Annotated in this window: 193 protein-coding genes and 2 tRNA genes (2 of these 195 running past the window's edge); 103 read left to right on the top strand and 92 right to left on the bottom strand. The window is 32.8% G+C overall.

What is annotated here, in order from left to right:
• Nucleotides 1–399, bottom strand: the 5' portion of a protein-coding gene (ruvX, locus tag ACTU6T_RS12240) for a Holliday junction resolvase RuvX (protein ID WP_460218483.1). The gene continues 15 nt to the left of window position 1, outside the view; 399 of the gene's 414 nt are visible here — the first part of the coding sequence; its start codon is at nucleotides 397–399; its stop codon lies off the left edge, out of view.
• A gap of 554 nt (nucleotides 400–953) precedes the next feature.
• On the opposite strand from ruvX, the gene ACTU6T_RS12235 reads away from it, so the two are divergent.
• Together ACTU6T_RS12235 and ACTU6T_RS12230 are read left to right on the top strand one after the other, a co-directional pair.
• Nucleotides 954–1769 carry a 2,3,4,5-tetrahydropyridine-2,6-dicarboxylate N-succinyltransferase gene (locus ACTU6T_RS12235; protein WP_460218482.1) on the top strand — a complete coding sequence of 272 codons (816 nt, stop codon included), beginning with the start codon at nucleotides 954–956 and terminating at the stop codon, nucleotides 1767–1769.
• Nucleotides 1770–1789: 20 nt separating this feature from the next.
• A complete protein-coding gene (locus ACTU6T_RS12230) occupies nucleotides 1790–2845 on the top strand; it encodes a glycosyltransferase family 9 protein (RefSeq protein WP_460218481.1) in 1056 nt (351 codons plus the stop codon).
• On the opposite strand, the gene ACTU6T_RS12225 is transcribed toward ACTU6T_RS12230, so the two are convergent.
• Both ACTU6T_RS12225 and ACTU6T_RS12220 read right to left on the bottom strand, forming a co-directional pair.
• Nucleotides 2835–3455, bottom strand: coding sequence for a YrbL family protein (locus tag ACTU6T_RS12225; protein WP_460218480.1), 621 nt, complete (start codon nucleotides 3453–3455; stop codon nucleotides 2835–2837). The genes ACTU6T_RS12230 and ACTU6T_RS12225 overlap by 11 nt on opposite strands.
• The gene (locus tag ACTU6T_RS12220; RefSeq protein WP_460218479.1) at nucleotides 3452–4312 is read right to left on the bottom strand and encodes a glycosyltransferase family 2 protein; all 861 of its coding nucleotides are present in this window, start codon (nucleotides 4310–4312) and stop codon (nucleotides 3452–3454) included. Before ACTU6T_RS12220 ends, ACTU6T_RS12225 begins: the two co-directional genes overlap by 4 nt.
• Nucleotides 4313–4349: 37 nt before the next feature.
• Between ACTU6T_RS12220 and ACTU6T_RS12215 the strand changes: the two genes are divergently transcribed.
• On the top strand, nucleotides 4350–5105 hold the full coding sequence (locus tag ACTU6T_RS12215; RefSeq protein ID WP_460218478.1) for a glycosyltransferase family 2 protein: 756 nt from the start codon (nucleotides 4350–4352) through the stop codon (nucleotides 5103–5105).
• On the opposite strand, the gene ACTU6T_RS12210 is transcribed toward ACTU6T_RS12215, so the two are convergent.
• Entirely contained in the window at nucleotides 5106–5861 is a 756-nt protein-coding gene (locus tag ACTU6T_RS12210) for a lipopolysaccharide kinase InaA family protein (RefSeq protein WP_460218477.1), read from the bottom strand. It abuts the gene before it with no gap.
• Between the two features lie 74 nt (nucleotides 5862–5935).
• On the opposite strand from ACTU6T_RS12210, the gene ACTU6T_RS12205 reads away from it, so the two are divergent.
• The 6 genes from ACTU6T_RS12205 (at nucleotide 5936) to ACTU6T_RS12180 (ending at nucleotide 11492) form a co-directional block, all read left to right on the top strand.
• Nucleotides 5936–7000 carry a glycosyltransferase family 4 protein gene (locus tag ACTU6T_RS12205; protein ID WP_460218476.1) on the top strand — a complete coding sequence of 355 codons (1065 nt, stop codon included), beginning with the start codon at nucleotides 5936–5938 and terminating at the stop codon, nucleotides 6998–7000.
• A gap of 8 nt (nucleotides 7001–7008) precedes the next feature.
• Complete coding sequence (locus ACTU6T_RS12200) at nucleotides 7009–7905, top strand: polysaccharide pyruvyl transferase family protein (protein ID WP_460218475.1); 897 nt, start codon at nucleotides 7009–7011, stop codon at nucleotides 7903–7905.
• A 143-nt stretch (nucleotides 7906–8048) separates the two neighbouring features.
• Entirely contained in the window at nucleotides 8049–9470 is a 1422-nt protein-coding gene (locus tag ACTU6T_RS12195; protein WP_460218474.1) for a CCA tRNA nucleotidyltransferase, read from the top strand.
• On the top strand, nucleotides 9467–9922 hold the full coding sequence (locus tag ACTU6T_RS12190) for a GNAT family N-acetyltransferase (protein ID WP_460218473.1): 456 nt from the start codon (nucleotides 9467–9469) through the stop codon (nucleotides 9920–9922). Before ACTU6T_RS12195 ends, ACTU6T_RS12190 begins: the two co-directional genes overlap by 4 nt.
• Nucleotides 9919–10935 (top strand): COX15/CtaA family protein, encoded by a 1017-nt coding sequence (locus ACTU6T_RS12185; protein ID WP_460218472.1) that lies wholly within the window; start codon nucleotides 9919–9921, stop codon nucleotides 10933–10935. Before ACTU6T_RS12190 ends, ACTU6T_RS12185 begins: the two co-directional genes overlap by 4 nt.
• A 38-nt stretch (nucleotides 10936–10973) precedes the next feature.
• On the top strand, nucleotides 10974–11492 hold the full coding sequence (locus tag ACTU6T_RS12180; protein WP_460218471.1) for an IS1096 element passenger TnpR family protein: 519 nt from the start codon (nucleotides 10974–10976) through the stop codon (nucleotides 11490–11492).
• Between the two features lie 16 nt (nucleotides 11493–11508).
• On the opposite strand, the gene ACTU6T_RS12175 is transcribed toward ACTU6T_RS12180, so the two are convergent.
• Nucleotides 11509–12573 carry a hypothetical protein gene (locus ACTU6T_RS12175; protein WP_460220766.1) on the bottom strand — a complete coding sequence of 355 codons (1065 nt, stop codon included), beginning with the start codon at nucleotides 12571–12573 and terminating at the stop codon, nucleotides 11509–11511.
• 119 nt (nucleotides 12574–12692) lie between these two features.
• Here ACTU6T_RS12175 and ACTU6T_RS12170 point away from each other — a divergent pair, with 119 nt between their 5' ends.
• The 5 genes from ACTU6T_RS12170 to ACTU6T_RS12150 all read left to right on the top strand — a co-directional run bounded on the left by ACTU6T_RS12170 (nucleotide 12693) and on the right by ACTU6T_RS12150 (nucleotide 22329).
• Complete coding sequence (locus ACTU6T_RS12170; RefSeq protein WP_460218470.1) at nucleotides 12693–13589, top strand: ABC transporter ATP-binding protein; 897 nt, start codon at nucleotides 12693–12695, stop codon at nucleotides 13587–13589.
• 52 nt (nucleotides 13590–13641) lie between these two features.
• On the top strand, nucleotides 13642–14466 hold the full coding sequence (locus ACTU6T_RS12165) for an ABC transporter permease (protein ID WP_460218469.1): 825 nt from the start codon (nucleotides 13642–13644) through the stop codon (nucleotides 14464–14466).
• A 125-nt stretch (nucleotides 14467–14591) separates the two neighbouring features.
• On the top strand, nucleotides 14592–18029 hold the full coding sequence (locus ACTU6T_RS12160; RefSeq protein ID WP_460218468.1) for a T9SS type B sorting domain-containing protein: 3438 nt from the start codon (nucleotides 14592–14594) through the stop codon (nucleotides 18027–18029).
• A 7-nt stretch (nucleotides 18030–18036) separates the two neighbouring features.
• Nucleotides 18037–20466: a T9SS type B sorting domain-containing protein gene (locus tag ACTU6T_RS12155; protein ID WP_460218467.1), complete on the top strand. Its 2430-nt coding sequence runs from the start codon at nucleotides 18037–18039 to the stop codon at nucleotides 20464–20466.
• 57 nt (nucleotides 20467–20523) lie between these two features.
• On the top strand, nucleotides 20524–22329 hold the full coding sequence (locus ACTU6T_RS12150) for a gliding motility-associated C-terminal domain-containing protein (protein ID WP_460218466.1): 1806 nt from the start codon (nucleotides 20524–20526) through the stop codon (nucleotides 22327–22329).
• On the opposite strand, the gene ACTU6T_RS12145 is transcribed toward ACTU6T_RS12150, so the two are convergent.
• On the bottom strand, nucleotides 22323–24431 hold the full coding sequence (locus ACTU6T_RS12145) for a prolyl oligopeptidase family serine peptidase (protein ID WP_460218465.1): 2109 nt from the start codon (nucleotides 24429–24431) through the stop codon (nucleotides 22323–22325). The two genes, ACTU6T_RS12150 and ACTU6T_RS12145, sit on opposite strands and share 7 nt — an antisense overlap.
• 231 nt (nucleotides 24432–24662) lie before the next feature.
• Between ACTU6T_RS12145 and ACTU6T_RS12140 the strand changes: the two genes are divergently transcribed.
• The 9 genes from ACTU6T_RS12140 (at nucleotide 24663) to uvrB (ending at nucleotide 45671) form a co-directional block, all read left to right on the top strand.
• Complete coding sequence (locus tag ACTU6T_RS12140; RefSeq protein ID WP_460218464.1) at nucleotides 24663–29507, top strand: choice-of-anchor L domain-containing protein; 4845 nt, start codon at nucleotides 24663–24665, stop codon at nucleotides 29505–29507.
• Nucleotides 29508–29578: 71 nt separating this feature from the next.
• Nucleotides 29579–31906, top strand: a complete 2328-nt coding sequence (locus ACTU6T_RS12135) for a choice-of-anchor L domain-containing protein (RefSeq protein WP_460218463.1) — start codon at nucleotides 29579–29581, stop codon at nucleotides 31904–31906.
• A gap of 46 nt (nucleotides 31907–31952) precedes the next feature.
• Nucleotides 31953–35825, top strand: coding sequence for a two-component regulator propeller domain-containing protein (locus ACTU6T_RS12130; RefSeq protein ID WP_460218462.1), 3873 nt, complete (start codon nucleotides 31953–31955; stop codon nucleotides 35823–35825).
• Nucleotides 35826–36184: 359 nt separating this feature from the next.
• A complete protein-coding gene (locus ACTU6T_RS12125; protein WP_460218461.1) occupies nucleotides 36185–36595 on the top strand; it encodes a lipocalin-like domain-containing protein in 411 nt (136 codons plus the stop codon).
• A gap of 103 nt (nucleotides 36596–36698) precedes the next feature.
• Nucleotides 36699–39581 carry a tail fiber domain-containing protein gene (locus tag ACTU6T_RS12120; protein WP_460218460.1) on the top strand — a complete coding sequence of 961 codons (2883 nt, stop codon included), beginning with the start codon at nucleotides 36699–36701 and terminating at the stop codon, nucleotides 39579–39581.
• 20 nt (nucleotides 39582–39601) lie between these two features.
• A complete protein-coding gene (locus tag ACTU6T_RS12115; protein WP_460218459.1) occupies nucleotides 39602–40828 on the top strand; it encodes a T9SS type A sorting domain-containing protein in 1227 nt (408 codons plus the stop codon).
• Nucleotides 40829–40881: 53 nt separating this feature from the next.
• On the top strand, nucleotides 40882–42225 hold the full coding sequence (locus ACTU6T_RS12110) for a serine hydrolase (protein ID WP_460218458.1): 1344 nt from the start codon (nucleotides 40882–40884) through the stop codon (nucleotides 42223–42225).
• A 12-nt stretch (nucleotides 42226–42237) separates the two neighbouring features.
• Complete coding sequence (locus tag ACTU6T_RS12105) at nucleotides 42238–43599, top strand: amidohydrolase family protein (RefSeq protein ID WP_460218457.1); 1362 nt, start codon at nucleotides 42238–42240, stop codon at nucleotides 43597–43599.
• Nucleotides 43600–43664: 65 nt separating this feature from the next.
• Nucleotides 43665–45671 (top strand): excinuclease ABC subunit UvrB, encoded by a 2007-nt coding sequence (uvrB, locus tag ACTU6T_RS12100; RefSeq protein ID WP_460218456.1) that lies wholly within the window; start codon nucleotides 43665–43667, stop codon nucleotides 45669–45671.
• Here uvrB and ACTU6T_RS12095 read toward each other — a convergent pair.
• Nucleotides 45668–46069 (bottom strand): TerB family tellurite resistance protein, encoded by a 402-nt coding sequence (locus tag ACTU6T_RS12095; protein WP_460220765.1) that lies wholly within the window; start codon nucleotides 46067–46069, stop codon nucleotides 45668–45670. The two genes, uvrB and ACTU6T_RS12095, sit on opposite strands and share 4 nt — an antisense overlap.
• 270 nt (nucleotides 46070–46339) lie before the next feature.
• Between ACTU6T_RS12095 and ACTU6T_RS12090 the strand changes: the two genes are divergently transcribed.
• From ACTU6T_RS12090 to ACTU6T_RS12080, 3 genes are all read left to right on the top strand, one after another.
• Nucleotides 46340–47146, top strand: coding sequence for an alpha/beta hydrolase (locus tag ACTU6T_RS12090; RefSeq protein ID WP_460218455.1), 807 nt, complete (start codon nucleotides 46340–46342; stop codon nucleotides 47144–47146).
• Between the two features lie 3 nt (nucleotides 47147–47149).
• Nucleotides 47150–47398 (top strand): DUF1456 family protein, encoded by a 249-nt coding sequence (locus ACTU6T_RS12085; RefSeq protein WP_460218454.1) that lies wholly within the window; start codon nucleotides 47150–47152, stop codon nucleotides 47396–47398.
• 80 nt (nucleotides 47399–47478) lie between these two features.
• A complete protein-coding gene (locus tag ACTU6T_RS12080) occupies nucleotides 47479–48183 on the top strand; it encodes a phosphoadenylyl-sulfate reductase (RefSeq protein WP_460218453.1) in 705 nt (234 codons plus the stop codon).
• Nucleotides 48184–48189: 6 nt separating this feature from the next.
• Here the strand turns inward: ACTU6T_RS12080 and ACTU6T_RS12075 are convergent, their stop codons facing one another.
• From ACTU6T_RS12075 to ACTU6T_RS12065, 3 genes are all read right to left on the bottom strand, one after another.
• Nucleotides 48190–48597: a hypothetical protein gene (locus ACTU6T_RS12075; protein WP_460218452.1), complete on the bottom strand. Its 408-nt coding sequence runs from the start codon at nucleotides 48595–48597 to the stop codon at nucleotides 48190–48192.
• A gap of 103 nt (nucleotides 48598–48700) precedes the next feature.
• A complete protein-coding gene (sucC, locus tag ACTU6T_RS12070; protein ID WP_460218451.1) occupies nucleotides 48701–49891 on the bottom strand; it encodes an ADP-forming succinate--CoA ligase subunit beta in 1191 nt (396 codons plus the stop codon).
• 169 nt (nucleotides 49892–50060) lie between these two features.
• Entirely contained in the window at nucleotides 50061–50717 is a 657-nt protein-coding gene (locus ACTU6T_RS12065) for a hypothetical protein (protein ID WP_460218450.1), read from the bottom strand.
• A 107-nt stretch (nucleotides 50718–50824) separates the two neighbouring features.
• On the opposite strand from ACTU6T_RS12065, the gene lysA reads away from it, so the two are divergent.
• The 9 genes from lysA to ACTU6T_RS12020 all read left to right on the top strand — a co-directional run bounded on the left by lysA (nucleotide 50825) and on the right by ACTU6T_RS12020 (nucleotide 63916).
• Entirely contained in the window at nucleotides 50825–52030 is a 1206-nt protein-coding gene (lysA, locus tag ACTU6T_RS12060; protein ID WP_460218449.1) for a diaminopimelate decarboxylase, read from the top strand.
• Nucleotides 52031–52145: 115 nt separating this feature from the next.
• Complete coding sequence (locus tag ACTU6T_RS12055) at nucleotides 52146–55418, top strand: S41 family peptidase (RefSeq protein WP_460218448.1); 3273 nt, start codon at nucleotides 52146–52148, stop codon at nucleotides 55416–55418.
• 88 nt (nucleotides 55419–55506) lie between these two features.
• Nucleotides 55507–57384 (top strand): tetratricopeptide repeat-containing sensor histidine kinase, encoded by a 1878-nt coding sequence (locus ACTU6T_RS12050; protein ID WP_460218447.1) that lies wholly within the window; start codon nucleotides 55507–55509, stop codon nucleotides 57382–57384.
• 134 nt (nucleotides 57385–57518) lie between these two features.
• The gene (locus ACTU6T_RS12045) at nucleotides 57519–59399 is read left to right on the top strand and encodes a tetratricopeptide repeat-containing sensor histidine kinase (protein ID WP_460218446.1); all 1881 of its coding nucleotides are present in this window, start codon (nucleotides 57519–57521) and stop codon (nucleotides 59397–59399) included.
• A gap of 2 nt (nucleotides 59400–59401) precedes the next feature.
• Nucleotides 59402–60154, top strand: coding sequence for a LytR/AlgR family response regulator transcription factor (locus ACTU6T_RS12040; protein WP_460218445.1), 753 nt, complete (start codon nucleotides 59402–59404; stop codon nucleotides 60152–60154).
• A gap of 161 nt (nucleotides 60155–60315) precedes the next feature.
• A complete protein-coding gene (locus ACTU6T_RS12035; RefSeq protein WP_460218444.1) occupies nucleotides 60316–61056 on the top strand; it encodes a hypothetical protein in 741 nt (246 codons plus the stop codon).
• 152 nt (nucleotides 61057–61208) lie between these two features.
• Nucleotides 61209–61469 (top strand): hypothetical protein, encoded by a 261-nt coding sequence (locus tag ACTU6T_RS12030; RefSeq protein WP_460218443.1) that lies wholly within the window; start codon nucleotides 61209–61211, stop codon nucleotides 61467–61469.
• Nucleotides 61470–61473: 4 nt separating this feature from the next.
• Nucleotides 61474–62688, top strand: coding sequence for an acyltransferase family protein (locus ACTU6T_RS12025; protein WP_460218442.1), 1215 nt, complete (start codon nucleotides 61474–61476; stop codon nucleotides 62686–62688).
• Nucleotides 62689–62761: 73 nt separating this feature from the next.
• Entirely contained in the window at nucleotides 62762–63916 is a 1155-nt protein-coding gene (locus ACTU6T_RS12020) for a serine hydrolase (protein ID WP_460218441.1), read from the top strand.
• 6 nt (nucleotides 63917–63922) lie between these two features.
• Here the strand turns inward: ACTU6T_RS12020 and ACTU6T_RS12015 are convergent, their stop codons facing one another.
• The 16 genes from ACTU6T_RS12015 to ACTU6T_RS11940 all read right to left on the bottom strand — a co-directional run bounded on the left by ACTU6T_RS12015 (nucleotide 63923) and on the right by ACTU6T_RS11940 (nucleotide 85814).
• A complete protein-coding gene (locus ACTU6T_RS12015; RefSeq protein WP_460218440.1) occupies nucleotides 63923–65497 on the bottom strand; it encodes a carboxypeptidase-like regulatory domain-containing protein in 1575 nt (524 codons plus the stop codon).
• Between the two features lie 4 nt (nucleotides 65498–65501).
• Complete coding sequence (locus ACTU6T_RS12010; protein ID WP_460218439.1) at nucleotides 65502–67988, bottom strand: hypothetical protein; 2487 nt, start codon at nucleotides 67986–67988, stop codon at nucleotides 65502–65504.
• Between the two features lie 2 nt (nucleotides 67989–67990).
• A complete protein-coding gene (locus tag ACTU6T_RS12005) occupies nucleotides 67991–70483 on the bottom strand; it encodes a hypothetical protein (protein WP_460218438.1) in 2493 nt (830 codons plus the stop codon).
• A gap of 2 nt (nucleotides 70484–70485) precedes the next feature.
• Nucleotides 70486–72870, bottom strand: coding sequence for a hypothetical protein (locus ACTU6T_RS12000; RefSeq protein WP_460218437.1), 2385 nt, complete (start codon nucleotides 72868–72870; stop codon nucleotides 70486–70488).
• Nucleotides 72871–72872: 2 nt separating this feature from the next.
• Entirely contained in the window at nucleotides 72873–75263 is a 2391-nt protein-coding gene (locus tag ACTU6T_RS11995; RefSeq protein WP_460218436.1) for a hypothetical protein, read from the bottom strand.
• Nucleotides 75264–75362: 99 nt separating this feature from the next.
• Nucleotides 75363–75752: a VOC family protein gene (locus ACTU6T_RS11990; RefSeq protein WP_460218435.1), complete on the bottom strand. Its 390-nt coding sequence runs from the start codon at nucleotides 75750–75752 to the stop codon at nucleotides 75363–75365.
• The gene (locus ACTU6T_RS11985) at nucleotides 75752–76333 is read right to left on the bottom strand and encodes a hypothetical protein (RefSeq protein ID WP_460218434.1); all 582 of its coding nucleotides are present in this window, start codon (nucleotides 76331–76333) and stop codon (nucleotides 75752–75754) included. The genes ACTU6T_RS11990 and ACTU6T_RS11985 overlap by 1 nt, the downstream gene beginning before the upstream one ends.
• A gap of 33 nt (nucleotides 76334–76366) precedes the next feature.
• Nucleotides 76367–77773, bottom strand: a complete 1407-nt coding sequence (locus ACTU6T_RS11980; protein WP_460218433.1) for a M20/M25/M40 family metallo-hydrolase — start codon at nucleotides 77771–77773, stop codon at nucleotides 76367–76369.
• Between the two features lie 78 nt (nucleotides 77774–77851).
• On the bottom strand, nucleotides 77852–78730 hold the full coding sequence (locus ACTU6T_RS11975; protein ID WP_460218432.1) for a PPK2 family polyphosphate kinase: 879 nt from the start codon (nucleotides 78728–78730) through the stop codon (nucleotides 77852–77854).
• 8 nt (nucleotides 78731–78738) lie between these two features.
• Complete coding sequence (locus ACTU6T_RS11970; RefSeq protein ID WP_460218431.1) at nucleotides 78739–79902, bottom strand: sigma-54-dependent transcriptional regulator; 1164 nt, start codon at nucleotides 79900–79902, stop codon at nucleotides 78739–78741.
• A gap of 1 nt (nucleotide 79903) precedes the next feature.
• Nucleotides 79904–80725 (bottom strand): DUF6268 family outer membrane beta-barrel protein, encoded by an 822-nt coding sequence (locus tag ACTU6T_RS11965; RefSeq protein ID WP_460218430.1) that lies wholly within the window; start codon nucleotides 80723–80725, stop codon nucleotides 79904–79906.
• Between the two features lie 102 nt (nucleotides 80726–80827).
• A complete protein-coding gene (locus ACTU6T_RS11960) occupies nucleotides 80828–81706 on the bottom strand; it encodes a mechanosensitive ion channel family protein (RefSeq protein WP_460218429.1) in 879 nt (292 codons plus the stop codon).
• A complete protein-coding gene (locus ACTU6T_RS11955) occupies nucleotides 81706–83019 on the bottom strand; it encodes an ABC transporter permease (protein WP_460218428.1) in 1314 nt (437 codons plus the stop codon). The genes ACTU6T_RS11960 and ACTU6T_RS11955 overlap by 1 nt, the downstream gene beginning before the upstream one ends.
• Before the next feature lies 1 nt (nucleotide 83020).
• Entirely contained in the window at nucleotides 83021–83947 is a 927-nt protein-coding gene (locus ACTU6T_RS11950; RefSeq protein WP_460218427.1) for an ABC transporter ATP-binding protein, read from the bottom strand.
• Nucleotides 83948–84142: 195 nt separating this feature from the next.
• Complete coding sequence (dnaJ, locus tag ACTU6T_RS11945; protein WP_460218426.1) at nucleotides 84143–85267, bottom strand: molecular chaperone DnaJ; 1125 nt, start codon at nucleotides 85265–85267, stop codon at nucleotides 84143–84145.
• Between the two features lie 7 nt (nucleotides 85268–85274).
• Entirely contained in the window at nucleotides 85275–85814 is a 540-nt protein-coding gene (locus ACTU6T_RS11940; protein ID WP_460218425.1) for a nucleotide exchange factor GrpE, read from the bottom strand.
• A gap of 159 nt (nucleotides 85815–85973) precedes the next feature.
• Here ACTU6T_RS11940 and ACTU6T_RS11935 point away from each other — a divergent pair, with 159 nt between their 5' ends.
• A complete protein-coding gene (locus ACTU6T_RS11935; protein ID WP_460218424.1) occupies nucleotides 85974–86648 on the top strand; it encodes a YceI family protein in 675 nt (224 codons plus the stop codon).
• A 107-nt stretch (nucleotides 86649–86755) separates the two neighbouring features.
• On the opposite strand, the gene ACTU6T_RS11930 is transcribed toward ACTU6T_RS11935, so the two are convergent.
• From ACTU6T_RS11930 to ACTU6T_RS11905, 6 genes are all read right to left on the bottom strand, one after another.
• Complete coding sequence (locus ACTU6T_RS11930; RefSeq protein WP_460218423.1) at nucleotides 86756–88024, bottom strand: glycosyltransferase; 1269 nt, start codon at nucleotides 88022–88024, stop codon at nucleotides 86756–86758.
• Entirely contained in the window at nucleotides 88024–88572 is a 549-nt protein-coding gene (locus tag ACTU6T_RS11925; RefSeq protein WP_460218422.1) for a hypothetical protein, read from the bottom strand. Before ACTU6T_RS11925 ends, ACTU6T_RS11930 begins: the two co-directional genes overlap by 1 nt.
• 16 nt (nucleotides 88573–88588) lie before the next feature.
• Nucleotides 88589–89137, bottom strand: a complete 549-nt coding sequence (locus ACTU6T_RS11920) for a hypothetical protein (RefSeq protein WP_460218421.1) — start codon at nucleotides 89135–89137, stop codon at nucleotides 88589–88591.
• Between the two features lie 143 nt (nucleotides 89138–89280).
• Entirely contained in the window at nucleotides 89281–90189 is a 909-nt protein-coding gene (locus ACTU6T_RS11915; protein ID WP_460218420.1) for a TIGR01777 family oxidoreductase, read from the bottom strand.
• Nucleotides 90190–90243: 54 nt separating this feature from the next.
• Nucleotides 90244–90921, bottom strand: coding sequence for a tRNA (5-methylaminomethyl-2-thiouridine)(34)-methyltransferase MnmC2 (gene mnmC2, locus ACTU6T_RS11910; protein WP_460218419.1), 678 nt, complete (start codon nucleotides 90919–90921; stop codon nucleotides 90244–90246).
• Nucleotides 90922–90923: 2 nt separating this feature from the next.
• Nucleotides 90924–91445 carry a DUF4920 domain-containing protein gene (locus ACTU6T_RS11905; RefSeq protein WP_460218418.1) on the bottom strand — a complete coding sequence of 174 codons (522 nt, stop codon included), beginning with the start codon at nucleotides 91443–91445 and terminating at the stop codon, nucleotides 90924–90926.
• Nucleotides 91446–91548: 103 nt separating this feature from the next.
• Between ACTU6T_RS11905 and ACTU6T_RS11900 the strand changes: the two genes are divergently transcribed.
• Nucleotides 91549–92622 carry a branched-chain amino acid aminotransferase gene (locus ACTU6T_RS11900; RefSeq protein ID WP_460218417.1) on the top strand — a complete coding sequence of 358 codons (1074 nt, stop codon included), beginning with the start codon at nucleotides 91549–91551 and terminating at the stop codon, nucleotides 92620–92622.
• Between the two features lie 37 nt (nucleotides 92623–92659).
• Here the strand turns inward: ACTU6T_RS11900 and ACTU6T_RS11895 are convergent, their stop codons facing one another.
• Nucleotides 92660–93046: a pyrophosphohydrolase domain-containing protein gene (locus ACTU6T_RS11895; protein ID WP_460218416.1), complete on the bottom strand. Its 387-nt coding sequence runs from the start codon at nucleotides 93044–93046 to the stop codon at nucleotides 92660–92662.
• A 497-nt stretch (nucleotides 93047–93543) separates the two neighbouring features.
• On the opposite strand from ACTU6T_RS11895, the gene ACTU6T_RS11890 reads away from it, so the two are divergent.
• From ACTU6T_RS11890 to ACTU6T_RS11880, 3 genes are read left to right on the top strand one after another with little or no spacing between them, the layout of a single operon-like run.
• Nucleotides 93544–94725 carry a CHASE2 domain-containing protein gene (locus ACTU6T_RS11890; protein ID WP_460218415.1) on the top strand — a complete coding sequence of 394 codons (1182 nt, stop codon included), beginning with the start codon at nucleotides 93544–93546 and terminating at the stop codon, nucleotides 94723–94725.
• Nucleotides 94698–95483 (top strand): hypothetical protein, encoded by a 786-nt coding sequence (locus ACTU6T_RS11885; RefSeq protein WP_460218414.1) that lies wholly within the window; start codon nucleotides 94698–94700, stop codon nucleotides 95481–95483. Before ACTU6T_RS11890 ends, ACTU6T_RS11885 begins: the two co-directional genes overlap by 28 nt.
• 2 nt (nucleotides 95484–95485) lie before the next feature.
• Nucleotides 95486–99094, top strand: coding sequence for a caspase family protein (locus ACTU6T_RS11880; RefSeq protein WP_460218413.1), 3609 nt, complete (start codon nucleotides 95486–95488; stop codon nucleotides 99092–99094).
• Between the two features lie 76 nt (nucleotides 99095–99170).
• On the opposite strand, the gene ACTU6T_RS11875 is transcribed toward ACTU6T_RS11880, so the two are convergent.
• The 3 genes from ACTU6T_RS11875 to ACTU6T_RS11865 form a co-directional block, all read right to left on the bottom strand.
• Nucleotides 99171–102935: a CHAT domain-containing protein gene (locus ACTU6T_RS11875; protein ID WP_460218412.1), complete on the bottom strand. Its 3765-nt coding sequence runs from the start codon at nucleotides 102933–102935 to the stop codon at nucleotides 99171–99173.
• A 216-nt stretch (nucleotides 102936–103151) separates the two neighbouring features.
• Nucleotides 103152–105170: a caspase family protein gene (locus ACTU6T_RS11870; RefSeq protein ID WP_460218411.1), complete on the bottom strand. Its 2019-nt coding sequence runs from the start codon at nucleotides 105168–105170 to the stop codon at nucleotides 103152–103154.
• Between the two features lie 48 nt (nucleotides 105171–105218).
• Complete coding sequence (locus ACTU6T_RS11865; protein WP_460218410.1) at nucleotides 105219–106646, bottom strand: hypothetical protein; 1428 nt, start codon at nucleotides 106644–106646, stop codon at nucleotides 105219–105221.
• Nucleotides 106647–106824: 178 nt separating this feature from the next.
• On the opposite strand from ACTU6T_RS11865, the gene ACTU6T_RS11860 reads away from it, so the two are divergent.
• Both ACTU6T_RS11860 and crcB read left to right on the top strand, forming a co-directional pair.
• Complete coding sequence (locus tag ACTU6T_RS11860) at nucleotides 106825–107844, top strand: SRPBCC family protein (protein WP_460218409.1); 1020 nt, start codon at nucleotides 106825–106827, stop codon at nucleotides 107842–107844.
• Between the two features lie 3 nt (nucleotides 107845–107847).
• Nucleotides 107848–108216 carry a fluoride efflux transporter CrcB gene (gene crcB, locus ACTU6T_RS11855; RefSeq protein ID WP_460218408.1) on the top strand — a complete coding sequence of 123 codons (369 nt, stop codon included), beginning with the start codon at nucleotides 107848–107850 and terminating at the stop codon, nucleotides 108214–108216.
• On the opposite strand, the gene ACTU6T_RS11850 is transcribed toward crcB, so the two are convergent.
• Complete coding sequence (locus ACTU6T_RS11850) at nucleotides 108213–108818, bottom strand: DUF1684 domain-containing protein (protein WP_460218407.1); 606 nt, start codon at nucleotides 108816–108818, stop codon at nucleotides 108213–108215. The two genes, crcB and ACTU6T_RS11850, sit on opposite strands and share 4 nt — an antisense overlap.
• A 226-nt stretch (nucleotides 108819–109044) precedes the next feature.
• On the opposite strand from ACTU6T_RS11850, the gene ACTU6T_RS11845 reads away from it, so the two are divergent.
• From ACTU6T_RS11845 to ACTU6T_RS11835, 3 genes are read left to right on the top strand one after another with little or no spacing between them, the layout of a single operon-like run.
• A complete protein-coding gene (locus tag ACTU6T_RS11845; protein WP_460218406.1) occupies nucleotides 109045–110259 on the top strand; it encodes an MFS transporter in 1215 nt (404 codons plus the stop codon).
• Nucleotides 110259–110639: a VOC family protein gene (locus ACTU6T_RS11840; protein WP_460218405.1), complete on the top strand. Its 381-nt coding sequence runs from the start codon at nucleotides 110259–110261 to the stop codon at nucleotides 110637–110639. The genes ACTU6T_RS11845 and ACTU6T_RS11840 overlap by 1 nt, the downstream gene beginning before the upstream one ends.
• A gap of 7 nt (nucleotides 110640–110646) precedes the next feature.
• The gene (locus tag ACTU6T_RS11835) at nucleotides 110647–111417 is read left to right on the top strand and encodes a DJ-1/PfpI family protein (protein WP_460218404.1); all 771 of its coding nucleotides are present in this window, start codon (nucleotides 110647–110649) and stop codon (nucleotides 111415–111417) included.
• A 2-nt stretch (nucleotides 111418–111419) separates the two neighbouring features.
• On the opposite strand, the gene ACTU6T_RS11830 is transcribed toward ACTU6T_RS11835, so the two are convergent.
• Nucleotides 111420–111863, bottom strand: a complete 444-nt coding sequence (locus ACTU6T_RS11830) for an Lrp/AsnC family transcriptional regulator (RefSeq protein ID WP_460218403.1) — start codon at nucleotides 111861–111863, stop codon at nucleotides 111420–111422.
• A 116-nt stretch (nucleotides 111864–111979) separates the two neighbouring features.
• Between ACTU6T_RS11830 and ACTU6T_RS11825 the strand changes: the two genes are divergently transcribed.
• Nucleotides 111980–112375 carry a hypothetical protein gene (locus tag ACTU6T_RS11825; RefSeq protein WP_460218402.1) on the top strand — a complete coding sequence of 132 codons (396 nt, stop codon included), beginning with the start codon at nucleotides 111980–111982 and terminating at the stop codon, nucleotides 112373–112375.
• A gap of 60 nt (nucleotides 112376–112435) precedes the next feature.
• Here ACTU6T_RS11825 and ACTU6T_RS11820 read toward each other — a convergent pair whose 3' ends face one another.
• Nucleotides 112436–115852: a methylmalonyl-CoA mutase family protein gene (locus tag ACTU6T_RS11820; protein ID WP_460218401.1), complete on the bottom strand. Its 3417-nt coding sequence runs from the start codon at nucleotides 115850–115852 to the stop codon at nucleotides 112436–112438.
• Between the two features lie 146 nt (nucleotides 115853–115998).
• On the opposite strand from ACTU6T_RS11820, the gene purU reads away from it, so the two are divergent.
• Nucleotides 115999–116847, top strand: a complete 849-nt coding sequence (gene purU / locus ACTU6T_RS11815) for a formyltetrahydrofolate deformylase (RefSeq protein ID WP_460218400.1) — start codon at nucleotides 115999–116001, stop codon at nucleotides 116845–116847.
• Between the two features lie 309 nt (nucleotides 116848–117156).
• Entirely contained in the window at nucleotides 117157–118257 is a 1101-nt protein-coding gene (locus ACTU6T_RS11810) for an OmpA family protein (RefSeq protein WP_460218399.1), read from the top strand.
• A 43-nt stretch (nucleotides 118258–118300) separates the two neighbouring features.
• Here ACTU6T_RS11810 and ACTU6T_RS11805 read toward each other — a convergent pair whose 3' ends face one another.
• Together ACTU6T_RS11805 and ACTU6T_RS11800 are read right to left on the bottom strand one after the other, a co-directional pair.
• A complete protein-coding gene (locus ACTU6T_RS11805; RefSeq protein WP_460218398.1) occupies nucleotides 118301–119413 on the bottom strand; it encodes a TlpA family protein disulfide reductase in 1113 nt (370 codons plus the stop codon).
• A gap of 81 nt (nucleotides 119414–119494) precedes the next feature.
• Nucleotides 119495–120448 (bottom strand): MBL fold metallo-hydrolase, encoded by a 954-nt coding sequence (locus ACTU6T_RS11800; protein WP_460218397.1) that lies wholly within the window; start codon nucleotides 120446–120448, stop codon nucleotides 119495–119497.
• 43 nt (nucleotides 120449–120491) lie between these two features.
• On the opposite strand from ACTU6T_RS11800, the gene ACTU6T_RS11795 reads away from it, so the two are divergent.
• Nucleotides 120492–121199: a DUF4197 domain-containing protein gene (locus tag ACTU6T_RS11795; protein ID WP_460218396.1), complete on the top strand. Its 708-nt coding sequence runs from the start codon at nucleotides 120492–120494 to the stop codon at nucleotides 121197–121199.
• A gap of 1 nt (nucleotide 121200) precedes the next feature.
• On the opposite strand, the gene ACTU6T_RS11790 is transcribed toward ACTU6T_RS11795, so the two are convergent.
• A complete protein-coding gene (locus tag ACTU6T_RS11790) occupies nucleotides 121201–121704 on the bottom strand; it encodes a hypothetical protein (protein WP_460218395.1) in 504 nt (167 codons plus the stop codon).
• 247 nt (nucleotides 121705–121951) lie between these two features.
• On the opposite strand from ACTU6T_RS11790, the gene ACTU6T_RS11785 reads away from it, so the two are divergent.
• Nucleotides 121952–122152 carry a Lacal_2735 family protein gene (locus ACTU6T_RS11785; protein ID WP_460218394.1) on the top strand — a complete coding sequence of 67 codons (201 nt, stop codon included), beginning with the start codon at nucleotides 121952–121954 and terminating at the stop codon, nucleotides 122150–122152.
• Nucleotides 122153–122229: 77 nt separating this feature from the next.
• On the top strand, nucleotides 122230–122457 hold the full coding sequence (locus ACTU6T_RS11780; RefSeq protein WP_460218393.1) for a Lacal_2735 family protein: 228 nt from the start codon (nucleotides 122230–122232) through the stop codon (nucleotides 122455–122457).
• On the opposite strand, the gene ACTU6T_RS11775 is transcribed toward ACTU6T_RS11780, so the two are convergent.
• The 7 genes from ACTU6T_RS11775 to ACTU6T_RS11745 all read right to left on the bottom strand — a co-directional run bounded on the left by ACTU6T_RS11775 (nucleotide 122432) and on the right by ACTU6T_RS11745 (nucleotide 130287).
• Nucleotides 122432–123220, bottom strand: coding sequence for an ABC transporter substrate-binding protein (locus ACTU6T_RS11775; RefSeq protein WP_460218392.1), 789 nt, complete (start codon nucleotides 123218–123220; stop codon nucleotides 122432–122434). The two genes, ACTU6T_RS11780 and ACTU6T_RS11775, sit on opposite strands and share 26 nt — an antisense overlap.
• Before the next feature lies 1 nt (nucleotide 123221).
• Nucleotides 123222–124037, bottom strand: a complete 816-nt coding sequence (gene pyrF, locus ACTU6T_RS11770) for an orotidine-5'-phosphate decarboxylase (RefSeq protein WP_460218391.1) — start codon at nucleotides 124035–124037, stop codon at nucleotides 123222–123224.
• A gap of 32 nt (nucleotides 124038–124069) precedes the next feature.
• Nucleotides 124070–125146, bottom strand: coding sequence for a peptide chain release factor 1 (gene prfA, locus ACTU6T_RS11765; RefSeq protein ID WP_460218390.1), 1077 nt, complete (start codon nucleotides 125144–125146; stop codon nucleotides 124070–124072).
• A 397-nt stretch (nucleotides 125147–125543) separates the two neighbouring features.
• Nucleotides 125544–126722 carry an AIR synthase related protein gene (locus ACTU6T_RS11760; protein WP_460218389.1) on the bottom strand — a complete coding sequence of 393 codons (1179 nt, stop codon included), beginning with the start codon at nucleotides 126720–126722 and terminating at the stop codon, nucleotides 125544–125546.
• A 35-nt stretch (nucleotides 126723–126757) separates the two neighbouring features.
• On the bottom strand, nucleotides 126758–127432 hold the full coding sequence (locus ACTU6T_RS11755; RefSeq protein WP_460218388.1) for a Curli production assembly/transport component CsgG: 675 nt from the start codon (nucleotides 127430–127432) through the stop codon (nucleotides 126758–126760).
• A 250-nt stretch (nucleotides 127433–127682) separates the two neighbouring features.
• On the bottom strand, nucleotides 127683–127823 hold the full coding sequence (locus tag ACTU6T_RS11750; RefSeq protein ID WP_460218387.1) for a hypothetical protein: 141 nt from the start codon (nucleotides 127821–127823) through the stop codon (nucleotides 127683–127685).
• Between the two features lie 277 nt (nucleotides 127824–128100).
• Nucleotides 128101–130287: a glutamine synthetase III family protein gene (locus tag ACTU6T_RS11745; protein ID WP_460218386.1), complete on the bottom strand. Its 2187-nt coding sequence runs from the start codon at nucleotides 130285–130287 to the stop codon at nucleotides 128101–128103.
• A 184-nt stretch (nucleotides 130288–130471) separates the two neighbouring features.
• On the opposite strand from ACTU6T_RS11745, the gene ACTU6T_RS11740 reads away from it, so the two are divergent.
• Nucleotides 130472–131488 (top strand): glutamine synthetase beta-grasp domain-containing protein, encoded by a 1017-nt coding sequence (locus tag ACTU6T_RS11740; RefSeq protein ID WP_460218385.1) that lies wholly within the window; start codon nucleotides 130472–130474, stop codon nucleotides 131486–131488.
• A gap of 59 nt (nucleotides 131489–131547) precedes the next feature.
• Here the strand turns inward: ACTU6T_RS11740 and ACTU6T_RS11735 are convergent, their stop codons facing one another.
• Nucleotides 131548–132495 carry a calcium/sodium antiporter gene (locus ACTU6T_RS11735; protein ID WP_460218384.1) on the bottom strand — a complete coding sequence of 316 codons (948 nt, stop codon included), beginning with the start codon at nucleotides 132493–132495 and terminating at the stop codon, nucleotides 131548–131550.
• 193 nt (nucleotides 132496–132688) lie between these two features.
• Here ACTU6T_RS11735 and ACTU6T_RS11730 point away from each other — a divergent pair, with 193 nt between their 5' ends.
• Together ACTU6T_RS11730 and ACTU6T_RS11725 are read left to right on the top strand one after the other, a co-directional pair.
• A complete protein-coding gene (locus ACTU6T_RS11730) occupies nucleotides 132689–133048 on the top strand; it encodes a BlaI/MecI/CopY family transcriptional regulator (protein WP_460218383.1) in 360 nt (119 codons plus the stop codon).
• Nucleotides 133049–133051: 3 nt separating this feature from the next.
• Nucleotides 133052–135220: a M56 family metallopeptidase gene (locus ACTU6T_RS11725; RefSeq protein WP_460218382.1), complete on the top strand. Its 2169-nt coding sequence runs from the start codon at nucleotides 133052–133054 to the stop codon at nucleotides 135218–135220.
• A 71-nt stretch (nucleotides 135221–135291) separates the two neighbouring features.
• Here the strand turns inward: ACTU6T_RS11725 and ACTU6T_RS11720 are convergent, their stop codons facing one another.
• Nucleotides 135292–137304 (bottom strand): endonuclease, encoded by a 2013-nt coding sequence (locus ACTU6T_RS11720; RefSeq protein ID WP_460218381.1) that lies wholly within the window; start codon nucleotides 137302–137304, stop codon nucleotides 135292–135294.
• A gap of 620 nt (nucleotides 137305–137924) precedes the next feature.
• On the opposite strand from ACTU6T_RS11720, the gene ACTU6T_RS11715 reads away from it, so the two are divergent.
• The 6 genes from ACTU6T_RS11715 (at nucleotide 137925) to ACTU6T_RS11690 (ending at nucleotide 141063) form a co-directional block, all read left to right on the top strand.
• Nucleotides 137925–138077: an SsrA-binding protein gene (locus tag ACTU6T_RS11715; protein WP_460218380.1), complete on the top strand. Its 153-nt coding sequence runs from the start codon at nucleotides 137925–137927 to the stop codon at nucleotides 138075–138077.
• A gap of 107 nt (nucleotides 138078–138184) precedes the next feature.
• Nucleotides 138185–138258 (top strand) — tRNA-Arg (locus ACTU6T_RS11710).
• Between the two features lie 51 nt (nucleotides 138259–138309).
• Nucleotides 138310–138870, top strand: coding sequence for a YeeE/YedE family protein (locus tag ACTU6T_RS11705; RefSeq protein WP_460218379.1), 561 nt, complete (start codon nucleotides 138310–138312; stop codon nucleotides 138868–138870).
• 2 nt (nucleotides 138871–138872) lie between these two features.
• Nucleotides 138873–139280 (top strand): DUF6691 family protein, encoded by a 408-nt coding sequence (locus tag ACTU6T_RS11700; protein WP_460218378.1) that lies wholly within the window; start codon nucleotides 138873–138875, stop codon nucleotides 139278–139280.
• A 104-nt stretch (nucleotides 139281–139384) separates the two neighbouring features.
• Nucleotides 139385–140791: an MBL fold metallo-hydrolase gene (locus ACTU6T_RS11695; RefSeq protein WP_460218377.1), complete on the top strand. Its 1407-nt coding sequence runs from the start codon at nucleotides 139385–139387 to the stop codon at nucleotides 140789–140791.
• Nucleotides 140792–140793: 2 nt separating this feature from the next.
• Entirely contained in the window at nucleotides 140794–141063 is a 270-nt protein-coding gene (locus ACTU6T_RS11690; protein WP_460218376.1) for a heavy-metal-associated domain-containing protein, read from the top strand.
• Here the strand turns inward: ACTU6T_RS11690 and ACTU6T_RS11685 are convergent.
• The 12 genes from ACTU6T_RS11685 to ACTU6T_RS11630 form a co-directional block, all read right to left on the bottom strand.
• On the bottom strand, nucleotides 141060–141335 hold the full coding sequence (locus ACTU6T_RS11685) for an ATP-dependent Clp protease adaptor ClpS (protein ID WP_460218375.1): 276 nt from the start codon (nucleotides 141333–141335) through the stop codon (nucleotides 141060–141062). The genes ACTU6T_RS11690 and ACTU6T_RS11685 overlap by 4 nt on opposite strands.
• A 61-nt stretch (nucleotides 141336–141396) precedes the next feature.
• A complete protein-coding gene (gene prmA, locus ACTU6T_RS11680) occupies nucleotides 141397–142233 on the bottom strand; it encodes a 50S ribosomal protein L11 methyltransferase (protein WP_460218374.1) in 837 nt (278 codons plus the stop codon).
• A 107-nt stretch (nucleotides 142234–142340) separates the two neighbouring features.
• Complete coding sequence (locus ACTU6T_RS11675; protein WP_460218373.1) at nucleotides 142341–143834, bottom strand: tail fiber domain-containing protein; 1494 nt, start codon at nucleotides 143832–143834, stop codon at nucleotides 142341–142343.
• Between the two features lie 188 nt (nucleotides 143835–144022).
• Nucleotides 144023–144658 carry a response regulator gene (locus tag ACTU6T_RS11670; RefSeq protein WP_460218372.1) on the bottom strand — a complete coding sequence of 212 codons (636 nt, stop codon included), beginning with the start codon at nucleotides 144656–144658 and terminating at the stop codon, nucleotides 144023–144025.
• Nucleotides 144655–146613, bottom strand: a complete 1959-nt coding sequence (locus ACTU6T_RS11665) for a tetratricopeptide repeat-containing sensor histidine kinase (RefSeq protein ID WP_460218371.1) — start codon at nucleotides 146611–146613, stop codon at nucleotides 144655–144657. The genes ACTU6T_RS11670 and ACTU6T_RS11665 overlap by 4 nt, the downstream gene beginning before the upstream one ends.
• A 22-nt stretch (nucleotides 146614–146635) precedes the next feature.
• Entirely contained in the window at nucleotides 146636–147826 is a 1191-nt protein-coding gene (locus tag ACTU6T_RS11660; RefSeq protein WP_460218370.1) for a T9SS type A sorting domain-containing protein, read from the bottom strand.
• A 10-nt stretch (nucleotides 147827–147836) separates the two neighbouring features.
• Nucleotides 147837–148946, bottom strand: a complete 1110-nt coding sequence (locus tag ACTU6T_RS11655) for a right-handed parallel beta-helix repeat-containing protein (RefSeq protein WP_460218369.1) — start codon at nucleotides 148944–148946, stop codon at nucleotides 147837–147839.
• A gap of 153 nt (nucleotides 148947–149099) precedes the next feature.
• Nucleotides 149100–149849: a triose-phosphate isomerase gene (gene tpiA, locus ACTU6T_RS11650; protein WP_460218368.1), complete on the bottom strand. Its 750-nt coding sequence runs from the start codon at nucleotides 149847–149849 to the stop codon at nucleotides 149100–149102.
• Between the two features lie 37 nt (nucleotides 149850–149886).
• Nucleotides 149887–150375, bottom strand: coding sequence for a TlpA family protein disulfide reductase (locus ACTU6T_RS11645; RefSeq protein WP_460218367.1), 489 nt, complete (start codon nucleotides 150373–150375; stop codon nucleotides 149887–149889).
• Between the two features lie 4 nt (nucleotides 150376–150379).
• Nucleotides 150380–151456 carry an ABC transporter permease gene (locus tag ACTU6T_RS11640; RefSeq protein WP_460220764.1) on the bottom strand — a complete coding sequence of 359 codons (1077 nt, stop codon included), beginning with the start codon at nucleotides 151454–151456 and terminating at the stop codon, nucleotides 150380–150382.
• Nucleotides 151457–151473: 17 nt separating this feature from the next.
• Nucleotides 151474–152568: a BT_3928 family protein gene (locus tag ACTU6T_RS11635; RefSeq protein ID WP_460218366.1), complete on the bottom strand. Its 1095-nt coding sequence runs from the start codon at nucleotides 152566–152568 to the stop codon at nucleotides 151474–151476.
• An 11-nt stretch (nucleotides 152569–152579) separates the two neighbouring features.
• Nucleotides 152580–153119: a DUF1599 domain-containing protein gene (locus tag ACTU6T_RS11630; RefSeq protein WP_460218365.1), complete on the bottom strand. Its 540-nt coding sequence runs from the start codon at nucleotides 153117–153119 to the stop codon at nucleotides 152580–152582.
• A gap of 130 nt (nucleotides 153120–153249) precedes the next feature.
• Between ACTU6T_RS11630 and folP the strand changes: the two genes are divergently transcribed.
• From folP to ACTU6T_RS11605, 5 genes are read left to right on the top strand one after another with little or no spacing between them, the layout of a single operon-like run.
• Nucleotides 153250–154026 carry a dihydropteroate synthase gene (gene folP / locus ACTU6T_RS11625; RefSeq protein ID WP_460220763.1) on the top strand — a complete coding sequence of 259 codons (777 nt, stop codon included), beginning with the start codon at nucleotides 153250–153252 and terminating at the stop codon, nucleotides 154024–154026.
• Nucleotides 154027–154029: 3 nt separating this feature from the next.
• Nucleotides 154030–154746 carry a hypothetical protein gene (locus ACTU6T_RS11620; RefSeq protein ID WP_460218364.1) on the top strand — a complete coding sequence of 239 codons (717 nt, stop codon included), beginning with the start codon at nucleotides 154030–154032 and terminating at the stop codon, nucleotides 154744–154746.
• Between the two features lie 35 nt (nucleotides 154747–154781).
• Nucleotides 154782–155564 (top strand): diadenylate cyclase CdaA, encoded by a 783-nt coding sequence (gene cdaA, locus ACTU6T_RS11615; protein WP_460218363.1) that lies wholly within the window; start codon nucleotides 154782–154784, stop codon nucleotides 155562–155564.
• Entirely contained in the window at nucleotides 155565–156365 is an 801-nt protein-coding gene (locus ACTU6T_RS11610) for a DUF3667 domain-containing protein (RefSeq protein WP_460218362.1), read from the top strand.
• A 1-nt stretch (nucleotide 156366) separates the two neighbouring features.
• Nucleotides 156367–157164, top strand: a complete 798-nt coding sequence (locus ACTU6T_RS11605) for a DUF3667 domain-containing protein (RefSeq protein ID WP_460218361.1) — start codon at nucleotides 156367–156369, stop codon at nucleotides 157162–157164.
• Here ACTU6T_RS11605 and ACTU6T_RS11600 read toward each other — a convergent pair.
• Together ACTU6T_RS11600 and truA are read right to left on the bottom strand one after the other, a co-directional pair.
• The gene (locus tag ACTU6T_RS11600) at nucleotides 157161–158927 is read right to left on the bottom strand and encodes an ABC transporter ATP-binding protein (protein ID WP_460218360.1); all 1767 of its coding nucleotides are present in this window, start codon (nucleotides 158925–158927) and stop codon (nucleotides 157161–157163) included. The two genes, ACTU6T_RS11605 and ACTU6T_RS11600, sit on opposite strands and share 4 nt — an antisense overlap.
• Nucleotides 158928–159677, bottom strand: coding sequence for a tRNA pseudouridine(38-40) synthase TruA (gene truA / locus ACTU6T_RS11595; protein ID WP_460218359.1), 750 nt, complete (start codon nucleotides 159675–159677; stop codon nucleotides 158928–158930).
• 116 nt (nucleotides 159678–159793) lie between these two features.
• Here truA and ACTU6T_RS11590 point away from each other — a divergent pair, with 116 nt between their 5' ends.
• Nucleotides 159794–160291 (top strand): metallophosphoesterase family protein, encoded by a 498-nt coding sequence (locus tag ACTU6T_RS11590; protein WP_460218358.1) that lies wholly within the window; start codon nucleotides 159794–159796, stop codon nucleotides 160289–160291.
• Nucleotides 160292–160357: 66 nt separating this feature from the next.
• Here ACTU6T_RS11590 and ACTU6T_RS11585 read toward each other — a convergent pair whose 3' ends face one another.
• Nucleotides 160358–160768: a DUF4293 domain-containing protein gene (locus ACTU6T_RS11585; protein WP_460218357.1), complete on the bottom strand. Its 411-nt coding sequence runs from the start codon at nucleotides 160766–160768 to the stop codon at nucleotides 160358–160360.
• Between the two features lie 230 nt (nucleotides 160769–160998).
• On the opposite strand from ACTU6T_RS11585, the gene rho reads away from it, so the two are divergent.
• Nucleotides 160999–162627, top strand: coding sequence for a transcription termination factor Rho (rho, locus tag ACTU6T_RS11580; RefSeq protein ID WP_460218356.1), 1629 nt, complete (start codon nucleotides 160999–161001; stop codon nucleotides 162625–162627).
• A 145-nt stretch (nucleotides 162628–162772) separates the two neighbouring features.
• Here rho and rpsT read toward each other — a convergent pair whose 3' ends face one another.
• From rpsT to proS, 3 genes are all read right to left on the bottom strand, one after another.
• Nucleotides 162773–163027: a 30S ribosomal protein S20 gene (rpsT, locus tag ACTU6T_RS11575; protein WP_460218355.1), complete on the bottom strand. Its 255-nt coding sequence runs from the start codon at nucleotides 163025–163027 to the stop codon at nucleotides 162773–162775.
• 26 nt (nucleotides 163028–163053) lie between these two features.
• Nucleotides 163054–163125: transfer RNA gene (locus ACTU6T_RS11570), tRNA-Glu, on the bottom strand.
• 133 nt (nucleotides 163126–163258) lie between these two features.
• The gene (gene proS / locus ACTU6T_RS11565) at nucleotides 163259–164737 is read right to left on the bottom strand and encodes a proline--tRNA ligase (RefSeq protein WP_460218354.1); all 1479 of its coding nucleotides are present in this window, start codon (nucleotides 164735–164737) and stop codon (nucleotides 163259–163261) included.
• A 100-nt stretch (nucleotides 164738–164837) separates the two neighbouring features.
• Here proS and ACTU6T_RS11560 point away from each other — a divergent pair, with 100 nt between their 5' ends.
• Nucleotides 164838–165857: a hypothetical protein gene (locus ACTU6T_RS11560; protein ID WP_460218353.1), complete on the top strand. Its 1020-nt coding sequence runs from the start codon at nucleotides 164838–164840 to the stop codon at nucleotides 165855–165857.
• A 36-nt stretch (nucleotides 165858–165893) separates the two neighbouring features.
• Nucleotides 165894–167414, top strand: coding sequence for an OmpP1/FadL family transporter (locus tag ACTU6T_RS11555; RefSeq protein ID WP_460218352.1), 1521 nt, complete (start codon nucleotides 165894–165896; stop codon nucleotides 167412–167414).
• A 248-nt stretch (nucleotides 167415–167662) separates the two neighbouring features.
• Here ACTU6T_RS11555 and ACTU6T_RS11550 read toward each other — a convergent pair whose 3' ends face one another.
• Together ACTU6T_RS11550 and ACTU6T_RS11545 are read right to left on the bottom strand one after the other, a co-directional pair.
• Complete coding sequence (locus ACTU6T_RS11550) at nucleotides 167663–174337, bottom strand: T9SS type B sorting domain-containing protein (RefSeq protein WP_460218351.1); 6675 nt, start codon at nucleotides 174335–174337, stop codon at nucleotides 167663–167665.
• Nucleotides 174338–174368: 31 nt separating this feature from the next.
• On the bottom strand, nucleotides 174369–174842 hold the full coding sequence (locus tag ACTU6T_RS11545; RefSeq protein ID WP_460218350.1) for a hypothetical protein: 474 nt from the start codon (nucleotides 174840–174842) through the stop codon (nucleotides 174369–174371).
• 218 nt (nucleotides 174843–175060) lie between these two features.
• On the opposite strand from ACTU6T_RS11545, the gene folE reads away from it, so the two are divergent.
• From folE to ACTU6T_RS11520, 5 genes are all read left to right on the top strand, one after another.
• Complete coding sequence (gene folE, locus ACTU6T_RS11540) at nucleotides 175061–175738, top strand: GTP cyclohydrolase I FolE (protein ID WP_460218349.1); 678 nt, start codon at nucleotides 175061–175063, stop codon at nucleotides 175736–175738.
• Nucleotides 175739–175829: 91 nt separating this feature from the next.
• Complete coding sequence (gene cysS, locus ACTU6T_RS11535; RefSeq protein ID WP_460218348.1) at nucleotides 175830–177311, top strand: cysteine--tRNA ligase; 1482 nt, start codon at nucleotides 175830–175832, stop codon at nucleotides 177309–177311.
• 2 nt (nucleotides 177312–177313) lie between these two features.
• Nucleotides 177314–177547, top strand: coding sequence for a membrane protein insertion efficiency factor YidD (yidD, locus tag ACTU6T_RS11530; protein ID WP_460218347.1), 234 nt, complete (start codon nucleotides 177314–177316; stop codon nucleotides 177545–177547).
• A 64-nt stretch (nucleotides 177548–177611) separates the two neighbouring features.
• Nucleotides 177612–178442: a prolipoprotein diacylglyceryl transferase gene (gene lgt / locus ACTU6T_RS11525; protein WP_460218346.1), complete on the top strand. Its 831-nt coding sequence runs from the start codon at nucleotides 177612–177614 to the stop codon at nucleotides 178440–178442.
• Complete coding sequence (locus tag ACTU6T_RS11520) at nucleotides 178442–178948, top strand: DUF192 domain-containing protein (protein WP_460218345.1); 507 nt, start codon at nucleotides 178442–178444, stop codon at nucleotides 178946–178948. Before lgt ends, ACTU6T_RS11520 begins: the two co-directional genes overlap by 1 nt.
• 85 nt (nucleotides 178949–179033) lie before the next feature.
• Here ACTU6T_RS11520 and secDF read toward each other — a convergent pair whose 3' ends face one another.
• From secDF to asnB, 10 genes are all read right to left on the bottom strand, one after another.
• Nucleotides 179034–182021: a protein translocase subunit SecDF gene (secDF, locus tag ACTU6T_RS11515; RefSeq protein ID WP_460218344.1), complete on the bottom strand. Its 2988-nt coding sequence runs from the start codon at nucleotides 182019–182021 to the stop codon at nucleotides 179034–179036.
• A 197-nt stretch (nucleotides 182022–182218) separates the two neighbouring features.
• Nucleotides 182219–182833 carry a hypothetical protein gene (locus tag ACTU6T_RS11510; RefSeq protein WP_460218343.1) on the bottom strand — a complete coding sequence of 205 codons (615 nt, stop codon included), beginning with the start codon at nucleotides 182831–182833 and terminating at the stop codon, nucleotides 182219–182221.
• A 39-nt stretch (nucleotides 182834–182872) separates the two neighbouring features.
• Nucleotides 182873–183790, bottom strand: coding sequence for a SecDF P1 head subdomain-containing protein (locus ACTU6T_RS11505; protein WP_460218342.1), 918 nt, complete (start codon nucleotides 183788–183790; stop codon nucleotides 182873–182875).
• A gap of 67 nt (nucleotides 183791–183857) precedes the next feature.
• Complete coding sequence (gene mdh / locus ACTU6T_RS11500; RefSeq protein ID WP_460218341.1) at nucleotides 183858–184784, bottom strand: malate dehydrogenase; 927 nt, start codon at nucleotides 184782–184784, stop codon at nucleotides 183858–183860.
• A gap of 130 nt (nucleotides 184785–184914) precedes the next feature.
• A complete protein-coding gene (locus tag ACTU6T_RS11495; RefSeq protein WP_460218340.1) occupies nucleotides 184915–185889 on the bottom strand; it encodes a hypothetical protein in 975 nt (324 codons plus the stop codon).
• An 85-nt stretch (nucleotides 185890–185974) separates the two neighbouring features.
• Entirely contained in the window at nucleotides 185975–187021 is a 1047-nt protein-coding gene (locus ACTU6T_RS11490; protein WP_460218339.1) for a DUF6588 family protein, read from the bottom strand.
• A 176-nt stretch (nucleotides 187022–187197) separates the two neighbouring features.
• Entirely contained in the window at nucleotides 187198–189135 is a 1938-nt protein-coding gene (gene gyrB / locus ACTU6T_RS11485; protein ID WP_460218338.1) for a DNA topoisomerase (ATP-hydrolyzing) subunit B, read from the bottom strand.
• Between the two features lie 297 nt (nucleotides 189136–189432).
• Complete coding sequence (locus ACTU6T_RS11480) at nucleotides 189433–190254, bottom strand: CPBP family intramembrane glutamic endopeptidase (protein ID WP_460218337.1); 822 nt, start codon at nucleotides 190252–190254, stop codon at nucleotides 189433–189435.
• Nucleotides 190255–190324: 70 nt separating this feature from the next.
• Nucleotides 190325–190891, bottom strand: a complete 567-nt coding sequence (locus tag ACTU6T_RS11475) for a magnetosome magnetite crystal formation protein family (RefSeq protein ID WP_460218336.1) — start codon at nucleotides 190889–190891, stop codon at nucleotides 190325–190327.
• 192 nt (nucleotides 190892–191083) lie between these two features.
• Nucleotides 191084–192754, bottom strand: a complete 1671-nt coding sequence (gene asnB / locus ACTU6T_RS11470; protein ID WP_460218335.1) for an asparagine synthase B — start codon at nucleotides 192752–192754, stop codon at nucleotides 191084–191086.
• Between the two features lie 273 nt (nucleotides 192755–193027).
• On the opposite strand from asnB, the gene ACTU6T_RS11465 reads away from it, so the two are divergent.
• Nucleotides 193028–193573, top strand: a complete 546-nt coding sequence (locus ACTU6T_RS11465) for a DUF2911 domain-containing protein (RefSeq protein WP_460218334.1) — start codon at nucleotides 193028–193030, stop codon at nucleotides 193571–193573.
• Between the two features lie 51 nt (nucleotides 193574–193624).
• On the opposite strand, the gene ACTU6T_RS11460 is transcribed toward ACTU6T_RS11465, so the two are convergent.
• The gene (locus tag ACTU6T_RS11460) at nucleotides 193625–194257 is read right to left on the bottom strand and encodes a 7-carboxy-7-deazaguanine synthase QueE (protein ID WP_460218333.1); all 633 of its coding nucleotides are present in this window, start codon (nucleotides 194255–194257) and stop codon (nucleotides 193625–193627) included.
• A 37-nt stretch (nucleotides 194258–194294) separates the two neighbouring features.
• A complete protein-coding gene (locus tag ACTU6T_RS11455) occupies nucleotides 194295–194741 on the bottom strand; it encodes a RidA family protein (RefSeq protein ID WP_460218332.1) in 447 nt (148 codons plus the stop codon).
• Between the two features lie 56 nt (nucleotides 194742–194797).
• On the opposite strand from ACTU6T_RS11455, the gene ACTU6T_RS11450 reads away from it, so the two are divergent.
• The 11 genes from ACTU6T_RS11450 (at nucleotide 194798) to ACTU6T_RS11400 (ending at nucleotide 204586) form a co-directional block, all read left to right on the top strand.
• Nucleotides 194798–196336: a helicase HerA-like domain-containing protein gene (locus ACTU6T_RS11450; protein ID WP_460218331.1), complete on the top strand. Its 1539-nt coding sequence runs from the start codon at nucleotides 194798–194800 to the stop codon at nucleotides 196334–196336.
• Nucleotides 196337–196365: 29 nt separating this feature from the next.
• A complete protein-coding gene (locus tag ACTU6T_RS11445) occupies nucleotides 196366–196932 on the top strand; it encodes a hypothetical protein (protein ID WP_460218330.1) in 567 nt (188 codons plus the stop codon).
• A gap of 87 nt (nucleotides 196933–197019) precedes the next feature.
• Nucleotides 197020–197382, top strand: coding sequence for a cupin domain-containing protein (locus ACTU6T_RS11440; protein WP_460218329.1), 363 nt, complete (start codon nucleotides 197020–197022; stop codon nucleotides 197380–197382).
• Entirely contained in the window at nucleotides 197382–198209 is an 828-nt protein-coding gene (locus ACTU6T_RS11435; protein ID WP_460218328.1) for an alpha/beta hydrolase, read from the top strand. Before ACTU6T_RS11440 ends, ACTU6T_RS11435 begins: the two co-directional genes overlap by 1 nt.
• A gap of 17 nt (nucleotides 198210–198226) precedes the next feature.
• Nucleotides 198227–198988 (top strand): pseudouridine synthase, encoded by a 762-nt coding sequence (locus ACTU6T_RS11430; RefSeq protein ID WP_460218327.1) that lies wholly within the window; start codon nucleotides 198227–198229, stop codon nucleotides 198986–198988.
• 6 nt (nucleotides 198989–198994) lie between these two features.
• A complete protein-coding gene (locus ACTU6T_RS11425) occupies nucleotides 198995–199873 on the top strand; it encodes a LytR/AlgR family response regulator transcription factor (RefSeq protein WP_460218326.1) in 879 nt (292 codons plus the stop codon).
• A gap of 212 nt (nucleotides 199874–200085) precedes the next feature.
• A complete protein-coding gene (locus ACTU6T_RS11420; protein WP_460218325.1) occupies nucleotides 200086–200658 on the top strand; it encodes a hypothetical protein in 573 nt (190 codons plus the stop codon).
• 172 nt (nucleotides 200659–200830) lie between these two features.
• Nucleotides 200831–201922: an AraC family transcriptional regulator gene (locus tag ACTU6T_RS11415; protein ID WP_460218324.1), complete on the top strand. Its 1092-nt coding sequence runs from the start codon at nucleotides 200831–200833 to the stop codon at nucleotides 201920–201922.
• Nucleotides 201923–201992: 70 nt separating this feature from the next.
• Nucleotides 201993–203159, top strand: coding sequence for a T9SS type A sorting domain-containing protein (locus ACTU6T_RS11410; RefSeq protein ID WP_460218323.1), 1167 nt, complete (start codon nucleotides 201993–201995; stop codon nucleotides 203157–203159).
• A gap of 6 nt (nucleotides 203160–203165) precedes the next feature.
• The gene (locus tag ACTU6T_RS11405) at nucleotides 203166–204038 is read left to right on the top strand and encodes a tetratricopeptide repeat protein (RefSeq protein WP_460218322.1); all 873 of its coding nucleotides are present in this window, start codon (nucleotides 203166–203168) and stop codon (nucleotides 204036–204038) included.
• Between the two features lie 122 nt (nucleotides 204039–204160).
• A complete protein-coding gene (locus ACTU6T_RS11400; protein ID WP_460218321.1) occupies nucleotides 204161–204586 on the top strand; it encodes a VOC family protein in 426 nt (141 codons plus the stop codon).
• Here ACTU6T_RS11400 and ACTU6T_RS11395 read toward each other — a convergent pair.
• The 3 genes from ACTU6T_RS11395 to ffh form a co-directional block, all read right to left on the bottom strand.
• Nucleotides 204576–205280: a YwaF family protein gene (locus ACTU6T_RS11395; protein WP_460218320.1), complete on the bottom strand. Its 705-nt coding sequence runs from the start codon at nucleotides 205278–205280 to the stop codon at nucleotides 204576–204578. The two genes, ACTU6T_RS11400 and ACTU6T_RS11395, sit on opposite strands and share 11 nt — an antisense overlap.
• A 109-nt stretch (nucleotides 205281–205389) precedes the next feature.
• Nucleotides 205390–206265, bottom strand: a complete 876-nt coding sequence (locus tag ACTU6T_RS11390) for a bifunctional 5,10-methylenetetrahydrofolate dehydrogenase/5,10-methenyltetrahydrofolate cyclohydrolase (RefSeq protein ID WP_460218319.1) — start codon at nucleotides 206263–206265, stop codon at nucleotides 205390–205392.
• A 52-nt stretch (nucleotides 206266–206317) separates the two neighbouring features.
• The gene (gene ffh, locus ACTU6T_RS11385) at nucleotides 206318–207646 is read right to left on the bottom strand and encodes a signal recognition particle protein (RefSeq protein WP_460218318.1); all 1329 of its coding nucleotides are present in this window, start codon (nucleotides 207644–207646) and stop codon (nucleotides 206318–206320) included.
• A 236-nt stretch (nucleotides 207647–207882) separates the two neighbouring features.
• Here ffh and ACTU6T_RS11380 point away from each other — a divergent pair, with 236 nt between their 5' ends.
• Genes ACTU6T_RS11380 through ACTU6T_RS11365 form a run of 4 tightly spaced genes read left to right on the top strand, consistent with a single transcriptional unit; the run spans nucleotide 207883 to nucleotide 212204 of the window.
• Nucleotides 207883–208398: an RNA polymerase sigma factor gene (locus tag ACTU6T_RS11380; RefSeq protein ID WP_460218317.1), complete on the top strand. Its 516-nt coding sequence runs from the start codon at nucleotides 207883–207885 to the stop codon at nucleotides 208396–208398.
• A 48-nt stretch (nucleotides 208399–208446) separates the two neighbouring features.
• Nucleotides 208447–209343 (top strand): FecR family protein, encoded by an 897-nt coding sequence (locus ACTU6T_RS11375; RefSeq protein WP_460218316.1) that lies wholly within the window; start codon nucleotides 208447–208449, stop codon nucleotides 209341–209343.
• 43 nt (nucleotides 209344–209386) lie between these two features.
• Nucleotides 209387–211645, top strand: a complete 2259-nt coding sequence (locus ACTU6T_RS11370; RefSeq protein WP_460220762.1) for a TonB-dependent receptor plug domain-containing protein — start codon at nucleotides 209387–209389, stop codon at nucleotides 211643–211645.
• Between the two features lie 10 nt (nucleotides 211646–211655).
• Complete coding sequence (locus tag ACTU6T_RS11365; RefSeq protein WP_460218315.1) at nucleotides 211656–212204, top strand: YfiT family bacillithiol transferase; 549 nt, start codon at nucleotides 211656–211658, stop codon at nucleotides 212202–212204.
• Here the strand turns inward: ACTU6T_RS11365 and argS are convergent, their stop codons facing one another.
• Nucleotides 212205–213989: an arginine--tRNA ligase gene (gene argS / locus ACTU6T_RS11360; protein ID WP_460218314.1), complete on the bottom strand. Its 1785-nt coding sequence runs from the start codon at nucleotides 213987–213989 to the stop codon at nucleotides 212205–212207.
• 470 nt (nucleotides 213990–214459) lie between these two features.
• Between argS and ACTU6T_RS11355 the strand changes: the two genes are divergently transcribed.
• Nucleotides 214460–216514 (top strand): ATP-binding protein, encoded by a 2055-nt coding sequence (locus ACTU6T_RS11355; RefSeq protein ID WP_460218313.1) that lies wholly within the window; start codon nucleotides 214460–214462, stop codon nucleotides 216512–216514.
• A 152-nt stretch (nucleotides 216515–216666) separates the two neighbouring features.
• The gene (locus ACTU6T_RS11350; RefSeq protein ID WP_460218312.1) at nucleotides 216667–217176 is read left to right on the top strand and encodes a chromophore lyase CpcT/CpeT; all 510 of its coding nucleotides are present in this window, start codon (nucleotides 216667–216669) and stop codon (nucleotides 217174–217176) included.
• A 1-nt stretch (nucleotide 217177) separates the two neighbouring features.
• Here the strand turns inward: ACTU6T_RS11350 and ctlX are convergent, their stop codons facing one another.
• Nucleotides 217178–218110 (bottom strand): citrulline utilization hydrolase CtlX, encoded by a 933-nt coding sequence (gene ctlX, locus ACTU6T_RS11345; protein ID WP_460218311.1) that lies wholly within the window; start codon nucleotides 218108–218110, stop codon nucleotides 217178–217180.
• 48 nt (nucleotides 218111–218158) lie between these two features.
• Nucleotides 218159–218548, bottom strand: coding sequence for a hypothetical protein (locus ACTU6T_RS11340; RefSeq protein ID WP_460218310.1), 390 nt, complete (start codon nucleotides 218546–218548; stop codon nucleotides 218159–218161).
• Between the two features lie 116 nt (nucleotides 218549–218664).
• Here ACTU6T_RS11340 and ACTU6T_RS11335 point away from each other — a divergent pair, with 116 nt between their 5' ends.
• A complete protein-coding gene (locus tag ACTU6T_RS11335) occupies nucleotides 218665–220395 on the top strand; it encodes a M14 family metallopeptidase (protein WP_460218309.1) in 1731 nt (576 codons plus the stop codon).
• Between the two features lie 57 nt (nucleotides 220396–220452).
• Here ACTU6T_RS11335 and ACTU6T_RS11330 read toward each other — a convergent pair whose 3' ends face one another.
• Nucleotides 220453–221166: a globin family protein gene (locus ACTU6T_RS11330; RefSeq protein WP_460218308.1), complete on the bottom strand. Its 714-nt coding sequence runs from the start codon at nucleotides 221164–221166 to the stop codon at nucleotides 220453–220455.
• Nucleotides 221167–221400: 234 nt separating this feature from the next.
• On the opposite strand from ACTU6T_RS11330, the gene ACTU6T_RS11325 reads away from it, so the two are divergent.
• Genes ACTU6T_RS11325 through ACTU6T_RS11310 form a run of 4 tightly spaced genes read left to right on the top strand, consistent with a single transcriptional unit; the run spans nucleotide 221401 to nucleotide 224762 of the window.
• Nucleotides 221401–221784: a hypothetical protein gene (locus ACTU6T_RS11325; RefSeq protein ID WP_460218307.1), complete on the top strand. Its 384-nt coding sequence runs from the start codon at nucleotides 221401–221403 to the stop codon at nucleotides 221782–221784.
• Complete coding sequence (locus ACTU6T_RS11320; RefSeq protein WP_460218306.1) at nucleotides 221744–222547, top strand: LytR/AlgR family response regulator transcription factor; 804 nt, start codon at nucleotides 221744–221746, stop codon at nucleotides 222545–222547. The genes ACTU6T_RS11325 and ACTU6T_RS11320 overlap by 41 nt, the downstream gene beginning before the upstream one ends.
• Nucleotides 222544–223662 carry a hypothetical protein gene (locus ACTU6T_RS11315; protein WP_460218305.1) on the top strand — a complete coding sequence of 373 codons (1119 nt, stop codon included), beginning with the start codon at nucleotides 222544–222546 and terminating at the stop codon, nucleotides 223660–223662. The genes ACTU6T_RS11320 and ACTU6T_RS11315 overlap by 4 nt, the downstream gene beginning before the upstream one ends.
• Nucleotides 223659–224762 (top strand): ATP-binding protein, encoded by a 1104-nt coding sequence (locus ACTU6T_RS11310; protein ID WP_460218304.1) that lies wholly within the window; start codon nucleotides 223659–223661, stop codon nucleotides 224760–224762. Before ACTU6T_RS11315 ends, ACTU6T_RS11310 begins: the two co-directional genes overlap by 4 nt.
• Here ACTU6T_RS11310 and ACTU6T_RS11305 read toward each other — a convergent pair.
• The gene (locus ACTU6T_RS11305; protein WP_460218303.1) at nucleotides 224759–225340 is read right to left on the bottom strand and encodes an NUDIX hydrolase; all 582 of its coding nucleotides are present in this window, start codon (nucleotides 225338–225340) and stop codon (nucleotides 224759–224761) included. The genes ACTU6T_RS11310 and ACTU6T_RS11305 overlap by 4 nt on opposite strands.
• A gap of 102 nt (nucleotides 225341–225442) precedes the next feature.
• On the opposite strand from ACTU6T_RS11305, the gene pyrE reads away from it, so the two are divergent.
• Together pyrE and ACTU6T_RS11295 are read left to right on the top strand one after the other, a co-directional pair.
• On the top strand, nucleotides 225443–226087 hold the full coding sequence (gene pyrE / locus ACTU6T_RS11300; RefSeq protein WP_460218302.1) for an orotate phosphoribosyltransferase: 645 nt from the start codon (nucleotides 225443–225445) through the stop codon (nucleotides 226085–226087).
• 29 nt (nucleotides 226088–226116) lie between these two features.
• Nucleotides 226117–226512 carry an SRPBCC family protein gene (locus ACTU6T_RS11295; protein ID WP_460218301.1) on the top strand — a complete coding sequence of 132 codons (396 nt, stop codon included), beginning with the start codon at nucleotides 226117–226119 and terminating at the stop codon, nucleotides 226510–226512.
• Here the strand turns inward: ACTU6T_RS11295 and ACTU6T_RS11290 are convergent.
• Nucleotides 226509–227240 carry a biotin--[acetyl-CoA-carboxylase] ligase gene (locus ACTU6T_RS11290; RefSeq protein WP_460218300.1) on the bottom strand — a complete coding sequence of 244 codons (732 nt, stop codon included), beginning with the start codon at nucleotides 227238–227240 and terminating at the stop codon, nucleotides 226509–226511. The two genes, ACTU6T_RS11295 and ACTU6T_RS11290, sit on opposite strands and share 4 nt — an antisense overlap.
• Before the next feature lie 96 nt (nucleotides 227241–227336).
• On the opposite strand from ACTU6T_RS11290, the gene rsfS reads away from it, so the two are divergent.
• From rsfS to ACTU6T_RS11270, 4 genes are all read left to right on the top strand, one after another.
• A complete protein-coding gene (gene rsfS, locus ACTU6T_RS11285; protein ID WP_460218299.1) occupies nucleotides 227337–227708 on the top strand; it encodes a ribosome silencing factor in 372 nt (123 codons plus the stop codon).
• 36 nt (nucleotides 227709–227744) lie between these two features.
• Nucleotides 227745–229712, top strand: coding sequence for an ATP-dependent zinc metalloprotease FtsH (gene ftsH / locus ACTU6T_RS11280; protein WP_460218298.1), 1968 nt, complete (start codon nucleotides 227745–227747; stop codon nucleotides 229710–229712).
• A 114-nt stretch (nucleotides 229713–229826) separates the two neighbouring features.
• Nucleotides 229827–230432 (top strand): LUD domain-containing protein, encoded by a 606-nt coding sequence (locus tag ACTU6T_RS11275; protein WP_460218297.1) that lies wholly within the window; start codon nucleotides 229827–229829, stop codon nucleotides 230430–230432.
• Nucleotides 230433–230686, top strand: partial view of a phosphatidate cytidylyltransferase gene (locus ACTU6T_RS11270; protein WP_460218296.1) — the beginning only. Its footprint extends 568 nt past the window's final position; the window shows 254 of its 822 coding nt (coding positions 1–254); the start codon lies at nucleotides 230433–230435; its stop codon lies beyond the right edge, outside the window. It abuts the gene before it with no gap.

The following is a 230686-nucleotide window of genomic DNA, read 5'->3' as shown; positions in this document are numbered from 1 at the left end:
CAAATAGCTTTGCAGTATAATTGTAGCACTTATTTCATCTACTAAAGCTTTGTCTTGGCGTTGCTTTTTATTAAGCCCGCTATCAATCATCGTCTGAAATGCCATTTTTGAAGTAAATCGCTCATCAATTCGCTTTATAGGAATACTAGGAAAAGTTTTAGTTAGTGTGCCTAAAAATTTAATAATCGACGTTTCACTTTCTGAAACTTCATAATTCATCTGCTTAGGTTCACCAACTATAAATAATTCTACATTTTCCTCAGAAATATATTGCTCCAAAAAATGCAATAAATCTTTGGTATCGACAGTCGTCAAACCCGATGCAATAATTTGCAGTTCGTCAGTAACTGCTATTCCTGTGCGTTTTGTTCCAAAATCTAAAGCTAATAGTCTTGCCATTTTGCAAAGTTAATCTTATAATCCTCTTAATCAATTGTAATGCCATAAAAAAACTCTTCTTTGTAGGTCAAAGAAGAGTTCTAAAATAATCAACTATTAATTATTCACAAACCGTTCACCCTCTACCTTAAACAGTTCATGTTATATTATTAAGACACCATCTATTTTAAAAAGTCACATCTTGATAAAAAATAAAAACCTTTCTTGGGGCTAAGAAAGGTTTTTTTGCTATTATATTAATTCTGGGTATATAGGGCTATTGCTATTATCAACTAACTTTCAATAACTTAGACACAACTTTTATAAAAAGGTCACATTTTAATGAAAAAAGAAAACCCTCCTAAGGGAGAAGGAGGGTTTTCACAAAAATTAGCTATTAATTATTAAAGCTTCAAACATAATTTTAGGGAAAATGTCTGAATAATAATAATTCACGTTAATTAAGACACACAACTTTTTGATAGGTCACATTTATTTTATTTTTTTTACGAATAATGTTTTATCTCAAATCAATTATAGGTTTATCTTTGTACTCATAGCTTATAACAACGAAGATGAAACAATTACAACAACATATAGAAAATGCTTGGAACGATCGTTCCCTACTAACCAATCAAGAAACTATTGATAGTATTAGAAACGTTATAGATTTATTAGATTCTGGAGACCTTCGAGTTGCTGAAACTACTTCAAATGGATGGCAAGTTAATGAGTGGGTAAAAAAGGCTGTAGTACTATATTTTCCAATACAAAAAATGCAAACGCTCGAAGCTGGTATTTTCGAATACCATGATAAAATTCCATTAAAACGCGATTATGAAAAAAAAGGTATTCGAGTGGTACCAAATGCAGTAGCGCGTCATGGTGCTTATATTTCTCCTGGTACGATTTTAATGCCTAGCTATGTAAATATTGGTGCTTATGTAGACGAAGGAACTATGGTTGATACATGGGCTACAGTTGGTAGTTGTGCTCAAATTGGAAAAAATGTACATCTTTCAGGTGGTGTAGGTATTGGAGGTGTTTTAGAACCGCTTCAAGCTGCTCCTGTTATCATTGAAGATGGTGCATTTATTGGATCTCGCTGCATCGTTGTTGAAGGTGTTCGTGTAGAAAAAGAAGCTGTTTTAGGCGCAAATGTTGTATTAACCATGAGTACAAAGATTATTGATGTCACTGGCGATGAACCTGTTGAAATGAAAGGCCGAGTTCCGGAGCGTTCAGTAGTAATTCCTGGAAGTTATACCAAAACTTTTGCAGCTGGAAACTACAATGTACCTTGTGCTCTAATCATTGGAAAACGTAAAGAAAGTACAAACAAAAAGACATCACTTAATGATGCTTTACGCGAGTACGATGTTGCAGTATAGTTTGAACTAACACCTTACACTTGAAAATTTTAATCATCCAACAGAAAATGATTGGTGACGTGCTCACTACAAGCATCTTATTTGAAGCTTTAAGAGCCGAACACCCAGATGCCGAATTGCATTATGTCATAAATCAACATACATTTCCTGTTGTTGATAATAATCCGTTTATTGATAAATTTTTGTTTGTTACTTCGGAAATTGAAGAGAGTAAGACCGCATTTTTAACATTCCTTAAAACTATAAAAAAGGAACAGTACGATGCTGTTATTGATGTCTATTCTAAATTTTCAAGTAACTTAATGACAAAATTCTCTGGTGCCAAAGTCAAGATATCTAAGCATAAATGGTATACCTCTTATTATTACACACACACTTTTAAAGAGTCAAAACAACCTAAAACCAATGCAGGATTAGCCATAGAAAACAGATTACAATTACTTAAACCTTTATGTAATACTATTCCTGAATCTATTCAGCCTAAAATTTATTTAACACCCGAAGAAATTAAAACTTCTGAGACATTTTTAACTAACTCCAATATCGATTTAACTAAACCATTATATATGATTAGTGTTTTAGGAAGTGGAGATAGTAAAACTTACCCCTTAGCCCAAATGGCAAAAATTATAGATATGGTTGTTGAAAATACTAAGGGGCAAATACTATTCAATTACATTCCGAAACAAATTCATGAGGCTAAAGCAGTCTATAATTTCTGTAAAAAAGACACAAAGCAACATGTGTTTTTTGAAGTCTTCGGAAAAAGTCTTAGAGATTTCCTAGCAATAACAAAGCACTGTACTGCTTTAATAGGAAATGAAGGAGGTGCAGTCAATATGGCAAAGGCTCTTGACATTCCTACGTTTACAATTTTCTCACCTTGGATCAAAAAAGAGGCTTGGAGTATGTTTGAAGATGGTAAAAAACATGTTTCTGTGCATTTAAGTGATTTTCAACCACAACTTTTTGAAGGCAAAAAAACTAAAGAATTAAAAGCCAATCAAAAACCACTTTATAGTATGTTTTCTCCTGATTATTTTAAAGATCAGCTACATACATTTCTTAAACAATAGCATCACCACGATCTCGTAAACGTTTGATATAAGCACGCTGTTCTTCAAGATTATTTAAATGTGCTTTTTCAAAACGTCGTTCTACTTTTTGCTTAGCATAATAACTAAAATAATCTGCCAACGGAAAAAAGTCACGATGACCAATGCCGTCAATCACAATTAACCGTAACGAACCATCTTCAAATAACTGACAACAGATATTACGCGCTCTTAAATCGGCAACAAATATTTTATGAGTAATCATTTGTTGTTTCAAACGATTTAATTCAGCCATTATAAGCTTATCCGAAATAGGAGAATTGTCCATTTCTAAATAATGTCGTAATGTAAGTGAAATATCCTGCGAAGTTTCATCTTTTACCAAATCATAGACAAAGCCTACACCTTTGTTCGTCATTACTTCTCCATGATATTTGGCATAAAATGGATATTCAAATGTTGACGCATCTCTTGTTCTTATTTTATGGTAATATTTTATTTCCTTGTACAAATGCTCAACCTCAATATCTGGCTTACCAATTTTAATACACAAATCGTGATTATCGGGATGAAAATACACAACTCGAGCCAGTCCTTCAGAAATGTAATGTTTGTCTTTTATCTCTATCATGAAGTTTTCAACTTTTCAATACCATAAGGTGTTCTAGAGACGTTAAGCTTTTTTGTATTCTCACGAATAGCTTTGTTTTTTTCAATCATTTCAGGTTTTACATAACCTCGAGCATGATCCAAATGTAAACAAATAGCGCTATATCTTATTTGTTTAGCTTTAATTCCTGCATTAAACAATCGCTCTCCTAATTCACGATCTTCACCTCCATATTGCATACGTTCGTCATAACCATTTGCTGCAAGGATATCACTTTTATATCCAGAAGCATTATGTCCGTTCCACGTAGCAGTAGTTGGCGTTAAAGCATTCAATACCGTTGCTTTAACCCCTTTGGCGGTAATTTTATTGTTTTTAAAAGACGATTTTAATCCGTGAGATTTCAACCAATCAATATCAAAACAACGCTGAGTTTTAATGTCATCTTCGGAAATGAGCTCACTTATATTCATCGGTAATTTAAAATAGCCACCCGACAAAAAATAACCATCTTCCCTCCTATTGACATGTACGTCTAAAAAATCGGCTCTAGCTATACAATCGCCATCGGTATACACTAAATATTGCCCTTTACTGGCTACAGTAGCCTTGTTAAGAATAATGGTTTTTTGAAATCCGTTATCTTCATGCCAGATATGTTGAATTGGATAAGCCACCTCATTAGATAACCTTTCAATCAGTATCTTGGTCTCTTCTCCAGAGCCATCATCAGCAATGACAACCTCAAAGTTCTTATAAGTTTGTTGATCAAAACTCCATAAGACTTTTTGTAACCAAAGCGGACTATTATAAGTACTGATAATTACTGAAATATCTATTTCATTCATAGTTTCAAAAATACCATTTTTAACAAACATTTTATTGCTATTTTTACAACAAATTACAAATTGTTTTATGCAGAAACTAACTGCTATTATTCCTGTTGGAAATGAGATTCACAATATTGAAGCTGTAATTGCCTCGGTAGATTTTGCAGATGAAATTTTAGTGGTCGATAGCTTAAGTACAGATGGAACTTATGAGAAAGCTCAAGAATTAGCTACACGAGTCATTCGAAGAGATTATGAGTATTCTGCTTCTCAAAAAAATTGGGCCATACCTCAAGCCAAACATGAATGGGTTTTTCTTATTGATGCCGATGAACGTGTAACACCCGAACTCAAAACAGAAATTCTAGATATTTTGAGTCAACCACAACAAGAACATACAGCCTATTGGATTGGTCGGATAAATTATTTCATGGGAGAGCGTGTTAATTATAGCGGCTGGAGAAATGACACCGTTATCCGTTTATTTAAAAGAGATTTTTGCGTGTATGAAGACAAACAAGTTCATGCTGAAATCAAAGTTGATGGAAGCGTTGGTAAGTTGAAACATAAGCTCACGCACAACACCTTTGTAACTTTTGACAAATTCATTGAAAAAATGAATCGTTATGCATGGTGGCAAGCCAAAGACTATGATAAAAAAACTGGACGTTTAACACCTTATCATTTTGTGATTAAACCATTTTGGGGCTTTTTTAAACACTATATAATACAAAGTGGTTTTCGAGATGGAGTTGTTGGTTTTACAATAAGTACCATGCAAGCTTATGCTGTATTTATGCGCTATGTAAAAATATGGCTGATGCGCCGTGGTAGAGAATAATTATTTCTTCCAAAATTTTAGTTTCTTTTTTAAACGACGACGACGTTGATAATCGTCTTGAAAACTTTTAGTGTAATGCCACATTAAACTATAAACCTCTTCAGGATCTCGTGAGATACATTTTGCATACTCATTACTCATAATTCTAACAACAGGAGCCTTAGTTGCCAACTTCGCAAAGTTTTTTATACGTGTATCAAAATCTAAAGGTTGAAATTGCATTCTGTTTAAATCTACTAAATAAAATGCATAACCATCATCAACAGTTTTGACTAATGTATTTCCTGGTGAATGATCTAAAAAATAGACATTATTTTCATGAAGCTGATAGGTGAATCTTGTAAATGCTTTTAAAATCTCATCTCGATTTGGATAGTCAGGTTGTTTTAGTTCTCTATAGGTACAATCTGGCTCTAATTGTTCACTTATATAATAGCTATTTTTAAAAAACAACCCTGTTTTGAATTCGAAATAAGCTATTGGTTCTGGCGTACCAATACCCAAAGCTTTTAAACGTTGTCCATACTCAAAAGACCGTTGCGCCTTACTCTTTCTAAAAAATCGATATGCAATTTGATTGATAAGATTAGGGACTCGAAATGATTTTACATTTATGATCTTGCCATCTAAATCAAATAACTTTAAAGAATTACGATCCTGATTACCAAAGGGAGTTCCTTCAGAATCAAAATTCAGAACAATAGATTCTAATTGCTTCTGAACAGATTTATAAGAATTGCTAATCTCGAAATTCATATCGCAAAATTACGATTACTTTTGAATCTATTCTAAAGTTAATTTAGTTTCGTTTCTTTGTAAAAACTAAACAAATGGCAAACGTATTTTTAGAATCTCACCACATCAAAAATTTGAATTTTGGATTTGGTCAGTTCAATTACCATTTGATAAAAGGATTTCAGCATCACTATCCAGAAGATTTTAGAATGACAATTCATGCTGAAAACATTCAAGCATTAAAAAAAGAATTTGGACCTCAATTTAACTATAAAACATACTTTTCTTTTAGACGTTATGCGTCATTACGCATTCGAAAAAAATATGACTTATGGCATTGTATGAATCAAAATACACGTATCGAACCTTATTATAACATTCCGTATTTACTAACCATTCACAATACATCATACATCAAAGACAAAAACGATTATAAAGATAAAAAGGAGCATGTTCAATTTCAGGAGAAAATAAACAGAAGTACTGCAATCACCTATATTTCTGAATATGCAAAAAGTTCTACGCACGCTTTTTTCAATGTCCCGAATATTCCAGAATATGTGATTCACAATGGGAATCCAATTTCAGAAATGACGCTTCCAAATGATTATAAGCCAAGCTACATTCCCGAACAGCCCTTTTTATTTACTATAGGAGAAATTAAAGAACGTAAAAATTTTAAATCTTTAGTTGGCCTTATTCAGAACTTAAAAGACTATACCTTAATAATTGCAGGTAAAAAAAGTACTAGTGAAGCAGAACGCATTCAATCATTTATTGACCAACATCAATTAAACAACCGCATAAAACTCGTTGGTAAAATTTCAGAATTCGACAAGCAATATTATTACAAACACTGTAGTGCTTTTGTTTTTCCTTCTTTGCGAGAAGGCTTTGGTTTACCCGTTATTGAAGCAATGAAATTTGGCAAACCAACATTCATTTCAAATAATACTTCACTACCAGAAATTGGTGGTGAATTGGCATTTTATTGGGATCATTACGATCCAAAATATATGGCTGAAATTTTTGAGAACGGCATGAATACCTATGAAAGTAATAAAATACAATATAGTACTCAATTAAAAGAAAGAGCCAATAGTTTTAATTGGAATGATGCAGCAAAAGCGTATATTGACGTATATAGATCATTAATCTAATAACAAGCATGAAAAAACTTATCAGTTCGGCAAAGCGATCTATTCGTAAAAAACAAACCATTGCTAAAATATTAAAATCTGAACAACATAATGAGCCTGTAGCCAATGTGCATCGAATAGACACTAGAAATGCTGGAGATTATTATTGTGCTCCTCACCACTACTTTGAGGTTTTAAAAGGAAAATCTCTTGATATTTTTGGTTACAAAAGTGATGACAATGATAAGCGCCAAAATTTCATTGATACAGTTAATGCAAAATCACTTATTATTGGTGGTGGCGGATTATTAAATCGTTCAGGATTTAACCGACAAATGAAGTTGTTTGAAAAACTCTCTGAACAAGGAAAAAAGACTGTGCTTTGGGGTGTTGGACATAATGAAAAACATCCACATACTTATGACAAAGTAAAACACTATAATGTAGATGTTTCAAAATTCGGTATTGCAGGCACTAGAGATTATAAAATGCCTGGAGATTATGTACCATGTGTAAGCTGTTTACATCCTATTTTTGACAAACCATTTGAAGAAACTCAGGATTTTGGAATCGTTTTTCATAAAGACACACTTAAAAAACCGGAGATTTTAGCAAAGTTTCAAGACTATCCAACATCGTCAAATACCTCAGATTTTGAAGAACTTATCAACTTTATAAAAGCATCTAATAAAATTGTTTCCGATAGTTACCATGTGATGTACTGGAGTATGCTACTAGGAAAAAAGGTTGTTGTAGTACCTAACTCTTCGAAATTTTATGATTTTCAACATCGACCAGTTATTTCCGATTTTGACAATGCTTTAAATCAGTTTTCTAAAACAGACGTTTATCCAGAATTATTAGAAGAATGTAGAGCTATTAACATGAACTTTTCCGAAAAAGTGTTTGATTATTTAAATCTCTAATTCTTTATACTTCCAGTTCATAATTTTAATTCTGAAAACAGAGAAATAAATACTTCAAGAGATTTTAATAGATGTTGCTTAAGTCGTAAATTTGCATCATGAAAAGTGATGCGCATATCACTAATAATCAAATTTAATTTCGATTGAATTACAAAGACGCTTTAAGACACGATATTTTTAATGTCATTTCAAAATCTTCTAAACAATTAGACTTAGATTGTTATGTGATTGGTGGTTTTGTTCGTGATTACATTTTAAATCGTGGAAAACACAAAGATATTGATGTAGTTGCCATAGGTAGTGGTATTTCACTTGCAAAACAAGTTGCAAAAAACTTACCCAATAAGCCTAAAGTTCAAGTTTTTAAAACTTACGGAACTGCAATGCTTGTACATGAGGATATGGATATTGAATTTGTAGGAGCTCGTAAAGAATCCTATAATGAAGATAGTAGGAATCCTATTGTTGAAAATGGTAGCCTCGAAGACGATCAAAATCGACGTGATTTTACGATTAATGCGATGGCTTTGAATCTATCTGAAGCGCATTTTGGACAATTACTTGATCCTTTTAATGGTATCCAAGATTTAAAAAATCAAATTATTCGTACACCATTAGATCCCGATATTACGTATAGCGATGATCCATTACGCATGATGCGTGCAATACGATTTGCGACTCAGCTCAATTTTAAAATTGAATCAGAATCACTTAACGCTATTTCTAGGAATAAAGAACGTATTAAAATTATTACTAAAGAGCGTATCGTTGTCGAATTACATAAAATTCTTGAAAGTGATGTGCCTTCAATTGGCTTTTTGCTCCTAGAGAAGACTGGTCTTTTACAATTTATACTACCAGAACTTACTGCTCTTAAAGGCATTGATGAAGTTGAGGGACAAACCCATAAAGATAATTTCTATCATACTTTAGAAGTAGTTGATAATATTGCAAAAACTACAGACAACCTATGGTTACGTTGGGCTGCTTTGTTACATGATATTGGAAAAGCACCAACCAAAAAATTTAGCAAAAAAGTAGGTTGGACATTCCATGCTCATGAGTTTGAAGGAGCAAAAATGGTATATCATTTATTCAAGCGATTAAAAATGCCCTTGAATGACAAAATGAAATTTGTTCAGAAAATGGTATTTATGAGTTCGCGACCTATTGTATTGGCACAAGATATCGTAACCGATTCTGCCGTGAGACGTTTGGTATTTGACGCTGGTGATTATGTTGATGATTTAATGACCTTATGCGAAGCAGATATTACAACTAAAAATCCCAAAAAATTCAATAAATACCACAACAATTTTAAAATCGTACGTGAGAAAATTGTTGAAGTTGAAGCAAGAGATCATATAAGAAATTTTCAACCTCCAATTACTGGGGAAGAAATCATGAAGACTTTTAATTTAAAGCCATCACGTGAGATTGGTCAGATAAAAGAAGTCATCAAAGAAGCCATTCTTGAAGGCGACATTCCAAATGAATATGACGCTGCATATCAACTTATGTTAAAAGAAGGTGAACGGCTCGGACTTAAAAAACCTGAATTATGATCCAAATTAAGAGAACAACTTCTGATAATAAAGACTTTGTTCAACTTGTTGAAGCTTTGGATGCGTATTTAAAAATAACTGATGGAGAGGAACATGAATTCTACAATCAATTTAACGGAATTGATATCCTCAATCATGTCATTGTAGCGTATCATGATGGATTAGCTATAGGTTGTGGCGCTTTCAAACACTTTGATACCTCACGAGTAGAAATTAAACGCATGTATACTTCTCCTGAACATCGTGGAATAGGCGTAGCTTCTGAAATTTTAAAAGCTTTAGAGCTTTGGGCTTTAGAATTACATTATATCTCTTGTGTCTTAGAAACAGGAATACGACAAAAAGAAGCCGTTTCGTTTTATAAAAAAAATAATTACACTATGATTCCAAAATACGGTCAATACGTCAATATGGATAATAGTTTGTGTTTTGAAAAAAAATTAAAACAATGAAAAAAGATAACAATAAAGTCATCTATTGGTTACTAACAGGTTGTGTATTGATATTTATAATGGTCGTTGTTGGTGGGATCACAAGGCTAACACATTCTGGTTTATCAATTTCAAACTATAAATTAATTTCAGGAACAATACCTCCAATGAATGAGATTGAATGGCAAGAGGCTTTTGATTTATATAAACAGTATCCAGAATACCAAAAGCTAAATACACATTTTGATCTTCAAGATTTTAAAGACATCTATTTCTGGGAATGGCTTCATAGAGTTATTGGTCGTTTTATTGGTCTAGTCTTCATCATCCCTTTTTTGTATTTTTTAATTAGAAAACAGCTTAGCACTTCAACCATAAAAAAAAGCATCCTTCTTCTTTTTATGGGAGGTTTTCAAGGATTTCTTGGTTGGTATATGGTAAAAAGTGGATTAGTAGATCGTCCAGACGTAAGTCATTATCGCCTTGCTATGCATTTAACAACGGCATTCTTAACCTTTGCTTTTACATTTTGGGTGGCTTTAGATCTTATATTTCCGAAGAAAAAAGATATAGATAAAAAATTAAGAAATTTTATCAGATTGGGATTAGTTGTTCTTATACTACAAATCATTTATGGAGCTTTTGTTGCTGGTTTAGATGCAGGTTTCATACATAACCATTGGCCAATGATGAGCGAAGGCAAGTTTATGCACGAAACAGTTTACATAGAACAAAATCCAGTGTATAAAAATTTTATTGAAGGTAAAAGCGGTGTTCAATTTGTGCATAGAATGCTAGCATATATTGTAGTGATTTTTATTGTTGCTATTTGGTTAAAAGTAAGAAAACAAATACTTACAAAGTTCCAATTAATAGGTATAAACATTCTTTTAATAGCACTAGCTATTCAATTCATTCTTGGGGTTTTAACTATCTTAAATGCGGTTCCTGTTTGGCTTGGTGTGGCACATCAAATTGGTGCATTTATTTTATTAAGCGCGATGACATTTACCTTGCATCGTTTCAGTAAATAATTGAAAAAAAACATACCTTTGCATCATAATTAATTACCATGATTTACAGATTTAGAGTCATATTAGATAACGATACCGAAGATGATATTTTTAGAGATATCGAAATTCGCGAAACAGATACACTTGAAGATTTACATAATACAATTACACAATCTTTTGGATTTGATGGCTTAGAAATGGCTTCATTTTATGTAAGTAATGATGACTGGGAACAAGGTGAAGAAATTTCGATGTTTGATGTTAGCGAAGGGACTAACCCAGTGCGTTTAATGAATGAAACCACATTAAACGATATTGTTCATGAAGCGCAAACCAAATTGATTTACGTTTATGATTTTATGAGCATGTGGACCTTTTTGGTTGAACTTGCCGAAATTGTAGAAGAAGCGGAAGGTGCAGACTATCCAAATTTAATGTTTGTTCATGGGCAAATTCCGGATACAGCTCCTGAAAAAATGTTTGAAGCTGAACATTTTGGAGATGATTTTAGTGAAAATGACGATGACATTGACATCGATGATTACGAAGATCTAGATTTTAATGAAAATTGGAATTAACTCAAAAACAAGTACCTTAAGAAAAGTTATTAGTGTTAATACCTTGATAATTACGCTTTACAAAATCTAGTGCATTTTTCAATATAGCTCCCATAGTTGTGCTTTTCCTAAAGGTCATATCTAAAGTATATTGATAGATTTCCTCTTTCAACATATCTATGTATTTAGGATTAGATAGAGTATCAGCTTCCATACAACTTAATAATTCTCCAATACGATCTTGATAACTAATCATACGACGAGCCACAATAGATCGCTCTTCAATTTTGTACTGATCTACCGATTCTTTCTGGATTTTCTCACGCACTAACTCAACCATAGTAAAGTTTTCCTTAAAAAACTGAGGTCTGTATATTTTTAATTTACCTTCATAGCTTTGCTGATCAAAATCAATCGCTCTGATTTTAAAAACAACATGGTCAAAATCATGAGTAGGTACAATTACATAATTATACGAACGCATATCGCCTAATAGTCTTATCATACAACGTTCATTAAATTTTACAAACTCTTTAGCAATCTGTGCCTTTTCTGATGCATTACACTCCGGAAGCATTGTTTTAATAAACTCATCGCCTGGAATTCCTGCTATATGCTCTTCAATAAGTGTGTCTTTATATACGAGAAAATTTAAATTATAAGGCGATAACATATGTTCTAATTCAAGACCATAAACACGAGAAGCATCTGCTTTTTTTACGTAGAAATATGTGTAATTATCATTTAAAACATTACGCACTTTAACTCTAAATGGCTTAGAGTTTCCAAAGGTGCAAAAATCAATGGCATCAATATTTAAATACTTAAAAATCGTTTCGTTACCATCAGATATCAAATTTGAATACACACGTTTCAAGCTTAAATCAATTTCCTCACGCTCAAATTCATTATAATATACACGAACCCATAAAGTGTCTTCATCATGCTTATCATATACGACTACAGAGCCTTGAAACCTTAACAAATCCTCATAAAAAATAGGCAATCGAATATTCCTATTATACTCTTGCAAATAATTATGCAATCGATTACTAATAGGATACGACGGTTTCTTTTTTGAAATTTTTAAATCGTCCATAATATCAAATTCAAGTCTAAAATAATGTTTTATATCTTAGCTTGTAACATAAATTCGATTTGTTCGTCGTATTTAATAATCAACCACTACTGAGAACTTTCAGTAGAAAAATCAATCAAATTTTGGAATCAATATTAACCATTAACAATCTTACCAAGAAATTTGGCTACTTAACTGCTGTCAAAGATTTATCATTTACTATAAATAAAGGCAATGTCTATGGCATTTTAGGGCCCAACGGTAGTGGAAAATCCACAACACTTGGTATTGTATTAAATGTTGTCAACAAAACTGAAGGAAACTTTCATTGGTTTGATGGCAATACAACCACGCATGATGCACTCAAAAAAGTAGGTGCAATTATAGAACGACCAAATTTCTACCCTTACATGACAGCGCAACAAAACTTAAAGCTGGTATGCAAAATAAAGGGTGTAGACGACAATAAAATTGCAGAAAAATTAGAAGTAGTAGGATTACTAGATCGTAAAGATCATAAATTCAAAACCTATTCTTTAGGTATGAAACAACGTTTAGCCATTGCTTCTGCCCTACTCAACGATCCGGAAATTTTAATCCTTGATGAGCCTACAAATGGTTTAGATCCGCAAGGAATTCATCAAATTCGCCAAATTATAAAAGATATTGCAAACAATGGAACTACGATACTGTTAGCCTCTCACCTTTTAGATGAAGTTGAAAAAGTATGTTCTCATGTTGTTGTATTACGAAAAGGTGAAAAATTATATTCAGGTCGCGTTGATGAAATGATCTCAAGTCATGGGTTTTTCGAATTAAAAACAGAGAAACACGATCAACTCCTTAATATCTTAGAGTCCAATAAATCGTTTGGGACTATTAAAGTTGAAGACGAACTCATTACTGCATTTTTAAATGAACCGATGGACGCACAAACGTTCAACACATTCATGTTTGAAAAAGGAATTGTACTATCTCATCTTGTTAAACGTAAAGAAAGTTTAGAAGAGCAATTTTTACAGTTAACAGATAATAATTAATCATCAATCACAACATATCTGAAATCAAATTTCAGAATAAAAATCAACCACCATGTTAAGATTATTACAATTAGAACTTCAAAAATTACTCCTTAATCGAGCGAGTAAAGTTCTTATTTTCATTTCATTTATATTACCATTTTTTGTCATCATACTCTCATCTCTACGAATTAACTTTTTTGGTTTTTTCGTATTAGAATTGGGACATTACGGATTGTTTAATTTTCCAATTGTTTGGCATATTACCACATTCTTTGCCTCACAGTTTAAATTCTTTTTTGCAATTGTAGTTGTAAGTATGATTGGTAACGAATATAGCAATAAGACCATCAAACAAAACCTCATTGATGGTTTAAGTAAAAAGGAGTTTATTCTTTCAAAATTTTATACAATAATTTTCTTTTCGGCAGTTGCAACCTTATTAATTTTTGTCATTTGCTTGTGTATAGGATTATACTATTCTAGCATTAATGAAGCGCATTTAATTTTTAGAGAACTTGAATTTCTATTCGCATACTTCTTGAAGCTTGTTGGTTTCTTTAGTTTGTGTTTGTTCTTAGGAATGTTAGTTAAACGTTCGGCTTTTGCCTTAGCTTTCTTATTTGTTCTATTTATTTTAGAATGGATTATTTACGGTATATTAGCTTGGAAAATTGATGAAAGTACTGCAGATAAAATTCAGAATTTCTTTCCGTTAAAATCGATGTATAAGCTTATAGATCAACCATTTCAAAGAATAGCCATCTCAAAAGCTCCAAACGGTCAAGACTTCATGTACGACTTTGCTGTACACTGGTATGAAATTGTTATTGTAATGGGTTGGACAGCATTATTCATCTTTTTATCGTACAGATTATTAAAAAAGCGAGATTTGTAATATCTTTATTGGCTTAGGTCACGTTTCCTTACAATGTTAAAGTTATTGTTTTAACAATATATAGGGTAGGTCTTTCAGCTATGCTGCTGTTATAATAGTACACCTAAGCTAATTGCTTATATTACATGAAAAAGAAATCCGTTGTATTAATTATTACGTTGCTTTTTGTTACCCTCACTTTTGCACAACAAGAAGCTTCCTATTGGTATTTTGGTAGAAATGCTGGTTTACAGTTTGATGCTGCTTCTGGAACAGTGACTGCTATAACCGATGGACAAATTAACACCTTAGAAGGCTGTACTTCAATCTCTGACACTGAAGGAGATTTATTATTTTATACTGATGGAAGAACGGTTTGGAATAGAAACCATGTAATCATGCAAAATGGCGATTACTTCGGAGGTACTGGTCTACTAGGAGACCCTTCAAGTACCTCTTCAGGATTAATTGTTCCCAAACCACAAGACCCAACGCAATATTATATTTTTACAGTTGATGAGCCACATCACAATAATGCAAGTGTATTTCCAAATCAGTTTACGGGGAACTATGATAGTGGCGGAACTGTACCTGGACAAGACGATGGTTTTAATAATGGATTCGCTTATTCCTTAGTTGATATGACCTTAGATGGTGGATTAGGAGATGTAGTAGACACTGAAAAAAATATTCCATTAGTTACATATGATGCTTCAATTCCTGAAGAGGAAGCCTATAAATGTTCTGAAAAAATCACAGCAGTAAAAGCTGATGATTGCTCTTCGTTTTGGGTTATCACACATTTTGTAAATCGGTTTTATGCGTTTAAAGTAAGTGTTACTGGAGTTGATCCAACTCCAGTTATCTCAACTGTAGGCCCTGAAGTTTCAATATCAGGATACAGAAGAAATTCATTAGGATATATTAAAGCGTCACCTGATGGGACTAAACTAGCTGTGGCTCATTTTGGGTTTGCTTTAACTGAAGGTGGTAATGCAGCTGGTGGTGTTTATTTATTAGATTTTGATAATGACACTGGTGTTGTATCTAATTCTGTAGAACTTTATGGACCCGAAAATGGAGATAGTCCTTATGGCGTTGAGTTTTCGTCAGAAAACAGAAAAGTATACGCCTCTATTGGCTCAGGAATTAATGGAAATGGCGCTAGCAGTATTTACCAATGGGATTTAGAAAGCAGCGATATTCCTGCATCTTTAGAACTTATTCATACTTCAAGCGTACTAAGCGCAGGTGCTTTACAGCTTGGATTAGACAAACGTATTTATCGTGCACAAATTAGCTTTCAAAATGCAGATTCTGCAGATTATATTGGCATTATTAATAACCCTGAAGCTACAGGTTCAGCTGTAGACTATAATGAAAATGGTGTATTACTAGATATTAATGGCAATAATCAAAACACAAGTACTATTGGCCTACCTCCTTTTATTCAATCTCTTTTCAACTCACAAATTGATATTATTCAAAACGGCATAAGCACCACAGAACTTAAGTTATGTACTGGAGATAGTTATACCTTAATTGCTGAAAATGTTCCTGGAGGAACTTATACTTGGACTAAAGATGATGTCCTTTTATCTGAAGATACTTTCGAACTCTTTGTTGATGAACCTGGTTTTTATGAAGTATTTATTGAGCCTAATAATGGTGAATGCCCTATTGAAGGTGAAGCTGTTGTTGGCATATTTGATATTCCTACGGCAACACAACCTAACCCTATTGTTGTGTGCGACCCCTCTGGCGTATCTAGTTTTGATTTAACAATTCAAAACGCAGATATTTTAGATGGCCAAGACCCAAATCAATATACTGTGCATTACTATACATCTCTAGACGATGCAGATTTAAATGAAAATGAAATTACTGGCGATTTCACTAACACTGAGACTCCACAAACTATCTACGCACGTGTAGATAATAATGACAACCCCAACTGTTATGCCACAACATCTTTTGTAGTAACAGTATTTATAACTCCTATTATTGAATCTTTAAACGATATTACCGTTTGTGATACAGATTTTACGTCCGATAGCATGGATGGTCTAACAACCCTAACTTTAGATGAACTTAATGCCGGCATTCTAGGAAGTCAGGATGACACCTTATACACGATTACGTTCCACCCAACACAACAAGATGCAGATGATAATACAAATGAACACCCTAATATATATACAAATACAACTGCAAATACTGAAGAAATTTTTGTGCGTATAGAAAATAATGCAAATACTGATTGCTATTCTACTGATTCATTCTTGTTAAACATCAATAATGCACCTGAAGCAAATGATACAACTATTGTTCAGTGTGATGAAGATGGTATCCCAGAAGGTTTTACAACCTTCGACCTCAATCAAGTTTTTGATGATATTACTGGTGGTGCAACCAATAGAACCATTAATTTTTATGTATCACTTTCAGATTTAGAAAATGACGAAGATGAAATTAATGCCGACGCCTTTGATAATTATTTTAATCCACACATTATTTATGCTTTAGTTACCAACACCGAAACTGGTTGTACTAACATAGCTGAAATTACTCTTGAAGCTAGTACAACTGCTTCCAATAATACTATATTAGAAGCCTGTGATGATGATGGCACTGAAGACGGCTTTTATAACTTTAATCTAAATAATACGCTTGATGCTATACTCTTTGGATTACCTGCAGATTTAAATGTTGTTTTTTATGAAACCTATGAAGAGGCGTTGCTTGAAGATAATCCTCTAGACACCAATTACACAAATAGTATTCCGTATAGCCAAACCATATATGCTCGTGTAGAAAATATGAATGCTTGCTACGGAATAAGCGAAGTTCAACTAACAGTATTTGAACTTCCTAATATTATTATTGAAGACACACTTTATTATTGCTTAAATGAATTTCCACAAACCATTACACTTACAGGCGGATTAATTGATGACACTCCTAATAATTATTACTATGACTGGTCTACTGGTGAAGATGAATTTGAAATTGAAATTAATGAACCTGGTACATATACAGTAAGAGTAACCTCAACAGATGGTTGTTTTAAAGACAGAACTATCAATGTACTACCTTCTGACATTGCCACATTTACTGATATTGAAATTACCGATGCTACTTCTAATAATAGCATAACCGTATTTGTTACTGGTGAAGGCATCTATGAATACGCTCTGGATGACCTAAATGGACCATATCAAGAGAGCAATGTTTTTGAAAATGTAAATTTTGGCTTTCATACAGTGTATGTTAGAGATATAGAAAATGATTGTGGAACGGTTGAAGAGATTGTTTCTGTAATTGGTTTCCCAAAATTTTTCACACCTAATGGTGATACCATTAATGAATATTGGCAAGTTAAAGGAATCTCTAGCGATTTTCAACCTGATTCTCAAATTTTGATTTTTGATCGTTATGGAAAATTACTAGTTGAATTAGACCCTCTAGGTCCTGGTTGGGATGGAACATTTAATGGTTTTAATATGCCTTCTAGTGATTACTGGTTTGTAGTCACTTTACAAGATGGACGCACCTTTAAAAGTCATTTTGCATTAAAACGATAATATGACTATGACTAAATATATAAGTGTTTTTCTATGTTGTCTTTTGAGTTTAATTCCTGTACAAGCTCAAGATGCTAATGATTGTGTGAACGCGATTCAAATTTGCGGAAATTCTAATATAGATTTAGACGTTAATGGTGTTGGTGTTGCGGAGAGCTTCTCAAATGCTTGTAGTATGGTCGAAAACAATACTATTTGGTTTAGACTTACTTTTGAACAAGGCGGTACACTAGGTTTTGTGTTGACTCCTGAAAGTACAGCTATAAGCGAAGATTATGATTTTTCGGTATTTGGTCCTACAGATTCTTGCGCAACCCTCGGACAAGCTATAAGGTGTTCTACAACAAATCCAGGTAATGCCAATCAAGGTAATAACTTAACTGGAATGAATTCTGAAGAAACTGATGTTTCTGAAGGGCCTGGTGCAGATGGTAATAGTTTTGTAAGTGAAATCACTGTGCAAACAGGAGAAACTTACTATATTCTTATAGACAGACCTATTGGTAATAGCCCTTTTAGTTTAGAATGGACAGGCACAGCTGAATTCCCTGAAGCTCCAGAAAGTCAAGCCTCCATTGGAGATGCCCTTAATTTTAGTCAGTGTGATAATTTTGCTCCATTTAATGATGATATTGGACTTTTCAATTTAGAAGCCAATAGCGATACACTTATTGGCTCTCAAACGAGCACAGTTGTAACATATCATAGTTCTCCAGAAGATGCTGCAACTGGTGGTAACGCACTTACAAGTCCATATGTAAATATTAGTAATCCTCAGACCATCTACGCTCGGATGGAAAATACCGTATCCCGATGCTTTATCACAACACCTTTTGTTTTGGAAATAACAGGGTTAGATATTATAGAGCCCTCAGATTTCATCAATTGTGATAGTGATGATGATGGTGATATTACTAATGGTTTAAGCACTTTTGATTTAGAAGAAAAAATACCAGAAATTTTAAATGGGTTAAACCCAGATAATATAACCTATTCTTTTCATCTTAATGAAAATGATGCTATAGCAAACAGTAACCCTATTTCATCGACATACCAAAATACAACATCAGGCAGTCAACAAATATTTGTACGAGTTGAAGACATTACAAACGATTGTTTTGGTATTGTCCCCATTAATTTAGAAGTAATTCCAATACCTGAAGCAAATAATACAACTATTGTTCAGTGTGATGAAGATGGCATCCCAGAAGGTTTTACCACCTTCGACCTCAATCAAGTTTTTGATGATATTACTGGTGGTGCAACCAATAGAACGATTAATTTTTACGTATCTCTTTCTGATTTAGAAAATGACGAAAATGAAATTAATGCCGACGCCTTTGATAATTATTTTAATCCACACATTATTTATGCTTTAGTTACTGACACAATCAATGGATGTACAAATATTGCTGAAATTACCTTAGAAGCTAGTACAACTGCTTCCAACAATACGAGTATAGAAGCTTGTGATGATGATGGTACTGAAGACGGCTTTTATAACTTTAATCTAAATAATACACTTAATGCTATACTCTTTGGATTACCTGCAGATTTAAACGTTGTTTTTTATGAAACCTATGAAGAGGCGTTGCTTGAAGATAATCCTCTAGATACCAATTACACAAATAGTATTCCGTATAGCCAAACCATATATGCTCGTGTAGAAAATATGAATGCTTGCTACGGAATAAGCGAAGTTCAACTAACAGTGTTTGAACTACCTAATATTATTATTGAAGACACACTTTATTATTGCTTAAATGAATTTCCACAAACCATTACTCTTACAGGCGGATTAATTGATGACACTCCTAATAATTATTACTATGACTGGTCTACTGGTGAAGATGAATTTGAAATTGAAATTAATGAACCTGGTACATATACAGTAAGAGTAACCTCAACAGATGGTTGTTTTAAAGATAGAACTATCAATGTCCTACCTTCTGGTACAGCAGCCATTACAAATGTTGAAGTAACCGATGCCACATCAAATAATAGCATTAGTGTTTTTGTATCTGGAGAAGGTGTCTATGAATTTGCGTTAGATAACCCAAATGGTCCATACCAAGAAAGCAATGTTTTCGATAATGTAAGTTTTGGCTTTCATACAGTGTATGTTAGAGATATAGAAAATGATTGTGGCATTGTTGATGAACTTGTATCTGTTATAGGGTTTCCAAAGTTTTTTACTCCAAATGGAGATACAGCGAATGACTTTTGGCAAGTCAAAGGGATTTCTTCTGATTTTCAACCTAACTCTCAAATTTTAATTTTTGACCGTTATGGAAAATTACTTGTTGAAGTAAATCCTTTAGGTCCAGGTTGGGATGGAACATTTAACGGCTTTGATATGCCATCAAGTGATTATTGGTTTGTAGTCACTTTACAAGATGGACGAACACGCAAAGGGCATTTCTCTTTGAAACGATAAGAAAAAATGATCTAAAAAACGCTATTAATGAGGTGTTTCAAATACATACTTTTTTGCATGGTGTTGGGCACTACCTCATTTGCTCAAGACATAGAATTATTTCAACAATTTAATGGACGCTTTGATTATACAGCTATAGGAAATACACTGAACCCTTTTGAAAATAATCTCGATCAAAGTTTTTGTTTTCCTTTAGAATCTTCTAGTGCAAATCTTATTTTATCTGGAAGCACTAGTGTTGTTGCCGCATATTTATATTGGGCAGGATCAGGAACAGGTGATACTTCAGTGGCATTAAACGGAATTCCAATTGAAGCTATAGACACTTATTTAGTAGATTATACCGAACCTTTAAGCGACACCCTTACCTACTTTTCTTGCTATGCAGATATTACCGATATTATAATTTCAGAAGGTAATACAACCTATGAATTTTCCAATCTTGATATCACTAATGACCTTACTAATCAACCTGAATATTGTAGTAACAGAACAAACTTTGCCGGTTGGAGTATTTATGTCATTTATGAAGACAGCTCTTTACCTTTAAATCAACTTAACCTTTACCAAGGTCTAGAAATTATTAACAGAAACAATCAAGAGAAAACTATTATTATTGATAATCTTAATGTGATTGATAATGTTGGTGCAAAAATTGGTTTTTTAGCATGGGAAGGAGATAATAGTTTAAACTATGGTGAAAGTTTATCTATAAATGACAATGTGTTATCTAATCCTCCTCTAAATCTAAGTGACAACGCCTTTAATGGCACCAATACATTTGCTAACTCTAACGTATTTTATAATTGTGATTTAGATGTGTATGACATACAAGACAATATTGCTATTGGAGACACGAGTGCAACTATTAAAATGACTACAGGCGACACCGATGAATTTGGTGTGTTTCGTGCCGATTTAATTATTATCAATAATATTGTAACAGTATTAAATAGTCAGCTACCAGATGCTACAATTACACTAGATAACTTTAATGTTAATTGTGGGGATAGGACAATAGATATTGACTACACAGTTTTTAATACAAATAGTACAGATCCTTTACCCTCAAATACGCCTGTAGCATTTTATGGAGATGGTGTTTTGATTGGTCAAAGTCAAACACAAAATGATATTCCTATTGGAGCTTCGGAAATGAGCACTATTACAATATCGCTCCCTAATTCGATTGCAGATATCTTTTTACTCACTATAGTGGTAGATGATGATGGAAGCGGTAATGGTATCATTATAGAAACCAATGAAAACAATAATATCACTCAAGAACTTATAGAGTTGTTAGTGGTACCTCCTATTCAGAATCTACCAAGTCAAACAACATGTAATGAAGGTTTTAATTCTGCAAAATTTAATTTAACAGAATATATACAAACTCAACTTACATTTGATGTTGAAGTTGAGTTTTATGAAACACTTACAGATTTAGAAGCCAATCAAAATGAAATTATAAATCCGGAAAATTATAACAATAGTTCTAATCCTATTATTATTTATGCTAGAATTGAAAATCCGCCTTGTTATGATATTTACGCTTTTGAATTATCGGTAGAAAATTGTCCTCCTTATGTTCCACAAGGATTTTCCCCAAATGGCGATGGAAAAAACGACGCTTTTGATATTCAAGGCTTGTATGATATTTTCGAAGACCATGAACTCAAAATTTTCAATCGTTATGGCACGCTTATTTTTGAAGGCAATAATGATAAAAAATGGTATGGTCTTATTAACAGAGGTATTAATAATCACGGAAATCTTGTTCCTGTAGGCACCTACTTTTATGTGCTCAATCCAAACGACCCACAATACGAAGCTATGGTAGGTTGGGTTTATGTGAATTATTGATTATCATTAAGCAATTCTGATAACAGAAAACCATATACATAAGCATTTTCCTCTAACTTATCATCCTTGTTTTTTGCGCCAAAATGCCCAGTCTTTTTTTGAGTCCACAACAGAACTGGATGAGTTTGTACAGGGTTGTTTTGCAACTTAGCCGTAAATTTAAAAGAGTGAAACGAAGGCACTCTAGTGTCGTTTGCACCTGTAGTCACTAGCATTGATGGATAATTTACTGAATTATCAATATTGTGATATGGAGAATAAGAATATAAATTTTTAAAATCTAAACTATCAGTTACAGTACCAAATTCAGAGATATTTGTGGTTGTTGCTCCAACCGTAAAGTTTTCAAATCGTAACATATCTAAGACTCCAACGTTAACAGAAACTGCTCCGAAAAGATCGGGACGTTTTATAGCAGATGCCGCAACTATTAATCCTCCATGAGACGTGCCTCTAACAGCTATTTTCTTGGGCTCTGTATAGTTTTTATTTATTAAATATTCTGCCGCAGCAATAAAATCGTTAATACCATTTTTCTTGTTAATTCGTTTACCACCATCTTCCCAAACCTTACCCAAAGAACCTCCTCCTCTAATATCTACATAAGCAAAAGCACCACCATTTTCAATAAAATAAACTACTCCAGGATTATAGCTAGGAGAAGTGATATTTCCATAACCACCATAAGCTGTCATTAGAAAAGGAGTATTTGAGTCTTTTGGCAGAAAATCCTTGTAAACAATATATATTGGAACTTCAGTACCATCTTCAGACGTGAACTTATCTTGGATAAACTTATATCCTTTTGGATCAAAATTTACAGATGTTTTCTGAGATATGTCATAGGTATACGTATCTAAATTTAATGTGTACAACACTCCGGGTATTGTGTATGATCCAAGATAAAAAAAGAACTGCTCATAGGTCTTATTATATCCCATACTACTAACAAATAAACCAGCTGGAGTAGTAATTTCTTTAATTAAATTACCGTTTTTATCTACAACTGAGAATAAATTCCCCGAAGATGAAGTGAATAAATTGACAATTTTCTCATTTAAAACTTCATAATTCACCAACACAGCGTCATCATAATATGGTGATACTAATTTGAATTTATAAGGGTTATTTTTTGGAATTGAAATTAGTCTCCGTCCTTCACCTATTGTTGTGGTTGCATAGATATCCTTATCGTAAAACTCAAATCCATTTAAATTATAATCTATATTCATTAGAAACGGTTTAAATCTTAAATCATAGTCATTATAATCTAAGTAGAAATAACTGTATTTTTTTGTTTCAATATTTTCCTTTTTAATTAGAAAAAATGATCCGTCTTTTGCTCCATATATATTAACAAACTCACTTTCTTTTCTAGATTTAAAAATAAGAATATCTTCAGATTGACTTGTATCTAATTTATGATACATAATTGATGGCTTCTTAGTTTTTGCACGAAGAGAATCGAATGGATATTTTTCATAGAAGAACCCTTCTCTTAGCCATAAAATTTTATCTGTTTTAGTATGTTTAAGTATTTCTTTATAGAATCGTCTTTTCTGGACTTTCACCACTCTTAATTCTTTCCAATCGCTTCCATTTCTATTATATTGATATGCAACATATTGATCATCATTGGAAGGCTTATAATTTGTTATTTCCACCTCATCCCTAGAAGATATATTAGCTGTATTGACTAATATGCTATAATCTCCATCTTTACCCTTCTTGAAATATAAGGATGGAGTTGAGTTGTTACTATTATAGAAATAATTATAATACACCTTGTCATCTGAGACTTCATTAATAAGCCTACCTGCATACCCTCCAATTTTTCGGAACATGTATCTATTCATTTGTTCAACTGAATTGACTTTTTTTGCTTGTTTTTTTAGGTATTTTAACGAAACTTTATTTTGATTCTTAACCCATCTTCTAACCATTTTAGATTCTTGATTTTCTAACCATTGATAACTATCTTCAACCTCAACATTATGATAGATATCTAGCTTTGGTTTTAAAGGCGTTTCAGGGTATTCAATTTGTGATAGTAAAACGTAAGGAAAAAAAAGCAAGGCAATTAAAAGTGAAGTAAATCTCATTTGGGTTTAATTTATGTTGTAAATATCTATAAAATATTTATCACACCACCAATCGACTATAATTTTATCTAAACATGAGATAAACTGTTTGAAATGTTAAATTTTAATGTATTTCATCGTCTTTTTTTGTATTTCGTCTTAATTCCATTTACTTTTCCATCCAATAGAACTCAATACTAGTCGATAGTCCCAAACTAAACACAATTGATTTCGTAACTTAACCGCTTACAAATGACGTTAATTAATAAATCCCTCAGCCTTTTGGCATGTCTTTTATGCTGTACAATTAGTGCACAGCAAATTAGTATCAACAACTCATTTACAGAACAACAACTCATAGAAAATAACCTTATTCAAGGTTGTGTAGAAATATCTAATATTGAATCGCAATTTAACGGTCAAGTTAATGGTTTTAATAGTTTTGCCTATTTTGAACGTGCAGGTTCTAATTTCCCTTTTGAAAATGGTATTATGTTATCTACTGGAAATGCGATTTCTGGTGGTAATACATTAAATACAGAAGTTTTAAATGAAGGGCAACCTAATTGGTTAACCGATCCAGATCTAGAAACAGCTCTTGGCATTACTGGGACACTAAATGCAACATCAATTGAGTTTGACTTTATCTCCGTTGCTAACCAAATTCAGTTCAACTATATTCTAGCGTCTGAAGAATATTTTGGAAACTTTCCATGTGAATACTCAGATGGCTTTGCATTTTTGATTAAAGAGGCTGGAACAAATAATCCATATACTAATATCGCTGTAATCCCTGGCACCTCTACTCCAGTAAACACTAATACCATCCACGATGAGATTGTTGGATTTTGTGATGCATCCAACAGTCAGTATTTTGATGGATACAATGTTGGCGATACCAATTACAATGGACGCACAACTGTGATGACCGCAAGTGCAACAATACAACCAAATGTTCAATATCATATTAAATTAGTAATTGCAGATCAAACCGATAGAAATTATGATTCTGCTGTATTCATTGAAGGAAATAGTTTTAATTCAACCGTAGATTTAGGTCCAGATATTCAAACTTGTGCTGACGCTGTAACTTTAGACGGAAATATAGACAATTCGCAAGCTACGTATTCATGGTTTTTAAATGATACTATAATTGCAGGAGCAACAGAACCAACATTAAATGTCACACAATCTGGAAATTATCGTGTTGAAGTTGCTATTCCATTAGCAGGCTCTACATGTACCATAGAAGATACGATTACAGTTACTTTAAGTTCAACACAATCTGCTGAACCAATTTCAGATTACGAACTTTGCGATGACTTAAGTGGAAACGACACTGAACTATTCGACTTATCATCTAAAGATGCCGATGTACTAGCTTCTGTTCCATCGTCGAGTTACACTATCACCTACCATTTAACAGCTAACGACGCCCAAAACGGAACCAATAATGTGTCTGGCACATTTCAGAATACATCAAATCCACAAACCATATTTGTTAGAATTGTTGATACAGCAAATGGCTGTTTGGCATTTCAAAATTTTGATTTAATTGTAAACCCATTACCAACAATTATCGACCCTTCACCTCTATTAGTTTGTGATGATGATACTGCCGATGGATTTACAACCATTGATTTATCTCAAAAAGATGATGAGATTACCAATGGTAATTTTGATTACGAAGTTACCTATCATACAACTCAAGCAGATGCAGATGCTGGAATAAATGCTATTGCTTTACCTTATGTAAATACTAATACTACAGAAACCGTATTTGTTAATATTACAAATACTAATACTGGATGTTCTAATACTACTTTGTTAGATATTGAGGTTTTAAACAATCCTGTAATTAACAGAGAAAATCATTATATCGATGCCTGTGATTCTGATCATGATGGATTTGATACATTTGATTTAACTTCTATTATTGATGATGTTTTAGAAGGCTTGACTGGCGTTACTATAACCTTCCATGAAACACAAGAAGATGCCGATTTAGGTATTAATCCAATTGCTAATGAAACTAATTATGCAAACCTTGACAGCAACATGCAAATTATTTTTATTAGGGTTGAAGATGCCTCTACAGGTTGCGCATCAACGACACCTATTGAAATCCATACTAACTTACTATTAACAGGAACAAATATTAGAGATTTTGGACTCTGCGATGACCAAAATGATGGTATTGAAGAGTTTGACTTTAATAGCATCACTATAACTATCAAAGATGATGTAGAAGCAGTTATGGATTATACTATTGATATTGAGTATTATACATCTGAAGAGGACAGAGACAACCAAGTAAACCCTATAGATACTGATGTCCCTTTTGTACCAACATCTAATCCGCAAACCATATACATAACACTTACAAGCCCTACATGTCAAGAAGTTGCTCAATTTGACTTACGTATAGATCCAATCGTTGAATTTGATCCAATAGACGATCAAACGGTTTGTGATGAAGACCAAGATGGATTTACAGTAATAGATTTAAGTAGTTTTGATATACTAGTTACAAATAACCAACCTGCAAATTTTTCGGTGACATATTACACTTCAGAAGATGATGCTAACACTGGTAGTAATGCATTACCAACATTGTATACTAATACATCAAATCCTCAAACTTTTTATACCAGAATCTCTGAAAATGCTACATCATGTGCAGATATTAATGCGTTTGAGATTGAAATATTACCAGCGCCTCTATCAAATCCACCCACAAATGTTATCATCTGTGACGACGATCAAGATGGTATTTCGATTTTAAACTTGGATGCTAAAATTTCAGAAGTTTTAAGTGATACTACAAATAGAACGGTAACATTTCATAATACACTAGACGATGCTAATAATGATAGCAACGCTATAACTAATACAGTCACATATCCTGCTAGCACTGAAACCCTTTTTATACGTATAGAAAACACGACTACAGGTTGTTACTCAACCGAAAGCTTAGAAATTATCGTAAACACTTTACCAGATTTTATAGCAATTTCAAATTATAAAATCTGTGAGGATGCTAGTGATGGCTTTGGCGATTTCTTTTTTGAAACTAAAGACATCGAAATCTTAAATGGCCAAACTGGGAAAGAAGTATTCTACTTTTTAAACCAAACTGATGCCGACAACAATACAAATGCTATAGATAAAACTGTTGCATTTCAAAATACCTCCAACCCACAAACGATTGTTGCCAGGGTTCAAAATATAACTGATGCTGAATGCTATGGCACTGCACCTTTCATTATAGAAGTTGGCACAAATCCCGTATTTAACACACCTATAGATTGGTTTGTTTGTGATGATATTTCTAATGACGGCAGTGAATCTTTTGACCTAAATGTAAAAGTTCAGGAAATTTCAGAAGGCATAAATGAAACTTTAGATATTACATTCTATACGACGCTCTCAGATGCCGAAAATTTAACGAATGCCTTACCTCTACAATATGAAAACACAGTAAATCCACAACAAATTTTTGCGGTTATAGATAATGGAACAATTTGTAATTCTATAGTAAGTTTTGAGCTAAATATTATTCAGTCTCCAGAAACTAACCCTGCTTTACCGATTACAATGTGTGATGATAATTACGATGGTATAGTCGTTTTTGATTTAACTCAAGCCGAATTTGATATTCTTGATGTGAGACAGGATGACATTACAGTAACATATTTTGAAACTATTGAAAATTTAGAAAACAACACAAATGCAATTGTAGATCCAAGTAATTATAGCAATCTTTCCAATCCGCAAACCGTTTTTATTAGAATTACAAATACCGTTTCAGATTGCTTTGTATCTATTCCATTAGAACTACATGTAAATCTTCCACCAGCGATTAATGATTTTGAGACTTATGAAGTATGTGACAACGATACAGACACTATAGAGTTAACTGATATAAATGCCACATTATTGGTTGAAACAAATGATGTCCAAGTTTCTTATTACAGTTCTGAAAATGATGCCAGAAATCAAGAAAATGCATTAAATACGACTTATACATATCAAACAACTAATGACACTCTCTTTGCTCGTGCTGAATTTACTACAACATCATGCTTTATTATTTATGAATTTAATCTACAGGTAAATCCATTACCAATTGCTAATCAGCCTAGCGATATGGAAGCCTGTGATGATGATTTTGATGGTATTTTAGGTTTTAACTTAGATGAACAAAATACTCAAATTTTAGACGGACAAAACCCGACTATCTTTGTTGTAAGCTACTACATTGATGATATTTTAGCTGAAGAAGGGGTTGATCCAATAGGTCCTATTTATGAAGCTATAACTAATGAAACCATATATGCGAGAGTTGAGAATATTAATACAGGATGCTATAGTATTACACAATTCAATACAATAATATTTGAAAAACCTGTTGTTGATATTGAAGATCAAGTCATATGTTTAGACAACCTACCTTTAGTTGTAAGCGCAAATACTAACAACCTTGGAGATCTCTATTTATGGTCAACAGGAGCTACAACCCCTGAGATAGAAATCAATCAAATTGGCACCTACTCTGTTACAGTAACCACACCAAATGGTTGTTTAACTACTCGTGTATTTTCTGTATCAGAATCTGAAGCAGCGACCATTGAGATAACTGAGACTGTCGACTTTTCTGATCCTAATAATATTACTGTAACAATTAGTGGTATTGGTAATTACCTATATCAGTTAGATGATGAAGAACCTCAATCTTCTAACGTGTTTTTGAATGTAAGCTTAGGCTATCATACGATCACAATTATTGATTTAAATGGTTGTTCAGAAGTCTCTAAGGAAATTGTTGTTATTGACGCACCAAAATTCTTTACACCAAATAATGATTCTTATTTTGACACCTGGCATATTACTGGAGTTGAGACCTTAACGGGAACCGTCGTTTATATTTATGATCGCTATGGAAAATTGCTTACAACCTTAGATTCAGATGATAAAGGCTGGGATGGCTTTTATAATGGAAACTTAATGCCAGCAAATGATTATTGGTTTGTAGCAGATGTAAAAAAAGACAACATTCAATTTCAAGTTAAAGGTCATTTTTCATTACGTCTCTAGTAATAATCTTAACATTTTTTAAGTCATATACACCTATTCTATGTGTATCTTTGCTTTCGGAAAAAAAGCAAATGAACCGCATACTCAATATCCTATTTTGTTTATTCACTGTAGTTGGTTTTAGCCAAAATATTACTGTAGATTGGCAAACCTATACACCACAACAACTCGTTGAAGACATCCTTATTGATAGTGATTGCATTAGTAATATTGCTGTGACCAATGTTGTAGGTGGAAATTTCCCAACTAATGACGAAAGCTATGGTTTTTTTGATGCTACAGGTACATCATTCCCTTTTGAAACAGGTATCGTATTAAGTACAGGACGGTTATCCAATGTTCCTGGACCAAATACGACATTAAGTGATGATGATGCTCCAGGATGGGCAGGAGACAATGACCTAGAAGTTATTTTAAACGAGACTAATACCTTCAACGCAACAATTCTTGAGTTCGACTTTACTTCTATTGCTACAGAAATCAGCTTTAGATATATTTTCGCTTCTGAAGAATATCAAGAAGGCAATCCTAACACCTGCAACTTCTCAGACTTATTTGGTTTTTTAATCCGACCTATAAACGATCAACAATACACAAACATAGCTTTAGTTCCAGGCACTGAAACTCCTGTTAAAGTTACTACAGTTCACCCAGATCTTCCTGGTTGTTCTGCAGAAAACGAAGCCTATTTTGAAGGGTTTAATGATGCTGTATCCCCTATAAATTTTAATGGACAAACTACCATTTTAACAGCTACAGCTACTGTTATTCCTAATGAAACTTATCATGTTAAATTAGTCATTGCTGATGAGCAAAATTTCAGATTCGATTCTGCAGTATTTCTTGAAGCTGGTAGCTTTAGATTATCTACTAACTTAGGTCCAGATCGTCTCATTGCTAACGGAACAGCTATCTGTGGAGATGATACTTTTATCATTCAATCTAATGAACCTGGAGCCAGCAATACTTACAAATGGTTCAAAGATGATGTTGAGCTTATTGGAGAAACTGGAACCTCTCTCGAAGTGAATGATGCTGGTTTCTATTCGGTAGAAATTACTAAAGGTGCTTGCCTACTCTTTGGGGAAGTGCGTATTGAATATGCTGAGAACCCTGCGGTTTTTGATTCTGTTTTAATTGAATGTGATCAAAATCAAGACGGACTTACCTTCTACGACTTATTTGATGCCGAACCACTTGTAACCAATAATGATACCTCTTTGGTGGTTACCAATTTCTTTTTTTCTGAAAATGATGCAGAACAAAATATAAATCCGATACCTGATGTCAATGGATTTCAAAATACAATTCCATTTCAATCTGTTTATGCACGTGTTGTAAATCAAAATAATTGTGTTAGCATTGCTGAAGTTGAGTTACAAATTTCTAACAATATTATTAATGTTCCAGCACTCGAACTTTGTGATGATGAAATTGTAGATGGTTTTACCGAGTTTAACCTTAACGATATTACGGCATCAATTGCTGATCAAATTCCAACAGATGCTATTGTTAGTTTTTATGCCTCAGAAGAAGATGCTTTTCTAGAAGCTAATCCTCTATCTAGTACATTCCAGAATACTACAGAAAATTCTCAAACCATTTATGTGAAAGTAGAAAGCAACAATCAATGCTATTCCATTTCTACTGTAGATCTAGTAGTGTTGTACACACCACAGCTTTTAGGTGACGAAACCTTTATATATTGTTTAAATACGTTTCCTGAAACCATTACTTTAGTAGGTGGTGTATTAAATGACGAACCTAATAATTACTATTACGAATGGCAATTTAATGGAAATGCGACATCGGTTAATACGACATTTAATGATGTTAACGAGCCGGGAACATATACTGTTATCGTTACAGACCCAAATGGTTGTTCATCCACTAGAACAATTACAGTCTTAGCATCTAATGAAGCTACTATAGATAATATCATTATCACAGAAGGCACATCAAATAATATGGTTACCATTGAAGTATCTGGTGATGGAGACTATGAGTTTGCGCTCGATGATCCCGATGGCATTTATCAAGGAGATAATGTATTTACAAATGTTACTCCGGGATTCCATACTGTTTTTGTTCGTGATATCAATGGATGTGGTATTGTAGAAAAAACCATTTCCGTATTAGGGTTCCCAAAGTTTTTTACACCTAATGGAGATCCATTTAATGAACGATGGCAAGTTTATGGTGTCAATTCAGAACATAATCAAGGTATTGATATTAAAATCTTCAATCGCTACGGCAAACTACTCACACAATTTGATAACACCTATGCAGGATGGGACGGCACGTTAAATGGTCAAGAGTTACCAAGTGATGACTATTGGTTTGTTGTCACACTTATTGATGGTAGAACGTATACTGGGCATTTTGCATTAAAACGTTGATTCTGACTAATATTACTTAACTTTAAGTACAAATATTAGTGTTTTAATGAATCGAATACTTACTGTTATTGTTTTTATAGTTGCCTATAGTTGCTTTTCGCAACCTTCTAAACAAGCCTCGTTTAGAGAACTTACAGTTGCAGAAGGGTTATCTCAAAATAGTGTCGTTAGTATTGTACAAGACTCAACGGGTTACATGTGGTTTGCCACTCAAGATGGTCTCAATAAGTACGATGGCCGAAATTTCACGTTTTACAATAAACATTTTGAAGATGTAACAAGACCTAACTTTAGTAAATTGGGGAAGTTATATATTGATAGAACTGGAACACTTTGGATTATCAGTAATTCGGGACACTTAGAAAAATTTAATTCAGACACAAAAACTTTCACTTCGATAAACCGAATACCAAATGCAAGTTGTGTCTTTCAAAGTACCTCTAAAAACCTTTACATTGGCACTTATGGTGATGGTTTATTCAAAATAGATGCAACTACCAAAGACACCATACCCTTATATAAAAACAAACTCAAAGGTCTTAATATTTATGACATTATTGAAACCAATAATCGCCATTATATTGCCACATCAAATTCGGTTTTTAGTTTTGACAATTACGGAATCCAAGCCGTAAAAACTGAAAATAATCACAACTATTTTAGTGCTTTCACACAATCAAAAGACAGTACCCTTTGGCTTGGAAGCTTTGGGAATGGGCTTTTTTACAAACCTAAATCTAGTAATACTTTTAAGCAATTTACACATAACGATTTACCGTCCACTTTAAATATTCAAGATGTACTGGTTGACCAACATAACAGTCTTTGGATTGCCACCTACGGAAATGGTCTCTATATTTTAGATAGTTCTTTAAAAAACGTATCGCATTATACCGAAAACCAAGACAATCCGTTTGCTCTTCAATATAATGATGTATTATGTCTATTTCAAGATTACACAGGTACTATGTGGTTAGGAACGGATGGTGCTGGGTTAAGTTATTATGATGAACACCTCACAAAGTTTAATGTTATTACGAACAAACAAACACCAAAAGATGTTGATGTAGATGTAACCAGAGCTATTGCTTTAGATCATAAAAAAACAATGTGGTTTGGAACATCAGGGAAAGGTTTAACCCAAATTAACATTGATGCAAATATTTACAAAACCTACACTACCAATAACTCTAACATTGCCAGTAATAGAATAATGAGTTTACTATTTAGTGATGACAAATTATGGATTGGTCATCAAGGTAAGGGATTACAATATTTAAATACTGACGGTACTTTTAAATCCATTGAGATATTGAAAGATCAGACCATTTGGAAGATTTACAAACATGCACCTCATCAATATTGGCTATGCACAAGAGACAATGGAATTGTTTTATTTGATGAAAACGAAGGTATTATCAAACACTACAATTCGAATAATTCTCAATTAAGTTCCAACAATATTAGAACCATTGAAAAAGGCAAAAATTATGATTTATGGATTGGAAGTGAAAATAATGGTCTCTTTCTATTAAATACTCAAACTGAAATCATTACACCTATAAAAAGCATTACCGATAAAATCAAATCTTTATATTTTGATGGAAATAAATTATGGATAGGCACTAATGGTAATGGATTAAAATCTTACGAATCCATTGAGCAGCATATCGAAACTTTCACCATGGACTATGGCCTATCCAACAACGTAATTTATGCAATTCTTCCTGATACTAATGGGAACTTATGGTTAAGTTCAAACAAAGGCTTATCTAAGTTCAATCCTAAAAATGAATTTAAACAGTATGTAGAAAACTACACTAAAAATAGTGGTTTACAAGCCTTTGAATTTAACACTGGTGCTTATTATAAGACCGACGATGGCACGCTGTTTTTTGGAGGTTTAGAAGGTGTAAATTGGTTTTCACCAAGCAACTTAACCGTTAATGAAGTAAAACCAAAAACTGTCATTTCAAAATTTCAAATCTTTAATAAAACTCACGATCTAAAACCCAATGCCACTTTTAAACATAATGAAAATACAATAACCTTTACCTTTGCTAGTCTTCACTTTTCTGAACCAGAGCAAAATTTATATCGCTATAAACTTGTAAATCATGATATGGATTGGTCGCACCCAGATTTTAATAATGTAGCACATTACACAAATTTACCACCAAACACATATACATTTCAAGTTTTATCAAGTAATTATGAAGGTAAATGGAACAAAGTGCCCACAAGTTATTCTTTTGAAATATTAAAACCTTGGTATCTTACCAATACGCTTAAAGTCTTTTATGTACTATTAACACTGCTATTACTCTATGGAATTTATAAGTATTTAGAATTTCGTTGGACTGTAAAAACCCAATTACAACTAGAACATGCTGAAACGGAACGGCTCAAAAAATTAGACGAATTCAAGACAAAGTTGTACACGAATATTTCACACGAATTCCGTACACCATTAACTCTTATTTCTGGACCTATTGATCAACAATTATCAAAAGACACATTACAAACTGAGGATCGTAAAGCATTAAATTTGGTCAAACAAAATGCAAATCGTTTACTAAATTTAGTAAATCAGATGCTAGATTTATCACTCATAGATTCAGGTCAATTAAGACTTCAGGTTTCCGAAGGAAATCTTAATATATTACTAAAACAGATTGTAGCAGCATTTCAGTATAAAGCCGATGAAAAAAACATTAGGATCAATAGCTCGATTAAAAACCTAACCAATGTTTGGTACGATATTGACGCAGCTGAAAAAATGGTATCTAATTTATTATCAAATGCCATAAAGTATTCTCCTGAAAGCAGTGAAATTATTTTCAATGCCAATGCTCAGGACGATATGTTAGTACTCTCAATTATAAATATCAATACAAGCATTTCTAAGAAAGATTTTACAAAGCTTTTTGAACGTTTTTATCAAGATAATGAAGCTTCAGATGGTGTTGGTGTTGGACTTGCTCTTGTAAAAGAATTGGTCAATTTATCTAAGGGAAGTATTACCGCAAATACGGTGGATGATAATAAAATTCAGTTTACCATAACCTTGCCTATTAACAAGGAAGCCTTTAATTCTTCTGAACTACTGATTAAAAAGGATAAAGCAGTAGCAATTGACATTTTTAATAAACAATTGAACCAAAATGACGACCTTCCAAGGCTACTTGTTGTTGAGGATGATCACGACATTAGGGCATTTGTAAGTTCTATTTTTAAAAATCAATATGATATTATTCAAGCGGAAAACGGAACTGAAGGTATTGCGTTAGCTTTAAAACACATACCTGACATAATTATTAGTGACATTATGATGCCAGAACAAGATGGTATTGCATTGTGTAATTCACTAAAATATAATGAATTGACTAGTCATATCCCAATTATACTGCTAACAGCAAAGGTTGGTGAAGATCATGAAATTAAAGGATTAAAAACTGGAGCTGATGCATACATCACCAAACCATTTAATAGTGAAAAACTTCAATTAAGAGTTCAAAAACTAATTGAAAATAGAAAGCAACTGCAAAAACATTTCAGTAAAGATTTTACTATCAACCCAGAACTTTCGATTACATCAACAGAAGCCGATTTCTTAAAGCGATTAAAACAGGTCTTAGATGATAAAATAACAAATACCGATTTCACTAGTGAAGCCTTTGCAGAAGCCATGCAAATGAGTCGAACGCAATTACATCGAAAATTAAAAGCCATTGTCGACATGAGTACTTCAGAATTCATAAGAGCACAACGTTTAAGCTTGGCTTTAACCCTTCTCAAAACTTCAGATGCTAATGTATCTGAAATCGCTTATCAAGTTGGTTTTAACACACCATCATACTTCATTAAGTGTTTTAAAGACACGTACAATTGCACACCGAGTGAATATTTTTCAAAATGAAAATACAACTCAAACACCTGTTTATCAGTAGTTTACATTGAAAGCAACATATGTTTTATCATTTGAAACATATCTTCTACCCATTTATTCGGTTTGATAATAAATTTACTATCAGATAAGAATACAATAGCTAACATAATGGATAATAATCCAAAGGAAAAAGATGAAAAGATATTCCTAACTATCGATCATCTTAAGAAAGGAAACTATCAACTTAATATTCTTTTAAAGAATGAGATTATAAAGACGATAACGTTTGTCAAAAAAATATAAAGACGCTATTAATCAGTTGAGAAAAGGGAACAGTATATAAAACGTAGAGTTAGCATTGTTTCCTTTTCTTTTTAAAAACCAAAATTATGAAAACAATCAAGCAACTTGGCATCCTTCTTTTACTACTTTTAACTTTCAACTGTAGTAGCGACGACGACTCGTCATCTGGAGACACTCTAACAACAGCCGAACTATTAACATCTGCAAAATGGTATCTTGAATCTAAAACTCCTGGAGACTTTTCAGATTGCGATAAAAACACCTCTTTTAAATTTAATACTAATAATACAGTTAATGTAGATTCTTATACTAATGACTCTGGTCCTTGTGAATCTCAGGGTGTTATTAGTACAACATATTCATTAAGTGGAAACACTTTAACAATTGATTTTGGGGGTGATTCTATAATTGCAACTATAAATAGCATTTCAGAAACAACATTAAATATCACAGATGATATAGGTGATACTATAATATTTGATAAAACTCAAGGCTAAAAAACACACAAGTCAAGATAGATACTCAACCTATTTATCTTCAAAAAAGCCGTTTGTAGGGAGCGGCTTTTTTAAAACTATTAGCACTATAAACCAAAGTGTCATGAAAACATCAATCTTAGCAAACCTTTTTTTTATATTAAGTCTGATAAGTCTTAATGCGCAAGTAGGAATTAATACAACCGACCCACAATCACAATTAGATATACGTTCTTCTAACCAAGCAACACCTAGCAATATGGATGGTATATTAATACCTAAAGTAGATAATTTCCCAGCAACAAATCCAACAGCTACTCAAGACGGCATGCTCATTTTTGTTACTGGTAGCGGCACACCAACTAAAGGGTTTTATTATTGGGATCAAGCTACTACAAGTTGGACAAATTTAGGAGGTATTTCAAACGATGCCGATTGGTTTTCAGAGAGTACTACAACTGCCCCTACAAGTATTAATGATGACATATATACTTTAGGTCATGTAGCTATAGGAAGAAATACCGCCAATTACCCTTTACACATTAATGCAGATGAAACTGTGCAACAGACTATAAGAGTAGATTACACTGGTGCAGATAATGGAGCAAAAATTGGCTTATACTATAATAATCAAAATTCAGGAAGCGGTGCGCATCATGGTATATATTCACGACTTATAGGTTCTGGCACTGGAACCAAAGTTGGTATTTACAATCAAATTTCTGGTACATCATCACAGAGCTACTATAATGTACAAAATTATAGTCAAGGTTCAGGTTTTGGCACTCGTTATGGAACGTTTCAGCAAATCTCAGGCACTGGAAATGGTGATCATTATGGCAACTATAACAATTTAATTGCTAACGGCTCTGGTGACAAATACGGCACCTATAACACGGCGACTAGCGGTTCAGGTGATAAATACGGTTCATATAATATGATTAGTCAAGTTTATGATGGCACGCATTATGGAGTCTATTCTAATGCAACTAAATCGGGCAGTTTTGCTGGCTATTTTTTAGGAAATGTATCTATAGGTACAACAAATACTAATAACTATATTTTACCCGCGTCTAGGGGTACAGATGGCCAAGTGATGCAAACCGATGGAGCAGGTAATATAACTTGGCAAGATATTGCAACCTCTGGTGCAGAACGTATAAATGATCTCATAGATGGCAAAAGCGACAATGATGGTACAGATGATGGCTCTTCTATTTTTTTAGGTATTGGTGCTGGTGTTAATGATAATGAAGCGAATAATAGAAATGTTGGTATCGGATTTGAGGTATTGCATAATAATGTTAATGGATATGGTAACAATGCAATCGGTTACCAATCTCTATTTTCTAATATAAGTGGTTATGACAATATAAGCATTGGAGAATCATCGCTTTTAGCAAATACTGATGGGTTTCAAAATAACGCTATCGGTGTTAATTCTTTAATAACTAATATAAGTGGAAGCAGAAATGTTGCCAATGGCTATGGAGCTATGAATTTTAATACTAATGGATCTAATAATACAGCAATAGGAACTTTTGCTATGTATAATAATATATTAGGATCAAATAATGTTGCCGTTGGTTTTCAATCATTAGGGAACAATACTGATGGCACAAATAATGTTGCCATAGGAGACAATGCATTATTTAGTAATGTAACAGGAAATTCCAATGTGGTCATAGGTATTGGTGCTGGCTATAATGAAACAGGAAGTAATAAACTTTATATAGAAAACAGCAGTTCAACTGCACCGTTAATTTATGGCGAATTCGATAATGATTTGTTACGTGTTAATGGCACCCTCGATATTAATAATGCTTATAGGTTTCCAGTTTCTGATGGAACTACTAACCAAGTTTTACAAACTGATGGTGTTGGAAATATAACTTGGGAGACACCTTCTGGATTAGGCGAGTTTAAAAGAATAGGCACAATAATACAAAATACTACAAACACAACAATTGATAGCTTTGTTTTTGGAAGCTCTCAATTAAACAATATTACTTCAACAACAGATGATGATACAAGACTATTTTTTAATAAACTAAAAGGCGCTTTTAGAGCTGGTCGAGTTGTATTTGGAGGAGTAGATTTTTGGAACGATAATTTTGTAGGTTTAGGATCCTTTGCTGTAGGTACTAACACTATTGCTTCGGGTTATAATTCTTCAGCAATTGGGCATCATACATATGCTAGATCTTATGCCGAAACTACTATTGGTTTTTTTAGTTCAGATTACGTCCCTAATAGTACCGGAATTGTTGATTCAAACGATCGCCTTTTTGTAATAGGCAATGGTACTGCTTCAAATAGAAGTAATGCTATAACAGTGTTAAAAAATGGGAATCTAGGTATGGGAAGTATAGAAAATCCATTAGAGCAAATTCATATAGACGACAAAATACGCTTAACTGATGGATACATTCATGGAACGGCAGGTGAAGAGGTAATCCTAGGAACAGCTACAGATGATACAAGAGTTGGGTTATTTGTTAATGGGACAGAATGGGGTCCTTTTACAAATAATACAGTTTCACTAGGTTCCACAGGCTATAGATGGAGCGAAGTATGGTCCGTAAACCCACTAAATACAACTTCTGATAAACGTTTAAAAAAAGACATAACTCCTTTAAATTATGGTCTAGAAGCAATCTTGAGTTTAAACCCTATTTCATATAAATGGAAACAAGGTAAGCAAGATACCAAATTAGGTTTCGTTGCCCAAGAAGTCGAAATTGTTATCCCAGAAATAGTAAAACTTGAAAAAGGTAATTTAAAACGAAACTCATTATCTATGCGCAAAGATGGTCAAGAAGACTATTATGCAATGAGTTATTCAGAATTAATCCCAATATTAACCAAAGCCATCCAAGAACAACAAATACTTATCAATGACTTAAAAACTACTATAAAACAACAAGATCAAAAAAGTCAAGCACAAGAGAAAACTTTAGAAACGCTTTTAAATCGTATTAACGCCTTAGAAAAAGCTATTAATTAATCAATAAATAACTAGAAATCATGAAAACACTAGTGACATATATCATCATTTTAATTACCATTTCTACATATTCGCAGCAGGTATTTCAATTGGATTCTACATTAACTCAAAATTGGCAGGCATCTACAGATGAGTGGCTAAATAACATAAAAGCCCATTATTATTACGATAATGGAGATATAAATGATACTAGAGTATATCAATTTATGTATGCTGCAAGTAGTTGGGATTCTATATCCAGAGAAACTAAAGTATATCATAATGATAATTTAACGGAAAGTACTTTTGAATCATTTGATGGTTCTCAATGGAACTACAATACCAGAAGAGAATTAACCTACAATGCAAACAGCCAAGTAACACTAGAAGAAGGCTATTTATTTGCTGGTACTTGGCTCAACGATTCGAGTGTAGAAAATATGTATGATACTTCTGGTAATCTTACAGAAGAGCTCTACAAAGCCATTGATTTCATTTCTGGCCAGTTACTTAATGATAGAAGAAATTTGTATACCTATGATAATATGGATGCACTTTTAGAGCAAGACATATCCCAAATTTGGCTAAGTAATATATGGTATAACCAAATAAGACGAGACTATTTTTATTTACCCAATGATTTGGTCGATTATATAGATCGATTTGAATGGCTTGGCAGTTCTTGGTCTGGTATTACAGAGCGCACTTTATTTTTTTACAATACTGATGATTTGGTCATCGAAGCGAGGTCACAAACTGATAATGGCAGTATGCTTGAAAATGACTCTAGAGTTTTAAATACGTATGACACTTCTTTCAACGTAACTCAAATTACTGGACAAGAGTGGAATGGTTCAGATTGGGACAACCTTACTAACCTTATACAAAATTACGATAGTGACAATAATATTGAAGAGCAGATTACTCAAACATGGGATATCCCAAATAATGAATGGCTTAACCAAATTCGTACATTATCCTATTGGTCTCTCGCTGAAAATTTATCAATAACGTTTCATGAATCTCCTCAAATTAACATATATCCAAACCCTTCTACCAATGTAATCACTATAGATTTTAAATCACCAATACAAGAAATAAGCAAGATCAAAATATTTGATAGTGTCGGCAAACAAATCATTTCTAAGCAAATTGACAAACAAGAAAAAACCATTACTCTCCCATTGACGGCTCAAAACACAGGAGTTTATATACTGCATATTAGTAACTCGACTATAGATCACGTTTTTAAAATCATAAAACAGTAATAAAATATGTACGTATTTAAATATTGGCCTTTTACGAAAAATATTCAATTTAAATGAAAACAATTGCATCTACCTTTTTCATATTGTTTAGTACACTATGCTTAGCACAGGTCAATTCTGTTCAAATTGATAGTACTCTAAAAAGAGTTGTAAAAACTAATGGACCAGGCGTCATAATATATGTAAAACAAAAAGGAGAAGTACTTTACGAAAAAGCCTTTGGTAAAGCGAGTATTGAACTTGATGTCAATATGACAACCAAAAACACATTCAATATTGGGAGTGTTAGTAAAGAGTTCACCGCCATAAGCATTCTACAATTAATGGAAAAAGGCAAACTATCACTTGAAGATAATATTAATATATACTTGCCAAACTATTCTAAAAATGGTGATAAAATTAAGATTAGACATCTTTTATCTCATACATCTGGACTTAAAAGTCATACTGATACTATTTGGGCAAATACTACTAGTAGAACATATTTTGAATCTGTAGAGAGCGCACTCAACTATTTTAAAAAAGATATTGTAAAATTCGAGCCTGGGGAAAAGCATGATTACTCTAATATCAACTTTAATTTATTAGCATATATTATCGAAAAAGTCTCTGGTAAGGAATATTCAGAATATGTAGAAGAAAACATCTTTAAGCCATTAGGTATGACGAACTCATACATTCCTAATGAAGGGCAATCGATACCGAATTTATCGACAGGTTACGAATTAAAAGATGATAAAATTGTCTATGCAAGATACCATTCACTTAATCAAACTCGAGGTTCTAGTTCAATTCATACAACAGTCCAAGATCTTGCAAAATGGTATGAAGGTTTAATGAGTTCTAAAGTGGTCTCAAAGGAAACTTTAGTGAAAGCATGGACACCATATCCTTTAAATAATGGCATAGATGAAGTGTATGGCTATGGTTTTTATAGTGATATAAAATTTGGAAAGACAAGTATTTTTCATAACGGTTTTATTTTTGGCTATTCTACTTCAGACATGTATTTCCCAGAAGACGATTTACTCATTTTAGTGGCATCTAATATCAGTAATATCAACATCATCAACACAAATGATTTAGCTTTTAATATAGCAGCAAATATGTTTAAGAGTAATACACCGAAACTGACAGCCGAAACTTTAGACACTTATGTTGGTAATTATAAAATGAAAGCAGGATTTAAAGCTAAAGTGTTTAGAGAAGAATTACAGTTATTTATCATTGTAAGTGATGGAAAACCAGATAAATTATTTCCAGAAACTCAAACATTATTTAGAGTAAAAGATTTTCCCGCTAAAGCAGAATTTTTGCCATCAAAAAATACCGATGGCATTACGAGTATTATACTATCTAGAGGAGCACAACGATTTGAAGGTATAAAAGAAGAATAAATATTTAATATTATGAAAAACAAACTAAATATTATCATAGCCTGTCTGCTCTTACTTGGAATAACATCAATTTATGCTCAAAATTTAGACGCTACAAAAACTGAAATAAAAGCTGCAGAAGAAAAAGAACAAAATGCTTTTAAAAATGGAGACTGCTCTGAAGTCATGAAATCGATGGAAGACAATGTTACTTTTTTAGCAAATGGACGTAGAGCTACTTCTAAAAGCATTATTGAAAAATTCTGTAAATCTATACCTAGACCGTTTAAAACACCAACCAAAAGTCAACTTGATGTTTACGTGCTAACACCAAAATCAGGATATACCATAAAAACCCTTGAATTCCCATTAGATGAGACAACAAAAGTGAAGGAATTTGTCACTAAAATCTGGAAAAAAACAGAAGGACAATGGAAAATAAGTCATTTACATTCCACAGTAAAAAAAACAGCTATAAACAAAATAGCTTCTTCAAAAGAAATTGACAGTTTCCTAAAAAAACAACCTATTATAGATGTTCATATACACATCACAAAAGGTTATCAAGATAATGATGACTACAATACACTAGATGCTGATATTGATATGGCCAAGATTAAATGGATGAGCAAACGCTTTGATGATAACAATATTGTTTTAGCTTTAGGTGGCGGACCAATGACATATGCCAAATTATGGCAAGAAAAAGACAAACGACATTGGACTGGACCACGATTCCCATGCAATCCTTTACGAGAACAAGATGAACCATGTGACAATGAATTACCAGATATCATAAAATTAGAACAGTTATTTAAAAACGGAACGTTTAAATCGCTTGGTGAAACTTCATTTCATAGTATGGGAATTCATCCAACAGACAAGCGTTTTGACCCTTACTGGTCATTAGCAGAAAAGTATCAAATCCCTATTGGTTTTCATGCAGATAGAGGTCCTTTCAAACGAAACATGAAAGAAACACCCAATTGGAATGAAGATTATGCAAATCCGTTGTTATTACTTCCAATATTAGAAAAGTATCCAAATCTAAAAATTTACCTAATGCATTATCCAGGAAGTTATTTTGAAGAGTGCCTTGAAGTGATGAAAAAGCACCCTCAAGTTTATTGTGAAATAACTGCTGTCAGTATGTTTGCGCCAAAACATGTTTGGGAGCCAAGAGTAAAAAAACTATTTGATGAAGGCTTAGGAAACCGACTCATGTTTGGTTCAGATTATGTAGGTACTATTAGAAAAAATATTGAAATCATTTACAACTTAGATTGGCTCAGCGACAAACAAAAAAAAGCTATTTATTATGACAATGCATCACGTTTTTTAGAACTTTCAGAATCTGAAATTAAAACGCACTTTAAGTATGTAAATCAAGACTAAAATTTATTATACAATTAAGAAATGTGGGGCATTAAAATATAAATGCATTATTGTAACTTTGTTAGATGCGTTTTAAAGTACAGTCAGAATTTCAACCCACAGGAGACCAACCTCAAGCCATTAAACAATTAGTAGATGGTATTGAGACCAATGAGAAATACCAAACCTTACTTGGTGTAACTGGATCTGGAAAAACCTTTACTGTTGCTAATGTTATCCAAGAAGTTCAGCGACCAACGCTGGTTTTAGCACATAATAAAACATTGGCTGCTCAATTGTATTCTGAGTTTAAACAGTTCTTTCCTGATAACGCAGTAGAATACTTCGTGTCTTATTATGATTATTATCAGCCCGAAGCTTATATTCCTGTTTCTGGTGTTTATATAGAAAAGGATTTATCCATAAATGAAGAGATCGAAAAGATGCGTTTGAGCACGACTTCTTCTCTACTCTCTGGACGTCGCGATGTGATTGTTGTGGCTTCGGTATCATGCTTATATGGTATTGGTAACCCTGTAGAGTTTCAAAAAAATGTGATTTCATTAGAAGTAGATCAAGAAATATCAAGAACAGAGTTATTACATCGATTGGTTCAGAGTTTATATTCGAGAACAGAAGCCGATTTCAATCATGGGAATTTCAGAATAAAAGGAGATACCGTTGATGTATTTCCAAGTTATGCAGATGATGCCTTTCGCATTCACTTTTTTGGTGATGAAATTGAAGATATAGAACAATTCAACATTCAAACCAATGAAGTTATCGAACATTATGACCGACTCAATATTTATCCGGCAAATATGTTTGTAACGTCTCCTGATATTTTGCAAGGCGCAATTCGAGATATACAGGATGACTTGGTTAAACAGCATGATTACTTTAAAGAGATTGGAAAGCACTTGGAAGCAAAACGTTTAAAAGAACGCACCGAATTTGACTTAGAAATGATTCGTGAATTGGGCTATTGCTCAGGTATTGAAAATTATTCTCGATATCTAGATGGAAGACAACCAGGTACAAGACCATTTTGCTTATTAGATTATTTTCCAGATGATTTTTTAATGGTCGTAGATGAAAGTCACGTAACTATCTCTCAAGTCCATGCCATGTATGGTGGTGACCGAAGTCGAAAAGAAAACTTAGTTGAATATGGTTTTCGTTTACCTGCTGCTATGGATAATAGACCGCTGAAATTTGAAGAATTTGAGATGCTGCAAAATCAAGTGATTTATGTGAGCGCAACTCCTGCAGATTATGAACTTCAGAAAACAGATGGAGTTTATGTTGAGCAAGTTATAAGACCAACTGGACTTCTAGATCCGATTATTGAAGTTCGTCCAAGTTTAAATCAAATTGATGATTTAATTGAAGAAATACAGCAGCGTGTAGAAAAAGACGAACGGACTTTAGTTACAACACTCACCAAACGTATGGCCGAAGAATTAACTAAATATTTAGATCGCATTCAGATTCGATGTCGTTATATTCATAGTGATGTTGATACATTAGAGCGTGTTGAAATTATGCAAGATTTGAGAAAAGGACTATTTGATGTATTAGTTGGTGTCAACTTACTTCGTGAAGGTTTGGATTTACCCGAAGTGTCTTTGGTAGCTATTTTAGATGCAGATAAAGAAGGTTTCCTGCGTTCGGCTAGATCATTAACTCAAACTGTTGGTAGAGCTGCCCGACACTTAAATGGTAAAGCCATTATGTATGCTGATAAAATTACTAAGAGCATGCAAAAAACCATTGATGAAACCGAATATAGACGTGAAAAACAAATTGCTTACAACACCACACATAATATCACACCTACAGCGCTAAATAAAAGTTTAGACAATGCCTTATCAAAAAACTCGGTAAGCACTTATAGTTATGAGTTAGAAGCCGCAAGAGCTGCAGAACCTGAAAGTGAGTATTTAACTAAAAGTCAGTTAGAAAAGAAAATACGTGAAAAACGTAAACTCATGGAACAAGCTGCAAAAGCTTTAGATTTTATTATTGCTGCACAGCTAAGAGATGAGATTAAAAAATATCAAGACAAACTTGAGAAAGTGAAAATGTCTTAATTATACTGCACTTTAAAAATATCAATTAGAAAGTCTGGTGGGACAATTTTATTTGGAAAACTGTCCATTAAATCTAAAACACGGTTAATTGATTCATGACTTAAGCCCATTCGTAATCCAAAATTATGAAGTTTAACCAATTCTTTGTCTGAAACATGGTGGTCTAAATTCATTAATAAAACCAGCCTATGAAATTGCACAATACGTTCGCTTTGTGATTTTAAATTTACATGTGTTACAGGGTGTTCAATTAAATAATCGAAATCTTCTCGTGAAATCTCTAATTGTCGAGCAATACTGGCAAGAAATTTATATTCAATAGATTTTATATTTTCATCTTTCTGAGCAAAGGCTATCATTTCGGATAGCAAACTCAACTTTTCAACACGGTTTATCATATTAGAGGGATTCATGATTTTTAGTTTTATAAATTTAATTAGTTTGCTTAGGTTATAATCCTTGATAATCTGTAAGTCATCGAAAAAAATTGTGCAATTCATCGTACTTTTCCTACTATTACACTAATTTTGATTTTAATGTGTTGATTTTCAATTATTTAAAAACACCTTGCAGTTCATCGATTTTTTAACTTCAAAAAAATATTATCGACGAACGGTATACATCTAAATAATTAAATTTTATGTACTTTCGTTTTAATTGAATTAAATATGAAAACGATAGCGTCTTTTCTCTTTATTGTTCTGTCTATTACAGGAATTATTAATGCTCAAAGTACTGCTTCAAAGCAGGTGTCGACATTTAAAATAGAAGCTCCTCAACTAAATACCTACAAAACTATTTGGGTCTATACTCCAAAATCATATCAACTATCGGATAAAACATATCCAGTTATATACATGTTTGATGCGCAAAACTTATTCGATTCTGAAACATCTTACGTTGGTGAGTGGCAAATTGATGAGTATTTAGATACACTAAGCGATAAGGAAACCATTATTATAGGTATTGAACATGGCAATGAGAAACGCATCGAAGAGTTAACACCTTATCCTCATAAAAAATATGGTGGCGGACAAGGAGACACATTCATGCAATTTATTATTAATACAGTTAAGCCACATATTGATATAACATATAGAACTAAACCTGAAGCTAAGCATACTGGAGTTTTTGGAGCATCTCTAGGTGGTCTCATGGCTTTTTACGCCACAGTAAAGTATCCAAATACATTTAGCAAAGCTGGTGTTTTTTCTCCTTCATTTTGGATTAGTAATAAAATCTATGACTTGGCTCAAACGACCAGCATTCCCAAAACATCAAAATTCTATTTTTTAGTTGGAAGTAAAGAAGGGGATTCTATGATTCCTGATCAAGAAAAAATGGTCAAGTTACTTTTAGCTAAAGGTGTAAATCCAGATCAAATTCAACATAAAATAATAGAAGGCGGCGAACATAATGAAGCCTTTTGGAGTTCTAATTTTCCTGAAGCATTTCAATGGTTAATAAAACAGTAAATAATGGCATTAACAAATAATGATATTTTCAAAAAACTAAGAGTTGCACATAAATTACGTGATGATGATATTGTAAAAATATTAGCATTGGTAGATTTTAGAATTTCAAAAAGTGAACTCAATGCCTTTTTCAGAAGAGAAGATCATCCAAACTATATGGAGTGCGGAGACCAAATTTTGAGAAACTTCCTTAATGGATTAATCATTCATTTACGTGGTCCAATGCCAAAACCACAAAAAAAGAAACCATAAATTATCATAATCATAAAAATGTATGATGCATATTAATCTTATAGAATTGTGTATTACATTGCATAATTCAATGATAGCCTATGTTTGAATCAGCATCCAATAGAAAAGTAATTCCAAATCATTCCGAAGAAGAGATTAGATTACTCAATTCAAAGTACAAACCTCTTTCAGCAACGCAACGTATTAGTGAATTGTATAACGACTTTGACGTTTCTGAAGTAATGCTTACAAGTTCTTTTGCGGCTACATCAGCATTTTTACTCAAGTTATTTTCTGATACAAACAAAGCACAACAAGTCTTTTTTATTGATACCGGTTATCATTTTGACGATACGTTAAAATATAAGGAGGAGTTAACCAAACGTTACAATTTAAATGTCTCATCAATTCGCGCATTAAAAGAAGAACACGAGTTTACAACTAAAGATCAAACTTGGACTAAAAATCCAGACTTCTGCTGTTCAATCAATAAAGTAAAACCATTAGATCTAATAAAAACCAATTACAAAGTTTGGGTATCTGGTTTAATGAAATGGCAAAGTGACCATCGTGCAAGTCTAGATATTTTTGAATTACGTGGTGATATCTTAAAATTCTATCCTTTATTAGATATTTCTAAACAACAACGTGACACCTATATAAAGGAGCATAATTTACCTTTTCATCCCTTAGTATCAGAAGGCTATAATTCTATTGGCTGTAAGCATTGTACTATGCCAGGTGGTGAAGATCGTAGCGGTAGATGGAATAACAGTCCGAAAACTGAATGCGGGCTCCATTTATAAAATGCTCTATTCTATTTTTACATATTTTTCTTGGCAAGCTTCTATACAAAGATATTCAATAATCAATTTAGAATCAACCACTTGATATGAGCCATTATAAGGTTGATTTGGACAACTTAAAATAGTATATGCCAAATCTAATTCAGAATATGTACCATTAGATGCCTGACCTATTTCTGCAAACACTTGGCATAAATTAGCATTAGAGCTAAGTGTGCCATCAGAATTAAACACTATTATTTTATCACTTTCTATTGGAATAAAATTCACATTTCCGTCTCCAGGATCTGCATAATATTCAATAAGTTTCCACGTTCCAACAATATCAGATAATTGCGGATCATTGGTTTTGTCATCATTATTACATGATAGTAAGCATAAACACATGAAACCTAATAAAACTATTTTTTTCATAACAAGTTGTTTTCTTAATAGATGTAAAATTTAAAAAAGGTTGCATTATAAAATAAAAAAAGCTCCTAAAATTTAGGAGCTCTTCTATACTATTTGAAAAATTTTATGCTAAAACAGCTTGAACTTTATCTGCTGCTTCTTGGAATTCTGTTGCACTCATCACATCTAAACCAGAATCATCAATTAGGGTTTTAGCAATATCTGCATTAGTTCCTTGTAAACGAACAATTATTGGTACACTAATGTTACCCATATTTTTATAAGCATCAATTACACCTTGTGCAACACGATCACAACGAACAATTCCACCAAAGATGTTAATTAGAATAGCTTTTACAGCTGGATCTTTTAAGATAATTTTGAAAGCCGCTTCAACACGAGCAGCATCGGCAGTACCTCCAACATCTAAAAAGTTAGCAGGTTCACCTCCAGCTTGCTTAATTAAATCCATGGTAGCCATTGCTAATCCGGCACCATTTACCATACATCCAACATTACCATCAAGATCTACATAGTTTAGCCCCATCTCTCCAGCTTCAACTTCGATTGGATTTTCTTCGCGTAAATCACGCAGTTCAGCTAAATCTTTATGTCTAAACAAAGCGTTATCATCTAAAGACACTTTAGCATCTACCGCCATAATTTTATCATCACTAGTTTTTAAAACAGGATTGATCTCAAATAAGGATGAATCAGATTCTACATAAGCTCTGTATAAAGCTGTTACGAATTTAGTCATATCTTTAAATGCAGCTCCAGATAATCCTAAATTGAAAGCTACCTTTCTTGCTTGAAACGGTAAAATTCCTGTTGCAGGATCAATTTCTTCCGTAAAAATTAAATGTGGAGTTTCTTCAGCAACGGTTTCTATATCCATACCACCTTCGGTAGAATACATAATCATGTTTCTCCCTGTACTACGGTTCAATAATACAGACATATAATATTCTTCAGGTTCAGAATCTCCAGGATAGTAAACATCTTCAGCAATTAATACTTGGTGAACACGCTTCCCTTCTGCTGACGTTTGAGGTGTTACCAAATCCATTCCAATGATTTGACCAGCTATGGTTTTAACCTCTTCTAAATTTTTAGCTAATTTAACGCCGCCTCCTTTTCCACGACCACCTGCGTGAACTTGTGCTTTAATAACATGCCATCCAGTTCCAGTATCTTCAGTTAATTGTTTCGCTGCTGTTACTGCTTCTTCAGCATTTTGAGCAACAATACCACGCTGAATACGTACGCCAAAACTGCTTAATAATTCTTTTCCTTGATATTCGTGTAAATTCATTTGGTTTAGAAATTTATGGTTTGTCCTCGGCAAGTATTCCGAAGTCATTTTACGAGCACAAAAATAAACATACTAAAAGTTTTTACCAATAGTTTTTAGTAATGATTTAACTCTAGATATTTCAATACAAGAACATCATATGCCCAACTGTCATTTTTATTGAAAGACCTTAATCCTTGAGGCGTTTAATTACTGAAAATGCTTTATCAACGAGATGATCTTCAACAACTATGGTAAATTCATTGGTCGTAGATACCACCTCATACAAAGTAATATTCTCCCAAGCCAAACGCTTAAATATTTGGTAATACAATCCTGCTATTTTAGAATTTCCTTCTGGTAAATAAATACTAATGGCCGATAATTTATCTTGAAATCCAATCTGTACTTCCTTCTCAAAAGCCATTAAAACACTGTCTTTTTCAGATGTTGATATGATAATATTACTTTCAAACATACCACGTGTAAACGCATAGAATATTTGGTGTTTGGTACTAATGCGGTCTAAAACTTGCGAATGACTATGTATTAATGATTTCGAATTCTGAAAAGTAAAATCGCTCAAATTAGATCGTACAGTAATATCACCTAAATTTTCGAACAAATTTTGTAATCGCTTAGAATTGTAAAGATTAAATGGTTGATGATAACGACGTAAAGCCATCATAATGGCACCATCCTTTACGGGCTTTCGTAGCATCTCTGAAATGGAAGGATTCAAATCTTTAGCTAGAGCAGAAAAATTAATTATTTGACGAGATAGACCTTCTTCCAAAAAAGGGCGAGCGGCTACTATATCTTGAACGCAAGAAGCAATAGTTTTCATTTTGTTAATTATTTAACATTTTGTGTAAATTTAGCAATATTTTTATTTTTTTATGCTTTAACACAGGATTAGATTTAGTTTTGTCTTTTAAAATAAGAATAGAAATAATGAAACAAAACACCTTATTACAAATCGCTAAGGACTTTGGTAGTCCGGTTTATGTTTACGATGCTGAAAAAATTCAATTTCAGTATAAACGCTTAACTTCTGCATTTAGTAAGGTCAAACAGCTTCGTTTAAATTATGCCGTAAAAGCATTGTCCAATATTTCAGTCTTAAAATTATTCAACCAACTAGGATCTGGATTAGATACAGTGTCCATTCAAGAAGTACAGTTAGGGTTAAAAGCTGGTTTTAAACCCGAACAAATTATATTCACACCTAATGGTGTGTCACTAACAGAAATAGAAAAAGCTGCAAAGTTAGGTGTTCAAATTAATATTGATAACCTTTCGGTACTAGAGCAATTTGGAACCAAGCACCCAAAAACACCTGTTTGTATTCGTATTAACCCTCATGTGATGGCAGGCGGAAATACCAATATTTCTGTTGGTCATATAGATAGTAAATTTGGGATTTCCATTCATCAAATCCCACACTTATTGCGAATTGTTGAAAACACCCAAATGAATATCAACGGTATTCATATGCATACTGGCAGTGATATTTTGGACATTGATGTCTTTTTATATGCGAGTGAAATTCTTTTTGAAACGGCTACTAATTTTAAAAATTTGGATTTTATTGATTTTGGTTCCGGATTTAAAGTTCCATACAAAGCTGGCGATATTGAAACTAATATTGAAGAACTTGGTGAGAAACTCTCAAAACGATTTAATGCATTTTGTAAGTCATACGGCAAACAACTTACACTTGCATTTGAGCCTGGAAAATTCTTGGTAAGTGAAGCTGGTTATTTCTTAGCCAAAGTCAATGTCGTAAAACAAACAACCTCAACAGTATTTGCTCAAATAGATTCAGGGTTTAATCATTTAATTAGACCAATGCTTTATGGATCACAACATGAAATTATCAATATTTCAAATCCGAAAGGTCGTGAACGGTTTTACTCTGTTGTAGGTTACATTTGCGAGACAGACACTTTTGCTAATAATAGACGTATTACTGAAATTAACGAGGATGACATTCTAGTCTTTAAAAATGCTGGAGCTTATTGTTATTCTATGGCTTCAAACTATAATTCACGTTATCGTCCAGCTGAAGTATTATGGCATAAGAAAAAGGCTCATCTCATTAGAAAACGAGAAACATTTGATGATATCTTAAACAATCAAATTGAGATCGCACTATAAATAAAAAACGCCACAAAATTTTGTGGCGTTTTTTATTTGTCAAAATTTAACATGTGATCGCATTAGTAATTTGTAACTTTATGACATATATTAACATAATCAACACAAACTTAGAATGATATTTCCAACCAAACCTAAGCCCTTTAGTTCTTATCTTTTAATACTCTTTTTATTCGTATCGTATCTAACCTTTAGTCAAGGCACTAGACTATTAAGACAACCCGACATTAGCGATTCACAAATCACTTTTGCTTATGGAAGTGACATCTGGATATCCGAATTAAATTCGAATGAAGCCAAACGTATCACTTCAACTCCAGCCGTAGAATCCAATCCTTATTTTTCTCCAGACGGTAACTGGATTGCCTTTACTTCTAATAGATCAGGTCGAAATAATGTATACATCGTGTCTAAAAATGGTGGTGAGCCTAAACAACTTACTTGGCATCCAAGCGGTTCTGTTGTTAGAGGTTGGACTAATGATGGAAAACATGTTTTAATTGCTAGTTCTAGAGACACTGCGCCTAGACCTTATGATAGGCTATATACCGTTTCAATTGAAGAAGGCGCACCCAAACTACTTACTAAACAATGGAGTTATGACGGTAGTTTCTCTCCAAATAGCAAACAACTTGTAATTGATAAAATGGATCGCTGGGATGTAGAATGGAGAGCCTATAGAGGTGGACAAAATACACCTTTAATAATTCTAGATTTAGCAACACAAGATGAAGTACTCTTACCTAATGAACATACTACAGACATTCAACCCAAATGGCTTGGTGATGATATTTACTTTCTATCTGATAGAGATTTAGTTTCTAATATCTGGGCATTTAATACTAAGAGTAAAAGTTTGAGGCAAATTACAACATTTAAAGGCTCAGATATTAAATGGCTCAATGCTCACAAAAACACCTTAGTATATGAACGTGATGGATATTTGCATACTTTGAATATAAATGATGGTAGCACTAATCAATTAAACATCAACGTGATTGGTGATTTCCCTTGGGCAGAAACTAAATGGGAAGATGTATCACGCTCTGTACAATCAGCCTCATTATCTCCAAACGGTAAACGAGCAATTATGCAATCTAGAGGCGACATCTTTACGGTTCCAATAGAATTTGGTGATGCCAGAAATATTACTGAAAGCTCAGGAATCGCAGATCGTAGACCACTTTGGTCACCAAAAGGTGATAGGATTGCGTGGTTTTCAGATGAAAATCGAAAAAACTACATACTAAAGTTGTCTGCTCAAGATGGGCGTTCGGACATGGAAACTATTGACATTGGAGAATCAAAATTAGCATGGAACCCTACATGGTCTCCTGATGGAAAATATATTGCATTTGTAGATGATGATGTGCGTTTAAGATTTATAAATCTCGAAACGAAAAAAATTAAAACCATTGATGTAGGCGGCAATAATTTAGAACGAGGGAATATAGAATTAGAATGGTCTCCAGATTCTAATTGGATTGCATATGAAAAATCTGGAACTAATAATTTTAGACAAATTTATATTTACTCATTAAAAGATAATGTCTCTAAAGCTATTACAGACCCTTTTGCAGACTCCTTCTCGCCTGCTTGGGATTTGAATAAGAAGCAATTGTATTTTTTAGCGAGTACAGATGTTGCTCTTGGTTCTGGATGGGCAAATACTAGTGCAATGACTGCAAATCCAGAATATTCGGCTTATGTTATTAATCTTGATGCCAATGATGACTCTCCCTTTAAACCTAAAAGTGATGAAGAAGAGGTTGAAGACGACGAAAGTGAAGACACAATAGGTGAAGAGAAACCGGATGAGAAAGATACAGATGATAAATCTAAGAAAGATGATGTAATGACTATTGACTTTGAAAATATTGGTCGTCGTACACTGGCGCTACCTATGCCTTCAAGGTATTATGGTGAAATCTTGGCTGGACCAAAAGGATCCATGTTTATTTCAGAATACATTCCAAATAGTAGAGGAATGACTTTACATAAATTCAAGTTAAAAGACCAAGAACACAAGGAATTTACAAAAAATGCACGTTCCATTTCTATTACTGCAAACGGAAAACACATGTTAGCAAGAATTGGTGGCGCATGGAAAGTAATTAGTACAAGTGGTGCTAATGCGAAAAGTGGAAAAACACTCAAGGTCAAATTGCAAATGAAATTGGATCGATTGGCAGAATGGGAACAAATGTTTGAAGAAGCTTGGCGTTATGAACGTGATTATTTCTATGATCCAAATATTCATGGACGTGATTGGAAAACAGTTTATAAAAGATATGCTCCTTTAGTACCATTTATTAAACATCGTTCCGATTTAAACTATATTTTAGATCAAATCAACGGTGAATTATCTGTTGGTCATAGCTTTGTAAGAGGTGGAGATTATCCAGATGTTGAACGCACTCAAGTAGGTTTATTAGGAGCCGATTTATCTACCGCAAATAACCGTTGGAAAATTGATAGAATTTATACCACGGAAAGTTGGAATCCAGGATTGACTGGACCTCTTGATGCTCCTGGTTTAAATATTAAACAAGGCAATTATATTGTTGGCATCAATGGAAAAGAAATTAATGCCACTGATAATATTTATAAATTTTTAGATGGCACTTCAGGAAAACAAACTACATTATATATTAATGACAAGCCAGAATTTAAAGGCCATTGGACCGAAATCGTAAAACCTATAAGAAGTGAATTTTCCCTAAGACAACGCACTTGGGTAGAAGATAATCGTAGATTAGTTGATAAATTATCTAACGGACGTTTAGGCTATGTTTGGGTACCTAATACTGGAGGTGGTGGTTTCGTATCGTTTAATCGATACTACTTCGCGCAACAAGACAAAGAAGGAGCTGTAATTGATGAACGTTTTAATGGTGGCGGACTTTTAGATGATTATATGGTTGATTTAATGACACGTAGTTTAAGAGCCAGTATTACTAATGAGGTTCCAAATGGAATACCATTAAATCTTCCTGCAGGTATTATAGGACCAAAAGTACTTCTCATTAATGAATTAGCAGGATCAGGCGGAGACTTTTTTCCTTGGGTATTTAGACAACAAAAGGCGGGTAAGCTTATCGGAATGACCACTTGGGGAGGACTTGTAAAGTCATCAACTCATTACAGACTTGTAGATGGTGGGAGTCTTACTTCTCCAGATAATGCCGTATTTGATCCAATAAATAATTCATGGATTGGTGAAAATAAAGGTATTGCACCAGATATTGAAGTAAGGCAGGATGCTAAAGCTTTATCAAACGGAATTGACCCACAACTGGAACGTGCTGTAGCAGAATTAATGAAACAGCTTAAACCAAAGAATGCTATAAAACCCCCAAAATTTCCCCAACCAGCAAAAGGCAATTAAATTGAAATTAAAAAAAGCACTATTTACTATAGTGCTTTTTTTATATTTGATATACCCTCAAATCTTTTAATTAGTAATATTAAAGGATATGATTAAACAAATTTCTCTTCTAATAATTGCTTGCTTCATATCAAGCATGTCTCTTTCTCAAGAGACCATTCATCCAGAAGAATTTAATAATGTTAGTATAGACTCGAGTCTGTCTTGGCTGAAAGCTAATTTCCAGAATGTAGATGAATATCATGCTATTGGTCTTCAAACGTTAAAACGTGCATCGAAAAAGAAGAATTCAAATTTATTAGCCAGAGTTCATGAAGAGTTAGCTGTTTGGCATGGATACAATGGCATATTTTCGCCAGATTCTGCTGTATATCATACTGAAAAAGCTCTAGAATATTATAAAAAAGGGACGAACACAAAAAAAATTGCTGACACTTACGAAATACTATCAAGGCATCAAATTAAAACTCGGGAATTAGAAAAAGCACAAGCATCCCTTTTCAAAGCGATTGAGATATATGAAGATTTAAATGACGAATCTGGCCTTGGAAGTGCTTATCGAACTTTAGGCGTATTATTTCGAGTTATGAAAGATTATGAGAAGTCCATTGAGTACACAAACAAATCCAAACCTTTTTTAGAAAAAACAGAGCAATATGGTTTACTTGGCATGGCACAATTTAATTTGATAATTAGTTATGGTGAACTTGGCGAATTTGAAAAAGCATATGAAGCTACAGACTATTGCCTAGAGGTTGTTAAAGAAAAGGTGCCAGAAGAAGTTTTTATACCAGTAAAAGCTCACTCCTATCGAGGTGAGGTTTATGTTAGAGCTAATGATTATCAAAATGCACTAAAAGATTATATTAAATCATGGGAATTATGTGTCGCTATTATTGGAGAAGAAAGGTGCGCTACCTATCGTACAGAAATAGGACAGGCTTATTTACTCCTAGAAGATTATGAAAAGGCGCTACAGCATTTAAAAGCTGGTGTTCAGGCCTATGAAAACAAAGGGCAAAACACGATTATTCAGCAGTATAAGGACTTATCAGACTGTTATGCGTTTTTAGGAGATTATGAAAATGCCCTCGTATACAGTGACAAAGCAAACACTAATATTAAAAATAATTTTGAGTCTAAAATAGCGAATCTAGAAAGTGAAGTTACCATAAAATATGAAACAGGAAAAAAGGACGAAGCACTAGCTATACAACAAACAATGCTAGAACAAAAAAGCCGTGTTCAAACACTCATCATTATTATTGCAAGTCTATTATCTGTTTTACTAATAGTACTACTCTATTTTTTTAATAAAAACAAAAAAACGACACGCCTTATCAAAACCAAGAATGCTGAAAATGAATTACTCTTAAAAGAAATTCATCATCGTGTAAAAAACAATCTTGAATTAGTTAAAAGTTTGATTTCTCTACAATCTGCTGAACTCGAAGACTCTGTTACAAAAGATGCCATGATTGCAAGTCAAAACAGGGTGCAATCCATGGGAATAATCCACCAAAAACTATATCAAGGAGAACATTTAGGAAGTATCGACATGAAAGACTATTTCGTTAATTTAGGTGAAGGCATTTTAGATACTTTTAATGCAGATGATCAAGTAAAGATTGAATGCGCGATGGATCAATTAGAACTGGATGTGGATACCGCTGTTCCAATTGGACTTATAGTAAATGAATTACTAACTAATGCTCTTAAATATGCATTTCCTAAAAACGAGAAAGGCAAAATTAAAATTAGTTTAAACCAATCAAATCCAGAAACTCTAACCTTAGAAGTTACCGATAATGGCATTGGAAAACCCATAGATTCATCTTCAAAAGGAACTGGTTTTGGAACTCAACTTATTAAATTACTCACCCTTCAACTTAATGGTACTATGGAAGAAAAACATGAGAATGGAACTGCTGTGTTTTTTCGATTCAAAACTCATAGAGCAGCATAAAAACAGCACAAATTTCGAATACAACTGTTAAAACACTCGAAATCAGATGCGTTAAAGCTTTGTTAAAAATGCAAGAGATTTTTCACTATATTTACCTAACCCTAAAGTCTTTTAATTTGCTATTTTGAAGACTTATGACCAAAACGTTGACACTTTTATTTGTACTTAGTACAATTTTAAGCTTTTCTCAGAATTCGAACCCAACCAATTTAGATGACCTAATAGGTTGGCTTGAAAGTCATGTAGATAATACTAAAGATTCTATAGCATTAGGCATTAAGTCAAGACAAGCCATTTCTCTTTCAAAACAATCAAATAATCAGAATACACTAGCTAAAGCATACAAATTTTTAGCTACTTACCATAAAGAGTATTCCAAATTAGACTCGGCTGTGTATTACTTCAATAAAGCCAAAGATATTTATACAGCTCTTAATAATAGGCAAAATATTGCCTACTCTAATATAGCGTTAAAAAATGTCTATACTATTAAAGCAGACTACAACCAAGCTAAAATTTACGTCTATGAAGCCTTAGCTCTTTTTGAGGAATTGAAAGATCAAAAAGGATTAGCACAGTGTTATTCACATATTGGAGATTTATTATACTATGAAAACAATTATAATGAAGCCATAAAATATTGTAATCAAGCTATTACAATTCAAAAGGGAATTAATGCTAAAAGGGATTTAGCGCTCAGTTACCGTTTTAAAGCCAATAGTCAATTATTTACTGGTTTCGATTTAGAAAATGCATTGGAGTCTATAAATGCATCTATTCAAATTTACAATGACTTAGGTGAAACAGGAATACCAATGATGGCATCAATTAATTGGAGAGGCAATATCTATAAATACATGGATCGTTATCAGGAAGCCATCGCAGATTATCAAGCCAATTTCGATAATTCCAAAGCATTAGGTCTAGAACGTTATCTAATCCCCTCACTAGGTAACATAGGCCATGTCTATGTTATGCAAGGGAAATATGAAGAAGCATTACCTTATAACCTGCAAGCCATTGATCTTATAAAGAAAACTGGTAGGTCACGAAATTTATGGGAAAATTATATGCATGTTTCAGAAATATATGAATCATTAGGAGACAATAAATTAGCACTATATTATCACCAACTCTATACTTCAGAATTAGAATTATACAAGGATAATGTCATTTTGAGTTTAGAAACTGAAGCACAAGCCAAATACGAAGTCGGTCAAAAAAACGCAACGATTTTATTTCAAGATGAAATCATAAATCAGCAAAAGCGCACTAAAGTTTTATATGTGATTTTAACATCTTTATTGGCTCTTATTTTATTTGGATTATTTTATAATTATCGAAAAAAGCAGAAACGTAGTCAAGAATTAGAAGCTTTGAATAATGAATTAGATTTGAAGAATACCCAAAATGAATTACTATTAAAAGAAATTCATCATCGTGTGAAAAATAATCTTGAGCTGGTCAAAAGTTTAATAGCATTGCAGTCTGCAGAGCTTGAAGACTCCGCAACAAAGGATGCCATGATAGCTAGTCAAAGTAGAGTTCAGTCTATGGGTATTATTCATCAAAAACTATATCAAGGTGAACATTTGGGAAGCATAGACATGAAAGACTATTTTGTCAATTTAAGCGATGGAATTTTAGATACGTTCAACGCTGAAGATAAAGTCAAAGTCGAATGTGCTATGGAACAATTAGAACTCGATGTTGATACTGCTGTTCCTATTGGGCTTATAGTGAATGAACTTCTTACAAACGCATTAAAATATGCATTTCCGCAGGATAGCCAAGGAAAAATAGAAATCAGTTTAACACAGTCTAAACCAGATGTTCTATCTTTAAAAGTTGTCGATAATGGCATTGGCAAAACTATAGGAGAACAAGCAAAGGGAACGGGTTTTGGATCACAACTTATTCAACTTCTTACACAGCAACTTAATGGGGTTATGAAAGAAAAATACGATAACGGAACATCAATACTATTCGAATTTAAAATTAAATCTGCTGCCTAATTATGAGTACACCAATAAAAATATTAATTGTGGAAGATGAAATGATCATTGCTGCCAATATTTCATTACAGTTAAGCTCTTTAGGTTATGATGTCGTTGGAATTTCACCTAGAGCAGAAGAAGCTTTGACAATTGCAAAACAAAACAAGCCAGATATTGTATTAATGGATATAAATTTAAAAGGTGATATTGATGGGATAGAAACTGTTAGCCTTATTAAAGAAATATATAAAAACGTTGTTATAATTTATTTAACTGCAAATGCCGATGAAGCTCACTTTAATAGAGCCAAAATTACTAATCCGCATGCTTTTATTTCAAAACCCTTTAAAAAACTAGATCTTCAACGTGCCATAGAATTAGCAATACAAGGTATAGAAAATAAAAAAAATGATGTACCAAAAATAGCTAAAACAAATACTACCTCTTCGTCATTAATGCTAAGTGATTGCATATTTGTGAAGCATAACGACACAATGATCAAGGTTCATATTAATGATATATTATACATTGAAGCCGAACGAAATTATTGTCGAATTTATTCAAAAGACAAAGAGTATTTGTTAGTAATGACCTTAAAAGATATGGATGAAAAATTACCCAACAAACACTTTTTAAGAGTTCATCGTTCATTTATAGTCAATCTTTCTCAGATAAATGAAATTGCCACTAGTCATATCGTAATTGCTAAAAAAGCCATTCCTGTAAGTAAATCACTGAAAGAAGAATTACTTACGAGGCTACAAACTATATAATTTATCTCTATTAGACCTCTGCTCTATTTTTGCCGATAAACAAATCGATTGCTTCGGACAAGATTTTATACCATTCGTCCTAGATCATTTTCATAACACCATCATAATGAGTTACTTGATTGTTGAAATAAAATATTAATCAATTATTCAAAACTATTATTATGAAAACTTTAAACACAATTTTATGCGTTGCATGTTTTTTATTCATGCTTCCAACAATGCAAGCTCAAGAAAAAGAGAATGAAAGCTTTATTCTTGGACTTACAGAATTCACTATCAAATTTGGTCATGACGCTAATTTTACTGATGGCGTAAAAAAATGGAACAAATGCTACAAAGATAATGGCGGCAAAAACACTTGGAACGTTTGGAACCGTTTACAAGGAAAAGGGAATGTGTATGTGATGTCAAACAGAATGAATAACTGGGCAGAAATGGACAGTAAAGATGCTGCTGCTTCTGCTTGTGGTGCTATAGCTATTAGTTCTATTGTTCCACATATAGAAAGTGCTGAATATAATACCACGAGATTTATGCCAGATATGAGTCGTAAAGCTAATATGGAAGGTATGTCTATTGTATGGGTAACCAACTTTAAAGTTAACAATTCTGCCGCATTTAATGAAGTAGTAAAAGATGTATCTTCAACCATTGCTAAAAAAGAAGGAGACCACAGAGGTTACTGGTATAGTATCATGGGAGGTGAAGGTGCTGATTATTTTGTATCATCTCCATTTAAAGATTATGCTGACTTAGATGTTGATAAAGATAATGTTTGGAAAGTATATGAAAGTGTTCATGGTAAAGCTAAAACTAAAGAAATTCGTGCAAAATTTAATGAAAGCTTAGACGATGCTTGGAGTTATTTATATACTCTTGAGGAAGACTTAAGTATGAATTAATAATCAACTAACTTTCTATCGTTATTACAAACAGGTAGATGCGATTTCTGTGGAGATAATCGCAGTATTTAAAAGTTAATCAACCAATTAACATTACAATCTACCTGTTTTTATCATCAATCATAATAATCAATCATTTTCTAAACAAAGACATGAAAAAAGCAGGTATCATAGGAGGTTCTGGATTTATACCAGAGGACGTTATTTTACTTTTATTAAATACAAATTTTGATGTAAAAGTATCAACATTAGATATTTCTAAAAAAGAAAATTTCGAACACCTTATGGAACTAAATCATGCTGAAAATCTCTACGTTTGTGAGCTAGATTCTGATAAAAAAACTGCGCTTAAAAAGTTTACTAACGATTGTGACCTTGTCATTTTCATAAATCCATCAGATATAAAATTTTAACCTTATGAAATCAATTCCACATAAAACTGAACGTTTACACGCCTTAGATTCTTTAAGGGCAATAATGATGATGCTTGGTTTAGTACTGCATTCTGTTATTACATATATTGGTGGAGAGCCATATACTGCATGGCCAATTAGAGACCCAAATAATTTTAATACTAATCTTGAATTCATAAACAGTCTCATTCATGTATTTCGTATGCCAATATTTATGGTTGTTGCAGGCTTTTTTGCGGCATTACTATTTTATGAACGCGGACAACGAAAAATGTTTAAAAACCGAATGAATAGAATCTTATTCCCTTTTTTAGTATTTCTTGTTATTCTATTTCCACTTGTTCGTGGTGGAATGAACTACACACTCGATGTGTTTGCATCTAATCCTGATGCATTATCTAATACGAAAGAGGCCTTTTCTAGTTTTGGTGCATTCATTCCTAATAGCTCTGTACATTTATGGTTTTTATATTACCTCATCTTATTTTCTGTGTCTTCTTTCTTATTAGGCATGCTATTTAAAAAGCTACCTAAAGCATCACAATTCATCCATAATGTATTTCACTATATCTTTAAAAATTCAATTCTTCGTCTAATTATATTTGTAAGTATCACAATAATTATTTTATTATTTATGGATCGTTATTGGGTCAATACCTCTACAAGTCTAATACCTGATTTCTACACATTTATCTTTTATTTCTTTTTCTATATGTTTGGCTGGCTACTATTTAAGTCTAAATCACTATTGAGTAGCTTTAAAAAACATGACTGGTTGTTTACCATACTTGGACTTGTTATTTTTACGTGGTACTTTTTCACTGACTTAAGCCACACAGACTTATTTATTATAATGGGCATAAGGTCGCTATGCTGTTGGTTACTTATTTTTGGGTTTACTGGCTTATTTATTCGTTATGGAAGTAATCACTCATCTAGAATGCGCTATGTTTCCGATTCTTCGTATTGGGTGTATTTATTACATCTTCCTTTTACAATCATTATTCCTGCACTAATTGTTGATTGGAATATTTCTGGCACACTAAAATTTCTATTTGTTATGACAACTACAGCAATTATATGCTTTGTAACCTATCACTACTTTGTAAGGAGTACATTTATTGGAAAGTTTTTAAATGGCAGGACATATCCAAGACAAATTTCCGAAATACGAAAAGCTCATGAAGCAGCACAATTAAGAGTTCAACTGGATAAATAAAAACAAGGAAACTTTTCTAAGATTATAAAAAGCGTAAGATTTTCCTCTTACGTTTTTTTTATCTTTATACACCATGAGATATATACTTCTATTTTGCTTTATACTAACATTGCTAAGTTGTAAAAAAGACTTTAATCACAACCCCTTAAATGACATTCTTGACTCAGACCATCCTGCTATAGCAAAAGTTATGGACAACCTAGAAGCACATGAAGTTCAAATAAAAGTGTCTGAAGTTGTCGAATGGACTACAGGCGATATTAGTACAAATACTCATGAATTTCAAGTTAATGATAACAACTATTTTTATCCAGCAAGCTCGGTCAAACTCCCTATAGCTGTATTAGCATTAGAAAAGGTGAATACTATAGAAGGTATTACTAGTGAAAGTCGATACCATATTGAAAATGATTCAATATTTTCAACAATTAGAGATGACATTAGAGATATCTTTACCATTAGTGGAAATGCATCTTATAATCGCTTATATGAATTTTTAGGTCGCGATTATATTAATGCTAAACTCAAAAAAAAAGGACTTCAGTCAGCGCGAATTTCTCATCGTTTAGAACATAGTGATGCAATAAATTCAAAAACTAAAACTATTGTATTTTACAAGAATGACTCTACGTCTTTAAAGTTACCTTTTATGGTAGATTCTCCAGTAAAAACATATCCGCTTAAACGGCTAAAAAAAGGAAAAGGTTTTTATAAAGAAGGAACCTTAGTAAATTCTCCAATGGACTTTTCCAAAAAAAACTATATCTCAATTTCGACCTTACATGAGATGATGTTACGGATTCAATTTCCTGATACATATGAATTTGATAAACAATTCATTCTTAATAGTGATGATCGAAAGTTTCTATTGAACGCTATGAAAGTTGTCCCAAGACATGCTGGATTTGATGAGCAAGAATATTATGATGGCTATGTTAAATTCTTTTTGTTTGGTGATACAAAAGAACGAATCCCTGATCATATAAGTATTTCAAATAAAGTGGGTTATGCTTATGGGTACTTAACTGACTGCGCTTATATCGTTGACCATAAGCATCGTATTTCGTTTATTGTAACTGCTACTATTCATGTCAATAGTAATGGCATTTTCAATGATGATGTCTATAACTATGAGTCTATAGGCATTCCTTTTCTTGCCGAAATTGGTCGACAGCTACATCAATACTATGTTGATAAAGCACTATACCTCGATAAACATGGTGACTAATTTGCTTTAGTTTTTTGTTGCATTCAATGGTGAATTCACCCAATAATCAGAAATATTTTTAAGCTTTCCTTTATTGATTAATGATTCTGAAAGTTTCTCTGATTTATTAACGAAGTACAAGTCTTCCGCCAAGATTTTATTTTTAAAGACTTCTTGAACAAACAATTCTCTAAATTGATTAACTCTAATAAATGTTTTTTTATTAAGATCCCGTCCAGAAATATCTGTGACTTTTTTGATTTTATAGGATAGTTCCTTCATAGACTCTTCAGTTAATTTTTCGCCTGAAGGTATAGCGCCATTTATTAAGCTCACTTTTACAGTTTTACTATCATCCAGAGTTACCGAATTTACTTTAAGCTTCTTTCGTTTGTAAATAAATCTGAAGTTTTTACTATTTGCAATCGTTCTCTTATCTACAGTATTGTTAAATCTTACATAAAAAGCATTATCTCCTTTATCATAGGATACGTCTTCTATTTGAAAATCATCACGACTCTTAACCTTAAACTTATTATTAAAGGAAATATAATTTAAAAACATGCGATCACCTTTAGGTTTATACTCAATTTTCACAGAGAAAAATGGCTCAGGATCTCCAACTTTATAACCAAAACATTCCAATTTATGAATAGCGTAGTTATCTGCAGCTATATAAATAGTTCCATCAGCTGTATTCTTAACACCGGTAACATCTTCAATAGCATAAAACTTTACTTCATACAATAAGGTATCATCTAAATAAAGTTTTTTCGCTATTCGGAATTCATGGTTATTTAAAAAGTCTTCTTTAAATGTATGCACAAAAGAAAAACTATGGTATTCATAATTGCGAATTGCGTTATGTACAGTTAAAATACTCAACTCATTTCCTCCTATAGAAGAAATAGTTGCGTCCTTTATATACTTATATTTTTGATTATCATATTCTTGAGTAAGTAAGGTGTCTTTTGGGAATTTAGAGTTTTGCTTAAATTGATACAAAGCAGCTTGGTTGTTTTTAAACAACATTTTATTAGTATGAAACCCTTCATCAAACACTTCAATGATGCCTTCATTTAAATTAAAATACTTGTTTTGAAGCAATTGATAATCTCTATAATATCCAATATAAGAATGCGGTTGCGTTGGAAAATTCACTCTCATTTTACTAATGGCCTTACCAACAATTTCTCTTACATTTTCGTATTCTTTTTTTGTCTCCCCTTTTTTAGTCGTAATTGTTACGGCATTGAGTGCTTCAATTTTAGGTTTTAAATAAATAACATTAGGCCCTTGATCTGATAAACTGTTAGCATCTACATGCTTAGACTCATAACCAATTGAAGAAATGATTAACACATCATTTTGTGTTTTGTATTTATAAGGAAGTCTAAAATGACCATCTTCATCGGCAATAACACCATTGTTCCTATGCTTAATACTTACAGTAGCAAATACAATTGGAAGCTTATCTGAAAGGTCTAAAACTTGACAAAAAATCTCTCTATCTTCATTTGTTACTGAAGTATTTTGAGAACTACTTATAAACGTCATAAACGAAAAAAGTAAAATGCAAAATGTTTGTTTTAATGTCTTCATAAAATTAATTCAATGTTATAGTTTTTATTTCTGAAACGAACGTGTTATTAACTACACCTTCAACAACAACTTTAAACTCCTTTAGTTGTTTATCTGAAATTCTAAATTCCAAATCACCAATATCATTTAATGTGAGGTTTGGGAACCAATCTATTACTCCAAATGTATTAAAAAAGGCATTATCATAAGACACATATTCTGGGATGTAGAATTTCTTAGCAACCGAAAATTTCAACGGAATATCATAAGTTCCATAAACTTCAGTTGAAGGCAATTTAACCTTACTTGTTGGATTTGTTTTAATTCGTATTAGTCCAGCACCTCCAGATCGCATACCGCCACCTACTCCAGATTTATTAACTTCTATCCATTCAATTTGGTCTAGAGTAAATTCTCTTAAAATTGATAGATCTTCATGTAAAACCATTCCATCTAGATATACGATTGGAAAAGTAGCAGCATCTCGAACATATTCAACATGCTCATCTATTTCAGGATTATCCCTAAGATGAACAGCTTGACCATCTGGATCAACTTGAATATTTAAATAATTGGTTTCTTGATTAATAACAACACGATCTCGATGACTATTTACTGCATTCGAATAAAGTTCAAATTTTGTAGGTGTATCCACAACCGTAAATCCTTTATCTCTAAGGTAACGAAGTAAAGTTCTATAACGTCTTACAAGAGTTTCATCAATAGCTTCTACTTTACCTAAACTTCTATTCTTTATTTTTTCTATTTCGGTATAACCTTTTTTCTTATTGATAATAACCTCATCTAAGGTTTCAACTTTGTTTAAAATACTTGGCATCGACAACTCAATATTAGACGTTTCTAAATTAAATCCTGAAGCCTCTATTCCATCTATGTGAGAATTTAGTTTTGGGATTTTAATAGGATCAAATTGAATATATAATTTCGGCTTTGTTGCTAAACCAGATCCAATATCTCGAATACGTATCGCTTCATCCTGAACAGGAAATAATCCTGAAGCTGTATATGATGGATTCTCTTTTGTTAAACTAATGAGTTTGGTCGAATGATTTAAACTCGGATAAATCATTAACTGTTTATCTCCTTTTTCTGATGAATTTATAGTATAACTAATACCATTTTCATAATCAAAATCGTATTCTGGTGGATTATTAAATATCGTGTTCCAATCGTAACTACTCCATCCTTGAGTAATCAATACATTATCTAATTCAAATTGCTTTTTTGGAGTAACCTCAGTAAAATAATACTGTGCTTGCTCTAAATACCCTTTAACATAAGGCTGCAAAAATGTATAAGATATAATATTTTGATGATGCAAGCCATTGGTGTCTTTTGGCAATACAGAAACACTAAAACTATTTTGTACTTCTGCATATTTTGCATCATATGGTATAGTTACAGTAACTGTATCACTATCTTTTTGAACCGTTTCAATACTTGAAGAAACCGTATCAATGCCCTCATAATTAAAATGGAGACGTTCTAATAATGGGTTATTTTTGGCATCAAAAACCGTAAAAATGTTTATACCTCGATATAAATCTGCATTAGCAATGACTTTCAATACTTCTGTCTTCTGATCAAACTTAAAATCAATGACTTTTAAGTCTTGTCCATTGTGAATGGCTAATTTGTATAGTTTCTGATTAATATGAGCTAATGTATTTGTATTAGTCTTTATTGTTAAGGCCACTTTATCTTTAAGAGGCACCAGATTTAGTGCCATTCCTTTAGCTTTCACTCCTTTAATATTCACTGTATACTCAGAACCTTCATACGCAAATATTGCATTATAATTCTGTCCTTCTTTTGGAGTTAATAGACATTTACCGATTCCTAAGTGATTAACCTTAAAATTAGTCACAGTGACACCATCTTGATCTACAATTTCACCTTCAAGGTTAGGGAGTCCAAGACCTTTATTGTTCTTGATAACTACACCTAGAGTATTCTCAACATTGACTAATAAATGTCCTCCTTCAGGTAAAAATTGGGCATCGATATTCTTAAAGTCAGTATTAGTGATCATCTGTGTCTCAACATTGGGATCAATAATTCTAATCGTTTCTACAAATAGGTTTTGTTCGTTAAAATTTCGCATCCAATTTGTATATAATGTAATCGTATAATTTCCAGATGTATAATTATCTCCAATATCAAAATCACCAATAGCAGTACCGTTTTCGACCATTAATAATTTACTTTCTACAACCTTACCAGCAGCATCCGAAATTGAACAATATAAATTTGCTGCTTGACTAGCCAATTGTTGAGAATACTTATCTAACACATAGGCTTTAAGACCAATGGTTTCTCCTTTTATGTAAATCGATTTATTGAGATGAGCATATACTAACTCTCTATTCATTTCTGTATAATCTTCATAAGATGTGAGGAGATTAGCATCGGCATTTTGATTTTGGGCAAACTGAAATTGCGAGCTTAATAGCAATGCTATACTATGTAATATTAACCTAGTCTTTATCATAATTAATCAATTTTTAGTTCTTTATCTTCTGAAATAAACGTACCATTATTAATAACACCTTCAATATGTACTTTAAAATGTTTTATATCTTTATTGATGATTGCAAATTGTAATTGCCCATCATTGTTTAATGTTAGATTAGGCATCCAGTCTACAACCCCAAACTCTTTAAAGAAATCGGTTTCATAAGACACATATTCTGGGATGTAGAATTTCTTAGCAACCGAAAATTTCAACGGAATATCATAAGTTCCATAAACTTCAGTTGAAGGCAATTTAACCTTACTTGCAGGTTTGGTTTTAATTCGTATTAATCCAGCTCCTCCAGATCGCATACCGCCACCTACACCAGACTTATTAACCTCAACCCATTCAATTTGATCTAAAGTTAATTCTTTCAACATGGTAAGATCTTCATGCAAAATCATTCCGTCTAAGTATACTATTGGAAGTGAACTTCCGTCTTGAACAAAAATGGTATGATCATCATCTGTTGGTGTTGGGGTCGCAGAAACCTGAGGTTCTGCAGACGATAAAATTGCTTCTCCATTTGTAGTGAATTTCTGTTCAAAAGACCGACTTCTGAAACTACTCGCTTGATTGTTATAAATTTCAAATTTCCCTGGCGTATCATAAACAGTCCATCCTTTATCTCTAAGATATCGTACGAGCGTTCTATAACGTCTTACAAGAGTTTCATCAATAGCTTCTACATTACCTAAACTTCTATTATTGAGTTTTTCTATTTTAGTATACTCTTTCTTTTTATTGATAACTACCTCATCCAATCGTTCTATTTTTTTAAATGCAGTGGCAATTGCCAAATCCATACTTTTTGATTTTGCATCAGAAACATCAATCTTTAAAGGCTTTATACTACTCTCTAATTCTGGTATTTTTATAGGATCAAATTGAACATACAAATTTGGTTTTGTCACTTTACCATTATCGTTAATTTCACGTATTCTCACCTCCTCATTATCCACTGGAAATAATCCTGATGCAGTATAAGAACTATTGTCACTGGTTAATGTTACTAACTTCATGGGATGGTTTAACGTTGGAAATATCATCAATTGTTTATCACCTTTATTTGAAGAATTAATTGTGTAACTTACTCCATTTTCATAATCAAAATCATATTCAGGTGGCGCATTAAAAATTGTATTCCAATCATAACTACTCCAACCTTGAGTAATAAGTAGGTTGTCTAATTCGAATTGTTTTTTAGGTGTAACATCATTAAAATAATATTGTGCTTGCTCGACGTAACCTTTAAGATAGGGTTGTAGTGTTGATTGAGAGATGATATTCTGGTGATGAAATGAATTTGTATTTATAGGCAAAACCGAAACACTCAAACTGCTTAACGTCTTTGCATTATTAACCTTATAAGGTAGAGTAATCGAAATAGTATCACTAGACACATGAATGCTTTCTGTTTCAGAACTAAGTGTATTTACACCTTCATAATTATAATATAAGCGTTCTAATAAAGGATTATTATTGACATCAAAAATGGTAAATATATTTAGACCGCTAAATAAGTCTTGATTAGCAATAATTTTAATGACTTTAGTCTGATCACCAAATTTAAATGCTATTTCTTTTAATTCTTGTCCATTATGAATGGCTAGTTTATAGAAGGTATTATTAATTTTTGGAAGTGTTGCAGAATTTGTTTTTAACGTCAAAGCGATTTTACCCTTTAACGGATTCAAACTCATTGCAATACCCTCTGGCTTTATATTGGTAATATCTGTAACATATTCTTTTTCACCATGAGTGAATTTTGCACGATATTGTTCCCCACTTTTTGGAGTAAATAAACACTTTCCAATACCAAACTGATTGACTTTAAAATTCGTTATAATGTCATCATTTTCATTTACGAGTTCACCTTCAACACCAGGAATTCCTAATCCTTGTGAATTTTTTATAACGATTCCTAAAATATTTTCAGTATCATTCAACAAATGACCACATTCAGGTAGAAATTGAGCATCTATCTTACTTGGTTCTATTTTTGAAACCATTTGTTGTTCAACTAATGGATCTATGATTCTTATGGTTTCAACAAATAAATTGTCTTCGTCAAAATTCCGCATCCAATTCGTATAGCACTTTATTTTATAATGTCCCGACGTATAATCGTCTCCAATATCAAAACCTCCTATGGCCGTTCCATTTTCTACCATGAACATTTTTCGATCTATGACTTTGCCATCTGCATCAGAAATTGTGCAATATAAGTTTGCTGCTTGAGTGGCAAGTTGCTTACTGTATTTATCTAATACATAAAATTTAACTCCTATAGATTCCCCTTTGATATAAATGGACTTGTTGAGATGCGCAAAAACTATCTCTCTATCCATTTCGGTATAATCTTCATACGCAGATATAACATCAATATTTGCATTCTGCTGTTGAGAGGTTATAAACTGGGAGCATACAAGAAATATAAATGCGAAAAAAGACTGTGTTGATGCTTTCATAATTAATTAATGTTTAATTCTTTAATTTCAGAAATAAAGGTTCCATCATTAGAAAACCCTTCAATAAAAAGCTTCAGGTTTGTAGATTGGTTATCAAATATTTTCAATTTCAGTACACCAGAAACATCAGTACTCACATTAGAAAACCAATCTACAATACCATATTCTTTAAAAAAGTCACTTTTAAATGAGGCATATTTTGGGATATAAAAACGCTTAGCTACGTCAAATTTTAATGGCACATCAAAAGTTTTGTGTTCAATTTTAATTGGAGCATCTTCGAAAACTTTGAATGGATTTCTTTTTATTTTAATAACTCCACCTCCACCGCGCATTCCTGCTCCTATTCCAGACGGGTTAGTTTCAATATATTCAACATCATCCATTCGCATGCCAATCAAAACACTGTGATCTCCGTGCAACACCATATCATCTAAATAAATTATCGTCACTGGGCTAGCATTAATACTGGCAGGAACTCTTGTTGTTACGACGAATGTTGTAGGAATACTCGCTGGGCTAACATAAGCATTAAACCCTTTAGTATCTATAAAATTTAGAATGGTTTTATAATGTCTCTTAATTTTTTCGTCTATAAACGTCACCTTACCTACCGTAGAATTTTTAATCCGTTCTACCTTTGTGTATTCTCTTTTCCCTGTAAGCTTTACTTCGTCTAATTGTTCAATTTTACCCCAACCCGTCTTAAACTCATTATAATTATTCATTTCAGAAGATCGCACTTCTCTAGGCAAAAGCAAGTTATCATTACTCCATTTGAAATCTGGAATTCGGTCTGGACTAAACTTTAATACCACATTCGGCTTTACGGGTTTACCTTTAGCGTTAATAGCTCCAATCTCTATTTGCTCTTCTGAAATTGGAAAGAACCCTTGCTTTTCGAAGGCCATTTCACCTGGCTTTAATTCAATGATTTCCATTGGGTTATTTAACGTAGGATAAATAATTAGTTGTTGCTGATTATTATTTGTGAAATTTGCTACATAGCCAATCCCATTTTCAAAATCGTAGTCATAATCTGGTGGATTATTAAATATCGTATCCCAATCATAACTACTCCATCCCTGTGTTAATAAGACATTATCAAGTTGATATTGCTTTTTAGGTGTAATCTCTGTAAAATAATAATGAGCATTTTCAATATGACCTCTTACGTAAGGTTGCAATAGTATTGAAGAGGAAATATTTTCATGATGATTATAGGCTCTTGTTTTAGAAGGCAATACAGAAATACTAAAATTATTAAATGCGTTTAAGTTTAAATCTTTATAAGGAATAGACACCATTAATGAGTCTCCTTTCTTTTGAACTTGTGGCATATTTGAAGACGTGAAGTTTAGTCCTTCATAATTGAATATTTGCCGTTCAAGAATTGGTCTATTATTGTCATCAAAGACTGTAACAATATTTATACCTGGAAATAAATCACTATTAGATACTGCTTTTATAACCTCTAATTCATCATTAAATCTAAAGTTAAACTCCTTCAATTCATTACCATTATGTATAATAAACGTAAATACCTTATTCTGTAATTCGCCTAACGTCGAGTTGTTTGTTTTAAGCTTTATAAAGGTTCGATCTTTTAATTTAGAAACATTAAGTCCCACACCTTTTGGTGCCACTTTTTGAATCTTAAAGGCATGCTCTTTCTCATCAACCTTAAAAGTTACACTATAATTTTCATCTATTTGAGGCTTTAAACTAAAGCGTCCTAGACCAAATTGGTTTAACTTAAAATTTGTTATTTCATTACCTTTAGAATCAACCACTTTGCAGTCAACATTTGAAACCCCAAAACCATTACTATCTTTTATAACAGCTCCAATTATGGTTTCAACACCAGCAACAAGATGTCCGCCTTCAGGTAAAAATTGCGGATCTATTGCTGCAGCTGATTGTAGTTGTTTTGCTTCTACCTCTACTTCTGGGTCTATTACTCTAATCTTCTGAGAGAAATAATTGCGCTCATCAAAGTTCTTCATCCAATTGGTATAAGCTGTAATTTTATACTCTCCAGATGTAAATAAACTATCTATGGTAAAGTCGTTGATTGCAATACCATTATTAACTAATAAGAGTTTCTTTTTTATTATAGTGCCTTCAGCATCACTTATCTTACAATATAAATTTGTGGTTTCGTTAGAGAGTTGTTTGCTTCCTTTATCTAAGACATAGGCTTTTAATCCAATAGATTCACCTTTGATGTAGGTCGACTTGTTTAAATGCAAATACACAACTTCACGATCCATCTCAGAATAGTCTTCAAATGAGGATAAAATATCATAATCCTTAAAACTAGATTGAGCATCTATGGTTTGAAGAAAAACATTGCAGAGTAAAACGGCCAAATAATAATACTTCATACTTAATTAATGGTTAAATGTTTGATTTCAGAAATAAAGGTTCCATTATTAGAAACCCCCTCAATATAAAGCTTCAAGTTTGTAGATTGGTTATCAAATATTTTCAACTTCAGAACTCCAGAAGCATCAGTGCTCACATTAGAAAACCAATCTACAATACCATATTCATTAAAAAAATCACTTTTAAATGAGGCATATTTTGGGATATAAAAACGCTTTGCTACATCAAACTTTAGTGGTACATCAAAGCTTTTATGTACAATTTTCTTTTCAGTTTCTTTATATGAACTCATAGGGCTTGTTTTTATTTTCACAACTCCACCACCACCGCGCATACCAGCTCCAAGTCCAGAATGATTAACCTCTATATAGTCAATTTCATCTAATCTCATATCTCTTAAGATATTCAATTCTTTATGTAGAATAATATCATCTATATAAATAACAGGTATATTGTCAGCTGACTTAGTCCCTTTAAACGTAGCTGGTGTTCGTCTATAAATCTCAAACCCTCCATCACTTCCTGCCTTGTTCTCTAAAACAACAAATCCTCTAGTACTCAAATAACGTCCTACTGTTTGCCATTTTAATTTTTTCTTATTATCAAAAAATTCAACTTTACCAATTGTTGCATTTTTAATCCGTTCTACCTTTGTGTATTCTCTTTTCCCTGTAAGCTTTACTTCGTCTAATTGTTCAATTTTACCCCAACCCGTCTTAAACTCATTATAATTATTCATTTCAGAAGATCGCACTTCTCTAGGCAAAAGCAAGTTATCATTACTCCATTTGAAATCTGGAATTCGGTCTGGACTAAACTTTAATACCACATTCGGCTTTACGGGTTTACCTTTAGCGTTAATAGCTCCAATCTCTATTTGCTCTTCTGAAATTGGAAAGAACCCTTGCTTTTCGAAGGCCATTTCACCTGGCTTTAATTCAATGATTTCCATTGGGTTATTTAACGTAGGATAAATAATTAGTTGTTGCTGATTATTATTTGTGAAATTTGCTACATAGCCAATCCCATTTTCAAAATCGTAGTCATAATCTGGTGGATTATTAAATATCGTATCCCAATCATAACTACTCCATCCCTGTGTTAATAAGACATTATCAAGTTGATATTGCTTTTTAGGTGTAATCTCTGTAAAATAATAATGAGCATTTTCAATATGACCTCTTACGTAAGGTTGCAATAGTATTGAAGAGGAAATATTTTCATGATGATTATAGGCTCTTGTTTTAGAAGGCAATACAGAAATACTAAAATTATTAAATGCGTTTAAGTTTAAATCTTTATAAGGAATAGACACCATTAATGAGTCTCCTTTCTTTTGAACTTGTGGCATATTTGAAGACGTGAAGTTTAGTCCTTCATAATTGAATATTTGCCGTTCAAGAATTGGTCTATTATTGTCATCAAAGACTGTAACAATATTTATACCTGGAAATAAATCACTATTAGATACTGCTTTTATAACCTCTAATTCATCATTAAATCTAAAGTTAAACTCCTTCAATTCATTACCATTATGTATAATAAACGTAAATACCTTATTCTGTAATTCGCCTAACGTCGAGTTGTTTGTTTTAAGCTTTATAAAGGTTCGATCTTTTAATTTAGAAACATTAAGTCCCACACCTTTTGGTGCCACTTTTTGAATCTTAAAGGCATGCTCTTTCTCATCAACCTTAAAAGTTACACTATAATTTTCATCTATTTGAGGCTTTAAACTAAAGCGTCCTAGACCAAATTGGTTTAACTTAAAATTTGTTATTTCATTACCTTTAGAATCAACCACTTTGCAGTCAACATTTGAAACCCCAAAACCATTACTATCTTTTATAACAGCTCCAATTATGGTTTCAACACCAGCAACAAGATGTCCGCCTTCAGGTAAAAATTGCGGATCTATTGCTGCAGCTGATTGTAGTTGTTTTGCTTCTACCTCTACTTCTGGGTCTATTACTCTAATCTTCTGAGAGAAATAATTGCGCTCATCAAAGTTCTTCATCCAATTGGTATAAGCTATAATTTTATACTCTCCAGATGTAAATAAACTATCTATGGTAAAGTCGTTGATTGCAATACCATTATTAACTAATAAGAGTTTCTTTTTTATTATAGTGCCTTCAGCATCACTTATCTTACAATATAAATTTGTGGTTTCGTTAGAGAGTTGTTTGCTTCCTTTATCTAAGACATAGGCTTTTAATCCAATAGATTCACCTTTGATGTAGGTCGACTTGTTTAAATGCAAATACACAACTTCACGATCCATCTCAGAATAGTCTTCAAATGAGGATAAAATATCTGTTTGTTGAGCATAAAGTGGGCTAAAGTGTAATGTATAAGCAATGAAGAGGAGTAAGTATGTGTTTACTTTCATTTATATAAGAATTGGTTAGTAAATTTTTCAATACAAAGTAGCAACAAGTTGATTATTCTTGTATATACTGTTAAAAATCTAACCAAAATGCATCAAAAATCATTCCGAAGAGCGAAAATTCTTATAAAAAATCAAACCATTCTTATCAATATCATAAAATCCAAATTCTCGTGTATACCAAAGCGTATTTTTCAGTTTGGTATGTATATGAAAAACAGATTGTGTTTTATACTCTTCATACAAACAATCTACATTATCAACATAAATTCTTAATAATGAACTATCCATACCATCTATCCAATCATTTTCATCATGCCATTGCAAATGAATTTCAATACCATCTCTTACAACACCAGCATATTTTGGATCACTACCATCGTCTTTGAAAGCTAGATTAAAACCAAGTTTTTTCACATAATAATCAATTGACCTAGACACATCTCTAACAGGTAGTACAGGATGAATTTGATCTAAGAATGCTTTACTCATTAGTTTTTCTTAACCTTCCCTCTTAAAAAACTAATGTTTGAGCTAATTGGATTTCCAGAAGATCGTCTAAAGGAAGCTAATTGTCCACTATGCCAAATTGCATCAGCTATTGGTCCATTAATTTGATTCCAAAATGGAAATTTATTCTCACCAAAAATAATTTCATGTTCTTGAATATTATCGCTCTTCCTAAGAATATCTGAGGCCATTTTTAAATTCATTAAGGTTTGCTTTCGTTTATCAGCAAAACTCATTTTAGACATATCGATCTTTTCATTATTTTTATTCAAGGTTGAATTTAGAATAACGTATGATAAATTCAGTATATGATTAATTGTTTCTTCTGTAGAACGTGCATCTTCGCTAGGTTTGAACTCTAAATCTTTCTGTGTAAGCCCTTCACTAGACCAATAATAACGAAAACCCAAACCGTCTACCATTCTGGCAGCTACTGTACCTGCAGTATAAGTTTCATAATAGTCGGGAACTTCATAATAAGGAAGTGCCGCTTTTTCACTTTTGTCTTGAGCTGTAACCAAAGTTGTAAAGCACAACGATAGGATTAGTAATATATGTTTCATATTAAACAAATTTTAATGAGTATTAAGAACGTTTTAATCTCTTAATTCTTCTTTATTAGATATTGATTCTGTTGTTCCATATTTATCAATAAGATAAATTAAAGACGTCATCGATGCTGCTCCTAATTCTAATTCTCGCTTGTTTACGTGTTCAAATGTATCATTAGCTGCATGGTGATGATCAAAATATCGTTGCGAATCTGGTCGTAAGCCAGCAAGAACAATATTGTCATTTTTTAACGGACCAATATCTGCCCCACTATAACCAGCTTCAAAAAAATGAATTAAATAAGGTTTAAATAAAGGCTTCCAACTTTGCACTTTTTTCAACATTTCTTCACTAGATTGAAAACTAAATCCTCTAGGTGTAAATCCACCAGAATCACTTTCTAAAGCAAAAATGTGATTTTCATTTTTTGACTGTGCAACTTCAGCATATTTATTACCTCCGCGCAATCCATTTTCCTCATTCATAAATAACACTGCTCGAATTGTTCTCTTAGGGCTAATACCACTTTCTTTAAGTAATCTTAACACATCCATCGACTGTACAACTCCTGCACCATCGTCATGAGAGCCATCTCCTAAATCCCATGAATCTAAATGCCCACCAACAACTATAATTTCATTAGGAAATTCGCTTCCAGTAATTTCCCCAATCACATTATAAGACTGTACGTCTGATAAGTTTTTACAATTTTGACTGAATGAAAATTTCAGATCTTTATTAAGCGCTAGCATACCGCTTAATAATTCAGCATCATTAGTACTAATAGCTGCAGATGGAATACGCTTATTATTTGGCAAATCGCCATAACTCATACTTCCCGTATGCGGATAATCATCCAATCTTAAGTTTAAAGAACGTACTATTGTTCCTACCGCACCATATTTTGCAGCTTCAGCTGCGCCTCTATAACGCTCAGACGAACATCCTCCATAAGCCTCAAAAGTATTGATTAAATCGGCTTGCATTGGTCTATTGATAAAGACAATTTTACCTTTAATCTTGTCCTCTCCTAAAGTCTTTAAATCTTCATAAGAATTGACTTCAACCACTTTAGCTTTAACACCTCCATTAGGTGTTGCAATAGAACCACCAAGCGCGCAAATATTTACATTAGTTGTTACACCTGGCGACGTTTCAATGTAAGCAAATTCTGGAGCACCTCTAACCCATCGTGGCACCATAACGGGTTGCAACCAAACCTTATCTAAGCCTATTTTTTCAAGTTCTTCCTTTGTATATTGCACTGCTTTATCAGCATTTAAGGAACCTGATAATCGTCCACCAATTTGATTAGACAAATGATCTAACCATTGATAGCTCATTCCATTGGTAAGGGAATTAGAGTAAATTTTTTTTAGATTTTCAGCATCAGTTTGTGCGGAAACATGGGCTGTGATGCTACATAATAGAATAACAAGCAATTGCTTCATATGACGGGGTTTTTCATTGAAGCCTAAAGATACTATTTTAAATAGTTATGAATTAAAAAGAAATCTTAAAAAATAGAGTTATTCACTTTCTAGCTGTTTAATGTATTCATCAAGATGAGATTTCACCTCCTCATCTAACTCAGGCTCAACAATATCCTTATACTGGATAAGCGTGTCATATAAAATTCGAGCTACAATATAGCGAGCAGTAGGCTTATCGTCAGCTGGTATAGCATACCAAGGTGCATGAGGCTTTGATGTTCTATTAATTGCATCTTCATAACACTCCTGATAACGACCCCAAAGTTTACGTTCTTTTAAATCTCCTGGTGAAAATTTCCAGTTTTTGTCTGCTCGTTTTAAACGTCTAAGCAGTCTGTTTTTTTGTTCGTCTTTAGACAAATGCAAAAAGAATTTAAAAACAATAGTGCCATTTTGAGCGATATGTTTTTCGAAATCATTGATTTGATCAAAACGCTTATCCCAAAAAGCTTCATTTACATCATCGATAGAATTAACATCAGGTAGGTTTTCTCCTAAAATATAACCTGGATGTACTCTAGTTACTAATACATTTTCATAATGTGTTCTATTGAATACACCAAACTTTCCGCGAGCTGGTAGTGCAATATAATGTCGCCATAAGTAATCGTGATTGCGTTCTAACTCAGTAGGCACTTTAAAGCTATGTACCACAATACCTCTTGTGTTAAAATCTTTAAACACTTCTCTAATCATACTATCTTTTCCAGCTGTATCCATGCCTTGAATACAAATGAGAATCGCATATTTACCATGTGCATATATGGTATTCTGAAAATCTCCTAACTTTTCTCTAACAGCTTCTAACTCTTTTTCCACCTCCTTCTTTTCTGCTTCCAGATCAAAAGTGGTAGATATGTTTTCTAACTGAATCGTTTCAGTTACTTTAAATTGATTAGTGTTTATATCTTTCATACTAAACCTTATTTAGATGCAAACAATTTCACATCATTTTCACTCACTTCTTTTTCCCCCAAGATAATTAAACGTTCAACAACATTTCGCAATTCACGAATATTACCTGTCCAATCATACTCTTGGAGTAATTTTATGGCTTTATTAGAAAACTCTTTTTTAGCCGTTCCTTGTTCTTCGGAAATTTTAGCAGAAAAATGATTTACTAATAACGGAATGTCTTCACGTCTATCATTTAAAGCAGGCACTTTAATTAAAATTACTGCCAACCTATGATATAAATCTTCTCTAAAACGACCTTCAGAAATTTCAGTTTTCAAATCTTTATTTGTGGCTGCAACCACACGAACATCAACTTTGATATCCTTATCATTTCCTACACGTTGTATTTTATTTTCTTGTAACGCTCGCAATACTTTAGCTTGAGCAGACAAACTCATGTCTCCAATTTCATCTAAGAAAATTGTACCTCCATTAGCTGCTTCAAACTTTCCTGCTCTGTCTTTTACTGCGCTAGTAAATGCACCTTTAACATGACCAAATAACTCACTTTCAATCAATTCTGCGGGTATTGCCGCACAATTCACTTCAATTAACGGACCTTTAGAACGTCCACTTTTTTGATGAAGCCAATGCGCCACCAATTCTTTACCAGTTCCATTTGGACCAGTAATCAACACTCTTGCATCAGTAGCAGAGACCTTTTCAATCATGTCTTTAATATGAGAAATGGCTTTGCTCTCACCAATCATCTCATATTTTTTACTCACTTTCTTTTTGAGCATTTTATTCTCAACAACCAATTCTTTTCGATCTAGAGCAATTCTAACAGTATTGAGCAGTCGGTTTAAATCTGGTGGTTTCGAGATATAATCAAAAGCACCAAGACGCATAGTATTCACAGCAGTATCTAAATCTCCGTGACCCGAAATCATAACCATAGGTGTTTCTGGCTTGACTTTTTTTACCGCTTCAAGAACTTCTACACCATCCATTTTAGGCATCTTAATATCACACAATACTAAATCAAAATCTTCCTTTTTTATTTTTTCAATACCAACAAGACCATCTTCAGCTTCATCGACCTCGTAAGTATCACTTTCTTCTGAAAGAATTTTCACCAATACTCTTCTAATTGCTGCTTCGTCTTCAATTACTAAAATTTTTGCCATATTATATTTTAAATTTTATTCCGGTTCTTAAATAAAATGCATTTACGTCATCTAATTTAAAAACTTCATCTCTATTATCATCACGTAATACATTATTTAATCTAAATGTATATCCAGTATATGCATATGCCACAAGGTGTTTGGTTAAAAAATACTCATAGCCAATTCCTGCTACTGCCAATGATAACGAGATATTATCTACCTGTTTATTATTTATAATGAGTGGTCTTTGCAAATTTGCAAAATATCCATCTAAACTTATAAAAGTTTGCGCCATGCTCTTTTCTGTAAAGAAATATTTCAAATTAGATTTGGGAACACCTGCTGAAAATGACCATTTCTCATTTACACGTCTGTAGTAACTTACAAACGGTAAAGGAAAAGGGATTCCTGTTGTGGTGTTATAGGTTAAGCCCAAAACCAATCGATATGGTCGTTCTAAATTTTTGTCTTTAGTCTTATCGTTAATCGCAAAAACACCTCCATTTAAAAATACGTCTTCAAATGTAATCTTTTCAATCAAAGTTGATGCCACTCTCGGATTAGCCTTTAATCCAAGTCGCCAATACTCACTAGTTTTAAAGGTATAACCTATATTTAAATCTATCACATTAATGGTTTCTAAAAGTGATGTATCAAATGGATAATCATCTTCTAGGTTAAGAATAATTCTGTTATACTCAGCTCCTATCACTAAGTAACAATCTTCTTTAGTTTTAATTGGGTAATTAACTAGAGCTCTTATGCGTGTGTATTGATCTTCAGAATTACTTTTAGGAATAAAAGAATATTCTAATCGTGCGAGATCTGTAAGTTGCGCCATCACTGTCTGAGAAAAGCAACAACAGACTATCACCAAAAAAAATTTAAACGCCTTTCTAATCATAAATACATTCAAAACATTTTAAACTAAAACTAGTGCTAATTATTGTGATTTCTCAATAATATGAATATCTCTTTGTGGAAATGGAATTGAAACATTGTGCTCCCTGAATAGTTTATCAATTTCAAAACGAATATCACTCTTAGGAAATTGCGCTTTAAAACTATCTCCAATACTGAAAATTAATTTAAAATCTAATGAACTATCTCCAAAATCATTAAACACAACCACAGGTTCTGGTGAACTAATTATATCAGGATGATTACTTGCAGCTTGAAGTAATAATCGTTTTACTAGTTCAACATCACTACCATATGCAACTCCCACAGAAATACTCTCCCTAGTCAATGTTCCGTTTTGAGTCCAATTATATAAGCTATTGGTTAAATACAAATGATTTGGAATAACCAATACTTTGTTGTCAATAGTTACCGCTCTTGTCGTTCTTAATTTAATTTCTTCAACACGACCAACCTTACCTTCAATCTCAATAATATCTCCAACATGAACAGATTGATCAATTAGAATAAACACTCCCGAAATAATATCTTGAAATAAGGTTTGCAAAGCGAGTCCTACACCTATTAATAAAGCTGCAGATGCGGCGAATATTGCAGTAACATTAACACCAACACTATGCAAAGTAATTAGCAAAATCACTAAATAAATTAACCATCTAAAATAGCCAAATATTACATTAAACTTACCTTTGTCCTCTAGTGGTAAATTTCTAGTTAATATTTTTAGGGCCAATCTCAGCAAAAGGGTTGTTATAAAAATAACAGTAATGACAACAATAATATCTAAGATAGAAATGCTTATTTTATCGCCAATATCTATATGCTCACCGAGAAAGATTTTAGTTTTTTCCCATGTTGAGTTTTCAATTATTTTATTTTCTGATTTAGCTAAATCCTGCATTAATATTTAATCCATTTATATAGTTCTTTGTAGCTTGGTTTTTTACCATACATCAAAATACCAACGCGATAAATTTTAGCTGCGAACCAAACTGTGAATACAAATGTGCTAGCAAGAATTACAAATGACAATACTTGTTGCCATATAGGAACTCCAAACGGAATTCGCATGAGCATCACAACTGGAGATGTAAACGGAATAAACGAAAACACAGTAGAAACGGTTCCATGAGGATCATCAATAACTGTAAATATCCCAACATAAACTGCCAAAATTAAAGGCATTATTATCGGCAACATAAACTGCTGAGTATCTGTTTCGTTATCTACAGCTGCTCCAACTGCTGCATATAATGAACTATATAATAAGTAACCTCCAATAAAGAAAAACATGAAAGCAGTAATTAGATTCAACAAAGGCAAGTTAAAGAAGGACTGTATTGCGATTTCCACCTCATTGGCTACATCAGGGTTTTGCATTGCCTGATTCATCATATCTTGTTGTGGCGTGGACATTTCGGTCATGCTAATCCCAAAGATAGTTGAAAGAACTAATGTTAAAATACTACCTAATAGAACCCAAATAGCAAATTGAGTAATTCCAGCTAATGAAGTACCTATTATCTTACCAAGCATTAACTGTACTGGTTTAACTGAGGAAATGATAATTTCAATAATTCTACTTGTCTTTTCTTCTATAACACTACGCATAATCATATTACCGTAAATGATTATAAACATGAATAACATATATCCAGCTGCTCCTCCAAATATGAGTTTTAAATAATTATCAATCTTAGAGGTTTGTTCACCAGTATAAGTTTCTTGAGTTATAGTGATATTGGCTTGAGCTGCTTTAATTTTATCAATATCTACTTGTTCATTTCTAAGATTAGTATCGGTTAGTTTCTTTTCAATTTTATTCTCCAAGCTAGACATTATACTCAAAGATGGTGATTCTTCAGAGAAAAACTTAATATTAGACACAACACTTGAGGTATCTGCAGCTTTTTGAATATACAGCAATCCATAATCTTCTTTAGCTTTAACTAATTCCTTGGCGGTCTCGAGGCTTGTATCAGTTAATTTAGAATACTTAACAAACTCTTTGTCAACAAAAATATCATTAAATACTCCTGTTTCGTCTAATATAGAAATCGTTTTAACCTTATCATTATTAAGTTGTGACAAATAAGCAACTAAAGCTATAAGAGCAACCATAATTAACGGACTCACAAAGGTCATTATGATAAACGATTTGTTTTTAACCTTCGTTAAATATTCTCGTTTTATAATAAGTGGCAAATGGTTCATCTTAATTATTTTTTACAGTTTGAATAAAAATATCATTGGCACTAGGTATAACTTCTACAAAGTGGTGAACTTCAGCTTTTGAGGTTAAAAACTTTAAAAGATCATTAGAATTATCTTGCGCATTTAATTTGATATTAAGTTTAACATCATCATTCAAGTTTTTAAATGTTGCTGGCATCACCTGAAATTTTTCTTTGATAGCACTAGTTACAGCATCAACATTAGATGTTTGCAAACCAACTTCAAAAGTGTTCGTTTTATACTGACGTTTGATATCGGTCAACTTTCCATCTAACACTTTATTCGATTTGTGAATTAGTGCAATATGATCACATAATTCTTCAACAGATTCCATACGATGAGTAGAAAAAATCACAGTAGCTCCTTCGTCTCTTAATTGAAGTATTTCATCTTTAATTAAATTGGCATTTATAGGATCAAACCCAGAGAAAGGTTCATCAAAGATTAATAGTTTAGGTTGATGTAAAACTGTAACAATAAACTGAATTTTTTGAGCCTGTCCTTTACTTAACTCTTGAATTTTTTTATTCCACCAATCCCCAATCTCTAATTTTTCAAACCAATATTTTAAGCGTTTTTTTGCTTCTTGTTTAGTCAATCCTTTGAGCTGTGCTAAGTACAATGCCTGTTCTCCAACTTTCATCGATTTATAAAGCCCTCTTTCTTCTGGCAGATAGCCTATGTTTTGAATGTGCTCAGGCTTCAATGCTTCACCATCTAATAGCACGTGACCATTATCTGGCATTGTGATTTGATTGATAATTCTAATAAGGGTAGTTTTACCAGCGCCATTTGGACCTAATAATCCAAAAATACTACCTTTAGGTACAGAAATAGAGACATTGTTGAGTGCTCTAAAATCACCAAAATTTTTAGAAACCGAATCGGCTACCAATAAGTTACTCATGAAATTTGTTTTAGTGTAAACAATAGTGGGTAAAGATATTAAATATTAAAAGAAGAAAAGGCATTTCTTTAAAAAACAAAACCCACCCTTAAAGCTAATTAAGGATGGGAAAAAATTGCTATGAAAAAGAAAAATTACCACTAATTGAGATTAGTGATAATTCAAATATAGTGTTTTTTATTAAAATTGGGTATGTTATGAAAACATATCTTTAACTTTTTCAAAAAACGACTTATCAGAGCTCTCAGGCTTTGGGTCGAAGTGCTCGTCGTTCCTCATATTCTCAAAGAACTGTTTTTGTTCTTTATTAAGTGTTTTTGGTGTCCAAACATTTACATGAACCAGTAAATCTCCAGTACCATAACCATTAATACTTGGAATTCCTTTACCACGTAAGCGCAAAATTTTACCCGATTGCACACCAGCTTCAACCTTAATTCTCACTTTGCCAGTAACCGTATCAATTTCCTTTGATGTTCCTAAAACAGCATCTGGTAAACTTACATATAAATCATAGTGCAGGTTATCACCTTCTCGTTTTAATGTGTCGTGTTCTTTCTCTTCTATAACAACTAATAAATCACCAGAAATTCCATTCCCTGGAGCTTCATTTCCTTTACCAGTTACTTTGAGCTGCATTCCATCTACAACGCCTGCAGGAATTTTAACTGAAACCGTTTCTTCCTGAACTTTTAATCCTTGAGCATCGGCATCAGATGGTTTTTTATCAATACTTTGACCAGCTCCGTTACATGTTGGACACGCTGATGCAGTTTGCATACGACCAAGAATTGTGTTGGTCACTCGAGTTACTTGTCCAGAACCATTACAAGTCCCACATGTTTTATATGTAGTACCAGGAGCTTGAATTTTTCGCTTTACTTTAATTTTCTTTTCAACACCATTAGCAACTTCTTCTAGAGTCAACGCCACTCTTATTCTAAGATTACTCCCTTTAACGCGTCTTTGACCTCCGCCAAAACCGCCACCAAAGCCAGAGAAACCTCCTCCTCCAAATGCACCTCCGAAAATATCCCCAAACTGGCTAAATATGTCATCCATATTCATACCTCCACCACCAAAACCACCAGCACCATCAAAGGCTTGGTGACCGAACTGATCATATCGTGCTTTCTTATCAGCATTACTTAATACTTCATATGCTTCGGCAGCTTCTTTAAATTTAGCTTCTGCGTCTTTATCATCAGGGTTTTTATCTGGATGAAATTTTAAAGCCTTCTTACGATATGCCTTTTTAATTTCTGCAGCAGACGCATTTTTTTCAACACCTAATACTTCGTAATAATCTCTTTTAGCCATGCTTAATTTATTGTCCGATTACAACTTTAGGGAAACGAATAACTTTGTCTCCAAGTTTATACCCTTTTTCAATTACATCTATAATTTTTCCTTTCAAATCATCACTTGGTGCAGGAATTTGAGTAATCGCTTCATGATCGTCAGCATTAAAAGTATCTCCTTGGTTAATCTCAATCTTTGACAATCCCTTCTTTTCTAAAGTTGATAATAATTTATTGTAGATAAGTAACACTCCTTTTCTTAATTCTTCGGCTTCTTTATCCTCTTCAATGTGTAATAGCGCGCGTTCAAAATCATCTAACACTGGCAATAGTGAAAGCATAACCTCTTCACTAGCAGTTTTAAACAAATCTATACGCTCTTTATTTGTGCGCTTTTTATAGTTTTCAAATTCAGCAAATAATCGCATGAATTTATCTTTCTCTTTCGCTAAATCCTCCTTAAGTTGTTCTTCAACAGTCAACTCTTCTGCTTGAGGTGTTTCTTCATTTTCCATTACACCCTCTTGAACTTCTTCTATAGTTTGATCTTTATCTTTTTTACTCATGTTATAGGTTTATTAAATAAATCTTCGATTTAAGATGGCAAAAGTACTGCCATTATTATAAAAATGTCAAAATGTCACCAAATTATTTTCACATCAATTGACATATTTTTTCACATTATGTACTTTTGTTAAAACATAAACATTAATAAAACATAAACTATGAAAACAATATTTTTGAAATTCTCGATGATTTTAGCCTTAGCAATTACTTTTACAAGCTGCAAAGACAAAGCTGCTGAAGCAAATACTAGTGATGCTGAAGCTGCTGCAGTAAGCGAAAGCACATCCCAAAAATATACAGTAAATGTTTCGGATTCATCAATTGAATGGAAAGGATTTAAACCAACAGGAACACATGCTGGAACCATAAATTTAGATAATGGTGTTTTTAAAACTGATGATGGAAAACTACAAAGTGGTACTTTTTTAATAGATATGACATCTATTAATGTAACTGATTTAGAAGCTGGAGATGGAAAAGAAGACTTAGAAGCACACTTAAAAGGCACAGTTGAAGGTAAGGAAGATCACTTTTTTGACGTTGCTAAGTTTCCAACTGCTGGTTTTGAAATTACTGGAACCGAATCTATTGCAGCTGGCAAAACAAGACTTTCTGGCAATTTAACCATAAAAGGACAAAAACATAATATCTCATTTCCGGTAACGATTTCTAATGAAGGTGATATGATGACTATTGAAAGTGAACCATTTACTATTGATAGAACAACTTGGGGTGTTAATTATGGATCAAAATCTGTATTTGAGGGTCTAGGAGATAAATTTATCAATGATGATATGGAAATTAAAATTACTATAAAAGCAAAAAAGTCTTAAGTAGACTTTCTTAATAAAAGAAAAAAAGCCCTGTCAATATTGTCAGGGTTTTTCTTTTTTTCAGTTGTGTGTCCATTATTATCACATAACAAACTTTAAGTCTCAGTTCAAACCAAAACAGATTCTTGACTCGCTTTTAGTTGTTTTGCTTTTTGAAATATTAGATCCCAAGAATTGGCTATTTTATTCCAATCATAACTTCCAGAATTTGATACATTGAATGCTTTTTGTGACATTGATAACAAGTAAGTTTTATCTTCATACAGGGTATTTAATGCATTTGTTAATGCAAGAGGTTTTATCTCTCCCATAGTAAAAGGATTATTGTGAAGGACCTTCCATTTTTTTACCTCAAGTAATTCGGCATTTTCTTTCCATAATTCTTTACAAGCTGTATGGTTAGGAACAATTTGAGCAGCTCCTGTAGCACCATGTTCAAAGGCAATCATTCCCCAACCTTCACCCAAAGAAGTATTTACACCAACATCGCAAGCATTATATAAAAGGTTCAATTCCTTATTTGAGACGTAATGTTCCCCCAAGGGGTTTAAAATTATTTGTTTAGAAACACCTGAAGACTTGATTTCATGTCTTAGTTGATCCAGTAAAAATTCAGGTGTATTTGGAACATGAAAACACAAATACACATCAGATTTATGCTTTGCAAACTCCGCAAAGCCTTTGATTGTTAAGTGCAATGCTTTTCGCTCTGAAATACGATTAGCATTAAGTACAATGAAGCTGTCATCTAAATTTTTAATAGATGGAAAAATTTTCGATTTAATAGCAGTTCGGTTTAACAATTGATTTACCTGTTCTCTTTGCTCCAATGGATAAAAATCTTCAAGATCAGTACCATGTGGAATAATATGACAACGTGGTTGCTGCATTTCTTTATTCAGTTTAGAAAATGCATTTATAGTTTGATTTAAAGAAAACTCAGTGTAGCAAACCAATTCATCTAAGAATACAACATCTCGTACATCTTCTGGATTATCTATTTTTCCATCTAATGGAATATATGCCACAGCAATTGGCTTAGGATTTAATGTTCTTATGACGCGTTCATAATTTTTGAACATCCAAAAATCATTTAAAATGAAAACAAAATCTGCCATAATTTCTTTGACTAAAGCCTCCATTTGATAGGCAGCATAGAGATCACCTCCTTCAATATTAGTTGGATACATGGTATAGCCATCGATTTCTGTAACTGCCCCCTTATATGCTATCGCTAACCAATGTATCTCATAATTAGCTTGAAGTCTGGAGAACAAAGAAGTGAGTACTCTTGTAAAACCAGAACCCGGCACATATAAGCCAATAGCTACAATTTTTTGCTTTTCATTAATAGTATCTTTTTGAATAATTGTCATTATGCTAGACCTATTGGAGAGTAGTATGTTGTTCCGCCTATATCAATCGGCATTAATTTTAAAGTAATAATTTGCCTCGGATCAACCAATTCTGAAAACTCAAACGTATTAGCATCTTTGGGTCCAAATACATCTACAATAGTATACGAAACTGAAGACCAAGACCCACAATTTAAAGCTTCAGCTGCTTGTTCTACACGTGTCAATTCCATTCCTGCACCTTCAGCTCTTAACCATTTATATAATGATCCTGTTGGCAAATTTGGTGTGCTCATTAACTGAGTTGATAACACATAAAAGTAATTGGTATCATTTTGATATTTTGCCACTTGACTTGGAAGTGCACTATTATCTGTGAATTCAATATTCTCAGCAATTTTTAGAGTTCGTCTATCAAAAATTACCATCCAATAGGTATTTGATGTTGGCGGATAATTGGTTTGCACATGCTGATAGTTAGCTGCGCCTTTTTCGCTTATTGCGATTTCATTACTTGTACGTTCATTTCTAATTGAACTAATAGTTAATGCGATGCTTGAATTTGACATAATATATATTTTTAAGTTAACGAATTTTAATTGGCATGTATGATGTAGTTCCTCCTATTTGAATTGGCATAAGTTGTAGTGCTGTAACCAAACGGTTATTTTCAAAATTATAAAACTCCAAACTTGAACTAACTTTGGGACCAAATATGTTCACAAAAGTGTAAGAAAAGAGCCTATACGCTGCACAGTTAAGGGCATAAAACTCTTGTTCAATAGTTTTCAAACCTACTCCAGCTCCTTCAGAAATTAGCCAATCATATAAATGACTAGTCGGAACCCTATTAGATGCCATAATTTGAGTTGTAAATACATAAAAATAATCACTATTATTAAGATAAGAACTCACTTGTGTAGGCACAGAAGTGTTATCAGAAAACATAAAGTTTTCGGCTACTTTTAAGGTTTGTCTTTCAAAAATCACCATCCAATATTGTTCTTGTTTAGCGTTAGGTACAGGTACGCTTAAGTAATTAGAATCTTTTTGCAAACCAATCGTTATAAATGATGGTGCATTGACATTTGTTGGTGATACGATGGTCAAAGGAATATTTGGTAAGCTATTCATAATTAAACTTTTTAGAATAAATAAGTGGTTATCATTATTCAACAAAGTTGTTATAAATAAGAAGGCAAATTAAGCGTACAATTCCGCTTAATAAAAATCAGGTAAAATTACGTGGTCGTGATAAGACTTAAAAACAACAGTTATTAACTAAAAATTTCCAAAAGAGCCGGTTCCAAATGATGGTATTTAAAGTCAAAACCTTCGTGTTCAATTTTTGAAGCACTTACACGCTGGCTTTCAAATAATAAAATATGCATCTCACCAAGAACAAGTTTCATAGCGAGCTTGGGAATATTTGGTAAAATTAGCGGCTTATGAAGTACTTTAGCCACTGCTTTCGTTAATTCTAAATTTGTTACGGGGTTTGGAGATACACCATTATAAACACCTTCAAGCTGATGTTCAACTGTGTAAATAAAAAGATGTACCAAATCTTCAATATGAATCCAAGATTGCCATTGATTACCACTTCCAAAAGCTGCTCCTGCTCCAAAGCGAATAGGTTTCGCTATTTCTGGCAAAGCACCACCATTCTTAGACAATACCAAACCAATTCTAATCTTAGCAACTTTGATATTTAAGGCAGAAAAATCATCTATTGCTGCTTCCCATTTTTTTACGACATCTCCCAAAAAAGAGTTAGAAGTTTCGGGTTCATCCTCATCATAATAATTAATCAAAGAATCGGGATAAATACCGATAGCGCTAGCAGAAACAATATACTTTATAGGAAGATTATGCGCCTTAATGGTATTATGTAATAATTGAGCAGTTTTTGTTCTACTGGTAATAATCTCTTTCTTATACGTATCTGTCCACCGATTAGAAATTGTAGCACCAACTAAATTAACAATAGTATCTACACCATCAAAACACTTAACATCAATCTCACTTTTATTCGGATTCCAATAAAACCCTTTATGATTTTTATGAGAAGATTGTTTATTTTTAGATGTTGTGAGATAATGAACAATATAATTTTGGTCATGACAAACCTTAACAATTTCTTGTCCTATTAAACCTGTAGCTCCTGTTAGTAATATCTTACGCATAGCACTACAAATTTACTGAAATACAAAATCAAGCTAACGCACTTTAGTAAGGGTTTAACGTTTAACAGCTCTTAGCATGTGACGTTTCCCTGGAGGGCCTTGCAGTTTTTCTACCACAAACCCTAAAGATTGTAGTGTTCGTCTTACATGCCCTATGGCAGCATATGTTGTGAGGACGCCATTAGGTTTTAAGGCATTATACATACTTTTGAATATAGACTCTGTCCAAAGTTCGGGTTGTACTCTAGCTCCAAAAGCATCATAATAAATAAGATCGTATTGATGCTCTTCAGAAATGTCTTTAAAAAACTTCTGCTGTTTGGTGATTTTAAATGTATCAGATATATGATGCAAAGTTTCCCAAGAACACTTATGAAGATTTAGAAATTCTTTGGGGTCAATATCTAATTCTGAAGCATAATTAAGCTGATTTAACTCTTCAGAAGACACAGGAAACGCCTCTACTCCAACATAATTAATTTGTTGCTTAAGTCTTTTGGCCTTCAAAAAGGTTAGTAACGCATTAAGTCCTGTTCCAAAACCGATTTCTAAAATAGAGATCTCCTCATTTGGGTTCAATTCATTTTCAGAAATAAAAAAAAGCAATCCATGCTTAATATAAACATGATTTGCTTCTTGTATAGCACCATGTACAGAGTGATATTGCTCGTTCCATTCTTCAATTTGAATAGTCTTAGAGCCGTCTGCCGTGGTAATTATTTTACGTTGCAATCTTATTTAGATTTCAATAAAACACCATCTGCCAAAAATGAATATGTTTTTTTAGGCTCAGTAATTTTGGCAATCTCTTCTGGAGTTGCTCCTCCATCTTCTGCATAATGACGTTGCTCATCAACTGGAACTTCATTTACAAAAGCTTTCCCATTTATAACAACTTCTTTTCCTGAGATATCTTTAGGCATAAAAAATCCATAATCTTTAAATTTCACCATAACCTGTTCTCCATTAGGCAAATCTAATTTCATCCAACAGCCTTTAGCTTGACATACCTCATCTACTTTTGCAATCATTTTAGCATCAATAGAATCGCCGACTGTCATATTTTCATAATGTACAGCCATACGTTTAGCAGTTAGAGCGTCATTTGCTGAAATTTCTTTTCCAAAAGAGGCATAATCAATCTCTTGTGCTTGAGATTCAACTTCTGTAGTAGCAGAAACTTCAATATTCTTCTTTTCTTCTTTACATGACACTAGTACTAAAACTGTCAGTAAAATTGATACAATATGTTTCATTTTGTTATAACTTTTAAGTTAACAAAGTTATGTATTTTTTTACAAAATATTATGCTTTAACCCAGTAGAAATGACTAATTTTGTAGAACAAAACAACACAATAATGTCAAGTATATATACAAGTAATTTACACATAGAAAAAGCTTCTTCCTCAAAATTAGAAGGGGTGAATTTTGATAACTTAACATTTGGGACCACCTTTACAGATCATATGTTTATATGTGATTATATAAATGGCGCATGGCAACAACCAAAGATAATGCCTTATCAAGCAATGCCAATGGAACCTTCAGCTCGCGTATTTCATTATGGTCAAGCTGTTTTTGAAGGCATGAAAGCTTATAAAGATGATAATGGCGAGGTATTTTTATTCAGACCTGAAGAAAACTTCAATCGAATTAATAAATCTTCGGCACGTTTAGCTATGCCTGAATTCCCTAAGGACTATTTTTTCGAAGGTTTAGAAACGCTTTTGAATCTTGATAAAGATTGGATACAATCTGGTGTAGGTAATTCTTTATACGTTAGACCATTTGCTATTGCAATAGACCCTGTAATTGCTGCTGCCCCTGGTAAAGAGTATCGTTTTATGATTATTTGTGCACCCGTAAAAGCTTATTACAGTGGAACAGTTAAAGTATTAATCGCTGAACAATTTAGTCGTTCTGCAAATGGAGGAGTTGGATATGCAAAAGCAGCTGGTAATTATGCTGCACAATTTTACCCAACTAATTTAGCCCAGCAAAAAGGCTATCAGCAAGTTATTTGGACAGATGCTGATACACATACATTTTTAGAAGAGGCAGGAACTATGAATGTGTTTTTTAGAATAAATGACACACTCATTACTGCTCCAACAAGTGATAGAATACTTGATGGTGTGACTCGTAAGAGTTTAATTCAGTTAGCGGAGGATTATGATATTCCTTGTGAAGTAAGACCAATTACAGTTCATGAAATTGTAGAAGCCTCTAAGAATGGAAGTTTGAAAGAGATTTTTGGAGCGGGAACTGCTGCAGTAATTAGCCCAATTGAAGGTTTCGAATATCAGGACACCTATTATGATTTACCTGTTATTGGAGCTGAATCTTATTCGACAATATTAAAACAAAAAATGCTTAATATCCAACATAATATAGCAGATGATATGCATAATTGGAGATACCCAATAAAGTAATCAAAAAATAAAAAAAAGAGCCGTTCGGCTCTTTTTTTTATGATTCTAGTATTTCTTTGATATGTGGCTTAAAATAATTAGGCCCTTTTAATACCTTACCATCTTCTCTATAAATAGGTTCTCCATCTTCTCCAAGTTTGCTCATATTACTACGCTGAATCTCTTCAAAGACTTCTTCAATTTTGTACTGAAGTCCATGTTCAATAATAGTTCCACACAATATATAGAGCATATCTCCTAGAGCGTCTGCTACTTCAACCAAATCATTATCATTAGCAGCTTCAAGATATTCTTCATTTTCTTCGCGCATCAATTTATAGCGCAGCATATTTTTTTCAATACCCAAATCGGCTTTAGGCGTTTCTCTATGTCCAATTTTAAATGCAGTATGAAATGCTTTAACAGCGTTAATCTTATCTTTCATTTTATTCTTATTATAAAAAGAACTAAATCTAGAAATAACACGTAAATATATTGCTAACAGTAAATTAACTATGATTATGAAAAAATTCACAGTTAAATTCTAATTTAGTCCTTAAGGTTTAATTATTTTTGCATAAAAATAGCCATATGTTTAGTAATGGTCAATGGATTTTCGGTATTTTATTTGCATTAGTTTTTGCAGTCATAATTTACTTCGCTTACCGTAGAGATCTTAAATTGCACCGCAAATATTACAGAGGTAGTGTTTGGGTGTTAATTGCATTTATAGCATTTATACTTATGATTGCAACAATCAAGTTTGTATTTGTATAATGATTTTATCCCTTCTGCTCAGAATAACTTCATAATTCAACTGATTTTTTAGTAACTTGACAATATCAATTAAATTGGATTTATTTTTTGATTTATTTGAAGACGCGTATAACATCTTTCAATAGATAGAAATTTACAATTTCAAAATAAGGTCAACACTAAAGTATGGCAAAACTCAAACTTAATTTACTACATCGAGATGCTTTATTATGCACCATTTTCACTTTTATAATTGCAAGCATCTTCTACTTTGCTTTTATAAATTTATCAATTCTTGACCCTTTTGAAAAGGCTTTCAAAGATTTTCAATTTACAGATATTTATTATTCGAACCAGTGGTATAACAAAAAGAGTATCAATAATATTTTACTAGTAAACATTAAGCAGGCAAATAGGTATGAAATAGCTCAAGCTATAGAAAAAGCGGCCTCTAATAATCCTAAAGTTTTGGGTTTAGATATTGTTTTTGAAGATAAAAAAAACAGTAACATAGATGGTTTTTTAAAATCTACGCTAAAAGGGAAATCAAACATCGTCTATTCTTATTACATAAAAGATAGTACAAAAACTTATGTTAGAAATAATTCTTTCTTTGAGATAGACAACAAATCTTCAGGATTTATTCATTTAAATTTACCAAATCAGGATAAAACCATTAGAGATTTTATTGGTGCATACAATGATAAAGACTTTGAAGTTTCATTTGCAACACAAATAGCATTACGGACAAATAAAATAGATTCGGTAAGCTTAATCGAAAAAGTAACAAATAGAATTCCGATTAAATATATTGGAAACCATGATTCTTTTTCCACATTCGATATTGATGCTGTCATTGCTTCTGACTCTATTCCAGCATTTAAAGATGCTATTGTTTTATTTGGTTATCTAGGCCCAACATCTAATGCCAAATATGATATTCAAGATAAACATTACACTCCATTAAATAGTGCTTATGTTGGACGGTCCTCACCTGATATGTATGGATTAGCCATTCATGCAAATATTCTAAACATGCTCATTAATGATTCGTATTTAAAAGTAACACCAAAATTCACTTTATACTTGTTAGCATTTGTATTGTGCTTTTTTGTTACCTATTTAGGCATGAAATTAAAATTGCGAAATGATTTGGTTTTTGATATTGTACAAAAAAGTATACAATTACTAATTACTGTATTGCTATTATATATTGCATTATTGCTTCTTAGGAATAATATTTATACAAATACTACACCTATTTTAATTCTATCGGTTCTTGGATTAGAAATGATTGGCTACTACACTCACCTTATGGCATATCTTAATAAAAAATACAAATGGAAAAGTCCGCTTTTAAATTCTTAGTTTTCTTATTGATTTGTTCTCAACACTTGAATGCTCAAGATAGCCTATGTGTATTTAAGATAAAGGGAGTGGCCTTTAGTAAGATTGATACTTTATACAAACCATTAAAACAAGGGACATATATTTTAAAGCATCACATCATTTCACTTGAAAGCAATACGTCATTAATTGCTATTAATAACAAAGGAAATGCATTTCAGATAAACAGTGTTGGAGATTATGATTTTCTATCTATTTTAAAACATAAAAGTAACATACAACAGGCAAATTTGACCAAAGAATATTTTAAGCTGGTCTGGGATGAAATCACCAATCAAAATTCTAACACAACTATAATTGGTGGTGTTCATCGCGGCGAAACTCGTATGGCATATCCGTTTAGCAATTCAAAGATTGTAGATAACATCATACAATTTAAATGGGAAATTGATAGTATAAATCCGACGTCCTATTTTTTCTTAAGACAAAAAGATTCTCATGAACTTCTACTAAAAATTGCTACAAAAAGTACTAGCATAAGTTTTTATGAAGAAAATAATATTTTTCAATTAGGTATTGAATACGAATGGAGCATTTCAAATGATGAATACCCAGATGTCAATAATCTTCCATTTTATAGCTTCAAAATTATTACGCGAAAAGATTATGAGAAAGAGAAGTTAACATATACATCACTCATAAAAGATCTTAAAACTTTAAAACTAAGTGAAGAAGACATTGACTCTATTTTATGTGAAACTTATAGAATTTGTAAGTAGTTATGATGAATCTACAAAAGTTAACAGTTTTTTTATTTCTAACAGCAAGTACCATAATGGTATCTAGTGCGCAAAACCTGAAGCCAGTTTTACAAAAACCTTTTGAAAATGGGATTGAAAATATTGTCATTAATAATGAAAAGACTCATTTTTTGACAGCTGAAGGAGATATCAAAACAATTGGCGGTTTAAATATTAAGCTCTGGGATTACGATTCTAAAATTATCATTGCAGAGAAATATTTTCAATCCGAAAATGGACCAGGTGCAGGTAAAATTGAGTTAAAAACAAATGGCACTATCAACCTAAGTTTGAATCATTCTATAATTAGTATAAATTTAATTACTAATAAAGTTGACACCATTTTTAAATCTAAATGGCCAGAATATATTCTCAACTATAAACAATTAGATAATAATCTATTAGTTTCTACCAAAATATATCCAAAAAAAGATGGACGTATTAATGAAGTTACAAATAATTCTAATTTATATTCAGTAGATCTTACAAACAAAAAAAACGTTACGAAAAAAAACTTCCCCTTAGAATTAACTTGTATAAACTTTTCAGAAGAATTTAATACTTTTTTTTTAGGAACTAATAAAGGCGAATGTTTATTTTTTAACAATAAACTTGAGACTACATACAATAAAATTAAATTTTTCAAAAATGAAGTCATCAAATCATTACACCTATTACCAAATGGTTATCTCGCTGCAAATTCGTTATCAATATCAAATAAAAAAGAATATGATTTACGATTCTCTGGCGAGGGTTTAATAGAAATAAGAAAAATTGATGATCCAAATATTCGACATAGCATTATACTACCCAAACAACATCCACCAGAAACAGAATATACAAAAAGAGTTTCTGGAGGAAGTATTAAGTTTTCAGAGAATAATTCAATATCAAGTATATCGACTATTAATCAAAGTGAACTATTGATTTCTTTTGGATATAATAAATTTGCAGTACTAAATGTAACTGATGGCTCCATTCACTATTTAGATACTGAAAGCATAGATTACGCAATTGGCAAAGTTGTAATTAATCCATCTACAAAAGAACTTCTTTTTAGCGGTGGTGAATTATCCTTACTTACCATATATGATGATTTATATATATACAATTATAAGAATGAAAAAATAACTGAACACTTAAAAGAGAGAGAGTTAACATTAAATAGAACTAAAACACTTGTTAAGGCTTCTAATACCTATTATTTTGCCGAATATCCTGAAAATAATTACGCAAATATTGATAGCATTACTTTACAACCCTTAGATTATAGGGAAAATAAAACACTACATTGTGATAATTGTGAATTTAGGTTTGATTTAATGAGTGAAACTTTAATAATTAAACGTGGAGAGTATATCGCTGTTGGTAAACCAAACAATAACTTCAACAATAAAAAAAACATTCAGTTTAACCTCAATATAGACCACGAATACTTATCCTCGGATAGTGACGATCTTACTACTATTGTTTCGTTAGATGACGAGAATTACTTAGATGACATAAAGTACTTTAATCTGAAGTACGAAAAAGATAAGTATAATATTTCAGATATTTACCATTATGTGAAAAATTCGAACACTTTCATTGCTAGTGTTTTTCATGAAAAGAAACATAACTGGCAATTGGCCTCAGTAGATTCTAAAGGAGAAATAATTCAAATCTATGGAGAATCTTTTGAAACAGAATTAATATTAAGTCCCAATGGGGAATTTCTCGCTGTGTTAGATCAAAGTGGTAAAAATTACACAACTTTAAATGTTTACAGGACTAAAGATTATAGTCTTATTATCAATTATCAATTTTGTTGCTATTCTTCATCAGGTTTAAATTTTGACCTAAACAGTGAATTCGTTTATTTCCAAGAAGAAACCTATGACGAAGACAAGAATGAGGTTTATTCTTTAAACAGTATTGAAATTTCAAAAGGTATTAGCTCTTTAAAACAAATACATAAAGGGTTATATTACCCTTATTTCATAGTAGATGAAGACAAATCGAAGCTTTATATAAATAGTACAAGTTTTATTAAAAAAATTGATCTAAAAACTAATATGATTTTATTTGAAAAATCATCAGACTTCCCAAACAATGATACAAAAGTTCATTTCTATGGTGAATTGAATAAAATTGTAATTGATAATGGAGGTTATTTGACAATTTTTGATAGAAATTCTGATAACTATATTGAATACTATTTCTTATCAAAACAAAATACAATCGGTATAAGTAGTGATAATTATTATATTGTTTCTCCTGGCTTGTCATTAGATAATTTTGGATTTTCATATAATACTAAGGGGTATTCCTTTTCCCAATTTGATTTAGTATTTAATCGTCCTGATAAAATTTTGGAATATTTAAACTTTCCAAATGAAGGTTCAATTTCCTTATTTAAAAAAGCCTACAAAAAGCGGATTAAGCAAATTGGTTTTAATCCTAATGACATATCAAAAAAACTTATAGATTTACCAACTAGTTCGTTTAGTTTCAAAAATTCTGAATTAACCACTCAAGAAAAAACATTAAAGGTAAAAGTACATCTAAAAGACGAGAATAGCACTTTAAAGTCTTGGAACATCTGGGTTAATGGCGTACCTCATTTTGGATCTAGAGGCAAGACTTTGCCTATAAATCAACATGAATATAAAACTGAAATTGAAATACCTCTTAGTGTTGGTAAAAATAATATTGAGATTTCGTGCATCAACAATAATCAGCTAGAATCATTACGAAAAACAAAAAGCATCGTTTTTGATGCACTTCCTTATAAAGCAAATTTAATATTTGTAGGTTTAGGTGTTTCTAAATATCAGGATAGCACTTATAATCTTGATTATGCAACTAAAGATGTATTAGATCTAAATAATATAATCAAAGAACAAACTGAAAAGTATCAATCAATTGAAAGTTTAATTTTTCTTGACAAAAATTTAAATCAAAAAAACCTAAAAAAAATAAGAACAAGATTAAAGAACACTAAAATTGAAGATAAAATTATCATTTTTTATGCTGGACACGGAATAATTGATAACAATTTGAATTATTACCTTAGCACATCAGAAATGGATTTTAAAAACCCCATGAAAGGTGGACTATTATACAAAGATTTAGAAGGCTTATTGGATGGGGTTCCTTCAAGAAAGAAAATGATTTTGATAGACGCATGTAACTCTGGTGAGATTGAGCTAGAAAACACAGTAATTACAGATAAACCAAATCTAAAAAAAGATGATACAGGAAAGAAAAAAGGAAGCATTAGTTTATCAACAAAAGATGAAAATACTATAAATAGTTTTGAGTTTATGCAACAATGGTTTTCTGATATTAGGCTAGGTAATGGAGCTACAATTATAAGCTCTTCGGGAGGCTTAGAATCAGCATACGAAGGAGACAAGTGGAAAAATGGTGCTTTTACTTATGCACTAATTGATTGTCTCAAAACGAAAAAATGCGATTTAAATAAAGACAACAAAATTTATATTTCTGAAATTAAAGAATATTTATCTATTGAAGTACCAAAAATAACCAATGGCAAGCAAAAACCAACATCTAGAAACTTAAACTTAATTGTAGATTTTGAGTTTTAACATAATATTCATTTTGCTTTTAAAATAAAATTCTAAATCTGTAGCTTAGTTACATCTTACACTAGTATTATTCTTGTTAATTTAATAGAACAAAAGCGGCCCATAAATCTGGGTAGTTTTTATATTTTTCATGTTCTATATAATACCTTTGAGTAGTAATGAATGCCTCTCTCAAATTACCTATTTCTATCCAATTGTCATATAACCTAGTCATAAATAATGTAGCAAAATCATCTCCAACTTCCCACAAACTCATGATTAAATTGTCTACACCTGCCTTTTTGAAAGCCCTTTGCAACCCATAAACGCCTTCACTTCCTTCTATATCGCCTAACCCTGTTTCACATGCACTTAAAATAACAACATCTGTGTTTGATAAATCCAAATTAGAAATCTCAAGAGCCGTAAGAATCCCATCTTCCTCTTCATATGGATTACTTCCATTAACCCATGCATAGTTAGCACCAGACATGAGCAATCCAGAACGCAATAACGGGTCTTTTGATGCCATATAAACATTGGTAACTTCGCTAAGGTTTTCATTACCTAAATATTCAATTGCTGAATTCTCATAAAAAAATCCATGCGTAGCTAGATGAATAATTTTCGGGCTAGAACCACTCAATTTTTTAAATGACGCTTCGGTAGCATCAGAACTTGAAAGTAATTTTGCTTCGATTTTATTAGAAAAAAGGAAGTCTTTAAGATGTTCAACCTCCACTTTAGTGCCTTCAAGATACGCCCAAGGTTCGTCATCAAAATTAGTGCTCCTAGGTCCATTTTCATTTGAAATTCGCAATGGTTTTATTAGAGATGAATTAGATAGAATATTATCTCTAGTAATAAAATTATAATTAATTCCACCGTAAAGCATCGTAGAATTTAGTTGTGGATTTTTAAAGCCATCAACAAGCTGCGTCATATTATTCAACTGAACCAACTTATATTTAGCAGCTAATGTTGGTTCTCCTTGTAGTGCAAGAGCAGATAAAGCAATTTGGTGCAATAACCCATCAGTAGAAAAATAAATAGTGTCTATATCATTAAGATATGATTCTATGGGCTTATAAATTAGCTTATACAATACATCTCTATTACTGGTCGTTGTATTCGAAGAATTACCACCAATACTAACTCTTGCACTATAAAGTGTTTTAGGTGATGTGTTTTTTAAAATAGTTTTTAATTCTTGTTCTTCAAATAACGGAATCACTTTAGGAGTTTCCCAAGTCTTCTTTAACACATATGCAACATAAAGCGTGCTATCTGTATGATTCTTTAAATCGTAATATTTAAAATGTGAAAATTGGATTGAGACACTATTTTCATCTAAATTGTTTCTTATTTTCTGAGTAGACAAATCAGAATTAACAATAGGCAAATTGTTATTATTATAAGATATCAAATCAATTTCGATTGCCTTTAATTGCAAATACAACTCATTTAAGCTGGTGTCTAAATCTGGATTATTGTTGAGTTTTTCAAATGCAATCTTTTTTTTAATTGCTTTATAATCTTCAAGCTTAGAATTTACATCAGTACTATTCAGTTCCTTCAAATTATCAAAAAAGTTCACGGTACTGCTTAACACTATACCATTAAGTAATAAAGTATTTTTATAAACCTCATCTAAATAGGATGGATTATCTTTAAAAACATTAACTGCTAAGGATTGAAATAACGCGGATTTATACCTTGAATTATTAATTAGCGCTTTTTTTTCATTTTCAGACGCAAATAATAGTTCTTTTTCTAGATAATCATTATGGATTTTAATTTGTTGTTTATATAGTTTTGCGGACATTTCAATATCTCCCATTTCTCTAAGTATATGGGACTTCGTATTTAAAAGATTTGACCCATCTTTCGATATAACTACTTCATACAAATCTATAGCTTCATCAATACTTGATAATGCCAATTTATAATTTTTATCATCTAACTTTAATTTAGCATCCAAATGCAAGAAATTAATTCTAGCCTCCTGTTGATGATTACTAAGATTTGACAAACAATTTTTTAGCTCATTCATTTGAGCTATTAATTCTTCTCTAGGTTTTTTTAAAGGATAACGACCTATTGTAATTTTTAAATTCAGTAATGAAAAATAATTATATTTATTTCTTAATTCTTTTGGACAAACAGACAGTGCTTTTTCACAATATTTATAGGCTGATTCATAATCCCCTATATTATATAAAATTGATGACAATCTCGAAATTCTGTCATAAAGGCGGTCATTTGATAATTCACTAGAGTCTATTATTTTTTTAAATTTCGAAGTCAATTTTATTAAATCGTTTTGATTTAATGTTTCTTTTAATATTGAGAACACACCCAAATAAAAATCAAATTCATCTTGAGTGGTTTCAAGGCTTTTTTCAGCTTTATTAATTATTTTTTTAGATGCTACAATATTTGCAGATCTGTAATATGCCATACTCAAATTAGTATAACCTGATAGGGATGCGTGACCATTGTTTTTCTCTTCAATTTCAATAGCTCTTTCTAAATAAAAAATCGCCTTATCATATTGTTCCAAACTCACAAGAACCTCTCCTGCACTATAATATATGCTTGCCAAAAGATCACTATTCTCTTGAAGATTTTCGATAGACCAGTTTAATGCTTCGTTTATAATCTCTTTCCCAGCTTTATAATCACCTATTGTAGCATAATTAGACGCCAGATGGCCTCTAAAGAGACAGGATGTATAAGACATAGAATTACCTGAACCAAGCTCAAAATTCTTTATTGCTTCTTTAGTTAAAGCAATAGACTCAATAAACTTTTCTTCATTCCAATAATCAAGAGCTAATACTCTTTGCATAAATCCGAGGCTTTGCAACTCTCCATTTTCCCTATAAAAAGAAATACAAGAATTTAGTTTTTGGCGTGCCAAATCAAATTCTCCAATAGACTTTAAATAATTCGAATAATAGAATGAGTAATAATAATATTTTGAATCCTTACCAGATAAACTCTCAATATAGTTTAGTAATTCAATGTATTTTTTACCAGATTTTTCTTTATCAACTCTATCATAAAACGTCGCTTGCGCTAACAAATAATCTCCATAATCTGGTCTATTATCGACCGGTAAAGATTCATATAAATGAATATACTCATCAAAATATTTAATTGCTTCAGGACGATTATTATTTTCATTCAGTAATAGAAATGACAAATTTTTGAAGATTTCTAGGTGATTATATCCAATCTCAATTAATGGAATTGCTTCTTTATATAATTGAGCTGCCTTCTTTCGAGTATGTTCATTATTACTTAATACGGAGGCATAGGCAATAACATTATCAAAATATAACTTTGGATAATTTTTTAAAAAAGCTTGTGCAATCTGGTACGCTCTCTTAAGATGCTTTTCTGCTTCTTTATAGTTATTTTGGTTTCGGGAAATTTCAGATTTTCTAAGTAAAATGGACCAATTAATAAAATCTTGTGACGCTTGTTTATTATTGCCTTTTAGCAGATCAAGCCCTCCTTTACTGCCATCACTAGCATTTAAATAAGAATAACGAAACATCCTTGATAATTCGTTTCCATATTTATTATAATAATCGATAATATCGCTATATAAACCATATTCTACAACATCAAGAGATTCGAAATCAAAATAATCTAATACTAATTTAGGAAGCAAGCTGCCATCTTCATTCTTTATTTTTGCAACTATTAATCCAGCTAAAGTAGTACGATATATCAAATTTTCATTAGTAAAATCTAACTTTGCTAATTCATAAGCAGAATTAAAATTAATAACAGCTTCAGACATATTACCGTTATCGAATGATTCATTTCCTAAATCTAGGTAGTTTTTCAAACGACTCAATTGCTCATTTTGACTACTTAAAAAAGAAGGCAACAAACAAAATATTACGCAAAAAAGTAAACTCTTCAATCCATTTTCACTAATCATTATTAAAATAGGTATTATTAATTAAAGTCAAATTAACCAAACCTGTAATTTAAATTTTACAAGAGGAATGATTATGAAAAAACGCAATTAGAACTGGTAATATGATATATAAAATTTGTTTCATTCTTTAGCTTCTACTATTTCATAAATAAGCTCATCAGTATAACCAATTGTATTTTTCCTAAGTATTGACTTACCACTTCTAGTTTTAACAAATATGCTGCTAAAGAATTTTTCCATAGGGTTATTAGGTCCTCTTTTTTTTCGCTGAAGTTGGTCAAAATCTATAGGGTTATTAGTTGCAAAAGCCTTTAACATAATACGCTCATATGGCTTTCCAAATCGCCAAAAACATTTGTGTATTTTAAAATTCACTGTAGCTCTTGCCTTTACTAAAAACTCTTTTGAAGAAACCGTCTCTTTTGAATCTGATGACACTTTTTTTTGAAAACGACATGAATCTCCAGGTAAAAAAACAGTGTGTTTGCCTTTTGAATCAATTTCAAGAATATTAATATAAATATCATTATGACTTTTGTTTTGAACTTCTAGTAACACTATATCTTTTAGTTCAGCAACTTGAAATGTGCCATTATCATTAATAAAATCTTCAACAGGTAAATGTGTAAATGTTTTGGATTCTTTATTATAACTAGCTGGAATGAGTTTAAATTCAAATTCATATTTATAGTCATCCATTTTAAGGTTTTTTAAATACAAACCCTCAGAAAATGTTTTAATACTTGATAATATTTCCTTTAATGAATTATCACCATCATAATCTTTATTTTTATCTACAACTTCTAATGCATCTGGAGACAACACATAATAAGCGTTTTTTTTGAACGATAATACGGCATCACAGTTATTGATGTCGTTAACAATTTTACCTCTTTTGTTATTTACTAAAAACGTAGCTAAACCATCTTTAATAGTTTCATCTGTGACCGTTTTGTCTATATAAATATCAACCTTCAAATCTTCAAATGTTGGTTCATCAATAAACACCCAATACTCTTTTATGTTTTTAGATGTTAAAGGTGTATCTAAAATGATTTCAGATTCGTTATATTGACTGTTATTAATATAGCCCTTGGCTAGAACCTTATCTTCAGAAACTTCTTGGCTACCTTCTGGCATTATAAATACCGTTGTACCATTAAACAAGCGTTGCAATTTACCCGCAGGAATTTTAATACGCTTAGAATGTATTATATCTACCAACGGATAGTACTTTTGTTGTTTTAACTGACCATTCCCAAATACCAAATTATCAATATTGCCTTCTATCACTGGTGTTTGATTGGGAACCATGCTATACATTTTGCTCTCAATTCGGGAAAACAACTGTCTATACGACAAGGGAGTATTATCCGTTTTTAAGCCATTCATTACTTCATTAAATGCAAAACTTAAAGATCCAAAGCCTTTGTACTCTTTATTAAGTTGATTTGAAGCAGACCCAGAAATAATAACATAAGGTGAATGGTTATTAGACAGTTGTACTTTATCAAATTTGGGGTTTTCGACCAAATCACTTCCTGCAGACTTTGAATTATTGTCTGCACTCCATCCTTCGGGAGCCAAAACTGATTGACTTCCTCTATATTTACCACCTCTAGAAAGAGTTCCTGAATAGCAACTATCCATTAACAATAATAATTGACCATGGTCTTCTAGCCTATTTCGAAACTTATTAATATACATGCCAAGCTCATCATCTTTTAAATGTCTTTCGCCTTTATATTTCCATGTATAAGTTTTACGTGCATCATATGGTACAATAGCTTCATCTTTTTTATCAATTTCATCACCATTTATATCCTTAACTTGTTGCCCATGACCCGAATAATGAATTACAACAATATCTCCTGGCTCAACCCTTTCGTACAAGCTGTCCAAGGCCTGTTTAATTCCGTCGTAAGTAGCCTCTTCATTTTTAAGTGTGAGAATATTAGACTCTAAAAATTCTTGTTGAAGAAGTACACTTTTTATTAAATCAATATCTTTTACTGAACTCAATGAAGACCACTTAGTATCTTTTTGATATTTACCAATTCCAATAATTAAAGCATGCTTTTCGGCAAGTATATCCTGAATAGAAAACAATAAAATTAAAATGACAATTATATGTTTCATGATATATCATATTTAATTAATTTTAGTAATAATCAACTAACTAGCAGCCTAGTTAATATCGAAAAGACTAAAAGATATCCCAAAGAAATACCCAAAATCATATACATTTTTTGTAATTGTCGTTACATCCGTAGTTGTGGTTGTTTCTCCAACCTCTAATCCCTTACTTAATCTTTTTACAGGGCCATAAGCAATTCCTCCGGTTAAAGACAATCTATTTTTTGTTCCAAAAAACAATGATGGTCCTAGTAGAAAATTCACTCCACTAACTTGGTCTGTACTAGATATAGGAATAGACAAACCAAAACTTCCGCCAATATTAAAATTTTCACCAGCATACGGATAAAAATTTATCATTGTACTCAAATTAGGAACAAAGTAGTCATGCTTATCTTCTCTAACCACTTGATCAGTTATGAAGTAATCACTTGAATTGGATGAAAAATTATTTAAAGTCAAAGCAATGCTCGAATTAATTTTAAACCCTCCTTTAGAAAACACTTTAATACTCCGTTCTTTAATCATTTCTTTAGATCTCGTCTTGCTTTGATTCCGTGAAAACTCGCTTTGCATAAATTTAAGCTCAATCGTAACTCTATCAGATTCTAAAAGATGATCATATGTTTTTTCAAATTCAGAAGCTTCTAATAAGGCATAAAGCGATTTAATTTCCCCAACTGATGTAACCATTCGATTAGCCGAATCCTCCAAATTTATAGATAGTGATTTTAGACTATTCATATTATAATTCAATCGTTGCAAAGCTCCACTATTTGGATTTTGCTCACTTATGGCATTAGAGGCTATCTGTAGTTCCAACTGTTCAATGTCATTTGTAATACTTTGTTCTTCTTGCTGTATATGATTTTCTAGGTCTGCTAAAAATAAGTAAAAGTTCTCTTCAGGGTTATAACGCATATCATCGTTAGCACTTTGCTTTGCAGCCTCAATAACATGTTGAATAATTTCATCTTTACTTATATTTGGGTTCATTAAGTTTGAGATCAAAGTGCTTCTAATTGCAGAGATATCGGCATTCGTCTCAGTAAAAGAAGAAATTTTCGTTCTTAAATCATCTCCTCTAGTTTTTGTAGCAATAACTTCATCACCCCCTTCATCATCAGTATCATCTGTATCTGAAAGCTTTACATTTAACTTCAAATCTGAACTAGATAATGAATTTATATCATTAATAAGTGATGAAAAATTAAAACCATTTTCATTTAGTTTAATGTTTTCTGTTTCAAAATTAGTTTGTAGTTCTAGTGCAAAAGGGTTAACATTTAACACTTTTAACTCAACTATACTATTCCTTCTAATTTTGGGCTTAGTTAACGTATCAACAATTTTATTTTCTTTATCAAGCTTATAATAATTAACAACATCATTGTTATAATTATATATAATTTGATAGCGATCTTGTGCAAATGAATGTATAGCAAAAAGGAAAATTAATAGAGGTAAAACACAGCGCATAAGTGGGTGAATATTTGATTAATAGCATTTAAATATAAGAAAATTCTTTAAAACGTTAAATAAATCATAATTAATACCTAATAGGAAAATTAACTAACAGGCATAAATCAGAATCAGTAATGACATCTCTTAAAATTGATTATATTTGAGTACCTAATAGCACATCAATAACTATATAATGAAAGCACTAAAATACATTCTCTTTTTACTACTGATTCTCTTTATTGGCTTAGCCATATATATAGCTGTTCAGCCAAACTCTTTTGAAGTAAAACGCAGTAAAACTATTAATGCACCTGCAAGTGTCGTCTATAATAATGTTATAGATTTTAAAAACTGGGAGGCTTGGTCTTCGTGGGTTGAAGAAAAACCTGAAACAATCATTACTTTATCTGATAAAACAAATGGCATTGGAGGGTCATATTCATGGGAGGATGAAGATGGTATTGGCACGATGACCACTATTGATACGAAAGCAAATGAGACCATCTTACAAGAGATGCAATTTGGAGATTTCCCAAAATCTAATGTGGCATGGAGTTTAACTCCAAGTAGCTCTAATACAACTGATGTTACTTGGACAATTACAGGAAAAGACCTTCCGTTTGGATTTAAAGCGTTTTCGGCTTTTATGGGTGGAATGGAGAAACAAATTGGTCCACATTTTGAACGCGGATTAGTCAAACTTGATAGTGTTTTAGTTGCCGATATGAAGAAGTATAATGTAAATGTTAAAGGACTTACGCAACACAGTGGTGGCTTCTACTTATACAACACCACCTCATGTAAAATGGAAGATTTTAAACAAAAAATGCAAGAGATGATGCCAAAAATTGGTGCCTATGCCATGTCAAATAATGTAACTATGGCTGGTAAACCTTTTGTTATTTATCATAAATGGGATGAAGCTAACAACACTGTTATGTTTTCGTGCTGTATTCCAACAACATCCAAAATAATCACAACAGACCCCGAAGTTTTAACTGGACAACTAGAGCCTTTTAAAGCGGTGAAAACAATTTTAAAAGGGGATTATAACAATTTAAAAGAAGCATGGGAAACAGCCATAACATATATAAAAGATAATGCTCTTATTCAACCAGAAAACGGAATGGCTATCGAAACCTATCTCACAGATCCTATGTCTACCCCTAATCCTGCTGAATGGATTACCGAAATTTATCTTGAAGTTGAGTAAGCTATGAAACAACTCTTACTCGTTTTTGTTGGAGGTGGCTTCGGAAGTGTAATGCGTTTCCTTATTGGTAAATTTCTCAATAATACAGAAAACGGTATCCCTTATGGAACTTTTGCTGCTAATATTATAGGTAGCCTACTTATAGGAATCATTTTAGGATTGGCTGCAAAAAACGACACACTTACTTCAAACCAAACTTTATTTTTAGCTACAGGATTTTGTGGAGGTTTTACTACCTTTTCTACATTTGCATATGAAAATCATGTGATGCTTAGATCTGGCGACTTCACGTCTTTTGCTATATATACTATTGCAAGTTTTGTTGTCGGTTTTCTAGCTGTTTTCTTCGGAATGTATTTGGTAAAACCTTAGTGTTTATCAAAAGCTTTTACTCCTGCTCTAACCTCAAGATCGAGATAGTTTTCTCTAGGCACAATCGGACAAGAATACTTTTCATTATACGCACAATAAGGATTATAAGCTGAGTTAAAATCAATAATAAACTCATCTCCTTCTGGAATACTCATATCTATATAACGACCACCTCCATAACTTTCATTACCATTTGTATTATCTAAAAAAGGAAGAAATAAATAATCCTTGTACTCCTCATCTTTGATAAGTCCTTGGTTTTGATAAATGTTTAATTGATACGCTTGCCCTTTTAGAACAAAACTCACTTCACCATACTTCACATATTCAGGTAATCGATCTGTGGTGGTTTTCATCTTAAAAACTGGTTCATTTGGTGTCCTAGTCAATTTCGCTTTAACTATATATGCAGAATCTTGTTTGAAAAAATCTAAGCTAATAAAGCCTTTTCTATCTTTATCTTTTAATGGAGAAGTTGTAGCATCTTTATAATAAGCATTCAATTCTCTTTGGAATTCAGTATCTCCAGCAACTGTGCGCTTATCTTGAGCACATCCTAAAGTTGAAATTATAAATAATAAGAATAGTAAATATCGTGTCATATGTTTTGTTTTCGTTTCAAAAATACAACTTTAAGTTTTTTTTCATAGATTTGAACATCAATACACACAAACAATGTTAAACTGCGTCGTAACATATACACAAAGAAAGACCTCTTTTTTAAAGAGTCGGACTACCTATATGCTATGATAATATAATTATATAACCAATCAATCATAAAAAGTCCGACGATATCGTCGGACTTTTTACTTTTATACAACAACCAAAATGAAAACGCTTTTTAACAATTATATAGAATCTTTTACAGGCTTATCAAAAGAAATTTGGTACCTCGCTCTAATTTCACTTATAAATCGAGCTGGCACCATGGTGATTCCCTTTTTATCTTTATACTTTATTAATGCTCTTGGATTTAGTAAAGATGATGCTGGATGGATATTTGTATTCTTCGGAGTTGGCTCTGTACTTGGTGGCTGGTTAGGCGGAAAATTAACTGATAAAATCGGATTTCATAAAGTCATGACTTTAAGCTTATTTATCACTGGCATTGGCTTTATTGGTTTACAATTTATAACTTCTTTTTGGGGTATGTGCTTTAGCATATTATGTCTCATGACTATAGCAGATTCATTTCGACCTGCAATTTATGTATCCCTAAAAGCATATAGCACACCAGAAACCCAAACACGTTCTCTAGCATTAATTCGCTTAGCAATTAATGCAGGAATGGGAATTGGACCAACAGTAGCCGGTTTAATTATCGTATCTAAAGGTTATAATATCTTATTTTGGATTGATGGAATCACTTGTCTTTTAGCCATTTTATTATTTAACTACTTAGTAAGATCTCCTAAGGAAGACTATATAGAATCTAAAGAAGACGTCGCTATTAAAAAAGACAATAACACGGTATATAAAGACTTCACCTACTGGATATTTATTGGTATTTGCTTTTTCATGGGAATGACATTTTTTCAACTAGTAGTTACTATGCCTGTTTACTATAATGAAGTTTTTAATTTAAATGAATTTCAAATTGGGTTGTTTTGGGTCATCAATATTGGTATAATCGTAGTGTTTGAAATGCCATTAATAAATTACTTAGAAAAAAGACATATTCCTGTAACTAAATTTATCTTAATTGCTACATTACTAATGGCATTGAGTTTCTTTATAGTTTATGATAATTTCTGGATTGGAATTATAATAATTCATATGATTTTGATGACTATAGGCGAAATGTTAGGCTTTCCCTACACTAATAAATTTGCTCTTAGTAGAGCAAAAGAAGGTTTTGAGGGGAGTTATATGGCATTATTTGCCATTGCCTTTTCTTTGGCACATACATTGAGTCCAAAAATCGGACTTAGCGTAGTAGATAATTATGGTTATCAAATCAATTGGCTCATAACAGGTCTATACGGAACAATTGCAGTTTTTTTATCTCTTTGGCTACAAAAACGAATTAAAAATAATTTATAATGAACTTAAATCAAATTACAATACCATCAAAAGATGTCACTAAGGCAACAGAGTTCTACACAACTTTGGGACTAAAATTAATTGTTAATGCTCTTCCGCGTTATGTACGATTCGAATGCCCTGATGGAGATTCGACGTTGTCTATACATCAGGTCGAAAAACTCGCAACAGGAAATGGAATAACGATTTATTTTGAAGATGATAATCTTGATAGACTGGTAAGCGAACTTCAACAAAAAGGCATTATATTTACTTCAGAACCCGAAGATAAAGATTGGTTGTGGCGTGAAGCTCATTTAAATGATTTAGATGGCAACCATATTATTCTTTATCATGCTGGAGATAATCGAAAAAATCCGCCATGGCGCGTTACTAATTAATAACAAAATGAAACACATCCTATGTTTATTAATACTCTTATTTTTTGTGAGCTGTAATATATCAGAAGAAAAAAAGAGAGAAAAAGAGATTGAAACTTATGAAAACAGAATAGAAAATCATAACCCAAAAAGGGAGCTTCCAAAGTTAGCGCCTAATCGCTATAATGTTGCATTTCTTATTATGGATGGCGTTTATAATACAGAGTTAACAGCTCCTTTTGACATTTTTCAGCACACTATTTTTAGGGATAGTATCAAACCCATGAATGTATTTACTGTTGCAAATACAAATAGACCAATAGTGACTTTTGAAGGTATGCGTATCCTTCCAGATTTTAATTATACAACAGACGATTTACCAAAAATTGATATTCTCGTTGTTCCTAGTGCTGAACACCATTTAGATAGTGATTTGGATGATACTGACATGATCGATTTTGTAAAAACTGTAGATAAAAATGCTCAATTTATTACATCACATTGCGATGGTGCTTTTGTATTGGCTCAAGCAGGATTACTTGATAATTCTGTGTCTACAACATTTCCTAGTGATATTGATACTATGCGTGAACGTTTTCCTCATTTAGACATCAGAAAAGAGGTTTTATTTGTTCACGACGGAAAGTATATTACTTCTGCTGGTGGTGCCAAATCTTTTGAAGCGGCTTTATATCTATGTGAATACCTTTACGGAAAAGAAATTGCTGAAAGTTTAGCTAGCGGATTAGTAATCGACTGGAAACTTGAAGACGTCCCACATATCATTATTGAAAAGTAATATTATTTTAAAGGCTTAACTTCATTATGCTTAACTACATGAGATAAGACAATTTGGGTTTTGGTTTCACCATAAACAATTAGCTGGTCAATAAAAGATTCTAGGTGTTTTTGATTTTTTAAAACCACTTCCATAACAATGTTTTCATTGCCAGTAATACGATAACAATTAATAACCTCATCATAGGTTTTTACTTTTTCTAAAAACGGTTTAAGCATCCCCATAAACGCACGTAGGGTAATTAGCGCTTTTAATTGATAACCTACTTCAAAAGGCGAAACTAATGTATTATAACTTTCAATAATCCCTGCATCTTCTAGTTTTTTTATGCGCTCAGAAACTGCTGGAGAACTAATCCCAACTTGACGTCCAATTTCGGTATGTGACTGTCGAGCATTAAGCTGAAGACATTTCAAAATTTTCCAATTCAGACTATCTATATTCATTTAAAGTAATTTAAAAATATAAACTAATAATTAAATCAAATATACCATTTTACTTTAAATATTAAAGCTAAAAGTCATCACTTGTCACTAATTTTGTTACCATTGCTATTAGAAAAATGAATTACAACATCCCATCTCACTTATCAGAAATGCCTATATATCAAAAGGCTATGGATATTCTTATGCTTTCAAGAAGCATATCAACTTATATTAGTCAAGACTTGTCTTATTTACGACCTGATGGTTCTGAAGATACCGATATTTACTTTTCAGGTGATATCATTCAGCAATCTGAATCACTTGCACCTGAAATTGAAAAAGCGCAAGCCGAGCGATTTTCAGATAAAAAACATAAACATCTCGATTCAATAGAACGACTTACGCATCGTTTACATTTAAATTGTAATCGCTTGCAACATTGTAATAGTAATGGGAAAGATTATTTACCTATTCTTCAAAATGAATTAAAAAAATTCAAACGCCTACAGCGTAGTTGGATGATGACATTATAAACAAAATAGCCTCTTTTCATTTTAAAGAGGCTATTTTTATATAATATATATAGTAACTATTTACATATTTCGTCTATACTGACCTCCCACTTCAAACAGTGCCGAAGTAATTTCTCCTAAAGAACACACTTTACAGACATCCATCAAGGCTTCAAAAATATTTTCATTATTGACGGCTTTATGCTGAAGCTCTTTCAGAAGTGCTTTTGTATCATTAGCTTTATGAAGATTTTCTAAAGTTTTAATTTGCAGCTGTTTTTCTTCTTCAGTAGCTCTAATGACTTCCGCAGGTAATACTGTAGGCGAACCTGTACTACTTAAAAACGTATTTACACCTATAATTGGAAATTGCCCATTATGTTTTAGTGTTTCGTAATACAAACTCTCTTCTTGAATCTTACTACGTTGATACATGGTTTCCATAGCACCTAAAACACCACCACGTTCTGTGATACGGTCAAATTCCATCAACACGGCTTCTTCAACTAAATCTGTTAGCTCTTCTATAATAAACGACCCTTGAATTGGATTTTCATTTTTATTTAGGCCTAATTCTTTATTGATAATCAATTGGATTGCCATGGCACGACGAACCGATTCTTCAGTTGGCGTTGTAATGGCTTCATCATAAGCATTTGTATGCAATGAATTACAGTTGTCATAAATCGCATATAAGGCTTGCAAGGTGGTACGAATATCATTAAAATCAATCTCTTGAGCATGTAAACTACGTCCTGAGGTTTGAATATGATATTTCAGCATTTGAGCTCTAGCATTTGCACCATATTTATGCTTCATCGCTTTAGACCAAATCTTCCTTGCCACTCGGCCAATAACAGCGTATTCAGGATCAATTCCGTTAGAGAAAAAGAAGGATAAATTTGGCCCAAATTTATTGATATCCATCCCTCTAGAAAGGTAATACTCAACGTATGTAAATCCGTTAGATAGTGTAAATGCCAATTGCGAGATTGGATTTGCACCAGCTTCGGCTATATGATATCCTGAAATTGACACCGAATAAAAATTGCGAACATTATGCTCTATGAAATATTCTTGAACATCCCCCATTAAACGCAACGCAAATTCTGTAGAAAAAATGCAAGTATTTTGTGCCTGATCTTCTTTTAAAATATCAGCTTGTACAGTTCCACGAACTTGAGCAATAGTTTTTGACTTTATATCTGCATAAACTTCTGAAGGTAGTACTTGATCTCCGGTAACACCTAATAGCATTAAGCCCAAACCATTATTACCTTCTGGTAAATCACCATTGTATTCTGGGCGTTCTTTGTCTTTATAAAGTTTAGCAATCTTCTCTTCTACTTCTTTTTCTAATCCATTATCCTTGATATATATTTCACACTGTTGATCTATGGCAGCATTCATAAAGAATCCCAACAACATCGGAGCAGGACCATTGATTGTCATACTTACGGACGTCATCACATCTGCCAAATTAAAACCAGAATATAATTTCTTAGCATCATCTAAGCAGCAAATAGACACACCTGCATTACCAATTTTACCATAAATATCAGGCCTATGATCTGGATCATTTCCATAAAGAGTCACACTATCAAAAGCAGTAGATAAACGCTTTGCAGGTAATCCCATACTTACATAATGAAAACGTCGATTTGTTCGTTCAGGTCCCCCTTCTCCTGCAAACATACGTGCTGGATCTTCCCCAGTTCTTTTGAAAGGATACAATCCTGAAGTATACGGGAATTCGCCAGGAACATTTTCTTGTAATGTCCATTTTAAAATATCTCCCCAAGCTTGATACTTAGGCAATGCAACCTTGGGTATCTGAGTATGCGAAAGCGATTCAGTATGTGTTTCAATTTTTATGACTTTATCGCGAACTTTAAAACTATAAATTGGGTTTTTGTAAGTGTTCACTTTCTCATTCCAACCTGTAATCACTTCCCAATTATAAGGGTCTAAATTCAGTTTTACGCGATCAAATTCGGCAACAAGCATTTTTACAAAGTCCTTGTTTTCTACTACGATAGAACTAACAGACTCAGAAGCAATACCAGATTTGTCCAGTTCGGGTTGGCTACCAATAACAGACTCAATAGTTTTGAATATACCATAAAGTTTTTGAGCTACTTCAACTTGTGCGCTAGCAGTTTTATCATAGGCTCGATTATTTTCGGCAATTTCAGATAAATAACGTGTTCTCGCTGGTGGAATAACAAATATCTTTTCACTCATTTCATCTGAAATGTGAAATGTCGATTTTAAGTCTGTTTCCGTTTTCTCTACAAGCTTATCCATAATAGCTTTGTAAAGCGTATTCATTCCAGGATCATTAAACTGAGATGCGATCGTACCAAAAACCGGTAATTCTTCTTGAGGAGTATCCCATAGATTATTGTTACGCATGTACTGTTTTTTTACATCTCGCAAAGCATCTAAAGATCCTCTTTTATCAAATTTGTTAATGGCTACTAAATCGGCAAAATCTAGCATATCAATTTTTTCCAATTGCGTAGCGGCACCAAATTCTGGTGTCATCACATATAATGACACATCACTATGTTCAATAATTTCAGTATCAGATTGGCCAATACCAGAAGTTTCAAGTATGATTAAATCGAATTCAGCAGCTTTAAGTACTTCTACAGCTTCGTTAACATATTTAGATAGCGCCAAATTAGATTGACGTGTAGCCAAACTTCTCATATATACTCTTGAAGAATTTATGGCGTTCATACGAATACGATCGCCCAAAAGTGCGCCTCCAGTTTTTCTTTTTGAAGGATCTACAGATACAATTCCAACCGTTTTTTCTGGAAAATCAATCAAAAATCTACGTACGAGTTCGTCAACCAAGCTAGATTTTCCAGCTCCTCCTGTGCCTGTAATTCCTAGGACAGGTGTTTTAGAAGTTTTATTTTTAAAATGAATTTTGTCTAGGGTATCCTTAGCCACTTCAGGGAAATTTTCAGCCGAAGAAATAACTCTAGCTATGGCCTTCGGGTTTTTTTTAGGGAGATTTTCAACTTCACCATTTAGAGTATCGCCAATGGCAAAATCAGATTTCTCTACCAAGTCATTAATCATTCCTTGCAATCCCATTTCTCTTCCATCATCAGGAGAATAAATACGGTCTATTCCATAATCCATGAGTTCCTTTATTTCTGAAGGCAAAATAACACCTCCTCCGCCTCCGAAGATTTTAATATGACCAGCACCTTTCTCTTCTAATAAGTCATGCATATATTTAAAATACTCATTATGACCACCTTGGTAAGATGTCAAACAAATAGCATTAACATCCTCTTGAATTGCAGTATTCACTACCTCTTCAACACTTCTATCATGTCCCAAATGAATAACTTCAACACCAGTAGATTGAATAATTCTACGCATGATATTAATAGATGCATCATGCCCATCAAACAATGATGCTGCAGTTACAATTCTTACTTTATACTTTGGGTTATATGGTGCGACTTGCTTCATTCGTAATAATATGACGTTTTAAAGACACAAATTTACGGAATATTCAAAAAACATAAGGGTTTATAATCAAATATCTAAAAGTTAAATTAGAAAACGTGCCACTTCAATTTTATATTAACTTAGTTCGCTTAAACAAGTGCATTCTCATGAAAAAAATCACGATACAAATTCACTGTAAAGATCAATCTGGTATTATTGCATCTGTAACAAGCTTCATTGCTCAAAATGACGGAAACATTGTTTATATCGACCAACACGTAGACAGAGAACAAGACATTTTCTTTATGCGTATTGAAAGTGAATTTAAGTCTTTCGTGATGAATACATTTACAACAAACTTCCAAGAGCATCTCGTGGAACGCTTTCATATGAAATGGCGTATATATAATGCAGAAGATAAATTAAAAACGGCAATTTTTGTATCCAAATATGATCATTGTTTATACGATATTTTGGGTCGATATAACTCTGGTGAATTACATTGTGAAATCCCATTCATTCTGAGTAATCACTTAGATTTAAAACCCATCGCAGAAAATTTTAATATTCCTTTTTATCATATACCGGTAACAAAAGCCACTAAAGCACAAGCCGAAGATCAGCAATTGAAACTATTGGAAGCCCATAATGTTGACTTTATTGTTTTAGCGCGTTATATGCAGATTGTATCTGGTAAATTAATTAATCGTTACAAAAACAAAATAATCAATATACATCATTCCTTTTTACCTGCATTTATTGGTGCAAAACCATATCATTCGGCTTTAAAGCGAGGTGTTAAAATTATAGGAGCAACTAGCCATTATATAACAGAAGAACTTGATGCAGGACCAATCATTGAACAAGATGTCGCAAGAGTTTCTCACACATATTCTATAGAAGATTTAATTACCAAAGGACGAGATTTAGAAAAAATAGTATTGGCAACTGCCATAAAACATCATATTAATAGAAAAGTTATGGTCTATAACAATAAAACAGTGATATTCTATTAATTCAAACTTTATAAATCTAAATATCTTCACCCTCAAACAGTTTTCATAAATCCAAAAACACCACTCAAGGAAATTTATGTAAGAATTTTTATATTAAAAAATTACATATATCTCATATTTTTTGTTAAATATTTATTAAATTTATAGACCCTTAACTAAACTTTTAGAAAATATTTAAGTTTCTGATATTTCACCTACTTCTCGTAAAATAATTAAAAGTGACGCTTTAAATAATTAGGTGTCTAATCTATTGCTGTACACAAAGTGCTGCTAAAATATTATCTATAACCATTAACTAATTTTTTAATTATGAAACAAAAATTATTTTTATTCTTATGCTTAATTGCTAGCATAGGCTATGTACAAGCTCAAGGGTTACCAACAAATCCAGAGCCAGGAAAATGCTATGTAAAGTGTATTACCAAAGACACATTTAAAGAAGTAACAGAGACTTTACAAGTTTATCCAGCCTACACAACATTAGAAGTAGTCCCTGCGACATATAAAACTGTAGAAGAAACTGTTTTAGTAAAAGAAGCTACTGAAAAATATGTTTACACGCCTGCTACTTACGAAACAGTTGAAGTATCTTACATTAGTAAAGAAGGACGTACAGACTTAAATGTTATTCCTGCAACTTTTGGTAGAGATTCAAGAACATTTGAAACTTATCCTGCAACATCAGGATGGGAATATAAGATTCTTGAAGATTGTCCTTCAGTAAATAAGGATGATTGTGTAGCTGCTTGTTTTGTTGAGTATCCAGCAACAAACAGAGATGTACCTTTTACAACTCTAGCAACAGATGCTAGTACATCTAGCGTTCCTGTTCCAGAAAGAAGCGCTACATACAAAAAGAGAGTTATCAAAACTCCAGCTCGTATGGATAAAATTGAAATCCCTGCTGAATACAAGACTATTAAGCGTCAAGTTGTTGATGTTCCTGCATCTACAAGAAGCAATACAATTCCTGCTAGAACAGAAACTGTAACAAGAACTATTTTAGATCAAAAAGGAGGAATCACGACTTGGGAAGAAGTAGAATGTGAATTATTAGACCCAACTGTTATTCCAATTTTCTACGAATTAGCAAGTGCACGTCTTACTCCAGCATCTAAGAGAACAATTGATGAAACTTTATTACCGATTTTAAATGACAAGCCAGTTAGCATCGAGATTATGTCTCATACAGATTCAAGAGGTAATGATGATTATAACATGTCTTTATCACAACAACGTGCTAATTCAGTTGTAAACTATTTAGTATCAAAAGGAATTTCTAGAAGCAGATTATCTGCAAAAGGATATGGAGAGTCTAGATTAACAAACCGTTGTTCTAATGGTGTTGATTGTTCTGATGAGCAACACAGAAGAAACAGACGTACTGAGTTTAGAATTTTAAACAACTAAGCTCCAAACATTAACACATAGATAATTATAAAAAAGACACCTATTAAGGTGTCTTTTTTCGTATTGAATATTTTTTATAACTCCCTTTTTCTTTACTTACCTTAATACCATAAGTATCTTCTAAATCGGTTAGCATTAAATTATAAAATCGATGGTGAATTTGCCAATCATGTTTATCCTCATCTACTTCACCTCCTTTAGTAATTACGGGCAAATTTAAAACAGTAGCCAATTGAAACATTACATCCTTAAAACTTACATTATCTGCTTGTATTTGAGTATCATCTATTAAAAATTCAGCAGTATTTTGTCCCCAATCAATTTGATTAGTATCCCAATAATTAATATTTGAAACGTCTAACATTAACACTTCACCCTTAACTTCTGTATGAAACAAGTCAAATTTCAGATAATCTAAAATTGGAAATAACGCACTTGTCCCTTTTTTAACATAAACCTCATAAGTTTTATTAAGTTCTGGAGCAATTTGCACCTGACTTTCTAAGATTCTTTGCTCCCTTGCTAAGATACTTTTTAAACTTCCTTTATACTGAATATAATCACCTCTTGAATTAGTAACTAGATTTTCGAAAGATTCATTTTTCAATCGTTTAATCTCGAAATCTGCAGAGGGTTTATAATCGGCTTTAAATACTTCTTCTTTTATTTTTTGAACTTTCAGGACTTTGCTAACATCTCTTTGCTTTGAATTTTGTCGTAAATATCTTTCTAAATGAGATTGCTTGAAATCTGTTGGACTCCCTTTCCATAATATTGTACCATTAGCATTCACCAAAATTCCATGTGGCAATGTACGTGTATTATTAGCTTTAAAAGTTTCACCTTTATAATCTATCGAAACCGCTAAGTCAGTTGGATTTTTTTTAAGAAACCGCTTTACAACATCAGGGTTTTCTTCAGATAAGGACACAACATAAAACCGATCTGGATATTGCTTTTGCAATACCCCTAAATATTCTGAAGCATATACACATGGCTTACACCAAGTTGCCCAAAAATCTATAAAAAACAATGACGCTTCGGTATCTGTAGCGGTTTTTGAAGTTTGTATTGTTTCAGAAAAACGTATTTGACCACTACTGAAAAAAGGAAGAGTCATACAGCATACGACACTAAAAATCTTAATTAATTTCATCTATTTGTTTTTATATCTCCCTTGAATAATAACAACTATTGTGCTAAAATAGTATTTTCTAACAATTATTTCATTGTTTCATTACATTTCAAACCGATCTCCTACTTTTGCAAAATTAAATCCAAGATTTTGAATACTGTCCCTCAAATGATGTCCTTCTCTAATAGTAGGATTGGTATGGTTAAAATGAATGAAGTAAATTTTACTTTTTGTTAATTTTGATTCATGTTCAAATAAGGTCGTTGTTTCGGTAGTAAACGGATGAGGGATTTTACTCATATCTCTATCTAGTTCCCCATCCTGAAAAAAGGACGCATCTAAAAAGGCATAGTCTACCTGTTTTACTTCCTCGATAATATCTCGATCCCAACGATTCCACTTATCAATATCTGGAATAAATAAAGCCGATTTGTTTTTGCCCTCAATTTTAAATCCTACTGTTTCAGAAAATTCATCTCTATGTGGCACAATAAAAGGCGTCACTTTCAATTCAGGATTTAAGAGCACTATTGAGTCATGATGCAATGCTTTCATTTCGATATTATTTAATGAAACTAACTGGCTCCACGGACCATTATTTTCAATAAACTGCTTCATTTTAGGCATACTGTAAACTGGAACTTTATAAGCCCCTAATGCTTCCTTACCCAAATACATCAAACCCGTATAATGACCAATGTGTGCGTGTGTTAGAAATATACCGTCAATACTATTGTCATTATCTAAATGTTCATTTTTTAACACTTGAATTTGTTCAGTTATATCTGGCGTAGCATCAAATAACCACTTCTTTTTTGAGTTTAAATCAACTAAGCCTAAACACGAAACCAACACTTTATTTTCCAAACCACTATGCGCTGGCTTGCAGCATTTTTTTTCGCAATTTAGTTGAGGTAAGCCTGCATCTTGTGCTACCCCTAAAACGGTAATATATTGCTGATACTGCAATTGATGAATAGCATTATGAACCTTTTCTTTTTTACATGAAAAGACAATAAACAAACACATTAGGTATAAAAATTGAAAACGTTTCATAAGTAAATTTCTATATTTGTTAAATATATAAAAACCCAAAATCATGATACGTAAATGTCTAGCCTTTATTCTAGTTTTTAACCTAACGGCTTGTGCCGAATTACAAGATGTTGTCAATAGTTTACCCCAAGGTGGTGGTGTATTAAGTAATGCTGATATTGCGGCTGGCTTACGCCAAGCTTTAGATTTTGGTATAGACAAACAAGTAAGTACACTTACACAAAAAGATGGTTTTTTTAAGAATGAGCTGGTAAAAATCTTGCTTCCCGATGAATTAAAGAAAGTAGACAAAGGTCTTCGTGATATTGGATTAGGTAATTTGGCTGATGAAGGATTAAAAGTATTAAATAGAGCTGCTGAGGATGCTGTAAGTGAGGCTACTCCAATTTTTGTAAATGCCGTAAAAGACATAACCTTTAATGATGCTAAGAATATTTTACTTGGAAATGATGATGCTGCAACGCAATATTTAACAACTAAAACTCAAACAGCATTATACAACAAGTTTAAACCTGTTATCAACAATTCATTTGCTAAGGTTGGAGCAGATCAGATATGGGAAAACCTGATTAATAAATACAACGCTATTCCATTTACTAATAATATAAATCCTGATCTCACTGATTATGTCACCGGAGAAGCATTAAAAGGCGTATACACCATGATTGCTGTTGAAGAAAAAGAAATAAGAAATAAAGTATCTTCTAGAACGACAAATTTATTACAAAAAGTATTTGCGCTTCAAGACTAGTTTATTTTTTCTTTTTATATAAACCATCAAAGGCTACAGTAGTATGTTTTCCATCGACTATCGTCTCCCATAATTGGCGAACACTTCCATCTTTATTGTGAGTCCAAGTGACGCGATGATAAAATGTTTTGCCTTCTTTATTGATGTCATCATCTGTTCTTAAAATCATTTGATTGCCTTTTCTATTGCCTTTTAACTTGAGATGAGACCCTTTATTATCGATCCACAGCTGTTCCCATTGTTTAGTTTTATAATTGTAAAAGTTTTGACTTGTTCCAGTAAAATCGCTTTTTGTACTCGTCCAGTTTTCTAATAGCATACAATTATCTTGAATTTTCACAATACTATTCTCTCCCGCAGCACTTCCATCAGTATTAGTAACGGTCCAATCTCCAATCCAAAAATCAAATGCTTGATGTTGTTCTGTACAACAATTGCAATTATCTTTGTTTTGAGCAGGCAACAATGCTGTAAAAAGTAAGGTTAAAGCAACTATTAATTTCATATATAAAGTTTTTTCTAAATTATTAAATGACAGATAAAGTAAAGTTAATATTAACATAATATTTATTCTAAAGATAAAAACCACCTTTGTAATAGTTAGTTAGAATTACACTTCATTTCTAAAAGAAAAAGCGCACACTAGTTAAAAATCGATCTAAGTCTCAGGTCGATTTTTTATTAACATTTTTTAGCTTTTGTTGTTGATTTACAATATTTTGAATATTTTTAAGAGATAAAACATTTTTGTAATGAAACCAACCAACAAATACATAGAACATCAAAACCTGTTGTTATCTCGTTACAAAAAGCTTATTGAACAAGCTTACAACTTTCGTCAAACTGACTCAGCACTTAGTGATATCTCCGAGTTTAAGGCCATTAAATTATTACACAAATTAAATAAATTAAAGTATCTCAATCGAGATTTGAGTAAGCTTCAGCAAAATTAATTTTACATTTATTTAACTTATTATCAGCGTCTAAGCATTACTTTCTTACCGTATATATGATATTAAAACCAAATATCATGGATTCACATTTTTGTAAAGTTGGCGCAACAAGACTAAACCATCATAAAGTATTTAATATAAAAGATTTAGAAAACAAATACACTCAATTTATAGAGGAAGCATACAATGTTAAACAAACAGATATGGGATTAAGTGATATCTTATTTTTTGAAGCCAGAAAATTAAAACAACGTATTTTAAGCTTAAAACGATTACACTCTAAAGACCTTGATGCAGTGTTTTGAAGTATTTAAACGCATTTATTAATCTCGACCCATACCATGAGAAATACTCGCCATCAACTAATTCAATTTTCACATTAGGAAATAACTCTTTTAGAGTTTCTTTGTCAGCAATTTTGAAAGGAAAAGGTTCACTTGACAACAAAATCACATCTAAGCCCTTTGTCATTTTATCTATATCTACTTCAGGATACCTATCTAATCGTTCAAAATAATTCTCAAAGTTGTTTAATTCAAGTATGGCATCAATAAAGGTTTGTTTAGCGGCTACCATCCATGGCTTTTTCCAAATAAAGTAAGCCACTTTTAATTTTGGTTTTGCCTTAACAAAGTTCTCAAAACTTTGCGATTCCTGTACAATACGTTGAATAATATCTTGAGCTTCAGTTTCAACCGAAAACATAAGACCATAATTACGGATAAGTAATAAAGCATCATTCAAATTAAGAATATCACTTACATGAACTGGTGCAATATGCTCAAGCAGAGAAACCATTTCTTTGGTGTTTTCTTCTTTATTGCAAAGAATAATATCTGGCTTCAACGTCTTTATAGTATCAAAATTGACTTGCTTGGTTCCTCCAACAACCCTAATGCTTTGTCGTAAATGTTTTGGATGCACGCAAAATTTGGTAATACCAACAATTGATGATTCCAAACCTAAATCAACCAATAATTCTGTCTGTGAAGGTACTAATGAAATAATACGTTTTGGAGTCCCTTCTAACCAAAACTCTCTCTCCTTTTGAGTAAAAGAAGTTACCATGCTATAAAGACAGTATATGATTCATTTGCGCTTGCAATTCTTTTGCCTTCACTGCGGCAGCTTCGGCAAAATATTCATCTGTAGATGCATAAATTATTCCTCTAGAAGAATTAATTAGCAATCCTATATTATCATTCATGCCATATTTACAAACGTCTTGTAAATTACCACCTTGAGCACCTACACCTGGCACAAGTAAAAAACTATCAGGAATAATTGTTCTGATTTCTGCTAAATATTCAGCTTTAGTAGCTCCAACAACATACATCAGATTTTGTGCATTAACCCAAGATTTAGATGTTTCTAAAACCTGTTTATACAATTCTATTCCATCGATAGTTTTGGTTTGAAAATCAAAAGCACCCTGATTAGAAGTTAGAGCCAGCATAATGGTATGCTTGTTTTCAAAAGCCAGAAATGGTTCAACCGAATCTTTTCCCATATAAGGAGCTACAGTGACACTATCAAAAGCTAAATCTTCGAAAAAAGCTTTAGCATACATGGTACTAGTGTTACCTATATCACCACGCTTGGCATCTGCTATAGTAAAGATTTCAGGATAATTTTCGTTTAAATAGACAATGGTTTTTTCCAATGACTCCCAACCTTTTAGACCGTATGCTTCATAAAATGCGGTATTAGGTTTATAAGCAACACATAAATGATGCGTTGCATCTATAATGGCTTTATTAAATGCAAAAATTGGGTCGCTTTCCTCCAAAAGATGCTTTGGGATTTTATTTAAATCGACATCTAATCCAATACAGAGAAAGGACTTTTTCTTTTTAATTTGCTCAATGAGTTGTTGTGTTGTCATAATAAAAAAGCCTCCAAAATAGAGGCTCGATATTAAATATGTTCATCACTAGCTTTTAACTTTTCAGTATTTTCGGCTAGCATTAGTTCGTCAATTAATTTTTGAATATCACCATTAATAATATTCTGTAAGTCATATAAGGTTAAGCCTATTCTGTGGTCTGTAACACGTCCTTGTGGATAATTATAGGTTCTAATTTTTGCGCTACGATCTCCTGAACTCACCATACTTTTACGTTTCTCTGAATCGGCAGCTTGTTGTTTTTCAAGCTCCATATCATATAATCGAGAACGCAATACCTTTAAGGCTTTTTCTAAATTTTTATGAGAAGATTTTTGATCTTGACAACTAACTATCATTCCTGTAGGTTCGTGATGCAATTTAATAGCCGAGTAAGTTGTATTTACAGATTGTCCTCCAGGACCAGTAGATGTTGTTCTTTCTATCCTAACTTCAGTCATGTCTAATTCAAAATCAATCTCTTCAGCTTCTGGCAACACCATAACTGTTGCAGCACTTGTATGCACACGTCCTTGGGTTTCTGTTTGAGGCACACGTTGTACACGATGCACTCCAGCTTCAAATTTTAATGTTCCATAAACATCTTCTCCATTGACTTCAAAAATAATTTCTTTAAAGCCTCCAGCCGTTCCTTCATTGGAATCTACAACACTTACACTCCACCCTTTTCCTTCACAGTATTTCGTATACATTCGGAATAAATCTCCAGCAAAAATACTAGCTTCATCACCACCAGTTCCTGCTCTAACTTCTACAACAACATTTTTAGCATCATCAGGATCTTTTGGAATCAATAAAAAGCGAATCTCTTCTTCTAATGCAGGGATACCTTCTTTAGCTTCATCATATTGCATTTTTGCCATTTCTACCATTTCAGCATCGCTTCCATCAGAAATAATGTCTTCAGCCTCACTCAAGTTATTTGTAAGCTCTATATATAATTCACGCTTATCCATTAAAGTGCGCAAATCTTTATATTCTTTGGTTAACCTCACATAACGTTTCTGATCAGCTATTATATCAGGCTGAATGATCAAATCACTCACCTCATCAAAACGTTGCTTTATTATTTGTAATTTCTCTAACATCTATCTTCTAAAATTGTGATTCAAAAATACGATAATTTATGGATTTACAACGGTTGAAAACTTGTTAGTCTATTGAAAAATATTCTAGTGAGTTTTAACGTTATATTGACATGCGAAAGCAAGTAAAATCTATACTAAACTACTACAAATCAATGGCTGTATGGTCATTTATCGTAACGCTGGCGATAACAGTAATTAACCCAGAACTCATTTTGGCGTTATCAACAAAGCTGTTTTTAATCTTTGTGTTATGGTTTATGATAAGCGACAGAAAAGTAAGACAGCGTCTACGATTCTACAGAATTAGCGGCGTATCAAATATCAAGTTTTTTACAGTAATTTTTTTGTTTGACGGTCTATTAACAACCTCTTTTCTATTATTGATTAAGGGATTTATTTAATACTGAAAAGTACCATACTCACTTGTAATCGTGAGTTTTTTCTCTTCGGAAGCTTCAACACGACCAACAATTTGTGCATTCACATTAAAAGATTTAGAAATATCTATAATGTCATTTGCGATTTCTGGAGACACATATAGCTCCATACGATGTCCACAGTTAAATACTTGATACATTTCTTTCCAATCCGTTTTGGATTGTTCTTGAATCAATTTAAACAAAGGTGGAATAGCAAACATATTGTCTTTTACGATATGTAAATTATCTATAAAATGAAGAATTTTAGTTTGAGCACCTCCAGAGCAATGCACCATTCCATGTAAACTTTCAGAAGAAAACTGAGACAAAATTGCTTTTATTATTGGCGCGTAAGTTCTTGTTGGGGACAACACTAGTTTTCCGGCATCAATTGGTGAATTTTCAATAGTGTCTGTTAATTTGGTTTGCCCAGAATAGACTAAATCTTCAGGAACAGAAGCATCAAAACTCTCAGGATATTTTTCAGCTAAATACTTATGAAATACATCATGACGTGCAGATGTTAATCCATTACTTCCCATTCCACCATTATATTCTGTCTCATAAGTGGCTTGGCCAAAACTCTCTAAGCCAACAATGACATCACCAGCTTTTATGTTTGCATTATCAATAACATCACTTCGCTTCATACGAGCCGTAACTGTGGAATCTACAATAATAGTTCGCACTAAATCACCAACATCAGCCGTCTCTCCTCCTGTAGAATGAATGGTTACTCCAAAAGATTTTAAATCTTGAATTAACTCCTCCGTACCATTTATAATTGCTGAAATAACTTCTCCAGGAATTAAATTTTTATTCCTACCAATAGTAGAAGACAGCATGATATTATCTGTAGCTCCAACACATAGCAAGTCATCAATATTCATAATTAAAGCATCTTGTGCTATACCTTTCCATACAGAAACATCTCCAGTTTCTTTCCAATACATATAAGCTAAGGAACTTTTTGTGCCTGCACCATCAGCATGCATAATTAAGCAATACGCTTCATCATTGGTAAGATAATCTGGTACAATTTTACAAAAAGCTTTAGGAAACAATCCTTTATCAATATTCTTGATGGCATTATGCACATCTTCCTTTGATGCCGAAACACCTCGTTGCGCATAACGTTTACTAATATCCTGACTCATGCCGTAGTTTTGAGCCACAAAAATAAGAATTGTAATTACAATTTCAGCCTATTTTCATCATCAGTTAATGAATTTTTCTCAATTACAGTAGAATGATCTTTTAATAATTTTGCTTTCTTTTGGGCTCCTCCAAAATAGAAATTTAATCCAAAAGCAATTCTAAAATACGTGTCATCTGAGGCTCCAGCTTCGAGACCATCTAAAGTATCACTCGACACATAATTATAATCTGAATATATTTTGACAGCAAATTGATTTGAAACAACACACTCTAGACCAACACCTCCTTGAATTTTACTCGCGGATTGTTTAAAATGATTTGACGCATTAAATCCTGCACCTCCAAATATATAGGGGGAAAATGGCTTATGCGGCAATAATAAGACCTCAGCATTCAAGTCGAAAGACATAAAGCCTTCATTATAAATATCAATAAATGCCAAATTGAATTTATGATATCCAAAATCTAACGCCAAATGCGGAGTAAGATGTCGCTTATACCCAAAATGTGAATATATCTCAAACATAGGATCTGCATAATCTCCATTAATTACTGAAGTTCCCAAAGCAACGTCTAGTGCATTAGTTCCTCTTAAATCATAAAATCCTGTTTCTGGCTTAGGAATAAAACCTTGCTCTTGAGCAAACACATGAAAACTAAAAGTAATTAGTACGATTAGTAGTATAAAACGAAACTGCTGTGCTATCATCAATTCTTGTTTTAGTTAAACATAACCATTAACAAAAAGAAAATTTAGATTCAAAAAGATTGGGACAGACCAACTGAATTAGTCTTAAAAGTCGAGCAATATAACAAATTAATTATCAACCATTTGTGTATTTATGACAATTTATAGACAGAGCATAAAAAAAGACAAATGCTTTCTATTGAAATTCATTTGTCTTTTTTGTTAGCAATGGTCAACAATGCCAACTAATTTTTGTAAGCATCAAAACCATTTACGATTCTGCTTGAAATCTCGCTTCGGTTTTAACAACGCCATCCTGAGTCAGGTCATCTTGCACGTCATTAGAGTCGTCCTGAGAAAACAACAAGGTAGCAAACATAAGTGCTGCTACACTTAGTAGTAACTTTTTCATTTTACAAAAAATTGATTAATAGCACTACAAACTTAACCATTTACTTGAGTGATAATGAAGGTTTAACTATATTTTCGATTAGTTGATATAATTATGCGTTGAAATACATTATTAGTCCTTATTATATACGTAATTCTACGTAGTTATTAACATTTTAAGATTGCAGCAACAACAAAAAAAGCCTCTAAAAATGAGGCTTTTAAAATTATTGATAAAAAATTGTTAATAATGATGGCTTAAGAAAAAACATCCACTAAATACATAATTTTTTAACAATTTACTTAGTAAAAAGTAATTCTCGGTATTTAGTTAAAGGCCATAATTCATCATCGACAAGTAACTCTAGTTTATCACAATGATATCTTATATCATCAAAAAGTGGTTTTACTTGATTGCAATAGGCATGAGCCTTTTTTTCTAAATTCTCAATGCCGTTAGCTTTTTTACGTTCTGCAATCATTTTTGTCACATTAGAATTAATACCTTCTATATGATTAGAAATCTCTTCAATAAGATTGAGTTGCTCCTTAGCTAATTTTTTAAAAGAAGCACCATAAATCTCTTTCAAGCCTTTAACATTATCGATTAGAATATTTTGGTATTTTACAGCAGTTGGCACGACATGATTTCTAGCAATATCACCTAACACTCTACCTTCAATTTGAATTCGCAACACATACTCCTCCATTTCTATTTCATAACGCGCTTCTGATTCTATTTTATTCATTACATTCATCTCTTCAAATAGACGAATCGTTTTCTTAGACACTTTAGCTTTAAGCGCTTCTGGTGTGGTTTTATTATTACTCAGCCCTCTCTTTTTAGCCTCTTTTTCCCAAGCCTCACCGTAACCATTCCCTTCGAAAAGAATCGCTTTAGATTGTTTAATATATTCTCTCAACACATTAAATATCGCATCATCCTTTTTCATATCTTTTTTAGAGATTAATAACTCAACCTCATCTCTAAAATCGGTTAATTGCTTTGCAACAATGGTATTAAGCACTGTCATAGGGCTAGCACAATTAGCTGTAGAACCTACAGCCCTAAATTCAAATTTATTTCCAGTAAATGCAAATGGAGATGTTCTATTTCTATCTGTGTTATCAAGTAATACATCGGGTATTTTTCCAACTACATTTAACTTCAAATCTGTTTTCTCTTCAGGAGACAATTTTCCATGTGTCACATTTTCCAACTCCTCTAAAACCTTTGTCAGCTGTTCTCCAATGAAAACAGAGATAATAGCAGGAGGTGCTTCATTAGCTCCTAAGCGATGATCATTACTTGCCGAAGCTATAGCAGCTCTTAATAACTCTTCATTTTCATGAACAGCTTTTATAGTATTGATAAAAAATGTTAAGAACTGCAAATTACTCATTGGTGTTTTTCCAGGACTCAATAAATTAACACCTGTATTAGTTACTAAACTCCAATTATTATGCTTCCCAGAACCATTTACACCTTCAAAAGGTTTTTCGTGAAAAAGCACTTTGAAATTATGACGCTCTGCAATTTTATCCATAACATCCATCAACAACGAATTGTGATCTACAGCCAAATTAGCTTCATCATATATTGGTGCTAATTCAAATTGATTAGGCGCCACTTCATTATGTCGAGTTTTAACAGGAATACCTAAAAGCATGCATTCGGTTTCTAAATCACGCATATATGCCATAGCTCTATTCGGTATAGTTCCAAAATAATGATCATCTAACTGCTGACCTTTAGCTGGAGAATGCCCAAGAAGTGTTCTTCCTGTAAGTACAATATCTGGCCTAGACATAACTAAACCACTATCTATTAAAAAGTATTCCTGCTCCCAACCAAGAGAAGCATTAACCTTTTTTACATTTTTATCAAAATATTTACATATAGCAACTGAAGCAGTATCCACAGCTTGTAAAGCTCTTAATAAAGGGGTCTTAAAATCTAGAGCTTCTCCAGTGTAAGCAACAAACACTGTAGGTATACACAATGTTGTACCATATATAAATGCTGGAGAAGTTGGATCCCAAGCTGTATAGCCACGTGCTTCAAAGGTATTTCTTATACCTCCATTAGGAAAACTAGATGCGTCAGGTTCTTGCTGTACTAGTTGTCCACCACCAAATTTCTCTATTGCCAAACCATTTCCTATAGTTTCAAAAAAGGCATCGTGTTTTTCAGCTGTAGCTCCTGTTAACGGTTGAAACCAATGCGTATAATGTGTTGCTCCTTTAGATATAGCCCATTCTTTCATTCCTGTAGAAATATGATCGGCTACAGTTCTCTCTATTTTAGTTCCTTTACTCACAGCAGCCATAACATTATCAAAAGCATCCTTTGTCAAATATTGACGCATGGTAGATTCATTGAACACATGAGCCCCAAAAATCTCAGAACGCCTCACCTTTTCTTCAATATGAATAGGTTTATGATCAAATATTTCCTTCAGTGCATGAAATCTTAGTGTAGACATATTATCGATTTATTAGATTTATAGGGCAAATTTAACCAATAATTCAATATTCCACACATTTACCCCTAAAAAATTAGGGGCTAAATAATTGTTAATAACATTTAATCTAAAATACCCCTCATTTTTTTGAGCATTGCATAAAAATTATAATATTTGTGCTTTAAATTTTTAAAATTAAAACAGCATGAGCAAATCAAAGTTAGAATACATTTGGTTAGATGGTTATAAACCAACTCAAAACATGAGAAGTAAAACTAAGGTTGAAGACAACTTTAGTGGGAAATTAGAAGATTGTCCAATTTGGTCTTTCGATGGAAGTTCTACAAGACAAGCAGAAGGCGGGTCTTCAGATTGCCTACTAAAACCTGTAGCAATTTATCCAGATCCTGCTAGGAAAGATGGTTATTTGGTTATGACAGAGGTTTTAAATGCAGATGGCACACCACACGAATCTAATGGAAGAGCAACAATTGAGGATGAAGATAATGATTTCTGGTTCGGATTTGAGCAAGAGTATTTTATTATGGATACACAAACTCAATTACCATTAGGATTCCCTATTGGAGGTTATCCTGCACCACAAGGCATGTACTATTGCTCTGTTGGTGGTAAAAATACGCATGGTAGAGATTTAGTTGAAGAACACGCAGATTTGTGCATTGCTGCTGGGTTAAATTTTGAAGGTATCAATCAAGAAGTTGCTTGCGGACAGTGGGAATTCCAACTATTTGCTAAAGGCGCTAAAAAGGCTGGAGATGAAATATGGGTTGCTCGTTACTTATTAGATCGTTTGACTGAACAATATGGTTATTATATTGAGTATCACCCAAAACCTTTAGGAAAAGACATGGACTGGAATGGTTCTGGAATGCATGCTAACTTTTCTAATACAACTTTAAGAACTTGCGGATCTAAAGAAGTGTATGAAAAAATTTGTGAAGCTTTTAGACCAGTAGTTAAAGAACATATTGCGGTATATGGCGAATTTAATGATCAACGTCTAACAGGTGATCACGAAACAGCATCTATCGATGATTTTAGCTATGGTGTATCCGACAGAGGAGCCTCAATCCGTATTCCAATTATTACAGTAGAAAAAGGTTGGAAAGGCTGGTTAGAAGATCGTCGCCCTGCATCAAATGGTGATCCTTATAAAATTGCTGGACGTATTATTAAGACCGTAAAATCGGTTGAAATATAAGCCAGATTCATATATCTTAAAAATAAAAACGCTTTCTCTATTTAATGAGAGGGCGTTTTTTATGTTTGAGATTTAAAGGCTAAAAATATAAAGGCGCCATACGCTACTACTAAAAGAAGCCCTTTATATCTTGAAATTTGAAATTTCCGTGGGATAAAGATTAATGGAATTAATACCGCTGCAAAAGCAAGCATCCAAAAAATATCACGATTCAGAATAGCTAAATCGGTTACCGGAATTGTTTTTACTATAGACGTTAAACCTAAAACCGATCCGATATTAAAAATATTAGAACCAATTAAATTTCCAAGTGATAATGCTTTTTCCTTTTTTACTGCAGCTATAACCGATGCTGCTAATTCAGGAACACTAGTTCCTATTGCAATTACAGTGGCAGCAATCACTGCATCACTAACACCAAGAGCTTTAGCTAACTCTTTTGCTCCATCAACCAACCATTCTGAGCCAAAATACAAAGCCAGAGCACCAATAAGCAACCATAACACAATCTTAAAATTCGAAACTATAGCGAGGCTGTCGTCAACTTCCTCAGGAATAGCGTCCTTTTTTGCAGATTTTATAAGTATAAATAAAAACAAAATCAACGCTGAAAAAAGAATGATACCTTCTATGGTTGTTAGTTGATTATCATTACTCAAGAAATAGTACAAAGTCATTGAAAAAATCATCATCACTGGCCAATTTAGCCTGTAAAACGATTTATCAACAGCTATAGAGCTTACAAGAGCAGTAATACCAAGTACCAGTCCAATATTTGCAATGTTAGACCCTATAACATTATTGATAGCAATCGCTGGAGATCCAGTTAGCGCTGCGTTTAAACTCACTAAAAGCTCTGGTGCTGATGTTGCAAAACTCACAACTGTCATCCCAATAACCATTTTAGAAATACTTAATTTAAATGACAAAGCCACTGAAGATCGAACCAAAAACTCTCCTCCTATTACCAATAATAACAACCCTAAGATAATCCAAACTAAACTCATAAATTAAATATTTCTCTTTAATAATAATCAAAATAAAATGCGAAGATAACATAATTTGAATAGCCTTATTGCAATACAACCTTCACATTTTACAGTCTCATAAACTTAAATTTTAGTTAAATAACTAAATAAATAGTTGTATAACTATAAAAATAGTTATAGGTTTGTATTGCAATCAATAAAAGCATCAGTCATGCAAAAACTTACAAACAAAGAAGAAGAAATTATGCATATTTTATGGAAGCTAGAAAAAGCTTTTGTCAAAGATGTACTTGCTGAAATACAAAACGATAAGCCTCACTACAATACACTCTCTACTATTATAAGACATTTAGAAGAAAAAGGCTACGTGAGTTATAATGCCTATGGAAAAACCCATCAATACTACCCTGTAGTAAGCAAAGAAGCTTATAAAGAGCGTTTTATGAACACAGCAATAGAAAATTATTTCAACAATTCATACAAAAATGTTGTGTCCTTCTTTGCTAAGGAAGAAAAAATAAGTATTGAAGAATTAAAAGAGATTATTGCCTTAATTGAAAAAAAGAAATAAATCATGGACTATCTATTAAAATCATCAGCCATACTTTTCATATTTTATATCTGTTATCAATTGTTTTTACAACGCGATACTTTTTTTCAAGCCAATCGTTGGTTTTTACTCTCCGGATTAATCATTGCCACATGCGTCCCTTTTATTGTAATTCCAAATTATATAGAATATACACCAATAACCACCTACAATTATACTACTCTAAATACAACTGAATCCCCAACAACAATTCAAGAGGAGCCTTTCAACTTTATAGCAGCATTTACCTGGATTTATCTTGTAGGTTTTTTATTTTTCTTCGGAAAACTAAGCATTGAATTCTTTTCGTTAAAAAAAGTACTTCTTAACAGTACGAAATGCTACAAAGGAAATCTTAAGCTTTTAGAGACAAATAAAAATATAGCTCCTTTTTCATTTTTTAATCAGATTGTATACAACCCAGATCATTTTGGCGAAGAAGAACTAATACATGTTATTAATCATGAAAAAGTACATACCAAAGAATGGCACTCTATAGATACGTTAATCGCTCAATTATCATGTATTGTGTTTTGGTTTAATCCTATTGTATGGCTTTACAAAAAAGCACTGCAACAAAATTTAGAATTTATTGCTGATCAAAAAGCGCAGTATATATCAAAATGTGACAAAAGTTATCAAACTGTTTTATTAAAAGCCAGCATACCGAATCATCAAATAGCTTTCACAAATAATTTTTATACATCATTAATCAAAAAACGAATCGTTATGTTACACAAATCAAAATCAAACCAACTCAATCAGTTAAAGTTAATAATAGTACTCCCATTATTAGCACTATTTATGATGAGTTTCAACATCAAAAACATCTATGTTGCCATACCATTAGAAGATGCTTACGAAGAAGACACTACAGCTTCAGAAGATGGAAATATAGACATCGAATTTTCAAAAGACACCACGGATGACGAATTAAAAGCCATTCAAGATGAGTTATCTAAAAACGGTATTACGTTTACATATAAAAATGTAAAACGCAATGACAAGAATGAAATCATTAGCATTACTACCGAATTTAAAAGCAAAGACCATTCAGCTAACTATAATATTCATGGAGATGATGGCATAAAACCATTTCATTTTAGAAGTAATGATGATAGTTTCAGTGTTGGCACACTAGATCATAACAATTCTAACACTTATGTTATTGAAAATAAAGATGGAACGACTAAAGCACAAAGTACTGACTCTAATATTTATGTATTTGAAAATGATGATAATGAAGATGATGACAATGACCAAAAGGTAGTTCGCATCAAAACTACCTCTGGAACAAATGCCTTTAAAGTTAAAGCTAACAGTCAATACTCATGGATTGACAAAGAAGGCTCAAAAACAAGAATAAAGGCTTTTGAAAATGGAAAGACTAATATTTTCATTTCAGAATCTGAAGAACCATTATTTATTATAGACGGAAAGGCAGTGAAAAAATCTTTATTTGAAGATGTCGATTCTGATGACATCAAATCTATAAATGTATTTAAAGGACAATCTGCATTAGAATCTTTTGGAGCTAAAGGTAAAAATGGTGTCATAGTTATGACAAAAAAGGGCTCAAAAAACAATTTTAATTATGATTACAAATTCAGAAATTCAAAAGGAGAACAACCTATATTTATTATAGATGGGAAAGCCCTTTCTGAGGGTGAAATTAAAGACCTTAACCCTAACAACATAGATAATGTAGAGATAATCAAAGGCAAAAAAGCTGAAAAAATTTATGGCATTAGAGGTAAAAACGGAGCCGTAATAGTAAACACTAAAGCTTCAAAAAAAAATAAGGCCTATGTTGTTGAAGTAAAAGATGATAGCCCATGGAAACTAAAAACTGATGTAAGCGCCGTATACTATTTAGATGCTGAAAACCGCACTGCAGAATTTATTATCTCCAAAAATTCTACAGACAGCTTTCTAAAGCAACAAAAAAGTGAATTAAAAAAACATGGCATTGATGCTAAATTCACTAAAGTTCGTAGAAATAAAGCGGGTGAAATTACTGGAATTAAAATTTCTCTTGACGATAATCAAGGTCGTAAATCAAGTGCCAGCTGGAAGGAAAAGGATCAAACCATTCCTGATATAGTCGTGGGCAAATCTGGAGACAAACTGATTGTGCGTGCCATTGGGCATTAAACTTAAATCAAAACAAAAAGCGTCTTAACAGATTTGTCAGGACGCTTTTTTTTCACCCTATTGTATGTGTTTTAATGAATTATAAGTTTTTTCGAAATAGACTTGTCATCAGAAGTAATATTAAGCACATACATACCTCCAGGAAGGCTTAAGTCTATTAAACCATTAGTATCGGTATGTAATATTTCCACTAATCGCCCCTCAATTGAAAATACATTAATAATTGCATCATTTTGCAAGCCTTTTATCGAAATTTTTCCATCCGACGGATTTGGAAAAATCTGTATAACATTAGTATTAAATTCGCTCACATTTAATTCTTGATCCCAAACATTTCCGACTTCATTTCCCCAAATATACTCTACCAAATCTGGTTGATCAATAAATGGGTTTCTATTAAACTGCCAGCTGTATACTATATTATTTCGATTCATTTCAAAATCATCTGGAGGATCTGCTCTGTGCCAATCTAATAAACTTGCTAAATCTCCAAGCTCTCCAGGTCCATTTTCAGGATATCCATTAACAACTGCTAATCCATTATATCTAATTGCCATATAGAGAACACTTCTTGCCACATCTCCTCGGAAACTTTCTCCTAATCGCATTGGGTCTGATGAAGCCATTGAACCATCATAACCTCCTAACATAGGATCTCCATAATGCTTATTACCTCGAGCACTATTCTCTGAACCATCTGCAGCACGCAATGCATGTGCATCAGAATTACCATGACGTAAGGAATCTGCTTTTGTTGCCCAAAACACATCTATACCATCCGCTACCTCATCTTCTTCGATGTCATTAAATCCGCCACGAGAGCGTGGATATGTGTGCTCTCTATTCCATTTACCATTATTGTCCGAGCCCGTTTGTAAATCTAATTTAGCGCGACCTTGTTCAGTATAGAGCAACCATACTTGATTACTGTTTAATGGGTTTTGGTCCGCCTCCACTAAAATATCCAATACATCCGCATAGGTTTGAGCTCTAACTATATTTGGATCAGCGATAATATCTTGGAGGGCTTGACGAAGGGCATCATTTGCAAGCCCATCTAAAGTATCATAATACCCTGAAGGCTGTGTGCTCGTTACATTTCCGAAGCTAGGTTCTAAAGGTGTTCCAAAATTCGCTGTTGTGAAATCATTATCTACTATTCGAATCTGCAAATTGTTATTTAATGCCAAATACTGCGATGGTAAACTTTCAAAACGTACTCTTGTTGTTTCATCACCTTCATCATCTGTATCATCAACGAGCGAAATTGTAGTAGATGCAGTAGTTTGATTTATAGGAATAGTAATTGCTGTGTTCCCTGTAAAATCAGAGGTATTAAACCCAAAGTTATCAAGAAGAATATTAAAATCTAAATTTTCAGTCACTGGGGTTTCAGATGTAAAAGTAATATCAAAACTCTCGTCTTCATTATATTGAGATTGAGCAATAGTAATACTAATTCCATTAAGCACAACACCGCTTCCATCATTTAATTGACGTGGTGTTGGTATCGTTGATGAATAGCTCACATTACCATCTCCATCTTCAAAACGTTGTATAGAATTCGTATTATTTGATGGACCTTCATTAATTTGTTCTATATCAGTAAATCTTGGGTCCTGACTAAAAATCGCAATGAAATCGGCATCATCCGGATCTGAAGTATCATAAAGCAATACATCTACCAAATTATCTATAGTCGCTACCGTTTGTTCTGGAAAATCGGTATCATCGCCTTCATAAATAGCTACAGCGTCGGCTCCATTTTGAAATATATTTTCAGGAATCAATACTTGAGGTACTGGGCTTACAGAATTACTCCCAATAAGTAAAAGTCCATTAATATCGGTTTCATAGCCATCTAAATCAATAGTAAAATAACTAGAGTTCATCCCAGAAGCCGATCCATTAAAAAATACGACGACATAGCCTTCTAAAGGAAAGTTAGGTGTGTCACTTAAAAGTTCTAAGAATTCCATATTGTCAACTCCTGGTGTATCACAATCTAACTCGTTGATAACGACTTGACCAAATGAGAGCTGTATAAAACATATGGAAATGAAATAAAGTAGCGGTCTTTTCATTGTATGTTTTTTACAAATGTAATCATCTCATAATGCTATTTGTAAAAATGCATTCATTTAATCAAGAATTTTAACAAAACATAACTGTTTTATATAACAATGAATTTACTTGAAAAGACAAAAAATTAAAAACTAAAAAAGATGAAAATGGCTTTTATTGATGGTTTTATGATGAATTGCCCCTTGGTTTAAAAAAAAGGCTCTCAAAACCCCCTTCAATTATTACATTTATAAACAATTATGCATTCTTTATGTTTCAATTTATAACTTTGTACAAGAAAGTCACATTTATATAGAAATCAATATCCTCTTTTAAGTTATAATTATATATTCAATTTCATAGATTTTGGTATAAACATTTGGAAAGAAGATTTCCAAAATGATATATTGAAAACTCAATCAAGAAAATGAGTTAAATATTAACCTTAAAACCAAAACATTATGATGACAATTGCTAAACTATTAATCGATATTCTTTTTTCGATTAGATAATCCAAACCCATGATTGTAAAACTTAGTCTAGAATAAGTTTTACTTCATTTAAAAAAGAAGTTCTTTGGCAAACATTTTTAAATCTCTTAAATTTACTTAACGGTTTACACACAGTAACACCAAAGTATATGAAGCAAACACTATATAAGGGACTTGCCAAACTAAACAAAATACTCTTACCTAGTTATTCCAAACGACAGCTAGACCTCAGCAAAGCCACAAAACTACAGTTAGCCATTATAGGTTGGCGTGTTTTTGTAACTAAGCGTGCTTTAGGATAAAACATAATTTTTTCCTTATTTTTGATTCAATTAATAACAAGTTTATTTTTTGAACATTTTTGTTTTGTGTTTCTTTTAAAAAGAAATATATTTGCACCCACAAAAATGGCCATGTGGCGCAACTGAATAGCGCACTTGATTACGGCTCAAGAGGTTGCAGGTTTGAATCCTGCCATGGTCACTAACAAAAAGCAAACTATAAGTAGTTTGCTTTTTTTATTTATAGATATTTATGCAATCTATTTTAGATCCTTGGCCATGGTATGTTTGTGGTCCCTTAATTGCTTTAATTATGTTTCTTCTCATATATTTTGGAAAAACATTTGGTATGTCCTCTAACCTCCGAACGCTTTGCGCAATTGGTGGTGCTGGAAAAAAAGTGTCTTTTTTTGACTTTGATTGGAAGGCTCAACGTTGGAATCTTGTTGTAGTACTTGGCGCTATAATTGGCGGATATATTGCTCATTTCTATTTATCTGTTCCGACTAGTATCGACTTAAATCCAGAAACTGTTAACACACTTAGCACACTTGGCTTTGAAAATGCAGGTCAATCTTTATTACCTGCAGAATTATATAGTTGGGATGCAGTAATGAGTATTAAAGGACTCTCTATATTAGTAATTGGCGGATTTCTTGTTGGATTTGGAACTCGTTATGCTGGCGGTTGTACATCTGGTCATGCAATTACAGGTTTGAGTAGTCTGCAACTTCCTTCGTTTATTGCCGTAATTGGTTTCTTTTTAGGCGGCCTTATTATGATACATATAATATTCCCTTTAATTTTTGGTTAGTTATGAAGTCTATAAAGTTTTTATTCGTTGGCATCATTTTCGGAATTGTACTTGTGAAATCTGAAGCCGTATCTTGGTACCGTATTTATGAAATGTTCAAATTTGAATCCTTTCATATGTATGGAATTATAGGCACAGCTATCATTACTGGAGTTATTTTATTATTGTTATCCAAAAACCTAAAAAACATGGAAGGTGGTCTTATGACTGTTCCTAAAAAAGCAAAAGGCCTACCTCGTTACATCATTGGTGGTACCATCTTTGGTTTAGGATGGGCATTATCTGGTGCTTGCCCTGGGCCAATGTACATTTTGGTTGGAACAGGAGCATTTTCGGTACTTATTGTTATTGCTGCTGCTCTTTTGGGCACATTTGTTTATGGTCTTATTAAAGATAAACTACCACATTAGTTAAAGCTGACTTTTGTCAGTTTAAAACACAGAATACTTCGTATCTTTGGCACATACTTATAATTAGAATAATACCTCCATCTAGGAGTCAAAGCTAATACCTTATGAAAATTGAACAATTATACACCGGCTGCTTGGCACAAGGCGCATACTATATAGAATCTAATGGAGAAGTAGCAATTATTGATCCGTTGCGTGAAACACAATCTTATGTAGATAAAGCTAAGGCTAACGACGCAAGAATCAAGTATATTTTTGAAACCCATTTTCATGCCGATTTCGTTTCTGGGCATGTTGATTTAGCAAAAAAAACAGGCGCTACAATTGTATTTGGTCCTGGCGCAGAGACTACTTACGATATTCATTCCGCTCATGACAATGAAGAATTTCAACTCGGAAATATTATAATAAAAGTGCTTCATACACCTGGTCATACATTAGAATCAACAACATACTTATTGATTGATGAAAACGGAAACAATCATGCCATTTTCTCGGGCGACACCCTATTTTTAGGTGATGTTGGACGTCCTGATTTAGCCATCAAATCTGATCTTACTAAAGAAGATTTAGCTGGAATGCTTTACGATTCTTTACGTAATAAAATAATGACACTTGAAGATGATGTAATTGTGTATCCTGCTCATGGTGCCGGCTCCGCCTGTGGAAAAAATCTTAGCAAAGAAACTGTTGGAACTATAGGTGACCAAAAGAAGACCAATTACGCATTAAGAACAGACATGACCAAAGTAGAATTTATAGAAGAAGTATTAGATGGTATTGCTCCTCCTCCTCAATATTTTGCAAAAAATGCAATGTTAAATAAAACAGGTTATGACACATTTGAAACTGTTTTAAAAACTGGAGACATCCCTCTTTTAGCTGAAGACTTCGAAGCTATTGCCAATCACGAGGAAGCTCTAGTTTTAGATGTAAGACCACAAAGTGATTATATTAAAGGTCACATACCAAATTCTATATTTATTGGATTAAATGGAGGTTTTGCCCCATGGGTTGGTGCTTTAATTACAGACATCAAACAACCCATTCTTTTAGTAGTTCCTGAAGGAAAAAGTCAGGAAGCGGTAACACGGTTATCTCGTGTTGGTTACGACAATACTCTTGGGTATTTGGAAGGCGGTATTGATGCTTGGGTTTCAGCAGGAAAAGAAATAGATACATTGGAGTCCATTTCTGCAGAAGAACTTGCTATTCGTTTTAAAAATGGGCCCATAAATATCTTAGATGTAAGAAAAGATGGAGAATATGCTAGTATGCATCTAGAAAATGCACAACACTTTGCTTTAGATTATATAAATGAGCAAATGAATGCTGTTTCTAAAGATAAAACTTATCACATTCATTGTGCTGGAGGATATAGAAGTGTGATTGCTGCTTCTATTTTAAAAGCCAGAGGGTTTCACAACTTGGTGGATATTGCTGGCGGATTTGGAGCCATCAAAAATACTGATTTACCAACTACGGATTTTGTTTGTCCGTCAACTTTATAATTATGGAAAGTACTTTATATATACAGAACCTTAAATGTGGTGGTTGTGCCCATACTATTACATCCAGATTAGAACATTTGGAAGGCATTGACAATGTTATTGTAAATAATGAGAAACACTCGGTAGCCTTTACACACAATAATGACAGACAATTAGATGCTGCGACTGAATTATTATCGACATTAGGGTATCCTGTTGAAGGTGCTTCGAATCCCTTAACCAAAAAGGCAAAGTCATTCGTAAGTTGTGCTGTAGGTCGCTTAAATAGTTAGATAATTTCGGCGCTTAAACCCGCCTCAAGAAGCATAGAGCAGCGTGGTTCTAATTCTTTATATTCTCCTGTTTTAACAGTGCATTGCCCTTTATAATGAACAATAATAGAACATTGTTCTGCTTGTTCTGGTGTATGATCACACGCATAAATTAGGGTATCAATAACGTGGTCAAATGTATTCACATCATCGTTATACAATACAATTTCGTTAAGAGGTAACTCGAGGGTATCTACGAGTGCTTCTTCTTTAGTTTTTTCTTTTGTACTCATTATTTGGTGCATAGCAATTGTGGTAATGAGGTTGGTGATTTTAGTAGTATAAATTTATAGATTATTTTTCAAATTTTAAAGCCACCCAATTATTTCTTTCTAAGGTATCAACGAGCTTTAAGTTGTATTTATTACATTCAGCCACAATAATTGGTATATCATCATTATAAAACCCGCTTAAAAATAGGAGTCCGTTAGCATTAAGTGAATTAGCATAGATTTCTATGTCTTGTAATAAAATATTCCGATTGATATTCGCAATAACGATATCATATTTCCTTCCTGACAATAAATTTGCATCTCCTTCAAGAACAGTAATGTACTGAGATTGGTTTCTTTCAACATTTTCTAAACTGTTAATGTAGCACCAATTATCATAGTCGATAGCGTCTATAGGTTTAGCGCCTTTCATTTCGGACAATATGGCCAAAACTCCAGTTCCACATCCCATATCTAAAACCGATTTACCTTCAAAATCATTCTTAAGAATATATTGAATCATCATGTGAGTCGTTTCATGATGACCAGTTCCAAAACTCATTTTTGGCTCAATAACAATATCGTATTTGGTATTTGGAATCTCATGAAAAGGTGCGCGAACAGCACAGATATCATCAACGACAATTGGATTAAAATTCTTTTCCCATTCGGCATTCCAATTGGTTTGTTCAATATCTTCATGAGTAAAAGAAATTTCAAATTCATTAGAATTTAAAACATGTATATTATCTAGAATTGTGTCGTGCCATTCATTTTTTTGAATATATGCTGTAACTCCTTCTTCAGTTTCAACAAAACTTTCAAAACCAGCATAACCCAGCTCCGCAATTAAAATTTCAACAGCTGGTTGCAATGGTTTAACTTTGAAATAGTAACCTATATATATCTGATTTGTCATATTAATGCAAATATAAGTTTAGTTTTACACAAAATTGAAAAAGGCATCAGTCAATATTTCAATCGAAAGATGCCTTGCTTTAGTTCCCTACAACTAAAGTTTATAAGTTATTTATTTTGTTTCAATAAGATTTTAATCTCTAGTAACTCCTTTTTTAATTCGTCTATTTGCTCTTGCTGGCTATCAATTACCTCTTGTTGTTCTTGTATAGCTTTAACAGCTAATACACCAAATCCTGAGTAATCCATAGTAAGTTGATCGTCTTCATCTTGAGCATTTTTATATACCAAATGTGGAAAAATGGTTTGCACATCTTGTGCAATTAGACCCACGTAATTACGATTATCTTTTTGATGCTTAAAACGATAGTTAACTACCTCTAAACCTTTAATTTTAGTAAGCACATTATCAAATGGATTAATCCCTGTTTTTAACCGCCTATCTGAAACCGGAGTGTAAATACCAGATACATCATCAAAATTGCCTACGTTTACATTATTAAAGAATAATGCTAATGTATTTGAATTCCATTGCTGATAAATACGCCATACATCGGCGTCAACTTGATTAGAAATAACTATACCTTCAGAACCTGCTCCATTAGGATGATTAATATGCAGACTTGCTGATGGTGATTGTGTGCCTATACCAACCTCAGCGTTAAAACCTAAAATATCATTATCAAATTCACCATAGATTAATGGATTTACTGCGCTTGAGTTTTCTATATATAGTTTATTACTTCCTGTTTCATTATATCCAGAATTATATCCAATAGCTATGTTTCCTGAGCCTGTAATATTATTAAATAAAGTTTCGTAACCCATGACAGTATTATTATTACCTGTAGTATTATTCAATAAAGTTCTAGCACCATTTACTGTATTATAATTTCCAATTACGTTATTATACATTGCACTAGTACCAGTAGCTGTATTTCTTTCTCCTGTAGTAATTCTCGCTAAGGCTCTAGAACCAATAGCTACATTTAAACTAGCAGTTGTATTATTAATTAAAGTTCTTGAACCTATTGCTGTATTATAGTTTCCTATCGTATTAGAAAATAATGAGTAAGTGCCAATTGCTGTATTATCAAAACCTGAAGTATTATTTTTTAATGCTTGATAACCGTTTGCTGTATTTTCATAAGCTGTCGTACTATTATTTAAAGCTTCAAAGCCAATTCCTACATTTTTATTATTATTTCCATCATCACTAACACCAGCGCCAATACCTAAAAAAATAGAAGAACCGTCATTTGTACCATCATTATCAGATTTCCCATCTATTAAATCATCAATATGTTTCACACCAATAACAGCTACCCAATTAGAAGTTGTATTATTCCAATAATAAAGACCTTTGCTTGGCACACCGTTACCAGTCACAAATACCATCATACCATCTTGATTTGCAGTTGGGTTGGCAACAGGAAAATCATCTACTTTAGGAATGAGTATACCATCAATATTTGCTGGTGTAGCTTGATTTGACGAGCGAATATCCAACAGAGCATCTGGATTGGTAGTATTAATACCAACTTGAGCATTTAATAAATGAGAAGATATAAACAATAAACCTAAAAGTATAACTTGCTTCATAAGCTTTGCATTTTAAGATATCACAAGGTCGTGACTCTACTTATAAATAAGTTCAGGGCTTTTACTGATATTTTAAAGTTCAGGGAATTCCCTTATATGAAGTTTATAAACTTCACTTATCAGCATTGGATAAAAAATTAAGGTGAAATACAAAATATAGGTTCATCGACTGCTCTCGGAATGGCAGATTAGAGCAATCCGTTTTCAATAGCAATTTTGATAATCCCAACACTGTTCTTTGCTCCTAATTTACTCATAATATTCATGCGATGAGTTTCAACTGTTTTTGGGCTGATAAACAACTTTTGAGAAATCTCTTGGGTAGTTAACTCTTCAGCAATAGCCTGTAACACTTCCTTTTCGCGTCTAGTTAGCTTTATTAAAAGTGAATTTTTAGTTTTTTTACCAATAGACTGATTGAGCAGCTTTTTTTCAATATCTCGTTGCAAATAACGTTCATTAATTAACACCGTTTTAAACGCTTCCAATAATTCGAGCTTATCAGTGTTTTTTAATAAATATCCATCGGCACCATTATTGAGCATTCGCTTTACAAATGATACTTCATCATAATTAGATATTGCGATAACTTTTAAAGCTTTGTTATTAGCTTTTAAGGTTTTACATAAATCTATACCATTAGTATCTGGCAAATTAATATCTAACAATAAAACATCTGGAGCATCTTTTTTAATATGCTCTAATGTTTCTGACGCATTAGAATAACAACCAACCACTACAATATCTTTAGTAGATTTCAACATAGATTGAATGCCTTTAAGCACCATTGGATGATCGTCTGTTATGGCAACTTTTACTATCAACTTATTATTTCGGTATTAATATCTATCAGATATGAGGTTCCATTACTATCGGATTTAAAATCTAACTTTGCTTGTAAATAATCTATTCTCGATTGAATGTTTTGCAACCCTATTCCGTTACTAGTAATCTCACTATCAAATCCTTTACCATTATCCTCTATGGTTAATTGCATGGTTTTATTTTGAAAACTCACCTGAACATCAATTTCTGTTGCTTCAGCATGTTTTATACTATTATTCACCAATTCTTGTACAATTCTAAAGATATTAATCTCTGCTTTATTGTCTATTATAATTGGATTTCCAATAGAATGAAATACAATGTCAGGTTTATGCAAATTATTCATAGTACTGCAATAATCATCTATGGCATCTAATAAACTAAAGTCTTTTAATGATGGAGGTACCAAATTATGAGAAATAGCACGCACCTGCTCACAAGACTTATCAATCATAGCTACAGCCTCATTAATAACTTCGTTGTTTTTTTCTAATAATGATGTGAGTTTATATTTTATACTAGACAAATCGACATTAACACCATCATGCAATTCTTTAGCTATTCGTAGACGTTCTTTTTCTTCTCCTTCCATAAGTAATTCTAGAGTTTTTACTTGCTGCTCACGTTTAAGACTAACAATTTCATGGTCTTTGCGTTTTTGGTGTTGCTTAAACAAAAACCACGTTAGAATAGACGTTAGAAGCAAAAACACTATTAATCCAGTCATAAGCTTGGTTTGCGATTGTTTTTTTTGAAGTTGTTGCTCTTGTTTTTCTATAGACAGCTGTTTCTGAACAAGCTGTTTGTCCTTTTCAGCTGTTTCATATTTAGTTTGAAGCTCTTTAATATTCTTTTCATTATCTATATTAAACAAAGTGTCTTTTGCCCTTTCATATTCTAATCTAAATCTATAAGCTTCTTTGTAGTTTAATTCTTTAGAATACAATTCTGATAGTGACCTAGATATATTTCTCAATTCAATCTGAATTTGGTTTTCTTTAGATAAATCGTAGCCTTTTTTTAAATAATACTTTGCTTTATCAAAATTGTTTAACTCATAATATAGATTTCCTATATTTCGATAAACACTCAAAATCTCTTTGTAAAACCCTGACTCTAAAAATGTTTTTTCAGCTTTCAGCAAATAATCTAAAGCTTTATTTTTATCAAATTTCGCATGTATTTTCCCCAAAGATTGAAAGGCCTTCCCCATTAAATTTTTGTGACCAATCTTTTGCGCCAACATCAAGGAACTATTGGCATACTTTATCGCATTTTCGTAGTCGCTTTTCTTCAAGTACATATCTGAGATATTACTATCGGTATTAGCTATATCCTTTTCAATGTTTTTTTCAACAAAAATGTGTCTTGCTTTTATCAAATTTATGATTGCTTCATCATAATTATCCATCTCTCCATAAATAACTGCAATGCTATTTAATGTTGACGCTATGGCAAAAGAGTCTTTTCGATTTTCAAAAATGCTCAAAATCTCCAAATAGGTACTTAAGCCTTTTTTATACTTTCCTTGATTTTTATAAATAACGCCAACTTGAAATAAAGCATAAGGTTTCATTAATGAATCACCCTCAAAATACTCTATATTTTTCTGTAAATGAGTTAAAGCCTTGTCATAGTTTCCTTCAAACCTTTCTAACATACCGTAAGCAAAATGACTTTTCGCTTCTAAATCTTTATGTCCAGAAATTTTAGCATAGTACATAGAACTATCCGTATAAACTCTAAACATCTTTAAATCTGCTAATTTTTGAGCACTATAAGCAGCTGCATCATAAAACACGCTTGCTTTCAAACTATCAGATTTTTGGTTCTTTATTTTATTGGTTATGCTGTCCTTAAATTGAATATGTTGAGAAAAGCCAGTATGAACACTACATAGTAGCATCAACTGAAAAAGCCAAAAACCTATTAATTTAAACCGATTTACACGCATATATTAATATTAAAGTTTCATTTTAATATTTCACTATTTTTTTTGACATCCCTCCTAAGTTAGTTTTTATTTGAATTAAATATATACCATTTGGTAAATTTTTTAAATCTACAAATTCATTTTCAGGCACTTGATCCAATATAATTCTCCCTGTTAAATCTATAATCTTCAATCCTATGATGTCTTGATTATTTGTATCAAAATATAAAATATCCTTTACCGGATTGGGATACAATTTAATTGAATTTATATTAAACTCATTAACAGTTAAAGTAGTTGATATTTCCGAGGCAGCATGCAAACTCCAAACTCCATTTTCATTTAAAACTCGCATGTATATAATATGATCACCAGTTTCTAAATTGGTAGGAATATCTAGACTCAAATCTTCATCTACTAAGCCGCCATTGGTGACATCTATATTAGTTGCATTTCCAACTCCTGGATCGATATCGATAAAATATTCTGCAGCAATTATATTTGCAGTATTTATATTTTCTGCACTAATCTGCAAGATATTTTTATCGTATAGACTCCAAACACCATCAGTATTTAAAACCCTAACATACAATTTATGCACACCACCTGAAAGACCAGCTGTTGGTATAGAAATATCTTGATCTATCGCAATACCTGTAACATTTAAAGCTGTTCCATTTCCTAAACCAGGATCTGTATCAAAAAAATATTCGGCTGAAGCAATACTTGCTGTATTACCATTATCAGAACTCACATGAACCACATTTTTATCATACAAACTCCACGTTCCATCTGTATTTAAAACCCTAACACACAATTTGTGTACACCATCTGAAAGTCCTGTTGTTGAAATACTTATATTTTCATCTATTGCAGTTCCTGAAACACTTAAAGAGGTTCCATTTCCTAAACCAGGATCTACATCAAAATAGTATTCTGCAGAAGCAATTGTTGCTGTACTGGCATTATTAGAGCTTACATATACAACTTTGTCATCATACAAACTCCACGTTCCATCTGCATTTAAAATTCTAATATATAATTTATGTATACCATCAGAAAGTCCGTCTGTTGGTATAGACATATCTTGATTTATTTCGGTACCTGCAACACTTAAAGCTGTTCCATTACCAAAACCAGGATCTGTATCAAAAAAATACTCAGCGCTAGAAATTTGGGCCAATCCGAAAAAACTTAAGTGCATACAATACAGTATAAAAAATAAACGTCTCATACAATTTAGTTTAATCGGTTATATTGGCATTAGCCTTAATATTAATATTTAAAGGCGTTCCTGCCGTAATCGTCGTATTATATATTGTGAATTCGGTTATATAGGGCAACTCGGTTGGATAGCCTCTGATGCTAAATGGATATGTACCATTTTCTACACCCAAATCATTACCATCGTTTCCAGCACTTTTAGCTGGTGAACCTGATTGTATGGTATAATCGAAATTCGTATTATTGAGATAACCAGTAATATCAAAAGATGTGAATTGAGGGTCTTGATTATCAATATTATTACTACCTGCTAAAGCATCCAAAGTTGTATTAACACTATAAGTCAAACAATTATTATAGACTACAGAATCTCCGGTATTAAAGTTTGCAACATTAGTACCTCTAAACAAGAAAATACAATTATTGATTTGTGTGCCAGATGAGTTTCTAAATAACCTCACTACATTACTTCCATTACCAATTTGAGGTGATAAAATAATATTGTTATTAAAAACTATAGATCCATTAAACCTGTAGAATAATTGGTAATCAAAATATGTGCTTTCACGATGAAAGGTATTATGAGTAATCACCCAGTTTTGCGAGTTGTATGTATCTATTGCTGAACCAGTATTGGTATAAAAGAAATTCCCCGTAACTATTAGATTATTAGCCAAACTTGTATTGCTATTACCTCGTATTTCAGAAATCCTATTGTCTTTGAGTACAACGTCATGATTTGTAACACCTCCAAAAGTTAAAAAAACACGGTTAATTAATAATCCTGATAATTTGGAACCTGATGCATTACCACTAAAGTTAACGTCATTTACATAAGCATATGCACCAGCATTTAATCCTGGCCTATGTCCCAGACCATAAATAGTAAGCTGTTTATTCATACTAATGTTTCCATAACTATTAGGTGATGGTTGCAAATAAATAATATCACCTGCTGTGGCATTATCAACTGCAGCTTGTGCAGAGGTAAAGGCTGCTCCCGAGCCTTCATTATTATCTACTACATGAACGGTTTGTGCTTGTACAAAAGACAAGAGAGTTGTTAAAAACGCAAATACAAAACAAAGTACTGCATGGTTTGGATTTAAAGTAATTTTTCTGAAAATCATGATTAAAAGTTTTAACTGATTAATAACCCTTGCAAATTAAAACTCCTAAACATTAAAATAGTAAGGGCATTCCTCGATTTATTGAAAATCAGTGAATACCCTTAGTATATTAATTATAACAAAAGCCCTTTCTATACTCAGGGCTCAATGAAACTAGAATGCATTAACAATGGCATAAAAATCTTCAGCATTTAAAGATGCTCCTCCTATAAGTCCTCCATCGACATCAGGTTTAGAAAAAATCTCTTTAGCATTTCCAGGTTTCACACTACCGCCATATAAAATAGTCATGTCATCAGCAACTGTTGCCCCATATTTGGCTTCTAAAGTTTTTCTAATAAATGCATGCATATCTTGGGCTTGCTCTGGACTAGCAGTTTCTCCAGTTCCTATAGCCCAAACCGGTTCATAGGCTAAAACAATATGCTCAAATGCAGAAGCGTCAAGGTGGAAAAGCGCATTTTTGATCTGGCTTTCTACAACCGTTTCTTCATTTCCAGCTTTCCGATCTGATAATTCTTCGCCAAAACAGAAAATTACTCGCATATTATGAGCAAGTGCTGCATCTACTTTTTTTGCTAAGGAATCGTCCGTTTCATTGTAATAAGCGCGACGTTCACTATGTCCTAAAATGACCGATTTAACTCCTATACTCTTTAACATCCCTGGACTAACCTCACCTGTATAAGCTCCATTTTCAGCAAAGTGCATATTTTGCGCCACTACCTCAATATCATCTTGTCTTGTAGATTGAAACGCATGCCACAGATTTGTAAACGATGGCGCAATCATAACCTCCGCATTAGACGTCTTTGTTTGTTGTTTTAATTCTGAAATTAAAGTTTCAGTTTGAATTAACCCATTATTCATTTTCCAGTTTCCTGCTACAATTTGTTTTCTCATGTCTTTACCTATAAATTAGGTGCTATTATGTTATACTTTATTTTAATGTATTTCTAATTGAAGGGTCTTCTGCCTTTATAGCTTCAAACAATTCTATTTTTCCATTGGAGTCGACTACCATATATCTAGGAATCCAATCAATATCTACAAAATCGCCTAAAAGTCCTTTAGTGCCATTAGGCATAAAAAAATGCTCACCTTCTATCTTGTATTTTTTTATGGCCCGCTTCCATGTATCTACATTACGATCTGCAGACAAAAACAGATATACCACATTTGGTTTTTCTGCTTGCAAGACTCTTAATTCTGGTAATCCAACAATACAATCTCGACACCAACTTGCCCAAACATCAATTACAATTTGTTGGCTTTCGTATTTAGAAAGTATATCCTTAAGTGTTACTGAACTCTCATCTAACCCTATATACTCCTCATTTAAAACTTCATCAGATAATTGTGTCTGAACAGTTTTAGAACAACCAGCACATAAGAATATGCAAAGAAAACAAGTAAGAATGGATTTCATGTCTTTATTCTAATTTTACTTTTGGGTCTAACCACCCGTAAATAACATCTACAAATATATTAATGATAATAAACAAAACTGCAATAACCAATACAGAACCCATAATGACAGGTAAATCTAAGGTATTCAATGCATTTACAATTTCTTTTCCAAGACCATTCCAACCAAAAATATACTCTACAAATACGGCTCCTGCTAACATTGAAGCGAACCATCCTGAAATTGCTGTAACAACTGGATTCAATGCATTCTTAACAGCATGCCTTTTTATAATCTGAAATTCACTCAAGCCTTTAGCCCTTGCTGTACGAATATAATCTTGATTAAACACCTCAAGTAATGAATTTCGCATCAACTGAATTACTACTGCCAAGGGTCTAATTCCTAATACAATTGCAGGTAAGATTAAATTTTTCCATTGGATATGGGTTCGTTCTCCAAAATCATCCAATTCATATAAACTCCCTGTCATCTCTAAGTTAGTATATTCATGAAGCACAAAGCCAAAAAACCACGCGAACAAAATGGCGCTAAAAAAAGAAGGCACACTCATTCCTAAGGTACTAAATATCTGAATAGTTTTATCTATCCATTGATCTTTATAAAGTGCCGAAATGATTCCGAAGATAATCCCAAGAATAATAGCTATTATTATTGCAGAAACAGCTAACACAAATGTATTAGGTAAGGTTTCACCAATAACTTGAGACACTTTTTTTCCTTGTTTTGTAAATGACTCTCTTAAATAAGGAAGCTTTAAAGCTGTTGTAATATTTCCAAGAGTAAACAATGTACTTGCGCTGTACTTCCCTTCTCTTAAAAACGTATAGTCTTCAGCATTGGTCGAATGAAAAGATATTGGTGATAAATCATTTAAATAATACAAATACTGAGTCGAGATAGGCTTATCAAACCCATATTTTGCTTTAACCGCAGCAATTTGCTCACTATCCTCATTTTGGCCAAGCATCATTTGAGCTGGATCACCTGGAAGAATGTTAAATAAGATAAAAATAACGGTCACTACACCAAAAAGAGTGAGTAAAGCGTAAAAGGCTTTATTTAAAATGTAGTGTATCAGTTGTTATATTTTAAACGTTAAAACTCTAATTCATCCAAATCATTATAATGTGCTTTTTGAATAACAGTTCCATTTTCAAGAACTACAACACCTGGGTTGGCTCTTACAATCGTTTTCAGTACTTTCTCATCACATAAATAAAAATCAAAATCTAAACCGTATGTGCTTTTAATCTCTTGTTTTTTAGCTTCACCAGAAGCCGTCAAGCCAATCACAGTATAACCCTTACTTTTAGCTTGTTGAGCTAATACTTTTAGCTTTTGCATGCCTTCTACTTCGGCTTTTTCTAAACTATAAGTCACAATCATGACTAATTTATCTTCTTCTAAAAACTGCTCTGTTAAATCTTCATCGGCAGATTCAATTGAGAAATCTTGAATTTTAGGCACATCAGCTTCAACAATCACTTTAGTATCTACACCAACAATTTCATCGTATTTTGCTGGTCCGCGACCTCTATCTGTGATTGTTTTTTCCTCTCCGTTCAATTTGTAGGTCCAAATATAATCGGTCACAGCCTTTTGCGCATCAGGCGGCAATTGCATATTCTCTTGAAGGTTGTCTCCAATTTTATACGCTCTAAAATCGAAAGCTGGCAAATGCATTAATACGTGGTATCCAAACCATAAACACACAATAAAACTCAGTAACGCTGTAAAAGTTAAACCAAATCTAGACAACATAGGTTTGATATGGCGTTGTCCAATAAATAATATAACGATCATCACCAACAATATGACATCTTTCCAAAATGATTGCCATGGAGATAATTTGAGGAAATCACCAAAACAGCCGCAATCTTTCACTTTATCAAAATAGGCCGCATAGAAGGTTAAAAATGTAAAGAACACTATCATTGCCAACAAACTCCAAACTGTAAATTTTGGTTTATAACCAATCAATAAAAAGACGCCTAATACAACTTCAAAAACAACAACAAAAACTGCAATTCCTAAAGCATAAGGAATTAATGACGGAATATCTAATACATCATAACTAAAATATTCTTGAAGTTTATATGAAAACCCTAAAGGGTCATTTAATTTAATAAATCCTGAAAAAATAAATAATCCTCCAACTAGGATTCTACAAATATTAACTAGTGCTTTCATGTGCTCTGATTTTAGTCTTCGCTTAAATGTATAAGGGCGAAAACAGAGTAATTTATCATATCTTGATAATTAGCATCAATACCTTCGCTAACTATAGTTTTGCCTGCATTATCTTCAATTTGTTTGACGCGCAATAGTTTTTGCAAAATGAGATCAGTCAAGCTACTTACACGCATGTCCCTCCAAGCTTCACCATAATCATGATTTTTATCCATCATCAATTGCTTTGTAATTGCAATCTTCTCATCATAAAGTTCTATAGCTTCTTCTAAAGATAAATCTGGTTGTTCTACAACTCCTTTGTCTAGTTGAACCAAGGCCATTGTACAATAATTTATAATCCCAACAAACTCACTCACTTCACCTTCATCTACTTTGCGTTCGGTATTTTGCTGTAACCCTCTAATGCGTTGCGCTTTAATAAATATTTGATCGGTTAACGATGGTAATCTAAGAATTCGCCATGCACTTCCATAGTCTTTCATTTTATTGATAAAAAGACTTCTGCATTGAGAAATCACATCATCATATTGTTTTGAAGTATCTTGCATTTAAAACATTTAATTTTCCGTAAATTTCGCATAAATTAATCAGATTAAAAAACTTTAACCACACTATATAGTTTTGAGTAAAAGCATCAATTGCAACGGACAATTAATAGACCTCACACAACCCAAAGTCATGGGGATTTTGAATGTGACTCCAGATTCATTTTATGATGGTGGTCATTATAAAAACAGTGCAACTATATTAAGTCAGGTAAGCTCTATGATTGAACAAGGAGCAACCTTTATTGATATTGGAGGTTATAGTTCGCGGCCCAATGCTGATGATGTTTCTGTAGACCAAGAATTACATAGAGTTGTTCCAATTATTGAATTAATTCTGAAAGCGTTTCCTAATACACTTATTTCTATTGATACTTTTAGAAGCAAAGTAGCCAAAGAAGGCATACAAGCAGGAGCAGCTATAATTAATGATATTTCAGCTGGACACTTAGATATTAATATGCTTCCAACTGTGGTAGAATTGAAAACTCCTTATATCATGATGCACATGAGAGGAACTCCAAAAACAATGCAGCAACTTACAAATTATGATGATCTAGTAAAAGATATATTGTTTTATTTTTCAGAACGTATAGCAAAAGCAAGAGCCTTAGGTATAATTGACTTGATAGTCGATCCTGGGTTTGGGTTTGCCAAAACCTTGGAACAGAATTATGAATTACTAAATACCTTAGAACGCTTTAATATTACAGATTTACCTATTTTAGCTGGTATCTCAAGAAAATCGATGATTTATAAGACACTCAACTCATCTCCTGACGACTCACTTAATGGCACAACAATTTTAAATACAATTGCACTTCAAAAAGGTGCTAATATTTTAAGAGTACACGATGTTAAAGAAGCCATGGAGTGCATCAAACTTACACAACAACTGAAATCTTATTAAGATATGAAAAAGTGCTTATTATACTTACTTATTATAATTATGATTTATTCTTGTGGTGAAAAACGAATTCTTCAACTACCTGAAATTAATAAAGCTTCAATAACCGAAATACACGATGTATCTCATGCTTACCTATTTTATGATGACACTAAAACAGATAGTATAGATCTCAATCGTAAAAATCTTATAAGCACAACTAATTGGCTAATAAATGTTGACAAACGATTAACTTTAAAACAAGCGATACCAAAGATTAAATTTCTACAAGACAAAAAACGTAATGCCAAAATGCATAAAAATAAAGCTGCAAAAAACTTCTACACGTGTAATGATATAAGTATTGAAAGTTTAGGGTTTTTAGAGTTTACTAATGTCAATTATAAAAGTGGTAGAGCAGTAAATCACTACTCAAAGTCATTACAGAATATCAATAAAAATCAAATTGATGTGGTTGTAAAAGCACTAGATAGTATTAGAGTGACATATATTGACAATAACAGTCAACAGAATGGTTTTTCAAAAGACACTAATCTCATTCAAAAAATATTAGATTTTCAAACATTTAAATCAAACATCATAGCGATAGCTAATGACACTACCCCTGTTAATTTTAGTTTTAATAAGCACCTGTCATTTCAAGATTATATTACATTAAAATTTCTAATTTCTGAATTAAAATCACAGAGTATTCCAGTTGATAATAATGAATTTATTTATTAATCTTAAATTGTTAAATTTACACAAACGCAACCACCTTGGATAAATTCAAATTTTGGGATTTTGGAATTATAGATTTTATCGACGTCTTTCTCGTTGCTATTCTTTTGTACTATGTTTATAAACTGGTAAAAGGCACAGTAGCTGTTAATATATTTATTGGAATTATTATCATATATCTGGTTTGGAGAGTTACAGATTTCCTGAACATGTATATGTTACACCGCATTTTTGATGGTTTTATAAAAGTTGGAATTATTGCACTTATTGTTGTATTTCAACCTGAGATTCGGAAATTTCTGCTCATGGTAGGTTCTACTAATTTAAGTGGGCGTGGTAAGTTTTTTAAGAAAATGAAATTTCTAAAAACCGAAGTCGAAACTGAAACAGATATCCATGCTATTGTTGCTGCTTGTGAGAAAATGGGAAAGACTAGAACAGGAGCATTAATTGTTTTAGAGCGCAATAATAATTTAGATTTTCTTACCAATACGGGTGATGAAATGAACATTAAAGTTACACAACCCATAATAGAGTCTATATTCTTTAAAAACAGCCCTTTACATGATGGCGCTGTCATAATAGAAAACAATATTGTTAAAGCAACTCGTGTTATACTTCCTGTAAATAATGAAAAAAATATCCCTCAACGATTTGGATTACGTCATAGAGCCGCAGTTGGGATTACTGAAAAAACAGACGCTATTGCTTTAGCTGTTAGTGAAGAAACAGGGCAAATTTCTTATTTAAAAAATGGAGAATTTGTTATGTTCGCAGATGTAGCTGAACTCACCACATTACTATACAAAGACTTGACCTAAATGAAGTGTAGAAATTGTGACATACTTTTAGCAGACGAAAAGAATTTCTGTCCAAATTGTGGAGAACGAATTAGTGCCAAACGTCTCACTGTAAAAGCCATAATTGCTACGTTTTTTTCTAATATATTAAGCTTTGATAATAAATTTGCAAAAACCTTTAAAAGCTTAACATTTGAACCTGATAAAGTCATTATAAGTTATATTGATGGTTTTAGAAAAAACTATGTAAATGTGATTAGTTATCTCGGATTAGCAATAACCATTATAGGTCTTCAATTTTTTGTGTTACGACGGTTTTTCCCAGAATTATTAACCGCAAGTGATTTTATATCAACCGATAATATTAAGGTTAATAATAAAGCTTTCAATTTTGATTCCTTTTTAGATGGTTATTACGAATATCAAGGTTTACTCTCTGTATTGTTTATCCCTTTATATGCATTAGCATCTAGAGCCTTATTTTTTGATTCAAAAAAATATAATCTTGCAGAGCATTTTGTTATAAATATTTATACAAATGCTCACTTTTATATCTTTTGGTTTTTACTAGTGTGTGTAACACTGCCACTAGGTATCAATTATAATTTACTATCGCAATTTGCTATGATCCCTATGGTCATTTATATGGCATATACATTTAAAAGGTTGTATCACATTAAATTTTACGATGCCTTAGCAAGAGTTATTTTATATATTATTATAGTTTTAGTTGTTATGATTGTCATTCTTCTTATAATAGGAATAATATATGGCATTTATTTAGGAACAACTGGACAAGTTCAACCAATGAATATTCAATAATATGAACTGTAAAAACTGCCAAACCGAACTACAAATAAACAGTGACTTCTGTTACAGTTGTGGAGGTAAAGTCATTAGAAACCGACTAACCTTTAAAAATTTATTTGAACATATTAGTGAGACCTTTTTTAATTATGACAACAAACTACTTCGCACTATTATTGATTTATTCAAAAAACCTGAAGAAGTTATTGGAGGCTATATAAATGGGATTAGAAAACGTTATGTGAATCCTATAAGCTTTTTTGGATTAACATTAACAATTGTAAGTTTAGAATGGTTCATTCTCCAAAAGTTTTTTCCACATTTAATGAATATGGCATCTATTTCTCCAAATGGAGACGAAACCTTTGCTAGTGGTCTTTTTGAAGTTATACAGAAATATGGCTCCATATTGATGATGTTATATGTCCCGCTTTATGCCATAATATCTAGAGTCGTTTTCTTTGATAAAAAAACATTCAATTACACAGAGCATGTTGTCGCTTACATTTATATTCTATCTGTAATCTCTTTACTTGGTGCGGTTTTAAATATTTTATGTGTATTGTTTGGTTATGACCTGGGTGTTATTTCATATGTAAATTTACTTGTTCAGGTTTTATATATTTCTTACTGCTTTAAACGATTATATCAAATATCGACAGGAGAAATTATAGGTAGAACATTTATTTCCTTTTTTGTTTATATGATACTTTATGTAATAGTAGTAGCGCTAATTTTTATAATTATTTACTTTGTTGATGGCAAAGAAACTATAATAGAAATTATTAAAAGTTTTATGCCTAAAAAATCTTAAACCGCCTCAACCTTTAAAAACTGAACTTCATACAAGTTTCTGTAATACCCATTTTCAACTTTAAGTAACTCGTCATGGGTTCCTTTTTCTACAATTTGGCCTGCGTCCATCACAACAATTTGGTCAGCTTGCTGTACAGTTGCTAAACGATGTGCTATCACTATTGAAGTACGACCCTCTGTAATTTTATCTGTAGCATCTTGAATTAATTGTTCAGAATATGAATCTACAGATGACGTTGCTTCATCTAATATTAGTATACTAGGATTAGTCACATACGCTCTTAAGAATGAAATAAGTTGTCGTTGCCCTGAGGACAACATTGCACCTCGTTCCTTCACATTGTAATGATAACCATTAGGCAGACTAGAAATAAAATCGTGGATTCCTATATTCTTTGCTGCTTGAATGACTTGTGCTTCAGAAATTGTGGGGTTTTTTAATGTGATATTATTTAGAATAGTATCTGCAAATAAAAACACATCCTGAAGTACAACTGCAATTTGAGACCTAAGTGATTTAAGCGTTAAACTTTTAATATCTGTTCCATCTATACAAATCGACCCATCGTTAATATCATAGAAACGATTCAGAAGATTTATGATAGTTGATTTACCAGCTCCAGTTGCTCCAACAATCGCAATAGTTTGTCCTGCTTTTACATCTAAGGAAATTCCTTTTAATACTTCTTCATCGTCAACATAAGAGAAGTGCACATTTTTGAAGGATATATCTCCTTTAAATTCATTTGTAATTTGAGATCCTAAATCATCTATCTGGGAGGTCGTATCTAATACCTTAAAAACACGATCTGCAGCAACCATACCCATTTGAAGGGTATTAAACTTATTAGCAATCTGATTAAGAGGTCTAAACAACATTGGTACAAACATGATATAAGCTGTTAAATCACCAATAGAAACTATTTGATCAAAGACCACCATAAATCCACCTACCCAAACAATCGCTCCTAAAGTAATCGACGATAGTAAATCGGCAATAGGAAAAAACACCGAGTTATACCAAACTGTTTTTAACCAGCCTTTTTTATGTCGCTCATTAATCTCTTTAAACTTTTTAAACTCCGTTTCCTCTCGTGTGAATAATTGCAAAATTTTCATTCCAGTAACTCGTTCTTGTACAAAAGAATTTAGATTAGACACTTCTGTTCTAACTTCTTCAAAAGCACGTTTCATATATTTCTGAAATATCTTGGTTGCAAACAAAACAATAGGCATAGTTACGAAAGCTATAAGACTTAACTTCCAATTGAGGTAAAACATGGCAGCTGCTACAACAATCATCTTCAATAAATCACTGAAAATCATAAATAAGCCTTGCCCAAAAATATCTGCGATACGCTCCATATCTGTCACAGTTCTGGTTATAAGAACACCAACTGAAGAATTATCATAATATTTCATTTTAAAATTCAACACATGATCGTATAGTTTAACTCGAATATCTTTAACCACCGATTGTCCTAACCAACTTGCATAATAAATGAATAATAATTGACTCATCACTTCAAGTATCAAAAGGCCTAACATAACTAAAATCCAAAACAGAAACCCGTTATATTCTTTTACTACCACATAATTATCAATAGCTCTTTGCAATACTAAAGGTCGTGCAGCACCAAAAACTGCAAGCCCAATTACACATAATAAAGACCCAAAAAACACAAGCTTATACGGTTTAATGTATTGTAATAACCGCTTAAACAATGCAAGGTCAAAAGCTTTGGTTTTTTTGTTTTCCATTTAATTATTTAGTGATTTTATAGTAACTGGATACTCTACATTAATGAGATATAAACCATGGGCAGGCACAGAAAATCCAGCTTCACTTCTATTTTTTGACTTGATAACAGCGCGCAAATCTTCTAATGACATCTTTCCCAAACCAATGTTAATCAATGTTCCTACTATAGCCCTAACCATATTTCTTAAAAAACGATCTGCTTTAATAGTAAAAACCAACTCATCCTTATTCAACTCCCATTTTGCCAACATCAAGTTACAATTATACGTTTTTACATCTGTATTTGTCTTAGAAAAGCATTGAAAATCATTATACTGCAATAGAACCTCACAAGCATTAGACATCAAATCTAAATTTAACGGTTTTTGCAACGCATAGGCTTGATCTGTATTAAATACATTTTTTTGGGTCGAAATTCTATACTTATAAGTTCTACTTAAAGCATCAAATCGCGCATGTGCTCCATCATTAACTCTAAAAATAGTATGAATAGCAATATCGCTTGGAAGAAAAGAATTTAATTTAAAAACCAAATTCTCAGGCAATTCTTCTTCTACATCGAAATGTGCAAATAATTGTTCTGCATGAACACCAGCATCAGTCCTACCTGCGCTAACGACAGCAATGTCTTTCTTTAATAGTGTAGATAAAGCTTTCTCTAAAACCTCTTGAACCGTAATCGCATCAGGCTGATTTTGCCATCCATGATAGGCTTTTCCATTATAAGATAATTCGATAAAAAAACGCAATAGAAGTGGTATTTTTGTAAGACACAAAGATAATCGTTTTTAGCGCTTAATACATGCTCTTAACATAATTAAAGGTTTTCTTCGGAAAATAGCAAACACAAATACATATCTATTTCATGACCAAAATTCTATTACTTTCTGACACTCATGGCTATATCGATGAAGATATTTTAAAATACGTCAAACAAGCAGATGAAGTATGGCATGCAGGAGATATTGGCGACTTAGAAGTCACTGATAAAATTAAAGCATTAAAACCATTACGGGCTGTTTATGGTAATATTGATGATGCAAAAGCGCGTCTTGAATTTCCAGAACATAATAGGTTTATGTGTGAAGAGGTTGATGTATTCATGACTCATATTGGTGGTTATCCTCCTAAGTACAATATGAGAACTCGTGAATTAATCAAAGAGCATCCGCCTCGTATGTTTATTTGTGGTCATTCGCATATCCTGAAAGTAATGCCAGATAAGCGCTATAATTTGATTCATATGAATCCAGGTGCGGTAGGAAAACATGGATTTCATAAAATAAGAACCATGCTCCGTTTTACTATTAACGGAAAAAACATAGACCACTTAGAAGTTATAGAATTTCCGAAACGATACTAACTTATAATAAAAAACCCAAGGTCTTCACCTTGGGTTTACGCACTAAAATAATTAAGATAATAGGGTTTATCGTAATCGATCGACAGATTTTACAAGATCTTCATCCTTTTTTATGGCTTTATTGGCTAAAACCAATAATACGATAGATAAAATAGGTATGAATATCCCAACACCTTTCTCAGAGATTTGACTCTCTCCAGGTGGCGTTAGCAATTGATATACAAAAAATCCTAATAAAATAAAGTTTAATATGATATTAAGTCGTCCCAAAACAAATTGAAACTTCCTGTTTTTAAAACTAAAAATAGAAATTAATGATAATAAAGCTGATCCTAAAAACAATCCCAAATATAAATACTCATCTTTAGCATACACAGCAACATCTTCACTATTAGTCCATAAATGCAAGACAAATATCAACCCTGCAGAAACTGCAGCAGATAATAAAAGGTATATTGTTTGTATACGTTGTATCATTTTCGAATTATCAATAATGAGCGACAAAATTAATAGTTTCTTTTTAAAAGATGTATTAAATTTTAAAAATAAAATTGTATTATTGCATTAACAATCTGTTACACTCAGAGTAGCAGTTGTTTAAATCTTCAGATTTTTTTCATTTTTTTCCCAGTATTATCATTTTCAGAAAAGAGAAAAGCTAGAAACAAATCCATTTCAAAGAATAAACTTAATTAGTATACATATTCATGTTCGAAATTTCCGAATTAAAAGCAAAAAAGCTTCCTGAACTTCAGGAGATCGCTCAAAAATTAAAGGTCCCTAAATACCGTTCGTTAAAAAAATTAGACCTTGTCTACCAAATATTAGACTTTCAAGCAGCTAATCCAGATGCTGTAAAAAAAGACACTTCTTCTTCGGCTACAAAAGCTGAAGAGAAAAAGCCGGCTCAACCAAAAAAAGCAAGAGCACGTGTAGAAAGAAAAAAAGATGACAATCCATCACAACAAAGAATGGAATTGGGAGACAAGAAAGAAGATAAACCTTCAAACAACCCTCCTAAAGAGAAAAAAGACAATAGAAATAATCAACGTCACAATAGTCAGAACAACGATAATCGTTCAAAAAATTCTAATGATAATAAGCAAAATAATCGTCAGAAGAATGATAATAAGAACCATCAACGTTCAAAAGACAATAACCAACATAAAAATAATGGTAACAAAGATAATCGTAACCGTTATAGAGAACCAGATTTCGAATTTGACGCTATTATTGAAAGTGAAGGGGTTCTAGATATTATGCAAGATGGGTATGGGTTTTTACGTTCGTCTGATTACAATTATCTATCATCACCTGATGACATCTATGTGTCGCAATCACAAATACGCTTATTTGGTTTAAAAACCGGAGATACTGTATTAGGTCATGTTCGTCCGCCTAAGGAAGGAGAAAAGTATTTCCCATTAATCAAAGTTAGCAGAATTAATGGTCAAAAACCTGAAGTGGTTAGAGATCGTGTATCTTTTGAACACTTAACACCATTATTCCCTCAGGAAAAATTCAATATCGCAGAAAAACAAAGTACCATTTCAACACGTATCATGGATTTGTTTTCACCTATTGGAAAAGGGCAACGTGGTATGATTGTATCACAACCCAAGACTGGTAAGACGATGTTATTAAAGGATGTTGCAAATGCTATTGCAGCTAATCATCCTGAAGTTTATCAAATGATATTGCTCATCGATGAACGTCCAGAAGAGGTTACTGATATGCAGCGAAATGTACGTGGTGAAGTTATTGCTTCTACATTTGACAAGGAAGCTCACGAGCACGTTAAAATTGCGAATATCGTTCTAGAAAAAGCAAAACGTTTAGTAGAATGTGGACATGATGTAGTTATCTTATTAGATTCGATTACGCGTCTAGCTAGAGCATATAATACGGTTCAACCAGCTTCTGGAAAGATTTTAAGTGGTGGTGTAGATGCCAATGCACTTCATAAACCAAAACGTTTCTTTGGAGCTGCACGTAATATAGAAAATGGAGGTTCGCTAACTATAATTGCCACAGCACTTACAGAAACAGGTTCTAAAATGGATGAAGTTATCTTTGAAGAATTTAAAGGTACTGGTAATATGGAATTACAGTTAGATCGTAAGATATCTAACCGTCGTATTTTCCCTGCTATCGACTTAACATCATCAAGCACTCGTCGTGACGACATCTTATTAGACGAATCTACGATACAAAGAATGTGGGTAATGAGAAAGTACCTTGCCGATATGAATCCTGTAGAAGCTATGGAGTTTATTAATGAGCGATTCAAACAAACAAGAAACAATGAAGAATTTTTAGTCTCTATGAATGGCTAAATAATATTTCTAGATGAATTTAAAGTAAAAGCGAACATTAATTAATGTTCGCTTTTTTATGTATAACACCAGACAGAGGAAATAGTTCTCATAAAAAAAGCTCTTCGTTAGAAAGAGCTTTTAAAATTTTAATTATAAGTTCTAGTTAGCTTAGGGAAGCTACATGCTTAGTTAAACTAGACTTTAAATTAGCTGCTTTATTATTATGAATAATATTGTTCTTTGCTAATTTATCAATCATAGAGATAACAGAAGGCAAGTATTCGTTTGCATCTTTAGCTTTTTCCATGTCTCGTAATCTTTTTATAGCACCACGAGTAGTTTTGTGCTGATATCTATTACGTAAACGTTTAGCTTCGTTACTTCTGATTCTTTTTAATGCTGACTTATGATTTGCCATTGTATTTTTTTTCTTATTAAAAATTGTAGCCCGTAGGGGAATCGAACCCCTCTTACCAGGATGAAAACCTGGCGTCCTAGCCGATAGACGAACGGGCCATTTGAGTTATTTCAATTACAGTTTAATAATTTAAGCTGCTTTTCAAATGAACACACAATTACTCATTGCGGATGCAAAAATACAACTATTTTTAAATGTTGCAACACCTAAATAAACTTTTTTTAAAAAAAATTAATAAGCTTTAGCAAATAACACTCTATTTGTTGATCTATTACCCGTGTACACGCACTTTCCTTCTTCTTTTACAACATTCATAGGAATACATCTAATAGTCGCTTTTGTTAACTCTTTTATCTTTTGTTCAGTTTCAGCAGTACCATCCCAATGAGCAGATACAAAACCTGTTTTATTTTCTATAACCTCTTTAAATGTTTCGAAATCATCAACCTCAGTAATGTGAGCATCTCTAAAGCTAAGGGCTTTATTAAATAATTCGTCTTGAATTACTTTTAGCAGTGACGCAATGGTAGAGACTAAATCTGCCATAGGCACAATCTCTTTTGTCAAGGTATCTCTTCTTGCCAATTCAACAGTTTTGTTTTCTAAATCTTTTGGTCCTATAGCAATTCTCAATGGCACACCTTGCAGCTCATGTTGAGCAAACTTAGCACCAGGTCTATGAGTAGTTCTAGAGTCAAACTTACACGAAATGCCTAAAGATTTCAATTCTTTTATTATTGTATTTGCCTTTTCGGTTATTAATTCTAATTGCTCATCATTTCTATAAATTGGAACAATAACGACTTGCGAAGGCGCTAAATTTGGTGGCAAAACCAAACCTTTATCATCACTATGAGTCATTATCAAGGCTCCCATCAACCTCGTTGACACTCCCCAAGATGTGGCCCAAACATGATCTAACTTCCCTTCATTATTAGTGAATTTAACATCAAATGCTTTTGCAAAATTTTGCCCTAAAAAATGAGATGTTCCAGCTTGCAGTGCTTTTCCATCTTGCATTAAGGCTTCTATACAATACGTTTCTACAGCTCCAGCGAAACGTTCACTTTCGGTCTTAATACCTTTAATTACTGGAATAGCCATAAAATTTTCTGCAAATTCGGCATAAACGTCATTCATTTGTTCTGCTTCAATAATAGCTTCAGCTTTAGTTGCATGTGCCGTATGTCCTTCCTGCCATAAAAATTCAGCCGTACGCAAAAATAAGCGCGTTCTCATCTCCCAACGTACAACATTTGCCCATTGATTAATTAAAATAGGTAAATCTCTATAACTTTCAATCCATCCTTTATATGTATTCCAAATAATAGCTTCACTTGTTGGCCTAACTACAAGTTCTTCTTCTAATTTTGCCTTAGGGTCTACTCTCAATTTACCTTCATTATCAGGATCATTTTGCAACCTGTAATGCGTCACAACGGCACACTCTTTTGCAAATCCTTCTGCATTTTTTTCTTCGGCTTCAAACAAACTTTTTGGCACAAAAAGAGGGAAATAAGCATTTTGATGTCCTGTTTCTTTGAACATTCTATCTAATTCAGCTTGCATTTTTTCCCAAATAGCAAAACCATATGGCTTAATAACCATACAACCTCTAACTGCCGAGTTCTCAGCCAAATCGGCCTTTACGACCAGTTCATTATACCATTTTGAATAGTCTTCCGCTCTTGTTGTAAGATTTTTACTCATTTTCAGTGTTTTGGCACAAAAATTGTGATAGTGTTAAATAAAAAAATAGTTCAGCAAAACTAACTATTTTTGTAACGTTCAACAATAAAAATCAAGAGATATGCAATTAAACAATTACATACAAACGAAATTTCCATTTTTTGTTGCACTAAGCTTGACATTCTTGTTTGCTTCTTGTGGATCATACCAATATGTTGGTTATGATAGTGATGGTATTTATAACGACGATGCTATAGTCAATGTAGAAGCGACAAATAATCCAGAGGAAGATCAAAGTATTTATAAAGATTATTTTACAGAGAAATCTTTGCAATACAGCAACATACCGAATGACGACAGTGCTATATTTACAGACATTGATTCATATCAAGGTAATTACGATGACGATGTTGTTGAAGAAGGAACTCAAACTGGCTATGCAGGTTGGGGAGCTGCAAATGAAAATATTACGATTAATGTTTATGATAACAGATGGTTAAACCGTGGTTGGTCTCGATTTGGAGTTGGATGGTATAATGCCTTCTGGGGACCAGGACCACTAGCTTGGAATGGACCTTGGGGTTGGAATGGCGGATTTGGATGGGGTTGGAATACTGGTTGGGGCTTCGGTTGGAACAACTGGGGTTGGAATAACTGGGGTTGGAATGCTGGATTTTGGTGCCCTCCAGGTTATGGGTATGGATATAACAACTTCTACAGAGGTAATCGTGGATACGCCTACAATTCTGGTAGAAGAGGCAACTCTTATATTGCAAGTAATAGATATGCGTCATCAAGACGAAGTAATTTATCTAGTACTAACAGAAGAAGTTCAACATCAATAAGAAATAGAAGTACTTCAAATCGATTTAGATCTGGCAGAAGCGCAACAACAATGCGAAATTCTACAAGAACTAGAACCAGAGCTAATTCTACTCGAACAAGATCGCGTAATACAATGTCTAGTCCTTCTAGAACGAGAAATAATTCAATGCGATCTTCTACTCGAAGCAACAGCAATAGAGGATCATCAGTTCGTTCTAGCGGAAGTTCAAGATCATCTGGATCAATGAGATCTGGAGGAAGGAGTTCAAGATCTTCTGGATCTAGATCGTCAGGAAGAAGCGGACGTCGCGGATAATCAGAATTCAAACTTTAATAAGTCAAAAAAAATAATATGAAAAAATTAACTATGCTATTCGTCATAGCAGTACTCTCTATGCCTAATATTATGGCTCAGGATATCTCTGATGCTTTAAGGTTTTCTCAAGACGAAATACAAGGTTCTGCACGATTTAGAGCATTAAGTGGTGCTTTTGGAGCCCTAGGTGGTGATCTATCTGCTGTTAGTGTAAATCCTGCTGGATCTGCTATTTTTAGCAGAAGTCACGCCTCACTCTCGCTCTCAAGTTTGAATATTGATAACGATATTTCTTTCTTTAATGGACGAACATCTTCATCTGATTCTAAAGTTGACTTACATCAAGGTGGAGCAGCTTTTGTTTTTGCCAATAATGGAGATCAATCCTCATGGAAAAAACTGGTATTAAGTATTGCATATGACAAAACCGCAAATTATGATGACCAATGGTTCGCAACTGGAACTAATACAAGATCTATAGATAGATATTTTTTAGACTATGCTCAAGGCCAAAGACTAGATGAAATCTCTGCATTTCCAGGAGAAACAATATCTGATGCTTATGCAGAAATTGGAAGTTTTTATGGCTTTGGAAATCAACAAGCATTTTTAGGATACGAGTCTTTTATATTAGAACCAGCAGAGAATACTGATGAAAACACGGTATACTCTTCAAATATCGCACCTGGCACATTCAATCAAGCATACGATTATGTAGCTAGAGGATATAACGGTAAAATCACTTTTAACGTTGCGGCTCAATACGAAGACAAGCTATATCTTGGTTTAAATTTGAACGGTCATTTTATAAATTATGAACGATTCACAAGATTTACTGAGTCTAATTCTAATGCTGGTTCGTTAGTAACTGATGTCGCATTTGAAAATAATTTATTCACTACTGGTAATGGGTTTTCATTTCAGTTAGGAGCCATTTTAAAAGTTACAAAAGAATTAAGAGCTGGTTTAACCTATAATTCTCCAACATGGTTTACTATTTTTGAAGAAACCTCACAAAATATTGCAACCTCTGCAACGGATGATGATGGCTCTTTTACGACATTCGTAAACCCAGATATTATTAATATATTTCCTGAATATAGATTACAATCTCCAGGTAAAGTAACAGGAAGCTTAGCTTATGTTTTTGCTGATAAAGGGTTGTTGAGTTTTGACTATTCTAGAAGGAATTATAAAAATACTAAATTCAGACCTACTTCAGATGCATTTTTTGCTTCTCAAAATGAAATAATGGATGATATTTTTAAAATATCCAACACCTATAGAATTGGTGGAGAATACAAATACAAACAATTTAGTTTTAGAGGTGGCTATAGGTTTGAAGAGAGTCCTTATGAGGATGATTCATTTTATGGAGACCTTACAGGGTATTCTCTCGGTTTAGGTTATAACTTCGGAAATACTCGATTAGATCTAACTTACGATAAAGCAGAAAGAACAGTTAATAATCAATTGTTCTCAGTAGGTCTTACTGATGCTGCTACCTTAGATTCTCAAAATTCTAATATTACTTTGAGTTTAGCATTTAATTTATAAAAATAAGCATACTTTGCTCATGAAAGCCGAACTGATGTTCGGCTTTTTTTTATGCGATTAAATTACTTACTAATAACTTACAACACCAAAAGCAGCTCTTTTAATTATCTCTATACAAAAAGCTATTATAGCTTTTCCACGATTTATAATCAAACAAAGAAATCTCCCTTTTCTATTTTACAAATTATATTAAAACATAAAAGCCATGCATGATACACGGCTTTTATGTTTTAATTTGTTATTTCCCTTTATCTTTTCAGGGTAAAATGGGCTTTAAATTCTTTACGGTCGCCAGTATTAGGTTCATTATACTCTACTACAAACCAGTAGTCGCTCGTTGGCATTAGATTCCCTTGATAGGTTCCATCCCAACCTGCTCCTGTTGGACTAAGTTGTTTGAGTAACTTTCCATATCTGTCAAATATATAAATTTTTGCGCTTGGTTGACTATTTATTGCGCTAATGTTCCATGTATCATGATAGCCATCTCCATTTGGAGTAAAGAATTTTGGATAATCCATCACTGTGACTGTATCACTTGCCTCTCCACATCCATTCTTATCTCGAGCAGTTACCACATGATCTCCTATAGATACATCTACAAAAATATTCTCATCCTGCCACGGCCCATCATCTAAACTATACTCATAATCACCAACACCTTCTACACTAACCTCTATCACATGTGTATCTGCAAAAGCATCTGTAGTTACCGTAGCTGTCACCTCTGGTGGATCACTCTCTATCACCTCCGTACTATCACTACTCTCACACATCGTATTTGGTGAACTACTCACATCAACTACAGTCACACTATAAGTTCCGCCTTCACTCGGCATATAACTCCCCTGGGTAGCTCCTGTGATCTCTGTTCCATTTAAAAACCAGGTAAAACTATAAGTTGGTGTACTCAATCCTGTATCTAAGATCAAGTCATTTAACACCTCTGTCCCATTAGTATCCACACACAGAATATAACTGTCCTCTAAATCAAACACTGGCAATGGATTAACCTGTAAGGTCAATGATGCCACTGCATAACATATCGATGTATCCATACCCGCTCCATCTGGAGTGTCATTATCAACTCGTGCCCATATTACTTGAGGATTCACTAAGTTCTCATACAAAAATGGTAATGGGTTAACTCCTAACTCTGCATCCGCCTCACTCGCATAATAACTCACTATATAATTCGCTGGATCTTGTCCATCAAGTATAAAATCATTCTGTGTCGTCAAATCAAACTGTGCACTATTATTGGTCGGATCATTATCATCATCCATCTGATCATCACAAATCTCATAAACAATAGCCTCCATATCACTATTAGCCTCTGCTGCCTCTTGAACCTCTACATTAAAGCTCGGTGTACTTATTGAACAGCCTGTATCATTATTAGTAATAGCCACAAAAATCTGTTGTGGGTTAGTTACATTCGTATATGGACTCACTAGTGCATTCATTAAATCATCAGCATCTGCCTGAGTAGCATGATAGCTTACTGTAAATAACGCTGGATCTTGACCATTTAGTACTTCAGCATCCTTCATCGTTAAATCAAAATCATAGAACCCATCATTATTAAGCTCACAGGCTATAAAATCTGTAACTGCAACAACATCCGGTAACGGATTAACAATAAGGGTAAAGCTTACTATCGTATAACATCCTGTAATATCATTAGTCACACGTACATAAATCTCCTGTGGTGTACTAGTATTGGTATACATCGTTGGGTCAGCTATCGCATTAACACCATCTTCTGCATCTTCCTCTGTCTCATGATAGGTCGGTGTAACTCCTACTTCGCCATTAAGTAATAAAACTTCATTGGTCGTTAAATCAAATACCTCTTCCATATCCCCTGGATTGATATCATCACAAAGGATAAGCTCTGGTAATACCGTTGTTGGGGTTGGGTTTGGAAGCACTCGTATTGTCAAAGTAACCTGATCAGTACAACCTGTATCGGTATCGGTAACTACTACATAAAGTGTTTGTGGGTTTGCTGGCGCTCCTCCTACTGAAGTATTGGTATAACTCTCTGCATCTACAGCATTCATCTGCGCATCAGCATCTGCCTGTGTCTCATAATAACTCACACTCCAACTTGCCTCACCTCCTGTGATTTCATTATCCTTTACACTCAAATCAAATACCGTAATCTCATCGGCTATCTCATCATCACATAACTCTAATGGACTTGGTTGTACTCCTACTGGTGGAAGCTCTACTCGAATCTCAAATTCCCCTGTATCTACACAACCATTGACTACACTCTCCAATCGCACATAAATCGTTTGTGGATTACTCGTATTAGTATAGTTCCCAACATTAGCTATTGGATTGTTGCCTGTTTCGGCATCTGCCTGGGTTACATGATAAGTTAATGTCACATCCGATTGACCTCCTAAAATCTCTGCATCTTTTATACTCAAATCAAACTGAGCGATACCATCTGCATTTGTATCACAAATTACATAGTCTTCTATATCTACTGGAACCTCTGGTGATTCTAATACGCGAATCGTTAAGGTCGCTGTGGCATTATAACAACCTGTAACCGTATTGGTCAGTCTGATGTAAATCGTTTGCTCGGTCTCTACTATATTCGTGTACGGACTTGATAACGCATTATCGCCACTCTCTGCATCTGCCTGAGTCTCATGATAAGTCACCGCTGTGTCCAATTCTCCTCCTATAACCTCTAATGTTCGTTCCTCTAAATCAAAACTTGCAAAACCATCATTGTCCTCATCACAAACCTCTAAATCCATCGGAGCTGTTGGTGATGGTATTGGATTTACTCTAAGTAATATGCTCGCTGTAGTGCTTACAAAACAGCCTGTAACATCATTGGTTGCTCTTACAAATATCGTTTGTGGGTTCACAATATTTGTATAAGGACTTGAAATTGGGTTCGTCCCTGCATCAGCATCTGCCTGTGTCTCATAATAGGTTAAACTAATCCCTGTTTGACCGTTTAATATCTCATCTGTAGCATCTTCCAACATGAAAGACTCCATCTCGTCGCCTGGATTATTATCATCACATAACTCTAATGGACTTGGTTGCAACAATACTGGTAATGCATTAACTATTAACTCTAAGGTCGTTAACTTATAACAACCTGTCGCATTATCCTCTACACGTATCCATATCGTTTGATTAAACGCAGTTGTATTTGTGTAATTCGCTGGATTTAAAATTGCATTAGACCCTGTGTCTGCATTGAGCTCTGTCTCATAATAGGTAACCGTATATAAGGTTGGATCTGATAAATTCTGTAGAATCTCTGCCTCCTTACTCGTTAAATCAAATTGTCCAAAACCATCTGCCGATAAATCATCACAAATCTCTAATGGACTTGGACCTGCCCCTAACTGTGGCGTTGGGTTGACTATCAATATAAGTTCTACTATAGTAGCGCAATCTGTCGCTATGGTTGAACTCTCCACACGTACATAAACCGTTTGCTGATCCTCTACGATATTGTTATATGGACTCACTAGTGGATTCACATCATTATCAGCATCGGCCATAGTCTCATGGTAACTCACCGTTAAACTTGGATCTCCTCCAGTAATCTCTATATCCTTGCTCGTTAAATCAAATACACCAAAGCCATCACTGTCTGGATCACAATATTCCAATGCAGTCGGAGTATTGGCTATTGGTGCCTGCTCAACTATAAGCTCTAATGTTGTAGTATCATAACAACCCGTATTTATATCTTGAACACGTACAACTACTATTTGCCCATTGACTGTATTTGTATAAGGTATCGGTAAAGGATTTAAATTATTATCTGCATCAAACTGATCTAAATGATAACTCACCGAATAATTTGGATTATTCCCCGTAACCTCTACATTCTTTAACGTTAAATCTATACTCGTTATTCCATCTGGAGTCCCATCATCACAAACCTCTAAAGACGTTGGGGCTATCACAATAGGTTGAGAAAACACCGTGAAAGTTTGAGCACTTGTTGTTGGACAAGTACCATTGGTTGTATATTCTATAGTATAGGTTGTATCAAATGGAGCATTAGTCACAACACCAGTAATTGGGTCTATAACAGCACCATCTGTTGGAACTGGGTTAAATGCAAATACACCTCCAGTAAGACCAGTAACTGTAGCAATAGCGCCATCACATGTTGGCTCAACTGTGAAGCTAGAATCATCTAGTGGAAATACGGTAACGCTTAAAGATGTTATAGACGGACAGTTTCCAGATGTTGTATATTCTACAGTATAAGTCGCACCTGAAGTGGCATTAGTAATGTCTCCTGTAATTGCATCTATAACAGCACCATCTGTTGGAACTGGATTAAATGTAAATACACCTCCAGTATCTCCTGTAATGATTGCTGTAGCTCCTGTACAACTTGGAGTTAAGGTAAAAGATGAATCTTCTGCAGGGAATACCGTAACATTTTCGCTAGTCACCTCTGGGCATGGTCCTGAAGTGGTATATTCAACAGTGTAAGTTGTTCCTGAAACCCCAGAAATTAATCCAGTATTAGGATCTATTGTTGCACCATCTGTTGGGACAGGATTAAAAGCAAACGTCCCTCCAGTATCTCCTAAAATTACAGCTGTAGCACCTTCACATGTTGATGTTAATGTGAAACTTGCATCTTCAAAAGGCAATACTGTAACTGATTCTGTTGATGACGTAGGACATGCTCCAGCCACACTATATTCTACAGTATAAGTCGTTCCTTGAGTACCATTCGTAATGGTTCCTGTTAAAAGATCTATAACAGCACCATCTGTTGGTATCGGATTAAAGGTAAATGTTCCTCCTGTATCCCCAGTAATGGTAGCTGTAGCTCCATCACAAGTTGGAGTAAGAGTAAAACTAGCATCTTGAGATGGCAAAACTGTTACTGTTTCGGTATCTCCCGGGCTACATGCGCTAGCAAATTCATAAACTACTGTGTAAGTTGTTCCAGAAACACCATTAGTAATGGTTCCTGTAACTGGGTCAATAACTGCTCCATCTGTAGGTTGAGGGTCTGCAAATGCAAAAACACCTCCTACATCACCCGTTACAATTGCAGTACCACCATCACAAGTTGGTGTCATAAAAAATGAGGTATCAAATACTTGACCAACAGTTATAGTTTCAGTGTCATTTAAAGTTACGGTACAAGCACCAACTGTGGCATCTATAAGGTTGAAAACCTGATCTACTGTTGGGCCAGTTATTGTGACTATTGCGTTACCTGCTGCATCCAGTGTTAAGGTTTGCACTGCGCCAGCATTAATCGTGTAATTTATTGTTGCGTTTGGTGAACCAACTATTGCGAATTCGGCATCATCACCTTGACAAATAGGGTTTACAACAGCAGTTACATCAGCAAGAATCTCTTCTTCCATAGTGATACATACTTCTTCAGTATACTCACAACCAAAATCATCCATAACTCTGTATGTATAGCAATACGTTCCAGCAGCTGTAGGAGCAACAGTAATTGTATTTCCTGTCACATTAGTAATTGTTGGATCTGTATCCCAAGCTTCAGAAGTGATTACTGGTGTAAATGATAATTCTGGAGGTTGAATATTTGGATCAAAGTTTAAGCCCCAAGAAAACACATAACCATTATCAATAGAAAGATTATCAACAATTTCTATACACCAATCTCCATTAAGTGGACTTCCTACCAATTCATTAAATGATTCGACTGGAAGATAAGTCCCAGGCTCCCAAGAATTATTAGGTGGATTCGTACCAGCTATAATCGTATTTGCATTTGCTAATAGAACAGAAGCAGACATCGAAAAACAGTAGTCAGCTCCCACTCCAGGGTCATTTGAATTATCATCATTGGCACCTCCAAAATATGTCCCTCCACCGGCTTGAACAAACAAATCAGCTTCTTGACCATTAGGGGAAATAATCTTAATATCTAAATCTCCAGAATAGGAATGCTCCATATTCACACAGATTTCTAATAGTTGATTTGGATCGGTTAATAATTGATCTGATTCAAAGCAATCAACCGTAATACAAGTTGTATATACAGCTCCAGAACCATCTGGTAAAAATGTTGTTCCACTTACCGGAGGCGTACAATCATTAACAAAAGGTACTGCATTTACAACACCATCAATAGTTGTTGTTTCTCCAAAACACAAAGTATCATCTGCAGCTTGAGTCCCTGTAAAATCTGGAGCAGTTGCTACTTGAATAACTTGATTAATTAAATTAGTATTGGGGCATCCTAATGGGTCTGTTCCCGTATTCGTGTCTCTAATATTTAAATTAACAATGTAAACTCCAGGTAAAGGATATGAAAATGTTGCTGTTTGACCAGTGACAAAAGTTCCATTATCTAAATCCCATTCATAAGTTGCTCCTGTGCCATCAACTTCAAAAGTTCCACTTCCTGTTAAAGTAATTTCTTGATTTGGACAAACTCTTATGTACCCATCGGCGTTTGGGGCAGGTGAAGCTGTATCTATTTGTGACGTAATAGTTTGACAAGGTGTAAAGCAAGAAATATTTGCAGCCCAACCTGTAGTTGTTCCTGAACCATCTGAAACGAATTGAATCGTCAAACAACCAGATCCATTATCGTCAGTAGCACTAACAAAACCAGGGTTATTAGCTCCATCAAATGTACCAAATGCTGGACTTGCTGTACTATCTCCATTATAGATAGTCATTACATCTGCTCCCAATTGAGTGTTAAAGGCAGTAAAATCTAATTGAACCAATTGTCCTGCATTTTCTGGACAAATAGTTAAAACTAAATTTTCGTTACTTGCATATGCACCTCCTGCTCCACCAGAATCATAAAAAACACCTGAACAAGCGTTTACAGTTCCGTTTTGCATAAGCACATCTTGTGCGTACATATGAAATGAAAATATCGTGAAAATTATGAGTAATGCTTTTTTCATAGCGAATAATTATAAATGGCTAATTAATATTTTATTTATGTTGTGATTTGATAATAATGAAGTAGTTCGTATTATCTACTCTATACATATGTGATCCGTAAGAATTATAATTGAACAAATATTTTAAAGGGTTAAAATTTTGTGGATTAAAGTTGGTATCTCGTTGTAAATTATCAACATAATAATCCATTAGAGGCACTTCAGATAATAAAGTACATTCCTTTTGATCTCTTGGGTTAGAGATAAGCTTTACCTCAACTCTATTACGAAGAATGTTTTTTATGTCTTTTAAACGCTGCGGAATGTTTAGAACATTACTTGTAGCTTTGTTCCCATAAACTTCATTTATTAATGATAACTCACTAGTGTTTAGTGGGTTATTTACATTATTATCGTAGTTAACTGTGGTTTGTTTTCTTGAAGTATTTGTAGATTGAGAAAACATTGAAGGTGTTACTAATAAAGTACAAAACACCATTAGAGGGAGCAGTAATTTTGAGTTCATGATAATTTCTTTTAGGATGCGGAATTTAAGAAAATTTTAGTAAATAAACTGTTAAATCGGATATCATGTATTCACACACCGATTATAGGCATATAACAAGTAAAATTAAAAAACACCTACCATTCTTTCATTTTTTTTTATTGCTTATCTTTGCAATCTGTTTTAAACAGAATATTTTTTTAATAAAAAGAAATTTCCGTGTCAACGGAATACTAGCAATGAAATTAGATAAAGACATACAAGATATTGATAACATTGGTGATAACCATGTTGGAACCTCATCTGAAACACCTCTGAGACATGATGCATTCGAGTTAACATCTTCTGAAAAAATTGAGATTATTAAAGATGATGTAAGGCACATCATGGAAACCTTAGGTTTAGATTTGAATGATGACAGCTTGAATGGCACACCAAATCGAGTAGCAAAAATGTTCGTAAATGAAATTTTTGGTGGACTTGATCCAAAACAAAAACCTAGCGCCTCTACATTTGACAATAAATATAAATATGGTGAAATGTTAGTTGAAAAGAATATAACTGTCTATTCAACTTGCGAACATCATCTTTTACCTATAGTCGGAAAAGCACATGTTGCCTACATTTCTAATGGAACCGTAGTTGGATTATCTAAAATGAACCGTATTGTAGATTATTTTGCAAAACGGCCTCAGGTACAAGAGCGCCTAACCATTCAAATCGTAAAAGAACTTCAAAAGGTATTAAACACTAAAGATGTTGCTTGCGTTATTGATGCGAAACATTTATGTGTTAATTCTCGAGGCATTAGAGATGTAGATAGTAGTACAGTCACTTCAGAATTTGGTGGACAATTCAAAAACAAAGAGACTAAACGAGAATTCTTAGACTATATAAAGTTAGACACTACTTTTTAAGACTCCTATATTACGAAGAACAAATAAAATGTTAGATTTGACTATTAAAAGTTAGATTTAACCCATAATCGTATCACAAACAGTTAACATTATGCATTTGTACGAAACGCAAAAGATTCAAATTTATAATACGCTTACCGGAAAAAAAGAAACATTCAAACCTATAGAAAAAGGTTATGTTGGAATGTATGTTTGTGGCCCAACAGTGTATAGCAATGTACATCTAGGTAATGTTAGAACTTTTATGTCGTTTGATATGGTGTTTCGTTATTTGAAACATTTGGGTTATAAAGTACGCTACGTAAGAAATATTACAGATGCTGGACATTTAGAAAATGATGCTGATGTAGGCGAAGATAAGATCACAAAAAAAGCAAGGTTAGAACAAATAGAGCCTATGGAAGTTGTTCAACGATATACCGTTGATTTTCATAACATCTTAAATACACTTAATTTTTTACCTCCAAGCATTGAACCCACAGCAACTGGACATATTATTGAACAAATAGAACTCATAAAAAAAATTATTGATAATGGTTTTGCCTATGTGGTAAATGGTTCGGTATATTTTGATGTTCACAAGTTTAACGAAACAAACGATTATGGTATTTTAAGCAAACGTAAGCTAGAAGACCTAATTCATAACACTAGGGCTTTGGATGGTCAAAGTGATAAAAAGAATCCTCAGGATTTTGCACTTTGGAAGCGTGCTGAACCTCAACACATTATGCGTTGGCCTTCACCATGGAGTGATGGTTTTCCTGGTTGGCATTTAGAATGTACAGCAATGAGTACTAAATATCTAGGTAACAACTTTGATATTCATGGTGGTGGAATGGATTTAAAATTCCCACATCATGAATGTGAAATTGCTCAGAGTGAAGCCGCTAAAGGTCAGGCTCCTGTAAATTATTGGATGCATGCCAATATGCTACATTTAAATGGTCAGCGTATGTCTAAATCTACAGGAAACACTGTAAATCCTGGAGAGTTATTATCAGGTAATAATTCCTTTTTTAGCAAAGCCTTTGCTCCAAGTGTCATTCGTTTTTTTAATGCCCAATCGTCATATAGAAGTGTTTTAGACCTTACAGATGACGGATTATTAGCTAGTGAAAAAGGGTTCTTTCGCTTGATGGATGCCATTAATCTATTAGATGACTTAAATGCTGGAGATACTTCAACTTTTAATGTGCAAGAATGGCGACAAAATTGTTATGATGCAATGAATGATGATTTTAATTCACCTATTCTTATTGCATATCTTTTTGAAGCGTCTAAACAAATAAATCAAATAAAATCGGGTAATGCATCTTTAACTTCAGAAGATTTAGAGTTACTTAAAACGACAATGAACGAATTTACATTTGATGTTTTGGGGTTAGTTAATATTTCTAAATCTGAAACAGGAACAGATAAATTATCTGGAGCTGTTGAGCTATTAATACAGTTAAGACAAGAAGCTAGAGCCAATAAGGATTTTGCTTTATCAGATAAAATTAGAGATGAATTAGCCGCAAAGGGCATTCAATTAAATGACGGCAAGGACGGTACGACTTTTACGACCAATTAATCATGAAACGGATTCTGATTGCTCCTTTTTTATTTTTGATTAAAGTGTATCAGACACTTATTTCACCTCTGACACCTGCTAGCTGCCGATTTCAACCCACTTGTTCTCACTACTCTAAGGAAGCTCTAGAAAAACATGGACTTTGGAAAGGTGGTAAATTAGCGCTCAAAAGAATTTTTAGCTGTCATCCTTGGGGCAAATCAGGTTACGATCCTGTTCCAGAAAAAGAAGATTAAAACTATCTTAACATCAATTATAATTTATACATAAATACTATCTTTATCGCTCAAAATAAATATTATGCTCGCACTTGATATGGTTTGGGATCCTTCCAAAGGATTAGATTTAGGTTTCTTCACGTTACATTATTACAGTGTGATGTGGATTGTTGCTTTTATTCTTGGGTTACAAATCATGAAACGCATTTGGTATAAAGAGCAACAAAGCAATCAATCTTTAGATTCTCTCTTCATCTATGCAGTAGTTGGCATTATGTTAGGTGCACGCTTAGGCCATGTTATTTTCTACCAACGCGAACTTATAAGTGAAGATTTTTTTAGTATTTTCTTACCCTTTAGTTTTAAAGACGGCATCCGATTCACTGGGTTTCAAGGATTAGCTAGTCATGGCGCAGCAATTGGTATGATTATTTCAATGTACTTATACAACAAAAAAGTACTTAAAAAAACCGTATTATGGATCTTAGATCGTGTTGTGATTCCTGTAGCCTCTGGTGCTGTATTTGTAAGATTAGGGAATTTTATTAATTCTGAAATTATAGGTAAACCAACAGGTAGTGATTATGGTGTTACATTTAAACAATTACCTATAGAACAGCAAGTCCCAAGACATCCAGCACAACTTTATGAAGCAGGCAGCTACATTCTTGTGTTTTTAATTCTTTGGTATTTCTATTGGAAAACTAAAAAAGGAGATCAAGAAGGCTTTTTATTTGGTTTATTCCTCGTCTTATTATGGACTGTTCGATTTTTTGTTGAGTTTGTAAAAGAAGCACAAAATGTGGAGCGTGCAGATTGGACTTTAAATACAGGTCAGTTACTAAGTATTCCGTTTATATTGATCGGACTTTACTTTATGTTTATTTACAAGTCGAAATCCAAGCTAAGCTAGTGACTAGAATTAGTACCATACGGCTAGTTACTATAGTGCTTTTTGGGACAATTACAATATTGATATCTTCTTGCAAGGAGGAACGATCATCTACAGAAGTTAAACCCGTTAAAATTTCATTTAAAAAAGAAGGAGAGCTTCAGCTAAAAAAAGTGAGTACAGATTCTGTTTTAGCGACTTTAGACATTGAAATTGCAGATGATGAGTATTCGACACAAACTGGGTTAATGTATAGGGATTATATGCAAACTAATCAAGGGATGCTTTTCATTTTTCCAAATGTAGACTATCGCTCTTTCTATATGAAAAACACAAAAATACCATTAGATATTATTTATATAGCTGAAGACAAAACCGTGGTAAGTATTCAAAAGAATGCACAACCAATGAATGAAGCCTCGTTACCATCTGAAGCACCTGCTAAATATGTTTTAGAGGTAAACGCAGGATTAAGTGATTTATGGACGCTTAGTAAAGGTGATAACATTGAATTTCAAAAACTTTAAACCACTATTTATATTTAAAAAATACTATAAGCAATAAAAAAGCCACTTCAAAAGAAGTGGCTTTTTTATTATCAGTAATAAACAATTATTTCTTGTCCTCATCCTCTTTTGGAGGTGCGATTCCTTTGTTCTTTAATGTATCATACATTAATGGTGTTGCAATAAATACAGAAGAATATGTACCAACAACGACACCAACAATTAAGGCAAATAATAAGCCTCTTAACGATTCAGCACCAAAAATGAACATTGCTAATAACACCACTAAGGTTGTTAACGAGGTATTTAATGTTCTACTTAAAGTACTGTTAATCGCAGAGTTAATATTAACACCACCTTTAAATCCTGCACGTTCTGCAAGAACTTCTCTAATTCTATCAAATACAACAACCGTATCATTCAGTGAGTAACCAATTACGGTTAAGATAGCTGCGATAAAGGCTTGATCAATTTCCATGCTAAACGGCATGAATTTGTATAATAATGAGAAGATACCCAATACAATAATCACATCATGGAATACTGCAGCTACAGCACCTAATGAGAACTGCCATCTTTTAAAACGGAATAAGATATATAAGAATACCACAATTAAAGATCCTAATACTGCTAATAATGATTCTCTTTTAATATCATCAGCAATTGTTGGACTTACTTTACTTGATAATACAATTCCAATATCGTCTTTGCCTTCAGAAAAATCTTTGAATGATTGTCCGTTAGGCAAGTATGATTTTAAGCCATTGAAAAGCATTGTTTTTACTTCCTCATCAACTTCAACCGAATTTTCATCAACCTTGTACTTTGTAGAAATCTTTAACTGATTTGCACTACCAATAGTTTTTACCTCAACACTGTTGAATACATCTGTTAAATCTGAAGCTATTTGTTCTGAACTTACAGCATCATCAAAACGCACTTGATATGTTCTACCTCCTACGAAGTCAATACCTTGATCTAATTTATTAGTAAATAAAGAACCTAAACATACTGCAATTAAAATTCCAGAAATCACATAAGCAACTTTACGTTTACCAATGAAATTGATATTATTATTCTTAAATAAATTTTTAGTAATTGATGTAGAGAAATCTAATGATTTACCACTGTTCACATACCAATCAACTAATAAACGTGTAATAAATATTGCAGTAAATAAAGACGTTACAATACCAATTAATAAAGTAGTTGCGAAACCTTTAATTGGGCCTGTACCAAATACGAATAAGATTAAGGCCGTTAAACCAGTCGTAATATTCGCATCCAAAATAGAAGATAAGGCATTTGCAAACCCGTCCTTAACAGCATCTTTTTGAGATTTACCTTTACCTAGCTCTTCACGTATACGTTCAAAAATAAGCACGTTAGCATCTACCGACATACCAATCGTTAATACGATACCAGCTAAACCAGGCAAAGTTAATACAGCACCTAATCCTGATAATACACCAAAGATTAATAAGATGTTTAACAATAAAGCGATATCAGCAAAAATACCCGCTTTTCCGTAGTAGAGAATCATCCAGATTAATACTAAAGATAAAGCTATTAAAAATGATTTTGTACCACTCTCAATTGCTTCTTTTCCTAAAGAAGGTCCAACTTGATCCGCTTGAATAATTTCAGCTCTTGCAGGTAACTTACCAGCTCTTAATACGTTTGCTAAATCTTCAGCTTCTTTTACTGTAAAGTCACCAGAAATCTCAGTATTACCACCAGAAATAGCACCATTAGAAGCCGTTGGCGCAGAGTAAACGATATCATCTAATACAATGGCAATCTGACTTTGGTTTTGATTTGCTCTACCAGTCATTTCTTCCCAAATCTTTGCACCTTTAGCATTCATCTGCATCGATACTGTAGGCTTATTGGTTTGACTATAAGCTTGCCTTGCATCTGTAACCACACCACCACTTAACTCAGGTTCATCTTCTCTGTTTCCTTTAAGTGCGTAGACATCTACAGTTTCTAATCCTGTGTCTTCATCTAAAGATGGTAATCCAAAAGCAAACTTTGTATTTCGTAAATCAGCAGGAAGTTGCTGAAGTACTTCTGGCATTTCTAAATAAGACTTCAGTTTTTCTTTATCTTCTAATTTAATTGCAAACAATCCGAAACTACGAACAGGAGCAACCAAATCAAAAATTGGATTAACAATTGTAGTTGCTGTAGAATCAGTAGTTGTTTCACCTAATAAATCATCAACTAAGCTATCTGTATCGGTAGAATCTTGAGTAACCTCAGCTTCTGCTACTTCTGTTTCTTCAACATCTAATTTGTTTTTAAGGACAGTATTAGCTGCAGTTAAAAAACCAGCCATTGTTTGTGGCTTTTCTACATCCCAAAATTGTAATTGTGCTGTTGTAGTAATTAATTCGGTAGCACGTTTTACATCTTTAACGCCTGGCAACTCTACTAATACACGTCCAGAGTTTCCTAAACGCTGAATATTAGGAGAGGTTACACCAAACTGGTCAATACGTTTACGTAATACCTCAAAAGCCGAAACAATAGATTCATCTACTTTTTCTTCTAATTTCTTTCTTACGTCAGCATCTGTCATTGTAATATCAATAACATCATCTAAATCTCTATTTGCAAAAATATCTGGAGATGCTAATTTTTGATCACCTTTTAATTCATCCCAAGCCGTGAAGAATGACTCAAGATAGGACTCTTGTGCATCTTTTTGAATCTCTTCTGCTTTAACTAAAGCTGCATTAAATGCTGGGTCTTTACTTTTGTTTGACAATCCTTCGAGGATATCTTTTACTGAAATTTGAAGAATCACATTTAATCCTCCTTTAAGATCAAGACCAAGGTTCATGGCCTTTTCTTTTACTTCTTTACCAGTGAAACTGGCAATACCCATATTATAGGCTTCGACATTTGATAACGAATCTAAATACTTGATTTCGGCATCATTAATTTCATCAGGTGTTTGGAATTTGCTTTCTGCAAATGTTTTTGCGTCAGCATCGATTTGGTTGTTTTTGAATGTAAATGATAATTGGTAAATACTTACCAAACCAAATAACAGAGCAAAAAGCTTTACTAATCCTTTGTTTTGCATTATTCTATTGTTTAGGTCAATTTTTCAACGGGCAAATATAGAATTTACCATTGATTTGACAATTCATTTTTATAATTATATATGTGTTTGTTGAACTTTTAGACGAGGTAATAAAAGTTACTTTTTAAATAATGAGCATAAGAGTAGCTCAATATCAAACGGAAGTGAAAGAGAATTTTATAGTATTCGCCAACTCTCTATATACAAGGTCCAGCTCTTACTTCTGGAATTTTGTACGAATTATTATCTATTGCAATAGCAACAGTTCTTTGAAATTTATAAGCAACCTTTTCGATACCAGTTTTGACATTAATACCTGTAATTTCAGCAGATATTGGTATGCTAGGGTTAAAAAATCGGTCGTACTCAGTTTTAGTTTCTAAAGCTAATTTTCCATCTAAATTGGAAAGATCTTCACTTTGTTGTATTTCATAGACATCAAGGTTATAATCGATGCTTTGATCTTCGAATGGTGAATCATTTTGACTTTTCTCAAAAGACACATAACCCAAATCCAAGTTTTTTTCTGTAGAAAACAAAGCTTTGATACTAGCAACATCCGAAGTGCTGTAGTAACTAATTTTCAACTGACCTTCTTGAAGTTTTTGAACCTTAACATCTGCTACACCAGCAGTTTCTAATTGCCTTTTAATAATGGTAATCGCGTTTTGCGCATCATGTGGTGATACGTCTTCTGAAGAAAATTGAAGTACAATTTCTTGATTAGGTACATGCGCATGTTCTTTACTAGCAAAACTGCCTAGTAAGGCTAACGCAATAATAAGAATCCCTAAATACCATTTTGGCTTCATGCGCCAAATATATAAAAAATAACGAATTAAAGCTTACTGTTAATCGGTTATAGCTGAAGCATTGACGAACTTTAGCTTAGGAATACGTTGATGAGTACTCAATATCAGAGCTAAATCCTTAGCCTCCCTCAAAGTGAAATTACCAGAAATTTCAGTATTACCACCTTTTATAGCACCTTGAGATGCTGTAGGCGCAGTATACACAAGGTCATTTAAAGTAATCGCAATTTGAGATTGATTCTGATAAGCCATTCCTGTCATTCGTTCCCATCTATTCGAACCAATTTGATTCATTTTAACACTTACGCATGGTTTGCCAATATAATTTTCGATTTGACTCGCATCAATAATGTGAGTCTCATTTACCAATGCTTGTCCGTTAGGTGGTGTCTTAACCAAATATAATGGAACATGATCCTCTAAATTTGGAATCCCAAAAAGAAATTTAGAATGCCGAAACTTAGAAGGCGTTAATAATCTCACTTCTTTTGAATTTAAGTATTGGCGCATAAGCGATGTGTCTTTAACAGCAACAGAAAATAAGCCTTGCCCATAAGCTAGACTATGAGATTGTATCAAATCATATAATGGATTTATCGAATCATTTTCTTTTTTTAACGCTTCATTAGCTTCCATTATAAATGTTGACAGTTCGCTTGCTTTTATAACTTCCCAAAACTCTAGCTTGCCTTGATTTGTTAACATAGAATTTAAATAATCTTGGTTATCCTCTGAATTTAAGCGGACTTCAATTTGTTGCTTATTATTGAGTTTAACTTCATAATTTGAAGATAAAACACCTAGACGCATGTTTAAAGTTTCTATGGTACCTTGCATAGCGTTTGTAGAAACACTTTCAGGGTTTTCAAATTCGTAAATAAGAAGACGATTGGGTTTTGAAGTTCCATTTCCGCAGGATAAAAACAATAAAGCACTAATAAAAAAGATATATTTCATAAATTATTAAATTAAAAAAGGCTACCATATAAATGACAGCCTTAAATATATTTAAAAAGCATTAGAATTATAATTCTAATAAGCCGTTAGTTTTTTGTACACCAGCAGCACTTTCTTTTAAATGTGCTTCTTCTGCATCACTTAAATCAATCTTTACAATCTCTTCAATACCGTTACGACCTAAAATAACGGGAACTCCAATACAAAGATCGTTTAATCCATACTCACCTTCTAACAATGTAGAACAAGGGAACATTTTCTTTTGGTCACAAGCTATAGCTTGAACTAATCCGCTTACTGCAGCACCAGGAGCGTACCAAGCAGAAGTTCCTAGTAATTTAGTCAATGTTGCACCGCCAACTTTAGTATCTTCTTTAACTTGATTTAAGCGCTCATCTGATAGAAACTCAGACACTTTTATACTATTTCTTGTAGCATGAGCTGTTAATGGCACCATTCCTTTATCACTATGACCACCTATAACCATTCCATCTACATCGCTAATTGGAGCGCCTAATGCTTCCGCTAATCGGTACTTAAAACGTGCAGAATCTAAAGCGCCTCCCATTCCGATGATACGATTTTTAGGCAAATCTGTAGTTTTATGCACTAAATAAGTCATGGTATCCATTGGATTACTCACAACAATAATGATTGTATTAGGAGAATGTTCGATTAAGCTTGACGATACAGATTTAACAATTCCTGCATTGATACCTATAAGTTCTTCACGAGTCATTCCAGGTTTTCTAGGAATTCCTGATGTAATGACACAAATATCACTATTTGCTGTTTTAGAGTAATCGTTAGTGACACCTGTTAATGTTGTATCAAAACCATTTAATGAAGCTGTTTGCATTAAATCCATCGCTTTACCTTCGGCAAAACCTTCTTTAATATCTAATAATACGACTTCACTTGCAAAATCTTTAATTGCGATATATTCGGCACAACTTGCACCTACTGCTCCTGCTCCAACTACTGTTACTTTCATTTGAATACTTTTATTATAAATTAAAATTGTGTTGTTAATTGAGAGTGCAAAATTACGAATTTTTAAGAGGCTAACGAAAAAAGCGCAAGATAAAATCTCACGCTTTCTAATTCATCCAATATGATTTATATTAACCACTTATATATACATTTTTTGGACCAACCCATTCGGTTCTTGATCCATCGATACATACAGCTCTAATATAAAAATCGTAGGGTGTATTTAGAAAAATTCCTTGATTATAAAGTGGCCAACCACTACCATCAGAAGTGTTAATTGATCCTGTATCTGGATTTGCTCCATCAGGAACAAGAACATGTTCAAAAGAAGTCTCTCCATTTAAGTCCCATTGAAACAATACACCAACTGGGTCTCCAAAAAAGTTATATTCAATTTGAGAAAGTACATTTGAAGGAGGTGAACATAAATTATAATCTTCTTCTGCATAAGCGCTAACAGGACCTGCCCATCCACTAAATCCCAAATTGTTTTCACATAATGCTCTTACATAAAAATCATATGTATTTCCTTGTGCCATCATAGCATCGAAAGTATATTCGTCATTGGTCGTGATTTGGGTTCCAGTTCCTAAAGTAAACCCTTGCAACCCATACTCTACCTGAAAATAGGATGCATCACCATTATTGTAATAATAATCCCAATAAAACCCAGGACCTGATCCCGAAGCATTCAAATCATAAGGTTTTTCACAATATTCTTGAACTTGTAAAACAATTGGACCTTGCCATGATGTTAAATCACCATTTTCACATTGTGCTCTAATATAAAAACTAAGAGTTTGGTTATTTTCTGCATAAAAATTTAAATCATCGTCATCAATGCTAGTTGTAGACATATCTGTTGTTGTAAACCTATCATTAAAAAAAAGCTCTCCCTGACCTCCATTATTAATGCTAGCTGTCTGGTCGTATCCAATTTCATAATAGTTAAAAGTAGTCTGCGCTTGATATGTAAAAATTAGCGTACTGCCATCTTGGGTAACACCTGTCAAAGTTACAACGCCACATTCACCACTTTCATCTGAATCGCTAGAACAACCAAATAAAAGCATAAGTATACCAATAAATAATAGGTTTTTTTTCATTTTGTAGATATAGTATTAAGTTTATAAAGGGGGCAATATAAGAATTTTCTGAATACTTGACTTCTTCTTTATTTATTCTGAAATCTCATCTAAAACTGAAAGCTATTCCAGCAGAAGCCGTATTATATTCTTGAAAAGTATAGTCGGCAAAAATTTTAAAAAACCCAATATTTAAACGTGTGCCTAAAGTTGCTCTCATTCCATTGGCTTCAAAATCCAAATTTATAGGGTTACTAATGGATTCATCTATTGTTCCGATCACATTACCATTAGTATCTTCAACATCATAAGTTAAGATATAATCTCCTTTCATTTTAGCAGTAGTTTTACCACTATTATACCCTAAACTTCCATAGAGCGTGATGATTTTAAAATCTAGAGAAGCAAGTGCTTGTAATGTCCATGTATTCATTTTAAATTCAGCTTCTCCATTATTTACTGAGACTTCATCATCAGGGTTTTCATCATTAATTTCATAAGCAACTGTCATGTTTGTAAAAGCAGCTAATACAGAAACGTGCAAAGGCAATTTTTCTAAAGGACCAAAATATTGCATTAAATCGTGTTGCAATCCAACACCAATAAGATTAGCCTCAACACTATCATCAAAATTCAATTTCGGAACCAGTCTAAGTTTAATATCAGTTTTATAAGGTAATCCAAACCCTAGTTGCACCATTGGAGTTGGAACAGCATTAATTGGTAAATCTTCTGTAATACCGCCAGGCATATCAAAGCTAGCCACTTTAAAATTACCATTATCTGTTGGTATACTTATGTCAATCTCTGTTTCTGAATCATTCTCACTCATTACCGTGTTTAATGATGTTTCTCCATTGGGTAATGATAAAAATGAATAATCATTTGGCAAAAACGCAAACATTTGTTCTGCTGTTGGTACAAAAGAAGCATTTGCATTTATTATAATATCAAATCCAAATTTTTTATGAGTTTTCGCAGTGGTATACCAACCACCATTCATACTATACATCAGGCCTTTCATTCCTGGATTTAAATAGTTTTCTGTGAGCAAACTAGCATCATCTGCGGCCAAAAGAATCGTTTCTAATTCTTGCGACTTAGAATTGTAAAAAGATAACAACACAAGGCATAAGACTATAAGCTTTTTCATAATATGCAAGGGTTTTAGTTTATGATAAATGTAACGAAAAAATCAAAACAAACGCATTTAATCGTTAAAACATGTACTTAATCGGTATTTTATAGAAATAAAAAAGCAACCACGTTTAATTACGTAATTGCTTTAGTATTAAGGGTTATTACTTAGTTAAAAACTAAGTTGCATGATTATGCATCAATATTTGCATAAATGGCATTCTTTTCAATAAATTCACGACGTGGTGGCACTTCATCTCCCATTAACATTGAGAAGATACGATCGGCCTCACCTCCATTATCGATCTGTACCAAACGCATAGTTCTATATTCAGGATTCATAGTTGTATCCCATAATTGCTCTGCATTCATCTCACCAAGACCTTTATAACGTTGAATTTTGGAACCATCTCCAAAAGTTTCAACAATCTCATCACGTTCTTTATCGCTCCATGCATATTGCTTTTTAGCACCTTTCTTTACTAAATAAAGTGGAGGTGTTGCAATATAAATATGACCATTTTCAATCAATTCTTTCATGTATCTGAAAAAGAAGGTTAATATCAATGTTGCAATATGACTACCATCAATATCAGCATCACACATTATAACAACTTTATGATATCTTAATTTAGATAAGTTAAGAGCCTTACTATCTTCTTCTGTACCGATGGTAACTCCAAGTGCTGTAAAGATGTTCTTGATTTCTTCATTCTCAAACACTTTATGAGTCATGGCTTTTTCAACATTCAAAATTTTACCACGTAGTGGCAGAATGGCTTGAAATTTACGATCACGTCCTTGTTTGGCCGTACCACCTGCCGAATCTCCCTCGACAAGAAAAACTTCGCATTTTGCAGGATCTTGCTCTGAGCAGTCACTTAATTTACCTGGCAAACCTCCAATACTCATTACAGTTTTACGCTGCACCATATCACGTGCTTTCTGAGCTGCATGACGAGCTTGAGCTGCAAGAATTACCTTTTGAACTATGGTTTTAGCATCATCAGGATGTTCTTCAAGATAATCTGTTAACATTTCAGAAACTGCCTGACTTACAGATGCAGATACTTCTCTGTTTCCTAATTTAGTTTTAGTTTGTCCTTCAAATTGAGGTTCTGCAACCTTGACCGAGATAATAGCTGTTAAACCTTCACGGAAGTCATCACCTTGAATATCGAACTTTAATTTATCTAACATTCCAGATGCATCAGCATACTTCTTTAATGTATGTGTCAAACCTCTTCTAAAACCTGATAAATGAGTACCACCTTCATGAGTATTAATATTATTTACGTAGGAGTGTAAATTTTCAGCATACGATGTATTATAAATCATAGCGACTTCTACTGGAACACCATTCTTTTCTCCTTCGAAAGCAATGACCTCTCTCATTAATGGCTCACGATTTCCATCAAGGAACTTAATAAACTCTTTGAGACCTTCTTGAGAGTGAAAGGTTTCCCCTTCAAACTCACCTTCTTCATTTTTATGTCTTCTATCCACTAAATGAATAGTAATTCCTTTGTTAAGGTAAGCTAGTTCGCGTAGTCTACTTGCTAACGTATCGTAGCTGTATTCTAAAGTTTGTGTAAAAATTGTTGGGTCTGGCTTAAATGTTACTGTAGTACCATTTTTATCAGAATCACCAACTGTTTTAACAGGATATAGTGCTTTACCTCGTTCATATTCTTGTTCCCAAATTTTTCCTTCTCGGTGAACTGTAGCTTTTAAATGTTCTGAAAGTGCGTTAACACAACTTACACCAACACCATGTAATCCACCAGATACTTTATAAGAATCTTTATCAAATTTACCACCAGCACCGATTTTAGTCATTACAACTTCTAAAGCTGAAACCCCTTCTTTTTTGTGTAATCCAACAGGGATACCACGACCATCATCTTCAGTTGTTATCGAGTTATCTTCATTTATTGTAACTGTTATATTATCGCAGTGTCCAGCTAAAGCTTCATCGATTGAATTATCAACAACTTCGTATACTAAATGGTGTAATCCTCTTACTCCAACATCTCCAATATACATCGAAGGACGCATACGCACATGCTCCATTCCTTCTAAAGCCTGAATACTATCGGCTGAATACTGATTTTTATTTTCTTCGCTCATTATTTTTGAATAAAATTAAGTTCATTTTAATGCATAAAAAAATGACACTTTATGCATCATTTTCGAACACTAACAAAGATACAAAATAACAGGGCTTTTTAAAAGCTTTTTAAAGAATGAATACAATAATTATCAACATTTGTTAATTACTCAAAAAGCCATTAAATCGCCTAAAAAACATCTTAAAATCGATTTCACTGAATTTTATCATCACCTCAAAAACTAAAAAACACAAAAGTGGTTTATATAGCATATTTTGAGTTTAATCTTCAAAATTTAAATCTAAAAAAAAGCTAATTATTTCTTTTTTTTGAAGGATGGAAAATCATTCCATTTCCAAATTAAATACGTCACAAATAGAAAGACCCCATTGAAAATTATAATTACCATAATAAATGGCGTCCAGGTCTCAAAAGATACAGTGTCGGGAATAAACAAAATACTGTCTCCATTATTGTTTTTAGTTAACAGATGCCTTGTTGCCCAATTGTTTCCTAGATGAATACCTATTGGAAAAAATAAGGTTTTAGATTTCACCAAAGCAGTAGCAAACAATAAATGACCAACAGGTATGCAAATAGCTAAAAAAATCACCATCCCCATATTTTGCATGATATTCCTATCCAAAATATGTACAAGCATAAACAAAACTCCGAAGATAATGTTTGCTATAACTATGTTAGTAGTCTCTATAGTTTTTTTAAAAGCATAGCCTCTAAATAATAGCTCTTCTATAACGACGGCAGGTAAAATCGTATAAAAACCATACAAAATAGTATTATAATTAATCTCAGAAGTGGTTAATTCAATACTTTCGCCAGTATATAATCCTCTACAAAATTTGGCTAAAACAAATGCTGCTGCTCCAATTAGGACTCCTAAAGGCAAAAACGAAATAGTCCTTAAAGAGAGATTTAAACCTAAGTCCTTAAGCGATTTATTATCTGTCTTAAAGAGAATCCAAGTAGCAATTAATAATAATAGAACTGATGTAAATGGAAAATAGCGTTTAAAAAATGGGGTGTCAATAATTCCGCTAAGAAAAAGGGCAGATCCATATAACAGTATTGCTAATAAAAATCTAGAAATTGTTGGGTATTTTGACACTAATGTTTTCATAATATGAAGATATAAGGTGATGTAACTAATGTGATATTAGTTATGAAATTGAATTAAATTAATGTTGAGATTATCCTTTAATCTTTAAAAAAGGTATGGATAATGGGTAGTAAAATGTATGATTATTCATCGCAGACATCATATTTTTAATACTGAAAAAAACACCGAAGAGAAAGACAGCTCCAGTACCAAAAAAGTTAAATCCAGGGAAGACAAAAAACAACAGCAAAGAGACAATTAATAATAGGTTAATTGTACAATGAAAGTTTATCACGGCACGACCATGTTTGTCATAAACTTTATTATCATCTGCTTTACTTATCCAAATAAATAATGGAATAAGCACATTACCAAAAGGAATAATGAGTCCAAAAAAGGGAGATCCATGAAGCAACAACATCCATTGTCTTTTTATAACTTCTTCATTAGGGTTATCAAGTACCAATAATTTATCAACTTCTATATCTAAGCCCACAGCTAATAATTTTATGGTTTGTAGATGAGGCTTCACTTCTCCTTTTTCGATGCGTTGAATGGTACGAACAGCAACAGTTGTTAAATCTGAAAGTTCTTCTTGAGTATAGCCTTTTAACTTTCTTTGGTATACTAAATTGTCTTTAAGCATTTGTTGTTTCATTGTGTTCATTTTTACTGACACAAATCTATATGATATTCTTGGTTTTTCTCACGTCATTTAAGTGTCACCTATCTGTCGCTTTCACTATTTATAGGGGTTTAGCAAATATATTGCTTTCATTTTTAAACTTTCAATAAAAAAAGACCAATCAATGATTAGTCTTTTTTTTAATGTTCGATAAACGCGTCTTTCTTAAATTTTAACATAAGCTTCATCATGAACATTTGCAATAGCTCTACCAGAAGGATCATTCATATTTTTAAATGCTTCATCCCATTCTAAAGCAATTTTCGTACTACAAGCAACACTAGGTTCTTGTGGTACACTTAAGGCTGCTGCATCACTTGGAAAATGTTCTTCAAAAATAGATCTATAATAGTATTCTTCTTTGTTAATTGGAGTTTGAATTGGGTAACGAAATTTAGCGTTAGTCATTTGTTCATCGGTGACCTCTTTTTCCACAAGATCTTTCAAGGTATCAATCCAACTGTAACCAACACCATCACTAAATTGCTCCTTTTGTCTCCATGCTACACTTTCTGGAATCATATCTTCAAACGCTTTACGAACTACCCATTTTTCCATTCGCTCTCCGTTAATCATTTTATCTTTTGGGTTGATACGCATTGCAACATCCATAAATTCTTTATCTAAAAATGGAACTCTGCCTTCAATTCCCCAAGCAGCTAAACTTTTATTAGCTCTCAAACAATCATACATATGTAACTTGTCTAATTTACGAACTGTTTCGTCATGGAACTCTTTAGCATTTGGCGCTTTATGAAAATATAAATACCCTCCAAAGATCTCATCGGCACCTTCACCTGATAACACCATTTTAATTCCCATAGACTTAATTACTCTAGCCATTAAATACATTGGTGTAGATGAGCGAATTGTCGTAATATCGTACGTTTCAATATTATAAATCACATCTTTTATGGCATCTAATCCTTCCTGAATGGTAAACTTAATTTCATGATGAATTGTACCAATATGATCTGCTACTTTTTTTGCAGCAGCTAAATCTGGTGATCCTTCTAAACCTACTGAAAATGAGTGCAGCTGTGGCCACCAAGCATCCTTCGTATCATCAGACTCTATACGTTTCTGCGCATATTTTTTAGCTATAGCAGATGTAATTGAAGAATCTAAACCTCCAGACAATAATACACCATAAGGTACATCACTCATTAGCTGTCTATGCACTGCATCTTCTAATGCTTGCTTTACCTCCGCAATACTAGTCTCATTCTCTTTTACAGCATCATATTCTGTCCAATCACGCTTGTACCATTTTACAAACTCTCCGTCTTTACTTGACATATAATGTCCTGGAGGAAATAATTCAATTTTAGTACAAATTCCTTCTAAAGCTTTTAATTCTGAGGCAACGAAAAACGTTCCATATTTATCCCAACCAATATATAGAGGAATAATTCCCATATGATCACGAGCAATAAAATATTCATCCTTTTCAGTATCATAAATTGCGAAACCAAAAATACCATTCATATCATCAACAAAATCGACACCTTTTTCTTGGTATAATGCCAAAATCACTTCGCAATCACTTTCAGTTTGAAAATCGTAATCTGGAAATTGAGAACGCAGTTCTCTATGGTTATAGATTTCACCATTAGCCGCTAAGATTAGTTTTTTATCTGGGCTTAGCAAGGGTTGTTTGCCCGAAGCTGGGTCAACAATAGCCAAGCGCTCATGTGCCATAATCGCTTTATCATCACTATAAATCCCACTCCAATCTGGTCCTCGATGACGAATTGTTTTAGCCATTTCTAATACTTGAGGTCTTAAATCATCTGTTTTTTGTTTTATATCAAACGCACATACTATTCCGCACATAATTATAATCTTTAATTTATATTCCTTATTTGTTATTCGTAATTGATAAGGCAAATATGAAATTATAGTTATAAATATAAAACATAAAATTGTATTTTAATTACATTTTAAAACTAAAAATCATATCTTCAAATAAAAATGAAATAAAAAAGTATTGATTTATTCTTTTTTTCACTCTAATTGTAAACTTTAACATCCGATTTCGACATTTAGTAAAATATTAAGACCATCGGGTTTTATCTTTATATCATTCTAAAAACATAAAAACACATTATGAAAACAAAATCGATTATTTCTGCTATCGCTATGGCATTTATTATGCTCATTTCAGTAAACGTGAATGCACAAAAATTTAGTGGCTTAGATAAAAGTCCGATGGATGCAGCATCCTATCCTTCGAGTTATAAAGACTCTAATAAACTCATAAAAATTATCTACAGTAGACCACAACTTAAAGGACGCTCTTTAGAGAAGTTAGCACCTAATGGAGAGGTTTGGAGAACTGGGGCTAATGAAGCTGCAGAACTTACCCTATACAAAACTATGGCGTTGGGTGATACTAAAATTGCACCAGGAACTTATACATTTTATGTGATTCCTGGTGACAAAGAATGGACAGCCATTATTAGTAAAGACTTGAACATTTGGGGAAGCTACTTTTACAAACAAGACAATGATGTTGCAAGATTAGCTATACCTGTAACAAGTGCTAATGAATCTTTAGAAGCATTTTCAATAGCATTTGAAGAATCTAAAAATGGAGTTCTCATGCATCTAGGTTGGGGAAATGCAAGAACTGCAGTACCTTTCACTAAGTAGTTTGAATCTTGAAGATCAATAAAAAAGCGCTGAAATTCAGCGCTTTTTTATTTATGGTATATTCAAATATTTATGGGTTTGCAACGACACTTTCCACTTAGGGTTATCCATCACATAGTCTACAATTTGTGGTACAACTTTATCTCGTTTACTCCATTCAGGTTGTAAATATAAAATACAATCCTTATTAACCTTGGCTGCTTGTGCTTCAGCAAAACGAAAATCGTCTTTATTATAAATAATACATTTGAGTTCATCAGCTTCGGCATACACCTCATCTGTAGGTAATTTCATTTTTTTAGGAGAGAGACAAATCCAATCCCAAGTTCCCGATAAGGGATAAGCTCCAGAGGTTTCAATATGAGTTTGAACTCCTTTAGCCTTAAGTTGATCTGTGAGCGGCCCCATATCCCAAGTTAAAGGCTCACCACCAGTAACCACAATAGTGTTGCTATACTTCACTGCATTATTAACAATTGCTGAAGTTTCAGTTGGCGGATGCAATTCGGCTAGCCAACTTTCTTTAACATCGCACCAATGGCACCCCACATCACAACCACCTATTCTAACAAAATAAGCAGCTGTCCCTTTATGATATCCCTCACCTTGAATAGTATAAAACTCTTCCATTAAAGGCAAAAGCAACCCTTTATCTATTAATTCTTGTCGTTCTCTTCTAGTCATAGCCTGCAAATATACTCTAAAATTAAATGCATTGATTTTATTTTACAGCAATAACGTCAATTTCAATATTAGCACCAACGGCCAAACCAGACGCCGCAAAAGTTGTTCTTGCTGGTTTATTAGGAAAGTAGGTCACATAAACTTCATTAAAAGCTCTAAAATCATTAATATCTTTTAAAATAACGGTGCACTTCACCACACGATCTAAAGAGGAATCGTGTTGTGCTAGAACAGCCTTTATATTTTCGAGACATTGTCTGGTTTCATTTTCTATTCCTCCATTTACTAGTGTTCGTGTAGAATGATCCATACCAACTTGTCCAGCTAAAAACAAAAACCCATTTGCTTCTACCACATCACTAAAAGGTGCATTGGCTTTTTTTACTTCATGAGATTTATGGAAAATAATAGCATTATTATTCTGTTGACACGAAGACATTATAAAAAGAAATAATAAAAATATGAATGTTAAGAAATTTTTCATTTTAGTTGATTTTAAACTTGACTAAAATTACACTATTTTTATGCAAATTTTGAACTATGAGTAGAACGGACGATTTTTTAAAAGAAATCACTGAAGGAAACACTAATAAAGGCGACTACATTACACTAGGATCTGCAATGTTAGATGGTGAAACCTTATCAAATGCTTTTATAAATGTACCTCTAAAAACCATGAATAGACATGGATTAATTGCAGGTGCTACTGGGACAGGAAAAACAAAAACACTGCAAGTTTTAGCTGAAAATCTTAGTGAGAAAGGTGTTCCTGTACTATTGATGGACATAAAAGGAGATTTAAGTGGATTAGCACAACCCAGCCCTGGCCATCCAAAAATAGACGAGCGTCATGAAAAAATAGGATTACCATTTGAATCTAAATCATTTCCTGTAGAAATAATGACATTGTCAGAACAAGATGGTGTACGTCTTCGCGCAACAGTAAGCGAGTTTGGCCCTGTACTCTTGTCTCGTATATTAGATTTAACTGAAGCGCAGTCTGGTGTTGTAGCTGTTATCTTTAAATATTGTGACGACAATAAATTACCTTTGCTCGATTTAAAAGATTTTAAAAAGATATTACAATACGCTACTCAAGAAGGCAAAAAAGAATTCACAGAAGCCTATGGAAGGATTTCTACAGCTTCTACAGGAGCAATTCTTAGAAAAGTAGTTGAAATAGAACAACAAGGCGGTGAGCTATTTTTTGGAGAAACCTCATTTGAAGTTGATGATTTATTACGTGTTGATGATGATGGAAGAGGTTATATCAATATTATAAGATTAACAGATATTCAAGATAGGCCCAAATTATTCTCAACCTTCATGCTGAGTCTTTTAGCTGAAATTTATTCTACATTTCCTGAACAAGGCGATAGTGGCCGACCAGAATTAATCATGTTTATTGATGAAGCGCATTTAATATTTAATGAAGCTTCAAAGGCTTTGTTAAACCAAATTGAAAGCATTGTTAAGCTCATTCGTAGTAAGGGTGTTGGGTTATATTTCGTTACGCAAAATCCAACCGATGTTCCTGAAGCCGTATTAGGTCAACTTGGATTAAAAGTTCAGCATGCACTTAGAGCTTTTACTGCTAAAGATAGAAAAGCTATAAAGCTTACTGCTCAAAACTATCCAGACACAGCCTACTACGATACTGCAGATGTATTAACATCGTTGGGAATAGGAGAAGCTTTAGTATCTGCATTAAATGAAAAAGGAAAGCCAACACCATTAGCAGCAACTATGATGCGCGCTCCAATGAGTCGTATGGATGTACTTACCGAAACTGAACTTGGAAATTTACTTGGAAAGTCTAAACTTGCCAAAAAGTACAATGAAGAGGTTGATAGAGAAAGTGCCTATGAAATGCTGAACAAAAAAATCGAAGCTGCTGAAGCTGAAGAAGCCAAAGAAAAAGCTCGCAAAGAGAAAGAAGCTCTAAAAAAAGCGGAAAGTAAACAACGAGCGTCTCGATCTAGAAGTCGAAGTTCAAGACAAAACCCAATAGTTAAAGTATTGACAAGTCCAACTGTTATACGCAGTGTTCTTGGTATCTTGACAAAAATGCTTAAATAACAATTAACTCAATTTTTAATATCTAATTTGTGAATACAACTTTTAAACAAATATCAGCTTTAGTAATTATAGCACTTTTAGTCGTTAGCTGTAAATCTGAAAAAAAACAAGATCCTTTTCAAATAAGCAAGCATCATGTTGGTCTTTTAACTGATTCGACACAAGTTAAAGATTTGGAATTTGCTTTCCCTAATGATTCTATTGTAACATCAATTAAAGGAGATGAATTTATTGAGGACAACAATGATATTTATATCTATGCGAGTAATGGCAACAAGTTATTGAGCTTAACTCCTAGTCAGGCCTTAGATTCGACATCTACGATAAAGAGTGTTCATATTCTAAGTGACACCTTCAAAACAGATAAAAACATATCAACACTTAGCACCTTTAAAGACATCAACGATAATTATAAAATTTCGAGTATTAATAATCTAATTAGGTCGATTGTAATATCTGTTAACGAGATAAATGCGTCTTTTACGATTGATAAAAAGGAACTACCAGCAAACTTAAGATTTGATATGAATTTGAATATTGAAGCTATTCAAATTCCAGACAATGCAAAAATCAAATACTTTATGATTCATTGGTAATGTAAGTGCATTACATTTCTCATTAGAGATCATAAAAAATTAGTCTAGCGCCACACAATATTAATTAGGGAGAATAAATAATTAAGAATGAAACATTACAAGATTCAAAACTCCCCTTTTATTGTACCTACAACAGACGGAAAACTTATAGAAGAACATTTTGGCAATGCTACAGATGGAAACTCTCAAATAAGTATTGCGCACATGGTTGCTCCTCCTGGTTGGTCGGAACCTTTTCAAACGCCAGAATTTGACGAATACACGTATATCATCAAAGGCAAAAAACAATTTATTATAGATAATGATACCATTATTTTAGAAGCTGGTCAATCAATTAAAATCAATAAAAATGTACGAGTTCAATACTCCAATCCATTTACCATTCCTTGCGAGTATATAGCGATTTGTACTCCTGCATTTTCTATGGACTTAGTAAACAGAGAAGATTGATGAAAAAGATCGTTCTAAAATTAGTAGGTGGATTTATAAACTTAATGAGCCTATTATCTCCAAAATTAGCGGGCAATATTGCTATTCGTCTTTTTTCTAGTCCGCGAAAGATAAGATTCAAAGAAATAGAGAAAGACTATTTGATGACTGCATTTATTGAAGATGTTACTTATAAACATATCAATATAATGACCTATCGTTGGTTAGGAAAAAAAGATACCGTTTTACTTGCTCATGGTTGGGAAAGCAATTCTTACCGTTGGCGTTCTTTGATTGAGAAATTAAATAAGCTAGATTATAATGTTATTGCTATGGATGCTCCTGCTCATGGTAAATCGACTGGAAAAAGATTTAATGCTATTTTGTATTCTGAATGCATCCACATCGTAGCAAAAAAATTTAATGCAAATATTATTATTGGGCATTCGGTTGGAGGAATGGCGACAGCATTTTTTCAGCATAAATATCAGTTAGCATCAGTAAATAAATTAATCTTACTCGGAGCTCCATCCAATTTTATTGGTGTATTCAAAAGATATAAAGCTATGATGGGTTATAATAATAGAATTGCTAAAGCCATGGACGATATTATTGTAGAACGATTTAATAAAACACCCGATTATTTTAATTCAGCACGATTATTAGAACATATTAATGATAAGGGCTTAATTATTCATGATGAATTGGATAAAATTATTCCTTATAGTGATGCTAAAGACTACGAAACATTCTATAAAAATGCAACCCTCATTACGACTAAAGGATTAGGACATGGACTAAAGTCTGAAGACGTTCATAATCATATTCTCAATTTTATTAATGCATAGTTTCGTACTTTTGAAATATGTCTGACAACCTAAAACGAATTAATAAATATCTCAGTGAAGCGGGTTTCTGCTCTCGTAGAGAAGCCGACAAACTTATCGATGCTGGACGAGTAACCATTAATGGAGTTATTCCAGAAATGGGAACTAAAGTAGCTCCTGATGATGAGATTCACGTTGATGGCGAACTCGTAAAAAATACGAAAGCATCTTTTGTATACTTGGCCTTCAATAAACCCGTTGGTATTGTTTGCACAACAGATACACGTGTTGAAAAGGACAACATTATTGATTTTATTAATTATCCAAAACGTATTTTTCCTATTGGAAGATTAGATAAGCCAAGTGAAGGTTTAATTCTTTTAACTGATGATGGAGATATCGTGAATAAAATTCTTAGAGCAAGTAATAATCATGAGAAAGAATATATTGTCACTGTAGACAAACCAATTTCACAAACGTTTATTAAACGCATGTCTGGAGGTATTTATCTGAAAGATTTAGAAAAAACCACAAAAAAATGTGAAGTCAAAAAATTAGATTCACATACCTTTAGTATCATATTAACTCAGGGCTTAAATCGACAAATTCGTCGAATGTGTGAGTATTTAACCTATGAGGTACAAACCTTGAAGCGTGTAAGAATCATGAATATTCCACTTGATGTACCTGTTGGAGTGTATCGTGAATTAACTTCTGAAGAATTCAAAACATTAGGTAAACTTTTAGAAGATTCTAACAAGCACTATACATCTAAGACATCAAAACGTATAAAAAAATAACCCATCATGTTTAAGTTGTTTAAAAAAGCATCAAACACCAAGCGCAGTCTTTTAGTCATCGCTTTTGTGGTTATACTTGCTATTGCATTTGAGACGTTTCAACAACTTTATTATATACGACGTTATGACCTAGGTGAAGGAGTTACCTTTTTTGAAATTTTAAAAAATCAATCTTATAGATGGATTATTTGGCTTCTATTTTCTTTTATCCTCATCTACTATATCAAAACAAATACTTTTAAAACTAAAACCGCTATAGATGTTTTTAAACTTGTAGGTGTTATTATTGGTCTGGTGTTCTTAAATATTGTTATTATATCATTAAGTAGCGCTTACTTTTCAGCCGATTCGTTTTCGATAAGCTATTTCTTTTCTGAATTCCTTCCTTTTTTTACCTATCAAAAGGCTCCTATTTATACGCTTGGATACATTGCTATAAGTATGATTTTGTATTTATATTTTGAAAATGAAAAGTTACAAATTGAAGTACAGGAACTTTCTGAATTGAAAGCTACCAACACAAAACTGTACAACCAACTAAGATCTCAGGTTGACGAAAAGTCGACAGTCTTAAACATAAAAATTGGAAACAAACGCAAAATTATTCCTGTAAATCATATTTGCTGGATTGAAGCTGATGATTATTGTGTAAAAGTACATACTGTAGACAATAAAACTTATACCATGCGAAGCTCTCTTAAAGCTTTAGAAGAAAAACTCAACACTAATTTCTTACGTGTACATAGAAAAGCAATTGTCAATATGGATTTAGCAAAAGAGTTAAACTTAGCCAATTCACCTAATGTTATTCTTCAAAATGAAACAAAAGTCCCGGTTTCTAAAAGCAACCTTAAAACTGTAAGAGATTTTCTAAATCAATATTAGGTTTTTCTTAACTCAGTTTACTGCAAATAAAATACGACTCTCTGCAATTGACTAACAAGATATGTTCTTTTTTCATTGCTTTGAGTAAGTTAATTTGAATTAGCAATAAATCTCACATCATGTCATTTCTGGACCTTCATCTTTGGCTAACAATCAACTGATAAAGGATAATAAATGGGTTCAGAAAGACATGACAAACAAAACATACGATTATGAAATTTACAATGCATTTGGTTTTACTTTTTTTATGTACACTTACTGTAACACATGCCCAATATGAATATGATGCCAATGACAAACATCCCTTTGGCAAAGCTAACCCTGAAGCTTCAGAAAACATTAAAGATTTTGAAAGTATGATTGGATCTTGTCATTGTAAATCTACAACTCGAAAACAAGATGGTACATGGAATGATTCAGAAGACATGACATGGACATGGCGTTATATTATGAACGGTACTGCTGTACAAGATGAAACTTTAAAAGCCGATGGGTCACATTCAGGAAGTATTAGACAATTTATTAAAGACAGTAGCCGATGGTATGTCCATTGGTACTCATCAAAAACGCCTTCTACAATTCTCCCTGTTTGGGAAGGCGGCAAAAAAGAAGATAAAATTGTACTCTATAGAGATCAAACTGCACCAAATGGCACTGAGGGATATTTCCGCTTAACGTTTTATGACATGAGTAAAACTGGGTATAAATGGATTGGTGAATGGGTTGACAAAACTGAAACCGTTATTTATCCTACTTGGAAAATTGATTGCGTAAGAAAAAAATAAAACCACAAATACTCTCTCTAATATTTAGTGAATTTTCTTAATATTTGAGTTATACAAACACTTAATAAATTAAAGCCATTTAGGCTCCTAATCATAAAAGACTTATTTAAAGAGGTAAATATTTATAATTCTAAACTTTAACGGTTCTTATTTTTATGTACCTTAGTTTTAAATGCAACAAACGCCTTCTTTTGATACTTGGACCTCAGGATTTTTATGTGCTGTAGCAATGGGCGTGTTTCTATTTATTATCTTAATAAGCAATAGAAATAAAAGAAATCGTCCTATTGCTTTTTTGGTATTGGCATTTTCAGCAATTTTATTTGCATATGTAATGTTTTGGACTAAATACGCATTTAAACATCCGTATTTTAATTCCTTTCAATTTGTGGGACTTTTTTCTATTGGCCCTTTATTCTATACCTATATTTCAAACAGTTATATGATAAAGAAGAAACTCAATGTTTTACATTTTATACCTTGCTTTTTTTGGATTGGCCTTACTCTATTACTTTGGTATCAATTTATTTTTAGTCATAGACTTAATCTTAAAATCAATATACCTTTATTGTCTCACTACAAATTGATAATTGCTCATCTAATTATCTACCTATTAGCAATCCTATGGCTAGTAAAAAAACATAACGTATTAACTACTGAAGTACAAAAAATACGATACAAATGGATAAAAGTACTCATTGCATTATATATACTTTTTATTTTATCATATGTCTCATACTATATTTTGGTAAATTTTTCTTTTTTCAATAACCAATGGGATTATATGATTTCATTTTCAATGGCAATTAGTATTTATACTATTGGATATTTCGTTTATAAAGAACCTCAAATATTTGATGGTGAGTTTTTCTCAAATCTATTTTTACCTATTCAAAATAAAAAAGAGAATTTTGAAGACAGTCTAATTAATGAGTTTTATAATAATCTTGTTCACTATATTGAACGTGAAAAACCTTTTACAGATAATGAACTTAGGCTAGCAAACTTAGCCGATCAAGTTGGATATTCTACTCACCTACTTTCAAAGGTAATCAATAAGAAATCTGGAAAAAACTTTAATCATTTTATAAATGATTATCGTCTGTTGGAAGCCGAAAAACTATTAATTTCATCAAATAATTATAGTATAAAATCCATTTACTTTGATGTTGGTTTTAATAATAAAGTGACTTTCTATAAAGCTTTTAAAGACAAACATAATTGCACACCTACAGAGTATAAAAAAAGACATACTAATAAGTAAAATTTTATAAAAGCAAACCCATAACTCGTTGTTTTCATATTGTTTTGAATAAAATCAAAAACAAAATATTATGAAAAGAATTACTAACTACATTGTATACTTGCTATTTACCGCTGTATGCTCCATCAATATCATATTTGCTCAGTTACCAGAAGGTTCACATCTTTTGGTAAGCGACATAACTGCTCAGGTAACTCCAACTTCAGATTATAAAATTTTAAAATTTGATCATAACGGTGAAAATGGAGTGCTATTTACAGATGAAGAATTATCTTGGCCTCAAGATATTCTCATTGCCAACTTACCCAACGAAGGCTATCGCGTTTTAATTTCTAATTTTTTTAGTGGAAAAATCACCAAGTATGATCTTGACGGAAATTACATTGATGATTTTGCTACTGGTATTGGTGCTCCAACAAGAATGCGTATTCTAGATAACATATTATATGTACTTCAATGGAATAACCAAAATGGTCCGGAATTCGTATTACAGTATAACCTTGATGGTTCATTATTAGGTAACTATACAAGTGCAGGAATCTTCCTAAGCATTGGTATGGATTGGGATAGTGACGGTGACTTTTATATTAGTGCTTTTGGATCTGGACGAGTATATAAATTTAATAGTTCTGGACAATACGATAGTATTTTTATTAATGAATCTAACCTATCGGGTCCAACAAATATTTGGTTTGATAAAACCGAAAATGGGAACATGTGGGTAATCGATTATGGGGACTCTTCGCTAAAACTTTTTAATAGCTTAGGTGAGCCTTTAGGAACCATCGTTTCTGGATTAAGCACACCAGAAGGTGTTGCATTTTTGGATAATGGTAATTTTCTTATAGGTAATGGTCCTACTGGACTTATAAAAATGTATGATAGTAATGGTACATTTATAGAGGATTTTATTGATAGTGATGCCTCAATGGCTGCTAATCTCATCAATACTAATGCATTCTATATCATGCCCTCAACGCTTTCAACAACAGATATAAATCAGCCTGAAACAGCTTTCATATCTCCTTCTCTTGGTCGTGAATTCAAATTTGATTCCAAACTTGTTAAGCCTTCAGATGATATACATGTCTACTCTATCTTAGGCAAACATATCGAAACACTTACGCTTAAAGACAACTTATCATGGACTCCAAAAAACTATAGCGATGGTGTCTATATTGTTCATATTAGTTCCTACGGAAAAGAACGTTCACAAAAAATTATAATTAAAAATTAAATCACCATGAGAAACACCTGTATTACTGCTATAATTATCATATTTTTTCAATTTGGATTCTCACAAACTAATTCGCCTTATCAAGCCTATTACAATAATGAAAATTACGAAGCTGTCATTAAAATTGCTCAAGAACAATTAAAGAGTAATCCAAAAGACTCAATGGCCAACTATTTCTTGGGGTTTAGCTATGCCAACTTAAAAGAGTACAAAAAAGCAATTAAAAATTTAGAGATTGCCAAAAAAAGTGGTCTTAAAGGTCCTGCTGTATTATTAAGGCTCGCAGAAGGTTACACTGCCCAAAATCTAAAAGAAAAAGCGATTGCAGAATTAACAGCTTTAGACGAACAACAATTTGGATTTTACAATCGGTTAGACCAACCCATTTTTGATGCTATTCGCTCAGATGAGCGGTTTAAAACCATAAGAGAAAATATGTACAAAAGAGCCAATCCATGCAAGTTTGATGATAACTATAGAGCCTTTGATTTTTGGGTTGGTGAATGGGATGTATATTCACAAAATCAGAAAATAGCTGAAAGCAGTATCACTAATTCTAATGGCCTTTGTGGTATTATCGAAAACTGGAAACCTATCGGTAGTAATGGAGGACACTCTATAAGCTATTACGATCCTCTAGATAAAAAGTGGAAACAAAATTGGGTGGCCGGAGGTAACGTAAGTCATTATGAACAACCAACCATAGAAACCGATGGAGATATGTTACTTATTGCAAAAGCGCCTAAGATTTGGTTTCGCATGACATGGTATTATAATAAAGAGGATGATACCGTTAGACAAGTGCAAGAGTCTAGTTCTGATGAAGGTAAACATTGGACGATTGCATTTGATGGTTTATATAAAAGAAAACAAGAATAGTATTAACACTTAAGTTTGAATTGTTCTCGGGCTTACCTAATAAATATGCGCATCTGCATCCTTTAGGTAAGCCATTTTTATTAATACCTTTATACTCAAAACAATTCTTAATATCACAAAAAATGAGTAATCTATCTCCTTTCCATATTGCTATTCCTGTACATAATTTAGACATGTGTCGAAAGTTTTATCGTGACATCCTCCAATGCGAAGAAGGACGCAGTAGTGATCACTGGGTTGACTTTAACTTATTTGGTCATCAATTAGTGATTCATTATAAGCCAAAGTCTAATGACACATTACACACAAACGCTGTTGATGGGAAATCGGTTCCTGTTCCACATTATGGTGTTGTATTGCCTTGGGAGGTCTTTCATGATTTTTCAATATCACTTTCAAAAAAAGGAGTAGATTTTATTATAGAGCCTTATATTAGGTTTAAAGGAGAAGTTGGCGAACAAGCCACCATGTTCTTTTTAGATCCAGCGGGAAACGCCTTAGAATTCAAAGCATTTAAAGATATAAATCAGTTATTTGCTAAGTCTTAGTTCTTCGGAAATGGAACGGTAAATAAATGATCAAAAACAAAGGAATTATGAGTAACTGACAAACAATAATATAATACGGCCAATCTCCCAAATAATCTAATACAGAAGCCGATTCTGGTTTCTTATTTAAATAAAAATAATTAGCGTCTAAAAAATAGTTTATTACTATCATTAAAACGACATACACTTGTAATGCAAGAAAGGATTTGAATACACTTTTAAGTTTTGGTTTGAGTTTAAATACAAAAACACTGTAAAAAATCACTAAGAGTAATCCTAAGTGCACAACCCAATATCTAAAATAATCAAAACTCGGAAAGCCTTCAGCAATATCAGGCGTAATAACTCCTTGAAGTGTACCAGCTATAATCCAAAAGACTAAAATCTCAAACATCCAATATTTTCGATAATATGTATAAATGGGAATTAAAATACCAAGAAGACTACACAAATACAATGGTAAATCGGTTCTAAAATTATAATCACCGAAAAGCATGTAATATAAATGAAAGACAACAACAATTAAAGAAATAAAAAGAGCAATATAATGACAAATTCGCTGCTGCTGATTAGGCAATTGACCTTTTGCATAACGAATTAAAACAATTGCAAAAACCGTAGCTAAACCAATAGGTAACAAATGTTCTAAACTTAAAATAAGAACGCGGTCTAATACTACAGAAATTATAATCATGCTGCAATATAGGATTATTTACAACAGTTATTTCTTTTTATAGAGAATGACAAGACATATAAATAGATGCAACTTATTATTTACTTCACGTGCACATACCAATTTTGATTTACATACGCTGTTCTCTTGCTAATAATGTATTCTTAAGAAGCATAGCAATGGTCATTGGTCCTACGCCTCCAGGTACAGGTGTAATATAACTTGCTTTTTTACTAACATTTTCAAAATCTACATCACCCGTAATAATATAGCCTTTCGGAGAACTTTCATCTGGTACTCTGGTAATACCTACATCAATGATGATAACATCATCCTTTACCATTTCTGCTTTTAAGAAGTTTGGAACACCTAATGCAGAGATAATAATATCGGCTTGAGATGTGATTTGCGTAATATTTTTAGTATGACTATGCGTCAATGTCACAGTAGAATTTCCAGGAAAGCCTTTACGTCCCATTAAAATACTCATTGGTCGACCAACAATATGACTTCTTCCAATTACTACAGTATGCTTTCCTTTTGTTTCAACACCATAACGATCTAGCAATTCTAAGATACCAAATGGAGTTGCAGGTATAAATGTACTCATATCAAGAGCCATTTTTCCAAAATTTTCTGGATGAAAACCATCAACATCTTTACTTGGATCAACAGCCATTAAGACTTTTTGCGTATTAATTTGAGGTGGTAATGGTAACTGAATAATAAATCCGTCAATATCATCATTTTGATTTAACTCTTCAATCTTATCAAGCAACTCAATTTCACTAGTCGTATTAGACATGCGTACCATTGTAGATTCAAATCCAACACGCTCACAAGCACGAACCTTACTTCCAACATAGGTCAAACTTGCGCCATCATTACCTACAATAACAGCTGCTAAATGAGGTACTTTCTCATTTTTAGATTTCATTTTATCAACCTGCTGCTTGATTTCATTTTTAATATCGTTACTTACTTTCTTGCCGTCTAAAATTGTCATTGTTGTTGTATTGCGTTGTGGTGTTAGTTTTATATAAAAAAAGCATGAGTTTTTATCTCATGCCTTTCATAGCTTGCATCATTGCTTTTCCTTTTCCGCCTTGCATCATTTTCATCATTTTACTCATTTGGTTAAATTGTTTGAGCAGTTGATTTACTTCTTGTACCGAAGTTCCAGATCCCTTTCCAATTCGTTTCTTTCTACTTGCATTAATAATAGAAGGATTAGAACGTTCTGAAGGAGTCATAGAATGTATAATCGCTTCAATACCTTTAAAGGCATCATCATCAATATCTACACCCTTCATCATCTTTCCTGCACCTGGAATCATTCCGATTAGGTCTTTCATATTACCCATCTTCTTGATTTGTTGTATTTGCTTTAAGAAATCATCAAAACCAAACTGATTCTTTGCAATTTTTTTCTGAATTTTTCTAGCTTCTTCTTCATCATACTGCTCCTGAGCTCTTTCCACTAAAGACACCACATCTCCCATTCCAAGGATACGATCTGCCATACGCGAAGGATAGAATACATCAATAGCTTCCATTTTTTCACCTGTACCAATAAACTTTATTGGTTTGTTTACAACAGATTTAATAGAAATTGCAGCTCCACCTCGTGTATCACCATCTAACTTGGTTAAGATGACACCATCAAAATTCAAAATGTCATTAAAGGCCTTCGCTGTATTAACAGCATCTTGACCAGTCATCGAATCTACTACAAACAAGGTCTCTTGAGGTTGAATAGCATTATGAATGTTAGAAATTTCATCCATCATGGCCTGATCAACCGCCAAACGACCAGCGGTATCAATAATTACAACATTAAATCCGTTAGCTTTAGCGTGGGCAATACCAGCTTGAGCAATAGCAACTGGATCACTATTACCTTTATCACTATAGACTTCAACATTAATTTGATTTCCAACTACATGTAATTGATCAATCGCCGCAGGACGATATACATCACACGCAACTAATAATGGGCGCTTGGTTTTTTTATTTTTGAGATAATTAGCTAATTTACCAGAGAATGTAGTTTTTCCTGACCCTTGTAAACCTGACATTAAAATGACACTAGGTTGACCAGATAGATTGATACCTTCAGCATCACCACCCATTAACTCTGTCAATTCATCCTTTACAAGCTTCACCATTAACTGACCTGGTTGCAAGCTTGTTAATACATTTTGCCCTAAAGCTTTTTCCTTGACTTTATTGGTAAATTCTTTAGCAATTTTAAAGTTAACATCGGCATCTAATAAGGCTCTACGAACTTCTTTAAGAGTTTCGGCTACATTGACTTCTGTTATACTACCATGGCCTTTTAAAACGTGTAACGCTTTATCTAACTTTTCACTTAAATTATTAAACATATGCTTCTAGAATTTTAAAGATGCAAATTTAACGATTTGTGATGTATTTATGAAGTTCAAAAGCAGAAATTAAAACACAAAAAAGGATTGCTATGACCAACAATCCTTTTTAACCAACTAAAAACTAAAACTAACGGTTAAGTTTACTTAACGTTTATTTCTATTTTTAATAGAACAATCAAATATTGAAAACTCCTACCATATAATTTTTATAACTTAGCTGCAACCGAAAACATATGGCAAAACCGCTTAAAGAAAATATTTGTGAAGAACATCTGTTCTCTTCAATCTTCAAGAAATACTCACAAGATTTACACAATTTCTTGTTTTATAAATTTGGGCATCAGTTAAATCCACAAGATAAAATGCAAGAAGCTTTTGTTAAATTATGGGAGAACTGTTCTAAAGTCTCTCAAGAGAAAGCAAAAAGCTTTTTATTCACAACAGCAAATAATTTAATGCTAAATGAATATGCACATCAAAAAGTAGTTCTACGTCATCAAAAATTAAAACCACAGCATAGTACTAATATTAGTCCTGAATTTTTACTTGAAGAAAAACAATACAAAGAAAAATTAGAAAATGCCATCGCTAACCTAACTGAAGCACAACGAGTGGCATTTCTAATGAATCGAGTTGAAGGCAAACGATTTAAGGAAATTGCAAGTATCCTAGACATTTCTACTAAGGCTGTTGAAAAGCGCATTTATGGAGCATTAAAAAAATTAAGACAAGACATCGATGAACTATAAGGGTAGGAATTATAATAACATAACTGTTCTATTGTTGAACCAAATACTATGAACCGAGACAACCTCATACAAAAATGGTTAGATCATGATCTAAATCCTCAAGAGCTTGAAGCATTCAAACAGCTTGAAGATTACAATGATCTTATCAAGTTAGATACACATCTAAAAGGCTTTAAGGCTGATACTGTAGTTACAGACGAGGCTTTAAAAACGGTATGGAATACTATAAATTCAAAACAAAAAACGTCCCATAAACTTACACCTACTTTATCAAAAATTGCAGCAATATTAATCATTTGTTTTGGTGTTTACTTTTATACTACCACCCTTGACACTTCAGAACATACAATAGCATCACAACAAAAAACTATCGTGCTTCCCGATGCTTCTGAAGTTCAATTAAACGCATTATCTTCTTTAAGTTTTAACAAATCAACGTGGGACGACAATCGAAGTGTTTCTCTAGAAGGAGAAGCCTTTTTCAAGGTAGCTAAAGGCCAACAATTTGATGTTAAAACTAATTTTGGAACTGTAACAGTATTAGGAACTCAATTTAATGTTAAGCATCGTAACAATTACTTTGAAGTAACCTGCTATGAAGGAAAAGTTGGAATAGACACCAACATAAAACAAACGACGCTTCTTCCTGGAGATTCGTTTTTAATCATAGATGGAACCTACATAACTACTAAAAAAGAGCAATTGTCTGGTCCTTCATGGCTACACCATAATAGTACCTTTAAAAGTATTCCATATAGAGAGGTTATTGCCGAATTCGAAAGACAGTATAATGTTTCTATAGTATTTGACAATCTAGACCTTACTCAAAATTTTACTGGAAGTTTTATTCATAATGATATTGAAATTGCCTTAAAATCCATTACTTTACCATTACAATTAAAGTATAGTAAAACGGATAATATCATTACATTAAAACGTGAGTAAAAAAGGTGTATACTATCTTTTTATAATCTTATTTTTCTTGAATGTGGTCAGTATTTGTGCTCAAACCAATTCAAAGGATAAACTACCGCTTGCAAAAATCCTTGTACAGTTAGAGGCTAAATACACTATCAACTTTACCTATTTAGATCAAACTATTGAAGAAAAGATAGCACATCCTCCAGATGAGGGACTCACTTTAGACGAAGTACTTGACTATTTGAAATCTGAAACAAACTTGGATTTCATTAAGCTAGATGACTCTAGAATAGTTATTTCAAAACGTACCAACCCCTTTAGTAGTTTTATAACCCAAAAACTCGAAGAGATCGTCATTACTAATTTCCTTACTAAAGGTATATCAAAGAAAAGTGATGGTAAAGTCAACATTAACACAGAAGACTTCGGGATACTCCCAGGTCTTATTGAAGCAGATATTCTTCAAAGTATTCAAGCATTACCTGGAATAATAAGTGTTGATGAACGCGTATCTAACATTAATGTAAGAGGCGGAACTCATGATCAGAATTTGATTCTTTGGGATGGTATAAAAATGTATCAGTCTGGACATTTCTTCGGACTTGTTTCTGCATTTAATCCCAACTTAACAAAAGAAGTTAACGTGTCTAAAAATGGAACTAGCGTAAAGTTTGGTGATGGTGTTTCTAGTGTTATAGACATGCAACAATCAAACGGATTAGATCAAGAATTTAAAGCTGGGGCTGGATTCAATCTTATTAATGCAGATGGGTTTGCTAAAATTCCTTTAGACGAAAATGCCGAACTACAAGTATCGGCCAGACGATCATTAACCGATTTTATTTTTACACCTACCTATGATCAATATTTACAACGCGTCTTTCAGGATTCTGATTTTTCAAACACATCTCAAAGCAATTCTGAAGTTACTTCAAATAACGAGCGATTTTATTTCTACGATATATCAACAAAATTTTTGTACGATATTTCAGATCAAGATCAATTTAGATTCAACTTTTTAACCATTAATAATAATTTAACTTATGATCAACAATCTGATACCAGTATTCCCTTAAAGAATAGCTTAGAACAAAATAATCTTGCTGCCGGATTTGAATATTTAAAATATTGGAATAGTAAGCTTACAACCACAGCACAAGTGTACTACACAACCTATGATTTGAACGCAACTAACTTCGACATTACTAACAACCAACGACTTAATCAAGATAATAAAGTAAATGATTTAGGCATAAAAATTAATGCAACCAATCACATTGACGACAATTTAAAACTTCATGGTGGTTATCAATTTAGTGAGGTTATTATTAGTAACGAGGAAAACAGAGATAACCCAGATTTTGTAAGTTTTATTAAAGAAGTGGTAAGAACCCACTCTATTTATGGCGAAGCCGAATTTACTTCTGCAAACAAAAACACATATGCAAGAATTGGATTACGAACCAATTATATTGAAAAATTCTCCGAGTTCTTTACCGAACCTCGACTATCAGTAAGTCATAAATTAGATAATGATTTTAGAATTGAATTTCTTGCCGAACTAAAAAGTCAAACAACATCACAAATTATTGATTTGCAAAACGATTTTTTAGGTATTGAAAAACGTCGATGGATTTTATCAAATAATGAAGACGTCCCAATTATTAAAAGTACTCAAGGTGCTGTTGGTGTTCATTATAATAGAAACAAACTATTAATAAGTGCAGAAGCATTCATCAAAAATGTTGAAGGTATAACAGCTAGAAGCCAAGGGTTTCAAAATCAATTTCAATTTTCTAATGATACCGGAAAATATCAAGTAAGTGGTATCGATTTTCTTATCAATAAGCAGTTTGATTCATTCAGTACTTGGCTCAGTTATTCGTTTAGTAAAAATGACTATACATTCGAAAATTTAAATGAAGGCAATACTTTTCCAAACAACATTGACGTACGCCATACTGCAACCTTTGCAGGCACTTATTCGATTAATGATTTAAAGTTAGCGCTTGGTGTTAATTGGCATTCTGGAAAATCCCTAACCTTACCCCTAGAAACTCAAAACCCAAATACCTCACAAATTAACTATGCGGCACCTAACAGCACAAGTTTAGATGATTATTTAAGAACTGATCTTTCTGCAACGTATCAATTAACACTAACAAATAAGATGGACGCTTCAATTGGAGCATCCATATGGAATCTTTTAGATCGAAAAAATGTAATCAACACCTATTATGTTAAAAATAGCGATGGTGAGTTACTTACAGTAGAAAATGTGTCTCTTGGGATTACACCTAATATAAGTTTTAGAGTACGATTTTAAATATATTAACATGACAAACAACACCTTACAAAAACTAAAATTTCCAATTGGGGAATTTCAAAAACCTGAAATTATTACTTCTGAAATGATTACCAATTGGATACAAGATATAGAACAGTTTCCAAAAGCTATGGAAATTGCTACTAAGAATTTATCTCAAGAAGAATTACAATGGACGTATCGTCCTAATGGCTGGAACATTAAGCAGGTGGTTCATCATTGTGCCGACAGTCATATGAATAGTATTATTCGTTTTAAATTGGCGCTTACTGAAGACACTCCAACAATACGACCTTACTACGAAGATCGCTGGGCAAATTTGGTTGATGGAACTGACGATAATCTTAACGACACTTTACATCTACTAAAAGGACTTCATGCCAAACTAGGTAAACTTTTGCGTCACATTTCCGAAGAAGAACTTTCAAGAGAGTTTGTACATCCAGAACACGGAAAACGTTTTAGAATTGACGAAACCATTGGCACTTATGCATGGCATAGTAATCATCACTTAGCTCATGTGAAACAAGCTATTAAACATAAAGGTACTTTTGAATAATTACATACGCTCTGGAACGTTAATTCCAAGCAAACTGAACCCATTTTTAATAACATTTGCAACGGTTTGAGCTAGTTGCACACGAAATACTTTATCACTCTCCTTATCGGCTCCTAGGATAGATACATTTTGATAAAATGAATTAAATTCTTTTACTAAATCATAAATGTAGTTTGCAATAAGCGCTGGACTATGATGACTTGCCGCATTTTGAATCACTTCAGGAAATAATTCTAATTGTTTAAGCAATTCTTTTTCTTTGTCGTGTAAAGACACTTCGACTGCGCTCAGTGTAACACTGGCATCAATATTTGATTTACGTAATATTGATTGAATTCTTGCGTAAGCCATCTGAATATAAGGCGCTGCATTTCCCTGAAAATCTATAGATTCCTTAGGATCAAACAAAATACGTTTTTTGGGGTCTACTTTCAGAATATAGTATTTTAGAGCGCCTAAGCCTATAGTTTTATAGAGTGCTTGCTTCTCACTTTCAGAATACCCATCAAGTTTGCCTAGTTCTTCAGAAATCTCTTCGGCCGTTTGTGCCATCTCTACAATTAAATCGTCGGCATCAACAACTGTTCCTTCTCTACTCTTCATCTTTCCGGAAGGCAAATCGACCATTCCGTAACTTAAATGATATAAATTTTCAGCCCATTCAAAGCCTAGTTTTTTAATAATTAAAAACAACACCTGAAAGTGATATTCTTGCTCATTTCCAACTGTATACACCATACCTCCTACATCAGGAAAATCTTTAACACGTTGGATTGCGGTACCAATATCTTGCGTCATGTACACAGCGGTACCATCACTACGCAATACGATTTTTTCATCTAGACCATCTTCGGTTAAATCGCACCATACAGAACCATCGTCTTTCTTAAAAAAAACGCCTGTTTTTAAGCCTTCGACAACAAACTCTTTTCCTAATAAATAGGTTTGACTTTCATAATATAAGGTATCAAAATCAACGCCCAAATTTTTATAGGTTGTATTAAAACCATCATATACCCAACCGTTCATAGTTTCCCACAAGGCAACAACTTCAGCATCACCAGCTTCCCATTTACGGAGCATAGCTTGAGCTTCTAGTAAAATCGGCGCGTTTTTCTTTGCATCCGCTTCCAACTGTCCTTCAGAAATAAGCTGTTGTATCTCTTGCTTGTATTCTTGGTCAAACTTCACGTAGTAATTACCTACCAACTTATCGCCTTTTAATCCAGACGATTGTGGTGTTTCTCCATTTCCAAAGCGTTTCCAAGCCAACATACTTTTACAAATATGAATTCCTCTATCATTAATAATTTGAGTCTTATACACTTTTTTACCAGAAGCTTTTAATATCTCAGAGACACTATATCCCAACAGGTTATTTCTAATGTGGCCTAAATGCAGTGGCTTATTTGTGTTTGGCGAAGAATATTCTACCATAACCGCTTTGTCATTAGCCGTTGGCTTTACAAAACCGTAATTGGTTATATCTTTAATACTATTGAAAAACGCTGTATAATACACATCACTAATTTCAATATTCAAAAACCCCTTAACCACATTATAGGTCTTAACTTGATCGACATGTTGTACTAAATACTCACCAATTTGTTCACCAATTTGCACTGGATTTCCTTTGACAACCCTTAACATTGGGAATACTACAACCGTAATATCTCCATCAAACTCTTTTCGAGTTGCTTGAAATTCTACCGATTCTAATTCCGCATTAAAAACAGACTTAACGGCCTGCTTTACATTAAGTGAAAGTGTATCCTGAAGCGTCATTTTTCTTGTAATTTTAAGTCTGCAAAGATAGACTTTTTATTAAATTTTTAAGTGATATTACTGAGTTTATTACGTATTTAACTATTAGAAAACACATTAAATTACAACAGTTAAACAAAAGTCTAAATATATGTAATCAATTAATTATCAATTATTTAGCATTAGTATGCATTTCATCGATAAACCTACCGTTTTTCCATGATTTTTGCTGTTAATCTATTCGTCGATGTTTTTAATAATTTCAATCGTCACTTTAACTAATTTATAGGTATTAAAACCCAAAAATTAGGGTTTCAGAACGTTTTTATTGATTTTTGATATTGCTATTAATCAAAGTCCCAAACGTTGATGACTCTTAATAATCAATCATTATTGAGATTGACAATTTTGTTTAAGCACGTTAATCATCCGACCCTCAAGGAAATTTCGTGTAAGAATAGTTTTGCAATCATTAATACCCTAGCTCACGTATGAAGCAGTTAATAACATTAGCTGTGTTATGTGTGTCTCTCTTTTGTTACTCCCAAACAAATGAGATAGATAGTCTTACCGTACATTTATCTTTTCAAAATCAGGACTCATCAAAAGTCGATACATCCATACGTTTAGTAAAGGCCCTATATGATGCTAAGAGTTATAAAAAAGCATTGACATACATTGATAATACTGAACGTCTTGCTAAACTTTTAAATCATACTAAAGGTATTGCTGATGTTAATTATTATAAGGCATTAATTTATGCACAAAAAGATGACTACTACAATGCCATAGATGGTTACAATCGTTCAAAACGCTATTATAATCAGCTAGGAGATACTTTAGGTATTGCGAAAGTCAATAACAGTATTGGTTTAATTGAAATAAAACGCGGCAATTACAGTGTTGGATTAGAGAATTCACTATCTGCCATTCAAACCTTTGAGTCCAGAAATCTTAATGACGAACTGAGCTCTGCTTATAATAATTTGGCTGAAGCTTATTACAATACGAATCAGATTGATAAAGCTTTAGAATTTAATATTAAAGCACTATATGTTAGGGAGCAACTTAGAGATAGTATTGGAATTAAGACCTCAACTAGAAATGTGGCATTGTTATATTCTGAACGAAGAGAGCATCGAAAAGCAATTGAATACTACGAAAAGGTTTTAAAATTATTAAACCCGCTTACAGATCAAAAGCTAAAAGGCGAAATCTTGCCAAGAATTGGTGCCGAATACTTACGTTTTAAAGATTATGAAAAAGCTGCAGAGTATTTATTAGAAGGACTCAAATTTAACAGAGATGTCAATAACGAAGATGGTATTTTAAGAGCTTTAAATGCTATTGGAGAATTAAACATTCAACAAAGAAAAGTGAAATTAGCAGAAATTCAAGTAAATGAAGCTTATGCTATTGCTACAAAAATAAACAACAAACCAGAACTCCTTAAAAATTATAGACTACATAAAGAAATTGATTCTATCAACGGAAGGTTTCAAAATGCCTTTTTCTGGCAAGGCAAATATTTTAATTTAAAAAGTGAATTAGATAAAGAGAATCAACCAATAGTTCCTGTTATCACTAAACCAATAGAAGTTGAACCTTTAGATAATGATAACGAATTTAATTCGATAGCCTTAAAGCAAAAAGAAGAGGAGAATGAAATTATGCTTAAGAAGCTAAAGGCTATTTCTTATCTACTTGGTGCTGCCTTCTTAATCGTTTCTACAATTCTATTACTCATTTATCTAAAACGCAAAAACACCTTAAAATTCAATCAAGAATTACGAGAAAAAAATATAGAAATAGAACTTAGAAATAAAGAGTTCGCTAAACAAAAAGAACATCTAGAAGAAGTGAATAGTGTTAAAGACAGGCTATTTTCTATAGTATCTCATGATTTAAAAGATTCTATCTCTTCAATAAAAGGCTTTATCGATTTATTAAAAGAAGATGGCATCTCTCGTGAAGAATTTTATGATTTGGTTCCCGAACTTAGTGAAAATGCAGATAGTGCAAACCAATTACTCTTCAATTTGTTGAATTGGTCTAAATCACAAATGCAAAACTTAGAACCTAAACCTGAACTGTTCAATATTCAGGATGTGTTCCGTACTAAAATGAATTTAGTTGAGCAAAAAGTTGAGCAAAAGCGTATTGTTCTTATTGATGAATCCCATAGAGATTTTATTTATGCAGATAAAAGCATGATTGAAATTGTCATTCAAAACCTGATTACTAATGCTGTAAAATTCACTCGTGTTGGTGATGTAATTACAGTGTCAAATACCGATCACAACGGAAAATCTTTAATATGTATTGAAGATACTGGCGTTGGTATTTCTAGAGAAAATATTGACAAATTATTCCAAAACGGAACGTTTACGACACGTGGCACAAGTAATGAGAAAGGCACTGGGTTAGGCCTTACAATTTGTAAAGAATTAGTTGAACTCAACGATGGTAGAATTTGGGTAGAAAGCACTCAAGGTGTAGGCACAAAATTCTATGTAGAACTCCCAAAAATCAAGCCAGCAAACTAATTATTTTTTTGGTATCTTTCAACAAAAGAGACCATTATGATTAGATATTTTTCAATACTATGCATAGCTTGTGTTTTACTAAGTTGCAAAAATGAGAAGCAACACAATTCAAAAGAAATCAAACCCAACCATTTACAGAACTCTTTGCTTTAATGCAAGGCTCATTCAATTCTGAAGTTCAATCTCAAGTAGATTCTACGTACTTCAACATCTCTTTACATATGTATCCTATTTGGGAAGATAAAGGGCACTTTTTATATGTTGAGCAAGCGTTAAATGCAAGACAAAACAAACCATATAGACAACGAATTTATGAGGTAACACAATTGAACGATAGTATGTACAGTTCTGCCATATACACCATCAAACAAGATTCGCTTTGGATTGGCAAATGGAAAACTCCTAAAGCTTTTGACGCTTTGCCTATGGATCAAGTGACTAAAAAAGAAGGATGCGAGGTACTACTAAAGCGATTAGATTCTAATTATTTTAAAGGGGAAACAGGAGAAAAAACATGTGAAAGCACTCTATATGGTGCCGCTTATGCCACAAGCGAGGTTGAAATTTTAGAAGACAAAATTATCTCTTGGGATCGAGGTTTTGACACTAAAGGGAATCATATTTGGGGCCCGAAAAAGGAGGTTATATTTTTAATAAACTAGACTAAAATTTAGGCAAAAACACTTCTGCCATCATACAACGGGCGCTACCACCTCCACAGGTTTCAATGGTTTCCAATGAGCTCGACAAAATAGGACAAAACTTCTCAATATCTAAAATCTGCTTAGGTGTTAAACTATCATGTGCAGCTTTACTCATCACTAAATAACGTTGTCCATCTCGACCTTGAACTTGAAGCATATTCCCTGCAAATTGATGCATCTGCTCTTCTGTAATTTCTATTACAGCTTTCCCATCTGCTTTAAGATGTTTAAGAACATTTTTTCGTTCTTTTTTATCATCGATGCTATCAAGACAAATTACTGAAAATCGTTCAGCTAAACACATCATCACATTTGTATGATAAATGGGTAATCGTTCTCCGTTAACTGTTTGATTAGCAGTAAATATAACTGGAGTACACTCAAAATCTTCACAAAACTCAATCACTAATTCTTCATCAGCTCTTGCCGACAAGGCACAATAGACTTTTGAATTAATACGATCTAAAAGTAAACTTCCTGTTCCTTCTAAAAAAAGGTTGTCGTTTTCTGCGCTAGTGTAATCAATGATATTTTCAATATTGTACCCCTCGTCTTCTAGTTGAATTAATACATTTTCACGTCGCTCGCGCCTTCTGTTTTCAGCAAACATAGGATAAAGCACCACATCACCATTTTCATGAAAGCTTACCCAATTATTTGGAAATATAGAATCAGGCGTATCGTCTGAAGCAATATCATTGACAACAACAACATGAACACCAACAGCACGTAATTTATCAACAAACGCATCAAATTCTTGCTGAGCCTTTGCGTTTATTTCGGTATTTTTTAAATCTAGTTCTTCCTGAAAATAATTATTAACGGCTGTTTCCTCATTCATCCTAAATCTAACAGGACGAATCATTAAAATTGTGTTCGTAGTTTGCGACATGCTTAAAAATTTAAGTGGCGCTAAATTAAATAATTTTAATATAGAAAACTACATTGCGCTTTTATTATTTTGGCTCATTAATAACCAATCTAATGCCTCTTGACGTTCTCTAAAAATTTTAATATTCCAATTATTACGCTTATTGATATCCATAACAATTTGAGTCGCCATTTCTGCACTTTGACTATATACAACAACAGCCCTAAAAGCAATGACATCACTCAATTTACCCATAGCTACTTGAGCATCAAAAGTATAAGAATATCCATGCTCTTTATTGATTAAAAGCGAAAAAGGAACTTCGAGATGTGACAACATGAGGTTACGGTATATATCAATCATATCTGAGTCTATGACTATACCATCGTTAATTATAATTTCGGCAATATTAGATCCTAAGATCTTAATTTTTCCAAAGGGCAAAATAAAAACTTTCATTTAGCTATTAGTTTAAAGGGATAAATCAAATTTAGATTAACTTTGGGTGGTTATTAGTTTTCATTCAGAAAGAAATAAACAACGATATTAACAATTGTAATATAATCATGATTAACATGAAAAAACTTGCACTTCTTTGTTTGATTTTGATGTCTTGCTCAAAACAAAAGCGAGTCGTACAAAATTTTACGACAACATATGAAACCTCAAATGGAACCGAAACCGCAACTTATGATCAAGTTATTGAGTTTTACAAAGACTTAGACTGGGTATATGATGAAATTAAGGTTAAAGCTATTGGTGATACTGATGCTGGTAAACCGTTACACATGGTAATTCTTAATCCGGATGGCAACTTTGACTTTTCTGCAATTAAGGAGCATAAACGTGTATTACTCATCAATAATGGTATTCACCCTGGAGAATCTGATGGTATTGATGCCACAATGCTCTTATTTAGAGATATTGTTCAGGGCAAAATAGAGATGCCAAAATCTACGGTTTTAGTAGCCATTCCTGTCTATAATATTGGTGGTTGCCTTAATCGAAATTCTACAACACGAACCAATCAAAATGGACCAAAAGCTTATGGGTTTAGAGGTAATGCACGAAATTATGATTTGAACAGAGATTTCATCAAAACCGATACACAAAATGCAAGAACCTTCCAGTCCATATTTAACTTAGTGCAACCTGATGTTTTTATTGACAACCATGTAAGCAATGGTGCAGATTACCAATATACACTTACTCACTTATTCACTCAACATAATAAACTAGGCGGAAAGCTAGGTGAGTTTTTGCATACTAAAATGATGCCTCAACTAGAACAGAAACTCGCTCAAAAAGATTGGGACATTACACCTTATGTCAACGTATTTAACCGAACTCCAGATGAAGGTTTCAACCAATTCATGGACTCTCCACGATATTCCACAGGATACACAACGCTATGGAACACCTTAGGCATGATGGTTGAAACACATATGCTAAAACCATATAAACAAAGAGTTGAAGGCACTTATGAACTCATGAAGTCAATGATTGAAATTACCGAAGCTGAAGGGGAATTAATTACTACATTGAGACGTAATGCATTAAAAGAAACACTCGCTAAAAAAACTTACCCTTTACAATGGACCATAGACACAACCAAATCAACAACTCTACAATTTAAAGGTTACGAAGGAAATATGGTAGAAAGCGACATAACTGGAGCGCTTCGATTAAAATACGATAGGACAAAACCCTTCACTAAAGAAGTGACATATAACAATTATATGGTTCCTAGTTTAGAAGTAGACATTCCACAATCGTATATTATTCCAAAGGCTTGGCGAAATGTGCATTTTCCATTATATAAACATAACATAGCAATGCATCATATCAAAAAAGACACCACGATTAGAGTAACATCGTACAGAATTAAAAACTATAAAACTAGAGAGCAAGCTTATGAAGGTCATTATCCGCATTACGATGTCGACATTGAAAGTCATCAAGAAGATGTCAAATTTCATAAAGGCGATTGGATCGTAAACACCAATCAACGTGGATTAAGATACATCATAGAGACTTTAGAACCACAAGCGCCTGATTCGTTTTTTAATTGGAATTTCTTTGACACTATTTTACAGCAAAAGGAAGGTTTTTCACCTTATGTTTGGGAGGATAAAGCTGCAGAATTATTGCAACGTAATCCAAAATTGCAAATCGATTTTAATCTAAAAAAAACCTATGACAAAGACTTTGCTGATAATTGGTATGCTCAACTTGATTGGCTTCACAAACAAAGTGAACATTATGAAAAAGCACACTTACAATATCCTGTGTATCGTATAGAATGAAAAAGAGCGTGTCAAAAAAATTAACCGCTCTTCTTCATAAAAAACAAGTTTTATAATTTATTGCAACGTGAAATCAAAAAGTTGATTTTGATCTTGTCCATTTTCATTATTATTATTTGTCTGTGTTCTCCACAACCTAAGACTTTTCTCTTCGGTATATTCACCACAGTCAAAGTCAACACCATTAAATATTAATGGTGCATCATTTAATTCTGCATCAACTCTAAATATAGATGATGTTTGAAATGGCTCTTGAGGAAAATAAAGCGTAACTAAACCATCTGGTGTAGGGAAGACTAACTCCAAATAATTTGCAATAACCTTAGTCCGCATTCTATTATTTGTTCCATCTGCACAAACACTAGAGTATAAGGGTTCAAAAGTAACAGCGTCTCTTATATTAACTGAGAAAGCGTTTGTATTAACCTCAAATTTAGCTCGTCCATTAGGTAGAAGTGTTACAGTTTCTTGAAATCTATCTGGAGCAACAAAAAAACTATATTCAGGTCCCGAGATTAAATAAAGCAAAGTCAAACCGTTTTGTACAACAACAAGACCATGTTCATTATTACCATTATTTCTTTGCATTGCTAAGTGATTACTTATAATATCATTAAACTCTCTACTAGTATTAAGAGTCTCGATTAGTTTTAAGGACTCTATCTGCGTCGATAAATCCTTACTCTCCTCTTGAATTTCGTTGACAGATTCTGTACTACATCCAAAAATAAACATTGTCATAATTGACAATAAAAAAACATTTTTTCTCATGATTACTGATTTTATGATTAATTAATAGCATTAACCAAAACAGAAGCGGATACACCTGGTAGATTTAACATAAAAATACTGTCAACTCTCTTGAAAAGCAATTGTTATTTATCATAGACCATAGCATTTATCTATCGGTAAATCTAACGGCAAATAAGCAAAATTAAACCGCTTGATTAATGATTTAGGTTATTGAATAATAATCTAGTATCTTTAAATAAATGCACCAACACAGTGACTAGTAAAGACATTAATCTTCATTGGGATACTAACATTATCAATCTTGATAATGTCATAGCCATTTCGAGAAATAATAAACAACATATTCTAAAATATCTAAATCAATTTTTAGAATTAATATCTGAACGGTTATTACAGCTCGAAACTTCATTAGAACAAGATGACAGAAAATTGACAAGACAAATACTACACAAAATGAGTCCGCAACTACAATTTTTTGGAATACAAAATGTTATGACACCAATCAATCGCTTAGAATATGAATATAATAGCATGTCAAAAAATGAGCTAAACAATTTAGTCTCAAAAATTATTATTACATTAGAAGAGGCTATTAATGAAGTATCTAAACTTAAAGATTCCGATTTTGACTCTTAATCTTTGTTCTGAAAAAAACTCCAAAATAAAATGTATTATCATTGATGATGACCCTTTTATTCAAGATTTATTAAAAGACAAACTAGAATGTCATTTTAATGATTTAAAAATAATTGCTATTGCAAACTCTGGAAAAGAAGGGCTTGCTAAAATTAAAAACCTTAAACCTGACCTCATTTTTCTTGATGTAGAAATGATTGATATGACAGGTTTTGAAATGCTTTCTAAACTTTCAAAAGTTAATTTCAAGACAATCTTTATAACATCTTATAAGCATTATGCTATAAAAGCTATTCGATTTAATGCTTTGGACTATTTATTAAAGCCTTTTGACATAGACGAATTAAAAAATGCCTTAAAGCGATTTAAAAAAATTGATAATCGTAATAATCTAAACCTAGCTATATCTAACTATAAAACCAAAGATGTTTCTCTTCAAGTATTAACGTTAAGAACACAACAAGGTGAACTACAATTGGCATTAAAAAACATAATTAGTATTGAAGGAGAGCGTAATTATAGTTATATTAATTTAACAAACAATAAAAGAAAGCTTGTTACCAAAACATTGAAAAGCTTAGAAGACTTACTTAGAAATAAAGGTTTTTTCAGATGTCATAAATCACACATCATAAATAAACTTCATATAAAAACGCTTTCAAACCAATACTTGGCAACACTTTCCAACGGTGTAAAAGTTCCTATTTCAAGAAGAAAAAAGGAAGATTTCATCACTTGGCTAGAAACACCTTTAGTAATATGAAGGTTTTTCACTTCATAATATTTGTCTTAACAAGCATTAACCTCATAGCTCAAGATACTTCAAACACAACCTTATTAGATAGTCTTAAAACTGAGCTAAACATTGCTAAAAAAGAAAATGATCTCTCAAAAGAAATTTTGACTTCTTACAACATAATGCTATTTAATTTAGACATTTCAGCAGATTATAATCAAGCCTATTTAAATGCTATAAATTTAGAAAAACTAATATTACGTCATGAGCAAAACAAAAAAGCTATAGAAACTGCACCTTATTTTTTTGATCGATTAGCTTGGATTTATCATAGCCAATCAAGATACCAAAAGAGTATTGAAACCTATAAAAAAGCAATTAAACTAGCTGAAGAATCAAAATTAGAAAAGTTGGCATTTAAATTAAAAAGTTCATTAGCATTTAATTTACATTTAACTGGAAAAATTGAAGAAGCACATAAAATTTTAAACAAATTAATTGATGTAGCTTATTCTAAAAACGATGATGATTTAAAAGCAAAAATTCATTACTCATTCTATACTTTATTTATTCAAGAAAATAAGCCCAAAGCTGCATTAAGTCATATAATTAAAAGTATAAAACTTACAACTAACATGAGGGATTATGCGCATAGAAATATTAACATTGGCACATGCTATTACAATCTCAATGAATTAGATAGCGCGTTAACTTATACACTTAAAGGATTAGACATTGCAAAAAAGCATCATTATATTCAACAGCAATCTAACGCACACAGCCAACTCAAAGGCATTTATCTTGAGCTTAAAAACTACGAGCGTACAGTACATCATGATTTAATTTATAATCAACTATCTTCTCAGCTTGGAACCCAGCGCACAGTTATAAATCAAGAAGATACCAATCGTAAAGAATTAGAAGAAAAACTAAAACTTATTGAAGATTTATCCAACCAAAAACTAACAAATCAACGTATTCTTTTTTGGTCAAGCTTTGTCCTTTTATTAATTCTCATTCCTTTTCTATTTATATTAAAAAACAGACTAAAACTAATTCGCAAACAAAAACAAATTATTGAAGTTGAACGAAACAAAGCCAAAATTTCTGAGCAACACAACAACAATTCCTTGCTAATATGAGTCATGAAATAAGAACTCCAATACATGCTATTTCTGGAATGACAAATGCTTTACTGAGAAAAAACCATCCAAGCACTCAAAACAACTACCTCGAAGCAATGAAAAACAGTTCAGAAAACTTACTCATACTCATTAATGATATTTTAGATATATCTAAAATAGAATCTGGTATAATTAATATTGAATTACAGCCTACAGACCCTTGTCTTGTTTTAGATAAAGTTATCAATATGCTAAAAATTAAAGCTAATGAAAAAGGCATAAAACTTACATCACAATACTCAAAAGATATCCCAAATCAAATAATAACTGATGATAGTAGATTACATCAAATCTTAACAAATCTAATAGGAAATGCTATAAAATTCACATCAAAAGGGCTAGTGAATATCGATTTATCTGCTTCCAACAATTCGATTATATATACAATTAATGATACTGGAATTGGAATTTCTAAAGATAAGTTAAAAACTATTTTTAATCCTTTTGAACAAGGCGAAAAAACAAAATCTCAAATTTATGGTGGCACTGGTTTAGGTTTAAGTATTTCAAAAAAACTTACCGATCTATTGCACGGAGAAATTTGGGTAGAGAGTACCCCGAACATAGGAAGTACTTTTTTTCTTAAACTACCTATAACTCAAGAAAACATAACCACAATTGCTGACAAATCAAAACAACTCATCGCATTTGATGATATCTGCCAACATTTAAAGGAGCTTAATATCTTATTGGTAGATGATGACGAATTTAATATTATGGTCGCCAAAGATGATTTTAGTTATTATTTAAAATCACCTAAAATTATTGAAGCAAACAACGGAAAAGAAGCATTCGAACTCTATAAATCTAATACTGTAGACCTTATTCTAATGGATGTTCATATGCCTATCATGGACGGGTTGGAAGCTACAAAAATGATACGCTCATATGAAAAAGAAACTCATAATAAACATACACCAATTATAGTGATGACAGCTAATGTAATGACCTCCGAAATTGAAAGATATTTAGATTATGACATTGAAGACTATATCACTAAACCTTATGACCCAGAATTACTAATTCGAAAATCATATCATGTCATAAAAAACACTTAAATCAATAACTTTATATTAGCATAACTATTATTGAGTGCATCTTGACTTTCATCAGATGTTAGCCAAGCTACTTTTGTAATACCTTCGTTTTCTTGAGGATATAGTTCGCCGTTGAATCCAGTTTCCATCTCAAACCAATAAGTCACCTTAATTTTATGCTTTCCGTTACGCTTAAATATATGATAGGTCGTATTTAGTGGTTTTTTAATTTTTAATCCTGTAACACCAGTCTCTTCTTCGACCTCACGAATAGCTGTTGTTTCAATGGTTTCACTGCCTTCAATTTTGCCTTTAGGTAAATCCCACTTATCATTTCTGTAAATAAAAAGAATCTCTCCCTTGTCATTAAAAACCTTACCTCCTCCAGCAACCACATTAGGTAATAATTTCAAAAACTTTTTTAGCAGCTTATCTTTTTTATTTCCAATAAGTCTAACAGATGACAAAGAAGTTGTATTAAGCTCTTTGATTACTTTGCCTATATTTACCGTAGAGAGTAAATAGTTTTTAAACCCTTTCTCTTGTTCTACCTTTGTTGTGAGTACAATAGGTTTATCATTTACGAAAATTTGATACATAGATTTAAATAGCCGTTTTCAAAAAGTAAAAGTATCATTTTTAAAATTAATTTTTATTTTAAGATTGAAATTATTTTTATCAAAAAAGCGTAGTTTTGCAACATGATTTTTGACAAAGAAACTGCCAAACAAACTGCTGAAGTTTTACTACAAATTAACGCTATAAAACTTCAGCCAAAAGATCCATTTACATGGGCTTCTGGATGGAAATCTCCAATATATTGCGATAACAGAATTGTGTTATCATTTCCTCCAATACGTAACTATATTCGCGAAACCATGGCCAAACATATCGAATCTCACTACGGTAAAGTAGATGTTATTGCTGGTGTAGCTACTGGAGCAATAGGAATTGGGATGTTGGTTGCCGAATATCTTGGGCTTCCATTTATATATGTAAGACCAGAAGCGAAATCTCATGGTCGCCAAAATCAAATTGAAGGTTATATTGAAGCTGGACAAAATGTAGTTGTCGTTGAAGATTTAATAAGTACCGGAAAAAGCAGCCTTAATGCTGTAAAAGCACTAAAGCAAGCCAAGGTTAATGTAAAAGGAATGGTTGCCATTTTTTCTTACGGATTTGAAGTTGCTCAACAAAATTTTAAAGAAGCTGGTGTCGAACTTTTTACATTAGGTAATTATGAAACTTTATTAGAACAAGCGCTAGATACAAAATATATCGACTCTAAAGAACAAGAAGTTTTGGCACTTTGGAATGCCAATCCTAGCGAATGGAACGCTATTTGATTACAAGCTATTAAAAATATATAGTATACATGAAATTAGAATCACCTAAAACAACTATCGATAAATCAGCTCAAGAGACGTTTGATTTTTTATCTGATGTAAAAAACTTCGAAAAACTGATGCCAGAAAACATTAGCAAATTTGAGGTTCTAGAAGACGACAAATTTTTATTTGCTTTAAAAGGCATGCCCGAAATTGTACTTAAAAAGAAAGAGGCCATTTCTCCAAACAAAATTGTTTTAGGAGCTGCTGGTGGTAAGCTAGATTTTTCTCTTACAGGACATATTACCGAAATCGCTTCAGAAAAAAGCGAAGTCTCTTTAATCTTTGAAGGCGAGTTTAACGCTATGATGGCCATGATGATTAAAGGTCCAATCAGTAAATTCATTGAAACTTTAGTTGGTAACATGCCTGCTCAGGTTTAATATAAAAGTTTTACTTCTTTTAAATCAAATACCTTAAGAACATCATCTTCAATTAACACTTGTAGATGACCAGAACGGGTAACCCCTTTTATAAAACCAGTAAATAATACGCCTTCAGCATCTTCAAATGTTGAAGGTTTATTGTTTCTAAACAGTGTAGCCTCATAGAACTGCTTAATCTGCTGAAATTGCCCAGATTTTAATAAAGTAACATATCTTTTTAAAGAATTAATGATGGCATCTAATACTTCATTTAAATGAAAATATTGTCCAGATAAAACCTGCATAGATGTAGCTGAAGGCAATTGTTTAAGCTGTGTTTGATTAACATTTAAACCAAACCCAATAATAGTAGCTTGTAAAGCATTATGCTTTATGACATTTTCTATCAAAACGCCAGATATTTTCTTTTGGTCTGCCAAAATGTCGTTAGGCCATTTCACTTTTACATTTCTAATCTGAAAGGCTTTTAAAGCCTCTGAAATAGCTAAAGATGTTGCCATACTGATATAAAAACTATCTTCAATATCCAAAAACGAAACATCAAGAAACACACTAACCATAAGGTTTTTACCTGGCTCAGAGTTCCATGTTGTTCCCATTTGCCCGCGACCTTTAGTTTGTTTATCGGCCATAACAATTGTATAATCCTCCAGAGATTCTTCATTACTCAATTGTCTTAAAAACGTATTGGTCGAGTCGATGGCATTAAGTTTGATTATATGCATAAGTATGTGTTAATAAAAATTATAATTTTCTTATGAAGAATATCTGTTTATAAGACACAAAAAAATAATAACTTTGCACAAAATTAAATCAATTTAATGGCGAAAAAAAATACGAGTCCAGACCAACTAATAAGTACAGTTATTGCTGGAATTGAAGATGTAAAAGGAAAAGAAATTACAATTTTAGATTTAAGAGACATTGAAAACACAGTTTGTGACTACTTTGTTATTTGTGAAGGAACTTCTAATACCCAAGTAAACGCCATTGTAAATTCCATTCAAAAAAAGGTTAGCAAAGAGCATAAAGATAATCCTTGGCATATTGAAGGAAGTGATAATGCCGAATGGGTATTAATAGACTATGTAAATGTTGTTGTACATGTATTTCAAAAACACATAAGAGAGTATTACGATATTGAGAGTCTTTGGGGAGACGCTAAGACTACGATAATAGAAACGAGTTACTAAAACATTAAACAAAAACCACATTTGTGGTAATTATAGATGGCAAAAGACAATAAAAATTTAAATAAAAAACCAAAAATTAGTCCATATTGGATATACGGATTTGTTATTGCTGCATTTTTAGCAATACAGTTGTTATCTGGTGGTTTTGGTGGCTCTGATGGAAAAAAAATAAATCCATCAGAATTTTTCAATTTCATGGAACAAGGTGATGTAGCTAAGCTTGATATCATCAACAGGCACGAAGCAAGAGTATATCTTACTAAAGATGCCTTAACTAAAGAAGTTCATAAAAAAGCAAAACCAAATACCATCATTCCTTCGGTAACACCTCCTGCAAACTATACCTTTGAGTTTGGTGATCAAGAGTTATTTGAGAAAAAAATAGAAGCGATTAATGACGCCGATAATGGCATTTTTGTACCAATCGAATTCAAAACTGAAGAAAACCACTTAGGAAGTCTACTCATATCGTTATTACCATTTGTACTTATTATTGGTGTGTGGATCTTTATCATGAGACGTATGTCTGGTGGTGGCGGTGGCGGAGCTGGCGGACAAATTTTCAACATAGGAAAATCTAAAGCCAAGCTTTTTGATGAGAAAACTGATGTTAAAACTTCATTTAAAGATGTTGCAGGTTTAGAAGGTGCTAAAGAAGAAGTTCAAGAGATTGTTGACTTCTTAAAAAATCCAGAAAAATACACCTCTCTTGGTGGTAAAATCCCAAAAGGAGCCTTACTTGTTGGTCAACCAGGAACAGGTAAAACCTTATTAGCAAAAGCTGTAGCGGGAGAAGCTAAAGTGCCTTTCTTCTCATTATCAGGATCAGATTTCGTAGAAATGTTTGTTGGTGTTGGTGCCTCTCGTGTAAGAGACTTATTCAAACAAGCAAAAGAGAAATCGCCAGCAATCATATTTATTGATGAAATTGATGCTATTGGTAGAGCACGTGGAAAAAGTAATTTCTCAGGATCTAATGACGAACGTGAAAATACCTTAAACCAATTATTAACAGAAATGGATGGTTTTGGAACAAACACTAACGTGATTGTTTTAGCTGCTACCAATAGAGCCGATGTATTAGATAAAGCGCTAATGCGTGCTGGACGTTTTGATAGACAAATTTTTGTAGATCTACCTGACGTTAGAGAACGTAAAGAAATTTTTGAAGTGCACTTAAGACCTATTAAGCAATCTGAAAAATTAGATGTCGATTTCTTAGCAAAACAAACTCCAGGGTTTTCAGGTGCCGATATTGCTAACGTTTGTAATGAAGCTGCTTTAATTGCTGCACGTAATGGCAAGAAAGCTGTTGACAAACAAGATTTCTTAGACGCTGTAGATAGAATCGTTGGTGGCTTAGAAAAGAAAAATAAAATCATAACTAAAAACGAGAAAAAAGCAATTGCATACCACGAAGCTGGACATGCAACTGTAAGCTGGATGCTTGAACATGCCGCTCCTTTAGTAAAAGTAACCATTGTACCACGAGGACAATCTTTAGGAGCAGCTTGGTACTTACCAGAAGAGCGTTTGATTGTACGCCCAGAACAAATGCTTGACGAAATGTGTGCTGCACTTGGTGGTCGTGCTGCTGAAAAAGTAATTTTCGATAAAATCTCTACTGGTGCTTTAAGTGATCTTGAAAAAGTTACTAAACAAGCTAGAGCCATGGTAACCATTTATGGTTTGAGTGATAAAGTTGGAAATCTAACGTATTACGATTCGTCAGGACAGTCTGAATATGGTTTTACTAAGCCATATAGTGAGCAAACAGCTGAGCTTATTGATAAAGAGATTTCTGATATCATTGAGAAACAATACTTACGAGCAATTGACCTCCTAGAAAAGAATAAAGATAAGCTCACAGAATTAGCTGAAGTTTTACTCGAAAAAGAGGTCATCTTTAAAGACAATTTAGAGAAAATCTTTGGAGAACGACCATTCAAAAAAGAAATCGAAGAACGCCTTGTAAAATCGCCAAAAAACGACGAAGAAGAATAAGCGCTCTTTAACGATTATATCATATAAAAAACTTAAATTAATATCGCATTAGTTTAAGTTTTTTTATATTTGAGAAATACATTAATTCAATTAGGTTAATAGCTATTCCTATACATGAGTCTATTTCGTAAAATCTTCGGTTTAAAAAACACACCAGAAGACAACATAAAAAGCGAAGAGAGAGGCAAGTACATGCCCGAAATAAAGCTGCCCGTAGATGAACAATTCACTATAAATTTTAAGGCTAATGGCGGAAAATTTCTCTATTGCGAAAATATGGATGAGATTCAAGACAGCCTAAATGCCATTTTACAAGAAAATAATTGGCAAGATGATAAAGTATTATTATTTGATGAACGCTTAAATGATGTATTTAAAGGGTTTAATTTTAATACAACCAAACGTATCTCCGAAAGCACTTATTTTTTCTCTACTTGTGAATACCTCATCTCAGATGATGGTTCTTTGCTAATTTCATCGAACCAAATTGCTGAAAAGAAACTCAAAGAATTACCCGATAACTTCATCATTTATGCTACTACCAGTCAGTTTGTACAAAATATTGGAGAAGGTCTTCGTGGTATCAAAGGTAAAAATCGTGAAAAAATCCCAACAAATATTACGACCATAAAACACTTTAAAACCGTAGAAGATAAAGATTTTCTTACTTACGGAAGCAGCTCCAAAAATTTATATTTATTGCTCTTAGAAGATTTATAAATGAAAGAATACATTACAAGAGCGCTCTCTGGTTTATTATACGTATCGCTTTTAATTGCATCATTGTATTGGCAAAATGCACTCATAGCTCTCTTTTTTGTCTTTGGTATTATCTGTATGGCAGAGTTCAAAAAACTCATTCAACTTAAAAGTTTTTTTCCATATGTCATATTCTCAATACTCTACTTAGGATTTGCCTATTGGAAAATTATTGCAGACTCCGTTACAGGCATTGATGAAGCTTCTCAAATCTT

The sequence above is a fragment of the Psychroserpens citreus genome (assembly GCF_055686305.1).
The sequence above is the reverse complement of the archived record's forward strand: the minus strand, read 5'-3'. Positions and strand labels throughout refer to the sequence as shown.

Coding starts and splice junctions, on each gene's coding strand:
- ACTU6T_RS12235 (WP_460218482.1), top strand. CDS start 954: ATGAAACAATTACAACAACATATAGAAAATGCTTGGAACGATCGTTCC.
- ACTU6T_RS12225 (WP_460218480.1), bottom strand. CDS start 3,455: ATGATAGAGATAAAAGACAAACATTACATTTCTGAAGGACTGGCTCGA.
- ACTU6T_RS12220 (WP_460218479.1), bottom strand. CDS start 4,312: ATGTTTGTTAAAAATGGTATTTTTGAAACTATGAATGAAATAGATATT.
- ACTU6T_RS12215 (WP_460218478.1), top strand. CDS start 4,350: ATGCAGAAACTAACTGCTATTATTCCTGTTGGAAATGAGATTCACAAT.
- ACTU6T_RS12210 (WP_460218477.1), bottom strand. CDS start 5,861: ATGAATTTCGAGATTAGCAATTCTTATAAATCTGTTCAGAAGCAATTA.
- ACTU6T_RS12205 (WP_460218476.1), top strand. CDS start 5,936: ATGGCAAACGTATTTTTAGAATCTCACCACATCAAAAATTTGAATTTT.
- ACTU6T_RS12200 (WP_460218475.1), top strand. CDS start 7,009: ATGAAAAAACTTATCAGTTCGGCAAAGCGATCTATTCGTAAAAAACAA.
- ACTU6T_RS12190 (WP_460218473.1), top strand. CDS start 9,467: ATGATCCAAATTAAGAGAACAACTTCTGATAATAAAGACTTTGTTCAA.
- ACTU6T_RS12185 (WP_460218472.1), top strand. CDS start 9,919: ATGAAAAAAGATAACAATAAAGTCATCTATTGGTTACTAACAGGTTGT.
- ACTU6T_RS12180 (WP_460218471.1), top strand. CDS start 10,974: ATGATTTACAGATTTAGAGTCATATTAGATAACGATACCGAAGATGAT.
- ACTU6T_RS12165 (WP_460218469.1), top strand. CDS start 13,642: ATGTTAAGATTATTACAATTAGAACTTCAAAAATTACTCCTTAATCGA.
- ACTU6T_RS12160 (WP_460218468.1), top strand. CDS start 14,592: ATGAAAAAGAAATCCGTTGTATTAATTATTACGTTGCTTTTTGTTACC.
- ACTU6T_RS12155 (WP_460218467.1), top strand. CDS start 18,037: ATGACTAAATATATAAGTGTTTTTCTATGTTGTCTTTTGAGTTTAATT.
- ACTU6T_RS12150 (WP_460218466.1), top strand. CDS start 20,524: ATGGTGTTGGGCACTACCTCATTTGCTCAAGACATAGAATTATTTCAA.
- ACTU6T_RS12145 (WP_460218465.1), bottom strand. CDS start 24,431: ATGAGATTTACTTCACTTTTAATTGCCTTGCTTTTTTTTCCTTACGTT.
- ACTU6T_RS12140 (WP_460218464.1), top strand. CDS start 24,663: ATGACGTTAATTAATAAATCCCTCAGCCTTTTGGCATGTCTTTTATGC.
- ACTU6T_RS12135 (WP_460218463.1), top strand. CDS start 29,579: ATGAACCGCATACTCAATATCCTATTTTGTTTATTCACTGTAGTTGGT.
- ACTU6T_RS12130 (WP_460218462.1), top strand. CDS start 31,953: ATGAATCGAATACTTACTGTTATTGTTTTTATAGTTGCCTATAGTTGC.
- ACTU6T_RS12125 (WP_460218461.1), top strand. CDS start 36,185: ATGAAAACAATCAAGCAACTTGGCATCCTTCTTTTACTACTTTTAACT.
- ACTU6T_RS12120 (WP_460218460.1), top strand. CDS start 36,699: ATGAAAACATCAATCTTAGCAAACCTTTTTTTTATATTAAGTCTGATA.
- ACTU6T_RS12115 (WP_460218459.1), top strand. CDS start 39,602: ATGAAAACACTAGTGACATATATCATCATTTTAATTACCATTTCTACA.
- ACTU6T_RS12110 (WP_460218458.1), top strand. CDS start 40,882: ATGAAAACAATTGCATCTACCTTTTTCATATTGTTTAGTACACTATGC.
- ACTU6T_RS12105 (WP_460218457.1), top strand. CDS start 42,238: ATGAAAAACAAACTAAATATTATCATAGCCTGTCTGCTCTTACTTGGA.
- uvrB (WP_460218456.1), top strand. CDS start 43,665: ATGCGTTTTAAAGTACAGTCAGAATTTCAACCCACAGGAGACCAACCT.
- ACTU6T_RS12095 (WP_460220765.1), bottom strand. CDS start 46,069: ATGATAAACCGTGTTGAAAAGTTGAGTTTGCTATCCGAAATGATAGCC.
- ACTU6T_RS12090 (WP_460218455.1), top strand. CDS start 46,340: ATGAAAACGATAGCGTCTTTTCTCTTTATTGTTCTGTCTATTACAGGA.
- ACTU6T_RS12085 (WP_460218454.1), top strand. CDS start 47,150: ATGGCATTAACAAATAATGATATTTTCAAAAAACTAAGAGTTGCACAT.
- ACTU6T_RS12080 (WP_460218453.1), top strand. CDS start 47,479: ATGTTTGAATCAGCATCCAATAGAAAAGTAATTCCAAATCATTCCGAA.
- ACTU6T_RS12075 (WP_460218452.1), bottom strand. CDS start 48,597: ATGAAAAAAATAGTTTTATTAGGTTTCATGTGTTTATGCTTACTATCA.
- sucC (WP_460218451.1), bottom strand. CDS start 49,891: ATGAATTTACACGAATATCAAGGAAAAGAATTATTAAGCAGTTTTGGC.
- ACTU6T_RS12065 (WP_460218450.1), bottom strand. CDS start 50,717: ATGAAAACTATTGCTTCTTGCGTTCAAGATATAGTAGCCGCTCGCCCT.
- lysA (WP_460218449.1), top strand. CDS start 50,825: ATGAAACAAAACACCTTATTACAAATCGCTAAGGACTTTGGTAGTCCG.
- ACTU6T_RS12055 (WP_460218448.1), top strand. CDS start 52,146: ATGATATTTCCAACCAAACCTAAGCCCTTTAGTTCTTATCTTTTAATA.
- ACTU6T_RS12050 (WP_460218447.1), top strand. CDS start 55,507: ATGATTAAACAAATTTCTCTTCTAATAATTGCTTGCTTCATATCAAGC.
- ACTU6T_RS12045 (WP_460218446.1), top strand. CDS start 57,519: ATGACCAAAACGTTGACACTTTTATTTGTACTTAGTACAATTTTAAGC.
- ACTU6T_RS12040 (WP_460218445.1), top strand. CDS start 59,402: ATGAGTACACCAATAAAAATATTAATTGTGGAAGATGAAATGATCATT.
- ACTU6T_RS12035 (WP_460218444.1), top strand. CDS start 60,316: ATGAAAACTTTAAACACAATTTTATGCGTTGCATGTTTTTTATTCATG.
- ACTU6T_RS12030 (WP_460218443.1), top strand. CDS start 61,209: ATGAAAAAAGCAGGTATCATAGGAGGTTCTGGATTTATACCAGAGGAC.
- ACTU6T_RS12025 (WP_460218442.1), top strand. CDS start 61,474: ATGAAATCAATTCCACATAAAACTGAACGTTTACACGCCTTAGATTCT.
- ACTU6T_RS12020 (WP_460218441.1), top strand. CDS start 62,762: ATGAGATATATACTTCTATTTTGCTTTATACTAACATTGCTAAGTTGT.
- ACTU6T_RS12015 (WP_460218440.1), bottom strand. CDS start 65,497: ATGAAGACATTAAAACAAACATTTTGCATTTTACTTTTTTCGTTTATG.
- ACTU6T_RS12010 (WP_460218439.1), bottom strand. CDS start 67,988: ATGATAAAGACTAGGTTAATATTACATAGTATAGCATTGCTATTAAGC.
- ACTU6T_RS12005 (WP_460218438.1), bottom strand. CDS start 70,483: ATGAAAGCATCAACACAGTCTTTTTTCGCATTTATATTTCTTGTATGC.
- ACTU6T_RS12000 (WP_460218437.1), bottom strand. CDS start 72,870: ATGAAGTATTATTATTTGGCCGTTTTACTCTGCAATGTTTTTCTTCAA.
- ACTU6T_RS11995 (WP_460218436.1), bottom strand. CDS start 75,263: ATGAAAGTAAACACATACTTACTCCTCTTCATTGCTTATACATTACAC.
- ACTU6T_RS11990 (WP_460218435.1), bottom strand. CDS start 75,752: ATGAGTAAAGCATTCTTAGATCAAATTCATCCTGTACTACCTGTTAGA.
- ACTU6T_RS11985 (WP_460218434.1), bottom strand. CDS start 76,333: ATGAAACATATATTACTAATCCTATCGTTGTGCTTTACAACTTTGGTT.
- ACTU6T_RS11980 (WP_460218433.1), bottom strand. CDS start 77,773: ATGAAGCAATTGCTTGTTATTCTATTATGTAGCATCACAGCCCATGTT.
- ACTU6T_RS11975 (WP_460218432.1), bottom strand. CDS start 78,730: ATGAAAGATATAAACACTAATCAATTTAAAGTAACTGAAACGATTCAG.
- ACTU6T_RS11970 (WP_460218431.1), bottom strand. CDS start 79,902: ATGGCAAAAATTTTAGTAATTGAAGACGAAGCAGCAATTAGAAGAGTA.
- ACTU6T_RS11965 (WP_460218430.1), bottom strand. CDS start 80,725: ATGGCGCAACTTACAGATCTCGCACGATTAGAATATTCTTTTATTCCT.
- ACTU6T_RS11960 (WP_460218429.1), bottom strand. CDS start 81,706: ATGCAGGATTTAGCTAAATCAGAAAATAAAATAATTGAAAACTCAACA.
- ACTU6T_RS11955 (WP_460218428.1), bottom strand. CDS start 83,019: ATGAACCATTTGCCACTTATTATAAAACGAGAATATTTAACGAAGGTT.
- ACTU6T_RS11950 (WP_460218427.1), bottom strand. CDS start 83,947: ATGAGTAACTTATTGGTAGCCGATTCGGTTTCTAAAAATTTTGGTGAT.
- dnaJ (WP_460218426.1), bottom strand. CDS start 85,267: ATGGCTAAAAGAGATTATTACGAAGTATTAGGTGTTGAAAAAAATGCG.
- ACTU6T_RS11940 (WP_460218425.1), bottom strand. CDS start 85,814: ATGAGTAAAAAAGATAAAGATCAAACTATAGAAGAAGTTCAAGAGGGT.
- ACTU6T_RS11935 (WP_460218424.1), top strand. CDS start 85,974: ATGAAAACAATATTTTTGAAATTCTCGATGATTTTAGCCTTAGCAATT.
- ACTU6T_RS11930 (WP_460218423.1), bottom strand. CDS start 88,024: ATGACAATTATTCAAAAAGATACTATTAATGAAAAGCAAAAAATTGTA.
- ACTU6T_RS11925 (WP_460218422.1), bottom strand. CDS start 88,572: ATGTCAAATTCAAGCATCGCATTAACTATTAGTTCAATTAGAAATGAA.
- ACTU6T_RS11920 (WP_460218421.1), bottom strand. CDS start 89,137: ATGAATAGCTTACCAAATATTCCTTTGACCATCGTATCACCAACAAAT.
- ACTU6T_RS11915 (WP_460218420.1), bottom strand. CDS start 90,189: ATGCGTAAGATATTACTAACAGGAGCTACAGGTTTAATAGGACAAGAA.
- ACTU6T_RS11905 (WP_460218418.1), bottom strand. CDS start 91,445: ATGAAACATATTGTATCAATTTTACTGACAGTTTTAGTACTAGTGTCA.
- ACTU6T_RS11900 (WP_460218417.1), top strand. CDS start 91,549: ATGTCAAGTATATATACAAGTAATTTACACATAGAAAAAGCTTCTTCC.
- ACTU6T_RS11895 (WP_460218416.1), bottom strand. CDS start 93,046: ATGAAAGATAAGATTAACGCTGTTAAAGCATTTCATACTGCATTTAAA.
- ACTU6T_RS11890 (WP_460218415.1), top strand. CDS start 93,544: ATGGCAAAACTCAAACTTAATTTACTACATCGAGATGCTTTATTATGC.
- ACTU6T_RS11885 (WP_460218414.1), top strand. CDS start 94,698: ATGGAAAAGTCCGCTTTTAAATTCTTAGTTTTCTTATTGATTTGTTCT.
- ACTU6T_RS11880 (WP_460218413.1), top strand. CDS start 95,486: ATGATGAATCTACAAAAGTTAACAGTTTTTTTATTTCTAACAGCAAGT.
- ACTU6T_RS11870 (WP_460218411.1), bottom strand. CDS start 105,170: ATGAAACATATAATTGTCATTTTAATTTTATTGTTTTCTATTCAGGAT.
- ACTU6T_RS11865 (WP_460218410.1), bottom strand. CDS start 106,646: ATGCGCTGTGTTTTACCTCTATTAATTTTCCTTTTTGCTATACATTCA.
- ACTU6T_RS11860 (WP_460218409.1), top strand. CDS start 106,825: ATGAAAGCACTAAAATACATTCTCTTTTTACTACTGATTCTCTTTATT.
- crcB (WP_460218408.1), top strand. CDS start 107,848: ATGAAACAACTCTTACTCGTTTTTGTTGGAGGTGGCTTCGGAAGTGTA.
- ACTU6T_RS11850 (WP_460218407.1), bottom strand. CDS start 108,818: ATGACACGATATTTACTATTCTTATTATTTATAATTTCAACTTTAGGA.
- ACTU6T_RS11845 (WP_460218406.1), top strand. CDS start 109,045: ATGAAAACGCTTTTTAACAATTATATAGAATCTTTTACAGGCTTATCA.
- ACTU6T_RS11840 (WP_460218405.1), top strand. CDS start 110,259: ATGAACTTAAATCAAATTACAATACCATCAAAAGATGTCACTAAGGCA.
- ACTU6T_RS11835 (WP_460218404.1), top strand. CDS start 110,647: ATGAAACACATCCTATGTTTATTAATACTCTTATTTTTTGTGAGCTGT.
- ACTU6T_RS11830 (WP_460218403.1), bottom strand. CDS start 111,863: ATGAATATAGATAGTCTGAATTGGAAAATTTTGAAATGTCTTCAGCTT.
- ACTU6T_RS11825 (WP_460218402.1), top strand. CDS start 111,980: ATGAATTACAACATCCCATCTCACTTATCAGAAATGCCTATATATCAA.
- ACTU6T_RS11820 (WP_460218401.1), bottom strand. CDS start 115,852: ATGAAGCAAGTCGCACCATATAACCCAAAGTATAAAGTAAGAATTGTA.
- purU (WP_460218400.1), top strand. CDS start 115,999: ATGAAAAAAATCACGATACAAATTCACTGTAAAGATCAATCTGGTATT.
- ACTU6T_RS11810 (WP_460218399.1), top strand. CDS start 117,157: ATGAAACAAAAATTATTTTTATTCTTATGCTTAATTGCTAGCATAGGC.
- ACTU6T_RS11805 (WP_460218398.1), bottom strand. CDS start 119,413: ATGAAATTAATTAAGATTTTTAGTGTCGTATGCTGTATGACTCTTCCT.
- ACTU6T_RS11800 (WP_460218397.1), bottom strand. CDS start 120,448: ATGAAACGTTTTCAATTTTTATACCTAATGTGTTTGTTTATTGTCTTT.
- ACTU6T_RS11795 (WP_460218396.1), top strand. CDS start 120,492: ATGATACGTAAATGTCTAGCCTTTATTCTAGTTTTTAACCTAACGGCT.
- ACTU6T_RS11790 (WP_460218395.1), bottom strand. CDS start 121,704: ATGAAATTAATAGTTGCTTTAACCTTACTTTTTACAGCATTGTTGCCT.
- ACTU6T_RS11785 (WP_460218394.1), top strand. CDS start 121,952: ATGAAACCAACCAACAAATACATAGAACATCAAAACCTGTTGTTATCT.
- ACTU6T_RS11780 (WP_460218393.1), top strand. CDS start 122,230: ATGGATTCACATTTTTGTAAAGTTGGCGCAACAAGACTAAACCATCAT.
- ACTU6T_RS11775 (WP_460218392.1), bottom strand. CDS start 123,220: ATGGTAACTTCTTTTACTCAAAAGGAGAGAGAGTTTTGGTTAGAAGGG.
- pyrF (WP_460218391.1), bottom strand. CDS start 124,037: ATGACAACACAACAACTCATTGAGCAAATTAAAAAGAAAAAGTCCTTT.
- prfA (WP_460218390.1), bottom strand. CDS start 125,146: ATGTTAGAGAAATTACAAATAATAAAGCAACGTTTTGATGAGGTGAGT.
- ACTU6T_RS11760 (WP_460218389.1), bottom strand. CDS start 126,722: ATGAGTCAGGATATTAGTAAACGTTATGCGCAACGAGGTGTTTCGGCA.
- ACTU6T_RS11755 (WP_460218388.1), bottom strand. CDS start 127,432: ATGATAGCACAGCAGTTTCGTTTTATACTACTAATCGTACTAATTACT.
- ACTU6T_RS11750 (WP_460218387.1), bottom strand. CDS start 127,823: ATGAAAAAGTTACTACTAAGTGTAGCAGCACTTATGTTTGCTACCTTG.
- ACTU6T_RS11745 (WP_460218386.1), bottom strand. CDS start 130,287: ATGTCTACACTAAGATTTCATGCACTGAAGGAAATATTTGATCATAAA.
- ACTU6T_RS11740 (WP_460218385.1), top strand. CDS start 130,472: ATGAGCAAATCAAAGTTAGAATACATTTGGTTAGATGGTTATAAACCA.
- ACTU6T_RS11735 (WP_460218384.1), bottom strand. CDS start 132,495: ATGAGTTTAGTTTGGATTATCTTAGGGTTGTTATTATTGGTAATAGGA.
- ACTU6T_RS11730 (WP_460218383.1), top strand. CDS start 132,689: ATGCAAAAACTTACAAACAAAGAAGAAGAAATTATGCATATTTTATGG.
- ACTU6T_RS11725 (WP_460218382.1), top strand. CDS start 133,052: ATGGACTATCTATTAAAATCATCAGCCATACTTTTCATATTTTATATC.
- ACTU6T_RS11720 (WP_460218381.1), bottom strand. CDS start 137,304: ATGAAAAGACCGCTACTTTATTTCATTTCCATATGTTTTATACAGCTC.
- ACTU6T_RS11715 (WP_460218380.1), top strand. CDS start 137,925: ATGAAGCAAACACTATATAAGGGACTTGCCAAACTAAACAAAATACTC.
- ACTU6T_RS11705 (WP_460218379.1), top strand. CDS start 138,310: ATGCAATCTATTTTAGATCCTTGGCCATGGTATGTTTGTGGTCCCTTA.
- ACTU6T_RS11700 (WP_460218378.1), top strand. CDS start 138,873: ATGAAGTCTATAAAGTTTTTATTCGTTGGCATCATTTTCGGAATTGTA.
- ACTU6T_RS11695 (WP_460218377.1), top strand. CDS start 139,385: ATGAAAATTGAACAATTATACACCGGCTGCTTGGCACAAGGCGCATAC.
- ACTU6T_RS11690 (WP_460218376.1), top strand. CDS start 140,794: ATGGAAAGTACTTTATATATACAGAACCTTAAATGTGGTGGTTGTGCC.
- ACTU6T_RS11685 (WP_460218375.1), bottom strand. CDS start 141,335: ATGAGTACAAAAGAAAAAACTAAAGAAGAAGCACTCGTAGATACCCTC.
- prmA (WP_460218374.1), bottom strand. CDS start 142,233: ATGACAAATCAGATATATATAGGTTACTATTTCAAAGTTAAACCATTG.
- ACTU6T_RS11675 (WP_460218373.1), bottom strand. CDS start 143,834: ATGAAGCAAGTTATACTTTTAGGTTTATTGTTTATATCTTCTCATTTA.
- ACTU6T_RS11665 (WP_460218371.1), bottom strand. CDS start 146,613: ATGCGTGTAAATCGGTTTAAATTAATAGGTTTTTGGCTTTTTCAGTTG.
- ACTU6T_RS11660 (WP_460218370.1), bottom strand. CDS start 147,826: ATGAGACGTTTATTTTTTATACTGTATTGTATGCACTTAAGTTTTTTC.
- ACTU6T_RS11655 (WP_460218369.1), bottom strand. CDS start 148,946: ATGATTTTCAGAAAAATTACTTTAAATCCAAACCATGCAGTACTTTGT.
- tpiA (WP_460218368.1), bottom strand. CDS start 149,849: ATGAGAAAACAAATTGTAGCAGGAAACTGGAAAATGAATAATGGGTTA.
- ACTU6T_RS11645 (WP_460218367.1), bottom strand. CDS start 150,375: ATGAAATCCATTCTTACTTGTTTTCTTTGCATATTCTTATGTGCTGGT.
- ACTU6T_RS11635 (WP_460218366.1), bottom strand. CDS start 152,568: ATGAAAGCACTAGTTAATATTTGTAGAATCCTAGTTGGAGGATTATTT.
- ACTU6T_RS11630 (WP_460218365.1), bottom strand. CDS start 153,119: ATGCAAGATACTTCAAAACAATATGATGATGTGATTTCTCAATGCAGA.
- folP (WP_460220763.1), top strand. CDS start 153,250: ATGGGGATTTTGAATGTGACTCCAGATTCATTTTATGATGGTGGTCAT.
- ACTU6T_RS11620 (WP_460218364.1), top strand. CDS start 154,030: ATGAAAAAGTGCTTATTATACTTACTTATTATAATTATGATTTATTCT.
- ACTU6T_RS11610 (WP_460218362.1), top strand. CDS start 155,565: ATGAAGTGTAGAAATTGTGACATACTTTTAGCAGACGAAAAGAATTTC.
- ACTU6T_RS11605 (WP_460218361.1), top strand. CDS start 156,367: ATGAACTGTAAAAACTGCCAAACCGAACTACAAATAAACAGTGACTTC.
- ACTU6T_RS11600 (WP_460218360.1), bottom strand. CDS start 158,927: ATGGAAAACAAAAAAACCAAAGCTTTTGACCTTGCATTGTTTAAGCGG.
- ACTU6T_RS11590 (WP_460218358.1), top strand. CDS start 159,794: ATGACCAAAATTCTATTACTTTCTGACACTCATGGCTATATCGATGAA.
- ACTU6T_RS11585 (WP_460218357.1), bottom strand. CDS start 160,768: ATGATACAACGTATACAAACAATATACCTTTTATTATCTGCTGCAGTT.
- rho (WP_460218356.1), top strand. CDS start 160,999: ATGTTCGAAATTTCCGAATTAAAAGCAAAAAAGCTTCCTGAACTTCAG.
- rpsT (WP_460218355.1), bottom strand. CDS start 163,027: ATGGCAAATCATAAGTCAGCATTAAAAAGAATCAGAAGTAACGAAGCT.
- proS (WP_460218354.1), bottom strand. CDS start 164,737: ATGAGTAAAAATCTTACAACAAGAGCGGAAGACTATTCAAAATGGTAT.
- ACTU6T_RS11560 (WP_460218353.1), top strand. CDS start 164,838: ATGCAATTAAACAATTACATACAAACGAAATTTCCATTTTTTGTTGCA.
- ACTU6T_RS11555 (WP_460218352.1), top strand. CDS start 165,894: ATGAAAAAATTAACTATGCTATTCGTCATAGCAGTACTCTCTATGCCT.
- ACTU6T_RS11550 (WP_460218351.1), bottom strand. CDS start 174,337: ATGAAAAAAGCATTACTCATAATTTTCACGATATTTTCATTTCATATG.
- ACTU6T_RS11545 (WP_460218350.1), bottom strand. CDS start 174,842: ATGAACTCAAAATTACTGCTCCCTCTAATGGTGTTTTGTACTTTATTA.
- folE (WP_460218349.1), top strand. CDS start 175,061: ATGAAATTAGATAAAGACATACAAGATATTGATAACATTGGTGATAAC.
- cysS (WP_460218348.1), top strand. CDS start 175,830: ATGCATTTGTACGAAACGCAAAAGATTCAAATTTATAATACGCTTACC.
- yidD (WP_460218347.1), top strand. CDS start 177,314: ATGAAACGGATTCTGATTGCTCCTTTTTTATTTTTGATTAAAGTGTAT.
- lgt (WP_460218346.1), top strand. CDS start 177,612: ATGCTCGCACTTGATATGGTTTGGGATCCTTCCAAAGGATTAGATTTA.
- secDF (WP_460218344.1), bottom strand. CDS start 182,021: ATGCAAAACAAAGGATTAGTAAAGCTTTTTGCTCTGTTATTTGGTTTG.
- ACTU6T_RS11510 (WP_460218343.1), bottom strand. CDS start 182,833: ATGAAGCCAAAATGGTATTTAGGGATTCTTATTATTGCGTTAGCCTTA.
- ACTU6T_RS11505 (WP_460218342.1), bottom strand. CDS start 183,790: ATGAAATATATCTTTTTTATTAGTGCTTTATTGTTTTTATCCTGCGGA.
- mdh (WP_460218341.1), bottom strand. CDS start 184,784: ATGAAAGTAACAGTAGTTGGAGCAGGAGCAGTAGGTGCAAGTTGTGCC.
- ACTU6T_RS11495 (WP_460218340.1), bottom strand. CDS start 185,889: ATGAAAAAAAACCTATTATTTATTGGTATACTTATGCTTTTATTTGGT.
- ACTU6T_RS11490 (WP_460218339.1), bottom strand. CDS start 187,021: ATGAAAAAGCTTATAGTCTTATGCCTTGTGTTGTTATCTTTTTACAAT.
- gyrB (WP_460218338.1), bottom strand. CDS start 189,135: ATGAGCGAAGAAAATAAAAATCAGTATTCAGCCGATAGTATTCAGGCT.
- ACTU6T_RS11480 (WP_460218337.1), bottom strand. CDS start 190,254: ATGAAAACATTAGTGTCAAAATACCCAACAATTTCTAGATTTTTATTA.
- ACTU6T_RS11475 (WP_460218336.1), bottom strand. CDS start 190,891: ATGAAACAACAAATGCTTAAAGACAATTTAGTATACCAAAGAAAGTTA.
- asnB (WP_460218335.1), bottom strand. CDS start 192,754: ATGTGCGGAATAGTATGTGCGTTTGATATAAAACAAAAAACAGATGAT.
- ACTU6T_RS11465 (WP_460218334.1), top strand. CDS start 193,028: ATGAAAACAAAATCGATTATTTCTGCTATCGCTATGGCATTTATTATG.
- ACTU6T_RS11460 (WP_460218333.1), bottom strand. CDS start 194,257: ATGACTAGAAGAGAACGACAAGAATTAATAGATAAAGGGTTGCTTTTG.
- ACTU6T_RS11455 (WP_460218332.1), bottom strand. CDS start 194,741: ATGAAAAATTTCTTAACATTCATATTTTTATTATTTCTTTTTATAATG.
- ACTU6T_RS11450 (WP_460218331.1), top strand. CDS start 194,798: ATGAGTAGAACGGACGATTTTTTAAAAGAAATCACTGAAGGAAACACT.
- ACTU6T_RS11440 (WP_460218329.1), top strand. CDS start 197,020: ATGAAACATTACAAGATTCAAAACTCCCCTTTTATTGTACCTACAACA.
- ACTU6T_RS11435 (WP_460218328.1), top strand. CDS start 197,382: ATGAAAAAGATCGTTCTAAAATTAGTAGGTGGATTTATAAACTTAATG.
- ACTU6T_RS11430 (WP_460218327.1), top strand. CDS start 198,227: ATGTCTGACAACCTAAAACGAATTAATAAATATCTCAGTGAAGCGGGT.
- ACTU6T_RS11425 (WP_460218326.1), top strand. CDS start 198,995: ATGTTTAAGTTGTTTAAAAAAGCATCAAACACCAAGCGCAGTCTTTTA.
- ACTU6T_RS11420 (WP_460218325.1), top strand. CDS start 200,086: ATGAAATTTACAATGCATTTGGTTTTACTTTTTTTATGTACACTTACT.
- ACTU6T_RS11415 (WP_460218324.1), top strand. CDS start 200,831: ATGCAACAAACGCCTTCTTTTGATACTTGGACCTCAGGATTTTTATGT.
- ACTU6T_RS11410 (WP_460218323.1), top strand. CDS start 201,993: ATGAAAAGAATTACTAACTACATTGTATACTTGCTATTTACCGCTGTA.
- ACTU6T_RS11405 (WP_460218322.1), top strand. CDS start 203,166: ATGAGAAACACCTGTATTACTGCTATAATTATCATATTTTTTCAATTT.
- ACTU6T_RS11400 (WP_460218321.1), top strand. CDS start 204,161: ATGAGTAATCTATCTCCTTTCCATATTGCTATTCCTGTACATAATTTA.
- ACTU6T_RS11395 (WP_460218320.1), bottom strand. CDS start 205,280: ATGATTATAATTTCTGTAGTATTAGACCGCGTTCTTATTTTAAGTTTA.
- ACTU6T_RS11390 (WP_460218319.1), bottom strand. CDS start 206,265: ATGACAATTTTAGACGGCAAGAAAGTAAGTAACGATATTAAAAATGAA.
- ffh (WP_460218318.1), bottom strand. CDS start 207,646: ATGTTTAATAATTTAAGTGAAAAGTTAGATAAAGCGTTACACGTTTTA.
- ACTU6T_RS11380 (WP_460218317.1), top strand. CDS start 207,883: ATGGCAAAACCGCTTAAAGAAAATATTTGTGAAGAACATCTGTTCTCT.
- ACTU6T_RS11375 (WP_460218316.1), top strand. CDS start 208,447: ATGAACCGAGACAACCTCATACAAAAATGGTTAGATCATGATCTAAAT.
- ACTU6T_RS11365 (WP_460218315.1), top strand. CDS start 211,656: ATGACAAACAACACCTTACAAAAACTAAAATTTCCAATTGGGGAATTT.
- argS (WP_460218314.1), bottom strand. CDS start 213,989: ATGACGCTTCAGGATACACTTTCACTTAATGTAAAGCAGGCCGTTAAG.
- ACTU6T_RS11355 (WP_460218313.1), top strand. CDS start 214,460: ATGAAGCAGTTAATAACATTAGCTGTGTTATGTGTGTCTCTCTTTTGT.
- ACTU6T_RS11350 (WP_460218312.1), top strand. CDS start 216,667: ATGCAAGGCTCATTCAATTCTGAAGTTCAATCTCAAGTAGATTCTACG.
- ctlX (WP_460218311.1), bottom strand. CDS start 218,110: ATGTCGCAAACTACGAACACAATTTTAATGATTCGTCCTGTTAGATTT.
- ACTU6T_RS11340 (WP_460218310.1), bottom strand. CDS start 218,548: ATGAAAGTTTTTATTTTGCCCTTTGGAAAAATTAAGATCTTAGGATCT.
- ACTU6T_RS11335 (WP_460218309.1), top strand. CDS start 218,665: ATGAAAAAACTTGCACTTCTTTGTTTGATTTTGATGTCTTGCTCAAAA.
- ACTU6T_RS11330 (WP_460218308.1), bottom strand. CDS start 221,166: ATGAGAAAAAATGTTTTTTTATTGTCAATTATGACAATGTTTATTTTT.
- ACTU6T_RS11320 (WP_460218306.1), top strand. CDS start 221,744: ATGAAGTATCTAAACTTAAAGATTCCGATTTTGACTCTTAATCTTTGT.
- ACTU6T_RS11315 (WP_460218305.1), top strand. CDS start 222,544: ATGAAGGTTTTTCACTTCATAATATTTGTCTTAACAAGCATTAACCTC.
- ACTU6T_RS11310 (WP_460218304.1), top strand. CDS start 223,659: ATGAGTCATGAAATAAGAACTCCAATACATGCTATTTCTGGAATGACA.
- ACTU6T_RS11305 (WP_460218303.1), bottom strand. CDS start 225,340: ATGTATCAAATTTTCGTAAATGATAAACCTATTGTACTCACAACAAAG.
- pyrE (WP_460218302.1), top strand. CDS start 225,443: ATGATTTTTGACAAAGAAACTGCCAAACAAACTGCTGAAGTTTTACTA.
- ACTU6T_RS11295 (WP_460218301.1), top strand. CDS start 226,117: ATGAAATTAGAATCACCTAAAACAACTATCGATAAATCAGCTCAAGAG.
- ACTU6T_RS11290 (WP_460218300.1), bottom strand. CDS start 227,240: ATGCATATAATCAAACTTAATGCCATCGACTCGACCAATACGTTTTTA.
- rsfS (WP_460218299.1), top strand. CDS start 227,337: ATGGCGAAAAAAAATACGAGTCCAGACCAACTAATAAGTACAGTTATT.
- ftsH (WP_460218298.1), top strand. CDS start 227,745: ATGGCAAAAGACAATAAAAATTTAAATAAAAAACCAAAAATTAGTCCA.
- ACTU6T_RS11275 (WP_460218297.1), top strand. CDS start 229,827: ATGAGTCTATTTCGTAAAATCTTCGGTTTAAAAAACACACCAGAAGAC.